The 177,012-nt window shown below is 44.6% G+C and carries 167 protein-coding genes and 27 pseudogenes (1 of these 194 cut by a window edge); 135 read left to right on the top strand and 59 right to left on the bottom strand.

Features of this window, described 5'->3' with window-relative positions:
• The 3 genes from JCM19039_RS05725 to JCM19039_RS05735 all read right to left on the bottom strand — a co-directional run.
• A protein-coding gene (locus JCM19039_RS05725) for a phosphatidate cytidylyltransferase (protein ID WP_307190177.1) crosses the window boundary here: on the bottom strand, positions 1 to 440 show its 5' portion. Its footprint begins 277 nt before the window's first position; 440 of the gene's 717 nt are visible here — the first part of the coding sequence; the start codon lies at positions 438 to 440; the stop codon falls past the left edge of the window.
• 229 nt (positions 441 to 669) lie between these two features.
• Positions 670 to 1,275, bottom strand: a complete 606-nt coding sequence (locus tag JCM19039_RS05730; RefSeq protein WP_042424846.1) for a CDP-alcohol phosphatidyltransferase family protein — start codon at positions 1,273 to 1,275, stop codon at positions 670 to 672.
• 25 nt (positions 1,276 to 1,300) lie between these two features.
• Positions 1,301 to 1,753: an SRPBCC family protein gene (locus JCM19039_RS05735; protein ID WP_042424849.1), complete on the bottom strand. Its 453-nt coding sequence runs from the start codon at positions 1,751 to 1,753 to the stop codon at positions 1,301 to 1,303.
• 150 nt (positions 1,754 to 1,903) lie between these two features.
• Between JCM19039_RS05735 and JCM19039_RS05740 the strand changes: the two genes are divergently transcribed.
• The 5 genes and pseudogenes from JCM19039_RS05740 to JCM19039_RS23030 all read left to right on the top strand — a co-directional run bounded on the left by JCM19039_RS05740 (position 1,904) and on the right by JCM19039_RS23030 (position 6,105).
• Positions 1,904 to 2,302, top strand: coding sequence for a hypothetical protein (locus JCM19039_RS05740; protein ID WP_042424853.1), 399 nt, complete (start codon positions 1,904 to 1,906; stop codon positions 2,300 to 2,302).
• A gap of 44 nt (positions 2,303 to 2,346) precedes the next feature.
• Entirely contained in the window at positions 2,347 to 2,820 is a 474-nt protein-coding gene (locus JCM19039_RS05745; RefSeq protein WP_042424856.1) for a DinB family protein, read from the top strand.
• Between the two features lie 788 nt (positions 2,821 to 3,608).
• Positions 3,609 to 4,340, top strand: a complete 732-nt coding sequence (gene pxpB / locus JCM19039_RS05750) for a 5-oxoprolinase subunit PxpB (RefSeq protein WP_042424860.1) — start codon at positions 3,609 to 3,611, stop codon at positions 4,338 to 4,340.
• Positions 4,337 to 5,287 (top strand): annotated as a pseudogene (locus JCM19039_RS23025) (biotin-dependent carboxyltransferase family protein); the annotation flags it as partial. The gene pxpB and the pseudogene JCM19039_RS23025, both read left to right, overlap by 4 nt.
• A gap of 60 nt (positions 5,288 to 5,347) precedes the next feature.
• Positions 5,348 to 6,105, top strand: a pseudogene (locus JCM19039_RS23030) (LamB/YcsF family protein).
• On the opposite strand, the gene JCM19039_RS05760 reads toward JCM19039_RS23030, so the two are convergent.
• The 3 genes from JCM19039_RS05760 to JCM19039_RS05770 form a co-directional block, all read right to left on the bottom strand.
• Entirely contained in the window at positions 6,067 to 6,567 is a 501-nt protein-coding gene (locus JCM19039_RS05760) for an N-acetyltransferase (protein WP_042424863.1), read from the bottom strand. The pseudogene JCM19039_RS23030 and the gene JCM19039_RS05760 sit on opposite strands and share 39 nt — an antisense overlap.
• Positions 6,568 to 6,579: 12 nt before the next feature.
• Entirely contained in the window at positions 6,580 to 8,208 is a 1,629-nt protein-coding gene (argS, locus tag JCM19039_RS05765) for an arginine--tRNA ligase (RefSeq protein ID WP_042424866.1), read from the bottom strand.
• A 260-nt stretch (positions 8,209 to 8,468) separates the two neighbouring features.
• Positions 8,469 to 9,371, bottom strand: a complete 903-nt coding sequence (locus JCM19039_RS05770; RefSeq protein WP_042424869.1) for a hydroxymethylglutaryl-CoA lyase — start codon at positions 9,369 to 9,371, stop codon at positions 8,469 to 8,471.
• 159 nt (positions 9,372 to 9,530) lie between these two features.
• Here JCM19039_RS05770 and JCM19039_RS05775 point away from each other — a divergent pair, with 159 nt between their 5' ends.
• The 7 genes and pseudogenes from JCM19039_RS05775 (at position 9,531) to JCM19039_RS05800 (ending at position 16,584) form a co-directional block, all read left to right on the top strand.
• The gene (locus tag JCM19039_RS05775; RefSeq protein ID WP_042424872.1) at positions 9,531 to 9,851 is read left to right on the top strand and encodes a hypothetical protein; all 321 of its coding nucleotides are present in this window, start codon (positions 9,531 to 9,533) and stop codon (positions 9,849 to 9,851) included.
• Between the two features lie 114 nt (positions 9,852 to 9,965).
• Positions 9,966 to 10,675 (top strand): annotated as a pseudogene (locus tag JCM19039_RS27825) (FadR/GntR family transcriptional regulator).
• A 1,212-nt stretch (positions 10,676 to 11,887) separates the two neighbouring features.
• On the top strand, positions 11,888 to 12,844 hold the full coding sequence (locus tag JCM19039_RS26355; RefSeq protein WP_255343631.1) for an L-lactate permease: 957 nt from the start codon (positions 11,888 to 11,890) through the stop codon (positions 12,842 to 12,844).
• Positions 12,841 to 13,683, top strand: a complete 843-nt coding sequence (locus tag JCM19039_RS26360; protein ID WP_255343632.1) for an L-lactate permease — start codon at positions 12,841 to 12,843, stop codon at positions 13,681 to 13,683. Before JCM19039_RS26355 ends, JCM19039_RS26360 begins: the two co-directional genes overlap by 4 nt.
• 20 nt (positions 13,684 to 13,703) lie before the next feature.
• Positions 13,704 to 14,420 carry a (Fe-S)-binding protein gene (locus JCM19039_RS05790; RefSeq protein ID WP_042424874.1) on the top strand — a complete coding sequence of 239 codons (717 nt, stop codon included), beginning with the start codon at positions 13,704 to 13,706 and terminating at the stop codon, positions 14,418 to 14,420.
• 21 nt (positions 14,421 to 14,441) lie between these two features.
• The gene (locus JCM19039_RS05795; RefSeq protein WP_042424877.1) at positions 14,442 to 15,875 is read left to right on the top strand and encodes a LutB/LldF family L-lactate oxidation iron-sulfur protein; all 1,434 of its coding nucleotides are present in this window, start codon (positions 14,442 to 14,444) and stop codon (positions 15,873 to 15,875) included.
• Positions 15,868 to 16,584 (top strand): lactate utilization protein C, encoded by a 717-nt coding sequence (locus JCM19039_RS05800; RefSeq protein ID WP_042424879.1) that lies wholly within the window; start codon positions 15,868 to 15,870, stop codon positions 16,582 to 16,584. Before JCM19039_RS05795 ends, JCM19039_RS05800 begins: the two co-directional genes overlap by 8 nt.
• Before the next feature lie 160 nt (positions 16,585 to 16,744).
• On the opposite strand, the gene JCM19039_RS05805 is transcribed toward JCM19039_RS05800, so the two are convergent.
• Positions 16,745 to 17,086 carry a DUF4870 domain-containing protein gene (locus JCM19039_RS05805; protein ID WP_042424883.1) on the bottom strand — a complete coding sequence of 114 codons (342 nt, stop codon included), beginning with the start codon at positions 17,084 to 17,086 and terminating at the stop codon, positions 16,745 to 16,747.
• A gap of 78 nt (positions 17,087 to 17,164) precedes the next feature.
• Here JCM19039_RS05805 and JCM19039_RS05810 point away from each other — a divergent pair, with 78 nt between their 5' ends.
• A complete protein-coding gene (locus JCM19039_RS05810) occupies positions 17,165 to 17,953 on the top strand; it encodes an alpha/beta hydrolase (protein ID WP_052398549.1) in 789 nt (262 codons plus the stop codon).
• Here JCM19039_RS05810 and JCM19039_RS25190 read toward each other — a convergent pair.
• The 3 genes from JCM19039_RS25190 to JCM19039_RS05820 form a co-directional block, all read right to left on the bottom strand.
• Complete coding sequence (locus tag JCM19039_RS25190) at positions 17,939 to 18,181, bottom strand: hypothetical protein (RefSeq protein WP_238544937.1); 243 nt, start codon at positions 18,179 to 18,181, stop codon at positions 17,939 to 17,941. The genes JCM19039_RS05810 and JCM19039_RS25190 overlap by 15 nt on opposite strands.
• A gap of 71 nt (positions 18,182 to 18,252) precedes the next feature.
• Positions 18,253 to 18,702, bottom strand: a complete 450-nt coding sequence (locus tag JCM19039_RS25195) for an arginine deiminase family protein (RefSeq protein WP_238544938.1) — start codon at positions 18,700 to 18,702, stop codon at positions 18,253 to 18,255.
• 22 nt (positions 18,703 to 18,724) lie between these two features.
• Complete coding sequence (locus tag JCM19039_RS05820; RefSeq protein ID WP_042424887.1) at positions 18,725 to 19,225, bottom strand: GNAT family N-acetyltransferase; 501 nt, start codon at positions 19,223 to 19,225, stop codon at positions 18,725 to 18,727.
• A 103-nt stretch (positions 19,226 to 19,328) separates the two neighbouring features.
• Here JCM19039_RS05820 and JCM19039_RS25200 point away from each other — a divergent pair, with 103 nt between their 5' ends.
• Both JCM19039_RS25200 and JCM19039_RS25205 read left to right on the top strand, forming a co-directional pair.
• Entirely contained in the window at positions 19,329 to 19,781 is a 453-nt protein-coding gene (locus tag JCM19039_RS25200; RefSeq protein ID WP_238544939.1) for a class I SAM-dependent methyltransferase, read from the top strand.
• Positions 19,726 to 20,100 (top strand): hypothetical protein, encoded by a 375-nt coding sequence (locus JCM19039_RS25205; protein ID WP_238544940.1) that lies wholly within the window; start codon positions 19,726 to 19,728, stop codon positions 20,098 to 20,100. The genes JCM19039_RS25200 and JCM19039_RS25205 overlap by 56 nt, the downstream gene beginning before the upstream one ends.
• Before the next feature lie 32 nt (positions 20,101 to 20,132).
• Here JCM19039_RS25205 and JCM19039_RS05830 read toward each other — a convergent pair.
• Positions 20,133 to 21,455, bottom strand: a pseudogene (locus JCM19039_RS05830) (short-chain fatty acid transporter).
• Between the two features lie 119 nt (positions 21,456 to 21,574).
• Here JCM19039_RS05830 and JCM19039_RS05835 point away from each other — a divergent pair.
• From JCM19039_RS05835 to JCM19039_RS05845, 4 genes and pseudogenes are all read left to right on the top strand, one after another.
• Positions 21,575 to 22,639 carry a M20/M25/M40 family metallo-hydrolase gene (locus tag JCM19039_RS05835; protein ID WP_307190170.1) on the top strand — a complete coding sequence of 355 codons (1,065 nt, stop codon included), beginning with the start codon at positions 21,575 to 21,577 and terminating at the stop codon, positions 22,637 to 22,639.
• A 22-nt stretch (positions 22,640 to 22,661) separates the two neighbouring features.
• Positions 22,662 to 23,212: pseudogene (locus JCM19039_RS05840) on the top strand (DJ-1/PfpI family protein).
• A gap of 11 nt (positions 23,213 to 23,223) precedes the next feature.
• Positions 23,224 to 23,370 carry a DUF4190 domain-containing protein gene (locus JCM19039_RS23035; protein WP_081834350.1) on the top strand — a complete coding sequence of 49 codons (147 nt, stop codon included), beginning with the start codon at positions 23,224 to 23,226 and terminating at the stop codon, positions 23,368 to 23,370.
• 146 nt (positions 23,371 to 23,516) lie between these two features.
• Positions 23,517 to 24,047: a DUF4064 domain-containing protein gene (locus JCM19039_RS05845; protein WP_042424890.1), complete on the top strand. Its 531-nt coding sequence runs from the start codon at positions 23,517 to 23,519 to the stop codon at positions 24,045 to 24,047.
• 31 nt (positions 24,048 to 24,078) lie between these two features.
• Here the strand turns inward: JCM19039_RS05845 and JCM19039_RS05850 are convergent, their stop codons facing one another.
• The 3 genes from JCM19039_RS05850 to JCM19039_RS05860 are packed head-to-tail and all read right to left on the bottom strand — an operon-like array spanning position 24,079 to position 26,286.
• Entirely contained in the window at positions 24,079 to 25,350 is a 1,272-nt protein-coding gene (locus JCM19039_RS05850) for a globin-coupled sensor protein (RefSeq protein WP_042424893.1), read from the bottom strand.
• Between the two features lie 58 nt (positions 25,351 to 25,408).
• A complete protein-coding gene (locus tag JCM19039_RS05855) occupies positions 25,409 to 25,822 on the bottom strand; it encodes a DUF3021 domain-containing protein (protein ID WP_042424896.1) in 414 nt (137 codons plus the stop codon).
• 5 nt (positions 25,823 to 25,827) lie between these two features.
• Entirely contained in the window at positions 25,828 to 26,286 is a 459-nt protein-coding gene (locus tag JCM19039_RS05860) for a LytTR family DNA-binding domain-containing protein (RefSeq protein WP_042424899.1), read from the bottom strand.
• Between the two features lie 386 nt (positions 26,287 to 26,672).
• Between JCM19039_RS05860 and JCM19039_RS05865 the strand changes: the two genes are divergently transcribed.
• Positions 26,673 to 28,166, top strand: a complete 1,494-nt coding sequence (locus JCM19039_RS05865) for a response regulator transcription factor (RefSeq protein WP_042424902.1) — start codon at positions 26,673 to 26,675, stop codon at positions 28,164 to 28,166.
• Between the two features lie 207 nt (positions 28,167 to 28,373).
• On the opposite strand, the gene ssb is transcribed toward JCM19039_RS05865, so the two are convergent.
• Complete coding sequence (gene ssb / locus JCM19039_RS05870; protein WP_042424905.1) at positions 28,374 to 28,760, bottom strand: single-stranded DNA-binding protein; 387 nt, start codon at positions 28,758 to 28,760, stop codon at positions 28,374 to 28,376.
• Positions 28,761 to 29,051: 291 nt separating this feature from the next.
• Between ssb and galU the strand changes: the two genes are divergently transcribed.
• Positions 29,052 to 29,921 carry a UTP--glucose-1-phosphate uridylyltransferase GalU gene (gene galU, locus JCM19039_RS05875; RefSeq protein ID WP_042397897.1) on the top strand — a complete coding sequence of 290 codons (870 nt, stop codon included), beginning with the start codon at positions 29,052 to 29,054 and terminating at the stop codon, positions 29,919 to 29,921.
• Positions 29,922 to 30,808: 887 nt separating this feature from the next.
• On the opposite strand, the gene JCM19039_RS05880 is transcribed toward galU, so the two are convergent.
• The 3 genes from JCM19039_RS05880 to JCM19039_RS05890 form a co-directional block, all read right to left on the bottom strand.
• The gene (locus JCM19039_RS05880) at positions 30,809 to 31,495 is read right to left on the bottom strand and encodes a DUF4956 domain-containing protein (protein ID WP_052398550.1); all 687 of its coding nucleotides are present in this window, start codon (positions 31,493 to 31,495) and stop codon (positions 30,809 to 30,811) included.
• A 52-nt stretch (positions 31,496 to 31,547) separates the two neighbouring features.
• Entirely contained in the window at positions 31,548 to 32,321 is a 774-nt protein-coding gene (locus tag JCM19039_RS05885) for a polyphosphate polymerase domain-containing protein (RefSeq protein ID WP_042424907.1), read from the bottom strand.
• Positions 32,322 to 32,494: 173 nt separating this feature from the next.
• Positions 32,495 to 33,553 (bottom strand): glycosyltransferase family 4 protein, encoded by a 1,059-nt coding sequence (locus JCM19039_RS05890; RefSeq protein WP_152550114.1) that lies wholly within the window; start codon positions 33,551 to 33,553, stop codon positions 32,495 to 32,497.
• Between the two features lie 256 nt (positions 33,554 to 33,809).
• On the opposite strand from JCM19039_RS05890, the gene JCM19039_RS05895 reads away from it, so the two are divergent.
• The 3 genes from JCM19039_RS05895 to JCM19039_RS05900 are packed head-to-tail and all read left to right on the top strand — an operon-like array spanning position 33,810 to position 35,426.
• Positions 33,810 to 34,028 (top strand): hypothetical protein, encoded by a 219-nt coding sequence (locus JCM19039_RS05895; protein WP_042424910.1) that lies wholly within the window; start codon positions 33,810 to 33,812, stop codon positions 34,026 to 34,028.
• A 25-nt stretch (positions 34,029 to 34,053) separates the two neighbouring features.
• Positions 34,054 to 34,194, top strand: coding sequence for a hypothetical protein (locus tag JCM19039_RS24260; protein WP_193744157.1), 141 nt, complete (start codon positions 34,054 to 34,056; stop codon positions 34,192 to 34,194).
• Complete coding sequence (locus tag JCM19039_RS05900; RefSeq protein ID WP_152550099.1) at positions 34,191 to 35,426, top strand: SpoIID/LytB domain-containing protein; 1,236 nt, start codon at positions 34,191 to 34,193, stop codon at positions 35,424 to 35,426. The genes JCM19039_RS24260 and JCM19039_RS05900 overlap by 4 nt, the downstream gene beginning before the upstream one ends.
• A gap of 64 nt (positions 35,427 to 35,490) precedes the next feature.
• Here the strand turns inward: JCM19039_RS05900 and JCM19039_RS23040 are convergent, their stop codons facing one another.
• From JCM19039_RS23040 to JCM19039_RS23625, 14 genes and pseudogenes are all read right to left on the bottom strand, one after another.
• Entirely contained in the window at positions 35,491 to 35,649 is a 159-nt protein-coding gene (locus JCM19039_RS23040) for an S-layer homology domain-containing protein (RefSeq protein WP_193744158.1), read from the bottom strand.
• On the bottom strand, positions 35,646 to 36,242 hold the full coding sequence (locus JCM19039_RS05905) for an S-layer homology domain-containing protein (RefSeq protein WP_042424915.1): 597 nt from the start codon (positions 36,240 to 36,242) through the stop codon (positions 35,646 to 35,648). The genes JCM19039_RS23040 and JCM19039_RS05905 overlap by 4 nt, the downstream gene beginning before the upstream one ends.
• Before the next feature lie 38 nt (positions 36,243 to 36,280).
• Positions 36,281 to 36,778 (bottom strand): UDP binding domain-containing protein, encoded by a 498-nt coding sequence (locus tag JCM19039_RS27140; protein ID WP_255343633.1) that lies wholly within the window; start codon positions 36,776 to 36,778, stop codon positions 36,281 to 36,283.
• A complete protein-coding gene (locus JCM19039_RS25215; protein WP_255343634.1) occupies positions 36,775 to 37,587 on the bottom strand; it encodes a nucleotide sugar dehydrogenase in 813 nt (270 codons plus the stop codon). Before JCM19039_RS25215 ends, JCM19039_RS27140 begins: the two co-directional genes overlap by 4 nt.
• Positions 37,584 to 39,124 (bottom strand): annotated as a pseudogene (gene murJ / locus JCM19039_RS27830) (murein biosynthesis integral membrane protein MurJ). Before murJ ends, JCM19039_RS25215 begins: the two are co-directional and overlap by 4 nt.
• A 24-nt stretch (positions 39,125 to 39,148) precedes the next feature.
• Positions 39,149 to 39,628, bottom strand: a complete 480-nt coding sequence (locus tag JCM19039_RS05920) for a glycosyltransferase (RefSeq protein ID WP_042424918.1) — start codon at positions 39,626 to 39,628, stop codon at positions 39,149 to 39,151.
• Positions 39,573 to 40,091 carry a PssD/Cps14F family polysaccharide biosynthesis glycosyltransferase gene (gene pssD / locus JCM19039_RS05925; RefSeq protein WP_042424920.1) on the bottom strand — a complete coding sequence of 173 codons (519 nt, stop codon included), beginning with the start codon at positions 40,089 to 40,091 and terminating at the stop codon, positions 39,573 to 39,575. The genes JCM19039_RS05920 and pssD overlap by 56 nt, the downstream gene beginning before the upstream one ends.
• A pseudogene (locus JCM19039_RS05930) lies at positions 40,088 to 40,384 on the bottom strand (glycosyltransferase); the annotation flags it as partial. The pseudogene JCM19039_RS05930 and the gene pssD, both read right to left, overlap by 4 nt.
• A 230-nt stretch (positions 40,385 to 40,614) precedes the next feature.
• Entirely contained in the window at positions 40,615 to 40,881 is a 267-nt protein-coding gene (locus JCM19039_RS21675) for a hypothetical protein (RefSeq protein ID WP_238544941.1), read from the bottom strand.
• Positions 40,878 to 41,171, bottom strand: coding sequence for a hypothetical protein (locus JCM19039_RS21680; RefSeq protein WP_152550100.1), 294 nt, complete (start codon positions 41,169 to 41,171; stop codon positions 40,878 to 40,880). Before JCM19039_RS21680 ends, JCM19039_RS21675 begins: the two co-directional genes overlap by 4 nt.
• A gap of 5 nt (positions 41,172 to 41,176) precedes the next feature.
• Positions 41,177 to 41,554, bottom strand: a complete 378-nt coding sequence (locus tag JCM19039_RS05940) for a hypothetical protein (protein ID WP_042424926.1) — start codon at positions 41,552 to 41,554, stop codon at positions 41,177 to 41,179.
• 17 nt (positions 41,555 to 41,571) lie between these two features.
• Positions 41,572 to 42,516 (bottom strand): hypothetical protein, encoded by a 945-nt coding sequence (locus tag JCM19039_RS05945; protein ID WP_042424929.1) that lies wholly within the window; start codon positions 42,514 to 42,516, stop codon positions 41,572 to 41,574.
• Positions 42,513 to 43,694: a polysaccharide pyruvyl transferase family protein gene (locus JCM19039_RS05950; RefSeq protein WP_042424934.1), complete on the bottom strand. Its 1,182-nt coding sequence runs from the start codon at positions 43,692 to 43,694 to the stop codon at positions 42,513 to 42,515. The genes JCM19039_RS05945 and JCM19039_RS05950 overlap by 4 nt, the downstream gene beginning before the upstream one ends.
• A gap of 599 nt (positions 43,695 to 44,293) precedes the next feature.
• On the bottom strand, positions 44,294 to 44,497 hold the full coding sequence (locus JCM19039_RS23625) for a hypothetical protein (protein ID WP_152550101.1): 204 nt from the start codon (positions 44,495 to 44,497) through the stop codon (positions 44,294 to 44,296).
• Positions 44,498 to 45,420: 923 nt separating this feature from the next.
• On the opposite strand from JCM19039_RS23625, the gene JCM19039_RS05960 reads away from it, so the two are divergent.
• Together JCM19039_RS05960 and JCM19039_RS05965 are read left to right on the top strand one after the other, a co-directional pair.
• Positions 45,421 to 46,467 carry a phosphodiester glycosidase family protein gene (locus JCM19039_RS05960; protein ID WP_042424940.1) on the top strand — a complete coding sequence of 349 codons (1,047 nt, stop codon included), beginning with the start codon at positions 45,421 to 45,423 and terminating at the stop codon, positions 46,465 to 46,467.
• Positions 46,468 to 46,490: 23 nt separating this feature from the next.
• A complete protein-coding gene (locus JCM19039_RS05965; protein WP_042424942.1) occupies positions 46,491 to 47,621 on the top strand; it encodes an S-layer homology domain-containing protein in 1,131 nt (376 codons plus the stop codon).
• An 87-nt stretch (positions 47,622 to 47,708) separates the two neighbouring features.
• Here the strand turns inward: JCM19039_RS05965 and JCM19039_RS05970 are convergent, their stop codons facing one another.
• From JCM19039_RS05970 to JCM19039_RS05995, 6 genes and pseudogenes are all read right to left on the bottom strand, one after another.
• Complete coding sequence (locus JCM19039_RS05970; protein ID WP_042424945.1) at positions 47,709 to 48,485, bottom strand: hypothetical protein; 777 nt, start codon at positions 48,483 to 48,485, stop codon at positions 47,709 to 47,711.
• 148 nt (positions 48,486 to 48,633) lie between these two features.
• A complete protein-coding gene (locus JCM19039_RS26370) occupies positions 48,634 to 48,948 on the bottom strand; it encodes a CotH kinase family protein (protein WP_042424947.1) in 315 nt (104 codons plus the stop codon).
• A gap of 19 nt (positions 48,949 to 48,967) precedes the next feature.
• Positions 48,968 to 50,668 carry a leucine-rich repeat protein gene (locus JCM19039_RS05980; protein ID WP_042424950.1) on the bottom strand — a complete coding sequence of 567 codons (1,701 nt, stop codon included), beginning with the start codon at positions 50,666 to 50,668 and terminating at the stop codon, positions 48,968 to 48,970.
• A 72-nt stretch (positions 50,669 to 50,740) separates the two neighbouring features.
• Positions 50,741 to 51,658 carry an accessory Sec system S-layer assembly protein gene (locus JCM19039_RS05985; RefSeq protein WP_042424953.1) on the bottom strand — a complete coding sequence of 306 codons (918 nt, stop codon included), beginning with the start codon at positions 51,656 to 51,658 and terminating at the stop codon, positions 50,741 to 50,743.
• A pseudogene (gene secA2, locus JCM19039_RS05990) lies at positions 51,651 to 54,025 on the bottom strand (accessory Sec system translocase SecA2). Before secA2 ends, JCM19039_RS05985 begins: the two are co-directional and overlap by 8 nt.
• A gap of 13 nt (positions 54,026 to 54,038) precedes the next feature.
• Positions 54,039 to 54,851 carry a hypothetical protein gene (locus JCM19039_RS05995; RefSeq protein ID WP_042397944.1) on the bottom strand — a complete coding sequence of 271 codons (813 nt, stop codon included), beginning with the start codon at positions 54,849 to 54,851 and terminating at the stop codon, positions 54,039 to 54,041.
• A 300-nt stretch (positions 54,852 to 55,151) separates the two neighbouring features.
• Here JCM19039_RS05995 and JCM19039_RS21685 point away from each other — a divergent pair, with 300 nt between their 5' ends.
• The 3 genes from JCM19039_RS21685 (at position 55,152) to JCM19039_RS06010 (ending at position 58,839) form a co-directional block, all read left to right on the top strand.
• Positions 55,152 to 57,215 (top strand): N-acetylmuramoyl-L-alanine amidase, encoded by a 2,064-nt coding sequence (locus JCM19039_RS21685; RefSeq protein ID WP_052398555.1) that lies wholly within the window; start codon positions 55,152 to 55,154, stop codon positions 57,213 to 57,215.
• Between the two features lie 143 nt (positions 57,216 to 57,358).
• Positions 57,359 to 58,135 (top strand): S-layer homology domain-containing protein, encoded by a 777-nt coding sequence (locus tag JCM19039_RS06005; RefSeq protein ID WP_052398556.1) that lies wholly within the window; start codon positions 57,359 to 57,361, stop codon positions 58,133 to 58,135.
• Entirely contained in the window at positions 58,087 to 58,839 is a 753-nt protein-coding gene (locus tag JCM19039_RS06010; protein WP_193744160.1) for a CAP-associated domain-containing protein, read from the top strand. Before JCM19039_RS06005 ends, JCM19039_RS06010 begins: the two co-directional genes overlap by 49 nt.
• 204 nt (positions 58,840 to 59,043) lie before the next feature.
• On the opposite strand, the gene JCM19039_RS06015 is transcribed toward JCM19039_RS06010, so the two are convergent.
• From JCM19039_RS06015 to JCM19039_RS06035, 6 genes and pseudogenes are all read right to left on the bottom strand, one after another.
• Positions 59,044 to 60,762 (bottom strand): CotH kinase family protein, encoded by a 1,719-nt coding sequence (locus JCM19039_RS06015; RefSeq protein ID WP_042424956.1) that lies wholly within the window; start codon positions 60,760 to 60,762, stop codon positions 59,044 to 59,046.
• A 143-nt stretch (positions 60,763 to 60,905) separates the two neighbouring features.
• Positions 60,906 to 61,853, bottom strand: coding sequence for a leucine-rich repeat domain-containing protein (locus JCM19039_RS21690; RefSeq protein ID WP_052398558.1), 948 nt, complete (start codon positions 61,851 to 61,853; stop codon positions 60,906 to 60,908).
• Positions 61,854 to 61,996: 143 nt separating this feature from the next.
• Positions 61,997 to 62,635: pseudogene (locus JCM19039_RS21695) on the bottom strand (LCP family protein); the annotation flags it as partial.
• Between the two features lie 55 nt (positions 62,636 to 62,690).
• Positions 62,691 to 63,023, bottom strand: a complete 333-nt coding sequence (locus JCM19039_RS21700) for a hypothetical protein (RefSeq protein ID WP_052398560.1) — start codon at positions 63,021 to 63,023, stop codon at positions 62,691 to 62,693.
• Between the two features lie 105 nt (positions 63,024 to 63,128).
• Positions 63,129 to 64,154 carry an LCP family protein gene (locus tag JCM19039_RS06030; RefSeq protein ID WP_042424960.1) on the bottom strand — a complete coding sequence of 342 codons (1,026 nt, stop codon included), beginning with the start codon at positions 64,152 to 64,154 and terminating at the stop codon, positions 63,129 to 63,131.
• Positions 64,155 to 64,224: 70 nt separating this feature from the next.
• Positions 64,225 to 64,856: pseudogene (locus tag JCM19039_RS06035) on the bottom strand (YigZ family protein).
• 284 nt (positions 64,857 to 65,140) lie between these two features.
• Here JCM19039_RS06035 and JCM19039_RS27145 point away from each other — a divergent pair.
• The 22 genes and pseudogenes from JCM19039_RS27145 to JCM19039_RS06135 form a co-directional block, all read left to right on the top strand.
• Positions 65,141 to 65,769: pseudogene (locus JCM19039_RS27145) on the top strand (histidine kinase); the annotation flags it as partial.
• A gap of 51 nt (positions 65,770 to 65,820) precedes the next feature.
• Positions 65,821 to 66,234 carry a sensor histidine kinase gene (locus JCM19039_RS27150; protein ID WP_373975168.1) on the top strand — a complete coding sequence of 138 codons (414 nt, stop codon included), beginning with the start codon at positions 65,821 to 65,823 and terminating at the stop codon, positions 66,232 to 66,234.
• Between the two features lie 79 nt (positions 66,235 to 66,313).
• A pseudogene (locus tag JCM19039_RS06045) lies at positions 66,314 to 67,032 on the top strand (response regulator).
• 116 nt (positions 67,033 to 67,148) lie between these two features.
• Positions 67,149 to 67,993 (top strand): annotated as a pseudogene (locus JCM19039_RS06050) (DegV family protein).
• Positions 67,994 to 68,051: 58 nt separating this feature from the next.
• Entirely contained in the window at positions 68,052 to 69,503 is a 1,452-nt protein-coding gene (locus JCM19039_RS06055) for a DEAD/DEAH box helicase (RefSeq protein WP_052398562.1), read from the top strand.
• Positions 69,500 to 69,928: a ComF family protein gene (locus JCM19039_RS21705; protein ID WP_052398563.1), complete on the top strand. Its 429-nt coding sequence runs from the start codon at positions 69,500 to 69,502 to the stop codon at positions 69,926 to 69,928. The genes JCM19039_RS06055 and JCM19039_RS21705 overlap by 4 nt, the downstream gene beginning before the upstream one ends.
• Positions 69,929 to 69,975: 47 nt before the next feature.
• A pseudogene (locus tag JCM19039_RS21710) lies at positions 69,976 to 70,188 on the top strand (ComF family protein); the annotation flags it as partial.
• 98 nt (positions 70,189 to 70,286) lie between these two features.
• Complete coding sequence (locus tag JCM19039_RS06065; protein ID WP_042424964.1) at positions 70,287 to 70,697, top strand: TIGR03826 family flagellar region protein; 411 nt, start codon at positions 70,287 to 70,289, stop codon at positions 70,695 to 70,697.
• Positions 70,694 to 70,900 carry a flagellar biosynthesis anti-sigma factor FlgM gene (locus JCM19039_RS06070; RefSeq protein WP_042424966.1) on the top strand — a complete coding sequence of 69 codons (207 nt, stop codon included), beginning with the start codon at positions 70,694 to 70,696 and terminating at the stop codon, positions 70,898 to 70,900. The genes JCM19039_RS06065 and JCM19039_RS06070 overlap by 4 nt, the downstream gene beginning before the upstream one ends.
• A gap of 73 nt (positions 70,901 to 70,973) precedes the next feature.
• On the top strand, positions 70,974 to 71,480 hold the full coding sequence (locus JCM19039_RS06075) for a flagellar protein FlgN (protein ID WP_042424969.1): 507 nt from the start codon (positions 70,974 to 70,976) through the stop codon (positions 71,478 to 71,480).
• Positions 71,481 to 71,495: 15 nt separating this feature from the next.
• Positions 71,496 to 72,905 (top strand): flagellar hook-associated protein FlgK, encoded by a 1,410-nt coding sequence (flgK, locus tag JCM19039_RS06080; RefSeq protein WP_042424972.1) that lies wholly within the window; start codon positions 71,496 to 71,498, stop codon positions 72,903 to 72,905.
• Between the two features lie 156 nt (positions 72,906 to 73,061).
• A pseudogene (flgL, locus tag JCM19039_RS06085) lies at positions 73,062 to 73,979 on the top strand (flagellar hook-associated protein FlgL); the annotation flags it as partial.
• Positions 73,980 to 74,162: 183 nt separating this feature from the next.
• Complete coding sequence (fliW, locus tag JCM19039_RS06090) at positions 74,163 to 74,606, top strand: flagellar assembly protein FliW (RefSeq protein WP_042424977.1); 444 nt, start codon at positions 74,163 to 74,165, stop codon at positions 74,604 to 74,606.
• Positions 74,607 to 74,610: 4 nt separating this feature from the next.
• Positions 74,611 to 74,835, top strand: coding sequence for a carbon storage regulator CsrA (gene csrA, locus JCM19039_RS06095; protein WP_042424980.1), 225 nt, complete (start codon positions 74,611 to 74,613; stop codon positions 74,833 to 74,835).
• Between the two features lie 333 nt (positions 74,836 to 75,168).
• Positions 75,169 to 75,906, top strand: coding sequence for a LuxR C-terminal-related transcriptional regulator (locus JCM19039_RS21715; RefSeq protein ID WP_052398565.1), 738 nt, complete (start codon positions 75,169 to 75,171; stop codon positions 75,904 to 75,906).
• Between the two features lie 110 nt (positions 75,907 to 76,016).
• The gene (locus JCM19039_RS06105; RefSeq protein ID WP_042424983.1) at positions 76,017 to 76,388 is read left to right on the top strand and encodes a hypothetical protein; all 372 of its coding nucleotides are present in this window, start codon (positions 76,017 to 76,019) and stop codon (positions 76,386 to 76,388) included.
• A 14-nt stretch (positions 76,389 to 76,402) separates the two neighbouring features.
• Entirely contained in the window at positions 76,403 to 76,597 is a 195-nt protein-coding gene (locus JCM19039_RS06110; RefSeq protein WP_042424986.1) for a YjfB family protein, read from the top strand.
• 146 nt (positions 76,598 to 76,743) lie between these two features.
• Entirely contained in the window at positions 76,744 to 77,076 is a 333-nt protein-coding gene (locus JCM19039_RS06115) for a flagellar protein FlaG (RefSeq protein ID WP_052398566.1), read from the top strand.
• Positions 77,077 to 77,205: 129 nt separating this feature from the next.
• Complete coding sequence (gene fliD, locus JCM19039_RS21720; protein ID WP_052398567.1) at positions 77,206 to 78,984, top strand: flagellar filament capping protein FliD; 1,779 nt, start codon at positions 77,206 to 77,208, stop codon at positions 78,982 to 78,984.
• Positions 78,985 to 78,996: 12 nt separating this feature from the next.
• On the top strand, positions 78,997 to 79,407 hold the full coding sequence (gene fliS, locus JCM19039_RS06125) for a flagellar export chaperone FliS (protein ID WP_042424991.1): 411 nt from the start codon (positions 78,997 to 78,999) through the stop codon (positions 79,405 to 79,407).
• Positions 79,404 to 79,763, top strand: a complete 360-nt coding sequence (locus JCM19039_RS06130; protein ID WP_042424993.1) for a hypothetical protein — start codon at positions 79,404 to 79,406, stop codon at positions 79,761 to 79,763. Before fliS ends, JCM19039_RS06130 begins: the two co-directional genes overlap by 4 nt.
• A 332-nt stretch (positions 79,764 to 80,095) precedes the next feature.
• The gene (locus JCM19039_RS06135; protein ID WP_042424995.1) at positions 80,096 to 80,479 is read left to right on the top strand and encodes a hypothetical protein; all 384 of its coding nucleotides are present in this window, start codon (positions 80,096 to 80,098) and stop codon (positions 80,477 to 80,479) included.
• Positions 80,480 to 80,488: 9 nt separating this feature from the next.
• Here the strand turns inward: JCM19039_RS06135 and JCM19039_RS06140 are convergent, their stop codons facing one another.
• Positions 80,489 to 81,250 carry a DUF6612 family protein gene (locus JCM19039_RS06140; protein ID WP_307190181.1) on the bottom strand — a complete coding sequence of 254 codons (762 nt, stop codon included), beginning with the start codon at positions 81,248 to 81,250 and terminating at the stop codon, positions 80,489 to 80,491.
• A gap of 448 nt (positions 81,251 to 81,698) precedes the next feature.
• On the opposite strand from JCM19039_RS06140, the gene hpf reads away from it, so the two are divergent.
• The 44 genes and pseudogenes from hpf (at position 81,699) to JCM19039_RS06340 (ending at position 123,292) form a co-directional block, all read left to right on the top strand.
• On the top strand, positions 81,699 to 82,265 hold the full coding sequence (hpf, locus tag JCM19039_RS06145) for a ribosome hibernation-promoting factor, HPF/YfiA family (RefSeq protein ID WP_042398118.1): 567 nt from the start codon (positions 81,699 to 81,701) through the stop codon (positions 82,263 to 82,265).
• Between the two features lie 266 nt (positions 82,266 to 82,531).
• Positions 82,532 to 85,043 (top strand): annotated as a pseudogene (gene secA / locus JCM19039_RS25225) (preprotein translocase subunit SecA).
• Positions 85,044 to 85,061: 18 nt separating this feature from the next.
• Positions 85,062 to 86,169, top strand: a protein-coding gene (prfB, locus tag JCM19039_RS06155) for a peptide chain release factor 2 (protein ID WP_152550105.1) whose coding sequence is annotated in 2 segments (ribosomal slippage) — positions 85,062 to 85,133 and positions 85,135 to 86,169 — 1,107 coding nt in all. Because the reading frame shifts where the segments join, the coding sequence is not laid out codon by codon here.
• Positions 86,170 to 86,244: 75 nt separating this feature from the next.
• Positions 86,245 to 87,121: pseudogene (locus JCM19039_RS06160) on the top strand (YitT family protein).
• 217 nt (positions 87,122 to 87,338) lie between these two features.
• Positions 87,339 to 87,533, top strand: a complete 195-nt coding sequence (locus JCM19039_RS06165) for a cytochrome c (RefSeq protein WP_052398568.1) — start codon at positions 87,339 to 87,341, stop codon at positions 87,531 to 87,533.
• A 175-nt stretch (positions 87,534 to 87,708) separates the two neighbouring features.
• Positions 87,709 to 87,939 (top strand): cytochrome c, encoded by a 231-nt coding sequence (locus tag JCM19039_RS06170; RefSeq protein ID WP_152550106.1) that lies wholly within the window; start codon positions 87,709 to 87,711, stop codon positions 87,937 to 87,939.
• 529 nt (positions 87,940 to 88,468) lie between these two features.
• Positions 88,469 to 89,155, top strand: coding sequence for a cell division ATP-binding protein FtsE (gene ftsE, locus JCM19039_RS06175; protein ID WP_042398008.1), 687 nt, complete (start codon positions 88,469 to 88,471; stop codon positions 89,153 to 89,155).
• A complete protein-coding gene (gene ftsX / locus JCM19039_RS06180; RefSeq protein ID WP_042425004.1) occupies positions 89,145 to 90,032 on the top strand; it encodes a permease-like cell division protein FtsX in 888 nt (295 codons plus the stop codon). The genes ftsE and ftsX overlap by 11 nt, the downstream gene beginning before the upstream one ends.
• Before the next feature lie 30 nt (positions 90,033 to 90,062).
• Positions 90,063 to 90,476, top strand: coding sequence for a hypothetical protein (locus JCM19039_RS21725; protein ID WP_052398570.1), 414 nt, complete (start codon positions 90,063 to 90,065; stop codon positions 90,474 to 90,476).
• Positions 90,440 to 91,420, top strand: a complete 981-nt coding sequence (locus JCM19039_RS26870; protein ID WP_052398571.1) for a murein hydrolase activator EnvC — start codon at positions 90,440 to 90,442, stop codon at positions 91,418 to 91,420. The genes JCM19039_RS21725 and JCM19039_RS26870 overlap by 37 nt, the downstream gene beginning before the upstream one ends.
• 771 nt (positions 91,421 to 92,191) lie before the next feature.
• Positions 92,192 to 92,926, top strand: a complete 735-nt coding sequence (locus JCM19039_RS27155) for a S41 family peptidase (protein WP_307190172.1) — start codon at positions 92,192 to 92,194, stop codon at positions 92,924 to 92,926.
• A gap of 32 nt (positions 92,927 to 92,958) precedes the next feature.
• A complete protein-coding gene (locus JCM19039_RS27160; RefSeq protein ID WP_307190173.1) occupies positions 92,959 to 93,063 on the top strand; it encodes a hypothetical protein in 105 nt (34 codons plus the stop codon).
• A gap of 62 nt (positions 93,064 to 93,125) precedes the next feature.
• A complete protein-coding gene (locus tag JCM19039_RS27165) occupies positions 93,126 to 93,641 on the top strand; it encodes a S41 family peptidase (protein WP_307190182.1) in 516 nt (171 codons plus the stop codon).
• A 117-nt stretch (positions 93,642 to 93,758) separates the two neighbouring features.
• Positions 93,759 to 94,025: a hypothetical protein gene (locus JCM19039_RS06195; protein ID WP_042425007.1), complete on the top strand. Its 267-nt coding sequence runs from the start codon at positions 93,759 to 93,761 to the stop codon at positions 94,023 to 94,025.
• Positions 94,025 to 94,942, top strand: a complete 918-nt coding sequence (locus JCM19039_RS06200; RefSeq protein ID WP_042425009.1) for a PDZ domain-containing protein — start codon at positions 94,025 to 94,027, stop codon at positions 94,940 to 94,942. The genes JCM19039_RS06195 and JCM19039_RS06200 overlap by 1 nt, the downstream gene beginning before the upstream one ends.
• 182 nt (positions 94,943 to 95,124) lie before the next feature.
• Positions 95,125 to 97,098: an excinuclease ABC subunit UvrB gene (gene uvrB / locus JCM19039_RS06205; protein WP_042425011.1), complete on the top strand. Its 1,974-nt coding sequence runs from the start codon at positions 95,125 to 95,127 to the stop codon at positions 97,096 to 97,098.
• A gap of 31 nt (positions 97,099 to 97,129) precedes the next feature.
• Complete coding sequence (gene uvrA, locus JCM19039_RS06210; protein WP_042425014.1) at positions 97,130 to 99,991, top strand: excinuclease ABC subunit UvrA; 2,862 nt, start codon at positions 97,130 to 97,132, stop codon at positions 99,989 to 99,991.
• Between the two features lie 78 nt (positions 99,992 to 100,069).
• Positions 100,070 to 101,218 (top strand): DUF4097 domain-containing protein, encoded by a 1,149-nt coding sequence (locus JCM19039_RS06215; RefSeq protein WP_042425017.1) that lies wholly within the window; start codon positions 100,070 to 100,072, stop codon positions 101,216 to 101,218.
• A 12-nt stretch (positions 101,219 to 101,230) separates the two neighbouring features.
• On the top strand, positions 101,231 to 101,491 hold the full coding sequence (locus JCM19039_RS27835) for a PspC domain-containing protein (protein ID WP_081834363.1): 261 nt from the start codon (positions 101,231 to 101,233) through the stop codon (positions 101,489 to 101,491).
• The gene (locus tag JCM19039_RS06220; RefSeq protein ID WP_238544523.1) at positions 101,424 to 101,777 is read left to right on the top strand and encodes a phage holin family protein; all 354 of its coding nucleotides are present in this window, start codon (positions 101,424 to 101,426) and stop codon (positions 101,775 to 101,777) included. Before JCM19039_RS27835 ends, JCM19039_RS06220 begins: the two co-directional genes overlap by 68 nt.
• 118 nt (positions 101,778 to 101,895) lie before the next feature.
• Positions 101,896 to 102,828: an HPr(Ser) kinase/phosphatase gene (hprK, locus tag JCM19039_RS06225; protein ID WP_042425020.1), complete on the top strand. Its 933-nt coding sequence runs from the start codon at positions 101,896 to 101,898 to the stop codon at positions 102,826 to 102,828.
• 21 nt (positions 102,829 to 102,849) lie between these two features.
• Positions 102,850 to 103,703, top strand: a pseudogene (gene lgt, locus JCM19039_RS06230) (prolipoprotein diacylglyceryl transferase).
• Positions 103,704 to 103,720: 17 nt separating this feature from the next.
• On the top strand, positions 103,721 to 104,689 hold the full coding sequence (locus JCM19039_RS06235; RefSeq protein ID WP_042425024.1) for a nucleoside recognition domain-containing protein: 969 nt from the start codon (positions 103,721 to 103,723) through the stop codon (positions 104,687 to 104,689).
• A complete protein-coding gene (gene ppaX / locus JCM19039_RS06240) occupies positions 104,661 to 105,305 on the top strand; it encodes a pyrophosphatase PpaX (RefSeq protein ID WP_042425028.1) in 645 nt (214 codons plus the stop codon). The genes JCM19039_RS06235 and ppaX overlap by 29 nt, the downstream gene beginning before the upstream one ends.
• 1 nt (position 105,306) lies before the next feature.
• Positions 105,307 to 105,798 (top strand): DapH/DapD/GlmU-related protein, encoded by a 492-nt coding sequence (locus tag JCM19039_RS06245; RefSeq protein WP_152550107.1) that lies wholly within the window; start codon positions 105,307 to 105,309, stop codon positions 105,796 to 105,798.
• A gap of 64 nt (positions 105,799 to 105,862) precedes the next feature.
• A complete protein-coding gene (locus JCM19039_RS06250) occupies positions 105,863 to 106,315 on the top strand; it encodes a hypothetical protein (RefSeq protein ID WP_152550108.1) in 453 nt (150 codons plus the stop codon).
• Between the two features lie 151 nt (positions 106,316 to 106,466).
• Positions 106,467 to 107,645 (top strand): ATP phosphoribosyltransferase regulatory subunit, encoded by a 1,179-nt coding sequence (locus tag JCM19039_RS06255; protein WP_042425033.1) that lies wholly within the window; start codon positions 106,467 to 106,469, stop codon positions 107,643 to 107,645.
• A gap of 23 nt (positions 107,646 to 107,668) precedes the next feature.
• Positions 107,669 to 108,281: pseudogene (gene hisG / locus JCM19039_RS06260) on the top strand (ATP phosphoribosyltransferase).
• Positions 108,278 to 109,573: a histidinol dehydrogenase gene (hisD, locus tag JCM19039_RS06265; protein ID WP_042425035.1), complete on the top strand. Its 1,296-nt coding sequence runs from the start codon at positions 108,278 to 108,280 to the stop codon at positions 109,571 to 109,573. The pseudogene hisG and the gene hisD overlap by 4 nt, the downstream one beginning before the upstream one ends.
• A complete protein-coding gene (gene hisB, locus JCM19039_RS06270) occupies positions 109,566 to 110,156 on the top strand; it encodes an imidazoleglycerol-phosphate dehydratase HisB (protein WP_042425038.1) in 591 nt (196 codons plus the stop codon). The genes hisD and hisB overlap by 8 nt, the downstream gene beginning before the upstream one ends.
• Positions 110,157 to 110,801 carry an imidazole glycerol phosphate synthase subunit HisH gene (gene hisH, locus JCM19039_RS06275; protein WP_042425040.1) on the top strand — a complete coding sequence of 215 codons (645 nt, stop codon included), beginning with the start codon at positions 110,157 to 110,159 and terminating at the stop codon, positions 110,799 to 110,801.
• Positions 110,798 to 111,547 carry a 1-(5-phosphoribosyl)-5-[(5-phosphoribosylamino)methylideneamino]imidazole-4-carboxamide isomerase gene (hisA, locus tag JCM19039_RS06280; protein ID WP_042425043.1) on the top strand — a complete coding sequence of 250 codons (750 nt, stop codon included), beginning with the start codon at positions 110,798 to 110,800 and terminating at the stop codon, positions 111,545 to 111,547. Before hisH ends, hisA begins: the two co-directional genes overlap by 4 nt.
• The gene (gene hisF / locus JCM19039_RS06285) at positions 111,529 to 112,287 is read left to right on the top strand and encodes an imidazole glycerol phosphate synthase subunit HisF (protein WP_042425045.1); all 759 of its coding nucleotides are present in this window, start codon (positions 111,529 to 111,531) and stop codon (positions 112,285 to 112,287) included. The genes hisA and hisF overlap by 19 nt, the downstream gene beginning before the upstream one ends.
• On the top strand, positions 112,284 to 112,904 hold the full coding sequence (gene hisIE / locus JCM19039_RS06290) for a bifunctional phosphoribosyl-AMP cyclohydrolase/phosphoribosyl-ATP diphosphatase HisIE (RefSeq protein WP_042425048.1): 621 nt from the start codon (positions 112,284 to 112,286) through the stop codon (positions 112,902 to 112,904). The genes hisF and hisIE overlap by 4 nt, the downstream gene beginning before the upstream one ends.
• A 171-nt stretch (positions 112,905 to 113,075) precedes the next feature.
• Entirely contained in the window at positions 113,076 to 113,561 is a 486-nt protein-coding gene (locus JCM19039_RS06295; protein ID WP_042425051.1) for a PTS glucose transporter subunit IIA, read from the top strand.
• Between the two features lie 35 nt (positions 113,562 to 113,596).
• Entirely contained in the window at positions 113,597 to 114,421 is an 825-nt protein-coding gene (locus JCM19039_RS06300; RefSeq protein ID WP_042425208.1) for a PRD domain-containing protein, read from the top strand.
• Between the two features lie 52 nt (positions 114,422 to 114,473).
• Positions 114,474 to 115,925, top strand: a complete 1,452-nt coding sequence (gene nagE, locus JCM19039_RS06305) for an N-acetylglucosamine-specific PTS transporter subunit IIBC (RefSeq protein ID WP_042425054.1) — start codon at positions 114,474 to 114,476, stop codon at positions 115,923 to 115,925.
• Between the two features lie 237 nt (positions 115,926 to 116,162).
• A complete protein-coding gene (locus tag JCM19039_RS06310) occupies positions 116,163 to 116,930 on the top strand; it encodes a DeoR/GlpR family DNA-binding transcription regulator (RefSeq protein ID WP_042425057.1) in 768 nt (255 codons plus the stop codon).
• 1 nt (position 116,931) lies between these two features.
• Positions 116,932 to 118,239, top strand: coding sequence for a four-carbon acid sugar kinase family protein (locus JCM19039_RS06315; protein ID WP_042425061.1), 1,308 nt, complete (start codon positions 116,932 to 116,934; stop codon positions 118,237 to 118,239).
• Positions 118,236 to 119,243 carry a 4-hydroxythreonine-4-phosphate dehydrogenase PdxA gene (gene pdxA, locus JCM19039_RS06320; protein ID WP_042425064.1) on the top strand — a complete coding sequence of 336 codons (1,008 nt, stop codon included), beginning with the start codon at positions 118,236 to 118,238 and terminating at the stop codon, positions 119,241 to 119,243. The genes JCM19039_RS06315 and pdxA overlap by 4 nt, the downstream gene beginning before the upstream one ends.
• A gap of 22 nt (positions 119,244 to 119,265) precedes the next feature.
• Positions 119,266 to 120,246 carry a PdxA family protein gene (locus JCM19039_RS06325; RefSeq protein WP_042425211.1) on the top strand — a complete coding sequence of 327 codons (981 nt, stop codon included), beginning with the start codon at positions 119,266 to 119,268 and terminating at the stop codon, positions 120,244 to 120,246.
• Between the two features lie 15 nt (positions 120,247 to 120,261).
• Entirely contained in the window at positions 120,262 to 121,251 is a 990-nt protein-coding gene (locus JCM19039_RS06330) for a tripartite tricarboxylate transporter substrate binding protein (RefSeq protein ID WP_052398572.1), read from the top strand.
• A gap of 15 nt (positions 121,252 to 121,266) precedes the next feature.
• The gene (locus JCM19039_RS06335; protein ID WP_042425066.1) at positions 121,267 to 121,758 is read left to right on the top strand and encodes a tripartite tricarboxylate transporter TctB family protein; all 492 of its coding nucleotides are present in this window, start codon (positions 121,267 to 121,269) and stop codon (positions 121,756 to 121,758) included.
• A 34-nt stretch (positions 121,759 to 121,792) separates the two neighbouring features.
• Complete coding sequence (locus JCM19039_RS06340; protein ID WP_042425069.1) at positions 121,793 to 123,292, top strand: tripartite tricarboxylate transporter permease; 1,500 nt, start codon at positions 121,793 to 121,795, stop codon at positions 123,290 to 123,292.
• Between the two features lie 100 nt (positions 123,293 to 123,392).
• On the opposite strand, the gene JCM19039_RS06345 is transcribed toward JCM19039_RS06340, so the two are convergent.
• Positions 123,393 to 124,079 (bottom strand): copper homeostasis protein CutC, encoded by a 687-nt coding sequence (locus tag JCM19039_RS06345; RefSeq protein ID WP_042425072.1) that lies wholly within the window; start codon positions 124,077 to 124,079, stop codon positions 123,393 to 123,395.
• Between the two features lie 223 nt (positions 124,080 to 124,302).
• Between JCM19039_RS06345 and putP the strand changes: the two are divergent.
• The 12 genes and pseudogenes from putP (at position 124,303) to JCM19039_RS06400 (ending at position 135,253) form a co-directional block, all read left to right on the top strand.
• Positions 124,303 to 125,812, top strand: a pseudogene (putP, locus tag JCM19039_RS06350) (sodium/proline symporter PutP).
• Positions 125,813 to 125,962: 150 nt separating this feature from the next.
• A complete protein-coding gene (locus JCM19039_RS06355; RefSeq protein ID WP_042425075.1) occupies positions 125,963 to 127,180 on the top strand; it encodes a hypothetical protein in 1,218 nt (405 codons plus the stop codon).
• Positions 127,181 to 128,214: 1,034 nt separating this feature from the next.
• The gene (locus JCM19039_RS21730) at positions 128,215 to 130,155 is read left to right on the top strand and encodes a gamma-glutamyltransferase (protein ID WP_052398573.1); all 1,941 of its coding nucleotides are present in this window, start codon (positions 128,215 to 128,217) and stop codon (positions 130,153 to 130,155) included.
• Positions 130,146 to 130,283 (top strand): annotated as a pseudogene (locus JCM19039_RS27840) (gamma-glutamyltransferase); the annotation flags it as partial. The gene JCM19039_RS21730 and the pseudogene JCM19039_RS27840, both read left to right, overlap by 10 nt.
• Positions 130,284 to 130,353: 70 nt before the next feature.
• Positions 130,354 to 130,884 carry a gamma-glutamyltransferase gene (locus JCM19039_RS26375; protein WP_042425081.1) on the top strand — a complete coding sequence of 177 codons (531 nt, stop codon included), beginning with the start codon at positions 130,354 to 130,356 and terminating at the stop codon, positions 130,882 to 130,884.
• A complete protein-coding gene (locus tag JCM19039_RS06375; RefSeq protein WP_042425084.1) occupies positions 130,881 to 131,249 on the top strand; it encodes an S-layer homology domain-containing protein in 369 nt (122 codons plus the stop codon). The genes JCM19039_RS26375 and JCM19039_RS06375 overlap by 4 nt, the downstream gene beginning before the upstream one ends.
• 100 nt (positions 131,250 to 131,349) lie before the next feature.
• A complete protein-coding gene (locus JCM19039_RS06380) occupies positions 131,350 to 132,006 on the top strand; it encodes a hypothetical protein (RefSeq protein ID WP_042425087.1) in 657 nt (218 codons plus the stop codon).
• An 84-nt stretch (positions 132,007 to 132,090) separates the two neighbouring features.
• Positions 132,091 to 132,645 carry a helix-turn-helix transcriptional regulator gene (locus JCM19039_RS21735; protein ID WP_052398574.1) on the top strand — a complete coding sequence of 185 codons (555 nt, stop codon included), beginning with the start codon at positions 132,091 to 132,093 and terminating at the stop codon, positions 132,643 to 132,645.
• A 65-nt stretch (positions 132,646 to 132,710) separates the two neighbouring features.
• On the top strand, positions 132,711 to 133,325 hold the full coding sequence (locus tag JCM19039_RS06390; RefSeq protein WP_042425090.1) for a lysoplasmalogenase: 615 nt from the start codon (positions 132,711 to 132,713) through the stop codon (positions 133,323 to 133,325).
• A 10-nt stretch (positions 133,326 to 133,335) separates the two neighbouring features.
• Complete coding sequence (locus tag JCM19039_RS06395; RefSeq protein WP_042425092.1) at positions 133,336 to 134,283, top strand: alpha/beta fold hydrolase; 948 nt, start codon at positions 133,336 to 133,338, stop codon at positions 134,281 to 134,283.
• The gene (locus JCM19039_RS27170; RefSeq protein ID WP_307190174.1) at positions 134,280 to 134,612 is read left to right on the top strand and encodes a hypothetical protein; all 333 of its coding nucleotides are present in this window, start codon (positions 134,280 to 134,282) and stop codon (positions 134,610 to 134,612) included. Before JCM19039_RS06395 ends, JCM19039_RS27170 begins: the two co-directional genes overlap by 4 nt.
• Complete coding sequence (locus JCM19039_RS06400) at positions 134,600 to 135,253, top strand: NAD(P)-dependent oxidoreductase (protein ID WP_307190175.1); 654 nt, start codon at positions 134,600 to 134,602, stop codon at positions 135,251 to 135,253. The genes JCM19039_RS27170 and JCM19039_RS06400 overlap by 13 nt, the downstream gene beginning before the upstream one ends.
• On the opposite strand, the gene JCM19039_RS06405 is transcribed toward JCM19039_RS06400, so the two are convergent.
• Positions 135,234 to 135,626, bottom strand: a complete 393-nt coding sequence (locus JCM19039_RS06405; protein ID WP_052398575.1) for a CrcB family protein — start codon at positions 135,624 to 135,626, stop codon at positions 135,234 to 135,236. The genes JCM19039_RS06400 and JCM19039_RS06405 overlap by 20 nt on opposite strands.
• Entirely contained in the window at positions 135,592 to 135,984 is a 393-nt protein-coding gene (locus JCM19039_RS06410) for a CrcB family protein (RefSeq protein ID WP_042425095.1), read from the bottom strand. The genes JCM19039_RS06405 and JCM19039_RS06410 overlap by 35 nt, the downstream gene beginning before the upstream one ends.
• Before the next feature lie 153 nt (positions 135,985 to 136,137).
• On the opposite strand from JCM19039_RS06410, the gene JCM19039_RS06415 reads away from it, so the two are divergent.
• Positions 136,138 to 137,337, top strand: a complete 1,200-nt coding sequence (locus JCM19039_RS06415; protein WP_042425098.1) for an MFS transporter — start codon at positions 136,138 to 136,140, stop codon at positions 137,335 to 137,337.
• 511 nt (positions 137,338 to 137,848) lie between these two features.
• Here the strand turns inward: JCM19039_RS06415 and JCM19039_RS26380 are convergent.
• From JCM19039_RS26380 to gnd, 3 genes and pseudogenes are all read right to left on the bottom strand, one after another.
• Positions 137,849 to 138,847 carry a gluconokinase gene (locus tag JCM19039_RS26380; RefSeq protein WP_052398576.1) on the bottom strand — a complete coding sequence of 333 codons (999 nt, stop codon included), beginning with the start codon at positions 138,845 to 138,847 and terminating at the stop codon, positions 137,849 to 137,851.
• Positions 138,847 to 139,209: pseudogene (locus JCM19039_RS21740) on the bottom strand (FGGY family carbohydrate kinase); the annotation flags it as partial. The gene JCM19039_RS26380 and the pseudogene JCM19039_RS21740, both read right to left, overlap by 1 nt.
• A gap of 77 nt (positions 139,210 to 139,286) precedes the next feature.
• Complete coding sequence (gene gnd, locus JCM19039_RS06425) at positions 139,287 to 140,186, bottom strand: phosphogluconate dehydrogenase (NAD(+)-dependent, decarboxylating) (RefSeq protein ID WP_042425101.1); 900 nt, start codon at positions 140,184 to 140,186, stop codon at positions 139,287 to 139,289.
• Between the two features lie 232 nt (positions 140,187 to 140,418).
• Here gnd and dgoD point away from each other — a divergent pair, with 232 nt between their 5' ends.
• Both dgoD and JCM19039_RS06435 read left to right on the top strand, forming a co-directional pair.
• Complete coding sequence (gene dgoD, locus JCM19039_RS06430) at positions 140,419 to 141,567, top strand: galactonate dehydratase (protein ID WP_042425104.1); 1,149 nt, start codon at positions 140,419 to 140,421, stop codon at positions 141,565 to 141,567.
• Positions 141,568 to 141,601: 34 nt separating this feature from the next.
• A pseudogene (locus JCM19039_RS06435) lies at positions 141,602 to 142,950 on the top strand (GntP family permease).
• A gap of 148 nt (positions 142,951 to 143,098) precedes the next feature.
• Here the strand turns inward: JCM19039_RS06435 and JCM19039_RS06440 are convergent.
• Positions 143,099 to 143,947 carry a MurR/RpiR family transcriptional regulator gene (locus JCM19039_RS06440; protein ID WP_193744161.1) on the bottom strand — a complete coding sequence of 283 codons (849 nt, stop codon included), beginning with the start codon at positions 143,945 to 143,947 and terminating at the stop codon, positions 143,099 to 143,101.
• 237 nt (positions 143,948 to 144,184) lie between these two features.
• Here JCM19039_RS06440 and JCM19039_RS06445 point away from each other — a divergent pair, with 237 nt between their 5' ends.
• Positions 144,185 to 145,282, top strand: a complete 1,098-nt coding sequence (locus JCM19039_RS06445) for a hypothetical protein (protein WP_042398055.1) — start codon at positions 144,185 to 144,187, stop codon at positions 145,280 to 145,282.
• Between the two features lie 337 nt (positions 145,283 to 145,619).
• On the opposite strand, the gene JCM19039_RS06455 is transcribed toward JCM19039_RS06445, so the two are convergent.
• Complete coding sequence (locus tag JCM19039_RS06455; protein WP_042425113.1) at positions 145,620 to 145,943, bottom strand: hypothetical protein; 324 nt, start codon at positions 145,941 to 145,943, stop codon at positions 145,620 to 145,622.
• A gap of 779 nt (positions 145,944 to 146,722) precedes the next feature.
• On the opposite strand from JCM19039_RS06455, the gene JCM19039_RS06460 reads away from it, so the two are divergent.
• From JCM19039_RS06460 to JCM19039_RS06485, 6 genes and pseudogenes are all read left to right on the top strand, one after another.
• Positions 146,723 to 147,613, top strand: coding sequence for a tetratricopeptide repeat protein (locus JCM19039_RS06460; protein WP_238544952.1), 891 nt, complete (start codon positions 146,723 to 146,725; stop codon positions 147,611 to 147,613).
• A gap of 105 nt (positions 147,614 to 147,718) precedes the next feature.
• Positions 147,719 to 148,672, top strand: a complete 954-nt coding sequence (trxB, locus tag JCM19039_RS06465) for a thioredoxin-disulfide reductase (protein WP_042425120.1) — start codon at positions 147,719 to 147,721, stop codon at positions 148,670 to 148,672.
• A gap of 236 nt (positions 148,673 to 148,908) precedes the next feature.
• Positions 148,909 to 149,780, top strand: a pseudogene (gene rapZ / locus JCM19039_RS06470) (RNase adapter RapZ).
• 5 nt (positions 149,781 to 149,785) lie between these two features.
• Positions 149,786 to 150,721 (top strand): YvcK family protein, encoded by a 936-nt coding sequence (gene yvcK / locus JCM19039_RS06475; protein ID WP_042425221.1) that lies wholly within the window; start codon positions 149,786 to 149,788, stop codon positions 150,719 to 150,721.
• A 15-nt stretch (positions 150,722 to 150,736) separates the two neighbouring features.
• Complete coding sequence (whiA, locus tag JCM19039_RS06480) at positions 150,737 to 151,699, top strand: DNA-binding protein WhiA (RefSeq protein ID WP_042398074.1); 963 nt, start codon at positions 150,737 to 150,739, stop codon at positions 151,697 to 151,699.
• 24 nt (positions 151,700 to 151,723) lie between these two features.
• Positions 151,724 to 151,978 carry an HPr family phosphocarrier protein gene (locus JCM19039_RS06485; RefSeq protein WP_042398077.1) on the top strand — a complete coding sequence of 85 codons (255 nt, stop codon included), beginning with the start codon at positions 151,724 to 151,726 and terminating at the stop codon, positions 151,976 to 151,978.
• Positions 151,979 to 152,016: 38 nt separating this feature from the next.
• Here the strand turns inward: JCM19039_RS06485 and JCM19039_RS26875 are convergent, their stop codons facing one another.
• On the bottom strand, positions 152,017 to 154,794 hold the full coding sequence (locus tag JCM19039_RS26875) for a S8 family serine peptidase (RefSeq protein ID WP_081834367.1): 2,778 nt from the start codon (positions 154,792 to 154,794) through the stop codon (positions 152,017 to 152,019).
• Between the two features lie 522 nt (positions 154,795 to 155,316).
• Between JCM19039_RS26875 and JCM19039_RS06495 the strand changes: the two are divergent.
• The 4 genes and pseudogenes from JCM19039_RS06495 to JCM19039_RS06510 all read left to right on the top strand — a co-directional run bounded on the left by JCM19039_RS06495 (position 155,317) and on the right by JCM19039_RS06510 (position 158,909).
• Positions 155,317 to 155,549 (top strand): annotated as a pseudogene (locus JCM19039_RS06495) (30S ribosomal protein S14).
• Between the two features lie 10 nt (positions 155,550 to 155,559).
• Entirely contained in the window at positions 155,560 to 156,810 is a 1,251-nt protein-coding gene (locus JCM19039_RS06500) for a metal ABC transporter solute-binding protein, Zn/Mn family (RefSeq protein ID WP_052398578.1), read from the top strand.
• Between the two features lie 73 nt (positions 156,811 to 156,883).
• A complete protein-coding gene (locus JCM19039_RS06505; protein WP_042425123.1) occupies positions 156,884 to 157,921 on the top strand; it encodes a metal-binding protein ZinT in 1,038 nt (345 codons plus the stop codon).
• Between the two features lie 70 nt (positions 157,922 to 157,991).
• Positions 157,992 to 158,909 (top strand): aminoglycoside phosphotransferase family protein, encoded by a 918-nt coding sequence (locus JCM19039_RS06510; RefSeq protein WP_042425126.1) that lies wholly within the window; start codon positions 157,992 to 157,994, stop codon positions 158,907 to 158,909.
• Between the two features lie 547 nt (positions 158,910 to 159,456).
• Here JCM19039_RS06510 and clpP read toward each other — a convergent pair.
• Positions 159,457 to 160,053 (bottom strand): ATP-dependent Clp endopeptidase proteolytic subunit ClpP, encoded by a 597-nt coding sequence (gene clpP / locus JCM19039_RS06515; RefSeq protein ID WP_042403517.1) that lies wholly within the window; start codon positions 160,051 to 160,053, stop codon positions 159,457 to 159,459.
• Between the two features lie 207 nt (positions 160,054 to 160,260).
• On the opposite strand from clpP, the gene rpoN reads away from it, so the two are divergent.
• Positions 160,261 to 161,604: an RNA polymerase factor sigma-54 gene (gene rpoN, locus JCM19039_RS06520; RefSeq protein WP_042425129.1), complete on the top strand. Its 1,344-nt coding sequence runs from the start codon at positions 160,261 to 160,263 to the stop codon at positions 161,602 to 161,604.
• 46 nt (positions 161,605 to 161,650) lie between these two features.
• Complete coding sequence (locus JCM19039_RS06525; RefSeq protein WP_042425132.1) at positions 161,651 to 162,028, top strand: hypothetical protein; 378 nt, start codon at positions 161,651 to 161,653, stop codon at positions 162,026 to 162,028.
• Between the two features lie 2 nt (positions 162,029 to 162,030).
• Here JCM19039_RS06525 and JCM19039_RS06530 read toward each other — a convergent pair whose 3' ends face one another.
• Positions 162,031 to 162,492 (bottom strand): small multi-drug export protein, encoded by a 462-nt coding sequence (locus JCM19039_RS06530; protein WP_042425135.1) that lies wholly within the window; start codon positions 162,490 to 162,492, stop codon positions 162,031 to 162,033.
• A gap of 83 nt (positions 162,493 to 162,575) precedes the next feature.
• Here JCM19039_RS06530 and JCM19039_RS06535 point away from each other — a divergent pair, with 83 nt between their 5' ends.
• Positions 162,576 to 163,175 (top strand): TetR/AcrR family transcriptional regulator, encoded by a 600-nt coding sequence (locus tag JCM19039_RS06535; RefSeq protein WP_042425137.1) that lies wholly within the window; start codon positions 162,576 to 162,578, stop codon positions 163,173 to 163,175.
• A gap of 160 nt (positions 163,176 to 163,335) precedes the next feature.
• Here JCM19039_RS06535 and JCM19039_RS23655 read toward each other — a convergent pair whose 3' ends face one another.
• Genes JCM19039_RS23655 through JCM19039_RS06545 form a run of 3 tightly spaced genes read right to left on the bottom strand, consistent with a single transcriptional unit; the run spans position 163,336 to position 164,510 of the window.
• The gene (locus JCM19039_RS23655; protein ID WP_152550110.1) at positions 163,336 to 163,761 is read right to left on the bottom strand and encodes a hypothetical protein; all 426 of its coding nucleotides are present in this window, start codon (positions 163,759 to 163,761) and stop codon (positions 163,336 to 163,338) included.
• Between the two features lie 3 nt (positions 163,762 to 163,764).
• Positions 163,765 to 164,184 (bottom strand): permease prefix domain 1-containing protein, encoded by a 420-nt coding sequence (locus JCM19039_RS06540; protein ID WP_042425140.1) that lies wholly within the window; start codon positions 164,182 to 164,184, stop codon positions 163,765 to 163,767.
• Positions 164,181 to 164,510: a PadR family transcriptional regulator gene (locus JCM19039_RS06545; protein ID WP_042425142.1), complete on the bottom strand. Its 330-nt coding sequence runs from the start codon at positions 164,508 to 164,510 to the stop codon at positions 164,181 to 164,183. The genes JCM19039_RS06540 and JCM19039_RS06545 overlap by 4 nt, the downstream gene beginning before the upstream one ends.
• A gap of 202 nt (positions 164,511 to 164,712) precedes the next feature.
• Between JCM19039_RS06545 and JCM19039_RS06550 the strand changes: the two genes are divergently transcribed.
• The 11 genes and pseudogenes from JCM19039_RS06550 to rnr all read left to right on the top strand — a co-directional run bounded on the left by JCM19039_RS06550 (position 164,713) and on the right by rnr (position 176,696).
• Positions 164,713 to 165,747, top strand: coding sequence for a sugar-binding transcriptional regulator (locus tag JCM19039_RS06550; RefSeq protein WP_042425232.1), 1,035 nt, complete (start codon positions 164,713 to 164,715; stop codon positions 165,745 to 165,747).
• A complete protein-coding gene (gene gap, locus JCM19039_RS06555; RefSeq protein ID WP_042425145.1) occupies positions 165,748 to 166,755 on the top strand; it encodes a type I glyceraldehyde-3-phosphate dehydrogenase in 1,008 nt (335 codons plus the stop codon). It begins immediately after the preceding gene.
• A 75-nt stretch (positions 166,756 to 166,830) separates the two neighbouring features.
• On the top strand, positions 166,831 to 168,012 hold the full coding sequence (gene pgk / locus JCM19039_RS06560) for a phosphoglycerate kinase (RefSeq protein ID WP_042425147.1): 1,182 nt from the start codon (positions 166,831 to 166,833) through the stop codon (positions 168,010 to 168,012).
• A 12-nt stretch (positions 168,013 to 168,024) separates the two neighbouring features.
• Complete coding sequence (gene tpiA / locus JCM19039_RS06565; protein ID WP_042425149.1) at positions 168,025 to 168,783, top strand: triose-phosphate isomerase; 759 nt, start codon at positions 168,025 to 168,027, stop codon at positions 168,781 to 168,783.
• A pseudogene (gpmI, locus tag JCM19039_RS06570) lies at positions 168,780 to 170,298 on the top strand (2,3-bisphosphoglycerate-independent phosphoglycerate mutase). Before tpiA ends, gpmI begins: the two are co-directional and overlap by 4 nt.
• A 22-nt stretch (positions 170,299 to 170,320) precedes the next feature.
• Positions 170,321 to 171,601 (top strand): phosphopyruvate hydratase, encoded by a 1,281-nt coding sequence (eno, locus tag JCM19039_RS06575; protein ID WP_042425151.1) that lies wholly within the window; start codon positions 170,321 to 170,323, stop codon positions 171,599 to 171,601.
• A gap of 530 nt (positions 171,602 to 172,131) precedes the next feature.
• Complete coding sequence (locus JCM19039_RS06585; protein WP_042425156.1) at positions 172,132 to 172,512, top strand: hypothetical protein; 381 nt, start codon at positions 172,132 to 172,134, stop codon at positions 172,510 to 172,512.
• 109 nt (positions 172,513 to 172,621) lie between these two features.
• The gene (gene secG / locus JCM19039_RS06590; RefSeq protein ID WP_042403522.1) at positions 172,622 to 172,852 is read left to right on the top strand and encodes a preprotein translocase subunit SecG; all 231 of its coding nucleotides are present in this window, start codon (positions 172,622 to 172,624) and stop codon (positions 172,850 to 172,852) included.
• Between the two features lie 99 nt (positions 172,853 to 172,951).
• Positions 172,952 to 173,635 (top strand): carboxylesterase, encoded by a 684-nt coding sequence (locus tag JCM19039_RS06595; protein WP_042425159.1) that lies wholly within the window; start codon positions 172,952 to 172,954, stop codon positions 173,633 to 173,635.
• Positions 173,632 to 174,384 (top strand): carboxylesterase, encoded by a 753-nt coding sequence (locus tag JCM19039_RS06600; RefSeq protein WP_042425162.1) that lies wholly within the window; start codon positions 173,632 to 173,634, stop codon positions 174,382 to 174,384. The genes JCM19039_RS06595 and JCM19039_RS06600 overlap by 4 nt, the downstream gene beginning before the upstream one ends.
• A gap of 18 nt (positions 174,385 to 174,402) precedes the next feature.
• Positions 174,403 to 176,696, top strand: a pseudogene (gene rnr / locus JCM19039_RS06605) (ribonuclease R).
• Positions 176,697 to 177,012 lie beyond the last annotated feature (316 nt).

The raw sequence follows: 177,012 nt of genomic DNA on the forward strand, positions 1-177,012 counted from the left end.
GCCCACGTCTTATTCGGGCTCACAGCCGGTACAATTTTACGCTTGCCAAATGCTTTCCCGAACAAAAATTGGCTCACGTCATTTAGTTGGGTAAGTACGACGACAAACACAATCATTGCGGCTCCCCCTGCTCCAGGTACAGCGAGAAAGTAAGCCAAATGGCTTAAACCAAATACCATGAGCATCATGCCCCAATGAATTGAGCCGATCGACTTTAAGAAACCTGAAGTTTTTCCGATGAGCACCATGATGATTGGCAAGAATAAGAACATATAGATTGGAATGAATATAATAAACATCCCGTACCATTCCATATAGATCCATAGAAACTGAATCGGTATAGCGAGGTAGGCGAAGAACAACACACGACGATCAGCCGCCGAGTTGGAATCATTGAAAAGTATTCTTTTAATGCTAAGTACGTTAGAAAGGCAAAGAATAAAAGCGAAATGGTTTCATGGATAAGTGTGGCAAACGTAAATATAATCGCCATAAACCACCATGAACGAATCCGGTCTTTTACTTCGCCTAGTTCGTGACCGCGCACGGTAAGTGTTTTTGTGACGATGGTAGCAACGATCAGAAGCGCAAATATTCCGAGCAGCACAACGACTAATGGGTTTTGAATAATTTGATAAAAAGGTTGTGCCTCAATCCAATCTGGAAACATTAGGAATCCCCCTCTCGAAGTGCAGCGCGTAATCGGTTAACAACTGTCGCAACACTGAGTATAAATGCGAAAATAAGCAGAATTAAATAAGCGTTTGAATGAAACGTAAAGAAATAGAGCGCTAACGCTAGGACACTGAAGAAAAAGGCACGGTCACTCTTACCAAATGGTCCGTCATAACGCCTCTTAGAACCGACGGCTATAGCGAGAATGCCTGCAGCTTCTCCGACGAGTGCGATGACGACGATGCCAATGATGAGCTCGACAGGCGCATCGATCCAGAGAGCGAGGGGCAAATAAAGAGCGGCATCGGAAACCATGTCTCCGAGTTCGTTTAGAAACATTCCGAGCCTGGTTTGTTTATCGTGCTCTTTTGCGAGCATTCCGTCAATCGCATTCATCATCATGCGCAGGAGTAGGAATGCCGGCAGCAGTAACAATAATACGGAATGGAGCTGTATGTATAGAAGCACTCCAAACAGAATAGAGAGCAGTGCTGCGCTGACTGTCACCCCGTTTGGTGTGACGTTCCACTCATGGAGCTTCACGACCAACGGGCGCAACATTGCCTGGAATTTCGGTTTGATATCATAGATCGTTGCCATTGTAATCACCGCCGAACAATTGGATTTAAAAACGTTTTGCGAGCTGTTCTTTGCGGTAAGAGAAGATGTCTTGCAACCGTTTCTCGACGATGGCTCCATGGGCGACTCGTCCGAGGGGGCCAAAAGGTAGCACGTAATGGACGATATCTTCAATTTCTACACCGTCTGGATGGTCATGGAAATGATGCTGGTGGTGCCAAAAGCGAAACGGTCCGAAGCGCTGTTCGTCCACAAATAGCTCGCCTTCAACGACGTGCGTAATTTCTGTCACCCATTGAACCGGAAACGCGGGCAGAGGTTTCAAATCATAATGAACAATCATTCCCGGATGCATGCGATCCTTAATGTCATTTCTCACATCAAACTTCATATCGCCGGGTGTGATGGAAGAAAGCTGACCGGGATTAGAAAAGAAGTCCCAAGCTTCTTCTCTTGATATCGGTAAAACTTGAGTTTCTTTTAATGTGTATAAGCGCATAGAATTCCTCCTTGGCATTCTATACCCGAAGACGTTCAAAAACGAACACTGACTTCTATGTAATATTATGAAATGAATGGCGTTTGTTTTGTCAATCTCTCTTTTGTCCGATATACTTTGGGTAGATTTTGAAATGGAGAGTGAGTATAGATGTGGAGACCTTTTCGACTTGCAGCGACTGCTGGACTGCTGTCGGTAGTACTTGTTGCCTGTGGAGATGACTCGGAAGAAGTAGATGTGGACGAGGAGCCGGTTGAAGATTCAGAAGAGGAAACGTCTGATGAGGCGGCCGTTCATGAAGGCAATGTTGTAGACGAGGATTCAGAAGATGCGCTTGCCAACCTTGATGATGTCGAGGGAGCGATGGTTTCCCATACCGATGACGGAGTAAATATTGACTTAACGTTATCTATTAGTGAAGACGATGCGACAGACGAACTGTTTGAAGAGATGGAGCAAGAAGTCGCTTCTATTGTTGAGGAGCGTCCGGTCGACCTGATTATCATCGTTGATGGTGTGCAAATGCACAATGCATTTATTGAAGACTAGAGGACAAGCTACTGCGTATTCGTATTGATTGAGGAGTGAACACGATGTATCGTAATGTTTCAGATTTTATTCAAGAGTGGACGCAAGAGTCCCATGGCACGGCGAGCGTCATTGAAGCCATGTCTGATGAGAAATTGGACGTAGCCATTGCTAAGGATCATAATTCACTCGGCTGGCTCGGTTGGCACCTCGCGACTTCACCGGCGTTCTTCGGAAGTCTTGTCGGCATAAATGTTACACCAGCTGGTGATGCCGGGGAAGTACCGGAAAAGGCAGAAGACATCCACAAAGCTTACGAGCAGATGGCCGAAGACTTTCGCCAAGAAGCTGAGCGCGTCCTCACCGATGTTTCATTAGAAGAAACGGTTGAAGCAATGGGTGGGCAAGTTCAACGCGGCGCGTTGCTAAGCAAGCTTGTGAACCATCAAACCCACCACCGTGGGCAAATGACCGTCCTTCTCCGCCAAGCTGGACTGTCTGTACCGGGTGTAATGGGCCCGACAAAAGAACAATCGTAATTTGAAGAAAGCTGCACCCTTTTGGGTGCAGCTTTTTGTTTGGGTGCTCTGCTGCTATCAAGCTGTCTGCTCATAGCAGGACCGACAAGTCGTAGGGGGTTGGGACTTGGTACAATGTGCGCGCAAGTTGGTATCATCTGCGATCAAGTTAGAGGAATTGAGCACTAAAATCGCAAAAATAAGCAAACTTGCGCGCAGAAAGCGTAAACTAGAGAGCAGAATGGCGCCGACTCACTGAACCGAAGTGCCAGCGAGCTGTCGGCGCGAGCCGCGCCGAACGGAGACCGGTTTTGTTTCGGCCCCCAGAAGGGGGCCGAAAGGTCGTTAGGGGAGTGGTTGAAGAGGAAACTGTGCTCGAGTTGCGGCTCAACTGTTCTCAAGTTGAGTAAAATCGCAGTAAAAACCGCCCAATCTCATAAACTAGGTAACAGAATCGGCCAACTTGGTAACAGTTACGACTACATACCGTCGGTGGGAATTGCAGATGGTCTAATCTGCGATCAAGTTAGAGTAAACTGCGATCAAGTTTCGCGAAATCAACGCTAAATTCATTAAAAACAGCAAACTTGCGCGCAGAAAGCGTGAACTAGAGCGCAGAATGGCGCCGACTCACTGAACCGAAGTGCCAGCGAGCCCTCGGCGCAAAATGAAGTGCCCCGCCCCGAACAGCAACCTATCTGCATTTTGCATCCTCCCCAAAACCCGCTCCTACGAGTGAAGTTTCTGCTTGCTAATTTGTCGCGCGATTGCAACAATGAGAATACCGATAGATGAAAAGAGGGGAAATGATGGGTTTTCAATCCGCTGTAACGTGGCGCCCACTCAGTGAACAGGCAGTGATGATGACACTTGGAAACCGTATGGACCCGAGTATTCAGCAACACGTCCAACGTGTGAAACAATTAGTTGAACGAAATCCGTTTCCGGGCTTTGTTGAAGCTGTGCCAAGCTATACAGGACTGGTGCTTTTCTATGATCCTATGAACGTGCGTCAGCAAATGGACGTTGAAGGCTCGATGCAAGACCAAGTACGCATATGGGTTGACCAGTTGCTCACAACGGTTGAAGATGAAGATGACCAGCAACCCGACGGACGTATCGTGGAAATCCCCGTCTGCTACGGGGGAGAATATGGTCCGGATCTTTCCTATGTTGCTAACTATCACAGTTGTGGCGAAGATCAAGTCATCGCTCATCATCAACAAGGGGAATATCTCATTTATATGATTGGCTTTGCACCGGGGTTTCCGTTTGTTGGTGGCATGTCAGAAGAGATTGCGACACCTCGGCGGGACACACCGAGGGAACGAGTGCCAGCAGGATCGGTTGGGATTGCTGGGGCACAGACAGGCATTTACCCGTTTGCGACACCTGGTGGATGGCAATTGATCGGACAGACGCCGCTCACCCTCTTTGATGAGACGAAAACAGAGCCAAGCTTGCTACGGTCAGGAGACCGAATTCAATTCGTGCCGATCAATGAACAGCAGTTTCAGAAGTTGAAAGAGGTGCGCTCATGAATATAGAAGTTGTGAAACCAGGCATGCTCACGACTGTGCAAGATGCGGGCCGCTACGGATATTTGGATCAAGGTGTCGTGCAAAGTGGAGCGATGGACCAAATCGCTTTAAGAACGGCAAACTTGCTCGTCGGTAATGATGAAAAGGATGCCGCATTGGAGCTTACTGTTACCGGGCCAGTGCTTCGTTTCCATCAGCCAGCTCTTATAGCTGTTACCGGCGGTGGCATGACGCCACACGTAGATGGACAGGCGTTTTCTCTAGGTGTTCCAATTTATTTACCCGAGCAGAGCATTTTGACATTTCGAGCAGATCGAACGGGCATGCGAGCGTATGTAGCCATTGCGGGCGGTTTCGACATCCCCGAAGTATTGAATAGCCAAAGTACATATTTACGTGCCGGGTTTGGCGGCTACGAAGGACGAGCGCTAAAAGAAGGCGATCAGTTAGACAGCAACCCTTTAAGCCAAAAAGCTAAACAATATATGGAAAGCGTCGAGGGAGAGACACCTTTCGCACCGAAATGGGGAGCAAATCTTCTCTGGTTGGATGTTGAAGAAACAGACGTTTTACGCGCGTTCCCTGGTGCACATTACACGGGGTTTACGCCAGAAAGCCAGTACCGGTTTACCGAGCAGCCGTTCACATTGTCCTCGCAGTCCGACCGGATGGGATATCTTCTCGAAGGAGACGAACCTTTGCAAATGGGGAAAACCGAATCGATCTTATCAGAGGCGATAGCGTTTGGGACCGTGCAAGTCCCGCCAGATGGGAATCCTAGAATTCTCATGGCCGACCGGCAAACGACAGGTGGGTACCCGAAAATTGCCCAAGTTGCCGTCGTTGACCAGTACAAACTCGCACAATTGCGCCCGCAGGAACATGTATATTTTCAGATGATCTCCTTCCAAGAGGCAGAAACACTCTACATCTTGCAAGCAAAAGCAATGAAGCAGCGAGCGTCTGCAATTTTACTATTCTGGAAAGAAACAATAAGGGTGATTCTCTTGCGTCACGTTGACTTTAATGCCGATTGTGGGGAAAGTTTTGGCGTGTATACGTTAGGAAACGATTCGGAGATTTTGACAGAAGTGACAAGTGCCAACATCGCTTGCGGCTATCATGCAGGAGATCCGAAAACGATGCGGGAGACGGTTCGGCTTGCACTACGAAACGGTGTGCAAATTGGTGCGCACCCCGGACTTTTAGATCCCGTCGGATTTGGCAGGAGAAACATGGACATCAGCCCCGAAGAAGCGTACGACCTCGTACAATATCAAGTTGGTGCGTTGATGGCCATTGCTCATGCTGAAGGGGGAGAAGTGAAGCATGTGAAAGCACACGGCGCTTTGTATACGATGGCGGCGAAAAGTGAAGCGCTAGCGCACGCCATTGCCCGTGCAGTTTATGACACGGATGCACGCCTCGTGCTATACGGCCTCGCAGGAAGCGAGTGGATAAGGGCGGGGGAGCGGGTCGGCATTCAGACAGCAAGCGAAGTATTTGCCGACCGTACATATGAGCCTAGTGGCTCGCTCACCCTCGAAAACAACCCGACGCACTCATCACCGACGCTACCATCGCCGCACAGCAAGTCATTGACATGGTCGTTCAAGGCCAGGTGACGGCGACGGATGGAAGTACGGTGGCGATGCAGGCAGATACGATTTGTATTCACGGGGACGGTCCTGGAGCGGTATCGTTTGCCCGTGTGGTCCGGGGTGCGCTAACGGACGCCGGGGTTAGCATCCACGCCTTTTCGTAAAATGATCTCATCTTGAATGAGAATGCCGTTGCCCGCGATGAGGGGAATCGTTGGTTTTCGCTTGCGCGCGTAACCTACAGCGCCTGTTACAATGCGATCAAAGCGGAACCCTTTCTTTTGATAAAACAAAAGTGCATGTGTATTATCGTTCGTTGTGATTACACGTATGTATTCACAATGGTCGTCAACGGCACGCCGCTCTACGCGTTCAACGAGTCGGGTGCCAATTCCAATTCCAATTCCTTCATCGAGGGCATCCAATGATATGATTTCGCACGCGGGACCACGTAACGTGTACGTAATAAGTCCACGAATTTGCTCATCGCCGTCGAGGTACACGTACCCATCAAGCGTTATGCAGTCGTACTCACCACTTGAGACGATCATCTTCGAACTCCCCCAATGAGTTTCAAAAAACTGCTGTATTTCGGCGTCAGCAATATCAGATCGTGGAACAATCATAAATCGGCTCCTTTACATTTTTGTCGGCGCTGTAACGCCAAGTAGGTACAAGCCAGATTGAAGCTTGCTTCGCACAGCGTCGACGATTAGAAGGCGTGAACCTTGCCCAGCATCATCGTTCACAATCTTCACTTGGCTGTAATAGCGGTTAAATGATTGGGCGAGATCGAGAACGTATCGAGCGATGAGCGACGGATTCTTTTGACGCACAGCGATGCGGACGGTTTCTTCGAATCGATAGATGAACATGACCATTTCCCACTCTAAGTCGCTTGACACCGAAGGCTCGCCTGGTGTCCCATGTTTAAGAATTGAGCACGTTCTTGCGTGCGTGTATTGCACGTACGGCCCGGTTTCTCCTTCAAATCGCAAGCTGTTCTCCAATGAAAAATCGATATCTAATATGCGATCATTTTTCAAGTCATTGAAGATGATGGCACCGACGCCGATTTGCTCAGCAACGTCGTTTGCATTCGGAAGCTCAGGATTTTTTTCTTGGATGGTCTTTTTGGCGAGTGCCACCGCTTCATCGAGCACATCTTCGAGTAAAATGACCGTCCCTTTTCGTGTAGACATCTTTTTACCTTCTGAGCGAATGAGCCCAAACGGTACGTGTTCCATATCGTCTGGCCAATCAAACCCAGCCTTATTGAGCACAGCCTTTATTTGTGTGAAATGGAGCGATTGTTCATGACCAACCACATACAACGATTGGGTGAACGCGTACGTTTCTTTTCGATAGATGGCCGCGGCAAGGTCTCTCGTTGCATAGAGCGTAGCGCCGTCGTTTTTCTGGATGAGGCACGGTGGTAAATTCTGATCTTCTAAAAGAACGACTTGGGCGTCGTCGGATTCAATGAGTAGACGTTTCTCTTTGAGTACATCCACAACCGCACCCATGAGATCATTATAAAATGACTCCCCGGTGATGGCGTCGAAGCGAACACCGAGACGGTGATAGATTTTTTCGAACTCTTTTAACGATTCACTTTTGAACCATGTCCACAATTGAACAGCCTCGTCGTCGCCATCTTCAAGCAGTTTAAACCAACGTCTGCCCGCCTTTTCATCGCCTTCCTCATGAAAACGAACGTACAACGTTAACAGTTCCGGTATCGGATTATTTTCAATCTCTTCTTTCACACCCCACGTTTTATACGCGCTGATGAGCTTACCGAACTGTGTTCCCCAATCGCCAAGATGATTAATTTTAACCGTTCGGAAGCCGACATGTTCATACATGCGAGCGAGCGACTCGCCAATAATTGTAGAGCGTAAATGTCCCATTGAAAAAGGTTTGGCGATGTTCGGGGAGGACATATCAATCGTCACTGTCCCTTGGTACGGTTGGGTTACAGGTTTGGCGAGAAGAATGCTCGCCGCCAGCTTCTCGCGATGAAAGAAGAAGTTCACGTATCCGCCAACGACCTCAATTTTCGCGTACAGCTCATCGGCTTGTAATGCTTGTTGAATGGACTGGGCGATCTGGTGAGGTGACGTTTTTAGCGCTTTCGCGAAACGAAAACACGGGAGAGCAAGGTCTCCATGTTCGAGCTGTTTTGGGTATTCAAATTGTTCGGTCGTTACCGGAAGGTTGAGCGTTTCGGCAATTTTCGTTTCGGTTAGTTGTTTTACGTCCATAATGTCTCCTTTCAATACAAAACACCCCCGTCCTCTCTAAAAAGAGGCGGGGGTGTCCGCGGTACCACTCTTGTTGTGACTCGAGATAACGGGTCGATCTTACCCGGCGCTGTCCTACTAATCGTTCAGACAGGCTTCTAAGAAGTCCGGTTCACGTTGCAGACGCTACCGGCTCTCACCCGTCCCGGCTCGCTGACATTGTCTTGCAACGCTACTCTCTTCCTCATTGAATGAATGATTTTCATTAGTATACATGATGGTTAAGCGTTTGTCACTTGGAAAGCAGGTCCGGCTTTCATAACCATGCCTGGCAATGTTTTCTCCATTACATTTTCCAACCAAATCGCGGCGTCAATCATCTTCTGAACGTCCACGCCTGTTGGCACGCCCATCTCTTCAAACATATGAATCACATCTTCACTCGCAACGTTCCCGACCGCATTCGGTGCAAATGGACAACCGCCAAGTCCACCAATCGCCGCATCAAAGTGGGTAACACCAGCGGCATACCCGGCGGCGACATTGGCGAGTCCGAGCCCACGCGTATTATGAAAATGGAGACCAAGTGGCGTGTCCCCGCCAAATGTTTCTTTAAACAAGTCCACCATTCGCGTCACTTTCGCAGGATTTGCCATGCCGGTCGTGTCCGCCAGAACAATCTCTTGTGCGCCTGCATCAAGAAAGCGCTCGGCAACGCGCATGACGCGGTTTTCATCAACCACGCCTTCGTACGGGCAACCGAAGCTCGTAGCAAGAATCGCTGTAGAAGGGCGTTCCGCTGTTGCAGCATCCTCAATAACTGAGCTAATTTCATCCACGCCTTCTTGAACCGATCGACGGGCGTTTTTCGTATTAAATGTATCACTCGTCGCAACGACGACGTGCAAAAGGTCGACCGACGTTGCCAATGCGCGGTCAAGACCGGAACGGCTCAATACAAGCCCGGCATACGTAACGTCATCACGTTTTGGTAGGCGTTCCATCACCTCTTCTGCATCCGCCATCTGTGGCACAACACGAGGATTAACAAAAGAAACGGCTTCGATTTTTTTCACACCAGCATCAATCGCTTGTTGAATGAGGGTGACTTTTTGTTCTGCGGACACGGGTTTCGATTCATTTTGCAGACCATCTCTCGGTCCGACTTCACATAATTGAATCACAAGGGCACCTCCAGGTGGATAGAAAGAATTGTCTGTCATTTTTATATGTTTAGTCTATCATAATTCGATTAAGTTGTTTATATATAGCTACGTTCGGGAAAAACATTGTTGAAACTTTTTGCGGATCGCGATCGTAAATACGAGTAAGGAGCTGATTGCATGAATGAGATCCAAAAACGTCCAGACCGTGATGCGGAAGAAAACATGGGTTTAGGTATTGTTGCATACATTTTATTTTTCGTGCCACTTCTCGCTGCGAAGGATTCAGCGTTTGCGCGGCACCATGCGAACCAAGGTCTATTGTTACTGTTGCTCGTCATTGCCGTTAATGTTGTTGGTAATATTCCTTTGATCGGCTGGTTGATTTATCCGGTCGGGATGTTGCTCGTGCTCGCGCTTTTCGTTGTGGGTATTGTCAATGCAACGCAGAAGACGAAGAAGTCGCTACCCATTATCGGTGGCATTAATTTAATCAAGTAAAGATTAGGCATGCTCTCGTTGGATAACGGGGGCATGTTTTTTGTGTGAGTTGACGTGCGGGGTTCGATTGATACAATGAAGAGAATAACAATGTATCCGAAGGAGAGGCTCTTGATGAAGTACGAACGTGTTCGTTCCAAAAAGATCTATGAAGAGGTGGCAGACTCCTTAAAGGGCGCGATTGAAAAAGGGGATCTGAAACCTGGGGATCGGTTGGAATCGGTAGAAAAGCTTGCCGAACGATTCGCTGTTGGGCGCTCAGCCATTCGCGAGGCGTTAAGTGCGCTACGGGCGACGGGTCTCGTTGATATTCGGCACGGTGAAGGCACGTTCGTCCGTTCGTATGAGTCCATTGACTTAAAAATCCCATACTCCTCGTTGTTACTCGTGAATCCGAAAGAAATTAAAGAGTTGCTTGAAGTACGAAAAATATTAGAGGTCGGCTCTGTGCAAGCGCTGCGAAGCAGCGGACGGAAGAGGATTTACAACAACTGAAGGAAGCTCTTCATTTGATGAACATTCATATGGACGATGAGAAGCTTGGAGAGAAAGCAGATTGGGCGTTTCATATGCATGTGGCTCGTGCCTCCAAAAACGATATGCTCGTGCGCCTATTGCAAAGCGTCGCCGACCTCACCGTCGAAACGATGCTCGAAACGAGAAGGATCTGGCTGTATTCAGAAAAAGTCCGAGCCGAGCAGTTACACGAAGAGCATATGGCGATTTATACCGCGATCGAAAAACAACAAGTGGCTCGCGCTGGAGAACTGATGATGGATCACTTGCAAAGCGTGGAACGTTTGCTAAGCCAATATATTAATTAGGCTAATATCGTTCTCAGGTTGAATCAATGTGGGGATTCCTGTAAAAAAGGGGTCTTCATTAACGAAAATCCCATCAAAGACAAACGTCTATGAGGGATCTTCTTTTTATAAAAAGAAAAACAATCGCATCCGTGTTTAAATTTCCCTCTTCCAGCACCGAACATGGCGCAGATCGAAAATCTTACCATAGAGCTCCCTATGGTAAGATTTCTTTTCTTTTCCGCGTTTCGTTGTTGCAAATCCTACCATAGAAACTGAAAATCCCACCATAGACGAAACAATGGTAAGATTTCAGCTAAATCGGCTTCCTAATTGAAAGAAATCCTACCATAGCCAGACGAGCCACTCATAAATACCCGTAAGTAAAAGTGCGAGAACGCTGAAAAAAGCGTTTCATTTTCTAAGCCACTCGTTAATGCGAACCCTCCGATCGATTTGCGAGTTTCAATTTCGCTTTTTCAGTGACCCCTCAAACTTATTCGATAGTTTTTGCACTTTGTTTGGGGGGATGATTGCTAGGCCTCCGGTCTGTCTGTCGATCCACGTTAAGCGTGTGACCAGATAAATCTCAACGACGAATTACCATCGGCACCTAAGGTGCCGAAGTGAAACCGAACTGCCTTCGGCGTGGTTCATGCCGAAGTCTCGTAAGTCTTTGACGCTAGAGGGTCTTCGGTTGGGCAATTCCACAAAACGAGTCGCTAGTTGTGTAGGTGAAGAGAAGACAAGAGCCGCTTATGCTCGGCTCCCGACGAAGCAAGTATGATTCAAACAATCTCTCACCGGTACGCTTTCCAAAGTGTGAACGCTAACTGCGTGGTCCTCACACATTTTTTTGTGACAATCCTCCCCTCAAATGGGTCACTTTATGGCACCAACTGCCTCATATATTTGGATTTGTGACAATTTGAGACGCTTAAGTGACAATCGACGTTAATAATGTTGGCTTTCCGAAATGAAGTGTCACACAATCGGATAGTTGTGACACTTCAAGCACTTCTAAAAACCACTAGCTGTTTTGCACGCCAGACGATAAGAACAAACCGATATTGCCCCGATCGTCTGAAGCCACACCATTCATTCCCCCTGCCACAAAGCCCTATTCTTCCAAACTTTGAAAACCTTTTCTTGTACTATGAAAGCGTTTCACTTATAATGGTCTGCATATAGACATAAGGTCATCTGATGACTTAGGGGTAGGGAGCGTTTATAATGAGTGAAGGGTTATTAAGTTTGATTGCTATCTTGCCGATCGTTACGGTATTTTTCTTTCTTGTTATTTTACGTTGGCCGGCGAAAGTTGCGATGCCAATCGCGTTCGTTGTCACTGTGATCATCTCTCTATTTGTTTGGGATGTTCCCGGTTCGCAAGTCGCCGCTGCAGCTACAAATGGTCTAGTTACAGCACTTGAAGTTGCCATCATTGTGTTCGGCGCGTTGCTTTTATTGAATACACTCAAAGAGAGTGGAGCGGTTCAGACGATCCGTAATGGATTTACGCAAATTTCTCCGGACAGAAGAATTCAAGTCGTTATCATTTGTTGGTTGTTCGGTACGTTTCTTGAAGGTGCTGCCGGTTGGGGGGCGCCAGCGACAATTATCGGTCCGTTACTCATTGCTGTAGGTTTCCCGGCGATGGCCGCGGTGATGGTTGCCCTCATGTTGCAATCTACACCTGTTTCTTTCGGTGCGATTGGAACGCCGATTCTTGTCGGTGTAGGTTCAGGGCTTGAAGGAAATGATATCGTCACGAACTTTATATCAAATTCTACATATTCGGATTACAACGCATTCATTACCGATGTCGGTGCGCAAGTGGCAATTTTCCACGGAATCATCGGTACATTTATTCCACTTTTTATGGTGGCGATGCTCACGTTCTTCTTCGGTGAAAATCGATCGTTTAAAGAAGGGTTGGCCATCTGGAAATTCGCGATTTTCGGAGGAGTGGCATTCACCGTTCCATCCGTCCTTGTGGCGAATCTATTAGGGCCTGAATTCCCAGCGCTATTAGGAGGCCTCATCGGACTTGCAATCGTCATCCCTGCAGCAAGAAAAGGGTTGTTTATGCCAAAGCATCATTGGGACTTCCCTGAGAGAAAGTATTGGGAGCCTGAATGGTTAAGCAATATGAAGTTATCAATGGATCGTGCCCCTTCAGGCGGATGACAAGTCTCAGAGCATGGATGCCGTATGCACTTGTTGCTCTCATCTTAATTGTCATAAAAGTTGATTGGCTTCCATTCCAAGACTGGGTTGCTCGTACAGAAGTAGCAGTTTCTTCACTATTTGGCACAGACATTGAAATTAGCAGTGTGATTTTAGACATTCCGGGCATGACGCTTATTGCAGTTTCGATCATTTGCATCTGGTTACATCAATTATCATTTATACAATATTGGTCAGCTGTGAAAACGTCATTTAAGACGGTTTCTGGTGCAATTATTGCACTCTTGTTCTCAGTGCCGCTCGTCCAAGTATTCATCAATACTGACGTGAATCTCTCAGGGCTCGAAAGTATGCCGCTCACAATGGCAAATTGGCTCGCGAATTTCACCGGTGATTTGTATCCGTTATTTGCCCCAATTGTTGGTGCGTTAGGCGCTTTCGTTGCGGGTAGTAACACGGTAAGTAACATGATGTTTTCACTATTTCAGTTTGGTGTAGCGGATGAATTAATGATGAGCCCGCTCATCATTGTCGCATTGCAAGCTGTCGGAGGAGCTGCAGGAAACCTCATTTGCGTGCATAACGTCGTCGCTGCTTCAGCTGCCGCGGGGATCTCTGGCAAAGAAGGAACATTTATTCGAAGAATGATGATTCCGCTCGCGTATTACCTGTTGTTTGCAGGGGGGCTTGGTATGATCGCCATTCACGGCTCTGGAATTGGAACAGCCATTCTCGGTGTGGTAGCCCTTTTCATTATTGCGATGATTATCATTGGACAAAAAAAGAAACAAGAACTGGACGGTTTGCATTACAATAAGGTAAATACATTCCATCAATAACGTAAAAGGAGTGAATGGGCATGAACGTTTCCTTGTTTATCACGTGTCTTGGGGACCATTTCTATCCGAATGCAGGTCGTGCGACAGTTGAACTGTTGGAACGATTTGACTGTGATGTTGATTTCCCAGCTACACAAACATGTTGTGGTCAGCCGGCGTTTAATAGCGGCTATCATAAGGATGCGAAAAAGGCGGCAAAGCAGACCATCACCGCCTTTCAAGAATCGGAATACGTCGTCACGCCTTCTGGCTCATGTGCAGCCATGCTCCATGAATACTCACATCTTCTGAGCGACGACAAGGAGTGGGAACAAAAGGCAGAAGCGTTGGCAGAAAAGACATTTGAAGTGACGGAGTTTCTTGTAAATGTACTTGGAGTCGAAGATACAGGCGCGCGTTTTCAAGGAACGGCAACGTACCACACGTCTTGCCATATGACGAGACTTCTCGGTGTGAAAGATGCACCGATGAAGTTGCTAGAAAACGTAAAAGGGTTAGAGATGATTGACTTACCAAACAAGCATGATTGCTGTGGGTTTGGCGGTACGTTTGCCGTGAAAATGCCACAGATTTCCACAGAGATGGTACAAGAGAAAGCCGATTGTGTAAGAGAAACGAATGCAGACATTTTAATCGGAGCGGATGCGGGTTGTTTAATGAACATCGGAGGGAAGTTGTCACGGGAAAAAAGCGGTGTTCGCGTAATGCACATTACCGAAGTCTTGAATCATCAATAATACGTAGAGGAGGACGATTCCGTGCCATTACGAGTAGGTAGCGATGCATTTGCCGAGCGAGTTGACACAGGCCTGGAAGATGCGTTCATGCGAGGGGCGGTACGCTCAGCGCAAGAGCGTTTGCGGGAGCGTAAACATACATCCTCAGAGCAGCTCGGAGATTGGGAAGCGTGGCGTGATCACGGAGAGGAAATCCGTACACATACGCTCAATCATTTAGACTATTACCTGGAACAGCTGAGCGACAACATTGCTGAAATGGGTGGGCACGTATTCTTCGCAGAAACGGCGGAAGAAGCGAATGCATACGTGCGTGAAGTTGCCAGGAAAAAAGAAGCGAAGAAGATTGTTAAATCAAAGTCGATGGTCACCGAAGAAATCTCATTAAACGAAGTTCTCGAAGCCGATGGTCGAGAAGTGATCGAGACAGACCTAGGTGAGTACATTCTCCAAATTGATGATCATGACCCACCTTCTCACATTGTCGCGCCTGCACTTCATAAAAACCGCTCCCAAATTCGAGATGTGTTTACAGAGCGAAAAGGGTACAGCAAAACAGATGATCCGGATGAACTCACACGTTTCGCGCGTGAACAGCTTCGCCAAGAGTTTTTGGATGCTGACCTTGGCATTACCGGTTGCAACTTTGCGGTCGCAGAATCAGGTTCAATTTCACTTGTGACGAATGAAGGAAACGCGAGACTTGTAAGTGCATTGCCAAAAACCCAAGTGACCGTAATGGGGATGGAGCGGATCGTTCCGACGTGGGAAGAGCTCGACGTATTGGTCAGTCTGCTTTGTCGCAGTGCCGTTGGCCAAAAGCTAACGTCATACATTACAGGTCTCACTGGACCGAAAACCGAGGGCGAGGTGGACGGTCCAGAAGAATTTCACCTCGTCATCGTCGATAACGGACGCTCCAAAATCTTAGGAACACAATTTCAATCCGCATTGCACTGTATCCGTTGTGCTGCTTGTGTGAACGTGTGCCCAGTCTATCGTCACGTCGGTGGTCATGCGTACGGGTCCATTTATAACGGGCCGATTGGCGCGGTCCTTACACCGCTTCTCGATGGGTATGAGAACAATAAAGACTTGCCATATGCTTCGTCATTATGCGCAGCGTGTACAGAAGCTTGTCCAGTAAAAATTCCGTTGCATGAACATTTGATTGCTCACCGCCAAATCATTACCGAAAAAGAAAAGTTAGGCTCTATGCCTGAGCGTTGGTCAATGAGACTATTTGGTACCGGTGTGAGTCGTTCGAAACTTTATCGTCTCGCTTCCAAGAATGCTCACCTTGCCTTAAAGCCTTGGACAAAAGGGGATCGCATATCTTCGGGACCGAGCTTAATTAAAGAATGGACACGTTCACGTGATCTACCTGCGCCTTCTCGCGACCGTTTTCGCGATTGGTGGATGCGTCGCGGCAAAGGAGAGGGTCAAGATGAGTAGAGGTACGGTTCAAAATCGGACATCATTTCTGAACAACATTGCAGAAAAGATGGGTAGAGCGCGTGTCGATCACGTGGAACGCCCAGTTTATAAGCACCGCCCTCAATGGGAGGTATACGCAGATGCGACGGCAGATGAGCTTCTAGACGTATTTAAAGAGCAGTGCCAGCACATTCATACAGATGTAATTGAAGTTGAAAAAAGTGGTGTCGCCAGAGCGGTAGCGGAAACCTTCGGTCGTTATCAAGCCGAGTCGTATCTCATGTGGGACGATCCGCGCCTTAAAGATGTGGGTCTAGATGATCGTTTTCAAGAGCAGATGAAGCAACTGGACGTGGACACATTTATTTGGAACCCGGTAAGTGATGACAACATTCGTGTTGCCGAACAGGCAACGGTCGGGATTACGTACAGCGACATGACACTTGCGGAGTCTGGGACCGTCGTATTGTTCAGTTCAAGTGAGAAAGGCAGAGCGGTAAGCCTCTTACCCGAGACGTATATTGCCATTATCCCGAAAAGCTCTCTCGTACCGAGAATGACACAAGCGACTTACGAGATTCATCAACGGGTAGAAAATGGTGAACGCTTGCCGTCTTGCATCAATTTCATATCCGGACCCTCTAACAGCGCAGATATTGAAATGAGCCTTGTCGTTGGCGTGCACGGACCGGTAAAAGCAACGTACATCGTGTTTGATGATGAGTAATTCGCTCATAAAGAAAAACTTCCCGATCTTTTTGATCGGGAAGTTTTTCTATTCTCGTATGTCGGTTTGGGAAACAAATTGGCTCCAATCAGTCACTTTCGTTTGAATCTGTTGCCAATGGGCTGTCTTTGGAAACAAATATCCAATGGCATTCCTTAGCCTATCTTATAAATGGAATAGACAGCGGGTATTTGTACAATTCGCCGTTCGATGCTTTGACGGTCGCGATGATAACGAATACGATCCAGGCAATGCTGACGATAAATACGAGCACGAAGCCAATAAATACGAATATGAGAATAGATGAGACGATCGCATAAATGAAATAAGAAATCTGAAAATTGACGGCGGCTTTTCCGTGCGCATCCACATATTCAGACTCATGACGTTTGATGAGCCAAAGAATGAGAGGAGCGAAAAGTGTGGCCAACGGAATGATGAAGCCAGAAAATGCACTCAAATGCACAAATAACCCATACGTTCGTTCTGTTGTAGCATCCATTGTATACCACTCCTGAAAACTACGTGATTATTCAGTGTATTCATGATACGTTGGCATTATGTTAAGGGGTGTGGACACATGAGAATCAGAAACATACTCGTCGTTATCGTAGCTGTATTTTTAGCCGTTATCAGTTTGCTATATTTTCTTCAAGAGCAGATCATTTTTCACCCAACCGCTGTGGATGAGGCACAAACGGCACGGTTAGACGATTCGGTCGGTGTGGAAGAGATGATCGTACAAACGCCGGATGGCACGCTGTTACACGGTTGGTTCGTTGGGGATTCAACAGAGGACGTGATCTTTTATTACGGTGGCAATGCCGAAAATGTGTCAACCAAAGCGGCCGAAGTGAACGAGCGCTGGCCAGAAAGAAATGTCGTACTCATGAATTACCGGGGCTACGGTGCAAGCGAGGGTACGCCAGGTGAAGAAGAACTATTTTCGGATGCGCTCTACGTGTATGATGCAGTGGCCGAGAACGCTGAACAAATCACGGTGATGGGCAGGAGCTTAGGAACGGCTGTTGCCGCGTATGTGGCGGACAACCGAGACGTTGACCGTGCGATTTTCGTGACACCATTTGATCGGCTAGCAAGCGTAGGTGCCGCGCAGTTCCCGTTTTTACCGGTCGATATGTTGTTGCGCCATTCGTTTGAGACGAAGAAGCATTTGCACGACGTAAACATCCCGATGCTCATGATCGTTGCCGGTGACGATGAAGTTGTCCCCTTCGATCGTAGCCGTGCCTTATACGAATCACAAGACACAGCTGAATGGATCGTCATTGACGAACACGGGCACAACACGATTCATGCAGACCCAACGTATTGGGAGGTGATTGAACGCTTCTTAGAATCGGAGTGATAAACAAGTGAGGCTTCCGTCTTGTTTTTCGAACTCAGACATGTCTAGTTCAATAATGGGTAGGCCGAGTTTTTGCAATTGTTCACGAGTCTGTGGATAACCTTTTGGCATGATTAAGTGATCGTTGATCCGTAGGCAGTTGGCCGCATACGCTTCCTCATCCGGCACAACGATTCGATCAAACGTTGTAAACGCTGGGTCTTGGACAAATTCCCCTGCGACGAGCATGTAGTTGTCTCCCATGTACGTACAGCCCGTTTTAAGGTGAAGAATGTGCTGCACCGGAACGGTCGAACTACTCACATTAAACGCGTAAGGATCTCCATTAACTGCGTGGCGCCTTTTTCATTCGTACGATCTGATATGCCGATGTAAACATGGTTTTCCACACGAAGCACGTCGCCGCCTTCAAGTGTTCCAGGGGGAACGATCGTTTCAGTTGTGTTAAATAACGGCGTGAGCGTGTCTCTCATAAGAGCCGTTTCTTCGATTCGCTCAGGTGTGCCCGGTCGAGTCAAAATGGCGCAATCCGGCAACACGACAGCGGGGTCTTCCACAAAAGTCGAATCAGGAAAACGATCATCAGCAGGTAGAACGGTTACTTGAACTCCGCAGTCTTTAAGCGCTTGAACGTAGTTGGCATGTTGCTCACGGGCGCGGGTAAGATCAGGTTTTCCAAGGGTGGCTTCGGTGAGGCCTGAGCTAAAATTTTCACTAACTTCTTTCACGATGGCATGGGTAATCTTCATGATCGGTTCACCTCATTGATTGTTATGTAAGCAGTTTGTAGAAATAGATTTCATCATGGTAGACGTCGTCAATGCAAAGGGATGCGTAGCGAATGCCTTCTCGTTCATAACCGAGTGATGAATACAGGGATATGGCGGCGTGATTGTGGACAAGTGTGGTCAGCTCTAATCGGTGCACGCCGGCGTTTTCTGCCCACGTCTCTGCATGATGTATGAGCTGTGAACCTACACCTTGCCCTCTTGCCCGCTCTTCAACACCGATGACGACAGACGCTCGGTGCCGGGTTCTTTGTAAGTCATTTCCCATGATAAATACATAGCCACATCGTGTTTCATTAGCAGCTACTGCAACAAACCAGCGGCTATGCGGAGTGTGTTGAATGTTTTGAATGTGCTTTTCTAATCCTTCCAGGCTTATTTTTCGCTCACCAGGGTGAAACAGCATGACATTCGATGCGTCAACGTGCTTTAATAGGCGAGCGAGTGGTGCTGCGTCATCTCGGGTGACCTCTCTCACGAACATACAAAAAACTCCTATCATTTTTACTTATCCCTACCTATTCGACATTGTTAGTCGTGTTTTCCTTCAAGCTACCGTAAACTATTTTATAAAAGGAGTGATGAGTTTGAGTAACTTTAAAAAAACCGTTCAACAAACGTTTTCCTCTGCCTCTGCCAATTATGTCACGAGTCAACTTCATGCCAAAGGTGAGGATTTGGGTCTGCTCGTGGCCGAGTTGGAGCATAACCAGTATGAGCGTTTGTTAGACATTGCGACCGGTGCGGGTCACGTGAGTTTAGCCGCAGCCCCCCATGTGAATGAAGTAACAGCGATGGACTTAACGAAAGAAATGCTCGAGACGGCCGAGGCGTTTATTACAAAGAACGGTTTTGAGAATGTATCCTTCGTTGAAGGGGACGCAGAAAAGCTAGATTTTCCCGATTCATCGTACGATGTTGCTGTATGCCGCATTGCGGCTCACCACTTTGAACGGCCAGATCGATTTCTTGAAGGTGCGCACCGTGTTATCCAACCTGGAGGTAGTTTATACATCTTGGACAACACTGCACCTGATTGATGATTGGGACACGTTTTATAATACGGTTGAAAAGAAGCGTGACCCGAGTCATTTCCGTGCGTGGAAGAAAAGCGAGTGGGTGCAGATGGTCGAACGTGCAGGCTTTACTGTAGAGCGTGTCCAGCGCTTTACGAAAACGTTTCTCTTTACGGATTGGTGCGATCGTTTGGACGTGCCGAACGAAACGAGAAAAGAATTGACCGATTTGTTGTTAGCATCACCAGACGACCATAAACAGAAATTCAACATCATCACAAAAAGAGATGAACTGCAATCGTTTGCTGGGGAGTCCATCCTTTTGCACGCGGTGAAAAACTAGAGAAATGCGGGGGAATTTGTCCCCGCATTTCTCTATACAAACAGTAAACCGATCGCTATCGGAATGAATGACCAGATGAGAATAATGACACAAAAGCCCATGATGTCACGTACTTTAAGTCCAGCAATCGCGAGAAGTGGCAACGTCCAAAACGGCTGAATCATGTTCGTCCACGCATCTCCCCAAGCGACCGCCATCGCAATTCTTGCGGGTTCTGCACCGATTTCATAGGCAGCACTCATCATAATCGGTCCTTGAACGGCCCACTGACCACCACCAGAAGGGACGAAGAAGTTCACAATGGCAGCGCTAATAAATGTGAAAAGGGGAAACGTTGCTTCATTGGAAATGAGAATGAACATTTCCGACATCATATCCGATAAACCTGATTCGACCATCATGCCCATGATCCTGCGTAAAAGGGAAACTGAATAATAATGCCACCGGCGTTACGCACCGCGTCACTCACTGTTTTTAGAAACCTTCGGGGCGTTTTGTGCAACAAGATACCTAGAAACAGAAACGTGAAATTAACGATGTTTAAGTTAAGATCCAGACCGTTTTGCACGAAATGCATGACGACGAATATGAGTCCGAGGCCCCCGATCACGAGCGAGATGATCTGACTGTTTTCTAATCGATCAGCTGGTGTTTTTGGCTTGTCATCTGTCGTTTCTTCCTTAGCCGCGGCATGTTCGGTAAAGACGGGTTCAATTTTTTGTGATGAGTCTGCAGCTCTCATGAGCAATCGGTTCATAATTGGCAGTAAGATGACCATTGTAATGACGATGAACAGGTTAAATGGTGAAAACAACGTCTCCCCGATGGGGATTGTCCCCATCATATCTTCGAGAAAGTGACCGGGGGTGGCGATGGTGAGTGGGATGGAGCCAGATAGTCCGCCGTGCCAGACGAGCATCCCACTGTAAGCGGAGGCGACGAGCAAGCGGAAGTTCACTTTGGGCACTTGTTGGACGACGTGACGTGCGAACAGTGCCCCGATGACTAAGCCAAACCCATAGTTAATGAGGCAGGCAAGGGTTGCGACGAGGGTGACGAGCATGATCGCTTGTCCAGGTGTATTGGCGAACAATGCTAAGCGGGCAAGGATGCTTTTTACGACGGAGCTATTGGCGAGTATGTAGCCGGTCACGACGACTAAAGACATTTGCATCGCGAACTCTAATAAGTCCCAAAACCCTTCTCCAAAACTGTACCATGGCAATGGGTGAACTGTCGGTGATGAAAATGCCGAGTAAAAAGACGATAAAAGTTAAAATGAGGGCGAAAAGAAAGGCATCAGGCAAATAGCGTTGGACGAGTCGGTCGCAAAAACGTGTTACGTGCGTAAACATGAGCTAGTCACCTCTTTTGTTATATTGTTTGAATAATCATACCATTTAATCTTTTTTGTTGTGGAAAGAATTTTGTGATCTAAGGTACACTAATAACAGAAGCTTAGGAGGTGGACGGTTTGGGAACAAACCCGCATGATTTTTTGTATGAAATGCTACGTACGCCCTCACCATCAGGACGAGAAGACGAGCTTCAAGAGAAATGGTTGGAATACGTGAAGTCATCGGCTGATGAGCTACGTACAGACGGGGCAGGAAACGCGTATGCGATTTTACAGCCTGAAGCACCGTTTCGCGTATTGCTTGCTGGGCATAGTGATGAGATTGGATTTATGATTAAGCATATTGATGAGTCTGGCTTTTTGCGAGTGGAACCTCTTGGCGGCATTAGTCCGTTGCCAGCGCTAGGCATGCGTGTGACCGTACTCGGAACAAACGGAACAATTACTGGAATCTTTGGCACAAATGCTGAACATCATGGCGGGGCAAATGAGAAAATGACGACCGATGATCTGTACATTGACTGCGGCGTCACGACGAAAGCAGAAATTGAGAGATACATACAAATTGGGGATCCTGCAGTGTATGATATCGAGCCGCAGCTGTTATTAAATGAAAGTTTAAGTGGAAGAGGGCTTGATAATCGCACGGGATCGTATATCGTTGCAGAAGTTATCCGCAGATTAAAGGATGAAACCCTCTCTGTAGGTGTGTATGGCGTGAGTACGGTCAATGAAGAAACAAATATGGGGGGTGCGTTTTTTGCAGGTGCGATGACGAAGCCGACGATCGCGATCGCGCTGGATGTGACGTTTGCTACTGATTTCCCAAGTGCTAGTCCCCAGAAAAATGGGGATGTTCGCTTACAAAAGGGTCCTGTATTAGCAAAAGGAGCGCCGATTAACCGAAAGGTGAATGAACTGCTTGAACGTGCGGCCAAGGATGAAGGCATTTCTCTTCAGTATGAATTGACACCAAAAACAACAGGGACGGATGCTGACCAGTTGCGTTTAACCGGTTCTGGCGTACCGGTGGCGGTGTTGTCATTGCCGCTTCGGTATATGCATGCGCCCCAAGAAATGATTGCTCTACAAGACATTGAGCAAGAAATCACACTGTTAACACGTTTCATTTTAAACTTAACGGGAAAAGAGGATATAAAACCTGTTCACGTTCCGAACTAAAGGGTAAAGGAGAGAATTGAGCATGGCGAAGATTCTTATTCTTACAGGTGACGCAGTAGAAGCGTTAGAAGTATTTTATCCGTACTATCGTTTTCTCGAAGCAGGCATGGAAGCGGACATCGCGTCTCCGTCTGTGAAATCGCTGTATACCGTCAACCATGATTTCATTGAAGGATACGAGACGTTTGTGGAAAAGCTTCGTATGAACTCCAAAGTCATATTGCATTTGCGGACGTTCGGCCCGAAGAGTATGATGGATTGATTTTGCCTGGAGGACGCGCCCCTGAGTACATTCGCATGCATGAACGCACCCCGGCGATTGTGAATCACTTTCTAGATGAGAACAAACCGGTCGGTGCAATCTGTCACGCGGTACAAGTGTTTGCAGCGGTTGCTGGAGAACGTCTGAAAGGCCGGGAGTTGACCGCGTACGCTGCGTGTAAACCTGAAGTTGAGGCTGTTGGTGCGACGTTTCGATCAGAGAAAGTGTATGTCGACGGCAACCTCGTATCTGGCCATGCGTGGGATGATTTACCCGGCTTCATGAGAGAGTTTATGAAACTCGTCCAGTAGAGGAGGCTTCTATGAACGGAAAAGCGATTGCGTCACTCATATTAGGGATCGCATCTTTCTTTATTTCTTGGTTTGGCTTTTTAACCGCCGTGGTTGGTATCGTGCTCGGTCTGATGGCCCGAAGAGAAATTGGTTCCGGAGCGAAGGAGCCGGAGTAGCGATTTCAGGAATTATTATTAACGGTCTTTCTATCTTGCTAAATGTGTTGCTTTTAGTGTTAGGTATTGCCTTTTTAGGCATGTTTTTGTAACTTTGTTGGAGCTTGCAACGTACATCTGTTGCAAGCTTTATTTTGGGGTGAGAAATGTTGAAAAGAACTGGGGAATTGGTGTTAAGCATTATTGGGCTAAGTGTGCATGGATTTATGAGTTTCATCGCTTTAGTCTTCGCGTTACAAATTCATTTTCTCTTTGGAGTAGGAAGAAACTTTGCAGAAGCAGATCCATTAGTAACTCCTGAAGACCTGTATGCGTTTGATCTCGTCCTCGGTGTTCTTGTCCCTTTTACGTGGTTCGTTACGATTTTGCAATTTTTAGCCATCGTTCCCGTAGCAATGGCACTCTATTGGTATCGAAGCAAATCAAAACGAGCGGGCATTATATTTATTGTTGTCGGTGCTTTAAGCATTATCATCACAGTTGGATTGGGAATGTTATACGGTGGGTTATACGTAGCAGCGGGCATCATGTTGCTCGTTAGAAAGCCTCCACTGAGAGAAGATAGACCGGTAGAGAACATTTACGGAGCTGACAAGCGCTTGCGAGAAATTGAGGAAGAGCAGATGGAGCGAAAAGAACGGTTTGAGGAACAAGAAAAAACGGACGAACGCACGTAACAATACGTGTGCTCGTCCGTTTTTCCTATTTTTATTGTTCATGAACTTCTAAGCGTAAATCGGTAAGCTCTTCTGAGAAACCACCCAGTTTATCAAAAGAAGCCATCAGTTCGTGAAAGCTGGATTGGAACTGTTCAACAGTTGTCGTAAATCCTTCAATCGCAGCAAAGTTCTCTCCGGCTGCTTCGGTAGAGTCTGCTAAACGCTTTTTAATCGTGTTCGTTACATCGTTCATGTGATTCGCTTTGTTACTCAAAGCTTCAATGCTTTCGTGAAATTCACTCACATGATTTTGTGTCTCTTCAATCTGACTTCGAATCGTTTCTAGTGCATGTTGCGTGTTGGCAGCAAGTGTTCCCACTTCATTAGCAACGACCGCAAATCCACGTCCGTACTCTCCAGCTCGAGAAGCCTCAATACTCGCATTTAATGAGAGCACTTTCGTCTTCTTCGCAATCTCCCAAATGGTTTGTGTCACTTTACCAATATTCATTGAGCTTTCTTTCAACAAAGAGAGCTTATCTCGGGACCTTTCCACGTCTGATACCATCGCTTCCAGATTGGTCATCGACTCGCTAATATCAGATTGTGCTTCTAGCATATTGCTTTGCATGTGCTGAGAATCTTGATACAACGATTGCAATCCGGTCGTCACGCGTTCAGTATCGGACCTTTGATTGCTTACATGGGCTTTCATGTCACTAGAATGTTTAGCAAGATCATTTGCTGCTTTTGTGAGTTGTTCATTTTGAGAAAGGCGAGCTTCGTTGTATTGTGTAAGCGAGTCTGCGTAAGTCCCGATGTATGTGCCAATCGCGATTTGCATATCTAGAGAACAAAGCCGCTGGAAAGACTGAAGTATCGGCAAGGCATCCTTTTTTGGAAACTCATTTATTACGAGCGATAGCACTTCATTTTGAATTCGCGTATAGGCAGCGATATACCATTGTTCACTTAGCCCAATTCGGTAATGAATTGCACCGACGACGTGACGGTGTTTCAAATATTCAGCGCCAATCTTTCCAGAAAACATATCCAAAAGATAACTTGAAAACGTGCGTTTTAGACGATCAACAGATGAGTGATTGTCAATGATTGACCGAAGATGAGGGTCTTTAACAATGGGTTCATAAAACCGATCAACGAGTGACTCTACATGCTGATTAATGAACGATTGAATGCTGTGCAAGCGTTCCATATCTTCAGCTGTAAACCCTGTAAATCCAATTAAGTCGCGCTCGTTGCCCTGAATCAATTCTTGATAGTAATCGGAATACGTGAATGTTTGTGTACTCGTCGTCATCAAACCACCTCTATCTGTTATTTCGGCACATAGAGTGAATTGTTTATTTCTAATCTGATCAAAGAGCGTCTCGATTTAAAGATTCATTAAAGTTCTTCGCTAGTCGACGATAATACAAATAAAAACCTGTCCAATGAAGGGCATAGAAGAGTGTGAAGAGCGCAACAGCTAGCAGTAGCGGTAATGGTCGAAGCGGAACCCAACTTACAATCAAAGCAATGGAAAAATAAACGATGATGGAAGTCGCATAATGAACAATGGTCGCTTTTAACGTGCTCCATTTCTCAAAATCAAAGACGAAAGACGACAGAGAGAAGTATACACCGACGAGCATGCCACCGAGCATATTTCTCCATATTTCCGCGACAGGAGGGTTGAGGTCAATGATCATGAGATACGTCAAAAACACAAATGTGACAATGCCGCCAGCCCCAATTCCAGCAAATAAGCGGTAAATAATTTCTTTTGCCATGAACGTTACCCTCCTGTCAAAATATTGCGCAATGTTTTCACATATTTACGCGATACGTATTCTTTATTTCCTGATTTGAAAAACACACAAAGATTGCCGTTAAAAGAAACTTCAAATCGATCAATCTGGTCGATGTTTCCGATTACGGACTTAGAAAACCGCACAAACGGGAAGTCAGTAAGAAGTTCTTCAAGTTCGTACAATTTGTGCTTCATTTCATAACGCTTTTCTTCAACGGCTGCAAACACTTTTCGGTCTTCGGCATACAAATAGTCAACCTCCGCAGGTGAGACAACAAACGAAGTATCCCCATCTTCTGCGAGTAGACGAAATGGACTACTAGATGGTTGGTTGTGTTCATTTAATGACCGCATTAATTGCTCTAACTCTTGACTCCATTCTGCTGCGTGGATCGTGATCGACGTTTCCGAATGATTTTCATTAATGTCGATATGAATTCTCATTACCAGCAGCCTCCTCGTTTATAAGTATACGATACACGTCGTTATGTAGAGTTCATCGTGTGTAAGATGCGTTCCAGAAGGAATATCATGCACTTTTTAGTTCCTAACAAACAGCTACGTATTCATTATAGAGAAGGATGTATAAAAACAAAATAACAAAGAAACAAAAATCATTGCTCCATCCATCTAGTTAGGTATAAAATACTAACTTTTATCAATGAGAAGATATAATCATCGACCATATGGTTCAAAATTCTATGATTTTTAAGGGTTTATATTGAATAGTTTATTCATTTTGTACAATAGTCGCATGTCAAAACTCTTGAGGTAGTAACAAATTAATGGTAAATTAGTAATAATGATCGTGATTAGAAGAGGTGGAAATAGTGGCAGTCCAATTTATCATCGCAGACCAGGACCAAAATAATCATATCGGATTAAAGTGGGCCATTGAAGCTATGGACACCCATTACCAAGTCCAAAGTTTCGTGGCTACTAGCGGAGAACTACAAGAAATCCTTAGGCACCCGTTTCCTCACATATTAATACTAGAGATTGATTTATTTGATGATGAGAAATTTTCTGATTTGACTAGAGCGCTACAACACTTTTCCGGAAAATTAATTGTTTTTGTTAATGATGAGAATTTTAAAACGATCCAACGAACCGTTGAGCTCCAAGCAAATGGCGTCATAAGAAAACCTGTCGATACGGAAGATTTGAAAAAGTGCATTGAGTACGTTATGCAAAATGAAGGACGTAAGCACACGTCTTATCAAGACGCAATACATATGTCTGAAAGCGAACAGTTATCAAGACAACTTCTTTCACTTGAAACACAACTTGAGCAGGAATTTAGTATGCTCATGTTTCGGCCTAGAAATCGGGACCCGATTGCCTTATTCCAGTATCTTCAAGAACTGGAGTCATTACATAATTTTGAATATACATTAACTATGATGGATGACTGTGTAGTCGTTGTTATTCACCAGCATTCCACGAGGACGTACAATGTTCCGAGTGAATGTTTAAACCAATGGCAACATAAAGAAGAGAACCCACTCGTTGTTGCTTACTTTGTATCTACAGGCAAAAGCACCTATCGTCAAGCATACCTGGCTTGTCGCCAAGCATTTTCAAACACATACTTCAGTGGCGCAGGGAAGGTACTCATTGCCAATCGGGTAAGTAATTCCAACGCCATTGATTTCCCATATTTGACGCATTTAGAAAAAAAACGGTTGTTGGACTTCCTGCAATATACCGACGATGGAGGGTTCTTAGAATGGGTGAAAAATTGGTTGTATGAGTGTGAATCATCTTACCGTGGGATAATATACACGAGAAATCGCTCAACTTCGGTCATTGAGAGCCTTTATCATGAGCTTGATCATTCAATTGATAAAGAAGAGGAAACTATGCAGCGTCTTAGCACGTTACTTAGACGTGTGCACTATGCCGACCATGCTGAGGAAGTACTGGACATATTGCAAACGGGGTTCTCACTCATGTTGGAACTTCAAGAAAGTGAAAAGTCTACCGTATCGGTAGAAATTGTGAAGACAGCAATGAATTATATGAAGAGCCAATATGACAATCCTTATCTTACGCTAAGAGATGTTGCCCTCGTCGTCGACCGCAACCCTTCATATCTGGGCCAGTTGTTTGTTCAGCATGAAGGAGGAACGTTTCGTCAAGTGTTACGAGATATGAGGTTGATTGCTGCTATGAAGAAGCTATCCATGACTCGCCAGTCTGTTAAACACTTAGCCTTTGATGTCGGCTATCGTGATCCGAACTATTTCAGTCGTCAGTTTAAAGATAAAACTGGTTTATCTCCTCGTGCTTACCGTGATGAATATAAAGAAGTCCGTCCCTGAATTGGCAGTTTTACGTTCAGGGACGGTGTACGAGCAGATGTGAAAATATGCCCACCAAGCTTCCGTGTAAGCGCTTTTCATTAACGTTATTCACATGTCGTACGAGTATTTGGGGGATAAATCTTGATGGAAGGTCTTGCTGTTTGAGAGAGTCGTTGTGGGTTTCTAGTATCGGTCGTGGTAATACAATAGTGTGCAGTGTGGTCTTTATGAAGGTGTTGGTGTACTGGTTGCATCGTTCGTGGAGTGTTCAGTGCTCGAGCTCGTCGTAGCAGCCTGTAATTTGAGGAATCGAACATCATCTCCAATAATTTCAGTTACATACGTCCGCTCGTTTTGGTCGTTGAGATAGTAGCGTGTTTGAATTCTTCCGGTGATTGACACCAACGCCCCTTTGTGACAATAATTTGCAGTTGACTCAGCTTGTTTTCGCCAGATGATACATGGAACAAAGTCTGCATCAAATTCTCCTTGCGTATTTCGATAGCGGCGTTGAATGGCGAGGTGAAGTTTTACATAAGCAACTCCAGAGTTTGTGAAGCGTAGTTGAGGATCTTTTGTAATCCTCCCAATGAGAGAGACTTGATTTAGCATATTGGCTGCACCTCCTTTCATGGAAGTGAGTTATAAGTGAGAAGCAAGGAATCAGACTGTGAAGTGTACCACCAAATCATGATTAATGCTCTAAATATCCGGCATGCGAACCCTCCTTTCTGTATAATAGTACTGTATCATAAGACCTAAGTATTATCTATCTAAATATTAAAATAATATAAAATATAATTCGACAATCACAGGCTGAATTAATAATCTCCGCATGTTGCACAAGTCATGCATATGATATACTGAAGGTAATAGATGTTTGTTTTTGGAAGGAGAATAATCTTGAAAGTAAAAAAGGCAGTCATTCCTGCAGCAGGTCTAGGAACGAGGTTTTTACCTGCAACGAAAGCACTTCCGAAAGAAATGCTACCCGTCGTTGATAAACCGACCATCCAATACATTGTAGAAGAAGCAATTGCTTCTGGAATTGAAGACATATTAATCATCAGTGGCCGTGGCAAACGTGCAATTGAAGACCACTTTGATGTTTCATACGAACTAGAACAGACACTAGAGCGAACAGAGAAATGGGACCGTTTGGAAGAAGTCAAGAAAATATCTAACATGGCTTCCATTCATTATGTACGTCAGAAAGAACCGAGAGGCTTAGGACACGCGATTGCCTGTGCAAGTACGTTTATTGGCAACGAGCCATTTGCTGTCATGTTAGGCGATGATATCGTTCGCTCCGATGTGCCATGCCTCAAGCAGTTAATGAACATTTACGAGGAAGAAGAGCGTTCTGTACTCGGTGTTCAACAAGTTCCCGAGCACCGCGTTTCAAGCTATGGGATTGTATCTCCACAGTCCGATATCGATGAGTCAGGAACAGTGCCCGTTCGTGATCTCGTTGAAAAGCCGGGATTAGAAGAAGCACCTTCTAACTTAGCGATCATGGGTCGCTACGTCCTTACGCCTGAGATCATGCCAATTCTAAAGACATTGCCACCTGGTGCGGGTAATGAAATTCAATTAACCGATGGCATTCGCAAGCTCATCAATGACCAAGACGTACTCGCGTATCACTTTGAAGGAACACGCTATGATGTTGGTGATAAGTTTGGGTTTCTACAAGCGACGATTGACTTCGCCCTTGAAAGAGAAGACTATCGTTCCGACTTAACGTCGTATATACGTGAATTGAATCTATAACAAAGAAGCAGGTGAGGGAATCTATATCCTCAGCCTGCTTTTTTCTTCCAATGTAGTGTGAGGAATCGGTAGAATTTCTATTATGGCATGGTTACGGGTGATATCAATTTGATTTCACTATAAGAGGTGAGCGGATGAATGTTGATTATGCCATTACGGTTTTGGGAGGATGTCTGTACGCTCAATATAGAGTGAACTAAAGAAGTTCTTCAAGAAGAAATGATATATAGACTTTTAACGACTGTCACATTGATTGCCTATGTGTACGGTTATTGAGTACATCTAGTGCAACATTGTCACCTATTTAATACTGTTGATTGTAAAAAAAGGTGGTGACGTCTGCGGAAGAAGGGTTGAGACGGGATCCTTCTTCCGCAGGAGAAATTTCTAAAAAGAGCGATCCGTTCTTATATAAAGAAAAAGAAATAAATACTGCAGTTACTCATCAATACAAACAATCTCGATATAATTAAGTAGTCATTCGCTATGGAAGGATTTTATCAAATGTAATAGCGTACTCGGCTGAAATTGCACCATTAGTCATTCTATGGTTCGATTTCTCGTTTCTATGGATGGATTCTCAACAATACGCCTCGTAAAACAATAAAAATCTTACCATAAAGCCATCTATGGTAAGATATCCGTCCCATGCCCCGCGCTATAACTCGGTCTGGGGATGTTCTTGAATTAGCTTCACTAGCTGCTGCTAAATTCCAAAGCTACAAACGTTTATCCACTATACACTTATCCGTATAACATGAAGCTGTTGTGTTAAAACCGGATGTCCTTTAGGCCGTTCTAAGTAGTAAGGGTAGATATACGAAAACATTCCCCGCGCATAGCACGTACAATAAAAGCGAAGTCTGAAAAGACTTCGCTTTTTACCATCAATCGGGATTCGCCATGCCAATTGATACTTTAAGATTGGCGTTTAATTGACGGATTGCATCAATTAAGTCTTTGTCGGATACATTGTCGTTTGTCGTAATCATATACGTCAATTGGTACATCGTACCGAGGTTCGTCGTTTCGACATTTGTTAGCTTATAATCGTGCAAGTATTCATTAAAGGTTTCATCAAATACATTTTCGTAATGCATATTTTCTGGAATCGTAATTCTCATGCGCTTTTGAACGGATTGACCACCACCGTAGTCAATGACGTAAAGGAAGTAAATAATAATGCTCACTGTAATCGTAAACAATATGGCTAGCAAATAAAAGCCGAGCCCTGAAGCGATACCGGCTGCCATTCCGAAGAAAATGAAGGCAATGTCCTTTGGATCATTCATCGCAGATCGGAAGCGAATAATGGAGAATGCGCCGACAAGACCAAATGCGACAGCTATGTTATTTCCAATCACGATCATAATTACAGAAACAACCATCGACATAATTACAATTGTATGTATAAATGATTGTGCGTACCGTGCGCCTTTATGTGTTTTTTGGTAAAGGAATGTAATAATCATTGAAAGAACAAACGTCAATGATATAGCTAAAAAGCCGTCAACAATGGACGATTGTGTCGTCATATCGGTGAAGTTACGTAGTTCATCTAAAAAGCCTTCCATCTTCATTCTCCTTGATTTGTAGGATTACCATTAAATGCAAATAGCTGGATGACTAGAAGCCAGAGCCAGCAGCGCTTGCAACTTGTGGGTTTATTGGTTGATAAGGTTTTATGAGTCCGTTCGCCATATCAATGCATGTGCAAAACTTGGACACAGATTTGCGCTCGCATTCATAATCACTTAGCATCCGTGAGAGCCAGTACGGAACGCTGTTCGAGACTTTGACTTCCATGATGACCATATTTTGGTCTACAAACAAATTACCGTCTGGACCATCTTCAATGCTCAAGTTATCATTTCTCGTCATGAGATTGAAATCAAATGTAACGCGTAAGTCAGGCTCATCGATTCCGGCGAGAGCTTGACGGTCGTAACTGACAACGACAGATGGTTCTAACTCATACAACGAACTAAACGCATTTACCTCTCCAAGAATTTGGCGGTTAGAAACGTTGTAATGGGCTTCATTTTTGGCGTTGTTATAAAAGAAATCGTACGCATCATTTAAAGTAATCAACGTTCGACGCTTATTCACAACTCGGTTGTATTTCTGCTTAATCTCTAGAAAAGATGTACTGTTCAAGTCAGATTTACCGTATACTCGCAGTCGAAGTTTTTGTCTGAAGTTTAAGTTGTTGCGGGTTTCATTGTATATCTTATCGTCTTTTGAATCAAAATACAGACTGACAATATTGTAGCACCCGTTTTCATCTCCATAAGGATCGAACTTCATTCGCTTCTGAAGTTGCTCGGTAACCTGCTCGTAAACATCGTAAGGAATTAAATATTTAAGCTCATAGCGTTGAAAGATTTCTAAAGCTTCCATCGTTCTTTACACCACCTTGCTACGCATACGTGTATAACCTTAAGCATTTTAATATTATATCATTTCTTATATACTGTGTCTTAAAAATGATGAAATTAAGTGGCAATCAATAGCCCCTTCACTCGTTGATAAATAGCAAAGGGGCATACCTTTGTTTCACAAATGAGTATCGCTTACCTTCGTGTTATATTATCTCCGATCTTCGTGAAGAATTTCATAAATGGCCGATATTCCTTGCTCACGAGACCGACTTTTTCAGCAAATATTTCAATGCAGGTGAGTAACGCTAATACGACGAGTACCGTTACCCAAAGCTCAGAGAGCGTTAACACGATGGCTGCAATGCCAAACAGTGCACTCATCGCGTAAATAATTAACACGGTTTGCTTATGGCTGTAACCTAAGTTTAATAAGCAATGATGCAGGTGAGACTTATCGGCAATTGACAACGGCTTCTTGTTAACAATCCGGCGGATGATGGCAAAAAGCGTGTCCGAAATCGGCACGGCTAGCAAAATTGCTGGAATGAGCAAGGAGAACACCGTAATGTTTTTAAAGCCGAGCAGTGAAATTACTGATATCATAAAACCGAGAAATAAAGCACCAGTGTCACCCATAAATATCTTGGCAGGGTTAAAGTTATGCACTAAAAACCCGAGCGTACTTCCGAGCATTACCGCTCCGAGTGCCATGACAAAAACGTTAGAGTCAATGATGGCAACAATCGTAATGGTCGCGAGTACGATCGAGGATACACCGGCTGCCAGACCATCAAGCCCGTCGATGAGATTAATGGCGTTTGTTACCCCGATAATCCAAAGCATTGTAAGCGGTATGCTCAGCCAACCGAGCTGCCATTGCATATCAAACGGCAAGTTAATAAATTCAACATGAATGCCGCCAATAACAACCGCAGAAGCGGCAGCTATTTGTCCGAGTAGTTTCCATTTAGCAGATAGTTCAAACAGGTCATCTAAAAATCCAGTAAGTGTAATAATAAACGCACCGATTAATATCGGATAGAAAAATTCGTGTGTATGTGCTTGAGGTATAAAAATTCCGGCAATAAAAGCGATAAAGATTGCCAAACCACCGATTCTAGCCATCACCTTTTGGTGTACTTTTCGGTCATTTGGCTGATCAGTTGCGCCAATTTTGATAGCAAACTTTTTTATGATGGGTGTCATTACAAGTGCAATAATAAAACAGACGACCAAAGAAATAGCTGTGATCATGGTTTGACCCTCCCTTATTACCTTTTCCCAAACCACAAGGCAACATATATAGTAAAAAACGGTATTTGTTTCGTTTGGTTACAACTGACAGACCCTTTCGAAATTATAGCATAGAATCTAAATTTACATGGTTGTTTTCACCAATTTACACAATACAGACACAATAACAAATCACGCTATGAAAATATGAAACTATCTAACAGATAGGAAATTTGGTATAATTTTCATATCATTTAAGTTGGGGGTTTGTGACATGTTTAAGAAATTAGTTATCACCGCTGGCATCTTTGTCGCTGTGATCGCTTCTTCAGGACTACTATTAAAGAACGAATCGATTGCACAAGCACAACCTGTAGTCGCAAGTGTGGATTGGGTATTGGAGCAATTGGCGCCCTACTCTGATCGTATTTCAAGCCTTGAAGATGAAATTGATCGTCTTGAATCCGAAGTGAATGAATTGAAAAATCGTTAGAAATGAGTGAAAGGAATCGATGAAAATGAAAGCCATATATCAATCATTGTTCGCGGTTTTATTCATTGTCTCTGGATTCATTCTGCTTGAGACGAATGGCGCAGATGCAGCTGAATATCGTGATCCGATCAATGTCCGACTCGTCCTGATGATACATTCACATTGACACCGGCAGGCTCTTATCGACTCGTTAATTTGGGAAATGGTCAATCGGTCTCTTACAGCGGTCCACTGCAGTTTCGCTATGCCAATTCTTCTGGGCAGGTTGGGGTACGTGATGCAAGAAGTGACAGTTACATATACTCGAGTAGAGGGTTTCGTCTAGAAGAACGCTCACCAGGGTCTAGCAGTAATGATGTCACCGTAAATCGTGTACGCGCAGCAGGTAGCTCCTCTTATACGCAGAATACATACAGAGGAACAATGGAGGTTACTTCTCCTGGGAGTCATCGTGGTTTGCGGTTACACAATATCTTAGGGATCGATGACTATTTAAAGGGAGTTGTTCCACGTGAAATGAGTGGTGGCTGGCCTCTTGAGGCACTTAAGGCCCAATCTGTCGCTGCTCGTAATTATGCGAAGTCAAATATGAACAGTAATGATTTCCTCGTTGATACAACAGTTCATCAAGTGTATGTAGGGAAAACCGGTGAACACCCGAATAGCAACCGTGCAGTGGACGAAACGAGAGGGATCTATGCCACCCATAACGGTTCATTAATCAACGCATTTTATCATTCAAGTTCAGGTGGTTATACAGACGACAGTGAAAATGTATGGCTAACTACAGTTCCGTACATCCGCGCCGTTGAAGACCCATACGATAATAATCCTGGGAATAGTAGACATACGTGGACGACGACGATGACTCGTTCAGATATTGGTGCCCATGTGTTTGGTAATGGCTGGACGGTAAGTGACTTAGAAGTTAATGAAAGAAGTGAAGCAGGAAGAGTGCAGAAACTTACGGTCGTTGGAGTGAACAACAATGGTCAAACCCGTACAAAAACGTTTCCTGAACGTGGGGGGCCAGACTCGATTCGAAGCGCACTTGGCCAATCATTAAACAGCACGAAGTTTGACATTCGTTTTCCTGATCAAGATGCCCAAGTTAGATTGCCTGGTGGCGACACAACATCCATTGATCTAAATGGTGCAAGTATGGCTTTGCCTAACAATGAGCAGATTAACTTGCATACGAACCACCTATCTGTCCGGACAGCAAATGGCAGCCAAACGATTCAACCAAGTGGAGAGACGATTACATTTGAAGGTGGCGGTTGGGGCCATGGGCTCGGAATGAGTCAGTGGGGAGCATTAACAATGGCACAACAAGGCTATTCATACGAAGATATCTTGCATCATTACTACACGAATATAAGAATCGAACGAAGATAGAGAATTAATAAAAGCAGAACTTTTAGCGGGATCATCCCTCTAAAAGTTCTGCTTTTTACGTTCGTTAATTTCTGAATTCCTCATTGATTGTCCGTGCAATAAATACAGAGAATTGTGCCCGGTTTGTCGGGTGGTTTGGTCTGAAGTCTGTGTTCACTTGTGTCGTAATGCCACTGTCAGCAAGCTGGTTCACTTCTTCATACCCTGACGTGTTCTCGTTCATGTCTGTAAATGTATGACGAGTATCTGTCTTTGGAATTTCATCTGGGTATGCGCGCACGAGGACACGTGCCATTTGCGAACGGGTGAGTGGGTTGCCAGGCTCATGATTCCGTCGTTACCCATCATAATCTCGTTATATTCTACAATTCGGAGCGCTTCAAAGTTCTGGTGACTGGAACGAACATCGGTCGCTTGGAGTTCGTAATCATCTGGAGCTGTGAGGTCGAGTTGGCGTACGAGCATCGTAGCCGTTTGGCCACGTGTAATCTGGTTATACGGACGGAATGTGCCATCGGAGTAACCATTGATAACGGACAAGCCGGTTAAGTATTCAATTTCTTCAAAGGCAAATAGGTCTGTTCGCACATCTGGGAACGAACGCCCCTCACTGAGTAATTCGATGTCTAACGCCAGTCGTTCGGCACGGTCCTCAGCTCCTGTAAGTTTTTCATCTAGTTCGTTAATTTCCGATTCAACCCAGTCATCTCCCGCGGCTTGAGGTTGCTCATCAGCGGTTGCAGTTTCTCCCGAGCAACCACTAACGAGTAGCAATCCACCGGCAAAAAGTGTAAGTAAGCTCGTATAGCTTTTCATAGATTTCCCCTCCCACAAATATGTAGCAGGACAGCTGACTAGCTACGGCCTATGCCGTAGTAGTCAAACCCTGCGTCTTTATAAGCTGCAAAGTCTAAAGCGTTTCTTCCATCAATGAGTACATTGCCTTGCATATGTGCGGTTAGTTGTGCGGGAGTGAGCGCTTTGTATTCATCCCATTCTGTAACGATAATAACAGCATCTGCACCCGTATAGGCATCCTGAGCTGATGTGGCCAAGTGTACGGATCGTGGCAACAGCGGAGCCGCTGCTTCACTGGCAATCGGATCATGAGCACGAATGTGCGCCCCTCGCTTCGTTAGGTCATGAATAATATCAATGCTCGGTGCGTCCCTCATATCATCAGTGTTAGGCTTAAAGGCAAGTCCTAAAACAGCGACCGTTTTTCCTTCAAGTTCCTCGTTAAAATGCGTATCTAAATGTTGAATCGGACGATGGCGTTGTCGGACATTCACTTCGTCTGCAGCTTGCAACATGACAGGAACATAATCTCTTGCTCCGGCCATGTTCATCAATGCACGAACATCTTTTGGAAAACATGAACCTCCGTAACCAAGACCGGCATTGAGGAAATGAGGCTAATTCTTCGATCTGACCCGATGCCTCGGACGACATCGTCAATATTCGCTCCGAGATGTTCGCTAATATTTGCCATCTCATTAATGAAGGAAATCTTCGTCGCTAGAAATGAATTTGCGGCATACTTAATCATTTCTGCACTCGGTTCATCTGTTCGTACAATCTTGTCTCCAGATGCGAGTGGGAAGTGTATCGTCTCAAGAAGATCTGTCGCCCACTGCGAGGAAGATCCAATGACGATTCGGTCTGGGTTCATTGTATCATAGACTGCTGAACCTTCTCTAAGAAATTCAGGAACAGAACAGACGGCTATATCCACGTCGGCATTTTGTTCTAAGATGATCGTTTTGACCGATTGTGCTGTGCCGACAGGAACGGTTGATTTGTTTACGATGACGAACCGAGAATTGGTCGGGAGTGCTTCTCCAATTTCTTTCGCAACTTGGTGAACATAAGTTAAATCTGCAGAACCGTCTTCGGATTGAGGTGTACCGACAGCGATGATAATGATGTCACTGTCTTGGATGTTTTCTTTTAAATCGGTCGTGAAAGAGAGGTTGCCACTCTGTATGTTTTTTTGTAATAATTCTTCAAGCCCTGGCTCGTAAATCGGGCTTTTGCCTGCTTGTAATTGTTGAACCTTTGTTTCCAGTTTGTCTACACAAACGACAGTGTTGCCAAGTTCTGCAAAACAAACGCCCGAAACGAGCCCTACATATCCGGTACCGATTATCGTTAGTTTCATCGGTCATCTCCTACTTTCCGTTGCAATAACTGTTGTAGCTCTTTTCGCTCACTAAATCGAAGGATGAAAAGGAGGGCGAGGAACAGCAGTACTGAACCGATCCCACCAACGATGAGTGAAACGAAAGGAAGGTCAAATGAGTATAGTTGCCTTAATCCGTAGAGAGCGCCGGCAATGAAGAGGGTCATTAGCATCAACCGCATGAAACCTAAGCCTTGGTCTTTCCATTGCTCTTTGGATTTCTTCTGCCATTTTAGCACATAGCCAACACCGGCTAAAAGCAGAAGGAAATTCACCGCTGCACTGAGTGTCATCGCCCAGGCTAACCCTTCAGCCCCGTACGGTTCAATCAGCAAAAAGCTTAGCGAAATATTCAAGCCTAGTACTGAGATAAGGCTGACAACAAGCGGATAGATTGAGCGCTCATATGCGTAATAAAATCGGGTAATATACACATTTGCAGCGTGGAAGAACATACCGATGACGAATATTTGTAGCAAAGGTACAGCGATGAGCGTGTTTTCCCGAGTGAAATCTTGGTATTCGAAAAACGTGATGAGAATTTCCTCTGCATAAAATACGATAAAGACGGAGGCAGGTATGATGCAAGCGCCATAAGACGTAACCCTTGTCCATGAATCTTTGAAACACTTTCATGCTCACTTGCGGCCACTTTTCGCGCAAGCATCGGAAAGATGACTGCCGTGACGGCCATCATTAACACGGTTTGTGGTAATTGGACGAACTTTGACGTGATATTTAAAGCGGTTATGGTTCCTTCATCTAAATGGGCACCAAAGATTCGGTAGATCAGGAAATAAAGTTGTAACGTGGCACCGCCGAGCATGATCGGCACAGTAAGACGAAAGGTTCGCCACACTTCAGGAGAGTGACCGAGTGTCGGCTTGAAGGTGAAGAAACCTTTTCGATAATTGTAAACGACAAGAAAGATAAACATAAGAATGGCACTGACGAGGGCCCCGTACGCATGGGCGTAAGAGCCAGCCATCGGAAAGAAAATAAACGCGATCAATACAAATGACCCGTTCATGATCAGTGTTGACATTGCTGCAATTGAGAAGCGATCGTTTACATTTAGAAGCCCTTGCAGCCACATGGAAAGAATAAGGAAGATTGTGGCGGGCGCCATGATCGCAAATAGTGACACCGTAAGATCAATCGTCTCTGGCGCATCTCGGAATATGAACGGAATGATATCATTTGAGAAAAATACAAAGACGAGTGTCAAGATGATCATGGCAATCGATAACCAGCCGAACAAGTTTTGTAAGTACGTTTTCTTTTTTTCGGGGTCTTCGATTTTGCTATAAACAGAGACGAACGCACTCGTCAATGCTCCGCCGAGAACAATGTATAGAAAGTTAGGGATTGTATAGGCAGTCACGATGCTGTCCGCTTGAAAGCTAAAGCCGAATTGAAAACCGACGAGCATTTCACGGAAGTAACCAATCATACGTGATATGAGATTGATAACCGTTACTGCACCGATGATTGCTAAAAAGTGCTTTCCTTTCATTATTCTCAGCCTTTCCAGGTAAACTTATGCTTTGTTTTGGATGAAGGTACGAATCATATCAGCGATATGATCACGACCACTCGTAAAAGGTGCCGGTGTAAATCCTTCATTTGCCGTTTGTACGTCTTGGTGCAAATCACCGCTTCCGATCACATGACCGGTAGAAACGAATTGCTCAACAATTTCTAGTTGATGATTGTCATTATGTTCGCCATGTTCATGTCGTCGTGGCACAGCAATAACCGGCTTTTGTTTCTTTACACCTGTAATAATCGAGCCTGTTCCACCATGAGAGATGATCAACTTTGCTTCATCATAGAGCTTGTCCATTTCATCGTAACTAAAGAATGCCTGAGCATCTAAGTGTTGAAATGCCTGTGCAGGTGTATGGCCATTTTGGACGATGACCTTTTCATTGATGTCACCCGCTTCAACCATCTGATTTACATCATTCAGAAGTCGTGTGAATGGGAGTTCTTGTGTACCTAAAACAACGAGTATCAATAGATGGACCCCCGTATACCGCTTTAGGATAGTGTTTGAGCATCGATTCCCACTGAACGATAAATAAATCGGACACAGGGTAAATCATTCGACCAGCAAGGGTTGGAGAACTTGTCTTTGCGAAGCTTTCGATATAAATGATCCGTTTTCGAAAAAGCTTTGCAATGTAACACATCGGTACAGCCGTATGTGTTCCTGTCGTCACGACTGCATCAGGTCGGATTTTCAGGAAGAGCACGAGCGACTTGACGACGTTATACGAAAACTTAAATAAGTAACGAACAGGATAATTTCTCGCTCCATACACAAGGTAGGACATGTTTTTGTGTTCCTGTTGTAACGGCTTCGTAACTTCAGTTTTTTCCGTGATTACATGATAATCGTATTCTTTCATGAGTGGTTTTAACTGCATGAGCTGCGTTAAATGACCGCCTACTGAAGATATAAAAAGAACCTTTTTCATTTTGATTTCCCCTCAGCAGTATCGTGATAGATGCGCGCGATCTGTTGAATGATCGCTTCTGAGTCATGTTGCTCTGCTTTTTTATACCCTGCAGTAATGATGGCTTTACGTTCAGGTGAATCCATTAAAGCTGAAGTAATCGCTGTACCAAGCTGTTCGGGTTGCTTCGCTTCGACTAGAATACCAGCCCCCTCTGATAATAAAGAAGGTAGGCCTCCGACACGGCTAGCAACGACAGGTGTACCTGTTGCCATCGCTTCCAACGCAACGAGTCCAAATCCTTCAATGTGAGAAGCAGTACAAACACGTCAGCGTGCGTCATGAAATTGGCTAGTTCATCTTGCGTTTTTGTGCCGTGAAACGTTATCGCTTCAGTCGGTGCATCGGTTTGTTCTACAAGTGAATGCAAGTGGTTCTTATAGCTCTCTGTCCCATACGCACCGAGAGGTGGAGTCGAACAGAAGGGTCGTTTTTGTATAGCAAATCAAAGCTTTTAATCAGTTCTTCTACTCCTTTTGCCGGATTAAGTTCCCTGCAAAAGGAGATGTTTATGATCTGAGTCAAATGGAGACGCTTCATTTGTTCGAGGGTAGAACGTATGGCGATTCACACCCATGTTAAGAAGAGAGACTTTCGCGTCTCTTACTTCATACTCGTTCACAATTTCATCATATAAAGCGGGACCAACCGCAATCACATGGGCAGCATCTTGCAAAATCTTTTTCGTTTGCTTTTTGTAGAAGGGGCCTTTTTTAGCCATCTTGTTTAAGTCCCCACCGTGAACGGTCACAATGTAGGGTACTTTTCGAAGACGATAATACAGGCGAGCAAGCCACCTGAAGGGAACGCGTAATGGGCGTGAACAAGATCATAGCGGGTCGTAAAACGGCTCACTGTGCCTAAACCCCAGCGCAAGTATTTTTTTAATACGTTCTTCTTGCCCGTTCGCGGATCCCGAATGGCTGCAACGGTGAACTCCATCTCCTCCGCTTGCAGTTGTTCAACTTGGTTGCGAACAAAGATCCCAAAAGTAGGTGCGTGTTGACTCGGATACATATTGCTAATGAGAAGCACGCGCATCCGCATTACACCTCCTCGGGTTGTTCGTGTTTGTTATTTTGATGCCAATTTAGAACAATACCTAAAAATAGCCAAAAGAAAATCGACAACGGATGGTTTTCCCAAGCTGTGGACAGTGTCCCCATTAGCAAGAAAGCAATTCCGTACGTAATGACAAATACGGAGAGCCAACGTACAGCTGGGCTTGTGCTATCCGACAACGAGAACATGAACCTGAAAATCTTCCAAAATAGGAAGAGGAACAGTACGGTACCAATTACGCCATACTCCACGAAAACCGCAAGTGCATTATTATCAACCGTCGTCATTAACACTGGCAGCATGTCATACATAAATGCGTGAAACGGGCTGTCAAAAACAAATGCGGCGTTGCTACCAAACATTCCCGGTCCGACCCCAATTAGTGGCTGAACATAAAGACTTGCAAACCTGCAAGCATCATAAGTACACGGTAGTTTCTCGAAAAATCGAACGTGTAGAAATTTCGTTGAGCAAACCCTTCTAAAAATAGGAGAGCAAGACCATAACCAACAACAAATAATACGCCGAGACCGATGGAGACGATGAGCATAATGCGGAACGTTTTGTTGTGCCTGAATAAAAGTCCAATCAGCCCAAGACAACCGATGAGAGCTAGGAAAGCTTGTCTTGAGAATGTCAACGTAAGCGCAATAGCCATAATGGCAATCATACCAATGAAGATGGCTTTATGTTTTTTCGGTATTCCTGATCGATACATAAATAGGTAAAGGGCGATTAAGAGAATCGCAACAATTAGAAAACCAGCAAGGGTGTTACTGGAATCCATAAACCCAAATGCGCGAATTTCCTCGCCTATGGCGACACTTCTTCGTTCTTCCATATTATGTAGTGGAAGTGGAATCCCTGCAATGACTTGAATAATCCCAACGATTGCTTGAATGAGTGCCATACCAATAATGGCGTAAAACAACGTTTTGACCCAGCGAAAAGGCACATCCAATAGTAGAATGATAATGACGAGCAAAACGAATTGAAAAAGAGCACGTAACCCGAAAATACCTTGAGCAAACGGTACGTTGTTCATAAACATACTTAAAAACGCAAACCCGACAAATAATAGGAAGCTAAAATTTATTGGGTTTTTTAATTTATGCCAGATGTTTTTGCGACCAAGTTCAGGGTGGAATAAGACGTACCCGAGAATAAGGACGAGTAACCCTTCACCTAAATAACCAACGATGCCTGGAAAGATGGACCATACTCTAGTGAATAAAAGGTTAATGGTTGTCCAAAGTACAAGGATCAGCACTCCGGTAAGTGCGAGCTGATTCGCTTTTTCTTTAGGGTATGCAAAGATGTTCATGAAGGTTGTCCACCATCACTTTCTTGACGATTTTTCTGGACTGGACCGGATGGTTGCAGCACTTCAATATTCTCTAGGCTTCGGAAAGCTTCGTGGTGAAGTTCTGCTGATTTCCTCGCAATTCTTGCTTGCGTGTCAGGCCATTGTTTTTGAAAGGTGTTAACGGCCTGTACAATTCCGTCTCCATGTTTACCAATCTGTAAACTGAAAGCTTCTTCATTAATGGCCTCCATAAAGTGCTTCACTTTATGATGGTATTCGATACCAATGACGGGCGTACCTACCGTTACTGACAAGATCAATGAGTGTAGGCGTGTGCCAATGACGATGTCTTGTTCTGACGATACGCGCATAATGTCGTCGGGGAGCAATTGGCGGTCAATAATTTTCGCTTTTTCACTATGAGCCATTAATGCCTGGATGTCCTTACTCACTTCAGTATCTTGTGGATATTTTGTTGAGAAGAACGTCACTTCTGCTCGATGTTGTTCAATCAGTTGATCTGCTGCATTAGCCATACCTCGAATGTATTGTTGGTATTTCTGTTCATCGTGAACAGGCCAATATTGTTTGCTGTAATAAGGGGCAGCTGTAATCCCCACTTTAATAAGCTGTTCTGTTTGTTGACGCTTCGGTGGCATCGGAATTGCGAATGCAGGGTCAGAAACCACTTCGATATCACGTCTTCCTGAGACTTTTTCAATCAGTTGTTTGGACACATTATCTCGAACACTCACCGCATCTGCCGCTTTTACGAGTCGACGCAAGAAAAACGTACCCACACGTGTTCGAATTGGACCAGCACCGACTGAATGGATAATTAATCGACACCCACACCGCTTTGCCATCGTTCCAAGAGAACTGTAGAGCGGAGCATCACGACGATACATGTCCATAAGTAGGCCGCCGCCACCGATAATGACAAGGTCGAGCTCTTTCATCACTTTCTTTGCTTGCTTTAAAGTAGCACGTGCAGAGGGAAGAGCACTTCCTTTTTTAATGACTAAAGGAACGGCGCGAATATTATATTGTTTAGCAGTTTTGTTTGGATAATTACTAAAAACGACAACATTCTCCTTAGGTATGCCGATCACTTGCAATTGCGCTAAGATCCCTAATAGAATGGCTTCATCACCGTTGTTGTTATGTCCGTAATTTCCGATAATCCCGACTCTCATATATGGAAGCAGCGTCTCTATGTATAGAGAAGCACGCCTTTCACCTCACATAAACCAATCTCCATACTTGTTTAAGAAAACAAGCACAATGCTTTCATTATACACCGACACGCACAAAATCGATAGATGCATTTTTAAACGACATTTAGACCCTTATGATGTAGTACGCTGTTATGAAAGAACCGTTACATTTATATAAAGAATGTAGTACGAACTTTCTCACGAGTAGACTGTCTATATAGAATGAACTTTAAGATTTTCCTAATTTGCGCTGTTGAGTGTTGGGTTAGGGGGAGCGCGGTGCTGGGTGCCATTTTGCGCGCTAGTTTACACTTTCTGCGCGCAAGTTTGCCTAGTTTAATGATTTCGGCGCTCATTCCGTTAAACTCCTGCGCATTTTCTTCCAACTGGAGCGCAGATTCAATGCCCATAAGCGAGCAACCTGTCGGCCCCAGCGGGACCGAAGCTAAACCGGTCTCCGTTCGGCGAGGCTCGCGCCGACAGCATGTTGGTACTTCGGGGTGGGTGTAGGCCAAAGAATCAACATAGCCGGAAGCCGATCACTGGAATTCCTAAGGAAAAGCGCATTACTTTCTAGTTTAGTCGTTCACGCAAATTTGTTCTGACCGATATGGGGTTTTCAGTTGCTTTATTTCAGTGCCTTCTTCCGGCGCACGGCGTCTCATGGCGGCCCTTCTTCCGCAGCCGTCACCGCCTTTTGGCGCAATCAACGGTATTGTATAGACGACGTTGTTGAACAAGTGGTTCTCAATAAGGGGAGTGACGGCTATAGAACTAGTCATTGCTACATCTGCTATGAATCATGAACATACGTCTTCTATAATGCGTAATTTAGGACTTTAACGGTCGGTTTACCACTCGTTTTGAAGAAATTCTTTAGTTCAACTTATATAGAAGCTACGTTAAATACGCTCTTCTTAGGGGAGAGTACATTTTCGACACGTGTTGAACTTTAGTTTTTCCTAATTTGCGCTGTTCTTGCTCGTTCTCCAAACATAAGGTCGATATCATCTGTCGAAGATTACTAAATAAGGTAAATTAAAAACCGTATATCTCTGTTTCGCTCACTACAAATTGAAAATCCCACATAGCCCATGTCTATGATGGGATTTTCATGAATGAGGAACCCTTTTTTGATGGAATTCCCACATAGAAAGGCTTTATCCCCGCATAGACCGTTCAATGATGGAATCATTAACAATTGCAACGCTTGATGTTGTTGGAATCCCCACATAGATCGGATCGAGCCCGATAGTTCACATGTAATTTAGAGAGTGGGTCTTTTATAAAGATAATCCGATTGTCTAGAAAACGGACTTTTGTGATGATTGGTGGAGTTAGAGTCATCATACTTAACGTGAATTGTCATCATAACGTCGCCAACGGTCACTAAAAGAAATATAGGAGGCACTTGAGACCGTAAAGGATCAGGTTGAGGGGGCGATTGTCACATAAAAGAGTCACTGAGGAAGAGTCTAGGTGATCGCAGCTCGTGCACATCTTTTTACATATTCGCAAAAAAGACGTGCATTTTCCTGCGATGTGAGAATAGGTGGAAGTCAAAGCTGCACAATAAAATTAGGAAATTTAATGGCAAGCTTCTTTGGTTCGAAAATATTGTCGGAGTATTCTCCAAGTATTGACAGTTTGTGACATTTCACTTACGCTACTTCTATAAAACTATGAAAAAGGAAGGTGGAAAAGTGTGAGGTCTAAATTTTTTCGATCTTTAGGAGTATTTGCACTTGCTGCTCCACTTCTTGTGGCAGAAGCGAATGCGCAATCACTTTCACCAGGGGTTGAACATCACTCTAGCGGAAATAATCATCATCTAAAAGTAGATTTGAATAATCCCGATACACAGATGGGTGTATCGTATTCAGAGCCGATCAACCGCTTGAAAACGACGTTGCAACATGCAAAAGATTCATCTAGAGAGGGATTTGCAGTCATTGGCGGAGTCAATGCCTCTTTTTTTGAAATGAATGATACGAATCGTTTGCCGTTCAGTCTCATCACAGAACATAACCGAATTATTAATTATGGTACCGATTCTCCAGATAGTAGCCATTATCGACAGCACCCAATTGTTTTTGGCGTTACGGAAGACGGACAAGCAAGAATTGATCGTTTTGATAGCACCCTATCAGGAGAAGGTGCAGGAAGGTCACTTACAATACATAATATGAACGCGCAGCGTGCTGCAAATACATTAACGATGTACACTCCGCAGTTTGTTACAGAACGGAGCGGGACAAACGAGTATGGTGTGGATGTCGTCATTCGCGGAGCCAATCGAGACACGCTGAACACGTTCGGATTTGGCGACCAAATTGAGGGTACAGTCGAAAGCATTCACTCTTATGGAGAACCTGGAAATCAACGGATTCCAAGCTCAGGCTTTATTTTGTCTGGCCATGGAAATGCTGCAGATCAGCTTCGTCATCTGGAGCCAGGGGATACAGTCTCTGTTGAAGCAACTGTTAATTCTACATGGAGAAATGCCGAACTGTTACTCGGTAGTGGTCCGCAACTCGTGCGAAACGGTCAAGTTGACATTAGTATGGATACGAATTCATGGAGAGCAAGAACTGCGACGCAACGCTCAGCTGTCGGTGTCAGTCGTGACGGTGACGAAGTATTTATGGTTACTGTTGACAATATGAATCTCATGGATCTTGCGCGGCATATGAGAGATCTCGGTGCTCACTCAGCCTTAATTTTGATGGTGGAGGTTCTACGACGCTTGTAGGTCTTGAGCAAGGGGATTTACGCGTGCTAAATTCATTGCCTGGTAGCCAGCGTTCGGTTCCGTCTACATTGCAAGTTGGGTATACTGGGGATCGCAACACTCCTATTCAAGGAACAATTGACTTTGGTAGTGGGAATCAATTTTTAATTGGGTCATCATTTACACCAGACGTATCTCTTCTTAATGCGCTTGGTGAAGCAGTATCCACCCAAGCAGACTTGAATGTAAGCTCATCAATTGGAACAGTAGAAGGCAATACAGTTCATGTTAGTTCTGTAGCTAGCAGCGCGCGATTATTTGTTGAACATGGTGGCGAGGAATTGGTTGGAAGAACGGTTCGTTCAACGGATACTATTCGTGATTGGGGAGTCCCAGCAGAAATCACTGCCGGAGTGGATGAGCGTGTCGCATTAGATGTATCTCCAAAAGATGGTGAAGGAACAAGAATTCGTCATGATGGTCTGGATGTTCAAAAAGAAGTTGTAGGGAATATCGGGAGAATTGATAGTCGTGGTAGATTTGCTGCAACGAGACCGGGAGAAGGAGAAGTCATTATTACGATTGGAGAAGTTTCAACGACGATTCCGGTCGTTGTTGAAGAACCCCCAGCTTTTGAATTCACAGATGTAAGCTCAAGTCACCCAAACCGAGAAGCCATATATTTCGGGGTAGATAGAGGCTTCTTCCAAGGACATTCAGACGGCACATTCCGTCCGAGTAATGATGTGGCCAGACAACAAATTGCCGCTGTGCTCGTGCGAGAGTTTGGCTTAGTCGGTGAAGCAGCTCCGAACCCTGGGTATGTGGATGTGCGTGAAAGTCATCCATCTTTTGACGTGATTGCCATCGCTACGGAACAAGGATGGATCCAAGGCCGGTCTTCGACAAATGAGTTTAATCCTGGCAACAATTTGACTCGTGGACAGATGGCGTTAATTTTAACGCGTGCATATGGTCTGGAGGCCGATGATACTGCGCAAGATTTCACAGACGTATCAAGCCGAGATCCTGAGCAACTGGAAGCCATTCGCGCCTTGTCATCAGCAGGTATTACTACGGGCTATAGCGACGGTACATTCCGCCCAGGAGAGCCAATCTCTCGAGGTCACTTCGCTGAATTTATGAAGCGGTTGCTCGATTATCAAGCAGAGTAAACAGTGTATAAGATGTTCGCAAACAAAAAGCTGCACAATCCACCTGGATGTGCAGCTTTTTGGGCTATTTGTCAATTGTAATTTGGCTCAAATAAATATTTCGATCGTGAGAAGCCGAGTTGTTCTCTTCATTAATTTCAATGGTAACAGTGTAGGTGTCGAATTCGAGATCCGACAGCTCATACAGTTGCACATTCGTTTCGGTAGAACCGTACGTATCAACGTATCGATTTCCTCGCCGTTTAAATAGATGGTAGCTAATCCTGTGTATTGATCACGAACCCCATACCATTGAAAGCCTGTCCCTTGAAATTGAAAACGAACGGAATCTCCAGGTTGTCTGGACGTGAACGCAACATGATCGGTAATATCGTCACGGTCTGCCCTCTCCCAGTAAGAACTAAACTGCAAGTAGTTGCTCGTTGCTGGTAACTCATTGCCAGGTTGGGCAATGCCAGTAACTGAATACTCATAAATGGCTACGAGTTGTTCATTTTCATCATAAGCCATAAGTGTTGTATCCCCTGGTTCTAAAGCATTGAATGAACCTTCATCATCCACTTCAATGATGTCGGGTGATGAACTTATCCATGTGCTTGCGTTCGATTGCTCAATCGTTCCACTTGTTTCTGTATCAATCGTTTCGTTGTCATAGGTTTCATAATGATTCACGGTAAATGATAAAACGAGAAGCTCATTGTCGTTATCATCAAAAAAGGATACCTCAGCCGGTCCTTCATCTATCAAAATGATCTCTTGGTCGTCTGTCACAGACGCAATACTTTCATCACTTGACCTTGCATAAGCGGTATCATCAGGAAAATGAACAGGTAGTTTTGTATTAGTAAAGTATTGACCGTCCAACCTTCTTGAAGTTCTCCGCCGTATTGTCCAGCGATTGACCAGTGCTCTATGTTGCTGCTTTCTACTGTCATTTGTGCATCGCCTTGTAGATCAAAATAGCTAATGAGATGCGAGCGCACATACTCAGGACGTACGTCTTGGAAGTTTCTCAAACGTTCGACATGCAGCTCCCACTCTTCGAGCGATGCGGCTCGCCCCAACGGTCAATGTGTGCTTGCATTTCTGGTTCAAGCTCAGCTTGCATCTCTTCAATGGTTGAAAGAACTCTGTTATCAGAGAAAACCGTGTTTGTATAATGTGCAAAACGCTGGATGAATTCATCTCTAAAAGATGGATTGTCAAGCAAAGAGATGAACAATGAGGTCGACCATTCAGGCGCTCCTTCCGTTGCCCAGTGCAGTGTATTATGAGCGAATGTATGTCCGGTAGCGGGTAAACCGAAACCAGAATCTGTGTCATACAATGCCCACCGCCATTTCCCTTCAGCGCTCGCGCCACATGTTCACATTATTTTGTGGCCAGTCCATATTACCAAAATAAATTTGGGCAATATAGTAATCCAAAAAGTTATCCATGTCCATTTGGGTAGAGACGACGTCAAAGTGTTCATCGTTTTCCATATCGTTCGCATCAACGTAATCGATGAGTGCCCGATAATCTCGGTTATCCCCTTCAACAACTTCCCCATTTCCTTCCAATAGGTCGAGGTCTTCTTCTTCGACATTGTGAGCGAAGCGGAAGTAGTGATTATCAAAACGTTCACGTATGTTGAAAATACCCCAGTTTTCGCCATTCACGTACAGGTTGGTAGGCTGAGAGAGCTGGGTTTCCATGTTTAGGTCGCTGACAAGCTCTTGCATCATTGCGTCACGGAAAAGCGTACGATTCCAATCTTGTCCTGAGTTGCGTAAAATGAATCGATTAAAAACGCCACGTTCATCTTCACCGAACAGTTCGTGGTTAAATCGTGCATTGCCGTAATCTTCCCGAGCATAAAATCGTAGCGATTTGCGATCTACCGAACGTGAATGACCACCGTGAATACGGATACCTGCGTGTTGGGACAAAACGGTTTCATCGTCTTCAAACATTTGCATAAAGACCGGTCGTTCCCATTCGCGACCGCTTTGCATATAATTGCCGGTCGGCTCGAGTGAGTCTGGATTGTAATAAACCCCTGGTGTGTAGATTCCGTACTCTTCATCGTATAAATTAGCTTGGTCAGTAGAAATGGATATGATCGGTAATGTTGGCGAATCACGAATAATGTACGATTGCCCATACTCTAGAGTCGTGTCTTCATTGTTCGTGAACAACTGGGCACGAATCGTTGTACTATTTGCTACAGGTATTGGTGAGTGATACTCTTGATCTTCTGCCGTTACTTCGCTTCCGTCAGTAGTGTAGCGGATTGTTCCGTCGGCCTCTCCTCGAGTGGACAGTTCTATATCTTGACGATCCTCATATACGCCACCCGCTTCTGAAAAAATGATGTCATATTCAGGTCGAGGAATGTCAATATCTAGAATAAGATCATAAACCTCTGATAATAGCATCACATCTTCGAGTGGGTTGCCATTCACATACAAACGTTGTCGTAACGCCGGAAGATGGATAATGGGTTGAATAGAAGTAATTTCGTTATATCGAGCATTCAGGTCTTCTAATAACTCCATTTCTGAAAGAGGGCTCAAGTCTACAATTTGATTTTCGCGAATATTTATGTTCACTAAATTCTCTAGCCCAGCTAATGGTTCAAGAGTTTGTATGTTGTTTTCCCTCAAGTTAATGGTGTGTAGTTGTGATAACTCTTCAAGGGGTGAGAGATCATGTACTTGGTTGTTCCGTATATCTACTTGTTCTAGCGTGTCGATGGAACGAATAGATTCTAAATCACTAATCTTATTATCTGATAAATCAATTGTGGTTAGACGATCTAACTGTTCAATCCCTTCGATGCTTTCAATTTGCATTCCAGAAGCATCTAGGCTCGTTAACGTCTGAATCCTATCAACAGTCAGAGTTTCATGTTCCTCCAACTGTAGTTCTTGCTGAACAGCATGCAATAAGTTTGGATCTTTAATTGCGGTGTTTTGGCTTTCTGCTAGAAAGTAAGCAAACATCCATAACCCAAGTGAAAAAACAAGTAACAACATAATAAAAAATATAGATTTTACGCGCATTTTTCCTCCTGATAGAACACAAGGATGACGATTCATATCAGCCTTGTGTTGGATCATAGATCGGGTGGCTGTTTAAGAAGATTTCGGCATGTACACTTTCCACTGATCAATTGAATAGTCTTCTTTCTTTATCATCTTCTCAGGAAAAATAAAGACCCATGGCTTACTTGTGTTCGCCTTTACTTTCAAGTCTTTTGGAGAAAAAACAGCTTTCGCTAATTCATCACCCGCAGCATCTTCTAACACGAGAGGAACCTTTTCTAAGTTGACGGTTTTTTCCGAACCATTCCGAATGAGAATGATGAGTTGGATGTCTCCATTGTCTCGTTTGGCCGCCTTTAACCCGAGTAAGTTAACTTCAGTCGTTTTTGGTTTGTCTAAACGCTCGACAAGTGATTCTAGATCTTGAATATCCTTGCTCGGCAATGTTTTTTGCCACTTTTCGTCGAGGTCCAATGAGTGTTTACGGGCAGATGGCTTTAACTGAAAGACGACTTTCCATCCGTCTTCAGGTTTTTCCTCGATGTTTAGCTCATCTTTTGTAAACGAAATGACCCACGGTCGGCTGCTTTTGGGTGGGAGTTTACCGACTTCTTTTAGGCTCATTGTTTTTCGTCCAAGAACTTGATCATTCTGATCCAGAAGGGCGAGGGTAGTTTCTCCAAGCTCAATCGTTTTATTCATGCTATGACGAAAGAAAACAGTCGCATCAAGCCCCCACTCTTCACTGTCCTTTTCGTCAAGTTTAATTCCAGCAATAGATAGTTGATTTGGGAGTAGTGAATCACATTCAATGTTTAAAAACCGGAATGAATACACGTCTTCTTGGGGGAGTTTCCAATCTGGGTGAATGGATAACTCTGTGTCAACGTGCGCGGTTGTTGTGTGTTCACCAGAAGCGTCTCCAGAAAAATAATCACCAGAAGCTACAGGTGTTTCACTGCCTTCCATTTTCATATCTGCATTTTTCTTAGAAAAAAAATTACGCATGGTTCTTCACTCCTTTAGTTACGGATGTTAGCGGTCGTAAAATGCGTGCCAGATACATGGAGGCATCGCGCTCAATTTGGTCATACATTCGTGTAAACAATTCAAAGCCTTCTTTGTTATACGTGCGCAATGGGTCTTCTTGACCGTAAGATCGTAAGTTTATGCCTTCCTTTAGCTTGGCCATGTCTTCTAACTGTTTTAACCAATAGGCGTCGATGACACTTAGTAGCACTTTCCGAGCTTGTGCCTGAACACCACTTTTCTCTTTCAGAGGTTCTAAGATTTCTAGATAACGATCAAGCGCTTCGTGTGTGGTCCGGTGAATGTCTTTCGCCTCTTCTACACCAGCGAAGGTGTACTCAGACATGACGGGCACCATAACGGAAATCGTTTCTTTTAACTGATCAAGGTGCCAGTTTTCAGGAACGTCATCTTCTGGTGTATGTTCAATAATCAGTTTATCGGTGGCTGATATCAAACTTTCAATCCATAGAGAAAGGGGATCATCAGACGCCATTACTTTATCGCGCCACTCGTAAATAACTTTACGTTGATCGTAAATGACATTATCCAATTTCAAGTTGTATTCACGAATCGAGAAGTTTCCTTGTTCGCTCATTTCTTGTGCTTTATCAATGATGATTTTTGCTTCTTTGTTTTTAACAACGCCGTCGTCATCCATCTCGAGCGATGGGTATAGTCTTCAATGTCTTCGCGGGAAAAGCGTTGCACCATATCGTCTTCTAATGAAATGTACAGTTGTGTTTCCCCAGGGTCACCTTGCCTGCCAGAACGGCCTTTAAGTTGGTTGTCAATACGTCGCTGTCGTGACGTTCCGTTCCAAGAATAAACAGGCCGCCGAGTTCTGCCACGCCTTCACCGAGCATTATGTCGGTACCACGTCCGGCCATGTTTGTTGCGATGGTCACTTGTTCTTTTTGGCCAGCAAGAGAAATGAGTTGTACTTCATTTTCCACGCTTTTCGCGTTGAGGAGTTCATATGGAATTTCTGCTTCATCCAGGTAGGTAGCTACCGTCTCCGATTGAATGATGGAAGCTGTTCCTACAATGACAGGCTGGCCCTTCTTATGAAGGGTTGTTACTTTTTCAGCGACTGCTCGGTATTTTTGGTCAACGGTTGAAAACACAATGTCTTCGTGATCTTCCCGGATACGTAGACGATTTGGTGGGATTTGGATTACATCCATACCGTACAATTGTTGCATTTCTTCCTCTTCCGTTTTCGCGGTCCCGGTCATTCCTGACAAGGTAGGGTACATCCGGAAGTAGTTTTGAACGGTAATCGTCGCTTGGGTTTTGTTCTCTTGCGTAATTTCCAAATCTTCTTTCGCTTCAATCGCTTGGTGAAGTCCTTCACCGAGACTTCTACCTTCCATGATTCTTCCGGTAAACATATCGACGAGCTTGATTGCGCCCTCGTCAATAATGTAGTCAACATCTTTATGGAACATGACTTTTGCACGCAGTGCTTGAAGGACGAAATGGTAAAGCACATGGTGATCAAGGTCATACAGATTATCAATACCAAATGCGCGTTCGACTTTCGTAATGCCTTGATCCGTAAGGTTTACTGAGCGAGCAATCCGATCATAGGAATAGTCCTTATCCTCTTTGAAAGAGCGTGCCATCTTGGCGCACACATAGTAAAGGTTCGGATGAACAATCGTTTTTCCAGCAATGACGAGTGGTGTTTTCGCTTCATCAATCAACACCGAGTCAATCTCGTCAATAATCGCATAGTGGAAGGGACGCTGCACGCGCTCACTCGCTGAAGTCGCCATATTATCTCTTAAGTAATCAAAGCCGAATTCGCTTCCTACCCCGTACGTAATGTCGGCATTGTACGCCTCTTGTTTCCCTTCTGGTGCAAGTTGAGCATAATTTAGACCGACGGTCAGTCCGAGAAATTCATGAACTTGCCCGATCGTTTCAAAGTCACGTTTGGCTAAATAGTCATTTACGGTAATGACGTGTACGCCTTTGCCTTCAAGTGCACGTAAGTAGCTAGGAAGTGCCGCGACGAGCGTCTTCCCCTCACCTGTGCCCATCTCCGCGATATCGCCTTGACTAATGGCAATGCTCCGAAAAGTTGTACGTCAAAAGGGCGCATGCGAGAACGCGGTGGGCAGCTTCCCTTACGAGTGCAAATGCTTCAGCTGTCACATCTTCAATCGATGCCCCTTCTTGAACTCGATATTTAAGGTCATGACTCTTTTCCTTGAGTTCATCGTCGGTTAACGTTTGAAGACCCTCTTCCCGTGCATTAACATCTTCAGTAATCCGTTCGTATTTCTTTAATTGTTTTTGTTGATGGTCTGGCATGAATTTCTTGACGGTCTTAAACATATGAGGTCTCCCTTCATTCCGTGCTTTCAGCTAAGAATTGTAGATAAAAATCGTACGTATCGTCACCATAGTTAGCAATCAAGTTGCGTGTTGGGGAGAAGGCCATGTCCATCGCATCTTGTGCACTTTCTTCGTCACCCATTTCTCGGTATGCTTGGCTTTGTAAGTAGTAGACTAATGCATCATCTGGAGAAAGTGCAGCGATCTGATCATAAATGGCTACACTTTCTTCATACTCACCAATGAGGTGATGGGCACGTGCAATCGAGAACATTCCTTCGCTACCCAGTTCCTCTTGAGGGACAGTCTCCTGCCATTTAAAGATCAACTCGGCTCCTTGTTCAACATTATATCCTGATTCCATTAATGAACGCGCGTAGCGAAGAAGGCGGGTAGCGTCTTCTTGATCAGCGTTGTATTGAGATTCAAATGTTGCAATCGCATCAGGAATTAATTGTTCAGAAGAAGGGAACGGGCTTTCAATGTGTGCTAACAGAGAGTCATAATAGTGGTTGGTGAAAGGTGCGGCTTCTTCAGGTTCTTCTTCTCGCCAATCGCGAAAAAACACAATAAATTCATTATAATTACCTGCCTCAATTTCGTCGGTAAAGATGCTTTGCAAGTTACTTGTAGATAAATGCTCCGTACGACTCATGTCGGCAATGTGATACATGACAGATTCATTGAGTAAAAAGTCCTCATCCTCTTCATAACCGTATTTTTCAATATCAATTTCTTGTTCATTGGCTACGTGACGTTCCATGCCCATGGTTGAACAACCAGTTAATAATATCGCCGTAAAAAATAGCGGGGTAAGTTTCTTCATGGCGGACTCCTTTTATGTTCAAGTAGAAGTTTTGCAACGGGTGCATCTCATCCATTTTAAAAGAATAGAAGAAAAAAGAAAAGAGTGTACCAAGAGTTGTTCATGAATGGTCGACGTATTTCGCAAACATAGTGATTTTATCACTAGAAATTCTACAATCTTTCGACATAATTGTAATCTAATTGTTATGTTATGACATGTTTTACCATGATATGCTATATTTCAGGGTCAAAAAATATAGTAATAAGGAAGGAGTGTAATTGGAAAACGACTAAATTGAATAAAGGAGTTTTGGCACAAATGCGTCGTAAAGCTTCCATACTGGCTCTGTTAGCAGTATTTGTATGTGCATCATGGTTCACTGACATCCATGGAGGAGTTTTTGGGGAGGCATCAATTGCAGAAGCAGCTGTTGAAGAAGTGCCTTTTGAGGGAACGGTTGTCGTTTCTTCAACTCTAAATGTTAGATCAGGTCCTGGTACATCAAATGCGGCTATTGGCCAGTTAAGAAACGGTCAAGTTGTAAATGTCATTGATATTCATGAAGAGGGTACATGGTATGAAATAGAATATCAATCTAGTACGGGTTATGTACATAGTTCTTATATTGTTCAAGCAAACAATGAACCAGAAGATGAAGATATAGATGAAGAAATAGATGAGGAAATTGAGGAACGAGAAGTTGTTGATCGTGCCATCGTGGACCACCATGCCCTTGCGGTAAGAGCGTCGGCGAGTGGAACGTCTGAACGTGTTGGAACGTTGTACGAAGGCAACGAGATAAACATCTATGATTATGAGGAAGGTAGCTCATGGGTGCTTATTCAATTTGATGGGCAGTTTGCCTATACCCATTTAGATCACCTTCGAATCATCGATGAAGATGAGGGCACAGAACCAGAACAACCAGAACAACCAGCCGAAGACACTCTTGAAGTGATTGAACGTGCGGTGGTGAATCACCATACGTTAGCAGTTCGAGCATCAGCGAGTGGTTCGTCTGAGCGTGTAGGTAGTCTTCAAGAAGGCGACCAAATTGAGATTTATGAATATGTGAACGGTGGCCCTTGGGTGAAGTTCGATTTTAATGGAACGGTTGCGTACACAAGTGCAGATTACCTAAATATTTTGCCTCCTTTAGATGAGGGAGATTATGAAGTGATTGAACAAGCGGTCGTTAACCACCATACGTTAGCGGTTCGTGATGCAGCAAGTGGTTCAGCTAACCGTGTTGGATCCTTAACTGAAGGTGACCGTGTCGATATTTATGAATATGTGAATGGTGGCCCTTGGGTGAAGTTTAATTTCAACGGAGCTGTAGCCTACACGAGTGCAGATTATTTGCGCACCGTTACAAATGATCCAAACCCAACTCCTCCTGAAGAAGAGGAAGAGCTTGGCGAGAAGATAGCAACAGGTGTTGTAGATGCTTCTACAAGGCTTGCTGTCCGGGAACAGCCAAATGGTTCAAGTAATATTATCGTAAAGCTTAGCAACGGCACAATGGTCGACATTTACGAGTATGTAAATGGTGGCCCATGGGTGAAAATTACGTATGATGGTGAAGTCGCCTACACGCATTCTGATTATTTAAATGTCATCAATGCGGGTGAAGTTATTGATACAGGCACTGTAACCTTCGATGGACTTGTCGTAAGGGATCGTCCAAGCGGGTCGTCATCAAATATTGGCCGCCTTGCTAGAGGAACACAAGTTGATATTTACGACTTTGTAAATGGTGGTCCGTGGGTTGAAATTAGTTACCGTGGGGGTACCGCATATACTCACATGGATCATTTAAACTTAGCCTCTAATGGCACAGGTCCTTTGGCTGGTCGGACAATCGTTGTTGACGCAGGTCACGGTGGAAGAGACTCAGGTGCTGTAGGCAACGGACTTGTTGAGAAGACGATTAACCTGCAAGTATCCCGTGAATACGCACAACGTTTAGAAAATGGCGGCGCAAACGTCATTATGACGAGAACAAACGATACATTTATCGAATTGCTTGAACGAGCGAGAATTGCGAACCGTGCAAATGCAGACCTCTTCGTTAGTGTGCATGCGAACGCATTTAACTCAAGTGCTAGAGGAGCGGAAACGTTCTATCACCCTAATGATGGTGCTGATAGCCGTAGATTAGCAACAGTCATGCAAAACCGTCTCGTTCGTGACACAGGTATGCACCATCGTCGTGTGGATAGTGCAAACTTCTCGGTTTTACGTAATACGAATATGACTTCAACATTGGTAGAGCTTGGGTTTGTTACAAATAGTGGAGATGCAGCGATCATGCGTCAACCAGGTTACCCGGCTAGAGCAGGTGAAGCACTCTATCAAGGCACGTTAGACTTTTATCGCTAGAAAAAACCACACCATCTCGGTGTGGTTTTTACGTGATATGAAACGTTTAATAAATGAATACGTACATTTATATAAGGGAATCTTACCTAATTTCTAGAAATCTTTGTTATTATTAAACTAACAATTGCATAGGAGGACTATTTGTGAAGAAGACATTTGTTGCTCTATTATCTACTTCGCTTTTGTTTGTGTCAATTTCAGTAGCTGATGCACAAACGTTTCATGACGTTTCAGAAGGTTATTGGGCAGAAGAAGAAATTCATTACATAAGTGATGAAGGGATTATCCGTGGTTTCAGTGATGGGAATTTCCGTCCAGGCCAAGAAATTACACGATCACAGACTGCTGTTATGTTGTCTAGAGCGCTTAATCTTGAAGGTTCTGGCTCGGCTAATTTTAATGATGTGGATGAATCTCATGGCAACTATGAAGCCATCCAGCAAGTAAATGAAGCGGGAATTATGACAGGAAGAAGTAACGGTGATTTTAATCCTGGGGAGCCACTAAATCGTGCGCAAATGAGTGCTGTGCTAACGAGAGCTTTTGAACTTGAAGCAGACCGTTCCGTACAGTTTAGAGATTTGAGTCCCTTGCATTATGCATACGATGAAATTGCCCCTGTCGTCACGAATTTCATTTCAACGGGTAAAGGTGATGGAAGTTATGCACCTCAGGAACACGTCAGCCGTGCGCAATTCAGTGTGTTTATGGCAAGGGCAATAAATGAAGAATACCGCCCTGAACATACGAATGAAACGTTTTATGGAGATGAAGGATCGTTTGCAGGAGTTCAGCTAGGAGATTCAGAACAAAGGCTCGTAAATTTACACGGTCATCCCGAGAAAACAATGCAAAGTGTTTATGGTTTTGAGTGCACGTTTACCATGATGATTATTCCAATTACATGCAATACGGCGTGAGTAATGGAGAAGTGGTTGCTGCGCTGACACCACAAGGAAATTGGCGAGCGGACAACGATATTACGAAAGGGACAGATCGTTCCGCTGTAGAAAGCGAATACGGTCAACCTGAAACATTTATCGTAAAAGGGAATACGCGTTATCGAATTACAAACGAAAATAAAGGTCTGTATAACATTGATGGAAACTATGTGACATTTTATTATGACAGTCATACAGAAAACACCATTTCTAGCGTATTTGCCATTGACCAAGCAGTAGAAGATGCTTATGACCAGTATTATCCAGATTCAACAGGGCATGTGCGGGACCTCTTTGAAGAAGAATTGTTCGCACTTGTGAACGCGATGAGAGTAGGGCATGAATTAGGTGTACTCGAAAATCATGTAGGAGCAGCTGAAACGGCTTTGGCACATAGTAGAGATATGGCAAGTAATCAATACTTTAGTCACTATGACCCTAACGGTGTCGGACCGTTTGATCGAATGGAAAACAATAGTATTGAATTTAGATCTGCAGCGGAGAATTTGGCTCGAGGTCAAGTAGTGCCAATTGATGTTGTGGAAGGCTGGATGAATTCAGAACATGGGCATCGAGAAGCGATGTTAGGGCATTATACTCACACAGGTATCGGCATCGCATTTGATGAAGAGAATGCAAACCGTCCGTACTTTACACAGCTATATTTTACAAGACCGAATTAAAAAGAGTGCCCTTCGTTTATTTTTCGAGGGGCACTCTTTTCTTTTAATCTAAAATGTCAACCTGATCAATGTGAATGCGCTCATTCTCATCTAATTGGCCAACTTGTATTGTAACTGTGTGCTGCCCTTCTTCAAGGTCTGAAATTTCATAGATAAGGTCTTCGGTAGCGTCTCCTTGTTCAATAGTGTCAAACAGTTCACCATTTAAATAGAGGTTTGCCGACCATGCGCCTCATCGGGAATTCCGAACCATCGAAAGCCAGTTCCAGTAAATGTGAACTCAGCAGATGCATTGACTTCTCTAGCATGCCTGCTTAAATGTCCACCACTTGATTCACCTGTGGACCAGCCACCAATATAATCAATAACTTCCTCCTGATCAGCAAGTATTGTTGATCCAGGTTCAGCAATATCAACGACGTGAGTGTGATGAATCTCTACGATATCATTCATTTCATTTAAACCAAACAGGGTAGCTGTTCCGAGTTGGTTCGATGTGTACGTCTCGTCTTCATGGACGGTAATGTGACGATCATTGCTGCTAACCCAGTGCTCGACACCTTCAGATTGTGGAAGTTCTCCATTGCTATCCACCTCAATGAAGTGTTCCTCTTGGTTGAAGTGTCTTGTGTTGAACGTAACAGTCAATACCTCTTGATCACCGCTTCGAAATGTTACGCTTGCTTCGCCAGGGTTATGCAATTCCACTGACAGATCATCATTAATAGATGCTACATCGTCATTTGTAGACACAGCTTCAATCTGATCGTCATCGAAGTCAAAAGCGATGGGTGTATTCGTGAAATATTCCCCGGACCACCCTTCTTGGAGTGAGGAAGCATCCTGAGTGGCAATTGACCAGTTGCTTGTTTCTATATTATCAATCGTTAATTCACTCGTACCGTCAAGATCAAAGTGATTTGCGATATGCGCTCGGTTATATGCGGGGCGCTCCATGGCAAACTCTCTTAAAATCTCAACCTGGTACTCCCATTCTTCAATGGATTCAGGCTCATTCCATTTTTCGATATGCCCTGGTATCTCAGGAGCAATTTCCGCTTGCATATCATCAATTCGCTGAACAACATGCTCCTCTTCAAAGCGTGTATTCAGATAGTGGGCAAAGCGATTAATAAATTCGGTTTGCATGTCTTCGCTTTCTAACACTTTTCTTAGCATAAATGTTGACCAACCGACGGATTGATTGGTAGCGTGATCCATTGCATTATGCATTGAAGAAGACTCTGTAGTTGGGAGAGCGAAGCCGAAATCGGTATCAAACATCGCCCATCGCCATTGACCGTTTGGTCTTTCTCTCCATATGTTGACATTGTTGTTTGGCCAATCAATGTTATCAAAGTATATTTGAGAGATGTGGTAGTCTAGGAAATTATCGAGATCAATTTCGCCATCCAGGTGGTTAATGGCCTCGGGATCATTAAGGTCAAGAGATGCCATCGTATGAACGAGCTGTCTATATTCACGGTCTGTACCTTCTACAACTTCTGCGTTGTTCTCGAGTAAATCAAGGTCTTCTTGATTTATATCGTGAGCAAACCGGAAATAATGATGGTCATATCGCTCCCGGATGTTAAATACGCCCCAGTTCTCACCATTCATATAAAGCTTTGCAGGTCTGGATAACTGTGTTTCCATATTGAGATCTTCAACGAGAGATTGCATCATTGCATCTCGAAAAAGTGTACGATTCCAATCTTGGCCTGAATTCCTCAGTATAAATCTATTGAAAATATCTCGTTCTTCTTCTCCGAAAAGTTCATGTCTAAATCGATTTTCTCCATAGTCCGAACGGGCATAAAAGCGTAAAGATTTACGATCTAATGCACGAGAAGCACCGCCGTGAATGCGTATACCTGCATGCTGTGATAAGGCAATTTCGTTATCCGTTTCAAACATTTGCATGAAGACTGGACGTTCCCAGTGTTGACCGCTCTGAAAATAATTGCCTGTGCGATCTGGATCATCCGCATCAGGGTTGTAATAAACGCCTGGTGTATAAATGCCATATTCATCGTTAAATAAGTTACCTTCCTCTGTAGCGAGTGCTAGAACAGGTAAATGGGTGTCCTCGTCAATAATGTACGCATTTCCAACTTCGGGGCTAGTGTCCCCGTTTTCTGCGAAAAACTGCGCACGGATGGTTTGGCTTTCTGTGACTTCAATGGGCCTTCATAAACAGGGGAATCCTCGTCAACAGTAGTGCCGTCCACAGTGTAATGAATAACTCCTGCAGCGTTACCCAATGTATTAATTTCTACTGTTTGTGCTTGTTGATAAACTGCCCCATCGGCAGAAAAGTCGATATGGTATTCCGGTCGACTGACATCAATGTCTTGAACCTCATCGTATAAATCTGTCAACACCGTGATGTTTTCTATTGGATTCCCCTCAATGTAGAGTCGTTCCCTTAACATCGGTAAATCCAAGACGGGCTCAATATCAATGATGTTATTGTACCTTGCATTCAAATCTTCCAGTTGTTCCATCGCCAAAAGTGGCTGAAGTGACTCGATACGATTCTCTCGGATATTCAATTCGGTCAAATGAATTAGCTCTGCAATAGGTTCCAAAGTTTCAATATAATTTTCTCGCACATTTAGAGAAGTCAACGTTGAAAGTCCAGCGATAGGCTCTAGGTCTGTTATGCGGTTCCCTGTGAGGGTGAGTGTGTCCAATCGCTCTAAATCAGCTAGCGGAGAAAGGTCTTCAATTTTGTTCTCTGACAAATCAAGTGCAGTTAGGCGGTTAAATACTCCTAGACCCGTAACATTACTAATTTGTTGATTGGAAAGGTCCAATGTTGTTGTTGCTTGTACATGATCGTGTGTAATCGGTTCGCTATCTGGCAGTTGTAGTTCTTCTCGTACAGCGTGCTCTAAATTAGGGTCATCAAATGTTATGTTTTGAGTTTGGGCAATGATGTATGCCCCGCCCCAAGCGGTGCCAGCTATAAGAAGAAGAATAACAAGAATCAACGATTGTTTGATTTTCATCTTGTCCTCCATGCTTACAATGTTCTTTTAAGTTTATTACATATATACATGTGTTGACCAGCTGTTATGAACATTCCTTTTTTCGCAACAAAACGACGAAGGATTTTGCCATCGTCGTTTTGTTCATGTGCTCCTATAGAGCACTAGTCATTTCCTTGATTTTCACCAGCGGTTTCTGTTCGATTCATCGGATTTTCATCATCGAGTTCGAGGTGACCTCTTAACATGTTCCGTGAATTAGCAAGGGATGTGTCGTCAACATCAAAATAGAATACGCCGTTCACATACGTACCTTCACCTTCAAGTTGGTAACGCTCAATATCACTGACCGCAGACGCATAATTATGGAAGGACATAATATTCTCAAAGGACTCGAAGTTATGGTTCATGTTGTTTTGTAAGTCTAGAAATACTTGGTTGTAGTTTGAGATGTTTGAGATGGATGTCGCTTCCTCAATTAACGCCTCAATCACTTCCGTTTGACGTTCACCCCTGGCTAGGTCACCGTCGCTCTTGCGGTGGCGTACGTATGCAAGAGCTTCTTCGCCAGATAACGTTTGCTCACCGGCTTGAATCTGGTGAACATTGTGGTTGCCATCGGCATCTTGCTCAGTGAAGGCGTGGCTTGCTTCCACATCAACGCCATCAAACGTATTCACAATGTCGATAAACGCTTGGAAATTTAATGTCACATAGTAATCAACAGGTATGTCCAAAAAGTTCTCCACAGTTTCAACAGCCAAATCGGTTCCGCCGAATGAATGGGCGTGGTTAATCTTATCGTTAGAAGCCTGCCAGGGATACTAACGTAAGAGTCGCGTGGGATGCTTAGCATCTTCACAGATCCTCGCTGTGATTAAATGTAGCGAGTATCATTGCGTCAGAGATGCCTGCGACTTCACCACTACGGTCATCCACACCTAAAAACAGGACAGAGATGTTGTCTACAGCAGGATCAACCGCAGCTTCACGCTGTTTTGATACGCTCCCACGATCCAGCTGTATATCGGTATCACTCACAAACTGATCTGTTTTCCAAGTCGCATAGCCCAGCCCGGCGCCGATAGCTATAAGTGCCACAGAAGCAAGGGTGATTAGTGTGGCGATCACTCTTTTTCTTCGGCGTCTCTTTTTTTGTAAACGTAACGATCGCGTCGTTGCTCTTGCCATACAGTGGGCCCCTTCCGAGCTTACTTCATTCCGTAAATACACATAATATCTATTTTACATGATTCAAAGAATAAAAGTAAATATCCATTTGCAGGAAATGTCAGATTATGTTTGTTCGTCTTCCGATGGTGCTGCATGATCTTGAATGGCGGATGGATCATAATCCAGGTCTAAATGGCGTCTTAGCATGTTTGATGCGTGTGCGATTGACTGGTCATCCACAACGATGTATTCGGATCCTTCGATTCTTGTTGGTTCTCCTTCTAATTGAAACCGTTCCAACTCATCGAGTGATGACGCGTACGAATGGAATGCTGTGAGTTGTTGAAACGACTCGAAATTATGACGCATATTGTTTTGGAGGTTATCAAACACTTGATTATAATTTCCGATGTTTGAGATGGAAGCGGCTTCTTGGATTAAAGCGACCATCACTTCCGTGTGACGTTCTCCTCTTGCAAGGACCCCGTCGGTTTGGCGGTGTCTCGCATACGCGAGCGCCTCCTCTCCGGAAAGGGTTTGTTCTCCTTGCTCGATGTAAATTTGATCGTGGTTACCATCGGCGTCTTGTTCACTAAAGGAAATATCAGAATCAATATCAATGCCTCCGAAAGTGTCAACAATATCTATGAATGCTTGAAAGTTTACCGTTACATAATAATCAATCGGAACATCTAGAAAGTTCTCAACCGTTTCAATGGCGAGGTTGTGACCGCCGTATGCATGGGCATGGTTGATCTTTTCATGACCAGGACGTTCTGGGATGTCAACATAGGAGTCGCGTGGGATGCTTAGCATTTTGACTGACTGTTCTTCTTGATTAAATGTTGTCAAAATCATCGCATCACTAATTCCAGAAACTTCTCCGTCTCGATTGTCAACACCGAGAAATAAAACCGAAACGTTGTCGTCGGCGATGCTTCCTTCTTCTTGACCGTTCGGGTTATTTGATCGCTCAATTCGTTCAAATGTATCACCCATGAGACCGGTTGTTTGCTGCCACATCCATAACAATCCGAGACCTGCGGTCGCAAAGATCATAAATGCGCTAAGGAGGAGGAAGATGGCGAGTCGCTTCCTCCTCCGCTTCTTGCGCATCCTTATTCTAGATTTATGGGAACGCTCTTCCATGCTTCTCCTCCTTCAAGACCGATATTTCATCATTTATTTCCCGGGAAATTTGTCAGATTGCGTCGAGCAGTTATCGATCTTCTTCTAAATAAGACGTTCCTTCTGCCTGAAAGGTTACGCGATCATTTGAAACTTCTACCAACCAGCTTTCAAAGGTGGACCTTTCTTCGAAAGGAACAGCGATGTGAAACGTGACTTGTTCATTATATTCAATGTCTGTCAGTAAATAGCTCGATTGCCGAATTTCATTTTCTAACTTACCGAGCAACTCATACGTACATTCTACACGATAATTTTGCATCAATCGACGATTAACGACACCAATTTCTTCTGTTCCGAGTGAGACTGAACTTCCATAAGCGCGAATGAGCCTCCGGCACCAAGTTTGATGCCACCAAAGTAGCGGGTAACAACGACGACAGTATCTTTTAGGTTTTGCTTAAGGAGGACGTTAAGCATAGGGACACCGGCGGTGCCAGATGGCTCGCCATCATCATTTGCTTTTTGGATATCGTCGTTCTCACCAATCACATACGCAGAGCAATTATGAGCTGCGTTCCAATGGTCTTTCTTAATCGCTTCAATAAATTCTTTCGCAGCATCTTCTGTTGACACACGCTTCATATGGGTAATGAAACGTGATTTTTGGATAGTCTGTTCGGCTGAGCCTGTTTTCTTGATCGTATAGTACGAATTGAGCATAAAGTGGAAATTCCCCTTTCGAGACTGTAACTGCATTATAATCTTTTTGTAACACACGAAAAGCGATAAAAATGATACTGTCAGACATGTCAGCAGTTTGTATTAGAACTGTCGCAGATTATGGTATTTCTTGAACTTTTCTTCTTATTAGCCGTTTAGACCCTGAAGAATGTGCTAAAATAATCATATCGAATCGTAGCAAGCTGTCAATTTTATCGATTCGAAAGACTGGTGGGTTTGGATTGAGTTCAAAGAAATCGCTCGACCAAATCATCGAGCAAATGATGGAAACTGTTAGAGACAGTAAAGAGCAAATCTTCGAGATTTGCGAGAAAACACGTAAGGAATATGCGGGGCTGGAAGTCGAATTAAAGGATCTTCGACTCAAAGTAGCGAGATTATTCGACAAACAGACTATAAGGAAATGCATGCACGATTAGCCCGCAATCGTCTTGCAGAAGTAAGTAAGGAATTCGGTAAGTATAGTAATGAGGAAGTTCGCAAAGCTTATGAGCATGCTAACGAACATCAAATACAACTCGCAGTACTGAACCAAGAAGAAAAGCAACATCGAGAACGAAGGGACCACATTGAGCGAAGGTTGCTTGAATTAGAAGATACAATTTCACGAGCTGAGTTGCTTGTTGGACAAGTTTCAGTCGTTCATAACTTTCTCATCGGTGATTTGCGAGAAGTAGGAGAAATTGTTGAGGATGCGAAAGAAAAGCAAGAGTTTGGATTAAAGATTATTGAAGCTCAAGAAGCGGAACGAAAACGGGTCGCTAGAGATATTCATGACGGCCCTGCCCAATTACTTGCGAATGTTTTACTTCGCGCCGAGCTCATCGAACGGGCATATAATGATCAAGGAATTGAAAGCGCACTGAAAGAAGTGAAAGATGTTCGACATGCGATTAAAGCGAGTCTCGCTGATGTGCGCCGGATCATATATGATTTAAGACCGATGGCTCTTGATGACCTTGGGCTCATTCCCACATTAAAGAAATATTTAAGTTCTGTATCCGAGCGTGTCGAGGATAAGACAGAAGTGCGCTTTATTGTGATCGGTAATGAGACGCGTATGGAACCAAATTTAGAAGTTGCTCTTTTTCGCCTCGTACAAGAAGCGGTCCAGAATGGTTTGAAACATGCAGAAGCCAATCAAATCTTAGTGAAGGTTCAAGTAACAACAGACCGAATCATGCTGATCATTTCAGATGACGGCAAAGGATTTGATCATACAGAAAAGAAAGATGACAGCTTTGGAATCATGGGCATGAAAGAACGTGTAAACATGCTTAAAGGTGAATTTGCGATCGAATCAGTGATGGGTCGAGGAACTAAACTCGTCATCACAGTGCCAACGAGCGATGATTAGGAGAGAAGTTTGGCTTATAGTTTAACGCGATAAAAGGGTAAAGTGAATTTACCTGAAATGCGGAGAGGTGAGTTGAGTAATGATAGAACAACAACAAGATCAAATTAAACTACTATTAATTGATGATCATAAGTTATTCCGTGAAGGGGTTAAGCGGATATTAACGATGGAGCACGACTTTGATGTTGTAGCCGAAGGGGACGACGGTGGTGAAGCTGCTGACCTTGTTGCGAGACACCGTCCTGACGTTGTGCTCATGGACATTAATATGCCAGGAGTTAATGGGGTTGAAGCGACAAAGCAATTAATTGAACGTTTTCCAGAAATTAAAGTGCTTATTCTGTCCATTCACGATGACGAAACGTACGTGACACATGTTCTAAAGACAGGGCTGCCGGCTACTTGTTAAAAGAAATGGATGCAGATGCTTTAATTGAAGCTGTGAAAGTTGTCGGCTCTGGTGGGGCGTACATTCACCCTAAGGTGACGCATAACTTAATTAAAGAGTACAGAAGGTTAGCGTCTGGAAACGGTGCAAATGCGAACCATGACAGCCATGAAGTTGGGTTTCGAGAGGTCGAATACAGGAAACCTCTTCATATCTTAACGAGGCGTGAATGTGAAGTGTTGCAACTAATGACAGATGGCTTTAGCAACCGGATGATCGGTGAGGATCTGTATATTAGTGAGAAGACCGTGAAGAACCACGTAAGTAACATTTTGCAGAAGATGAACGTGAACGACCGTACTCAAGCAGTTGTTGAATCAATTAAAAAAGGCTGGGTAAAGGTCCGGTAAATGAAAATGTCGAAGCATAATTATCTGCTTCGACATTTTTTTATGTAATAACTTTCAATTCAATTCAAAAGGCCTTATAGTTAACATAGGAACAAAACTGAGAAGTGAGGTCCAGCATGTCTAAAATAGCGATTGTTACCGACAGCACAGCGTACCTAGACGAAGATACCATTGAACGTTACAATATTACGGTTTTGCCTCTAAGTGTGAATTTTGGTGAGGAAACAATTGAAGAGACGGAGTTAACACCGGAAGCATTTTATGACAAAATGCGCAACGCTCCGGATCTACCAACAACGTCCCAACCTGCATTGGGTCATTTCATCGAGAAGTTTGAGCAACTGTCAGAAGATCATGATGCGATTCTTTCTTTTCACCTATCGAGTGGGATTAGTGGCACATACCAGACGGCAGTGAGCGCTGCGCGTTCCATTGAGTCTGCGAAAGTGTATCCATTTGATAGTGAAATTAGTTGTGAGCCGCAAGCTTTTTACGTGAAACGAGCCGCAGAAATGGCCGAGCATGGTGACGATATTGACCAGATTTTTGCCAATTTGACAGAATTAAAACAAACAATGCGAGCGTACTTTATCGTTGACGACCTTAATCATCTTCATCGCGGAGGCCGGTTAAGCAGTGCCAGCGCTTGATTGGTAGTGCATTGAAGATCAAGCCAATCCTAGCTTTTGAGAATAAAGTTATTGTTCCATACGAGAAGGTAAGGACATACAAGAAGGCGTTAAATCGTGTGCTTGAGATGTTAGATGAAACTGCGAAAAAAGGGCGGAAAATGAAAGCATGTGTCATTCATGCAAATGCCCCTGAAGAAGCGGAAAGAATAAAAGCGACGTTAGCGTCGAAGTACGATCAAATTGAAGTGTCTATTTCATACTTCGGCCCGGTCATTGGCACGCATCTTGGTGAGAAGTCCATTGGTCTTACGTGGTATGATTATGAATAAAGGCAGTGTAAGCTGTCTCAGTTTATAAATCAGAATATTCTTTAATTGGAGGTGTCAGATGATTTGTGCTTGGATTCGTTCTAGCCTACATGATCAACCGTTTATTGTGCCTGTAGATTGGATAGAAGCGGATGATGAGCGACAATCATCACAAGGGTGTATCGCTGAACTTGAAGAACCAGACAAGTATACTTACACGGGACGCGTTCTGCTCATGAACGAATTAGAACACACACAAACTGAAATTAGAGAACGTGTCCGATCTGGGGAATACATGCTTGTCCAAGGAATCTCCGTCCAAAAAGGGAGACGCCCGGAATGTCGTCGGTGTGGCAACCATAACCGAAAACGTTTTGCTACGAATCGATGTAGTTGGTGTAAATCAAATGAATGTCTGTACTGTCGTGAGTGCATCGGAATGGGCAAAGTGACCCGTTGCACCCCGCTCGTGGCAGAAACCCATCGCCCAGCATTCCCCGAACAACAACTTCACTGGTCAGGAGCATTAACCCCCATGCAAATGAAAGCATCAGAACGGATGGTCCGGTCTTTAAAAGGCATAGCACATCGAGAACAGCTCATCTGGGCAGTTTGTGGAGCTGGGAAGACAGAAATGTTATTCCCTGCCTTAATCGAAGCGGTTCGCCAACAAAAGATCATTCTAATTGCAACACCGAGAACAGACGTCGTTTTAGAGTTAATTCCTCGTTTGAAGAAAGCTTTTCCCACTCTCCAGATTGCTGGGCTTTATGGCGGCAGTGATCAACGTTTCCACAACGCACAGCTCTTTATTTCCACTACCCACCAAACACGACGGTTTCACAATTATTTTGATGTCGTTATTGTCGATGAAGTCGATGCTTTTCCTTATAGTTATGACTCTACACTTGCCTTCGCTGTTCAAAAATCCTCCACGCGCACAGCACATACATTCTATTTAAGTGCAACACCAGACAAAAAGTTAGCGAAGCGCCTCGGATCGACAGGGCAAATTGTGAAAGTGAAACGTAGGTTTCACGGCTATCCATTACCGACCCCGAGATTTTGCTGGATCGGAAATTGGAAACGAGAATATGAAAAGACGAAGACGAGTCGGTATGTACTCAATTGGATTTCAAAAAAAGATGAGGCACGGAGGAGAACATTAATCTTTGTCCCTAATCGGTCGATGGCAGAGAAACTAGCTGAGTTCATCGGTCGTTCGGACATCACTTCCGTGCATAGTGAAGACCCTAGCCGTAAAGAAATTGTTGAACAGTTTCGCCGAGGAGAGTATCAACATTTATTTACGACGACGATTCTAGAGCGAGGTGTGACGTTTCCGTCGATTGACGTCGCTGTGTTCGGTGCAGAAGATGATATCTTTACAACAGCAGCACTTGTACAAATTGCAGGAAGAGCAGGCAGGAGCTCCGCTGACCCAACCGGCGATGTCGTGTTTTTTCATTACGGCAAAACGAAGGCAATGGTGAGTGCTGCGAGAATGATCAAGGAGATGAATCGCTCATGATTGCATGTGCCTATTGTGGAAAAGTTGATTCTCCGCTTCCAAGTTGGGCAACATTTTTTGTCGTAAACGACAACAACCTTTGTGGTCGATGTGCAGAACATCTAGAAAAGCTCGAATCACCGTGGTGTGAAGTGTGTAGTAGACCGATGAAAGAAAACGGCATTTGCAGTGATTGCAACCGTTGGGAATCGAGTGCGAAGTGGGCTGGGTTAATCCAAAGGAATCGGTCGGTTTTTCAGTATAATGAGTGGATGCAAGGATATTTGGCGCAGCTCAAATATCGGGGAGATGCTGCACTTGCTGATGTGTTTGCCCGTAACCTGCAACGTATCTACCGTCAACAATTCGACCGATGTTTACTCGTCCCGATCCCGTTAAGTGAACAACGAATGAGCGAAAGAGGTTCAATCAGAGTGAGGCTCTAGCAAATTTTTTCCCTGAGAAAGTAGCGGATGTTTTAGCACGAACCGTCCATGAAGATAAAATGAGTAAACAAGGTCGTAAGGGTAGGCTTTCAGGAAATGCCCGACCTTTCGTTGTCGTGAATGCTAACCCAATTCTGAATCAACATGTTCTACTCATCGATGACGTATATACGACGGGAAGCACCGTTAGAAAAGCCGCAAAGCCATTGCTTGAAAAAGGAGCGATCAGTGTTTCTTCATTAACATTAGTGCGTAGTTAATTTCTGTTTCTTTTGTCCTATTATTGCCCTAGTTACTAAACCGCAACCCGAAGATGACCGATAGTAATAGTAGAAGAGTGCTTTTGGAGGTGCCGAGCATGGCAGAGTTGATGAATTGCAAATCGTGTGGCAATCTGTACGTAAAGACGATTCGAGATGTTTGTGATTCATGCTGGGGTGAGGCAGAAAAGCGATTTGAACGTGTCTACCAATTTGTAAAGAAGAGAGAAAACCGTAAAGCGACCATACAAGAGACATCAGACCATACGAATGTAACAGAAAGCGAGATCTTGGATTATGTGCGCACTGGACGAATTCAACTAACAGACTTACCTGGATTTAATTGGCCATGTCACTTTTGTGGCAACCCAACTCGAAGCGGCCAACTGTGCCCTGCGTGTGAAAAACGGTTGTCTGAAGATCTTCATAAAAGCATGTCCCCAGTCGAAGGTTCAGGGGAGCGAGCTTACTGGGTAAAAAACGAGCATCACGAAAGGAGAAAATCATGAAAATCCCTTCTTTTGGATCAATTAATCAATACTATAAACAATCGCAAGTGAAATCAACACCCGCAAGTAAAGGGGAAGCTAAACAAGATCGTGTAGAAATTTCTCAAGCGGCAAAAGAGATGCAATCAGGGAAAGTAGACCCGGCAAGAGAGCAGAGAATACAAGAGCTGCAAGCGAAAATTGATGCGGGTGAGTACCGGTAGATGAGCGAGCGGTAGCAAAGAAATTTTATGATTATTGGAATGAAGAACGATGAGTAGCAGAGAGGAAGTTACCGTGAGTGTCGTAAACGAATTAGCTAACGCATTCGAACAGCTTGAACAACGGCATCTTTATCTTTTGGAGTTAGCTGAGCGTAAAACGGAAGAAATAAAGCAAGCCAATGTAAAGGCAATCCAAGAGGTTGTGAAGTTTGAACGTGAGCAAGTAAAAAATGTTCGGCGACTTGAACGTGATCGTCAACAAATGACAGCGCGTGTTATGAAAGAATTTGTGCCACACGAGCCTTCGGAAGCACCGATGAGCGAGTGGGTGAACAAGTTGCCTCACGAGGAACAATCTCTGCTTGCGCAACGTTCATCCACGCTTCTTGCAGCCATCGAACTATTGAAAGAGCGCAATGAATTGAACCAAGAATTGCTGTCCGATAGCTTAGCTGTCGTTCAATCGACACTACAAATGATTCAGCCTGATGAAGAGGCGATTGCTTATGCACCTGCAGGGTCTTCGGCGAAAGGGAAAAACGATTATCAACGATATTCAGCCTTTGATTCAAAGGCGTAGAAAGGGGAGGTTGTGATGGGTTCTACATTCCATGGGTTGCACACCGCATACAAAGGATTAATGGCACAACAACAAGCATTAAAGACGACTGGACATAATATTGCAAATGCCAATACCCCAGGCTATTCACGTCAACGTGTGAATTTTTCAGCCTCACAAGCATTCCCGGCACCGGGTATGAATGCACCCTCGATTCCAGGTCAAATTGGCACGGGTGTAGACGTGGATTCTGTACAACGGATTCGCAATGAATTTCTTGATCAGCAATTTCGCGGAGAACACGGCAAAGCTGGGTATTGGGAGAAGGTTCACGAATCGTACATACGAATGGAAGACATTATGAACGAACCAACTGATCATGGACTTAGCAGCGTGATGGACGAGTTTTGGCAGGCGTTGCAAGTGCTCGCTGATAATCCGAACGATAACAGTGCGAGAGAAGTCGTTCGTCAACAAGGAGAAGCGCTCGCAGATACGTACAACTATATGCAAAGTTCATTACGGACTGTTCAAAATGAACTAGATAAAGAACTTGAAGCATCAGTGCAAAAAGTGAACAACTTGATGCAACAAATTCAAGATTTGAGCAACGATATTAACCGGATGGAACCTCACGGGTATGTTCCGAATGATTTATACGATCAACGAGACCGGCTCATTGATGAACTTTCGGAGTACTTGCCTATTGAAGTTGAGCGGGTAGAGGGAGCCGGTGGGAACAGCCATCCAATTGCGATGGGACCGATTCAGATTCACCTTACTGATGCGAATGGTGACCGTATCGGAAATGGGCCGATTGTTGGTGGCGAAGATGGGTATGTAGCTATTGAATACCCAGAAGTTGCAGATGGTGAACCTCGTGAGATTACGATTGCTGGGGTCACAGACTTAGGAAACTTAGGGAAGATTAGCGCATTGCACCAAAGCGTTCACGATACGTACCCGAATATGATGGGTGATCTTCAGGACATGATGAGTTCGTTTGTTGATGCGTTTAACGGTGTACACAATGATGGAAGTGAGGAACCAGTCGATTTCTTTAATTTCTCAGGTGATACCCTTGAGCTCAGTGAAGCGATTCGTGAAAATATTCAAAACATCAATGCAGGTTCTTCCGGCAGTAGTGACGGCTCGAACGCTTTATTGCTTGCAGCTGAGATTGATGAACTTGCAGAAGGATACCGTACGATCATCGGACAGATGGCGGTAAAGACGAGCAATGCTGCTCGAAATGACTATAACAGCCAATCTAGACTATCAACAATTGATGGCAATCGGATGGCGATGAGTGCGGTTAGTTTAGACGAAGAGATGGTCAACATGATTACTTTTCAGCATGCGTACAACGCAGCTGCGCGCCAAATTACAGTCATTGATGAAATGCTCGATACGATTATTAACCGTATGGGTGTGGTCGGACGATAATGGAAAGTGAGGGAGAACGATGCGGGTAACGCAAACGATGATTGCCAATCAGACGCTTCGCCACATTCAGAGCAACTATTCACAGATCTCAAAATACCAAGATCAACTTGCGACAGGTAAGAAGATTAGCCGTGCGTCACAGGACCGGTTGCTGCGACAAGTGGGATGTTTTATCGCACGCAAGTCCGGGAGATCGAACAGTTTCAGAGAAACATTTCTTCGGCGCAAACGTGGGTAGAGACGAGTGATCAGGCTGTTTATGACGTGAACCTTGCAATGCAGCGGGTACGAGAACTGACTGTACAAGCGTCTAATGATACATACGATGAGACGCAACGAGCGGCTGTTGCTGAAGAGATCGCACAAATTATCGACCATATTGCTGATGTCGGTAATACGCAAGTAAATAAGAAATATATTTTCAACGGTACGAATGCAGGAGATAAGCCTGTCGATCAAGCTGAATTCGACATAAGTATTGAACAATTTACGGAAATGGAAGACCGGAACGGTGCGGTGCTTTATTACGAAGGCAACGTTTATGTTTGGAGTGATGGTGTCTTCTCCTCAGACAATGAAGATCTTCCCGACATAAGCATTGAAGATTTCGGTGAAAGTGTCGATCCCGAACAGGCGGTTCTATTTGGACCGAATGCAATTCAGATGAACGGCGAAAACGTTAATCTTGAACTCATGAAAGATGTAGAAATTCCAGTGAATGTAAACGGGAATGACGTGTTTAGTCATGAGATGTTTGGGGATCTCATTCTATTGCAGCGAGCGATGACCGATGAAGGGGCAGATATTGGCAGTCACCTGCAAACGGTGGACCGGCATATGGACGATATTCTTACGGTAGAAGCACAAATTGGTGCGAAACAAAACCGTATCGACCTCACCGAGGCGCGTATGGACCAGCAATTTGTTACGGCGACAAGAATTATGTCTGATAATGAGGATGCAGATATATCAGCTGCGATCATAAACCTCGTTATACACGAAAGTGTCTTGAACGCTTCTTTAGGTGCAGGTGCAAGAATTATGCAACCGAGCCTTATGGATTTTCTACGCTAAAAGAACCGTAACAGGATTTCAATAATCCTTGTTACGGTTCTTTTATTTGTGGTGAATCATGATTCCTGTGTAAGCGATGTCAAGTCTCTTGAAGTACGGGAAGTGCTATTTCGCCTTTCGAACGAACCGTAAATCAGTTAGAATAGAGGAAAGTTTATCCAATAAAGTGAAGGTGATGTTGCGTTGAAAGTAAGTACAAAATATTTTGGAGAAGTGGAAAGCAATCTTACAGAAGTTATACAATTTCCATATGGATTGCCAGGATTTGAACGAGAGAAGCAGTTTATCCTCCTGCCATTTGGGACAGACACTGACTCTCCTTTTCACGTGTTGCAGTCGATCACCCGAGCGGAAGTCGCGTTTATCGTTGCGGATGTGTTTCAATTTTTCCCAGAATACGAAGTGGAAATTTCAGAAAGCGACGTACTCGCGCTAGAATTGGAAAATGAATACCGGACAGCGCTTTGGGGGTTGATTACCATTAAAGAGCCTTTTGCTGAGTCAACAATGAATTTGGTTGCTCCTGTTGTCATAAATGTGGATAAAAAGCTAGCAAAGCAGTCATTTAAAGATCAAACTACGTATACACGCAAGGAACGTCTTTTCCGACAGGTGAAGGAGGGGTAACCATATGCTCGTTTTGACGCGTAAAGCCGACGAAGCCATCAAAATTGGCGATCAAGTCGAAATTAAGATTATTGGCATTGATAACGATCAAGTAAAAATAGGCATTGAAGCTCCTAAGCATATTGATATTCATAGAAAAGAAATTTATATAGAAATTCAAGAAGAAAATAAAGCAGCTGCGATGATTTCTGAGGAACTTTTTTCCCAGATTCGTAATCTGAAAAACTAGCATAAATAATAGATATATAGATTAAATAATGAAATATAAGTCCAAACGCATATATTTGTGAAATTTTCTGTGTGAAACCTGTATGTTGAATATGATGTTTTGTCTTAAAAATAATTCCAAAACACTAGTTCTATTCTCCGTGCCAGCCTGTTCCCTAATTTTGTCATGATTATTGCACCTTGCCCAGGTTGATGATCATTGTTAATCTTTCAACGAGAAGGTGTTAACTATCTGTTTGTTCTCTTGGTTTTATCACGAATTATGGTTCTTAAGTCTTAATTATAAAATAAGCAAACGTTTGATTAAGGATCGATGATGAAGGAGGGATCATTCATGCAAATCTCTGCCCGACCCCGCCCAGGGAAGAAGGCGGAACCCTCTCGCCCTTTTCTTTGGCTACAACTAGGTGGAAAAAGGAATGATGAATACTTACTCACAGCATTAAAGGCAATCGGATTTGATGCTGAATATTTCGAACATACACCAGTTCGAGCCGATGAACTCCGAACACGAGTTACTTTGCTCGCAAAGGAAGAGAGTTTTCGCATATTAGAAAGTAGTGAGTTGCGAAAATTAATGAGAGACTACCGGATCCTTGCGGCAATTCCCGCTGATACCCCGGACCTATTGAGAAAAGCCGTTCATTCGGATATTTCAACACTCATTTGTATTAATCAAACCTCTAGACAAATTGCGCAACATTTTGCCGTTGCCAATGATTATTCGTCATACGTTGATCCACTTCTACAGATGGAACTCGTCGAAGTTCTTCGTCTGAATCGTGGTTCACTGCGAGATGAGAAACCGTTTAAGATCACGAAAAACGATGAAGACAATGACGCGCTCAAGCTTGACCACGCGAAGGCGTCAATGAGACTGACGGCTTCAGAGTGCAGAGTATTAGACTCGATTTTAAAAGGTAAAAGTAACCGAAAGATTGCTGAAGATGACTTTTTGAGCGTTTCAACAGTAAATAATCATGTGAGTCAATTAACGAAAAAGATCAATGCAAATGATCGTACCCACGCCATTAAGCGCGTGATTCAGCTCGGTTGGCTTCGGTCAGGCTGACTCCGTTCGCTAAACAAATCTTGAAAAGCTCCGATACTATAAGTAACACAACGAGCGAAGTGAGGAGCTAGCTCGCTCGTTGCAGACTTTCGAACACGCGGAGATGGTCAATGGTGTATGAACGGGAATTAGTGAAACAGCTAGAAATTGTAAGCGGTCGAATTGTTTTTACAATGGAACATAGTTTATACTTAATTGAGAACCAGTCAAGGAAAGCGACAATTATTAGTGAGCTCAAGCAAGTTCTAGATTTTTATAAAGAGCTTGATTCTTACATTCCAAGGACTGGAGACAACAGTGAAATTGGGAACGTAAAAGCGAGATTAACCCGCGCACGACGTGGAATTGAAGAAGTGATTAGCATTGTAGAACTTGGTTATTACAGTCGTGCGCAAGACGTGCTGGCCAATCATCTGCTCCCTGCCAGCAAAAGGTTTCTTGAACATTTGCCGATGGCATTTTCTTTAGAACCGAATGCATAAAGGAGGACAATGGTTTGGATATTGCCGGACTATCAATGCTACAATCTCAACATATCGCTGGTGTAGAGTTGAACACTGCACTACTAAAGAAAGTAAAAGAAACGGCTGATGAGCATGGGCAGAGAATGAATCAAATGCTAGAAGGAGTTCATCAAGCCGAAAGAATTGCTGAACCACATAAAGGAACGGCAATTAATATTCGCGCGTAATGTGGGGAGTAGCTCGTTAGCTACTCTTTTTTAATTTCTAAAATTTGTCATTTGAACGTATCCTTAGCCTTATCTTCAGTGAAAGAGCTGTACTTTTCGGTAATTCAGCCGATATTAGAAAAAACTGAATAAGGGCAGGGATGAATATGGAAACGAATGATATTACTGTGCGCCCCTCAACGATCGCACAAGCTTCACTGCCACGAGTGCCAAAGAATGAAGGGGGCGACCTGCAAAACAAGGAAAAGCCGATGGATTTGGCGCTAGTTAAAATTCATGTGGATGAAGCGAATGAAAGGCTGCAGTCGGTGCATACAAATTTACGATTTAAGATTCATGAAGACTTATCAAGAGTGTATGTACAAGTCGTTGATCGCTTCTCTGACGAAGTCGTAAGAGAAGTTCCGCCAGAGAAATTGCTAGACATGAGTGCAGCTTTGCTTAGGCAAGTCGGTTTGATTGTTGATGAAAGAAGTTAGAGCGGCTGTCGTAGCCGCTTTTTTTCGTTGACGCAGACCGACCTTCGACCTATCTTTATGATGATCGGTAAATGATCAATGATATTGGTCGATAAAAGGAATAACAAGGAAATTGAGCGGGGTGAAGGAATGAGAATTTCAGGGTTTGCATCAGGAATGGATATCGATCAGATGGTGCGGGATCTCATGCGGGCGGAGCGGGCACCGATGGACAAGTTTATGCAACAACAAACATTTAAGAACTGGCAAGTTGAAGCATATCGAGAATTAAACACAAAGATTCGCTCCTTCGAGCAATCGGTGTTCGATCGTTTGTTAACACCGAGTAAATTTCTCGGGCGCACAGGTACGTCAACAAATGACAGTCTCGTGAGCGTCACTTCATCGTCAGGTACGGGTAATGCACAGTATACGATCAATTCTGTATCCCAACTTGCAACCGCCGCATCTGCGTTTAGTAAAGAACGAGTCGGGGGAGAAGATTTTGATGTGCGTTCGCCTCTTGTAGACCAATATGATGATTGGAGCACGGGTAAAGTCGTCACGGATACGGCAGTGCACGAAGGAGATGGGCAGTTTTCATTCGGCAGTGAGCATGACAACATCAAAGCCGACTCCGAAACGATCGTTCGTGTGAACGGGCGCACCTATCAAGTAGTGAATGATGAGCCTGAGGCAGGCCAAGTCCGAATTGACGGAAATACGCTTCAGTTTGAGGACGGAGCTGTAGGCGAGAATGATCGGGTGGAAGTCGAGTTTATTACTGATGCTGAGGGACAGTACAAGAAGGCAAGCATGTCGACGTTCAATGAGCGCGGAGAAGAAGTGATGCACAGCATCTTCATTAAGCCAGAGGAATCTCTCCAGACGGTGATGAACAAGTTTAACAATAGTGGTGTGGGCGTGAACATGTTCTATGATGACCATCAGGGACAAGTCGTCGTCTCACGTACTGATACTGGCGTGTTCAATGAAGACGGCCCTGAAATTCGATTTGACCCCCATCTTGGTTCAGAAAATTCGGGGGCTAATACTTTCTTTGGAGGGTTTCTTAATCTCGAAGAAACGAACGATCAAGGGGCAAAAAATGCCAAGTTTGAAATTAACGGTTTATCAACAGAACGCAGATCGAACACGTTTTCAGTTGGGAATTTGACGATGACGCTTGGAGGAATATTTGATTCGCCAGTGACGGTCTCTTCTTCTGTAGATACCGATAAAATTGTGGATAACATTACAGCATTCGTTGATGAATACAACGCCTTAATCGATGAAATTCATGGAAACGTAAACGAACGACAAAATCGCGACTTTCCACCGCTTACGGATGAACAACGTCGTGAGATGAGCGAATATGAAGTGGAAATGTGGGAAGAGAAAGCACGCAGTGGCTTAATGAGTCGGGATCGGCAATTGAGTGCATTTTTAAGCGACATGAGAATGACGATGTATCAAACCGTTGAAAACGGACAGTCTGACATCCGTCATTTGAGTGACCTTGGTATTACGACTTCGAATGACTATCTTGAAAACGGGAAGCTTGAAATTGATCAAGCAAAACTGAGGGCAGCGGTTCAGGATGATCCTGAAGGTGCTTACAATTTCTTTGCACAAACGGGTGAAAACCCTGGATTGGCTAGGCAATTGCGGAGCGATTTGAACGGTGCGAGTGATATGGTTTCAAGAAAAGCAGGAGGGTCAAGCGGGCGTCACCAAAACCATCAATTCTCTTTAGGGAGAGAGTTAAATAATCTTGATACGAGAATTAGCAATTTTGAACGTCGCCTTGAACAAAAAGAACAACGGTATTGGCGCCAGTTTACAGCGATGGAACAAGCCATTGCCCGTGCAAACTCTCAAGGGGATATGTTGTACAACTTCATGTTCGGGAACGGAAATATGATGTAGGAGGTCAAGGCAATGACATTTACCGGTGCAAATGCTCAATATGCGTATCAACAGAATCAATTTCAGACAGCATCTCCTGGGGAGTTGACACTTATGCTCTTTAATGGTTGTTTGAAATTTATCAAACTAGCGGAGAAGGCAATGGATGCAAATGATCACGAAAATAAAAATGTCAACATTTCTAAGGCCCAAAACATTATTCGTGAACTGATGGTTACGCTTCGAGTGAGTGACGAAACGACCGAACAGATGATGAAAATGTATGACTTCATTTATGATCAGCTTGTACAAGCAAATGTTCAAAGTGATCGTGAAGCGTTAAAAACAGCCAATACGTTCGTAGCCGAATTTCGCGATACGTGGAAACAAGTCGTGCAACTCGATCGCAAAGAGCGGCATGCAAGTGGAGCGAGACTACAATGACAATGATTACGATTCTCCATGAGCTAACGGAGAAGCTGTACAACCATATCCAAAAGCCTTTGCCATCGGGTGATGATGAGCGCGAACGGTACTTAGCAATGATCGATGTGTATTTGGAAAAACGGGAGAAAAGAATGAATGCTGCTGATCAACCTGGCGAGGCGGTGAAGGGCGACCGAGAAGCCTTAGAGATTGTCCGTATGAACGAAGTGATTCAAGAACGGATGACCGAAATCAAAAACCTTATTGGTCAAGACCTCCATCAAGCCCGAATGCAAAAATCAATTCAGACTCGTTATGAACGTGCTGACCAAGGAGTTGTCGGAGAAGGGTATTATTTTGATCGTAAAAATTAATGCTTTCTCTTAGTATATCTCAATAAGTTTGAACAACACTCAGACGGTTTGAGTTAGTCAATTTTATAAATGTGAAAACTTTCCATTTACGCCCGTTCCGCTCGATTAGGAAAGGGCTTTTTCCATTTATATGGATGAATTCTTCGCCCGTTGTGCAACTTAGCAACGGATAACATCGTTGATTTTGTTGAACATGGCACTCTTTAGAAATGCCTTGATAGAAAGTAGTGTTCTCGCATGTATAAGGAATAGATGACGTTTTACTTTTTTCGGTCTATTCCATTCCTCTCGTTTGCAAAGGTTCTTTGATATAGTGTGAGTGAGGTGATTAGATGAATGCAGGTTTGAATCAACAAATTCAATTCTTAAACAATTATAGAGAGTACGTTGATACGGTAGTGGATGGATTGCAGTTGGCTGTACAATTTTTTCGTGAGGAACAGCATCCATCTGGTGAGCGATTGTTACAAGACTTTATGGCGGGGTTTGAGCGATTTGGTGAGGACAATATGACGATGTATGCACTGTTTGGGACGGATGAGTGGCTCGCGAGCGAATGGCGCACATTTCAGGAAGAATGCGAAAATGTTCGACATACGTTAGCAACGAATGACAAGAAAAATTGGACAGAAGTTATTACACAACAGACGATCCCCGTTTTCCAACGTTGGAAGTTAACGGTTGATCAACTAATCCAAGAAAAGCAAGGCAACTAAAGGGAGCGCTTATTCGACTTCGTCGGTAGAGCTCCCTTCCAATTCTTGAAAAGCTTCAATGTCAATTTGGACTTGTTCCGCATTTTCAACGACATCGTCAGGGATGTCAATCGATTCTATGTCGTTGTAGTCACTATAAGTGAGTTGCAACGACTGTTGTGCACTGATTTGTGCGCTCTGTCCACTGCTAATCATCATATCAATGGTCGTCGTAAACGCGCGCATATGCATCGTATCCTTATCAATAATAATTTCAAACGTATACGATTCGACATTGAGCAAACGGTCGAGGTCTTCCATCATTAAACGGAACCCTCCTTGCAAGGCAGGGAACAACTCTTCTTCTGCTTCTTCTAACCCTTCTAAATCGCCATCGGCTGTAATCGTATAATGATCGTCTCCTTCAACGAGCGTGATCGAGGTTGGATCAACCTGTTGCTCGAATAGGTTGAATTGATTTTCTTGATTAAATTGTTGAAGTGCATACAATGAATCGGCAGTTTCTTCCGGCAGCTGAATCCACGTATTTAATGAACTCTCATGAACAAAAAATCCGATATCTTCATGAAAATAGGTTTCAATGACCGATTGCTCATCGGCCGAGTCATTATCTTCTTCGAGTGTGGCGATTTCGTGGTAAGCGAACGGATCTTGGGTTAGTTGTTGAGTCGTCTCGGTAATGATACGTGCTGTCGCTAAATTTCTGCGATTGGATTGTTCCGCTCTCATATTAACTTCGTAACTGTCCAGAGCGCCATCGTCGTCATGGATTGTTCAAGTAAAGCCAGTGCTTCCTCCTCGGCGCTTTCTTCTTCACTTCAGGAGCAGGACGCTCTTCGGGTGGTTCAGGTTCTGTGCTGCCTGAACATGCGCTGAGCAAAATTAAGAGACATGCAAACAATAACCAGTGTGGTCTGATTGGGATCCCCCCTAAATAACCTTCATTGACCTTATTTTACCATATCTCTAGTTGCCGAATGTATGGAATTGGAATTGCGTAGATTATGAATTCTTGACAAAAATGTAAACGAATAACAATTTAACTGAAGATTGATAAAAGAAGACGTTTTTCGACATCGAGCAGTTCTTCTAATTGGCTAGCTCCCACATAGGATAAAACATTACAGCTGTCACACACCTGTAAATATTTTGTCGTTTTGGCAGGGATTTAATAAGGGTATAGAGAAATTGTATACATCCTGAAAGGAGGAGTCTGATGATGAATTACAATATCCGTGGAGAAAACATGGAGGTAACACCATCATTAAGAGACTATGTAGAAAAGAAAGTAGGGAAAGTAGAGAGGTATTTTGATTCACCTCCAGTTGCCGATGTGCACGTCAAAATGCAGGTGCAAAATACCAATGAAAACGATATAGAAGTAACCATCCCTATGTCTCAACTTCTTCTGCGAGCTGAAGAAACGCATCCAGATATGTATGCCGCCATCGACCTTGTGGTTGAGAAACTTGAGCGACAAATACGCAAATACAAAACGAAAGTCAATCGCAAATTCAGGCAAAGTGGAACGAAAGACATTTTTAAAAATGAAATTGGTGTCACCGAGTTATCGAACGGTTATACCCCAGAAGACGATGAGGAAGGTTTTGACCTCGTTCGGACGAAGCGGTTTAATTTGAAACCGATGGATGCTGAGGAAGCCGTGTTACAAATGGATATGCTCGGTCACTCATTCTTTGTATTTTCAAATGCAGAGAATGGCGATACGAATGTCGTATACAGACGTAAAGACGGCAGATACGGGCTTATTGAGCCTGAGGCTTGATCGTCGTAATAAGGCCGCTCCGATACGGAGCGGCTTTTCATTTTGGTTAATGACACGTTACATACGAAGGAAACTTCTTCTTTTGCACGTCATCATTAACGTTTCTGATAGGTTTGTCAAAACAGGTTGAGAACCCTGCATTGTAACAGATCAAACAAATTGTTAAAATAGTGAATGGAGACTATTTGAAGATAGGGAACGAAGGAAGTTCCTCATGAGTATACAATACACATCAACAACATGACGTTTGAGAGGAAGTTGATTACATGATCGGATTACTGAAGAAAGTAATTGGCGATACGGATGAGAAAAAGTTAAAAAAGCTAGAGAAACTTGTAAACGAAGTGAACAGCTTAAGTGATGAAATGTCAGGGTTGTCAGACCACGACTTGGCTGGGAAAACGGAGAATCTTAAATCACGTTACCAAGCAGGCGAGTCGCTCGATGATCTCTTGCCAGAAGCATTTGCTGTTGTTCGAGAAGGTGCGGACCGTGTGTTAGGTCTTCGCCCGTATGATGTTCAGGTCGTGGGTGGCATTGTGTTGCACCGCGGAGACACTGCGGAAATGAAAACGGGTGAAGGTAAGACGTTGGTCGCGACGATGCCCGTGTATTTGAATGCAATCAGCGGTGACGGCGTGCACGTCGTCACGGTGAACGATTACCTCGCTCGACGAGATAGTGAGCAAATGGGTGAATTGTACCGTTTTCTCGGTCTGACTGTTGGCTGAATGAAAAGGGAATGACGAAAGACGAGAAGCGTGAAGCGTATGCAAATGACGTAATTTACGGGACGAATAATGAGTTTGGCTTTGATTATTTGCGCGACAATATGGTGCTTTACAAAGAGCAGATGGTGCAGCGCAAGCTAAACTTCGCGGTTGTCGATGAAGTCGACTCAATTTTAATTGATGAGGCGAGAACCCCGCTCATTATTTCTGGTTCTGTTGAACAGTCCACCGATCTGTACGTAAAAGCAGATGGGTTTGTTCGGATGCTGCGTGAAGATGAGGACTACAATTACGAGGAAAAATCGAAGAATGTGCGTCTGACAGAGGAAGGTGTCAACAAAGCTGAGAATTATTTTGGCTTGGACAACCTGTTTGATGCGGGCAACGTGCAATTGACTCACCATATTAACCAGTCGATGAAAGCGCACCGAGCGATGTTTAGAGACGATGACTATGTGGTTGAAGAAGGAGAAGTTGTGATTGTAGACTCCTTTACAGGACGTCTCATGAAAGGACGTCGCTACGGAGATGGACTTCATCAGGCGATTGAAGCGAAAGAAAGCCTCGCCATCCAGAAGGAGAGCATGACGCTTGCTTCCATTACATTCCAAAACTATTTCCGGATGTACAAGAAATTATCTGGAATGACAGGTACGGCGAAAACGGAAGAAGAAGAATTCCAAAACATCTACAATATGAACGTCATTTCTGTGCCTACGAATGTGCCAATTCAACGTACAGACAAGTCGGATTTGATCTACAGGAAAATGGACTTCAAATTCCAAGCTGTCGCTGATCGAATTGAAGAAATTCATGGCACCGGACAGCTATTCTTGTGGGTACGGCTAATGTGGACACGTCTGAGCTCGTTTCCAAGATGTTAAAAAAGAAACGGATTGAACACAACGTTCTAAACGCGAAGAATCATGCGAACGAAGCGAAAATCATCGAAAAAGCCGGTCAAAAAAATGCGGTCACGATTGCGACGAACATGGCGGGTCGTGGAACCGACATTAAGTTAGGTGAAGGCGTACCTGAGCTTGGCGGATTGTTTGTTTTAGGTACAGAGAGAAATGAAAGCCGTCGGATCGATAACCAGCTGCGCGGACGTTCGGGTCGTCAAGGGGACCCGGGCATGTCACAGTTCTTCCTATCAATGGAAGACACGCTCATGCGCAGATTTGCAAAGGAACAGATGCAAAATACATTGCAAAAAATGGGTATGGAAGATGATGAGCCACTGGAAAGTAAAGTCGTAACGCGTATTGTTGAGTACTCGCAAAAGCGTGTTGAAGGTCATAACTTTGATGCCCGTAAGCAGATCTTGCAGTACGATGATGTAATGCGTGAACAGCGTGACATCATTTACAAGCAGCGCATGGACGTGCTCGAGTCAGACAACCTTTCAGAAGTTGTTGAGGGCATGATGAAGAGCGTGTTGGACCGTACCGTTGCTCAATACACTCCTGAAGCAGAAGTGCCTGAAGACTGGGATATTGAAGGGCTTATCGCCGAATTGAACAACACCGTATTGTATCGCGGTGATGTGACAGTGAATGACTTATACGGGAAAGAACCAGAAGAAATCATTGAGTTCTTAGACGGTAAAGTAAAAGCGAATTACAAGGCGAAAGAAGCGGAAATTGGCGAAGAGAAAATGCGGGAATTTGAGAAAGTGATCATGCTTCGCGCGGTTGACCGCAAATGGATGAATCACATTGACCAGATGGAGCAATTGCGTCAAGGCATTCACTTACGTGCGTATGCTCAAAATGACCCGCTTCGTGAATATCGTCAAGAAGGCTACACAATGTTTGAAATTATGGTTTCAGATATTGAAGAGGAAGTCACTCGCTACGTCATGAAAGCGCGAATCCGCAACAACATGGAGCGCCAGGAAGTAGCGGAACAAAAAGAAGCGACTCATGGCGAGAAGAAGCAAGAAGAAAAAAAGAAACAACCGATAAAAAAAGGCACGGAAGTGGGCCGTAACGAACCATGCCCATGTGGAAGCGGGAAGAAATATAAGCATTGCCACGGTGCTTAAAATAAAGGGTGATGAAAGATGGACAGTGTAGAAATTCGGAATGAAATCTCAGCGATGCAAAAGCGCCTCGCGGACTTTAGGGGGTCTCTTTGACTTAGAGACCAAAGAGGCACGGATTGCTGAGCTGGAATTAAAAATGACGGAACCTGGATTTTGGGATGATCAAAACGAGTCAAAAAAAGTCATCGATGAATCCAACGGATTAAAAGAAATTACGGTAACGTTTAGCGAGCTTGCCGAAGAGCTCGAGAATCAAGAAGTGAGCTATGAATTGTTGCAAGAAGAAGAGGACGACGACCTGCAGCAAGACTTGGAGAAAAGCTTAAAACTACTCGGTGAACGCATTAACCAATTCGAGCTGCAAATGTTGCTCAGTGAACCCCATGACCGAAAAAATGCGATATTGGAGTTGCACCCTGGCGCAGGCGGGACAGAGTCGCAAGACTGGGCAGAGATGCTGTTGCGGATGTACACACGTTGGGCGGAAAAACGGAAGTTTTCTGTAGAGACGATGGACTACTTGCCTGGTGATGAAGCAGGTGTCAAGAGTGTTACGTTGCTTATTAAAGGACTCAACGCTTATGGATACCTGAAAGCGGAAAAAGGTGTTCATCGACTCGTTAGAATTTCGCCATTTGATTCATCCGGGAGAAGACATACGTCATTTGTTTCGTGCGATGTGATGCCAGAGATGGATGATGATGTCGCCGTTGACATTAATACGGAAGACTTGAAGATTGATACGTACCGTGCGAGTGGTGCGGGTGGGCAACACGTCAATACGACGGACTCGGCGGTTCGCATTACTCACTTGCCAACAAACACGGTTGTGCAATGTCAAAACGAACGGTCCCAGATTAAAAACCGTGAGCAAGCGATGAAGATGCTAAAAGCTCGCCTTTATCAGTTGGAAATTGAAAAACAACAAAAAGAAATCGATGAGCTTCGTGGCGACCAGGGAGACATCGGTTGGGGAAACCAAATTCGTTCTTACGTATTCCATCCATATAACATGGTGAAAGACCACCGGACGAATTTTGAGGTTGGGAATACAGGTGGAGTGATGGATGGTGGCATTGATCCATTCATTGATGAATATTTACGATCCACTTTAGAGAATAAATAAGCAAAAGGAATGAAAGCTGCCTCGCATTTGGCAGCTTCATTTTTTGCGTGCAACAGATGAGGAGACGGTTTTTTCATGCTTTCTATTCAAAGAAGACGGGGCAGACAACCGGTGGAAGGGAAACTAAGAATCATTTCCAATTTGTTTTTCGTGCTCGGCGGTTCTGCTTTAGTTGCGATATCATACAACTTATTTTTATTACCGAACCAGATTGCGTCTGGTGGGGTAAGTGGTCTTGCGACGATTGTTTATGAAACGATTGGCATTGCTCCCCACCTGATTTATGGGCGCTGAACATACCCTTATTTATTTTGGGAATGCTACTTTTAGGTGGTTGGAATTACGGCGCAAAAACGATCGTAGGGACGTTATTTTTGCCATTTGTCGTATTTTTAACACAAGATTGGGCGCCGCTTACGAATGACCCGCTGTTAGCTTCGTTGTTTGGTGGGATTGGTGTTGGCGCCGGACTTGGTCTTGTGTTCCGTTCCGGAGCGTCAACAGGCGGAACGGACCTTGCTGCGCAAATTATTAATAAGTACACGGGTCTCTCCCTCGGTGCTTGTGTATTTTTTATGGATGGATTAATCGTGACCATCTCTGCATTTGCTTTTAGTATTGAACTGGCGTTATTCGCCTCATCGGATTATTTGTCACCGGGAAAACGATTGATATTGTTCAGACCGGTTTAGGGTACGACAAAATGGCCTTTATCATTACAGCGAATGAAGAGCGGGTAAAAGAAGCGATTTTGACAGATGTAGATCGAGGCGTTACGAAATTACAAGCATCTGGCGGCTTTACAGACGATGAGCGTCCCGTTTTAATGGTTGTCGTTAACCGAAATGAAGTTTCGAAATTAAAATACACGGTCCAAAAGATTGACCATCATGCCTTTGTTGTCGTCACCAATGCAACAGAAGTTTTAGGTCAAGGTTTTAAAATGGACTAAATTAGGAACACTAATGCTCACGAGCATGACCTCATGCTCAGACTCTACTACGAGAATGAACATCGCTGATGAGGAAGGAGGGTATGAGGTTGAAAAAGTTCCTAATGACGTGTAGTGTTGCAATGCTTATTCTAGGCGGCTGTGGTGGTGGTGACGATGCCCCGGCTGATGACAATGGGAATGGCGAGCAAGCGATAGTGTAAGCGCTGAAGAGGGTATGGCGCTATACGAAGAAAACTGTATGTCTTGCCACGGTGGCGATCTTGAAGGTGCATCTGCGCCTGCATTGGAAGGGTATAGTGAAGAAGAAGTATATGATGCGATTGAACAAGGACCTGGTTCAATGCCAGCAGGACTTGTCTCTGGTGAAGATGCAGAAGCCGTCGCTAAGTATGTTGCACAAGAAGGGTAATAGAAGAAGCTTCGAGCGTCTGCTCGAAGCTTTTTTAAATGTAAAAAGGTAAACAATGTTGAAACCATTTCAGCATATACTTGCCGTCTCACTCTTACTGATGAGTGCTGGCTGTGGAGATGACCGCGAACCAGTCAGTGATGATGGCGGATGACCGACCAAGAAGCGGAAGTTGGTGACTCTTACGACGGTGCAGAAGCTTTTCATTTATATGAGCAGAATTAGCATGAGTTGCCACGATAACATTGAGGGTGGAGGGGGCGATTCCGCCGGTCCTGCCTTGCAAGGGTATGGTGCAGAACAAGTGCTAGATGCCATTTTTGAAGGGCCAGGAAGTATGTCGGCCAATTTACTTGATGGGCAAGAAGCCGAATCGATCGCGAATTATATAGCTGAGCACGGGTAATGAAGTGTTTTGAAGCCGCAGGTCGTAAGTCCGAGGAGGCTCAGTCGGTCCTTCGCGGTCATGTAGACACAGCGAAAACAAGTGGCAGCGCAGGGTGAGGTGATGTCGCACTTGTGCTCTGGAGTGTCAAGAAAACACGGTGGTCGTCTTTTGGCCGCCGATGTTGCCCTTATACTCCGGAGTACAAGCATCCGCCTGCAGTGGAAAGCAACAACAAACTGCGCAATTAGGAAAATGTTACGTTCATTCTATTTAGAACGGAAAATACTGAGAAATATACGTTTGTGCCTTCTGTTATATACAGAAGGCTTTTTTGATACAAAATTGTAACAGTCGAATTGTTACATGTCGAATGGGCACAGCAGAACGCTTCTGTTGTTTGTCGGATTGTTTGTTATTGAGATGAAATCAAACTGTAACACAAAAAGTTGGGGGGAATTGATATAATAATTTTCGTAGATTATGACAAGAGGTTTCAAACGTCTACATATTTCGTCAAGAGTTTTTAATTTTGGGTGTGATCAGTAAGATGATAACAATGAAACGAGTGCGCAAGCAGTATCCTAATGGGGTTCAGGCGCTAAATGGGATGGATATACACATTGATAAAGGTGAATTTGTTTATGTCGTTGGACCGAGTGGTGCCGGCAAAACAACCTTTATTAAGCTGATGATTCGGGAATTAAAACCGACTGAAGGAACCATCCATATTAATGGGAAGAATCTTGGAGATTTGTCAAACAAGCAAATTCCTTTCTTACGAAGAAAGATTGGCGTTGTATTTCAAGACTTCAAGCTTTTTAATAAGCTATCGGTATATGAGAACATTGCTTTTGCTCTTGAAGTGATCGAAGAATCACCAGAGAAGATTAAGTCACAAGTGATGGATGTATTAGAGATTGTTGGTTTGAAGTCGAAGGCCCGGTTTAATCCAACGGAATTATCAGGTGGAGAGAAGCAACGTATTGCGATTGCACGAGCAATGGTTAACCAACCTGCAATTCTTATTGCGGATGAGCCGACAGGAAACCTCGATCCCGAGACTGCGTGGAGCATTATGGGCACGCTTGAAGAGATTAATAACCGAGGGACAACCATTGTTATGGCCACACACAACAGTCACATCGTTAACACGTTGAAAAAACGAGTCATCGCCATTGAAAGCGGCAAAGTCGTTCGGGATGAAGCGGGAGGAGCATACGGCTATGAAGCGTAGAACACTCGCACGCCACGGACGGGAAGGTATAAAGAACATTCGACGCAACGGCTGGATGAGCTTCGCTTCGATTAGTGCAGTTGCAATCATGCTGTTTGTTGTCGGTGTGTTCGGTTTCCTCATTATTAATACGAACAGTCTTGTCGATACGATCGAAAATGATGTGGAGATTCGTGCATTCTTTGAACAAGATGTTGAATCTAGTCAGCAAGAAAACTTGATGGAGGATATTGAGCAAAATGCCTCGGTTGAATCCGTCATCTACCGAGACCGAGATGAGGGCTTGGATTATTTTCTTGATAGCTTAGGCTCTGAAGGAGCTGTGTTTGAAAACTTGCGGGATGAGAACCCGTTAAACGATGCATTGATTATACAGGCAACCGATCCACAAATGACAGAACCGTTAGCAGAAGAGATTCGCTCACAGCCTGAAGTTGAAACGGTTGAATACGGAGAAACGATTCTCTCTGAATTGTTCACCGTTACGAACTACATTCGGGTCATCGGCGGGGCGCTCGTCATTGGATTAATCTTTACATCTATATTCCTCATTTCAAACACAATTAAACTTACAATTATCTCACGTAAAGATGAGATTCAAATTATGAAACTTGTCGGAGCTACGAACAGTTTCGTTCGCTATCCGTTCTTCATAGAAGGTATGCTCATTGGAATCTTTGGAGCAATCATACCGATTGCGGGTCTCACCGCAGGATATTACTACTTGCATAGTTTTATGTATGATCAAATTCCTTTCTTCACACTTGTCGATCCGAATCCGATGATCTGGCAAGTGTCAGCCATACTGCTTTTCATTAGTGTTATTGTTGGGGCCTTTGGTAGTCAGATGTCTGTGCGGAAGTTTTTACGAGTATAGAAAAACAGAACTTTGGGAGGAACGCTAAGCATGCAGGGGAAAAAGCTATTCATGTTCGGAGCATCGCTCTTAGTAGCTGTAGCGGGCTGGACGGGTTACACCAGCTCAGCTTCAGCATCAGAGCTTGAGCAAGAGTTAAGTGAACTTCAGAGTGATCGTCAAGAGGTAGAGAACCGTACAGAAGATAAGATGAGCGAGCTTGATGGCGTCGAAAACGACTTGAACGCCATTAGCGAAGAAATTCGTGAACTCGACGAAGAAATTAGCGAAACATCTTCTGAAATGAACCATTTAGAAACGGAAATCACGGAAATTGAAGAGGAAATTGAAGCGTTAGAAGCAGAAATTGAAGAAATTGAAGCAAGAATTGCGGAGCGTGATGAACTCATTAAAGACCGGGCAGCTCGATGTATAAAAACGGTGGCGGTACGGTTGAATATTTAGAAGTTCTGCTTGGCGCGCAAAGCTTCGGTGACTTTATTGAGCGTGTACATACTCTTTCCACAATCGCTGAGCAAGATCGCGACATTTTAGAAGAGCATCAAGCTGACCATGAATTGTTGGAAGAGAAGAAAGCACAAGTTGAAGATAATCTATCAACCTTGGAAAATCACTTAGAACAATTAGAAGAGTTACGTGCAGAGCTTGAAGATATGATGGCGGTGAAAAACGACGTCATGTCAGGGCTTGAAGATGATGAAATGCAACTTTTAGATGAGATAGATGCACTTGCCAATGAGCAGCAGCTACTTGAAGATCAAGAAGATGCGAAAAGAGATCAAATCGCAAAAGCGGAAGCAGCGGCCGAAGCTGAGCGTCAAGCACAAGAAGACGCACGCGTAGCAGCGGCGGCAGAAGCAGAAACTGCAGCAGAGACAGCGGCGGCGACAACGTCATCTCCATCCACTTCAAACAGCTCAGGAGGTGGCGGCAGCTCTAGCGACTCAGGCTCCAGTGTAGGCGGAGGATCGTCCTCTGTGAGTGACACAGGTGGTACGCTAGCACGTCCAGCAACAGGGAACATTAACTCTCATTACGGTATGAGAAATGGTAGAATGCACCACGGTGTCGATATTCCACAAGCAGGTCGTTCAAACGTTCCAATCGTTGCTTCTGAATCAGGTACTGTGCAAGCCGCAAGATATATGGATGGGTATGGAAATACGGTCATTATCCGTCACAACATCGGCGGAAGAACAGTCGAGACGTTGTATGCACACCTTGAATCCATCCACGTATCGGTCGGTCAATCCGTAAGCCGGACGCAACAGATCGGCATTATGGGCAACACCGGACGCTCTACAGGGCCTCACCTTCACTTTGAAGTGCATGAAGGCACATGGAACGGAGCAAAGAGTAATTCAGTGAACCCAGTCAATTACCTCTAAATATAATAGACGAAAAGCCACAAGGGGCCTGGCCGCTTGTGGCTTTTTTGCGGGTTTGTCTACAGCTCATTCATACGGGAATTGCAAAATGTATAACAATGTTTCACTTTAGGTAAATTTAAAATCCCCCGAAGATCACGCTTATGATGGGAGTTCATTGAATGGGGGAACCATTTTCTGCAGGAATTCCCACATAGGAAGGTTATATCCCCACATAGACGTTTCTATGATTGGATTGTTAACGATTGCAACGCTCCAAGTTGTTGAAATCCCCACACGGGTCGGATGCGAGGGTTCTCGCTAAAGGATAACGAGGTAAGGGAGACGGTATTTATCATCACACGCTGTTATCTGCCGGCTAGGGTTTATAGAAAGGCTCCGATCGTCAGAGAAAAGACATTATAGCTCACCTAAATGGCCACACAAACTTCGGCAACTTGCATATGATTTCACCTTTTTCTCAATGGCAAAAACGATCTGTTTGCCGGGAAATCGCAACTGAGTTTTCTGCGCCGAGTGTAACAATGGAATCGCTCTGAACTCCGACGCTATTCTCAATCGGAACTTCTTTGTTTCAACTTATCTAAAAGGCTGTTATAGGGGTGGATTTTCATTCTATCGTCAAAAAACTTCCGCCTATATTCCTTTGTCTTGATACAGAAAATGTGTTTAAATGGTGGGAAGAGAGGTTCACATCATAAGCAATACAAGCGTTTCATATGCTCTTAAAAGGCAAGTCATGTCGTTTTGATAAATAGAGGTGGAGCAATGATGAGTGGAAGTGGCAAATGGATTGCGGCTCTCGTAGCTGCTGTTCTTGTCGCAGGTGCCGGAGGAATGTATGCAGGTGCAAGTTTGGACCAAGGTGGTTATGATGCACCGCTGAGTCAAGGTGACTCAAATTCTGATGGTGAAGGTAGCGGCTGGGATAAGGTGCACAGAGCTTTTGACGTTATTTCAGAAGGATACGTAGAAGAAGTAAATGAAGATGAGCTCTATGAAGGGGCCATTCGCGGCATGCTAGAAGAGTTGGAAGATCCCTACTCGGTCTACATGGATCGTGACACAGCTGAGCAATTTACACAATCACTCGGCAATGAGTTTGAAGGTATTGGCGCCGAAGTAAATATGGTAAATGGCAACGTGACGATTGTTTCTCCTATTCAAGGATCACCTGCAGAAGAGGCAGGTCTAATGCCTGATGATCAAATTCTTGAAGTTGATGGTAATCCGACGGAAGGTCAAACGTTAAATGAAGCGCTCATGCAAATTCGTGGTGAAAAAGGCACGAATGTTGTGCTTACAATCGGCAGAGCATCGGCTTCTGAACCATTTGAAGTAGAGATTGAGCGAGATTCAATCCCGGTCGAAACGGTGCATGCGCACCATTATGAAAGAGATGGTCAAGATATTGGTGTTCTGGAAATCACATCGTTTTCTATTGATACAGCCGATGAGTTTAGAGAAGGCCTCGATGAGCTTGAGAATGAAGGCATTGATGGTTAATTGTAGATGTGCGAGCAAACCCTGGTGGTTATTTGAATAGTGTTCAAGAAATTGGTAGCTTGCTGTTACCTAAAGGTGAAACGATTGTTCAAGTAGAGGAGCCAGACGGTACGGTTACTGAGACGCTTCTACTTTAGAAGAGAATAAGTCTTATCCGATTGTTGGACTCATTAACGGGGGCAGCGCTTCTGCTTCGGAAATTCTCGCCGCTGCATTGAATGAGGCTGGAGGTTACGAGCTCGTTGGTGAGACGACGTTTGGAAAAGGCACGGTGCAACAGTCATATGATTTTGGTGATGGAAGTGAAATGAATTTGTCGATGTTCCGCTGGCTTACTTCGGCTGGAAATGACATTCATGAGGAAGGTGTAGAGCCAACCATTGAACAGACACAACCTGACTATTTCTATGCGACGGCATTGGCGATTGATGAACCATTAGAGCCAAACGATAACAGCGATCAAGTACGCAGTGCTCAGGAGATCTTACTCGGTCTTGGTTATGAGCCAGGAAGAACAGACGGGTATTTCGACGAACAAACAGAGAACGCAGTTATTGCATTTCAAGAGATGGCGGACGACCTCGATGTGAACGGTACGATCAACGAAGAGACCGCTCAAGCGCTTCATACAAGCATTGTTGAACAAATTCGTGAGCCAAGTAATGATCGGCAATTGAATCGAGCCATTGAAGTGATCTTGGAACAAGCATCGTAATGAAGCAGGCCATGCATTCGTCTCTTTGGATACGCGAATGCATGGTTCTTTTTATGGAAGCTATTTTCTGACGACTCAGTTATAATAAGGGAAATACCTAGAAATGAGGGATGCGCGATGCCAACGTGGCTGAACGAGTTGCTGACAGGAATTGGTTTGTTTTTTGTGCACCCACTTACATATATCGCACTTCTTTTTATGGCTTGGTTAGGGTATCGCCGCGTCAAAAGGGAACGAAAAATGTTTCATACTGGGATCGGGGCTTGGACGAATGAATTGTTTTACCCGCTCATCCCAGGTGTGTTAGCAGGCATTGTGCTTTCATCTGTCGTTCTGCTGCTCGGTTTGGTGTTCACACTTCGTACATTCTGCTGGCTGCCATAGTGTATGCATTGCTTCTCATCGTGTTCGGTGCGCGTTTTTTATCATCTGCATATGCACTGTTAATTGCGTACTTATTGGATGTTGGCTTCGCCTTTTTCAATGTGGAACTGCCATTTGTGCAAGTCGGACAAGCGGAGGCGTTTCCCGTGCTCGTTCTCGTCGGGCTGCTCCTCATTGTGGAAGCCATCCTTTTAAGTAGGTTGAAGAAACCCACACACTTTTCACCGCTTCGGACAAAGAGCAAGCGAGGAAAGTGGATTGGTGGACAAATGGTGGAACGAGCTTGGCTCATTCCCATCTTCATATTCATTCCAGGAAGTGGATTTTCTGACATCGGCTGGTGGCCGGTATTTTCGTTCGGAAATGAAGTTTCGCTCGTGCTTTTGCCTGTTCTCATTGGACTTCGAGCGCGCTCACAAACTGAATTACTGTACAAGCAAATACAACGTACGGCGATCCGGACGATTTGGTTGGCTGTACTGACAAGTGCCGGTGCAACAATCGTTTACTTTGACGTTTTCTCACCACTCGGTACGGCCTCAGTGTTGTTCGTCTTCGTAGTGTTCGTCCATATATTGCGGGTATCAAGGGAAGGTCGTCAAATTCCATACTTCACGCCACGGTCTGATGGCGTGATGATTCTTGCAGTTATAACGGATTCGCCTGCAGACAAGATGGGCTTAAAACCAGGGGAAATCATTACAAAAGTGCACCGAGAACCGGTCAATAGCGAATGGAGTTTCTACCAAAAGCTGCAAATTAACCCTGCCTATGGACGGGTAGAAGTTGTTGATGCTCAAGGTGAAAAACGGATCGAACAAGCCGCCCTTTACGATAATCAGCATCATGAATTAGGCATTATCTTTTTGAAGCCCGAAAGCCGCGAAGAGTGGCATAGTTACGACTCACACGGATAATTAAAACAAAGTTGTTATAAGACATTCCCGATTGAGGCATTCTATGAATAATCATGCCAAAAACGGGAATGTCTTTTTATGGACATTGGAAAAGAAAAAGCGAAAATATGTTCGCTTTTTCTTTCGCTATGGTATACTTACACAAAGAAGATGATCGTTGTTGATAGAAGGAGGAACGTGTTTTGAGCCGAGATTTTGAGTTAGTATCGGAATACGAACCGCAAGGGGATCAACCGAATGCAATCAAAGAGATTGTGAAAGGGGTTCGTGATGGGAAACGTCACCAAGTGTTGCTTGGAGCGACGGGAACAGGCAAGACATTTACGATGTCGAACGTCATTAAAGAAGTTAAGAAACCGACGTTAATTATTGCACACAATAAGACACTTGCTGGTCAGCTATACAATGAGTTCAAAGCATTTTTTCCTAACAATGCTGTGGAATACTTTGTTAGTTACTACGATTATTATCAACCGGAGGCGTATGTGCCTCAGTCGGACACCTTTATAGAGAAAGATGCAAGCATTAACGATGAGATTGATAAATTACGGCACTCGGCAACGAGCGCGCTTTTTGAACGTGATGATGTCATCATTATTGCGAGTGTAAGTTGCATTTATGGTTTAGGGTCACCGGAAGAATACCGTGATCTTGTCGTTTCCCTACGCACGGATATGGAAAAAGGACGCGATGAGCTACTCAATGATTTGGTAGACATTCAATATACACGCAATGATATTAACTTTATTCGTGGAACGTTTCGCGTACGTGGAGATGTTGTGGAAATCTTTCCGGCATCTCGTGATGAGCAATGTTTTCGCGTAGAGTTTTTTGGTGATGAGATTGACCGAATCACTGAGGTAGATGCGTTAACAGGAGAAGTCATCGGAGATCGTAATCACGTCGCTATTTTCCCAGCTTCGCACTTTGTGACGCGTGAAGAAAAGATGAAGAAAGCGATTGTAAATATCGAGAAAGAATTAGAGGAACAGCTTGACGTCTTGCACGGTCGCAACAAATTGCTTGAAGCGCAGCGACTAGAACAGCGGACGCGTTATGATATTGAAATGATGCATGAAATGGGCTTTTGTTCAGGAATCGAAAACTATTCAAGACACCTCACGTTCCGGAACCCTGGTGAATCTCCGTACACGTTAATTGATTTCTTTCCAAAAGATTTTCTTTTAATCGTAGATGAATCGCACGTTACATTACCGCAAGTACGGGGAATGTATAACGGAGACCAAGCGAGAAAGCAAGTGCTCGTTGATCACGGCTTTCGCCTGCCATCAGCAATGGACAACCGACCATTAAAGTTCGATGAATTTGAGGGAAGGGTATCGCAAGCGGTATATGTCTCCGCAACACCTGGACCTTATGAAGAGGAACAGTCTCCGGAAATGGTTGAACAGATTATTCGGCCGACGGGGCTGCTTGATCCACTTGTTGATGTGCGTCCGATTGAAGGCCAAATTGATGACCTTATCGGTGAGATTAATGAACGTGCAGAAAAAGGTGAACGAGTACTCATTACGACGCTTACGAAGAAAATGTCGGAAGACTTGAGCACATATTTAACGGAAATTGGCATTAAAGTAAAATACCTTCATTCTGACATTAAGACGCTAGAAAGGCTGGAGATTATCCGGCAGTTACGCCTCGGTGAATTTGATTGTCTCGTCGGCATTAACTTGTTGCGTGAAGGGTTGGATATACCTGAAGTTTCCCTTGTTGCAATTTTAGACGCTGACAAGGAAGGTTTTCTACGAGCGGAGCGCTCGCTCATTCAGACGATGGGTCGTGCGGCACGAAACGCAGCTGGTCAAGTCATCATGTATGCGGACAAAATGACGGGCTCGATGAGGGTCGCTATTGATGAAACTGAGCGTCGGCGTGCCATCCAGCAGAAGCACAATGAAGAGCACGGCATCGAACCGAAGACGATCCAAAAAGCGGTCCCACAGACGGTGCAAGCGACGGTGTCTTCTGACGAAACAGACAGCGCGATCGTAAAGAAACCAAAGCAAATGACCAAAGAAGAACGAGAGAAGACGATCGAGAAGATCGAAACAGATATGAAAGAAGCTGCGCGCTTATTGGATTTCGAACGGGCAGCTGAGTTACGAGATGTGCTCATCGAACTAAAAGGCAGCTAATCGACTATGGATGGAAGGGAAGACCCGACTTATGGCATTAGAGAATATTCAAGTTAAAGGTGCAAGGTCACACAATCTAAAGAATGTAGATCTGACCATTCCTCGCGATCAACTTATTGTGTTTACAGGGTTGTCGGGGTCAGGTAAGTCATCCCTTGCGTTTGACACGATTTATGCTGAGGGGCAGCGCCGATATGTGGAATCTTTGTCTGCGTATGCAAGGCAGTTTTTAGGACAGATGGATAAGCCAGATGTAGACAGTATTGAAGGCTTATCGCCTGCGATTTCCATCGATCAGAAGACGACGAGCCAAAATCCGAGATCAACTGTTGGCACCGTTACTGAAATATATGATTATTTACGATTGTTATTTGCCCGTATTGGTATGCCTTATTGCCCGCGACACCACATCCCCATTACGTCCCAAAGTGTTCAGCAAATGATTGACCAGTTGCTCACGTATCCAGAACGAACGAAAATGCAAATCCTTGCGCCAGTGGTTTCAGGGAGAAAAGGCACGCACGTTAAAGTATTTGAAGACTTAAAGAAACAAGGGTTTGTCCGTGTTCGTGTTGACGATACGATTGTTGACTTGTCTGAAGAGATTACGCTGGAGAAGAATAAAAAGCATAATATTGAAGTGGTTGTAGACCGCATCGTGATTAAAGAAGGGATTGAGGCCCGCCTTTCAGGTTCTCTAGAAACGGGGCTTGAACTATCTGGTGGGCGCATTCTTATTGATGTTGTCGGTGAGGAAGAAGTGTTGTTTAATCAACATCATTCCTGCCCTCATTGTGGATTCTCCATCGGTGAACTAGAACCGCGTCTTTTCTCTTTTAACAATCCTTTTGGCGCTTGTCCGACGTGTGATGGTATCGGCGCGAAACTGGAAACCGATGAAGAATTGGTTGTTCCTGACGCGGGTCTGACGTTAAATGATCATGCGATTTTGCCGTGGAAGCCAACGAGTTCTAACTATTATCCGCATCTCTTGCAAGCTGTGTGCTCTCATTTTGGTATTGATATGGATGTGCCGTTCGAGCATCTTCCGAAAGAACACGTGAATATTTTGTTTTATGGCGGTGGGAAAGAGAAAGTGTTGTTTCGCCATGAGAATGAGTTTGGTGGCGTCCGGGAACGACTCATTCAATTTGAAGGGGTGTTAAACAACATCTCCCGTCGTTACCACGAAACGTCGTCAGATTATGTGCGTGAGCAGATGGAGCAATACATGATTAGCAAGGCATGTAAAACGTGTAATGGCCATCGCTTAAAAGACGAAAGTCTCGCCGTCTGGATTGATGGGAAGCATATCGGTCAAGTGACGGACTTGCCTATTTTGCAAACAAAGTCATGGATCGAGCAGCTCGACTTGTCTGAGAAAGATCGTCAAATTGCCCGTCTCATTTTGAATGAAATCTCTGAGCGTCTAGGGTTTCTAGGGAACGTCGGCCTCGGATATTTAACACTTAGTCGTACAGCTGGCACGTTGTCTGGTGGGGAAGCCCAACGAATTCGTCTTGCGACCCAAATTGGCTCGGCATTGATGGGGGTTCTATACATTTTGGATGAGCCGAGCATCGGCTTGCACCAACGAGACAACATGCGCCTTATCCGAACGTTGGAGAGGATGCGTGATCTTGGCAATACGCTAATCGTCGTTGAACATGATGAAGATACGATGCTTGCTGCCGACTACATCGTTGATATTGGTCCCGGTGCCGGATTAAATGGTGGGTATATTACGTCCGAAGGAACACCAGATCAAGTAATGGAAGATCCAGAATCATTAACCGGTCAATACTTGTCAGGGAAGCGGTATATCCCATTGCCAAAAGATAGAAGAGATCGTACAGATCGAAAGATCTCAATAAAAGGGGCAAGCGCTAATAACTTAAAAAACGTGTCCGTCGATATTCCGCTCGGGGTGTTCAATGCGGTTACCGGGGTATCAGGTTCGGGGAAGAGTACACTCATCAATGACATTCTCCGAAAAGCACTTTCCCAAAAGTTGCACCGTGCCCGTGAAAAGCCAGCGAAACACCGAGAGATTAAAGGGATTGAAGAGCTGGATTACGTCGTGAACATTGACCAGTCTCCAATCGGGCGAACGCCAAGGTCAAATCCGGCAACGTACACAGGTGTATTTGATTATATTCGCGAAGTGTTTGCGATGACGAACGAAGCGAAAGTACGAGGGTATCAAAAGGGGCGGTTCAGTTTTAATGTAAAAGGCGGTCGTTGCGAGACATGCCGAGGAGACGGTATCATTAAGATTGAGATGCATTTTCTTCCTGATGTATATGTGCCTTGTGAAGAATGCGACGGGAAGCGGTATAATCGCGAGACGCTCGACATTACGTACAAAAATAAGAACATTGCAGATGTGCTTGAGATGACGGTTGATGAAGCGATTGTTTTCTATGAGAACATCCCAAGAATCTACCGCAAAATTAAAACGTTACAAGATGTCGGATTAGGGTATATAAAATTAGGGCAATCTGCCACCACACTGTCAGGTGGGGAGGCTCAGCGTGTGAAGCTTGCATCACAACTCCACAGGCGTAGCAGTGGTCGTTCTTTGTATATCCTGGATGAGCCGACAACGGGATTACACGTCGATGACATCAAGCGGTTATTGCAAGTGTTGCAGCGCCTCGTTGACCATGGTGACACCGTACTTGTTATTGAACACAATCTAGATGTCATCAAAACCGTCGACTATATGATTGATCTCGGACCAGAAGGTGGAGATGGCGGTGGTGAAATTGTCGCTACCGGTACACCAGAGCAAATTGCTGCTAACGATCGGTCACACACAGGCGTCTTCTTAAAGCCAATTCTTGAACGAGAGAACAAACGCATGGACGAAGAAGCATCAGTAAATTCGTAGATCAATTGAAACCGATTTTTCCTATTAAACGTATATGTATCAATCGCAAATCATTAATCTGAAAGTGGGGGATATATTGTGGAAGAACGCAAAATGATTCTAAAGATGATTGATGAAGGCAAGATTAGTGCAGAAGATGGCGAGAAGCTCATGAAGGCGATTGGCAACCAAGAGAAAAAGCAATCAACGGTGAGCAGTTCCACAACTCGTGAAACGTCAGAGTTAAGTACTCAAGTGAATTGGGACGAAGGAAATAAACGATTTGATGAACGAGAGAACGAGCGTCAAAACGGATCGGATGAAAGCAGTCGCTGGAGCGAAGGTGCCCGTTGGTTCTCAGATTTTGTTGAGTCAGCAGTGACGAAAATTAAAGAACTTGATCTTGATTTCAACTTCGGCAATGCAGTGGAAGTAAACCATATCTTTCAACATACGAATATGACCGAAGAGTTGTTTGAAGTGTCGTTAGAGAACGGCACGATTGATGTCGTTGTTTGGGATGAAGAAGACGTGAAAGTCGACTGCAAGGCGAAGGTGTATAAGGCGGATGGTGAAGAAGAAGCGCGCGATGCATTTCTAGAAAACACCGTGTTAGAATCCGTCGGTGGAGAACTACACTTGTACACGAAATCCAAACGTTTGAAAGTTAACGCGACAATCTACGTCCCGAAGAAGAAGCTAGATAAGTTGAAGTTGTACACGTTTAACGGCAAGATTTCGTTGCGAGATGTGGACAGCACGTACGTGACGGTCAAATCGGTGAATGGGAGCTTGGAACTTGAAGATCTTAAAGCCGATGTTTTGGAAGCCGAAGCGATGAATGGAACGATTCATATTAAAGGCGGTCAAAGCGAAAGAATTGATCTGCGCACAGCGAACGGTACGATAGATATAGAAGGAAGTTTCGACGACATTGACGCAGAATCACTGAATGGCACGATTAACTGTCGTTTGCGTGATGTAAAGGAAGGCAGAGCGTCATTGAATGCAACAACAGGTTCAATTTATGTCGTTGTACCTGACGAGATTGGCACGAAGGCGAAACTCAAAACTAACGTCGGCAATTATCATTGGAAGTTGCCGAATGTCGATGTACTTGAGGAGAAACGAGACTTTATTCAAAAGACGCTTTCCTTAGTCTCTAACCCAAGCTACGAACAACAGCTTCGCATTGAAGCGAGTACGAAAACAGGCTCAGTATCATTGAAATCAGAAGGAAGAGAATAGGGGGTAGCGAATATGGGATCTTTACGCCGTTCAGATACGGACCGTTGGTTCACAGGAGTTTGTGGTGGTTTGGCGAACGTTTTACCGATTGACGTGAAACTGATCCGGATCATTGCTGTTCTTAGTCTCATATTCGCTTTTCCTTTCACTTCTCTCGTTTATTTGGCAATGACGATACTTGTGCTTCAGAAGGAGACAGACAAACGTGATCGGGTGTTTTTTCTATATTGCGGTGAATGCAGCAGTGCTCTTAATTACAGGTTTACTATTTGATGGGTTTGAACTAAGCGGTTGGGGTGCAGCGATTCTAGCTGCTGTTTTGCTTGGCTTGGCGAACACACTCGTAAAGCCAATCATTGTCGTCTTGACCTTACCTGTCACCATCGTAACGCTTGGTATCTTTATTTTCGTCATAAACGCTCTGCTCTTGTACGTGATCTCTTGGGTAATGGGCGATCTATTCATGATTGAGAATTTCGGTACCGCGATTCTAGCTGCTGTTGTTATGGCAGTGATTAATGCATTGCTTAACTTGCTGTCAAAACCGTTCACATCATAATTTAAGAGCGCCCGGAATCCATCACGGGCGCTCTTTGTCGTTCATTTGCGCTTTCAAACATGCTACAATAGTAAAGATCTGCGAACGGCTTGATCGTGGAATGCATGGAGGTGTTACGATGTCAAAAGTAACTGCGAAAGACTTGATCGATCGCTTCTCGTTAGAACTTCTCGGTGGAGAGGATGGCATTTACCGTCCGATTACAACGAGTGATATTTCTAGGCCGGGTATGGAAATGGCTGGTTTCTTTACATATTATCCTCGTCGGCGATTGCAATTGTTAGGTAGAACGGAGCTAACGTTTTTAGAACGACTCACGGCCGACCAGAAAGCAGAAAGAATGGACAAACTGTGTACAGCCAATACACCTGGTGTCATTATTTCCAGAGGTCTTGAAGCGCCGGAAGAATTAAAAAAAGCGTCTGAACGCTCAGGTGTACCGATTATGCGAGCAGATATGACGACGACCCGACTCATTAGTATGGTGACGAACTTCCTTGAAGCACAACTAGCGGACACAACGGCTGTTCATGGTGTGTTAGTCGATATATACGGAATCGGCGTTCTTATTACTGGTGCAAGTGGTGTTGGTAAGAGTGAGACGGCTCTTGATCTCGTGCGTAGAGGGCATCGACTCGTTGCCGATGATTCGGTAGAAATTAGTCAACAGCATGCGGATACACTCATGGGGAGAGCGCCTGACCTTATTCGCCATCTATTGGAAATCCGTGGACTTGGCATCATTGACGTTATGACACTATTTGGCGCCGGCGCCGTCCGACCGTTTAAACGAATTACGTTAAATGTGCACTTAGAAATTTGGGATGAGACAAAAGCGTATGATCGTCTTGGCATTGATGAAGATAAGTTACAAATTTTAGAAAGTGAAATTCCTAAATATACAATTCCAGTTCGCCCAGGGCGAAACTTAGCGGTTATCGTTGAAGTAGCTGCCATGAACTTCCGTCTGAAGCGTATGGGCATTAATGCAGCACAGGAATTCTCGAACAAGTTGATGGACGTTATTGAAGACTACGATAAAGATGAATAAAAATAATTAAGAGGTGAGTGTATGCTGTTTTATTCGGTTCAGCCACTAAATCCGGTAGCCATTGAAATATTTGGATGGCCCATTTATTGGTATGGGTTGATCATTATGCTCGGTGGACTTCTCGCATTTTTACTTGCGAATCATGAAGCGAAACGAAGAGGACTCCATTCAGAGCTACTTTTAGACTTGTTAATTTGGGCAGTCCCTATTTCCATTGTGAGTGCCCGCTTGTACTATGTACTTTTTCGACTGGATTATTACTTGGAAAACCCTGGGCAAATTATTGCCATTTGGAAGGCGGTCTCGCCATTCACGGTGCTCTCATCGGTGCCGTTATTACAGCCATCGTCTTCGCGAAGAAACGAGGAGTATCGTTTTGGAAACTTGCCGATATTACCGCGCCAAGTATCCTTTTAGGCCAAGCAATTGGACGTTGGGGTAACTTTATGAATCAAGAAGCACATGGTGGGGAAGTGTCACGCCAGTTTCTTGAGAACCTCATGTTGCCTGAGTTCATCATTAACCAGATGTACATCGATGGCACGTATTACCACCCGACGTTCTTATACGAATCACTTTGGAGTTTGATCGGTGTTGCCATACTCTTGTACTTACGCCGTGTGAACTTACGTCGTGGTGAGCTGTTCCTCACTTATGTGATCTGGTATTCCTTTGGGCGACTATTTATAGAAGGTTTGCGGACCGACAGTCTGATGATCTTTGATTTATTGCGCACAGCCCAAGTGTTATCGATTGTGCTCATTATTGGTGCTGTTGCCGTCTTAATCTATCGAAGAAAAGCAGGCCTTTCGGATGTTCGCTACAAAGATGATGACGAGAAAACGAACAAGAAGAATAATCATAAAAAGAAATAAATGAATTGAGGAAGCGGATGAAAACGTTAAAACACGGTCTGATGTCTGGACTGAAGACAACTTGGATGCTCGCAAAAATCATCTTTCCGATCACGTTTCTCATCACGGTTCTATCTCATACACCGGTTTTGGACTGGATTGCCCGGCAAATCGCTCCAGTGATGGGGTGGCTTGGATTGCCTGGAGAAGCCGCCATCCCTCTCGTACTTGGGAACTTTCTTAATTTGTACGCAGGGATCGGTGCGATCCTTTCACTGGAACTCACCGTAAAAGAAGTCTTTATTCTAGCGGTTATGTTGTCATTTAGTCATAACCTCATCGTTGAATCGGCAGTAGCAACGAAACTCGGAGTGAGAATTTCTGTCATTTTGCTCGTTCGTATTGGATTGGCGCTGTTTGCTGCAGTCATGATCAACTGGCTTTGGCAAGGTGGGCAAGAAATCGCACAATACGGCATGTTGCAAGCACCTGAAACGGTTGAGCCTACAAGTGTTGCAGGAATAGCATTCGAGGGCTTAACAGCAGCTACGATGGGAATTTTACAGCTCGCTGTTTTCGTCTTTCCGATTATGCTTCTTATTCAAGTGATGCGAGACCTTAAGTTACTGGAGTGGTTCTCTCATAAGATGCTTCCTTTCACACGATTACTCGGTATCGCTCCGAATACATCGACAACGCTTGCTTCTGGATTGTTTTTCGGACTTGCTCTTGGAGCAGGGGTGATGATTGAGGAAGTGAAGAAAAACGGTGTAAAAAAGAAAGATGTATATCTCGTCGTCATCTTTCTCGTCGCTTGTCACGCCATTGTAGAGGATACGCTCATATTCATACCGCTCGGCATTCCAGTCCTGCCGTTACTAGCCATTCGTTTAGTAACAGCCATCCTTCTGACGATGGTCGTTGCCTATCTTTGGAATCGCTCGGAAAAGAAAAATGAACAAAAGGAGGCTGTTGCTCATGAGAACAGTCGATACGGTGCTTTTTGATTTGGACGGCACACTCGTAGACAGCAATGAATTGATTATTTCTTCGTTCGAACATACGTTAGGGCATTATTATCCAGGGGAGTACTCGAGAACTGAAATCCTTCCGTTTATCGGGCCTTCTCTCAATGATACGTTCCAACGCCTTGATGCCGGACGTGCAGAAGAGATGGTTGCAATGTACATTGAACATAACCACGAACACCATGACGAACTATTAAAAGAATACGAAGGGGTTCGCGAAGCCATATCAAGGTTATTTGAATCGGGGTTTAAGCTAGGCGTTGTGACGACAAAAAGGAAAACAACGACGGAGCGAGGTTTGGAGATTACCGGTTTGAAGCCGTATTTTTCGACGATTGTAACATTTGATGATGTTGAGCATGTAAAACCACATCCAGAACCATTAAAGAAAGCGATGCAAGCGCTTGGCAGTCAGCCTGCACAAACGCTTATGGTTGGCGACAATACGCATGATATTGATGGTGGAAAGCGAGCGGGAACAGCGACAGCTGCTGTAAGTTGGGCAGTACGTGGGTTGGATGAAGTGAAGGCACTGCACCCTGACTACGTATTGAATGACATGCGGGATCTACTGAATATTTTAGGAGTCGAATAACATGGGACGAAACACACAACGTTACCCGGTAGAAAAAGACAACTCACTTTGGCATATGTATAAAACGGTGTCTTTTTGGAAGGTCGTCAAAAACTTCATCGTCATTGAGGTGAGTCGGGTAACGCCATTTTTACGTGTGAAAAATTGGATGTATCGTCACCTGCTAAAAATGAACGTCGGTGAGCGCACATCGTTTGCGCTAAAAGTAACTCCTGATGTAATGTACCCGGAGCGAATCTCTGTCGGGAGCAATACAATTATCGGTTTTTCGACGACAATTTTGGCGCATGAGTATTTGATTGATGAATACCGGTTAGGAGACGTCGTCATTGGCAGCAATGTGATGATTGGTGCAAATTCTCTCATCTTACCTGGCGTAACGATTGGGGATGGAGCGATAGTGTCGGCAGCAACACTCGTTCATAAAGATGTCGCACCCGGAGCATTTGTTGGGGGAATCCGATGCAAATCATTACTCCTAAATAACAATTAGAAAGGAGGTGTTCGTATGACGGCTGAAGAAAGCTTTATTCTCGGCATTCTTTGCGTTTTTAGGTGTGTTCATTGTTGTAATATTTATAATGGCGATCGTACTGTATTTATTCCTTGCTTTTGGTCTATTTAAAATGGGGCAACGGGAAGGCATCGATTATGCATGGCTCGCATTTATTCCTTACGCACAGTACTACTTACTTGCAGTGTTAGTTAAAGATCGTGTAGGTTCAGGGATGCGCGAAGCGCTACCGTGGATATTAGTTGGGCTCATGGCTGCAAACTTCATGTTTGGATTCATTAGTTCTTTCATTCCATTCGCATTCATTATTACGATTCCGTTAGGGTTAGCATTAACCGGTTTCACACTGTTTGCATTTTTCCACCTGTTTAAAAAATACAGCGACAGCTACGTTGTTTTGTTCGTATTTACCATCTTAACGTTAGGCGCACTCGGCTCCATCTTTACGTTTGTTATTCGCAATAACGAAAAAAGATTGGACGGAGCGGCGGTCTAAAAAAAGCTTGCTGTTGTACATAAACAACAGCAAGCTTTTTGTGTACGTTCATTGACGAAATTCACGAATAAGTGTAAACTCTACATTATCTTTAATGTGTTATCGCTCTAACAAACTAAAGTGAAAAATCCTGTAACTGGGGGATATCTCCATGTCGAATCCATTTATGTTTGAGAAACCGCTTGGAATGAATGATACGCTGCCTCCACTTTTTAATCGGACGAGAGACATCGAGGAAGCGATAGATGCAGAAGTGCGCCTTTGGGGGTACAACATGCTACATACGCCTGCTCTTGAATACTATGAAACCGTTGGTGCTGCGTCTGCCATCCATGATGCAAAGTTGTTTAAGCTATTGGATAAAGAGGGGCGTACGTTAGTGCTGCGCCCAGATATGACCGCACCGATTGCGCGTGTGGCAAGTTCTGGTCTGCAAGAAATGCCATTTCCATTACGACTTTCCTACAATACGTACTTGTATCGGGCTCAAGTGAATGAAGGAGGGCGTCCGGCTGAATTCCAACAGTACGGGGTCGAGCTCATTGGAGACCGGACGATGAATGCCGACGGAGAAGCGATGGCGCTCATGGCATCCTCTTTAAAGCGAACCGGACTTGATGATTTTCGCATTGCATTTGGTCATATCGGCTTTATGAATGCACTATTTAAAGAAATTGTCGGTCAAGGGCAAGGTGTAGCAGAATTAAAGCAATACTTATACGAAAAAAATTACGTAGGATTTAAACATCGTGTAGAGCAATTGTCCATATCCTCGTTGGATAAAAATCGTTTGTTGAAATTGTTATCGTTGCGCGGTGGGCTAGAAGTATTGGATACGGCGAAAACGCTCGTAACGAGTCCAGAAGCATTGCGCTCATTAGAAGAAATTAAAGACGTTTGGCATGTGTTAGAGAGCTACGGCGTCTCGGAGTATATGAATATTGATTTGAACCTCGTCATGCACATTGATTATTACACAGGTGTTGTGTTTGAAAGCTATGCGTTTGATCTCGGGTTTCCACTCGGGAGCGGGGGACGTTATGATGAATTGCTACCAAAATTCGGGAGAGAGGCAAGTGCAACTGGCTTTGGCTTGCGACTGGACCGTCTCGTCGAAGCACTCGATCATGTCGATCCGCCAACTAGCGAAAAAACGACGCTTATTTTGTTTAGCAAAGAAAGACAACAAGAAGCTTTCCAGCAAGCACAATCATTGCGGAAAACCGGTCAGAGGGTCGTTCTACAAAACGTGGCTGGGGTCATGGACCTCGATCAGTTTACGTCGCAATATACCGATACGCTGCAGTTGATTGGAGGGCGTTCCTCGTGAATAAAGACTGGATTACAATTGCAATGCCGAAAGGAAGAATCTTTGAAGAAGCGGCGGACCTATTAAGAAAAGCAGGTTATTCATTGCCCGATGAATTGTCAGCTGGTCGCAAACTCATCGTTGAAGCAAAAGAAGCAGGTATGAAGTTTTTTCTCGCAAAACCGATGGATGTACCGACCTATGTAGAACATGGCGTCGCCGACATTGGGGTTGCCGGAAAAGATGTGTTGCTCGAAGAGCAAAGAGACGTATATGAAGTTCTAGATTTAAAAATTAGCAGCTGCTATCTCGCGGTTGCAGGTTTACCTGGAACGCGCGGGGGGAAGTCGCCCCGAAAGTAGCGACGAAGTATCCGAACGTTGCAACACAATACTTTAAAGAGCAAGGGGAACAAGTTGAAGTGATACGGTTAAACGGGTCAATCGAACTGGCCCCGCTCGTCGGACTCGCTGAACGAATTGTTGATATTGTATCTACGGGAAGAACACTGAAAGAAAACGGGCTATTAGAATTGGAAACAATGGAGCAGTCACTTCACGTCTCATTGTAAACCCTGTCAGCTACCGCATGAAAGATCAGCAGATTGATGACATTATCCATCGGTTGCAACAGATCATCGAGGAGGGGCAGAAATGAAGATTGAACACGTAGCCAGGGACCGCCCGTTAACATTAAAACGATACGGTGAAGACGAAAACCAAGCCTTCGTAACGGAGTCTGTGAGGAATATCATTCAGGACGTACGCCAGCGAGGAGACGAGGCGGTGTTCGCGTATACGAAAACGTTTGATGGTGCTGATTTGACTGATCTATTCGTATCAGCGGACGAAGTTCGGTCTGCTTATGAACGTGTTGACTGTGATGTGGTCACGGCCATTCAAAAAGCAGCAAAAAACATTCGTGAATACCATGGACACCAACAACAAAAGTCATGGATGATGACGCGAGAAGACGGTACGATGCTCGGCCAAAAAGTGACACCTCTCGACTCCGCAGGAATTTATGTTCCAGGTGGAACGGCGGCGTACCCGTCAACGATCCTCATGGATACCATCCCAGCACTCGTCGCCGGGGTAGAGAGAATTGTAATGGCGTCACCTCCAGACGAAAACGGACAGCTCCACCCCGCTGTTCTCGTCGCAGCAGCCGAACTCGGCATTCGAACGATTGTCAAAGCCGGTGGGGCGCAAGCCATTGCTGTTTTAGCGTATGGTACCGAAAGCATCGAACCGGTGGATAAGATTGTTGGGCCAGGGAATCAATTCGTCGCTGCGGCGAAGCGAGAAGTATACGGTCACGTCGATATTGACATGATTGCTGGGCCGAGTGAGATTGTCGTGCTTGCTGATGAATCGGCACGCGCCGATTATATTGCCGCGGACTTGTTATCTCAAGCCGAGCATGATGTTCAGGCGAGTGCCATTCTTGTGACGAATTCCGAAGCGCTCGCTACACAAGTAAGCGAGCAAGTAGAAAGACAACTTCAAGGTTTGCCTCGCGAAACGATTGCAAGACAAGCGATTTCTAATTATGGTGCCATTTACGTGACTGACTCGATAGAAGAAGCAGTAGCCGTCGTGAACACGCTTGCGCCTGAACATTTGGAGGTGCTCACAGAGCAGCCGTTCGAATGGTTAGGAAGTATCAAACATGCAGGCGCTATTTTTCTCGGTGAGTATAGTGCAGAAGCGGTTGGGGATTATTTTGCCGGGACGAACCATGTGTTGCCAACGAATGGCACTGCGCGGTTTTCGAGCCCGCTATCGGTCGATGATTTTCTGAAAAAATCAAGTGTCATTCATTATAGTAATAAGGCGCTCGTAGATAACAGTCAGCACATTACTGCACTGGCGCGAGTTGAAGGGTTTGAAGCCCATGCCCGAGCGGTAGAGATTCGAAAACGTAAGGAGCGGGATGACGATGAGTGAACGAAAAGCCGAAGTCACACGAAAAACCGGTGAGACAAACATTGACCTCCACCTTCAGCTTGATGGGCAAGGAGAAGGGAACATCCAGACACCCGTCCCGTTTCTTAGCCATATGCTCGATCTTTTTCAAAAGCATGGTCATGTGAACCTTACGATTGAAGCGGCTGGAGATACGGAAGTGGACGATCATCATACGACCGAGGACATCGGCATCTGCTTAGGGATGGCTCTTAAAGACGCTCTTGGAGATAAACAAGGCATTCGCCGTTATGGCAGTGCGTTCGTCCCGATGGATGACGCCCTTGCCCACGTTGTTGTTGACTTGAGCAACCGGCCGCACTTGGAGCTTCGAGGAGAAATCGGTGCGGCAAAGGTTGGAACGTTTGATACCGAACTTGTGCGAGAGTTTCTTTGGAAGTTGGCAATTGAAGCGCGAATGAATGTGCATGTGAATGTTCATTACGGTTGGAACACGCACCACATTATTGAAGCGATCTTTAAGGCGCTCGCACGGGCGCTTGCAGAAGCGACAAGTTATGACGAGCGGGTAAAAGGCATTCCATCGACGAAAGGGATGTTGTAAATGATCGGCATTGTCGACTACGGGATGGGCAATTTGCACAGTGTGTCCAAAGCGCTTGAGCGGCTCAACGTGCCGTATGTATTAAGTGGAGACCGTGAAGAACTCGCCAAGTGTGCAGGTCTTATTTTGCCTGGTGTCGGAGCATTTGCAGATGCGATGAAAATATTGAATGAACGACGCTTAACCCCGTGGTTAAAGAGGTGGGTTGCCGATGAAAAACCACTGCTCGGCATTTGCTTAGGCATGCAACTGCTCTTTGAGGAAAGTGAAGAACATGGACATACAGCTGGACTTAGCCTCTTGCCAGGTCAAGCGGTTCGATTTCGTGGCAAAACACGTGCAGGCAGGCGGTACAAAGTTCCGCACATGGGTTGGAACAAGCTCAACTACACCCAACCCGAGCATCCGCTCGTTCGAGACACCGAACGAGGGCATGTATACTTTGTCCACTCTTATGTCGTTGAAGCGACGACGAGTGAAGTCGTCATCGCCACTGCCGAGTACGATGGCGATGTGCCAGCAATCGTCGGTAGAAATCACGTGTTTGGCACCCAATTTCACCCTGAGAAAAGCAGCCACCTCGGCATGCAACTGTTACGCAACTACGTGACCTATGTCCAAGAAAGGCAGGCGAGCGACCAATGAGCTTTGACATCTATCCCGCCATCGACGTCCGCGGCGGCAACTGCGTACGCTTGAAACAAGGAAACTATGACGACGAAACCATCTATCATGACTCCCCGCTAACCGTCGCTCGAGAATTCGAGCAAGCAGGTGCAACGTGGGTGCATATCGTCGATCTCGATGGTGCGCGTGAAAAGAAACCAGTAAATCATGAGAAAATTATTGAAGTGATCCGCCATACAAACCTTTCTGTACAAATTGGCGGCGGCATTCGAACGGCTTCGGATATTGAAGATTACTTACAAGCGGGCGCTGCCCGCGTGATTCTCGGATCCGTCGCCATCTCAAATCCAGCATTCGCGAAAGAGATGCTTTCCAAGTACCCCGGTCGAATTGTGATTGGTCTTGACGCCCGAGATGGGCATGTCGCCGTCAATGGTTGGCTGGAATCGTCAGAGGCGATGGTTGAAGATGTCGCACGCGAGATGCACGAAGCAGGAGCTCTCACCTTTATTTTTACAGATATACAAAAAGACGGCATGATGGAAGGGCCGAACATTGAAGCGAATGAGCAGCTTGCCCGGGCGAGTGGGGCGGGTGTGATTACTTCTGGAGGTGTGTCCACGCTCAGTGACGTAAGGGAGCTGTTGACGTTGCAAGGTGCAGGAGTTGTTGGTGCAATTATCGGAAAGGCGCTGTATACTGGGGCCATTGATCTTGAGGATGCGTTGAAAGAGGTGGCCGAGTCGTGCTCACCAAGCGATTGATTCCGTGTTTGGATGTGAAGGATGGCCGCGTCGTGAAAGGGGTACAATTTGTTGATTTGCGTGACGCGGGTGACCCGGTTGAGCTCGCTGCGTTCTACGATGAGCAAAGTGCGGATGAGCTCGTGTTTCTTGACATTTCAGCGTCTCATGAAGGTCGAAAAACGATGGTGGATGTCGTGCGTGAAGTTGCCGGCACACTCGCCATTCCGTTCACCGTTGGTGGGGGAATCAATAGCGTCGACGATATGCGGGTCATTTTACGCGCAGGTGCTGATAAAGTGTCGTTAAACACAGCAGCGGTTCTTCGACCGGCGTTGATTCGTGAAGGCGCTAATTTCTTTGGGTCGCAATGCATCGTCGTCGCGATCGATGCCAAGTGGGATGAAGGATTGTCCTCTTGGCGTGTGTATACGCACGGCGGAAGGAAGCCGACCGAATGGGAAGTGACAGATTGGGTGAAAGAAGCGGTAGGGCAAGGGGCTGGAGAAATTCTCTTAACGAGCATGGACCAAGACGGGGCGAAAACTGGCTTTGACATTGCGCTCACGCGAGCGGTGAACAGTGTTGTGACGGTTCCTGTCATTGCCTCCGGTGGCGCTGGGAAGCGCGAAGACTTTGCTGACGTTTTTTTACAGGCAGATGCGGATGCAGCGCTTGCCGCCTCGGTGTTTCATTATAAAGAGACGTCGGTTGCTGAAGTGAAAGAAACGTTGCGGGAAAAAGGGGTGAATGTGCGATGAACATTGCCGATCTTCGGTGGGGAGAAGATGGATTAATTCCAGTGGTTGTGCAAGATGAATTGACGAAAGACGTGCTCACACTCGCCTATATGAGCGAGGAATCGTTGAAGAAAACACTGGACACAAAAGAGACGTGGTTTTGGAGTCGTAGCCGCCAAGAGCTTTGGCATAAGGGGGCGACGTCAGGGAACGTGCAATCCGTCCGAGACGTGCGCTATGATTGTGACGCAGATAGTCTCATCGTTCTCGTAAGTCCATCAGGCCCTGCTTGTCATACGGGTTCATACAGTTGTTTTAACGACTCGTTGTTATTTAATGAACCGTCCACAACGAATGATTTTTCCATATTGAGAGAACTCAAGCAAACGATCAAAGAGCGTCAAAAAACACGGCCAGAAGGGTCATACACAACGTATCTGTTCGATGAAGGCGTGGATAAGATTTTAAAGAAAGTCGGCGAAGAAGCGGCTGAGATCATTATCGCTGCCAAAAATCGGGATGCAAAAGAGCTCCGATGGGAAAGTGCCGACTTCTTATTCCATTGGCTCGTCTTATTAGAGGAACAAGGGGTAAAAGTAGAAGAAATCTTGGAAACGTTGAAAGAACGTCATAAATAAACGTTTGATTCATGCCAATTGACAACATAAAGAACGAATGATAAGATTTTGGCAATCAAGTAAATATGGAACACATGTGACTAATTCGATTAGGCATGGTGGAACATTTGCTCAGGCTTTTTGGGTCTGGCTAATTCCACCATGCCTTCTTTCGTAGGAGGAGAGTTGAAAATGTTCAAGAAGCTATTCAAAAAATCGAATGACTTCGCCGTTTTTTCGCCGATGAATGGCCGTATCGTACCGATTGAAGACGTTCCTGACCCTGTGTTTAGTGAAAAGATGATGGGCGATGGCGTTGCGATTTGGCCCAAGGACGGCCGGGTCGTCGCACCGGTCACTGGTGTTGTGCTACACGTACCTGACTCCAAACATGCCATTGGCATAAAAACAGAAGATGGCACAGAAGTACTCATTCATGTAGGTCTTGAAACGGTGGCACTAGCAGGAAAAGGATTTACTGTGCATGCGAGTGTCGGCGATCAGGTAGAGGTGGGGGCGCTCTTACTAGAGTGTGACTTAGCGTACATTGAGGAACATGCAAGCAGTATGATTACCCCCGTCGTCATCACGGAAAAAGCAAATGAGAAGGATGAGTTTGTCATGAGTGAGCATGCAGAGGCTAAAGGTGGGGAAACGACAATCATGACGCGGGCGTAATGGCTAAACAGAGAAGTGAGGAGGTGATGCAGACGATGAAAATTATAAAAGTGTTGAATAACAACGCTGTTATTATTCTTGACGAAGACGAGCAGGAGCAGATCGCCATTGGCAACGGTGTTGGTTTTAATAAACGAAAACACGATCCCATCTCTGAAGAGAAAATCGAGAAACGATTTGTGCTAAAAGGACATGAAAAATTACAAGAATTGCTCGTTCAAATCCCCCAAGAACATTTTCATATTTCGAAAGAAATTATTGCGCATGCAGAGAAGCAGTTGAAAACAACATTACACGATCAAATCTTGCTTGCATTGACGGATCACATCTCTTTTGCCATTGAACGTGAAGCCCAAGGCATTCACCTAAAAAATAAACTGTTAAACGAGATTAAAATCTTATACAAAGCCGAGTATGAAATTGGTTTATGGGCGATTGGATTTATAAAAGATGAGATCAACGTCCAGATGCCGATTGATGAAGCGGCATTTATCGCGTTACACATCCACACGATGAAATTCAAAGCGGGGAATGTGCAAGAAACCGTTCGGCAAACGTCAATGCTAAGAGATATGGTTGAAATTATCAAATCCAATTTACACCTCTCTTTTGCTGAGGACGCGATATCGTATGAACGGCTGATTACACACTTACGGTTTGCATTAGCACGAACGTATGACCAGACAGCACACGCGATGGATAAAGAAATGCAACAAATGATTAAACGAAAATTTAAAGTTTCGCATCAATGTGCCGAAGAGGTTGCGAAAACGTTAGCAAGCAAATACGATATCACGTTGCCTGGAGACGAGTTGTGCTATATTGCGTTGCACATTGAGCGACTCAGAAATACAGAGTAAAACCATGTAGTAGTTTTCTGAATTTTACTCATATTAGTAAGGGGGATTTACAATGATGAAAAAGGTTCAGAGCCTCGGTCGTTCGTTAATGCTGCCGGTTGCTGTTCTTCCGGCAGCGGCAATACTCGCCGGGGTCGGAAACTGGATTGATGGGATTTGGGAAGGAAACGTTGCTGGTGCTTTTTTATTATCTGCAGGTACGGCCATTTTGGATCACTTAGGCATATTATTTGCGGTAGGGATTGCCATCGGCCTTTCAAAAGATAAGCACGGGGCTGCTGCACTGAGCGGGCTCGTCGGATACTTAGTCATTACACAACTGCTATCGACCGACGTCGTTGCAGATTTGCAAGGGGTCGGCATCGAGAGCGTTAATGCCGCCTTTGAAAACAGCGATAATGTGTTTATCGGGATTATAACCGGTATTGTTTCCGCATCGATGTACAACCGATTCAGTGAAGTGAAGCTCCACGCCGCGCTTTCCTTTTTCAGTGGAAAAAGGTTGGCACCAATCATGTCAGCTGCCGCAATGGTCGCCGTGGCCGGTGTCATGTTCTTCGTTTGGCCGGTCGTTTACACGTGGCTCGTTGCGTTAGGAACAGGAATAAGTAATCTTGGGGCAACAGGCGCTGGCTTGTACGGATTCTTCAACCGTTTGCTCATCCCAACAGGTTTGCACCACGCATTAAATTCCGTTTTCTGGTTTGATGTCGCAAGCATTAACGATATAGGTAGGTTTTTAGCAAGTGAAGGTGTTCAAGGCATCACCGGTCGATACCAAGCTGGGTTCTTTCCGATTATGATGTTCGGTTTACCAGCAGCGGCGCTTGCGATGTATCATACCGCTGATACTGCACGAAAGAAGCAAGCCGCTTCACTTTTAATGGCATTGGCGTTCACCTCTTTCTTTACAGGAGTGACCGAGCCATTAGAATTTTCATTTATGTTTTTAGCGCCGTTGTTATATGTCGTTCACGCCGCATTAACAGGCTTTTCTTTATTCATTGCCGCCTCGTTTGAGTGGACGTCAGGGTTTGGCTTTAGCGCTGGATTCTTGGATTATGTACTTTCCTTTACGAACCCGATTGCTAGTCAGCCGTATATGCTGCTTCTTCAAGGGTTGTTCTTCGCCGTATTGTATTATGTCATATTCCGTTTCTTAATCGTCAAGTTGAACTTAAAGACACCAGGTCGTGACGAAGCTGCTTTGGAAGGGCAAGCTGAATCTGTTCAAGACACAACGACCGAAGATAATCCTCATGCTACGTTGGCAGCTAGCATTTACAGTGGACTCGGTGGGGCGGAAAACGTTGATAGCATTGACTATTGCACCACTCGCCTGAGAGTCGAAGTGAAAGATATGGCCAACGTCAATCAAGACCGAATCAAAGCAACAGGTGTACCAGGCGTCAATGTTGTCGGCAAGCATAGCATTCAAGTCATTGTCGGAACCGATGTCCAATTCGTTGCCGATGAAGTAAATCGTTTGAGAGAAAAGGAGTAATTACGAGAGAATGTGCGAGAGCGTCTTGCTGTGCTCTTTTTATTAGACGGAGTACCCATCTGTATTAATGATTAAGATTGTATGTGTAAGTAATTTATATGAATTGAACAATAACCACTACAGGAAGATTCCTGTAGTGGTTATTGTTAATTTTGAACATATAATCAAAAAAACATTGACATTGATGTTATAAATGAACAATAATTGTGTTAGAAATTAACTTTCAGAGGTGTATATATGCATGCCGATGAGCGCAAAAGACAAATTATTAGTCTGACAAACAATAAGGAAAAGGTAGAAATTGAGGACCTAGCTCTGAAATTAAATGTTTCTGCCATGACAATTCGTAGAGACTTAACTGAATTAGAAAAACAAGGACAGCTTATAAGAGTGCACGGCGGAGCAGTTCCTGTTAAAGAGTTAGTGTCAGAGGTTCCTTACATGAACAAAGCATCAAAACATTTAGAGGAGAAGAGTCAAATCGCTTCTCTGGCTGTGCAATATATTCCTGATCACGCTCGTATTATCATGGATTCCGGTACAACGACTCTAGAGATTATTCGACGAATTAAGCACAGAGGGGATTTAACCGTCATTACAAATGATATTACATCAGCGATGGAATGTATGAATGAGCCACTAGAAGTCATTTTAACTGGTGGGGTGTTACAGCAAGGAGTAGGTGCATGCACGGGTCCGGCTGCCGAGAGGTTTCTAGAAGATGTACATGCAGACATCTTCTTCTTAGGTGCCCATGCGGTACATCCTAAAGCAGGAATTACTGCCCCTACTTTGGAGAAGGCAAGTATTAAAAAGAAAATGATTAATGCTGCGGAGTTAACGATTCTAGTAGCAGATTCAACTAAATTTGATCAAAAATCATTTGCTAGTGTATGTCCTCTCAATATCATCAGTCAAGCGATTACGGATAAACAGCTATCGGAAATGAAGGTGGATGAATATTCCAAGAGAATGAATATGGAGGTAGCGTCGGAGGAGATCTGATATGGAGCTAGTAGTTATTGCTGACGATTTAACAGGGGCAAACGCGTGTGGGGCATTGTTTGCAGAGAATGGATTTACGGTGGAAACGAAATTCCACTGGTCTGAGCATAGTCGAAATTCTAGTGTTGACGTAACGATGGTTGATACAAACAGTCGACAGAGTTCGCCTGTTGTTGCTAGAAGTAAATTACAAGAAATAATTCGCACATACCGAGCAAATGAGATCTCCTACTTCGCTAATCGTATTGACAGTACAATGCGTGGAAATGTGGGCGCCGAAGCAGCGGAGTGGCTAAAACAGTTTGGAGAGCAGTCAATTGTTGTCATCGTTCCAAGCTTTCCCGACTCGGGTAGGACAGTTCGGGATGGATTACTGTATGTGCATGGTCAATTAATGCATCAAACAAGCGTAGGTGATGACCCAACAACGCCGATTAAAGATTCAAGCATTTCATCAATTATCCACGCTCAAACAGTTGAGGCGACAGCCCATGTCCAGTTAGAAGAAGTTGAAAAAGGGGCTGAAAGTCTCGCAAATCAGTTTCAAAAATTGCCAGAGAAAGAGCAGAGAATTGTTATTATTGACGCGGTTACAAATGAACACATTACAATCATAGCTAAAGCAATGACATTGTGTGAACTACCCATGTATCCCTTCGATCCTGGCCCATTAACGTACCATTTCATGAAATCAAAGTTGCTAGTGAAAACTGGAAAACCTTCAAAACAAATGGTGTGTATAGGCAGTGCAAATCAGTTAATTGAAGCCCAAATGAACAAATTTTGTAACGATCGAAAACTAGAGCCTATTGTTGTAAACCCGAAGTGGTTTTTGGAACCGTATGAACACGAGTGTATATCAAAACAAGCTGAACGCATCCATCACTTGTTAGTAACTCAAGATATTGTTGTTACTACAACGATTGTACCAGGTGAACAACGACTATCACTACAAGAGTATGCTAAACAGCACCAGCAAAGTGTTGAACATATTTCTAAAATAATTACAAATGGGTTTGCCATGTTTGTATCCAATCTATTGAGTAAAAACCCTTCGATACGAGGTTGTTTTACAAGTGGTGGAGACTTTACTGCAGCACTATGCAAAATATCAGGTGCGGATGGGTTGAGACTGCAACAACAAATCGCTCCTCTCACTGCCCTTGCACTGCTTACTGGTGGAGATTTAGATGGACTAAGAGTCATTACTAAGGGTGGTTCAGTAGGGGAGTTAGACGTTATCGATACTTGTGTAAGAAGACTCGAAATTGAAGCGAATAAAGAAAAGGATATGGAGGTTATCGAATGAATTTACCAATTATTGTGATACCTATGGGTGATGCAGCGGGTATAGGTCCCGAAATAACGGCTAAAGCCGTGAAGAGTCCCGAAGTACAAACAGTATGTAGACCAGTAGTTGTCGGACATCGTCAAGTGATGGAACAAGCCATCAAACAAACGAATGTAAACCTCAACATTCACCAGATTGAAACAATCGAAGATGGAAAGTTTGAAGATCAATACTTAAATATTATCCATATTGAAAATTTGGATTTCTCAACGTTGGTCCAGGGAGAAGTACAAGCACAATGTGGGCAGGCTGCCTATGAATACATCGAAAAATCTGTACGACTAACAAAAGAAGGTAAAGCAGCAGCTCTAGCAACAACCCCGATTAACAAAGAATCTTTAAAAGCAGCAGGCGTCCCTTATATCGGCCATACTGAAATGCTCGGGGCAATGGCGGATATTGACGATCCACTAACGATGTTTGAAGTCCTGTCATTAAGAATTTTCTTTTTAACCCGACATGTATCGTTGAAAGAATCGATTGAACAGATGACGAGTGATCGGGTATTTGATTACTTGAAGAGATGTGACGAGGCGATGCAACATTTAGGGATTCAAGAACGCAAGCTTGCTGTAGCAGGACTCAACCCACATAGTGGTGAAAATGGATTGTTTGGTGATGAAGAAGTTGTTGAAATAGGCCCTGGGATTGAACGAGCAAGAAATTATGGGTTAGATGTTTCTGGTCCAGTACCTGCAGACTCAGTCTTTCATCAAGCATTGCATGGAAAGTATGATGCCGTTCTATCTCTTTACCACGATCAAGGACATATTGCTGCCAAAATGACTGATTTTGAACGAACGGTTTCAATTACAAATGGTCTCCCTTTTCTTAGAACCTCTGTCGATCATGGAACAGCGTTTGATATTGCAGGGACAGGAGTCGCAAGTGAAGTAAGTATGGTCGAGTGTTTAAAGGTAGCTGCTCAATATGCTCCGTACTTTAAACATGCAAATGTATAACGATAAGGAGATGATCAACGAGATGAATGAACGAATAGGGATTACGCTAGGCGATGCTGCAGGTATAGGCCCAGAGTTAGTTGTCAAAGCATTTCAACATAAAGGAATCCGAGAAAAAGCGACATGGATTGTTGCAGGTGACCGTGCCGTTTTAGAACGAGCAGAGGCAATTACAGGTAAGCATCTTAATGTGACTTTTATCCAAGATATTCACGATGCCAAAACGAAAGCAGGCACGATCTACTTCATTGAGATGGCTCCTTTAGATGCCGGGTCATACAAATTAGGGGAATTGTCACCTGATGCAGGCGATGCGGCCGGGGAATGCCTAAAGTACCTCATCCGCATTGCTAAGGAGGGGTTCATTTCAAGCATTATGTATGCGCCATTAAATAAAGAAGCGTTACATCGAGGTGGTCACGAATTTAAAGATGAGCTACACTTCTTTGCGACATTATTTGGCGTAACAAGTGGATTTAGTGAAATTAATAAAATGGACGATCTATGGGTCACGCGAGTAACATCGCATGTTTCTTTAAAAGAAGTATCAGACCTTGTAACAAAAGAAAAAGTGGCATGGACGATACGTTTTGCAAATGAAACATTGGAAAAGGCAGGGTATACAAACCCTAAGATTGCAGTTGCTGCATTAAATCCTCATGCTGGCGATGGCGGCATGCTAGGTCAAGAGGAGATTGAAGTCATACAACCTGAAGTGGATCGGGCAAAAAGCGAAGGATTAAATGTCAGAGGCGCCTATCCAGCGGACACCCTTTTCGTGCGAAGGAGAAAAGACCCGTTTGATTGCCTCGTAGCGATGTATCATGATCAAGCACAAACAGGAATGAAGCTTCTCGGGTTTAATAAAGGAGTAACAATAAGTGTTGGGTTGCCTGTTCCTTTAACGACACCAGCTCATGGAACGGCATTTGATATCGCTGGAAAAGGTGAGGCGGATGAAGGCGCTACAATTGAAGCGTTAAAGATGGCTGTTCAGCTATAGTTAGGGGGGCTTTCCGTGTCAGAAAAAGGTAAAAAATTCTTTTTACTCGTATCAGTATTTTCCATTATATTGATCGCCAGTGCTTTTGTGCATGAAACGGTGACCCCTGATGCAAGTGATCGAGATATTGAGAACTATCCGAATCGTGACATTGATGTGTACGTCGGTCACGGTCCAGGTGGGGGCACCGACATATTTACGAGAACGATAACAAATGAGATGAGCGAACTGATGGGTGTGAACTTCAATATTATTAACCAAGAAGGTGGCTCAGGTGTTATTGCTAAACAAAGTGCTGCGAACCAACCTGCAGACGGATACACACTCATTGGGATGTCTGCCTTTGCTGTAACGACTGCTGCAGGTATTAACCAAAATGATTTGTCAACCTTGAAGCCAATTGGAAGAGTGGAAAGTGACATCTATTCATTGCAAGTGAGAGAGGGTACATTTGGGACTATTGAAGAGTTGGTTGACTATGCCGATGAAAACCCTGGAGAACTTCAATTTGCATCTGTTGGGACAATGGGAATGGATGAAGTAAACGCCAGGCGTTTTATGGAGGCAGCGGACATTGAAATGACTTATGTTCCAATGGATGGGGCAGGGTCCATGCATTCCAATCTACTTGGTGGGCATGTGGATGTCATTTTAGAAGAACTAGGACCTGCGTACTCTTATATTGAGAGTGAACAAGTAAAGCCACTAATTATCTTTGCTGATGAGCGAGTCGAGGAGTTCTCAGAAATACCAACGACAGTTGAATATGGATGGAACCTAACTGATGGGATTGAACGTGGATTAATGATCCATCGAGATACCCCGGAGGAAATTGTTACTTATCTTGAAGAGGTCTTATATGAAGCGCAGAAAACAAGGACTTTTGAACAATATAAAGAAAACGCTTTCTTGAATTTTCGAGAAGGATGGCTTAATAGTGAACAGTATGAACAGAAGCTCATACAAGATATGGAGCTCTACGAAAGAATACTTGAAGACTTGTAAATGGAGGGATGCATTGTGAAATATAACGGCATTTTATCAATCATAGTCATTTCTTTGTCGATATTTTTTCTTGTGATGACCTTCAACCTTCCGGATACAGAATCTGCTGGAACAATTAATGCTAGTGTATGGCCAATGATGATTCTTTTCGTCATGCTATTAATGGGTATATTACTAGCTTTAAGGACGTATCGAGAAAGAGCGAAGGGGCATATCAAAGAACCTAAAGAGTCTGAATCTAAACCAGAAAACCCCCAATATCACTGGCTTGTGATGGCAGTTCTTGCAGGGTACACACTTGCGATGCCGCTCATCGGTTTTTTGGTGGCAACTCCGCTATTTATCGTTTTACTGGCACTTGTGCTTGGAATGACAAAGATACGATCTTTGTTACTTACCTCATTTATTAGTCACGGTGCTGCTGTACTTTTGTTTTTATACGGGTTTAATATTCCGCTTCCTAGAGGAATTGGTTTTTTCAGGTCATTTAGTTTCTTAATCTATTAAGTACGTATGCACGGGCCATAGAAAGGAGTCAGCAATGCTAGAAGGTTTAATGCTTGGCTTACAATCAATAGTTGAACCCCAGCATTTTCTCGTGTTACTCATTGGGGTATTCGTTGGGTTTATCGGTGGAGCTTTGCCTGGTGTAAGCGGAACAATGTTAATTATAATCGTTTTGCCGATTACATATGGGATGGAGCCCATCTCGGCTTTTATCCTTTTAACAACAATTTATGTGGCATGTGTATTCTCTGGTATGATTACAGCGATTTTGTTCCGAACTCCTGGAACGCCTGAGTCAGTAGCTACAGTATTTGATGGGTATCCAATGACCCAACAAGGTAAAGCAGGACAGGCTCTAGGTATTGCTGTACTCAGTTCTGCAACAGGTGGGATGGTAGGTGCGATATTTCTTATATTTTTAGCTCCGGTGCTAGCAACATTCGCTTTGCAATTTTCAGCTCCCGAATATTTTGCCTTAGCTATATTAGGACTTACGGTTGTAGCAACGCTAAGCGGAGGGGATTTAATACGTGGTGTTATTGGCGTAACAATTGGGCTATTTATAGCAACAATCGGGATGGACCCTTTATCTGGAATTCCAAGATTCACTTTTGAAAGCGCTCCCTTATTGAGCGGTGTAGATTTCATTCCAATACTTGCTGGTTTGTTTGCCGTTTCTGAGGTGTTACGCCGAAGCCGAGATGATCATTCAATTAAGGATACTTTCCAAAAATTTAAAACGAAAATCTTTGATTTTCCCATTATCAAAAAAATACTAACAACCCTCACTCGTTCATCTTTGTTAGGGTCAGCAATAGGAGTATTGCCAGGTGTAGGGGCGACAACAGCAGCGATGCTGAGTTACAGTGAGGCGGTTCGTTGGTCGAAACACCCTGAAAAATTTGGCAAAGGAGCACCAGAAGGAATTGCTGCTCCAGAATCTGCAAACAATAGTGCGGCGGTAAGTGCAATGGTTCCATTGTTGTCATTAGGTCTGCCTGGAGGAGCTACAACAGCCGTAATACTCGGGGCATTCGTCATGCATGGACTGCAACCTGGACCGATGTTGTTTACAAATGAGCCGCAACTCGTATACACAATCATCATTAGCATGTTAGTTATTAACCTCCTTATGATTATTTTTGCAAAACCATTTATTACGATCTTTTCAAAGATCATGAACATCCCTTATTCAGTAATGGGGCCAGTCATTCTATTATTGTGTGTTATTGGCACATTTGCAGTGAGAAATTCCATGTTTGATGTATGGATTATGTTGTTGTTTGGTATTATTGGGTTTTATTTCGATCGAATTAAATTCCCACTTGCAACCATTATATTAGGCGTCGTACTAGGTCCAATCGCAGAGGAAGAGTTTAGAAGAGGGTTACTTATGGCTGGAGGGGACTTATCCATATTTATAAACAGACCTATAAGTGCAACTTTACTAGGGTTTGCCTTACTAGCCTTAACCTTACCGCTCTTAAAAAAGGTGTTTTCTAAGAAGACTCAACCACCTCCAGTAAGCGGATAAATTATGATCGAGTATTAATAGAAAATATACACGCTAATGATATGGAATAGATCTGATTACAAAAATGAGAGCGCGGTAATTTTGCACCGCGTTCTCATTTTTATAGGTAGTGTTTCATCATCTTCATTTTCTCGGGATCAATGGGGAGGTGCATGTTTCCACCTTGTCTTACTCCGGTTCCGAGATGGTATTCTTCTGCACACAGTTCCCTGTGAAGGTTTGGGAGCTCTTCGGGTTTGATTCCGCTACCGACGAGGATGGTAGGGCCATTTAATTGTTTTGACTTGGCAATCAATTGTTGGAGTTGGGGGATGGCATCTTTTGCTTTATGCTCTCCTCCAGACGTGAGAATTCTAGAGATTTGGTTTTTGTATTTATTTAAAAGTACGTATCCTTCTTGTTGAGAGCGAAGGGAGTCAAAGGCACGGTGAAAGGTAATATCAAATCCATCAGCCGTTTCCAACATTTTATTTAATAGGGCTTCATCGATTTGTCCATCTTCAGTCGTGCAGCCAAAGACGATACGGCGTCCGCCTAATGAGCGGACCATGTCGATGTCTTCTCGTATGATGTCCCAATCGGTTTTCGTATACACAAATCCGTAGCTGTGTGGTCGAATCATTACTTGAACAGGAATGGTGGCTGTCGTTAATACACGTGTCAGTGTCCCGTAGCTCGGCGTCAATCCTCCTTCAGCCATTGCGCTAACGAGCTCAACACGGTCTGCTCCCAACTGGGCGGCTTGTTTCGTATCTTGATGATTGAGTGTAATGACTTCAAATCGCATTCAAGGTCCCCCTTTTCATGTCTACTTTATCAGAAACAGAGGAAAGGAAAATCAAACTGCAATTTTGTTGTAATTTTCTGTTAAAATAAACAAAAAGAAGAGGTGAACGTATGGAGATGTTCGGACTGCCGTTGGCAACTGCGTTATGGTTAGTCATACCAATGCCACTCACCATTGTGCTATCTGCGATTAGTTATTTTCTTTGGAAAAGGGGTGAAGCTTAATGGATGGTATTGAAATTCCTACACTGATTACGTTTATGGTTTACCTTATTGGGATGGCGATCTGTGGCATCATCTTTTACCGCCTTACGTCCAACATGAGTGATTATGTTCTTGGAGGTCGTAGTTTAAATGGTTGGGTCGCTGCATTAAGTGCTGGGGCATCCGATATGAGTAGCTGGATTCTCATTGCATTACCCGGAACGATTTATTTGAATGGACTTAGTGAAATATGGTTGCCCATTGGATTGACGATCGGTGCCTATTTGAATTGGCAATTTCTAGCGAAACGACTTCGAAGATATACACATATTGCTGGTGACGCGATTACACTTCCTGATTTCTTAGAGAACCGTTTTCGTGATCATACACGTATTCTCCGTATCGTCTCTGCGTTTTTCATTTTATTATTTTTTACTTTTTATACTTCATCAGGTTTAGTTGGAGGGGCGGTATTGTTCTCTGGAACATTTAATTGGGATTATGAAGTAGCGCTAATTATCGGCACGATTGCCATTGTTTCGTATACATTTCTCGGAGGTTTTTAGCGATTAGTTATACGGACTTCTTTCAAGGCACGCTCATGCTACTCGCACTTGTTATTGTGCCGATTGTAGCGGTTTATGAGATTGGAAGTTGGGACGCGGCAGTCACTTCTGTCGCGGAGATTAATCCAGAGTATTTGGATGCTTTTGCCGGAACGTCGGTAATTGCGATCATTTCTTTGCTCGGCTGGGGGCTTGGTTACTTCGGTCAACCTCACATCATTACAAGGTTTATGGCGATTCGCTCGGAGCGTGATGTACCTACGGGCCGCCTCGTCGGAATGACGTGGATGGTCATTTCCCTTTTTGGGGCAATCTTTGTTGGTGTTCTTGGTATTGCCTATTTTGATGGAATCGGGCCTGGAACACCTCTAGATAACCACGAGACTGTATTCATTATTTTTAGCCAAGTGCTTTTTAACCCTTGGGTTGCTGGATTTCTGCTTGCGGCAATTCTTTCGGCAATTATGAGTACGGTAGACTCGCAACTGCTAGTCTCTTCAAGTGCGCTTGCTGAAGATTTCTATAAAGGTTCATTCGCCCAAAAGCGTCTCAAAAAGAACTTGTTTGGATTGGTAGGTTTGGGGTTGTCCTCATTGCACTCGTGGCCATGGTACTCGGGTTCGACTCAGATAATACCGTGTTGGAACTTGTAGAGTATGCATGGGGAGGGTTTGGAGCTGCATTCGGACCCGTGATGCTGTTTTGTTTATTTTGGAAGCGGATGACGGTATGGGGAGCGGTAGCGGGTATTACAACCGGTGGGCTCACAGTAATCATTTGGTCACAGTTCCAAGGGGGTCTGTTTGATTTGTATGAACTTGTACCTGGGTTTCTGCTTGGTAGTTTGGCCATTGTCATCGTTAGCTTGCTAGGCAAGAAACCATCCCAAGAAATTATTGATGAATTTGCGTTTGTTGAAGAGGCAGAATATGATGAAACGAAACGAGTGTATTATAGACGTTAGAATGGTGAAGCTATACGAGGAATAATGAGCGTTTGATCACATACATTGCAAAAGATGGCAGGAAACGAATTTCCAGATAAAGTAGATTCTGAACACGTTTTCGTATAGAATCAAGTTGATAATGCTCAGACGAGGCAGGTGAACGAGCAAGTGAAACGCTTTCTACTATTGATGGGTTGTGCAGCCACGCTTGCTGCCTGTACCGTTGAGGAAGAACAATTTGAACCTGAAGAGCAGGAAGAAATTGATGAACATTCATATGATTTTGGCTCATTTGATCGCTTTACGAGCACATCTCCTGCAGAATGGATGCAGGCAGAACCTGGTAATTATCATACAGAAGATTTTGATGATGAAGAAGTGCTTGAAATACTAAGAGAGTCTGCGGAATTAGGAGTGTCGGACGAAGAACTATTCTATCAGATGCTGGACCTTGCAGCTTTTGATTACCGGGACGATTACACGTATTTCATGCAATTTGATGAAATTCAATCAGAAATTACATCTGTAGGGGCAAACTTGATGGATGAAGGCATGCAAGTGAACATCCACTTGCTTTATGATGCCAACATCGGCACAGATGCTGACGTTGAAGTGTTAGGGCTTTTACAAGATTTCATGCAGGACATGCCGGACGATACGAATGTATCGCTCTTGAGCTACGGTGCGGAGGCAGAGAGTGGCGAACGTTCATGTGACAGCATTCATGAGATTCATCCGCTTGACCGTTACGATGAGCGTCTACTTCAGGAGGGCAATGCCATTGAGCCTGGAGCATCGATTCCACTCTCCAGTGCACTGAATGAAGTTGAAGTTCATTACAGTGATCATGAAACAACAATCGTGTATGTGATTGCTTCTGGAGCGGATACGTGTGGTGGCGATCCGGCTCATGCAGCTGAAATGTTAGATGCTGTCGTCCATGTAATTGGGTACAACGTCGACCCGAATGAACGGGAGGCTCTTGAGAGCGTTGCATCTAGCAGTGAAGGTACATTTACACACGTGGAGGAAGTCGAAGGTTTCCAGCGCGTGATTCAAGAAGCGTCGATCTACACGATTCAAGCGTGGAGAGATTGGCAAGTTGAATTCATTGAAGACAAGCGGGCACAGCAAATGGAACATATCGATGAATCTAGGGAACGGCAAGATGAGATGAATGAACGAACGAGAGAAGAACAAGATCGCCTTCGCCATTTAACCGATCAGCTCGAAGAAGAAGGCTATCGTGTCAATGGGGCATACATTCGCTCCATGATCAATGAGCGAGCCGTGTCCCTTCGAACGTACATGTTTGAAACAGCAATTGAATTTCGAGACGAAGCGTTTCAAGCAAGCTTAGATCCGATTGAAGAAGATCAAGAATAGACGTGAACAAAAAACTAAATCGTTTTTCACGATTTTCAGCTCCGAGAGCGACGACGAGCGCATAATTTTGGTGGTTTATAGGAGATCGGCGATCTAGATCGTACCCGAAATGATCTATATAGAATGAACTTAACATTTTCTTGACTTGCACTGTTGGGTTGGAGGGGTAGCGCGGTGCTAGGTGCCATTCTGCGCGCTAGTTTCCCCCATCTGCGCGCATGTTTGCGCTTTTCACCGATTTTAGCGCCGATTTCACCAAACTTGCGCGCAGATTCCAGGCTGAAGTGCCAACGACACGTCGGCCCCAGCGGGGCCGAAACGAAACCACACTCGGTTCGGCGTGGCTCGCGTCGACGTCCTGTGGGTACTTCGACTCGGGGATGTACACGTGACCCGGTAATCTGTTACCGAGTTCGCTCATTCTGTTCCCTAGTTTATGTGAATAGTCCACTTTTCCTGGGATTTCCTCCAACTTGAGAACAGATCGGCCGCAACTCGAGTACAGTTCCCATTTGACTAAGCCGACACCGGTTCTTTAGGAGATGCTTTCGTTCAACATATACAGATCACTTCAGATCGTTATAGAGCACTGCTTCCCTCACTCTGTGCGATCTATGAACGTTTGTTTCTATATAGACTTATTGACCCTGTGTATCCATCTAAACCTCAAGAGTTAACAACCATCGGCACCTCTGGTGCCGAAGATAATCCGAACGAGACGTCGGCATGACTCATGCTGACGTCTCGTTTGCCTTTATGACAAAAAAGGTCGTAGAACTTCTTACGCCGAGCGGAAAGAACGGAGGTTTGATGCAGGTTCAACCTCAAGAACTAGTGAATTTAATTATTGCAACCCATCTAGGTATGCGTATGATGGGTTTTTTGTCCCTCATAATCGTAAATCTAACGGCCTGGAAACATTATATCTTCCTAAAAATTGACTATTTTTTTCTACTTGCTAGGGAAGAATACCTGTTATAGTATGCCTATATAGGAAGTAATCATCAATTTATGGAAGGTATTGGAGGGTTTTGATGAAACGACGACATCAAAAGTGGGGAAGTTTAGTATTACTCGGCGGTGTGATGGGTGCCACGCTTGGAGTGGATTACGGGCTTGCAAACAGCCCCCATGAAATGTCAGGCTTTGGTGGGGCGGTATCTTCTGAAGACGAGCATGCGAGTCAAGCGGGGATGGATATGTTAAACAACGGCGGCAATGCTGTAGATGCAGCGATTGCAGTTGCAGCCATGCAAGGGGTTACCCGCCCGTACTCTGGAGGTATTGGTGGAGGCGGAGTGATGAACCTATACTTAAAAGAGACAGATGAACATATTATGATTAATAGTTTGCCAGTTACGCCAGCGTCTTTTCATGATCGTACATATTTTAATGAGCAAACCGGTAGTTTGTACAATCAAGCGACTCGTACGAGTAGTGGAGCGGCTTTCTCAATCCCGGGTACGGTCAAGCATTGGGAGCATGTGATTGAGGAATACGGTTCTTTTCCAATGGAAGATGTGCTAAGTCCGGCCATTGAAGTGGCGAGGTCGGGGTTCATTGCAGATGCGAATTATGTGAGTGAAACGAATCGACATGCGGATCGATTTCAATTGTTCACCTCTTCTAGAGATTTATTTTTAGACAATGGTTCGGTTCCAGCAGCCGGAGATACGATCACGAACCGTGACTTGGCTCGTACATATGAATTAATTGCGGAGCACGGGGCAAACGTTTTTTATGATGGAGAGATTGCGGATGCTATGAGACATACCATCAATGAACCTCCGACGGTATCTAATCCGAGTTTGAACGTATTAGCGGGAGATGTGACGAGCGCTGATTTTTCAAATTATGAAATTATTGAAGAGGAGCCGATTCACTCTACCTATCGTGAATATGATGTATACGGCGCACCACCTGCTTCTAGTGGTGGTGTGACGATTGCTTCAATGTTGAACATGTTAGAAAATGAAAACCTATCAAACATGTCCAAAGAGGACGCATATCATTATTATTTGGAGTCCAGTCGGTATGCGTTTGCGGACCGAAGAGCTTATTTAGGGGACCCGGAGTTGTCAGATGTCCCTGTCAATGAGCTTCTCTCGGACTGGTATACGCAATTTCGCCACAGCCAACTAGGTGAGCGAGCTGCGATCGGTCAAGTGCCGCCAGGTAACCCACGAGGTGCTTTAGAAAGCTCACCGAACTTGGCGTATGATTTTGATGAGGAAAACGGACAAGAATGGTCGAAAGAAGCGTTCTATCGATTAGATTATGGTCCGGCGAACAGTCCATTTGATGCCGCGTTCAACGTGCGAAATGGGAAAGGGGAGATTTCTCTATCAGAGCGTTTGCCGACACGCGGCAGTGCGTATGGAAGGGCAGCGGCGAATGTAGAGCCTTCGTATGAGCAAGAGGTTCGCTTAACCGTAAATGCCGACCATACCGATAGCGACCAGCGATTGCGGCTATTTTTAGCAGGTGACGTTTGGCAGTCTGGAGGCAGTCAACCTGAGAATGGTTACGGACTAGAACTGCGTCTGGACCGGGATGAAATCCGTCTGTTTAGCATTGTTGATGGGACGAGCCATACATTGCAAACGACTTCTTATGCTTTAGAGGATCGCGAGCATGAGCTGGCGTTCGTTCACACGAACAATCACTTGTATGCAAAAGCTTGGGCATCAGAGGAAGAAGAGCCTCGGGATTGGACATTGTCTTCGATGTTGAGTGGGCCAATGACGATAAACCAGCCAGGAAGATTTATGCTGAGTGCCATTAACTTTAGTTACGATAATACGCAGCAGTTTTCCCTAGATCGTGTGAATGTCCGCTCATTAAACAATGACCGTGCCCACACGCTTCGCTCTGAAGAAGAAGCCGAACCGGCAGAGCGTCAAGAGTTACCAGATGAAGATGCGGATGGGTTTGAAATTGAAGAAGAACGAAGCATGAATCGACCATTCATTTAGCCACATCTGACGCTGAAGGAAATGTCGTCAGTTATACGAATACGATCGTGTCGATTGGCGGCAACGGCATGGTTGTGCCTGGGTACGGGTTTCTATTAAACAACGACGCGTACAACCGCATCCCTACTGAACACCCAACTCACCCGAACTACCCGCAGCCAGGGATGAGAACGCTCAGTAGCATGAGCAACGATTGGGATGAAAGACGGGAACCCTGTCGTCACCGTCGGCGCACCGGGGAGCGACACGATCATCACGGCGGTCGCCCAAATCTTAATGAATTACTTAGATCGAGACCTGTCGCTCACCGAAGCAATTGAAGAACCGAGAATTACGCAAAGAAATAATTTTAACGCGCACACTGAATTCGAAGGACGATATGAAAGTGAGACCTCTGACCTTAGAAGGGCGTTAGAAGAGCGGGGTCATATCGTTCGCGAAGGTCTGCACGAAATCGGAGCGGCGACAGGCATTGCTTTTCATGAAGATGGTCGGGTGAGTGCAGCAGCAGAGGCCGAGCGTCGTGGCGGTGGTTCTGCACTCGTGCAACAACTGTTTTCGGATGTGCCTCCGGATACATTTGCGTACGATGCCATTATGAATTTAACTGCGCAGGGCATTCTAACCGGGTATTCTGACGGCACGTATCGACGGTCGCAAGCCGTGAATCGTGGGCAATCGGCTCGCATTATTGCCCGAGCACTCGAGCTGCCATCCCAGAAGAGGTGACCGAGTCACCGTTCGCTGACGTACCTGCGAGCAATGTGTATGCCGATGTAGCGACTGTCATGAAAGAAACAGGCATTATGGTTGGTCAACAAAACAATACGATTTTTAACGCTGGCGAAGGTTTGACGAGAGAGCAAATGGCGAGTGTTCTCGTCAGAGCCTTTGATTTGGAGTCGCTCGGAGGGGATCCAGAAGTGATTGACTTGAACGACAGCTCAGATGTACACCGAGAAAACATTTTAATTTTAACCGAGCATGGAATTACACAAACCGAAGACCAGCGCTTCCGTCCACGGGAAGTTGTGAACCGTGGTCAAATGGCATTGTTTATTGATCGGATACTGACAAACGTACATGCAGAATAACCGTTGTGGTCACACACCCAAGATCGGTGTGTGGCCGTTTCGCATTATAATCAGAAGGTTATGATATGATATCAGAAGACATTCACAAGGTGGTTAGCGGATGACGAACAGCGGAGGAAAGCCAAATGTACAGGTTGCGTATGAGATCGGCATGTTCTTTCTTGCTGCTTTTTCGGTCTCGACGCTTTGGGTAAATACGGGCGTGGACGATTATATTGTGTGGGGAACGTGGGCGGTGTTTTTTGTTGATTTCCTCGTGCGTATTATAAAAAGTGAAGATCGTGTGGAGTTCCTGAAGGCAAACCCGCTTATTGTTGTGGCTGCCATACCGCTAGATGCTGTTTTTCAACTGGCAAGGTTCGCAAGAATCTTGCATCTTCTGCGACTGAAAACCATTACGAAATACTACACAATGCCACTTATTAAGTTTTTGAAAAAGCAAAAACTGTACGTTGTGTTAGGAGGGGCGACACTCTTCATCTTATTGCTCGTCATTCCCCTTTACGTTGCGGAAAGTGAGCTTTCCTCATTCTTTGAAACGATCTACGTGAGCTTCTTTTCCGTTGTTGTCTTCTATGCGGCTGGCTTTGAACCTGAAACGCTCATCGGCATTATTATCACCGTCATCTATTCAATTCTCGGTGTCATGCTACACGGGCTTATCATTAGTACGGTGTTTGACCGCGTGTTCAATTCTGATTGGTTCCAAACGTACTGGCAAAAAGCGAAGAAAAAGAAGGAAGATATTGCGTCGTGAACCAACGGTTGTCACGGGCAACGAACGGTTCATCGCTTAAAGCAACAACTTGCCGTAAGGTGGTGGAGAAGGAGGAGAGAGCTAATGAAATTACATGAACACATTCGTCGATTAAGAATGGAACATGGCCTTTCTCAAGAGCAATTAGCGTTAAAGCTCCACGTCACGAGGCAAGCGGTCTACAAGTGGGAGAACGAAAAGGCTTATCCCGATATTGAGAGGCTTGTGGAGTTAAGTCGCATTTTCGATGTGACGATTGATGAGTTGGTAAAGGGAGACGCGCAGTTTCGAGAACGAATCAAGGTGAGGAACCCTCTTCTGAAAAATACGTCCTTTCTTTCCTCGTTGCCGTATTTTAGCATTACAATTCTTCCTGTGATTGGTCCGGTCGTTGCCATGGCTGTTGGAGAGGAAGAAATCAAGCGGCATGGCAAGCGCGCGTTGTTGCCGCAAGTCATATTCCTCGTGCTCATCGTTGTGTTTGCGGTGTTTATATTGACTGGACCGTTGTTTTCTTTTTCTGATTCGATGTTTATGACGATTGCATTGATCTGTTTTAGTTTGTTGTTCGTATACACGGTTTCTGCAATCGTTTGGTCGTGGTTGCAAGGGATCGCGGTTTTGCGAGTGCGGGATTAAACCGTTGATGAACGGCGCGTTACAGGGGATAATGAAGATACTGACCGGGAAGGGGGTGTGTTCTTATGCAGCGTCTGACAGGTTTGATCTTATTGATGAGTGCACTTTATATTTTCATTATTCCTTTACTAAATGTATCCACACATGTTGTCGTTCTGTTCAAAATTATTCCTATGGTCCTTATTATTATTTATGGTCTTAACATTCGCACAAAAGGCTCGGGTGTGCTCGTCATGATTGGCGTCACGGTCTGCACAGTGGCAGATGTGGCGATCGCGTATTCATTCATCGCTGGACTTGTCATCTTTTTGATCGGCCATTTATTTTATATTCCTGCGTTTTGGCATGCACGAAAAAGAGAGGCCAATCGTGTATTCGCTGTCGGAATTATTATTATTTATATCGTATTGATTGGCTTTTTTATTATTCGTGCTTTAGTAGAATCAGGGGACATGAATATGGTTGTTCCTGTCGTATTATACATAGGAGTCATTGGTTCAATGGGAATTACGGCAATGCTTACGAGAAACCGTTTGGCGATTTTCGGGGCAGCTTTGTTTATTATTTCCGATAGTTTCTTGGCGTGGAACCGCTTCGTAGAACCTTTGGAACCGTCGCATGTTCTTATTATGGCAACGTATTATAGTGCACAGTATTTTATCGTAAAGAGCAGATTGTAGGAGGGTTTGGATGTTTACACAAAAAGAGTATGTGGAGATTGACGGACATGAGCATGGGATGATTATTGAAGGAACGGATAAAGAAAATCCATTATTATTGTTTGTACATGGGGGGCCAGGGTTTCCTGAATATCCATTAATGGCCGCTGAAAAACTAGCTTGGCTTGAAGATGTGACGGTCTGTTATTGGGACCAACCAGGTGCGGGCATGTCTTATAATCCGAAAACACAAGGAGAGCTTTCGATTGATCGTTACGTGAACGATTGTTTAGCAATCACGAAACATTTAAAACAGCAATGGAAACGCGAGAAGATTTATTTGTTCGGGCATTCATGGGGAAGTATGATTGCCTGTTTAACCGCCCATGCACATCCCGAGCATTTTCGTGCGTTGATTACATCGGGGCAGATGGGTAGACATCGTGAATCAACGAAAGATACGCTCAAGTTTTTGGAACGAAGTGCAGCGGTTCGTGGAGAACATGGGGTAGTAAAGCGCGTCAAAAAAGTGAAAATAGATGACACGTTACATGAAAATGCCGATTACCGAATGCTGCTTGGAAAAGTGAATAAGTACGGCGGCGGGATGAAGAAAAACGGCTACTCAAACACGAACAGCCTCGTTGATATTATGAAATGTCGTGCGTACACGTTGCGGGAACGAATGAACATTTTGCCTGGTGCGGCGCTTACGTATAAACAAGTCGGGAAAGAAATGATGGACGTAGACGTGGCCGAACGAACGAAACGTTTTGAAATGCCTGTTTATATTATGCACGGACGGTATGATTACCAGACGAGTCTTTTGGAAGCCGAGCGCTTCTTTGAAAAGATTGATGCCCCGCATAAGGATTTCAATGTGTTTGAGAATAGTGCGCATACGCCGTTTATAGAGGAACAAGATAAGTTCATACAACTTTTTCAACAGATCTTGCAAAATGATGGAGTGACGTCGTGAAACCTTACGTGTTTGTCGGACATCCGATTGAACGAGAGACCCGAGACTACCTCGAGCAACATTGCGAGCTGGCGGTTTGGAATGAGCCCAACAAAAAAGTACCCGCGGAACGTTTGCGTGATGAGTTGCAACGAGCAGAAGGAGCGATGCTCACGTCGACACGAGTTGATGCTCAGCTGTTAGCCGATGCTAAGAAGCTAAAAGTCGTCAGCACGGTTAGTGTCGGTTATGATGCGTTTGATGTCGCCGCGTTTCAAGAGTACGGGGTGCTCGCGACCCATACGCCTTATGTGCTCGATGAAACAGTGGCTGACTCGTGCTTGGCTTGATGATTTCTTCGAGTCGTCGCATTGCGGAGTTACATGAGTATATTAAAAAAGGTGAGTGGCAGCCGGAACCAGACAGTACGTTCTTTGGCCAAGATCTGCATCATCGTACACTCGGCATCATCGGCATGGGGCGCATTGGCGAAAAAGTTGTCAGACGTGCCCGCCTCGGATTTGAGATGGATGTCGTGTACCATAACCGCAGTCGTCAACCGGAAGTGGAGCAAAATTACGAGGCGCAGTATATGGAATTCGATGACCTGCTCCAACATGCTGATATTGTCGTTGTGATGGTTCCGTTAACAGAAGAGACTACTGGGCTCATTAGTACACGGGAATTTGGGCTTATGAAGCCGACGAGTATACTCGTCAATGCCGCACGCGGTCCAGTCGTAGATGAAGATGCGCTCGTTACCGCGTTACGAGAGAAACAAATCTTTGCAGCGGGTCTAGATGTCTTTGATCAGGAGCCACTGCCGGCGAATCATTCGCTTATGAGATTGGATAACGTCACACTAACTCCGCACATCGGGTCGAGCACATATGCAACGACGAGAGAGATGGAGATGTGTGCGGCGAAAAACCTTGTGCAAGCGTTACAAGGAGACACACCCCAGGACTTGATTAAAGAATTGAAAGACTGAGCCCGATAAGAAAACCGACGACGGATCCGAGTAAAGTTAGGCTCACGTAAATGAGTAAAGGGAGGTAGCGACGTTGCTCGAGGAGCTCCAGTGCTTCCACACTGAATGTCGAGAACGTCGTGAACCCTCCGAAAAATCCGATGGCAATGAGTGCGTGTACAATACTTTCGTCTGTTGTTGACCATGCATACCACGCGCCGAGGCCGAAAGAACCTAGAATGTTTACGATAATCATCGCAAGAGGGACCGGTGTGCGGGGTGTTTGGCGTTGAATGGCATTGCCAAGGATCAGCGCAAAACCGCACCGGCAGCTCCTCCGATAAACACAGCGAATACGGTCATTGATTTGCCCCTCCTGCCCATTTTTGTCCACACACCAACCCGCAAAATGAGAAGCAGATGCCTCCAACGAGTGACACGATCATATAGACGCCAGCGAAAACCAGGTGCTGGTCTGTGATGAGAAACACCCCATCCGCAGCAAAGGCGGACATTGTTGAGAGCCCCCCACAAAAACCAACGCCAAACCCAGCGCGCAACCATTCGGGAAACGAGCGGTTGAGCACCGCACCTACGAGTGCCCCGAGCAAGAAGCTCGCAATGAGATTTACGATGAGCGTGCCTAACGGACCGTGCGTGATCGGACTCATCATATGGATGCCATAACGCAAGCTACTGCCGAGCCCGCCACCAATCGCAACCGCACCGATCAAGATGGATTGTTGTTTCATTGTTGAGCCCCTTCTTTTTTGCCGTTTGCTTCATTTTAGGAAGAAATGAACGCTCGTACGAACGTAAATTAATTGTAAAAATTCTGAATATATGTTAATTTTAGTTGCGAGTGAATGACTCTAGATGATGCTTTTGCAATGGAGTGGTAACGAATGTTCTCAAGAAATTTTAACATATTATTATCAGGTGTATTCATTAAAAGTTTTGGTAACGGGATTTATGCCATAGGGGGGATGCTACTCGTATTTTTGCTGACGAACGATCCGCTTTACAGTGGAATTACGTTTTTTCTCGTAAATATCCCTTCTGCATTAGGGTTCTTAATATCCCCTTTAGCCAACCTAGTGAACTATAAAGTGGCGTTGTTCACTTGTGAACTTGTGAAAGCCGTTTTATTAGCATCCATTCCTTTATTGTTCTTTTTTGATGCTTTACACGTTTTTTTACTCATGTTTATTATGTTCATTGTGTCAGCCATTTCCCAATTTACATATCCGATTGATAGTACACTTGTGCCAAATATCGTTGGTGGCGAGAATGTCGTAAAAGCGAATTCCGTTGTTAATATGATTAGGGAAAGTATGGATATTATTTTTTTAGGGATTGCCGGTGTGATTATTTCAGTAGCAGGTTCAGCAATCGCCCTACTCATTACAGCGATTTGCCATTTCATTGTTGCGGTCGTCTATCTGTTTTTTAAGGATATTAATTTTAATGAAACAGTCGAAAAAACAACCGGAAAAATGTCGTATAACCTCAAACGGTATACACAAGATCTGCGGGAAGGCTTTACATGTGTGAAAGACACCGTGCTCATTCACATTTCAATTAGCGCATCGATGGCGAACTTCTTTGTCGGCGTGATGTTGGCCAGTTTACCTGCCTTTTCACTCATTCATGGGGGTACGGAAGCGTTCTATGGCTATTATATGATGGCAATGATGTTAGGCTTTTTAATCGGTTCTCTAGTAGTCAATAAACTTTCGAGATTCAAAATGGGTACGCTAACGATCGTATGTTTTAGTCTGTCGTCGCTCAGTTGGATGGGAGCAAGTGTATTGCCAGTCTGGTTCTCGATTATTTCTTATGGAGTAGGATTTATTTCTTTAAGTATCATTAACATCCTATTCTTTTCTGTTATCCAACAAAAGATTCCTTCTAACTTAATTGGTAGAGTGATTACCGTCGTTACGAGTGGAGCCGCAATATGTATGCCTTTAGGTGGGATGCTAGGCGGCCTTATCGCATCCCAATTTGTACCCGCCTATGCCATGTTTATTGGCGGAGGGGGATTCTGCTCTTTTCGCTATATTGGTTGCTATACAAAGGATTACGCAACTTACATACAGTGAATGATATTGAACTGGTCGTTGATGAAGAGGATAACAAGCTTGCTGTAAATGAGTAAATTGAATAATTGTGCGATGGGATTTTATTGGGTACTTCCCCTTAGTTGACGTTGCTTACTGAAAAACGTATCTCCGTGTTTCGCTTGGTATAAATAAAGAATTCCATCATAGGCAGGATCTATGATGGAATTCTCATAAATATCGAGCCGTTTTTTGCAGGAACCCCCGCATAGAAAGGCGATATTCCCACATCAGTGGTTCTATGTGGGAATAATTGACGAATTTACCGCTCCATGTTGTTGGAATCCCCACATAGGCAGGACCCGAGGGTTCGCGTTAACGAGTGATCCGCTTATTTTTCAGCACCTATTATTGGTCGCTGTTTATAAAGCGTAAAAAACCCATTTCTAAAAAATGCAGAAATGGGTAGGGTAGAAAAGTTATCGACTAGCTGTTGCCGCTTGTTGCAAACGATACAACCGCTCGTAATGGGGAGACAAGCTCCGAATCAGTTCTAAATATAGCGAGCTATAGTCGCGGTAGGTGGTTGCAGTTGTTGCATCTGGAACAACCGTCTCTTCTTGAGTTTTTCGATCTTTAAAATGAGAGAGCTGCTCAATGTCCCGAGTGTGTACATGCTCAAGATCACAGCGCCGAATGCCGAGCTTTCATAAGAGGGTGAGAAATGAAGCGGTTGATCAAAAATATCCGCTGCCATCTGTTTCCACGTCTCTGAGCGGGAGAACCCCCCGGAAGCGTAAATGGCGTTTGGAACTCCGATCAATTCTTGCAGGGCAAGCAAGACGCTATAAATGTTGAACGTGACCCCTTCTAACGCAGCCCGAATCATATCTTCGCGCGTATGGGTGCGGGTGAGTCCAATATAAGATGCGGTCGCCTCCGGGTTCCAAAGAGGCGCACGTTCACCGGTCAAAAACGGCAAAAAGAGTAAACCATTTGACCCTGCCGGTACACGTTCGGCGAGTGATAGCGCCGCCACTGTCGCGTTCTCGCTCGTCATGGTGTCATCTTTAATGAGTTCTTCGACAACCCATTGAAGGGCAATGCCACCATTGTTAATCGGACCGCCAATAATCCATAGGTCGTCGGTCAGCAAGTAGCAGAATGTCCTGCCTTTGGCGTCCACGCGCGGCGCGCTAGATGCACTTCGAATCGCCGCACTCGTTCCGATTGTTAGCGCTACTTCCCCTTCATCAATGGCGCCAACGCCTAAGTTGGACAGAACACCGTCGCTTGCTCCGATAATGTATGGAATCTCTTCTCTATAGAACGTATACGAGGTCGAGACAAGCTTGGGAAGTTGATCGAGTGAAATGCCTGCATAGGCGACAATGTCTTCATCCCACGCGCGTGTGTGAATGTTCATCAGTCCGGTAGCGCTTGCAATCGACTCGTCCATCACAAATTCCCCGAAAAGTTTAAAGAGGATATATTCTTTAATCCCAACGATTTTTGCGGTTTTTTCAAGCAATGGTGCTTGATGATCATTCATCACACGAGCTTGGCGAACGGAGACATCGGGTGAATCGGTGTCCCCGTACGTTCATAAAAATCCTGCCCCCGCTCCGTCTGTTGCAGCGCTTTCGTTTCTTTTGCGCTTCGTTTGTCCGCCCATGTGATCAACTGTGTCAGAGGTTCTCCTGACTCATCGACACACATCATACTGTGCATAGCAGAACTAAAACTCACCGCACGCATACGCGTCCCTTCGTCTGCCCGAAACGCAAGTGCTTGCTCGAGTACGCCCATCGTTTTCTCATAGATGAGGTTTGCATCTTGTTCGGCGGCGTCCGGAGTCGGGCTTCGCATCGGGTATGTCTCGTACGCTTTGAATCTCTCCGCCCCTTGTTGATCGAATACAACGCTTTGACGCCGGTTGTTCCAATGTCCACGCCGATATAATGATTGTCCACGTCAATCACCTGCTTCCACTACTCTTTTTTCTCAATCGCATGACCGCCAAACTGATGGCGTAATGCAGCGACTACCTTTCCGTGAAACGGGTCGTCATCTAGTGAGCGGTAGCGCATCAACTGCGACATTGCAATGACAGGGGCACTAGCTTGATAGTCTAGCGCCGCTTCTACTGTCCATTTGCCTTCTCCGGAAGAATGCATCACGCCTTTAATACTCTCTAGTTTTGGCTCGTCTTTAAATGCTTCTGCGGTTAATTCCATTAACCATCCGCGAATAACAGAGCCGTGATTCCACATGTCGGCAACGCTCTCGTAATGATATTCAAATGGCCCTTTTTCGAGTAGCTCAAACCCTTCGCCAATGCTTTGCATCATTCCGTATTCGATGCCATTGTGAATCATTTTTAAATAGTGTCCGCTACCGACTTCCCCAGTGAGTAAAAATCCATTCTCAATTGTAATGGCTTCAAAGACCAATTTGACGCGATCGGCTGCCTTCTCATCCGCGCCTACCATTGCACAGAGCCCATTTCTAGCACCAGAAATACCCCCAGACGTCCCACTATCTGCAAACAGAATTCCTGTGTTTTTAAGCTGTTCATGACGACGCAACGTATCGCGGTAATGGGCGTTTCCAGCGTCGATAATGAGGTCATCGGGTGCTAGTTTTCCGCGTAATTCCTGAAATACGTCTTCGGTAATATCTCCAGCAGGCACGAGCAAAATGAGGGTGCGCGGGGTCTCAAGAGCGTTCAGGAGATCATCAATCGTTTCCGCGGTCCCGCCACCAGCTGCCTGCAATGTGCTCCTTGCTTCCGGTTGTTGGTCCAATCCAACAACATCGATGTTACGATCCATAAGCTGTAAAGATAGAGGCAGTCCCATCTTTCCAAGCCCAACAATGCCTACCTTCATAAAAACGCCTCCAAAGTAATGGTGTTGTTTGTATCTTATTAAAATAATTTTCATTTGTAAATGAAATAAAGAAAATATATTTCATTTTTAGCCACATAGTGGTAAGATGCACTCAATCGTGTTGAAAAATAAGCAGAAATAAAATGATAGGTGAAACTGTTTTAATAATTTCAGATCGAGAAGATGAATTTCTGAAAGCGTAACCACGAATGGAGAAAGGAAGTGACGAACGATGAAAATCGTAAACTATGAATTGTTTCAAGTACCCCCACGTTGGTTGTTTCTAAAGATCGAGACAGACGAGGGGATTACCGGTTGGGGGGAGCCAATCGTTGAAGGACGTGCGGCAACCGTAAAAGCTGCCGTTCATGAATTGATGGAATACGTCATGGACAAAAACCCACTTCATATAGAAGATCATTGGAATGTGATGTATCGCTCTGGCTTTTATCGTGGAGGTCCGATTCTCATGAGTGCAATTTCTGGAATTGATCAAGCGCTCTGGGACATTAAGGGCAAATACTATGGTGCACCGGTCCATGAATTGCTCGGCGGTAAAGCAAGGGATTCCATTAAAGTATATTCCTGGATTGGCGGAGATCGCCCTGCAGATGTTGGGCAAGAGGCGAAGCGTGTCGTTGATCGTGGGTTCACAGCGGTAAAAATGAATGGAACGAACGAATTGCAATACGTCGATTCCTACGAAAAAATCGATCGTGTTTTGGAAAATGTCGCTGCCATTCGTGAAGCGGTGGGTCCTTATATTGGTATTGGCATCGATTTTCACGGGAGAGTCCACAAACCGATGGCGAAAATCCTTGCAAAAGAGCTTGAACCGTTCCGACCAATGTTCATTGAGGAGCCCGTTCTCCCTGAAAATAGCGAAGCGTTGCGAGAGATTGCAAACCATACCGCCATTCCGATTGCGACTGGCGAAAGAATGTATTCAAAATGGGATTTCAAGACCCTTTTGCAAGACGGTTACGTAGACATTATTCAGCCAGACCTTTCGCATGCCGGTGGCATTACGGAAAATAAGAAAATCTTGTCGATGGCAGAAGCGTTTGACGTCGCCGCCGCACCGCATTGCCCGTTAGGGCCGATTGCACTTGCTGCGTGCTTACAAGTGGACGCAACGTGCCACAATGCGTTTATTCAGGAGCAAAGCCTAGGTATTCATTATAACCAAGGGTCCGATTTACTGGACTATTTGGCCGATACGAGCGTTTTTAACTATAAAGATGGGTATGTTGATATTCCGAATCGTCCAGGTTTGGGGATTGAAATCAATGAAGCGCATGTAAGGAAAATGAGTGAACAAGGTCACAACTGGCGAAATCCGGTCTGGAGACACACAGATGGCAGTGTTGCCGAATGGTAAGGAGTATTAATACGAAAACAAAGGGTAATTCTCCATGTCAGGCGTAAGCTTAATAATTATTACAATTTTAGGTATCGGCTTACTTTTATACTTAATCATTCGTTCCAAAATGCAAGCGTTTTTGGCGCTGTTATTGGCGAGTATCTTCATTGGACTAATGACCGGTATGGATCCGTTAGCACTGCTTGAAACGATCGAAGAAGGAATGGGGGGTGCACTCGGATTTATCGCCATTGTCGTCGGTCTTGGCGCCATGTTTGGTGAAGTGCTCAGGACATCCGGAGGAGCTGAACGGCTGGCGTTCACCCTCATTGATACATTTGGCGAGAAACGGGCGCAGTGGGCCCTCGGGTTTACAGGCTGATCGTCGCCATTCCAGTATTCCTTGACGTTGCCCTCGTCATTTTAATTCCAATCGTCTACAGTTTGGCGATGCGTACCGGCAAGTCGTTGCTTTTTTATGCGATCCCGCTGCTCGCTGGATTGGCGGTGGCACATAGCTTTGTGCCACCAACGCCAGGGCCGATTGCGATTGCATCAATGTTAGGTGTTGACTTAGCTTGGATGCTCCTTTTCGGGTTTATTGCAGGAATACCTGCCATGATCGTCGCAGGGCCACTATTCGGTCGCTTTATCGGCAACCGTATTCACGTGCCTGTGCCTGAACACATTCGCGAACGTGCAGAAGCAGAAGAACAAGCAACCGGTGACCTTCCTTCGTTTAAGTTAATCCTATTTATTATCTTGCTGCCACTCATCCTTATTTTAACGAATACAGCCGGAGAGCAAATCTTAAATGAAGGTGTGTTCCAACAAGTGTTAATGTTCATTGGACACCCGTTCGTCGCTTTAATCATCGCAACGCTTTTCGCTCTGCATTTCTTAGGTCGCAAACGTGGCCTTACTAAGCAACAGCTACAGGATATGTCAACGAAAGCGTTGGAGCCGGCAGGGATCGTGATCCTTATTACCGGAGCGGGTGGGGTATTTAGTGAAGTGCTCATCCAAAGCGGTGTCGGTGACGTCATGGGAGACATGATGGCCGCATCTGGGTTCCCGCTCGTGTTGCTCGCCTTCTTAATCGCAACCGGGGTACGCGTTGCCCAAGGTTCAGCAACCGTCGCCATGCTAACTGCGGCGGGACTCATCTCGCCAATCGTTGGCCTTGTTGACTTATCACAACCATCGCTCGCGCTCATCGCCGTTGCCATCGCCTGTGGTGCGACCGTATTATCTCACGTGAACGACTCAGGTTTCTGGCTTGTTAACCGTTTCCTCGGCATGTCAGAAAAAGACACACTCAAGTCTTGGACCGTAATGGAAACCATTATCGGGGTCGTCGGATTCCTTGTCGTATTCGCACTCAGTTTTTTCTTTAACTAAGTACACATACAAACCCCATCATAGCGTGGCTATGATGGGGTTTGATATTTTTAAGCCTCATGATGATGTTGGGATTGGGTATGGGTTTTGTCGAAAACGTGCACATACGTGTCGATTAGAGGTCATCAAAGTTGCTCGTGATCAATGATCAATACCTCTTCGTCGCGATCGACTCACGAATCTTGTCTAAGTTTGTCAGTGTTGTATCTTTTAGTTGCAGTGCGGCGAGTACATACAAAACATCGATTAAAGCGAGTTGTACCATACGGGATGCCATCGCTTCAGAACGAAAAAGCGATTCCCGCGCGCTCGTCGGTAACGTGTAATCCGCAGTTTTTGTTAAAGGTGACGAAGTGTGCCCTGATATCGCAATCGTCGTTGCGCCAGCGGTTTTGGCGGTCTTTAATGCATCAACAACATCGCGGTTACTGCCGCTATTTGAAATGCCAATGGCGGTACTGCCTTTTGAAAGCAAAGACGCGCTCATCATCTGCTGATGACTGTCGCTAAACGCTTGGATCGGAATGCCAAACCGCATGAATTTGTGGTATGCATCTTCGGCAACGACGCCGGAGCCACCGGAACCGTACAAGTCAATGCGCTCGCTTTTCGTAATCACTACAGCTACTTGTTGCAACGTTTCTTCATTTAAAAGGGCAAGTGTGTCATCCATGGCTCGTTTATGTTCAGTGAATATTTTCGAGGCGAGTGTGCCGACGTCATCTTGTAATGAGATGGATTCGTGAATATTCGCCTCCTCTTTCACAATCTGCCTAGCTAAAGATATTTTCAAATCTTGAAAACCTTTATACCCAAGCCGTTTACTGAATCTAGAAACTGTGGCATCAGCAACACCACTTGCTTCTGCCAGTTCCGAAATTGAAAAATAAACCGCTTGATCTGGAGCGGAAAGAATGTAATCTGCAACCTTTTTTTCTTTGTCCGATAAAGAAGAATAATAAGAGCGTATCGTTTGTAGAGAGGCATTTGCAGTCAAAATATTCCCTGCTTTCATTCATGTAGTGTACCGCAGTATAGCATAATTGAAGATTAAGGGACAAAATCAGCGCGAAATCGCATAGAAATCTGTTGCTTTTTGGTAGAAAAGAAAAATTCCGCTCACATCAACTAGGAATATTTACTCAATTATATTGAAAAATTCTTACTTTATAGTAAAATAGATATTAATTCTAGGATTTTAAGTAGATTAAGTTTTAAAGGGGGACATAACAGAATGAGCTCATATGTATCCCCTGCTGACCTCGTGTCAACCATTGGAAACTGGTACCATGCGATCATTCGACGAGACGTAGAAGCAGCCACACGATTAAAGAAAGTTGTAGAGGAGTTGCTTATCAAAGAGAGTGTGGAAGATGAAATATCACTTTATTATGAGCTAACAGACTTTAGACATATGCTGATCTCTGAAAATTATTCAGAGGGTGATTATTTCAACAAAATTCAAGTAATAAATAGTTTGTCTACTGTAGAAAATTCATCATTAAATTGTTTAACGAATTTTCTTTATGGTCAGTATGAATTTTTGCAAGGGAGCTATGCTAGAGCAATTCGTTACTATCAGGCTACAGAAAGTGAACTTGATCAACTTGTTGACCCTTATGAAAAAGCAGATTTTTATCATAGGATGGGTGAGACTTACTACAGAATTGACCAGTATGTAAGTGCAATTCATTATTTAGAACTTGCTTACAAGACTTTTAAAGAAAATCCATTGTTTACGGAACGTGCTTTGAACAGTCTTATGTTACTTGGGTGTGTGTACGCAGAGATGAGAGAATTTACTGAAGCAGAAAGTTTGTTTAGTAAAGTATTGCAAGATTCTAGTCATTTCCCTACTACGCATGCTTTTGCCCTTCGTAACTTCGGTCTTAGCTTGTTACAATCAAATAAGCTAGAAGGGGCACTAGATTACTTTACTCAAGCACTAAAAACCGGAAATCATTGGAATACCTTTGAGGGTACGAAGACAAAGTATAATCTGGCACTTGTGTACTTCAGGTTGCACCAACTTGAGGATGCAAAAAATTATTTGAAGGTTGCCATGACCGAAGCCGAGAAATATGGTAACACGGAATATATTGCAAGATGTAAGATTGTTAAAGGGCTATATTTAGAAAGTAATATGGAACTGGTTATGTCAGGATTTAAGATTTTAGAGAATGGTAACTTTTATTTTGAATGTGCAGAAATGGCAAATGAGGTTTCTGTTTATATGGAAAGAACTGGTGAGAATCAACAGGCATTTAGTTTCTTAAAAAAGGCCCTTGAGTACCGTAACTTTCAATTAAAATCTAGGAGTGATATATCATGAAAAAACTTATAATTACTTTTGCTTTTGCGCTAGTTGTTAGTTCATCTGCATTTACACTTGAAGCCAGTGCAGACAAGTTCATCAGTATTCTCAGAAGTATCACCACAAGATAAAGGGTCATCAGTATTTTCAGAAGTATCACCACAAGATAAAGGGTCATCAGTATTCTCAGAAGTATCACCACAAGATAAAGGGTCATCAGTATTCTCAAAAGTATCACCACAAGATAAGGGATCATCAGTATTTTCAGAAATATCACCACAAGACAAAGGATCATCGGTTTTTAGATAATTGTATGACTAAAAACCCCTACCGCATCTACTGCGGTAGGGGTTTTTCAGGCTCTGCGTGCTCGGACGTTAATGACTGTTCCGAACAATCCTTTGCCTATTAGAATAAAACTCATTGCTGAGAAGAGCGCTGCGATAAATGGAAGGCTAAACCCGATGACTTGGCCCGGGACGCCAGCGATCAGTGTGGACGACTCGTGTAAAGAGGCGCTGAGTACAAATCCTGACATGTAGGCGGACGTTAATAACAGAATTGGAGATGCTGTGAGTAGTCCTAATCCATAAAGCAGCGTCTTATTGGCACGCTTGATCATTGCATAGGTGAGCAATAAGGAGGCGAGGATTGTAAAAGTAATAAGTGCAATAAACATGAATATCCCCCTTAAAAGACACTCTGTACATCGTAGTATGAAAGTGCTGTTTTGAAAAGAGGTTCAGGGAAATAATCTGAACGTTTCGATAAACGTGATCCTTTTTACATTATAGTCACAGCGTGAAGGGATTATGATTTTGTATACGACTCATAAAAGATGTTTGCTCATATTGAAGAGCAAGCGTAGCGAAAAATCTAAAGCTGTTTGTTCGGGATGATTGGGGTGTGGTGAATCGATTGGTTTTGTGGCGCATGTAAGGTAAATCTCTACATTGCCGGAAGCCATGCTAGATTGGCAGTTAAAAGCAAAAAGCATGAAGACATTTCAGGATGAATGGTTCGAAGGATGACACGCTCATAATGGAGTGGGCACTTTAGTTTCGGAAGTTTCATAGACCTTTCTTACCTTAACCACGAATGGGGCGTTGAAGTCGTCCGTAGCTTGGGAAACGGTTCTAAATGTTGACAACGTACACCTATGCTTCATCACTTTGAAAGGGATCTTTTGATTCCAATAGATTATATGGTATAATTAGTTCGTTATGCTTTTGTTCGGAGAGTTAGCTTGTGGCAAAAGCGAATTTGCTATGGTCAAAACCGGAGAGTGAGGGTTTGTTCAATGGGTCAAGTTGTCCCTTTTATACAGAATCCGGAATACTTCTTTAAACAAGGTGTTATTGCTTATCAAAAGAAGGACTGGCACCGTGCGACGCGATTGCTGCAACGAGCCATTGACTTACGCCCCTCGAAGGGGTTTTTCACTGTCAGTTGGCAGCTGTGTTATCGGACATGGGTCAGTATGAGCGTTCCAACGAGATTCTGTTACACGTAGTCGAGCATATTGATTACCAATTATACGATTGTTATTATTTTCTAGCAAATAATTATGCCTATTTAGGGTTGTTTGATAAAGCAAGAGAAGCTGCGAATAATTATTTGAAGCTCATGCCATATGGCGAGTTTCGTGCAGATACAGAAGAACTGCTTGAGCTACTAAACCTTGAGGATCTTGATGCGGGAGTAGAAAATGATGAACTTGTCGATCACCCTGTCCCCGATCAAGTCATTTTGCAGTATGAAGAAGCGTGGCGCTATATTAAAGAAGGCAATTACCGTCAAGCCGAACGAAACTTGCGTGAGATGATTGAGGATCAGCCAAGTTATTTGGCTTCATATAACCAACTGGCGCGAGTGCTTCACTTGCAAGGAAGAACGGAAGAAGCGATTTTCGTGTTGCAGGAACTGATTGAGGAGCAGCCGTATGTGCCGGCACTTTGCCAAATTGCGCTTTTGCTGTTTGAGGCAGGTCACAAGGAAGAAGCGTCCTATTGGACCGAGAGATTAAAAGATGTTGTACCGATTGATAAAGGCCATATGTATAAGGTGGCAACGACGTTATGTAGGCTCGGAGAGTACGAGGCTGCGTTTCCTGTTTTTCGTTATCTGCAAAAGCATATGCCACAAGAAAAGGCGTCATTTTTCTACCGGTACGGTGTTGTCGCATATCACCTAGGGTATAATAACCGCACAAGAAAAGCGTGGTCCATCGCCAAAAGGTGGGGGCATGAACATGCGGCTAATTTACTGGCGACGTGGGAGAAACGATCCCTCGACGATGAAGAAGTGCGTTGCGAAGACTTACGCGATCTAGCTTTTGGAATCGAGTAACACTCAAGCAAATTTATGGACGCTGACTAGCGACATTTCATATACTTTGGGAACAGGATAAAATAATGAACTTCAATCCAGAATAAACAAAAAGGAGTGTTGGAGATGTCAGGGGATACAGAAAAAATCTATGATGTGATTATCGCAGGTGCAGGTCCAGCTGGAATGACGGCAGCTGTGTACACGTCAAGAGCTGAAATGTCGACGCTTATGATCGAGCGCGGTGTTCCAGGTGGCCAAATGGCAAATACCGAAGATGTTGAGAATTACCCAGGGTATGACCATATTCTCGGTCCCGACCTTTCGAATAAAATGTTCGACCATGCCAAAAAATTTGGTGCCGAATATGCGTATGGCGACATCAAGTCTATTGAAGAAGGTAAAGAATATAAAACCGTTCACGCAGGGAACAAATCATACAAAGCGAGAGCCGTCATCGTCACGACCGGTGCAGAGTATAAACAACTGGGCATTCCAGGAGAGAAAGAACTCGGTGGCCGTGGCGTATCTTATTGTGCGGTATGTGATGGCGCATTTTTCCGTCAGCGTGAAATCATCGTTGTTGGTGGTGGAGATTCTGCAGTAGAGGAAGCTGTCTACTTGACTCGATTTGCCGATAAAGTAACGATTGTGCACCGTAGGGATCAGCTTCGCGCCCAGAAGATTCTTCAACAACGCGCATTTGTTAACGACAAGATTGATTTTAAGTGGAATACGGTTGTTAAAGAAATTCATAGTGACAACGGCAAAGTAGGCAGTGTAACACTTGTGGATGTAGAAGATGGTACGGAGTATGAACACAAAACCGAAGGTGTGTTTATTTATATCGGGATGTTGCCATTAAATGATGCCGTGAAAGACTTAGGGATCACAAATGATGAAGGTTATATTGAAACGAACGAAGAGATGGAAACGGCCATTCCTGGGCTATATGCAGCTGGTGACATTCGTGAAAAGAGCCTTCGCCAAATTGTTACGGCAACAGGTGACGGTAGTTTAGCTGCTCAAAATGCACAGCATTATGTCGAAGAACTGCTCACGCAAGTAGGATCGAAGTAACAATTGAAATGACGATGTTAACATTTCTTTATAAATTCGTTATTCGCTTTTAACGGGTTTGTAACCACAGTGCAACACTCATGCGCTATGATGGGGTTAGTTAATTGACCCCCCTTTTATATATCTTGAAGCGCAAGGCGACATCGCCTTGCGCCTTTTTTGGGAATCGAGCCTTGAATGATGTATAATGGAAAGAAGAACAGAACGGTACAGGTGGACTAAAAGGGGAGAAGGATATGAACGAAGATATCCAAATTGTTGTTATAACCGGAATGTCCGGAGCAGGGAAAACGGTAACGGTCCAAAGTTTGGAGGACCTTGGTTATTTTTGTATTGATAATTTGCCTCCAGCCTTATTCCCAAATTGTTAGACCTCATTGAATCGGGTTCCATGAATCGTGTAGCCCTTGTGATGGACCTGCGTGGTCGTGAGTTTTTTGACCAAGTGTTTTCAGCTGTTAGTATGCTTGGTGACAAGCCGAATTTGCATACACACATTTTATTTTTGGATGCAGACAATGAAAAGCTCGTTCAACGATATAAAGAAACGAGACGTTCCCATCCGTTAGCGCCAAACGGTTCGCTGTTAGAAGGCATTGAAAAAGAACGGAAGATTTTAGAAGAAATCAAAGGCCGTGCAAGGCATCGGATTGATACGACAAGCCTCAAACCAAAAGAGTTGCGAGAGGAGATCAATCGCTTATTTAAGAAGCCTGAAGAACAGACATTTACGGTTCATTTTATGTCGTTTGGCTTTAAACATGGAGTTCCGATTGATGCCGACCTTGTCTTTGATGTGCGCTTTCTTCCAAACCCGCATTACATTGACCGACTTCGCCCGATGACCGGTCTTGATAAAGATGTGTCTGACTATGTTCTAAAATGGGATGACACGAAAGTTTTCATAGAGAAACTTGAAGACTTGTTAACGTTCATGTTGCCGCTATACAAACAAGAAGGAAAGTCACAGCTCATTGTTGCGATTGGTTGTACAGGCGGGCAGCATCGCTCCGTTACGCTTGTCGAGTACTTTGCGAATTTGTATGAGAGTGCCTATCCGGTTCATCGCAGTCATCGCGATCGGAAAGTCGGAGGCGAACGTAGCTAGTGGGTGTGCAGAAAGTTGCAGTCATTGGTGGCGGAACAGGTCTCGCGGTTTTACTCAGAGGTTTAAAGAAATATGACGTTGATATTTCTGCAATCGTAACGGTTGCAGATGATGGCGGTAGTTCAGGACGGTTACGTAAAGAATTGAACATCCCTCCTCCTGGTGATGTACGCAATGTGTTAGCGGCATTGGCCGAGGTGGAGCCTTTAATTGAACAACTCTTTCAACATCGTTTTAAAGATGGGGAAGGGTTAACGGGTCATACGCTTGGCAACTTGCTATTGGCTGGAATGACATCAATCACAGGGGACTTTGCCCGCGGGATTACGGAACTTAGTAAAGTGCTCAATGTTGGGGGCAAGGTGTTGCCAGTGTCCAATGATAGTTTGGAATTGGCCGCAGAGATGAAGGATGGGTCAATTGTTTACGGTGAATCCAGCATCCCTCACGCGGAACAAACGATTGATCGCGTTTTTATAGAGCCGAGCAACCCCGCCGCTTTACCTGAGACGATCCAAGCCATCCGGGAAGCGGATAAAATTGTGATCGGTCCAGGTAGTTTGTTTACGAGTGTGCTCCCGAACTTACTTGTGCCCGAAATTACAGAGGAAATTAAGCAATCAACAGCGAAGAAGCTTTATATATGCAATGTAATGACGCAGTACGGGGAGACCGAACAGTTTTCGGCTTCAGACCATGTGAAAGCGATTCAAAGGCACGTCGGTAACGACGTATTCGACCATGTGCTAGTGAACGAAGCACCGATCCCTAAAGAAATGACAAACCGTTACTTGGAAGAAGGAGCAGAGGCTGTCGTGTGCGACACGAAAAACCTACAAGCGCTTGGTTTACGAGTGATACAAGATAACTTCATACGCATCGAAAGCAGCCATCTGCGTCACCACGCGGAGAAGCTGTCAGAGATTATTATAGAATTATAAAGGTGGTGAACGCTCATGTCGTCTTTTGCAGCGATGACTAAAAAAGAATTAACGCAAATTGAAACCGATTCATGCTGTGAGAAGGCTGAGCTAGCTGCACTCATACGAATGAACGGAGCGCTGTCATTTGGCAATGGCAAACTATCCCTGGATATATCCACCGAGAATGCTGCGATTGCTAGGCGAATCTACACGTTGCTGAAACGTTCATATGATAACATGAAAGCAGAACTCGTCGTCAGAAAGAAAATGCGTTTAAAGAAAAATAACGTGTATATCGTTCGACTATATGAACATGTTCGTGAAATTCTTGCAGACACAGAGATTATGGGCGAAGGGTATTCATTCACACGAGACATCTCTCATCGGTTGATTGAGAAGCAATGTTGTAAGCGCGCTTACTTGCGCGGAGCCTTTTTAGCAGGAGGATCGGTGAACCACCCAGATACGTCTTCGTATCACTTAGAGATCTTTTCACTATATGAACAACATAATCGCTCACTCCAAAAGCTGATGGCGGAGTTTGATTTGCAGGCAAAAGTGCTAGAGCGTAAAAAAGGGTTTATTTTGTACGTGAAAGAGAGCGAGCGAATTACCGAGTTTCTAAATATCATTGGCGCTCACCAAGCTTTGCTTTATTTTGAGGACGTACGAATCATGAAAGACATGAGAAATTCCGTCAACCGGTTGGTGAATTGTGAAACTGCCAACTTGAACAAGACCGTCGGAGCGGCATTACGTCAAGTTGAGAATATCGAGTTTATTGAGCAACAGATTGGTTTGAATAAATTACCACAAAAGCTTAGAGAAATCGCAGAGATAAGAGTGAAACATCAAGAAGTTACGCTGAAAGAGCTCGGTGAAATGGTTCCTTCAGGTAAAGTGAGCAAGTCAGGTGTGAACCACCGACTAAGAAAACTCGATGAGATGGCTGAGAAGTTACGTAATCACGAAAACATTGAATTGCCGCAAGCTTAAACGATTGTGAAGGGAAGGGAAGCCATGGTTACAAGAGAAGTGACAGTCACTTTAAAATCTGGATTGCAGGCACGCCCTGCAGCGTTGTTCGTTCAAGAAGCAAATCGATTCGGTTCTCATGTCACCATCCAAAAAAATCATCAAGAAGTGAATGCGAAAAGCATTATGGGTGTTATGAGCTTGGCCATTCGTAAAGATACGGCAATTGTAATAAAGGCTGAGGGAAATGATGCTGAAGACGCAGTGAATGCGTTGGAAGCATTCGTGACTGAACATTAAAAAGGTTGAGCGGGTTCGATCCGCTCAACCTTTTTTCGTTATTCGCTTACGTTCTTCCAAACGTCCCACTGTCCAGAATTGTTCGGGTTTTCCCCTTGTGTCCACCATTTGGCTTCAAATAATTGGCCGTCATGGAGTACACGGTCTCCGCCGACGTAAATGTCAGATGTTGACCAAGCAGGGTAACCGTCATCTTCATCTGGCTCGGTGCAGTCTGAAGCGATTTTCCAAACATCCCATTGTCCAGATTGTTCTGGGTCTTCCCCTTGCGTCCACCATTTGGCTTCGTAGAAGTTATCGTTGTGCTCAACTCGGTCTCCTCCTACATAAATGGAAGAGCTTGACCACGCGCTGTGTTCACAAAGCGGTGGGTTTTCTGGGTCTGGAGTTGGTTCTGGCTGCGAAGCATCTTCGTCATTTTCGACGACTGTAAACACGTCACTTTGAGCGGTATTCGTTTGTTCGAGATATTCAGCATACCCAATCATCACGTAATCACCAGCGTCAAGATGAGTCGCATCATATGTTTCCTCAAACGTACCACCAGCAACATCAGTATACGAGTCAGCAAGTCCTAAATAGTTGCCTGTTTCTGCGTCATAGAGCCAGAATCCAAGTTCCTCTGCACCACGAGGTACATTTGCAACAAGATCAAACTCATTTGGCTTCTCTGTATCAAGAACATCTAGAGAAGTAATTCGTGGATAGTCAGGCTCGTCGACAAATAGAATTGTAGGTACCTCGATTGTATCGGTGAGGCTTTCAACAGTAATCATACCTTCATAATAACCACTGTCTAAAAGGTCAGGGTTCACTTGAATGTTCAGGCGGACTTCACCAGTTTGCCCTGGCTGAAGCGCAATGTCACTACTCGTCATCGCACTAATACCAGAAGGATTACCGTCAAATTCAATCGAGAAGCCGTACGCTTGCCTTTGATCAGAAACGTTATTAATCGTAAACGAGCTTCGCTTCGTTTGTACACCCTCATCTTCATTGAAGATACCAAACGAATGAGTGCCAGGCATGACTGTAGAGTCTACGTTAATGGCATCTGGAATGCGAATGCTACCTGTTCCTTGCGTATTATGCGGGTACGTATTCCCATCAGCGTCGACGAGCGTTTCTGCAGTATTCATTAATGCTGCACGTACGTGTTCAACACTTGCATCCGGATCTGCATCCAAAAGAATAGCTGCTGCACCAGCGACGTGTGGTGCTGACATGCTCGTCCCTTGTTTGGAAGAATATCCGTGTGGGTTGCTGCTATCGTGTGTTGGCACAGTACTTACAATCGATACCCCTGGTGCAGACACATCTGGTTTGATCATCCAGTTAAACATGACCGGTCCGCGAGAAGAGAAGTCTGCAACCGTTTCTCCAACTTCACGGTCAAAAGCAAAGTCAAATGAAACAGTGTTGTCCCCGTTAGCGAGCGCATCTAGCATTGCTTGTCCGTCATTAAGCGACAATTTTACCGTCGGGATGTCTAAACCTGGAACGTCAGGTTGAGATCCTTCGACGTTGTTGTAAATAATGGCACCGACAGCTCCAGCATCTGCTGCATTCTCTGCTTTTTCAACGAATGGTAAGTCCCCTCGAATCATCAGTGCAATGTTGCCTTCTGCGTCAACACCTTCAAAGTCTTCAGGTGCACCAATGCCTGCGTCAAAGAATTCATACTCTCCTTCGTTTAGACGAAGTAAATCCAACTCGTTAGAGAAGCCCATTACCTCAGCAGATGGATAGCTGCCAGTTTCTGTTTGCATTGCTGCAGTGTACTCAGCGAAAGGCAATTGTGTTGCACCGACTGAAATGGCTTCGCGTGACGTACCTGGCGAGCCGACAGTCCAGTTCTCTGGCCCCGAGTTCCCGTTAGACGTAACGGCAACAACACCGTCTTCCATTGCCACATCAAGGGCAATGCTCGTCGCAAAGTCTGGGTCGTTCAGCGAATTCCCTAGCGACAAGTTCATCACGTCGGCGCCATCGAGAACCGCTTGCTCAATCCCAGCGATAACATTGGCTGTCGTGCCTGAACCACCGGGTCCGAGTACACGGTAGGCAAGAAGGTTCGCGTCCGGGGCAATCCCAGTAACAAGACCACTACCGGCAACCGTTCCCGCTACATGAGTACCGTGGTCAGTGGAACCACCACGAGGGTCTCCTGGAGGTGTCTCTTGTGGATCTTCATTATTATCAACAAAGTCATACCCTTTATAACTCCCAAAAGCTGGGGCCAAGTCAGGGTGTGTATAATCGACACCGGTATCAATAACAGCGACGGTTACACCCTCCCCGGTATACCCCATATCAAACGCTTCTTGATTCCCGATGAATGGTCCACTGTCAAGCATGTCTGGGCTAAACTCTTCTTCGGCAATGGCAATGTCTTCACCAATTGTGTCCACTTCGTATTCCACATCTGGATAAACGGCTTTAATGCCGTCGATGGTTAGAAGCTGTGGAATTTCATCTTCTGGAAGCTCGATGGAAAATCCAGAAAAGACATACCCATATTCTTGAACCACATCAACAGAGCTGACGTTCACTTCAATGTCATTAAGTACACGGTTACGCTCGTCTGTTAGTACGGAGCGGGATTGGCGTTCACCTGATTGTCTTGCGTCTAGTTCAGACTTTTCTTCAAGTTCAACGATGACCGTCTTAGTCTGCGAAGACGTGAAATCATGAACACCAAAAATTTGTGCTTCAATCGCTTTTTCTGCTTCCTCGGCAGTTGCCGCGTATGGAAGTGCAGATGAAGCTAACAGAAAGAAAATACTAGATAGTGCGAATGTTTTAAATTTCTTCATAAAATCCTCCCTTTTTATCCCGTTAATCGACTCCCTTAAATGCTACAATCCTCCTTTTTCCTACAGTAAATTATTTCGGTATGCTTAATAAAAATCCTGTAGAATCGTGGAAAGACAGGCGTTTAGACCTTTATGCGAAAAATACTTACGTCTTTTGTCCTTTCTTTTCTTTGAATTTCATAGTCTTTAAGTCAAGAAATTGAAGCCGTTTTCTGCCGAAGAACGAGCATCCATAGGAAAGTCTTAATCATAAAGAGGATGTGAAGGGGAGAATTCAACAAAACTGAAAAAAATTCAAGTAATTACTTCATGCACCACTACTATTCGATATAAATTTCAAACGTGAAAAAAGGATATGCCTTGTAACATGTTCATACACCAGAAAAGGCTCAAGTGGTACGACCGATCATTTTGTAACGTAGTGATACGTATTCTCTGTATATCAAAATCTAGTGTTGACAATACGAGCAGATTTGTTTAACCTGTAAATCGTAACCGTTACGATCGTAATGATTACGATTTATGATATTGAAGGAGGGGTGTGTATGGGCGAAAACTTCGAAGAATGCAAAAAAACGAAAGCGTCATGAGTTGGTAGTGAAGTATGCTGAACTTCGAAAAGAGCTAAAAGAAAAGGGTGATTATGAGGTCGTCCTAGAGTCTCCATGCGTACATTTGGAAGGTCTCGTATTGCCTTTCGCAAACATGCGCATAAACGACAAATACTTGGACTTAAAAATCAAGTAGGTAATTGAGGGAGGATAAATGAAAATTTTATATGTTTTCTTCTTTGGATTTGCTGTAATACTTACGGCGTGTATGGATCATCAGCAGCAACCAACAGAAGGAGGCAACGATATATTAGAGGTTTCAACCACACTTTTTGCACTGGAGGACTTTGCAAATAAAATTGGCGGAGAATTCGTAGAAGCAGAAAGTATATATCCTCCAAATGCGGATGCACATACGTTTGAACCTTCATCCACTGACTTTGTAAAACTTGCAGAACAAGATGTATTTATATATTCCGGTGTTGGATTAGAACCATTTGCAGATACAGTGGAAGATGTTCTATATGATGAAAATGTTTACGTAATAGCAGCGGGAGAGCACATTCCTTTACGAGGTGAACGCAGCGATGAGGATAGTGTCGATAATCCTGATGTCGAGAGCCACCCGTATGGTGATGATATTCCAGAAGAAATAGCTGTGGAAGGCGTTGCTGATCATTATCATACGGGAGACACGGTGGTTATTACAGCAGAAATTGAAGAAGCACTCCAGTCTAATCACTGGCAATGGTATACCCGAAAACATACGCATCACCAATGGGAGCCAGCAAAGGGTCAGGATCGGACAAATTTCGAAGCCGAAGCTAGAGACGGTCAGGAAATTATGCTCGTTATTTATGATGATAATCTAGACCCGTATGTCCAATCTTCACCTGTAGAAATTGTGATTGATGATCATGATGGTACGAGTGGGATGGGTGACCCCCATGTGTTTTTAGATCCAATTCTAAGCATAGAAATTGCTGAAAATATTAAAGAGGTGTTCATTGAATTACTTCCTGAAGAGAGTGAAACATTCGAACAAAATTTTGAAAAAGTGAAAACTGAATTAGAAAAGATTGATGAAGAATTTCGCCAGACGTTTGCGGAAGCAGATCACCATCAAATTATTGTCTCCCATGCCGCGTATGGCTATTGGGAAGAACGTTACGGGCTTGAGCAGCTTAGCGTTCATGGATTATCCACGACACAAGAACCTTCACAGGCCGACCTTGTGGAAATTGTAGAAGTAGCATCAGAGAACAATATTCAATACGTAACATTTGAAAATAATGTTAGCAGTACGATTAGTGAAGTCATACAATCAGAGATTGGGGCTGAGAGCCTCATTCTACGTAATATGGAAAGCATCTCTGAGGAAGATCTCGAGAATGAAGAAGATTATTTCAGTATGATGAGAATGAACATTGATACGCTAGAAATTGCGCTAAACGATGATGAATAAGCTTATCTACGTTGAATGAAAGAAATACCTCAAATTTAAAATTAATAGGTAATCAAATAAGGAGATATGAATAATGAATAAAAAACTACTTAAAGGATGGAGCATTGTACTCGCATCAGCGTTTTTTGTAGCTTGTGATTCCGATGATACTTCAGATGTAGGTTCGAGTGCTTCTAGTGTAGATGAGCAAGTAGAAGAAACAGGAGGAGAGGATCATTCTGACCATGATGAAGACCCTGGTCAGAATTCTCCAGAAGATGTTGATATTGAGGGATTAGCAGATCATTACCACACAGGTGATTCAATAGAATTGGTAGCGAGCTTCGATGAAGATGTAGATTATGATCATTGGCACTGGTACACGAGAGCTGATCATGATTCGGAGTGGCAATCAGTACCTGACCATGGTACCGAACACTATTCAGGAGAAGCTACACATGATGGACAAGAGATTAAAGCAGTACTTTTTGATGCTGATCATGAAGCATATGTCCAGTCCTCTTCAGTAGAAGTTGTCATAGATGATCACGACCACGACCATGCACATAGTCATGCTCACGATGAAGAAAGCCAAAGAATCTATGATGGCTTCTTTTATAATGACGATGTAGAAGATCGCACATTATCCGATTGGAATGGTGATTGGCAGTCCGTTTATCCCTATTTGGTAGATGGTACATTAGACGAGGTGTTTGAGCATAAAGCCGATGAAGAGGGCAGTGATATGTCTGCTGAAGAGTATAAAGATTACTATGAAGTAGGGTATGAAACAGATGTTGATCAAATTGTTATTGGAGATGACAGCTTCACTTTTTATGAAAATGATGAGGAAAGTACAGCGAATTATGAATACGATGGATATGAAATTTTGACATATGATGCAGGGAATCGAGGGGTTCGCTTTATCTTTGAAAAGGTCGATGGAGACGAAGCCATGCCTGAATATATTCAATTTAGTGATCACGAAATTGCTCCAACCAGCTCCCACCATTTCCATTTGTACTGGGGCGATGACAGAGAGGATCTATTAGATGAAGTAACGAATTGGCCAACATATTATCCTACAGAACTTAACGAAGAGGATATTGTGCATGAGATGATTGCTCACTAACAGATCGATAAGTGCGTTTAACAAACCATCAACGTATGCTACAATGCGGGCTATTAGTGAGGTGAGACGCATGAAATCATTTAAACTTAATCTTACAGGTGAAGACGCAGCAAACATTATTTGCGACGAGCACCCAGATGCCGTTCATATTAAACGAATTGATATGGGTGAACGAAGCAGCGTGTATCAATTTGAAACCGCTACTGCTCAGTATGTTGCTCATTTTAGGCCCGACAGTGAAAGCATAGATAAAGCGAGACAAGTCTATCATAAATATGGAGCAACACTTCCAATACCCGTAGTGCATCGTACGAATGTCGTTAATGGCATTCACTACATGTTTAGCGAAAGAGCAACGGGTAAGCCAATTGTTTCGTATGAAAAAAGTACCCAAGGCCACATCTTAATAAACTTAACGCTCGTTTATTCTAAAATCGCAAATACGAAAACGAATGGAAAATTTGGATGGATCGACCCTAAAGGGCATGCAAAGCTGACCTCCTGGCCAGAAGTGCTCGAAAGTTTCTTTATCGAAGAGGCCGACGGATTTTATGGGAATTGGAAAACACTATTTGAAGATGAGATACTAGAAAGGGAACCCTTTGATCAAGGGTTCAAAAAAATGATGGAGCTCGCGTCATATGCGCCAAAAACATCATTCTTAGTTCACGGCGACTTTCATCTCGGCAACATGTTATCAGATGGGGAGAAAGTTACTGGGATTGTCGACTGGGAAATGGCTATGCAAGGTGACTTCATGTTCGACTTAGCAGGCCTTCATTTTTGGTCACCAGAGATGAACTTTCCTAAAATGATGAAAGAGATTTGGAAAGAACAGGGCATTGAAATACCCCACTTCAAAGAAAGGCTGTATGCGAATCTACTATTTAAAGCAACAGATGGCTTGCGTTTCTATGCAAAACAGGAACATAAGGAAGGATACGAGTATATAAAAACAAAACTTTACCAGTTGTTAAATGACGTTTGAATCGACGAAACCCCTCTATCGCTAAGCATTAGAGGGGTTGTCGTAGCTAAGGCAATTCGCGGTTTCACTAACACACACAGAAATTGTACACATGGAACATGGGATAGGGGCGGATTTTTTAACAATCGGTCTTAGACGCCCGAGGCTTTCAAATCCTAAGTCGGATGAGTTAAGCACGAACTGCTCATGCTGGGCAGAGGGTTCTGCTGCACAAAAATAGAGCCCTGCGCAATTCTGTTCCGGACGAGCGGTTCTGTCCGGCCCAAATGAGAGCCCCGCACATTTTGTTCCGGGCAAGGGTTCTGTCCGGCCCAAAAATAGAGCCCTGCGCAATTCTGTTCCGGGCAACGGTTCTGTCCGGCCCAAAATGAGAGCCCCGCACATTTCTATTCCGGACAGCGGTTCTATGCGGCACGAACCCCCCCCCCCAAACCTATAGGCAACGTGTCTGTTTTCCGATGCTACACTTTGCTTCTTTTAGATAAACGTCTATGGATTTGGTGCACATAAAAAAACACGCACGGCGTGTGCCGTGCGTGAGAATGCTTTATTTACCTGGTTGGCCGTTCTTTTCAAAGATTTGATCGACAAGACCGTAGTCTTTCGCAGCATCTGCTGTCATGAAGTTATCACGATCGGTATCTTTTTGAATGACTTCAAGAGGTTGACCTGTACGCTCAGAAAGAATGGTGTTGAGTTTTTCACGCATTTCAATAATGCGACGAGCATGAATCTCGATATCAGAAGCTTGACCTTGTGTACCACCGAGTGGTTGGTGAATCATGATTTCACTGTTTGGCAGTGCAAAGCGTTGGCCTTTTTCTCCAGCAGCAAGCAAGAATGCACCCATTGAAGCAGCCATACCGATGCAAATTGTGGATACTTTCGGCGTAATGTATTGCATTGTATCGTAAATGGCCATACCGGCTGTAATTGAGCCACCGGGACTGTTAATGTATAAAGAGATGTCTTTATCTGGGTCCTCAGCTTGTAGGAAAAGCATTTGCGCAACGATCGAGTTTGCTACGTTATCATCAACGCCAGACCCAAGCATAATAATGCGGTCTTTCAACAAGCGCGAATAAATATCATACGCACGCTCTCCGCGATTTGTTTGTTCAATAACTGTAGGAATTAAGTTCATCATCAAACCTCCCTTGGAATATCTGCATATATCTTACCGCATTGGTCAATAAAGGTCAAATGAAAATGTCCGATTCAACACATGCACTCTTATATGATTTCCGAAATGCAGGTGATTCAAACGCATCTAGCGTGATTTCTTAATGTAGCGTATAATAATTGTAACGTTCATTATTTAGACATATTTTCGTAGAGGGGGCGGCGTGTAGTGAACCTGGAGATGGGTTTGTTTCAACAACAGACAATGAAACTTGTCATGACACAGCAACTTCGCCAAGCCATCTCGCTGTTGCAGTACTCATCGCTCGAATTGTCAGAATACATTGAGGAGCAGGCATTAGAGAATCCACTACTCGAAGTAATTGACTCCAAAAGAGACGAGCCAATCGCTTACGATGCACCCGTCATGTGGCAAGACCGGGAAGACGGTGGTGGCGAAGCGAGGGAAAAAGATTCTTATCTTGAACAAATTAAAGCAAGTGGTGAAGAACTCACGACGATGTTGTTTGATCAGCTTCAGCACCAAGATGTGTCCACACAAGTATACGATCAGGTAACATACTTGATATACAATGTAGATGAACAAGGATATTTACGGATTGGAGATTGGAACGGCGCTTCAGAAGTTGGTATGAGCGAGGCAGATTATGCGAATGCTCTCTACATCTTGCAAGGGTTTGAACCTGTAGGTATTGGCGCAAGATCACTTGCGGAATCGTTGCTTTTGCAACTGCAATCACTTCCTGAAGAGCATACGCTAGCTGAAGTGATTGTCGAGCATCATTTGCAAACGTTTGCTGAAAAGAAATGGAAGCGGTTAAGTGAAGAACTTGGCGTGACGCTACAAGAGCTACAAAGCGTTCAGGACTGCATTTCAAGCCTTAAACCTTGGCCGGCCCAAGGGGTAGGTGGAGAGAGCCCGAAGTTTATCTCACCCGACGTATATGTAGAGTGGCAAGATGGACAGTGGGCAGTTCAGCTTAATGATGAGTCGTTGCCTCGCATTCGGATGAACAAGCAGTACCGTAACCTTCTTGAAAAGAAAAATCAGTCTGATCATGAAGCGGTGGAATACGCCCATCAGAAATATAAGCAACTCGTTTGGCTACTAAAAAGCATTGATCAACGTCAGCAGACGGTTCGACTTGTGACAGAGGCGATTGTTGATTTCCAGCAGGAGTTTCTATCTTCAGGCAACTTAAAGCCGATGACGCTTCGTGATGTTGCGGAACGAGCGGACGTGCATGAATCGACAGTGTCGAGGACAACAACAGCCAAGTACATGCAAACTCCGAAAGGGTGCTTTGAGTTAAAGGCATTTTTTAGTAAAGGATTGGCAAACACCGGTGGCGATGAAACGTCTTCAACAGTTCTTAAGCAAGCGATTAGACAATGGATTAATGATGAAGATAAAATGAAACCATTATCCGATCAAAAGATTACGGACCGGTTTCATACAGAACAAGGTGTGAAAGTTTCTAGACGCGCAGTAGCGAAATATCGCGACGAGCTAAAGATTCCCGCATCATCAAAAAGAAAGCGATTTGCGTAAAGGTCGGTGCTTGCACGACTTTTGCGCGGAAAAGGAGTCTTGCAACATGAAAAACATACTCGTGCACACACTTCTACTCATCGTATTTACACTTATGCTAGTCGGAGATTCCTTTCCAGAGATGCCGATCATCGGAGGCGTTTCCATTGTAATTTGGTTCATCGCAATTATTATCATCTACTTCATCATATTCAAAGTTAAAGCGATTGACACGAGTGATCCGTTATACCGATTTAAGACGCAGCTTGTGTTAACGGTATACGTCGTGGGACTTATTTTTTTCCTCGATGTGATCGGCGGTCAATCACAAATAGGCATTTCACCAGAAAATGAAATTTTTTGGCTCATCGTTTTTGTGTCTGTCATTGACCTCGTTTTCCAATGGCGCCGGGTTAAACGGTTAAACGAGCAAACTGAAAAATAAGCTTACAGATTGAGCACCGATGCGAGCCATTCATCAGCAACAACCGAAAGAATAGCGACAACAATTGAGAGCGTAATGACAGCAGCACTTACGTAATACGTTGCAGCTGCCTTTGAGTCCTCAAAGGATACAATGGCGGTTGCGGTTAATTGACTGCTAAGGAGGGTGGAGCCTAACCACGAAAGGCCAGCCACGCCGTACCGGTCGTAGAATTTCTTGAACTTCGGATTTCGTTTTTTAGGTGGCAGGTCAGGGTTCTTAAATCGGTTGATGAACCGCCGGATTTGGCTTCCGAGAAAAACAAACACGACAACACTTAATAGGTTGCCAGCAATGGCAACCGCTGTTGAGATAATCGGGTTTAGATTAAAGATGATAATGCCTGTTGGGACTGAAATGATAAATTCCGAAAATGGAATTGTACTTAAGGCAAAAACGATAATATATTCAATCAAGGTTGACATAAGAACTACCTTTTTCGGTCATTTGACTTATAATAATTATTTTAATACATTTGTATTAATAAAATCAAGAGGATGGATTTGTTGTGCCGAAAGTAGTAGACCACTATGAACGTAAGAAAACAATTGCTGAAACGTGCATTCGCATGATCTACAAAACAGGAATTGAGAAAACGACGTTAAGGGCAATTGCACATGAAGTCGGTTATTCTCTCGGTTCTGTTCAATATTACTTTCCAAAGCAAGCGGACTTGTTTTCGTTCACAATCCAAATGCTTTACGAGAAAACGGATGAACGGGTGAACAATGTTGTATTGGAAAGGAAATCGACGATTGAGAATGCTGTAAGCATGCTTACCCAATACGTGCAAATTGAAAACGAGGAGCAACGTATTGAGAATAATGTATGGGTAAAGTTCGTACTCATGTCTGAAAAGCAACCGGAGTTTAAAGAAATGAAGGAACGGTATGCAACGATGTGTTACCGGTTTGTCGAGGACGTTTTAACTATGTTAGAAGCAGATGGTCGCCTTGCTGAAGGAAAAACGGGGCAGTCTGAATTAGAAAACTTAACGACTTTTATGAATGGCATCGTATTTCATACGATTATTTTCCCTGAAAGTTACGATGAGGACGACGTAAAAAAGCAGATTCGGTCCTATTTGGACAGAATCTGCCTACCGTAAAAATAATACATTGAAAGCGGCCACCAGATGAACACGAAGATGGGATATACCGCCCACAATTGTTGAGGTGTAGTGACGAGATTCACTACGATAAAGAAGAGAGCTAATAAGCCTGACATGACGAATGCGTACAGGACCGGGCGCCAAACGAGCTGAACGGTCATCGGCCACCAGAGTAACGCAAATACGGGAAAGATTGCCCACGGGAAGCGGTCCTCCCACCAGATGTTGAGCCCGATGTAATAGAGCGAAATGACAAAGAAACAGGTCCAAGCCATGAACGGTTTTTTAAATGTACGTGGAAACCAAGCGGAAAGTGGCCATACGAATATCGGCAGCGTGAACAGAACCATGCGTAGTGCGGGGTTTCGATGCTGTTAATTAACGCTAAAGTAATGAATATGAGCGTACTGCCGGTGATGCTATACGTGCGATATGGCAAGTGGCTGAGTGGCCAAAGAAGTAGTAGCAACAACAAAAACGGTGACCAAGTGAGTGAAGGCGAGAGAAGTAGATCTAAAGCGACTGCCACGCACGCAATGATTGCAGTCGCTAACATGACTGGAAGCCATTCAGAGCGCCGCATCGGTTACTCCTCTCCTGTTCGTTTATACACAAACGTCATGGCTAGTGGCCACCAAAGAATGGCGAACGTCGGAAAGATGAACCAAATCGTGTTCGGTGTGTAATAGAAATTGATAAAGATGAAAAGCAAAATGATTAACGCACTTCCCCATAATGAAAAGTATAAGTTTAACTTTGCTCGGTGCTTTCTTGTCGTCTCTTTAGATTCAGGATGTTTCATGCGCAAGTCCTCTTTTAACTCTTCAGCGTCACCGAACTCGACAATCGCTTTATTAACTGCGTCCTCCCTCGATTTACCTGTTTGCACAAGATCGTGCACTTTTTCAGTCAAATTCTCCGTAATTTCCTCAATCAGAATCTCTTTTTCCTCTGAGTGGTGAATATCACGAAACAATGACTCGACGTGTGCTCGAATACGGTTCATCTCGATCCCTCCATGAATTGATCCACAATTTCTTTCATTTCAACCCATTCCTTTTGCATTTCTGTTCGATAGGCTTTCCCTAGTGGGGTAATTCGATAATACTTTCGTTTTCCTCCGTGAGACTCTGTCCCTAAGTAAGATTCAATCAGTTCTTTTTTTTCAAGACGTTGAAATGCTGCATAGAGTGTCGCTTCTTTTATTACGAAACGTTCTGACGTGCGCGTGCGAATTTCTTTGGAGATTTCATACCCGTATCGGTCATGCTCAGCGATCAAGGTCAGAATAATGCTGTCGAGGTGTCCCCGCAGTAGATCGCTTCGTACCATGCATAACACTCCTTTCATGTCCTCTATCTGATAGAGTAATCATACGCAATATTACTCTGCCTGTCAAAGTAATATTTTTAAAACAGAATCATTTGTCAAAACGGGCGAGGTTCGTTATAATATAATTATCGACTTAGCGGGAACGAAAATGTCGACGCGGGACATAATCGATCCCGATTAGGAAGAGTGAAACAGTATGAATATGTTAACGATGCTAGAATGGCAACAAAAGCTTCAACCTGACTTGATTGAGTCACTCGTTCACCGGTATGATTTGCTGCGATTCATTCAAATTAGCCAACCTGTCGGTCGAAGAGCACTCGGTGCTGAGATGAACGTGTCTGAACGAATCTTAAGACGAGAAGTGGATTTGCTCAAGGAGCAACGACTTCTCAATGTAGAGTCTTCAGGTATGCGTTTGACAGAAGAAGGGAATTCTTTGTTGCATGCTTTAGAGCCAAGCATTCAGGCGTTAACGGGTCGAGCAGCGTTGCAAGAACAGCTTGAGCGAGCGTTGAACGTTCGTCGAGTAATTGTCACTTCTGGAGATAGTGATCAGCAATCTTGGGTGAAAAAAGAGATGAGCCGTGCATGTGTGGAAGAGATGATTCACACGTTACGTGATGGGGATGTTGTTGCAGTCGCTGGAGGAACAACGCTTGCGACGTTAGCGGCTTCAGTTTTTCCGCATGAACGTTTGAAAGGTGTCACATTTGTCCCTGCACGAGGTGGGTTAGGTGAAAATGTTGAGCTTCAAGCGAATACGATTAGTGCTGAACTTGCAAAACAAGCAGAAGCGAACTACCGCTTGTTGCACGTGCCTGACCAACTTAGTGAGACCGCTTATGATTCACTCATTGAAGAACCGGGTATACGAGAGTTGCTACAGTTAATTCGTTCGCCGCGAATGGTTATTCATAGTGTGGGGGATGCCATGACGATGGCAACGAGAAGAAGTGCAGACCCGGGTAAGCTTACTGGTCTCGCTGAGCAACATGCACAATCTGAAGCTTTTGGGTATTACTTTGATCAAGAAGGACAGATTGTTCATAAAGAACGAACAATTGGTCTACAACTTCAAGATTTGAATAAAGACCAACAGGTCATAACGATTGCCGGCGGTCAGTCAAAGGCGAGAGCAATTGCCTCCTATATGACACACCGGCCAAGTGATTTGCTTATTACCGATGAAGGTGCAGCGAAAGCTGTACTGCAAACATTAGAGGAGGAATTATAGATGACAACGAAAATTGGAATTAACGGATTTGGTCGTATTGGACGTTTGGTTTTCAGAGCTTCACTCAATAATCCTGATGTAGAAGTGGTGGCCATTAACGATCTCACGGATGCCGATATGCTTCGCCATCTCTTAAAGTACGACACCGTGCACGGAACATTCGCTTCAGAAGTAGAAGTGGACGGAGACAGCCTCGTCGTAGGTGGCAAATCCATTGCAATTTCTTCTGAAAAAGATCCTGCTCAAATCGGTTGGGACAAGTATGGTGTTGATGTTGTTGTGGAATCAACAGGGCGCTTTACGTCGAAAGAAGATGCGAATAAGCATATCGAAGGTGGCGCTAAGCGTGTCGTCATTTCGGCACCAGGAAAAGATGTTGACGCGACGTTTGTACTTGGGGTGAATCATGAAACGTACAATCCAGAAGAACACTATGTCGTTTCTAATGCGTCGTGTACAACAAACTGTCTCGCTCCTTTAGCGAAAGCACTTCACGATAAGTTCGGCATTCGTCGCGGGATCATGAACACGGTCCACTCGTATACGAACGATCAGCAAATCCTTGATTTACCACACAAAGACTATCGTCGTGCTCGTGCAGCAGCAGAGAACATTATTCCGACATCAACGGGAGCTGCGAAAGCTGTAGCGCTCGTGCTACCTGAACTTGAAGGGAAACTTAACGGAGCGGCGATGCGTGTGCCGACGCCGAATGTTTCTCTCGTTGACCTCGTTGCAGAATTGAATGAAGATGTGACGGAAGAACAAGTGAATGCAGCACTAAAAGAACTCTCTGAAGGAGAACTTAAAGGTATTCTTGGTTACAGTGAAGAAGAGCTTGTATCCAGTGACTATAACGGCAGTACGCTTTCTTCAACCGTTGATGCACAGTCTACGATGGTGATGGAAGGCAACATGGTAAAGGTTATTTCGTGGTATGACAATGAATACGGGTATTCCAATCGTGTGATTGATCTAGTCGCTCATATGGCCAAGATTGGGTTATAATAATACAGGTAAAGGGAAAAGGGAGAAACGGATGCGTTTGCTCCCTTATTTCTCGTTTGAAGGAGGCCATATCAAATGAACAAAAAAACCATAAGTGATCATGATCTGCAAGGAAAAACCGTGTTTTGCCGCGTAGATTTTAACGTCCCATTGGACGGGACAACCATTACGGATGACACGAGAATTCGTGCTGCACTTCCTACGATTGAAGCGCTTCAAAAAGCCGGAGCGAAAATTATTTTGGCAAGCCACCTCGGTCGTCCGAAAGGTGAAGTGGTTGAAGGGTTAAGAATGAACCCCGTTGCAGAGCGTTTGAATGAACTGGTAGAGGGCGGTGTACAAAAGGTCGATCACGTCGTCGGTGAATCGGTGAAAGAGGCAGCGTCAGCGCTCTCTGAAGGTGAAGTGTTACTCATTGAGAACGTACGCTTTGAGCCAGGTGAAGAGAAGAACGATGCGGAGCTCTCGAAAGCTTTTGCACAACTTGCTGATGTATATGTGAATGACGCATTTGGTGCGGCCCACCGAGCGCACGCTTCTACAGCGGGAATTGCCCATCATTTACCGTCGGCTGCCGGATTACTCCTTGAAAAAGAGTTGGATGTGTTAGGGAAAGCACTTGAAAATCCGAGCCGCCCGTTTGTGGCGATCATCGGTGGCGCGAAAGTGAAAGATAAAATTGACGTGATTGATCATTTGCTCGATAAAGTGGACACCCTCATTCTTGGCGGAGGTCTTGCGTACACATTCGTTCGCGCGCAAGGTCATGGTGTAGGCCAGTCTTTATTAGAAGAAGACAAGATTGAAACCGCCAAATCATTCATGAAAAAAGCTGAAGACAATGGCGTGGAACTACTTCTGCCAACGGACGTGAAAGTCGCTGCTGAATTTAGTGAAGAAGCAGACAAGAAGATTGTCCCGATCAGTGAAATCCCTGACGACTGGCAAGCGCTAGATATTGGTCCGGAGACGGTTCAAAGGTTTGCGAAAGCCATTCGTGAGTCCAAACTTGCTGTTTGGAACGGGCCGATGGGCGTATTTGAAATGGATCCGTATGCCGATGGTACAAAAGGTGTTGCTGCGGCAATGGCAGGTAGTGACACGTACACGATCATTGGTGGAGGAGACTCAGCAGCTGCGGTTCAGAAGTTTGGCGTCAACCGAGCGATGAGCCATGTATCCACTGGTGGAGGCGCTTCATTAGAATTTATGGAAGGCAAAACGCTACCAGGTGTAATGGCGTTGCAAGATAAATAAGAGGTGATCAAAATGAGAAAGCCATTTATTGCTGGAAATTGGAAAATGAATCTGACGGATGAAGATGCACTCAAGTTTGTTGACCAAGTCGTCGAGCGTGTTCCGTCGATTGAATCGGTGGAATATGCCGTTTGTGGCCAGGCGGTCTCTTTGAAAGGTATGAAAGAGCGAGCGGTCGGTACGAATCTTCAAATCGGTGCCCAAAATGTACATGAAGAAGAAAAAGGTGCATTTACCGGAGAAATTAGCGCAAGTGCACTTACTTCGGTCGGTGTAAAACTTGCCATTATTGGTCACTCTGAGCGTCGTGAGCATTATAACGATACCGATGAGCGGATCAACTTGAAAGTGAAAACTGCATTAAACCATGGAATCACGCCGATTTTGTGTGTAGGTGAGCAATTGGAAGAACGTGAAGCTGGACGAGCAGAGCCGGTTGTAAGAAAGCAATTAGAAGATGCGCTGGATGGTATTGAATCTGGAAGAGCAGCAGACATTGTCATTGCGTATGAACCCGTATGGGCGATTGGAACAGGAAAATCATCCTCACCAGAAGATGCCGGAGCGATGTGCACAACCATTCGCCGCTTTCTCTTTGACACATACGGTCCGGAGACGGCAGAATCGATTCGCATTCAATACGGTGGAAGTGTCAAACCGGAGAACATTCGCAGTTATATGGCAGAAGAAGACATTGACGGCGCGCTCGTAGGCGGAGCGAGCTTAGATGTGGATTCTTATCTTTCTCTCATTGAGGAAACCGCTAAATGAGGCACAAGAAACCGGTCGCGCTCATTATCCTTGACGGCTTCGCGATGCGAGAGGAGACGTTAGGAAATGCCGTAGCGCAAGCAAATACGCCTCATTTTGATCAACTTTGGGAGAAATACCCACACGCGACATTGTCGGCATCAGGTGAAGATGTTGGATTACCGAAAGGACAGATGGGCAACTCAGAAGTCGGCCATATGAACATCGGTGCGGGCCGGGTCATTCATCAAAACTTATCGTTAATTAACAAAGGCATTGCCGCTGGAACGTTTTTTGAGAATGCGGTGTTTGCTGAAGCAATCCAACATGCAAAGCGGAACAAATCGGCCTTCATTTGTATGGTTTACTATCTGATGGTGGGGTTCATAGCCATCAAAATCATTTGTACGCCTTGCTTCAGCATGCGAAACGCCATGATTTCTATAACGTGTACGTACATGCGTTTTTAGACGGTCGAGATGTCGGTCAACAATCGGCGAAGACGTATATTGAATCGTTGCAAGAAAACATGGCAAAGATCGGTGTCGGCAAGCTAGCAACGATGCACGGGCGCTACTTTGCTATGGATCGAGACAACCGTTGGGAGCGGGTAGAGAAATCGTACCGAGCTTTAGTTGATGGTGAAGGTGTCGTTGCCGAAGATCCAATTGCTGCGATTCGTGAGTCGTATGAGAAGGGCGTCTATGATGAATTTATCGAGCGACCATCCTCCCAGCTGCACAAAGCATTCAGACGGGAGACGCCATCATTAGTTTCAACTATCGTCCTGACCGAATGATCCAATTATCGAAAACGATGACCGATGAGCAGTTTACCGACTTTGAACGTGGGGACAGGCATCCTTTGAACCTCTTTTATGCAACGATGACGCAATATGATACGAGTATAAAAGCAGAGATTGCCTTCCCGCCAACGAGGCCTGTGAACACGTTAGGTGAAGTATTGTCAGAAGCGGGATTAAGACAACTAAGAATCGCTGAAACCGAAAAATACCCCCACGTGACGTTTTTCTTGAACGGTGGTCAAAATAATGTATTTCCAGGTGAAGAACGAATCCTCATCGATTCTCCAAAAGTAGCAACGTACGATCTTCAGCCGGAGATGAGCGCGATCAAAGTGACAGATGCACTACTAGACACGATCGCGGGTGATCAGCACGATGCGATTATCTTAAACTTTGCAAACCCAGATATGGTTGGCCATTCGGGTATGTTAGAGCCAACGATTCAAGCGGTTGAAACGGTGGACGAACAACTTGGTCGCATTGCGGAAGCCGTATTTGCGAAAGGCGGAAAGTTGATCGTTACCGCTGATCACGGGAATGCCGATGAGGTCACTTCAGAAGCCGGCGATGCGATGACTGCGCATACGACAAACCCTGTGCCTGTCATTGTCACAGACGAAACGGTACACTTAAGAACAGATGGCATTTTAGCCGATCTCGCTCCGACGATGCTCGGATTATTAGATGTGAAACAACCGAAAGAAATGACGGGCAAAAGCCTAATTAAATAGCTGTCGAAAGGACGAAGTACACATGTCAATGATTGCAGATATTCTAGCACGAGAAGTATTGGATTCAAGAGGAAACCCAACGGTCGAAGTTGAGGTTGTTACAGAAGACGGTACACTCGGTCGCGCCCTAGTCCCAAGTGGCGCTTCCACGGGTGAGCACGAAGCAGTAGAACTGCGTGATGGCGGTTCGCGCTATATGGGTAAAGGAGTGCTCAAAGCAGTCGAAAACATTAACGAAACGATCGCGCCGCAACTCGTAGGGGTAGACGTTTCCGATCAACTTGGCATTGATCAACTTCTCATTGAGCTTGACGGTACACCGAACAAAGGAAACCTCGGAGCGAATGCGATTCTTGGCGTATCCATCGCTTGCGCGTATGCAGCTGCTCACGATCAAGGGGTTGAGCTATATGAATACCTTGGCGGTATTAATGCGAAAACACTTCCCGTCCCAATGATGAACATTCTAAACGGCGGGGAGCATGCCGATAACAGCGTCGACTTGCAAGAATTCATGGTTATGCCTGTCGGAGCTGATGACTTCCGTTCAGCAATGATGATCGGAACAGAGATCTTCCACACCTTGAAGAAAGTGTTGAAGGAAAAAGGCTTAAATACTGCTGTTGGTGATGAAGGCGGGTTTGCGCCCGACCTCGATTCTAATGAGCAAGCCCTGAGTACAATTATGGAGGCAATTGAAAGAGCCGGCTACAAGCCAGGTGAAGATGTGATGCTCGCCATGGACGCAGCAGCCTCCGAAATGTATGATGATGGCAAGTACAACCTAAAAGGCGAAGGGGTTGTAAAAACTGCCGATGAGATGATTGATTTCTACGAAGATCTCGTGAACAAGTATCCGATCATCTCTATTGAAGATGGCCTCGATGAGAATGATTGGACCGGTTGGAAGAAGCTCACTGAGCGAATTGGTGACCGTGTTCAACTCGTCGGTGACGACTTGTTCGTAACGAACACAGAGAAACTCGGAGAAGGCATCGAGAAAGGCATCGGAAATTCGATCTTAATTAAAGTGAATCAAATTGGAACGCTCACCGAAACGTTCGATGCGATTGAAATGGCGAAGCGTGCCGGCTATACGGCTGTCATTTCTCACCGCTCTGGAGAAACGGAAGATGCAACGATTGCTGACTTGGCGGTTGCTGTTAACGCCGGACAAATCAAAACCGGTGCCCCGTCCCGAACGGACAGAGTAGCGAAGTACAACCAATTGCTTCGTATTCATGACCAGCTTGGTGGTCGTGGGCAATACCCGGGCAAAGAGACGTTTTATAACATTAGATAAGTAAATAAACGAAGACGCCCGATCGTTTTGGGCGTCTTTTTTCATAATGATTCCAAATACGTCTGTTTGGAAGTAGAAGTCCAACCATTGGAAGAAAAACAAGGCGAATCAATCAATTTTGTGAGAATATGCTTTCCATCAGCTATATAGGATGAACTTGAGATTTTCCTGATTTGCGCTGTTGATTGTTGCTTTCCACTACAGAGGCGAATGCTTCTACTCCAGAGCACGAGGGCAACATCGGTGGCCAAAAGACGCCCACCGTGTTTTCTATGCAGTCCAGACTACAAGTGCAACATCGGTGGTCAAAGATCGCCCACCGTGTTTTCTATGTACTCCCGCAACACGCACGGTTCACGTTTCTGCCTACTGGTTACGGTGTGTGGAAAGAAGTCCAAATGCCCCATATATTCATTAATGTGACACTTGAGAAAGAAAAATCATCATTTTAAACGTGGATGGGCACATAAACGGAGTGAACGGTCACAAATTACGATATATGTGACCATTGAGGCTGGGTTGTCACATAAATGACCGGTCATCACATGCTTGCGCCAGGTGGTGACCATCGGCCCCGTCTTTGTACCATTCAGCAAACGTCTTCCGTGTTGCCCGCCACCCTCGGAGTGACGAACAACGATCGGCAACGAAGTTGTCGAAGTGAGATGAACTTCAAAAGACGATCGGCAGACATTCACCTGCAAACAGTGATCTCGATCATCGGATTCAGTGAATTTCCTTCGTTCAACTTGAAAAATACTGGTCGATCGGCATACACTTACTCATTCAACGATCACTATTCGCTAAATGTATCAGCTTTTGCGAATTACGTGTTTAGAATGATCGCAAAAACGACGGTGCTTACGACTGGCGCTTCGCTGCCCTGGCTCGTTCCGTTGATCTTCTCATGAGAAGTATGCTATTATAAGATAAGGACATTTACGGGTTACAGAAGAAATGAACGGCATTTCTTCTGTGTATGAGATAGACTGCCGTTTTTATGGAGGTGCGAACGTGATGATCACTACTGTTTTAACGATATTGTTAATTATTAACGCAATTGCATTGATTACTGTTGTACTACTTCAATCAGGACGTAGTGCTGGACTATCGGGAGCGATTTCCGGTGGGGCAGAGCAACTAATGGGGAAACAAAAGGCGCGGGGAATCGAAGCATTCTTATCGAAATCCACCGTCGTACTGGCGATTTTATTCTTTGTAATTACCGTTTTATTAGCGTATTTCATCTAAAGGCAGTAGGGGGTCACACGCTCCCTGCTGTTTTTTTGTTTTAATCACCGAAAGAACGGGAATTCTACGATCGTCAGGTAAGAACGGAGGCGCATCACGATGATCGGATGTTTATGCTTACACGGCTTCACAGGTTCCCCCGCCGAAGTCGAACCGATTGCTGAACGGTTAAGAAGGAAGAAGGGATGGCTCGTCTATACACCGGTCCTTCCAGGTCACGGTGAAGATGATGAGCTGAAAAACGGAGAAGGATCAACTTGGATATATACCGCAGATCGCGCCGCGAACGAAATGCTCAAACATGTGGATGAACTGTATGTAATCGGCTTTTCAATGGGTGGGATGTTGGCCTGTTATTTGGCGGCGAAATATCCGATCAAGAAACTGGTGCTCGTGAATGCTGCGGCTTATTACGTAAATCGTCCACAAATCATTGAAAATGTCCGAACCTCCATGCGGGAAGGGATGAACGACCCGTGGATGGCGCTCGTTAATGATAAAGCAAAGGAAACATCAATTCGTTCGGTATTTGAATTTATGAAAACCGTCCGAACCGTAAGGCCGTACGTTCGAGAAGTGACCGCCTCTGTCTTGATTGCCCAAGGAGAGAAAGACATTCTCGTTCCGGAGAAGAGTGCGGCTTATTTATATGATAATATCGGATCAAAGTATAAACGACTGTACATGTATGAGCAGTCCAACCATTTTGTGTTTCAAGATGTGGAAAAGCTTCAAGTTATACGAGATATCGAGCATTTCTTGAAAGGAAACGAGACAACATGAAAATTAAAGCTCCAAAACCGTTTACGTTTGAAGGAGAGAGTAATCGAGCCGTTCTTTTGCTCCATGGGTTTACAGGCTCTTCAAATGACGTACGCATGCTCGGAAGGTATTTACAAAAGCAAGGGTATACGAGTCATGCTCCTGTATTCCCAGGGCACGGCGTACCCCCAGAACAACTGATGCAAACGGATTGGCACGACTGGTGGGCGGCTGTTGAAGAGGGGTATCAGCATCTCGTTGACCGAGGGTTTACTACGATCGCGGTTTGCGGACTGTCCCTTGGCGGTTTGCTCAGTTTGAAAGTCGGCTATACTTTTGATGTGAATGGCATCGTGCCGATGTGTGCACCTGTCATGCAACAAGGCATGAACGACAGGCTATACCAGGGCGTTGTTGATTATGCTAAGCAATACAAACAGTTTGAAAAGAAAGATGAAGAAACGATTGAAGAAGAAATGGATGAATTTGAAACGATGCCTCTTGATACATTGGCGTCGATTGATGAACTGATCTTTGATGTGCGCGACCGGCTCGCAAACATTAAACAACCAATAAAAGTGATACAAGCCGGACAAGATGACCTCGTTCCACCTGAGAACGCGGATGTGATTTATGAAGAAGTCTCCTCGAAACATCGCGATCGAGTACTTTACGAAAATGCCCCACACGTCATTACATTGTGGGAAGAGAAAGAACGTTTACATGAAGAGATCGTTGCGTTTTTAGATTCACTAGAATGGTCATCTTAAGAGAAAGGAGAGAAAACATTGAGAGAACAAGTACTCACGTTTATTCGCGATGAAGCGAATAAACCACTAAATGTAAAAGAATTGCAAGAGGCACTCGGTCACGGAGAGAGTGCCGATGAACAAAAACAGCTCGTAAAAACACTGAATGAGCTTGAGGATGAAGGCGTACTCATCCGTACGCGCAATAATCGGTACGGATTACCGGAAAAAATGAATCTGCTCAAAGGTCGTGTACAAGCTCACGCCAAAGGGTTTGCGTTTATTATTCCTGAGAACGAAGACGAAGAAGATGTGTATGTAGCTCCTGGCGATCTTGCTGGAGCGATGCATAAAGACATCGTATTCGTACGGGTTTCTTCTCGCACGGGTGGCAATAAAGGAGACCGCGCGGAAGGTACGGTCGTACGTATTCTTGAGCGCGGGGTATCGACGGTCGTCGGCACATATCTTGATTATGAACGGTATGGCTTTGTGAAACCGGACGATAAGCATATGCAAGGCGACGTATTTATTCCAGAAGGAAGAAATCACGGTGCCGCAGAAGGCCACAAAGTTGTCGTCGAACTGACGAAGTATCCGGAGGGCCGACAAGGTGCAGAAGGTGAAATCGTACGTATTCTAGGCCATAAAAATGACCCAGGAACCGACATTTTATCGATCATCTTTAAACACGGCCTGCCTGGAGAATTTCCTGAAGAAGTTACCGAGCAAGCAGCAAACACGGCTGACACGATTGATCCAAATGAAGTAAAAAGACGACGTGACTTGCGTGAAGAAACGATTGTGACGATTGACGGTGCCGATGCGAAAGACTTAGACGATGCGGTGACGGTTGAAGAGTTGGACAACGGAAATTATAAGCTCGGCGTGCACATCGCTGACGTGAGTCACTACGTGACGGAAGGGTCTCCGATTGATGTCGAGGCTGCAGACCGTGCAACGAGTTCCTATCTTGTTGACCGTGTGATACCGATGATTCCACATCGTCTATCGAACGGGATTTGCTCGTTAAACCCACAAGTCGATCGTCTAACACTCACGTGCGAGATGGAGATCACTCCGAGTGGCGACGTCGTGAATCATGAGATTTTTGAGAGTGTTATTCGCACGAATGAACGGATGACATACACCGCTGTGAACGAGATTCTCGCTGATCGAAATGAAGAGACACGGGCGAAGTACGAAAGCCTCGTCCCCCTCTTCGAACGGATGGAGAAGCTCGCCGCCATCTTACGTAAGAAAAGATTTAAACGCGGTGCGATTGATTTTGACTTTAAAGAAGCAAAAGTGCAGATGGATGAAGAAGGGCGTCCGACGGATGTGGCGGTAATTGAACGGTCGGTGGGCGAGAAGTTGATCGAGGAGTTTATGCTTTGTGCCAACGAAACGGTCGCTGAACATTTCCACTGGTTGAAGTTGCCGTTTATTTACCGAATTCACGAGGATCCAGACGATGAAAAGCTTCAGAAGTTTTTGGAGTTCATTACGAGTTTTGGATATGTGATGAAAGGTCGCGGCGATGCGATTCATCCCGTGCGCTTCAGGAAGTATTGGAGACGGTGAAAGGGGAAGCGGAGGAAACCGTCATTAGTACAGTGTTGCTCCGTTCGATGCAACAAGCGAAGTACGACCCGACGAATGTCGGTCACTTCGGACTTGCGGCTGATTTCTACACGCACTTCACGTCCCCGATTCGTCGGTACCCTGACTTGATTGTGCACCGTTTAATTCGTACGTATCTTGTGAACGGGCAGACGGGCAAGAAGACGACCGATCATTGGCAAGGGAAATTGCCAGAGATCGCGACGCATTCATCAGAAATGGAGCGACGAGCGGTTGATGCGGAACGTGACGTTGATGATCTGAAAAAAGCGGAATATATGCGTGACAAGATTGGTGAGGAATTCACTGGTTTTGTAAGCGGAGCGGCGAACTTCGGATTGTTTATCCGGCTTGATAATACGATTGAAGGGATGGTGCACATTAGTCACCTGACCGACGATTATTATCATTACGATGAGCGGCAATACGCGCTCATTGGTGAACGTACGGGCAATATGTACCGCATCGGTGATCAAGTCGATGTGAGCGTGTTGGAAGTGAATATGGACGAGACGACGATTGATTTTGAAATCGTCGGGATGCCAAAGCGCAAGCAACGCGCACGTACTGCACCGAAAGTCATTCAAGGTGAGCGCGGAGACCGCCCTGGCGGCAAGCGTGGAGACAACACAAAGGGCAAAGGCGGAAAAGGCCAAAAGAACCCGAAAAACAAAGGCTTCCGCTCCAATCGAAAGAAAAAGAAAAAATAAGCAGAATGGACCGTCCGTGAGTGGACGGTCCTTTTTTTAGATGAACAACTACTATGATGAACAGCGCTATTCTTTCACGCTACGCCACCCGACTGTAGTCGAACAGTTATGCAAGGACCAAAGCCCCGCCCCTATATCATGCTGTGAATGGAGGCTAGCCGGCACGGAACAGGGCGAACAGCGTGAAATCATAACCCCAGCAACCGGGTTAGGTGGAACAAACCGGTGTTTCTGATTCCATAAACGCCTGTTTGGAAGCAGACGTCCATGGATTGGAATCAAAACGAGGCTAAAACGGGCATAGTGGGTGAGTCTG

Origin of the sequence: Geomicrobium sp. JCM 19039, from assembly GCF_000698145.1 — a bacterium.
GTDB lineage: Bacteria > Bacillota > Bacilli > Bacillales > Marinococcaceae > Geomicrobium_A.

What these genes read in the sequence shown, in the direction of transcription:
- JCM19039_RS06530 (WP_042425135.1), bottom strand. Translation starts at nt 162,492, where the DNA reads ATGTCAACCTTGATTGAATATATTATCGTTTTTGCCTTAAGTACAATT.
- JCM19039_RS21705 (WP_052398563.1), top strand. Translation starts at nt 69,500, where the DNA reads ATGATTGCATGTGCCTATTGTGGAAAAGTTGATTCTCCGCTTCCAAGT.
- JCM19039_RS25190 (WP_238544937.1), bottom strand. Translation starts at nt 18,181, where the DNA reads ATGCTCGTCGCAGGGGAATTTGTCCAAGACCCAGCGTTTACAACGTTT.
- JCM19039_RS05810 (WP_052398549.1), top strand. Translation starts at nt 17,165, where the DNA reads ATGAGAATCAGAAACATACTCGTCGTTATCGTAGCTGTATTTTTAGCC.
- fliS (WP_042424991.1), top strand. Translation starts at nt 78,997, where the DNA reads ATGACATTTACCGGTGCAAATGCTCAATATGCGTATCAACAGAATCAA.
- gap (WP_042425145.1), top strand. Translation starts at nt 165,748, where the DNA reads ATGACAACGAAAATTGGAATTAACGGATTTGGTCGTATTGGACGTTTG.
- JCM19039_RS06510 (WP_042425126.1), top strand. Translation starts at nt 157,992, where the DNA reads ATGAAATCATTTAAACTTAATCTTACAGGTGAAGACGCAGCAAACATT.
- JCM19039_RS06390 (WP_042425090.1), top strand. Translation starts at nt 132,711, where the DNA reads ATGCAGCGTCTGACAGGTTTGATCTTATTGATGAGTGCACTTTATATT.
- clpP (WP_042403517.1), bottom strand. Translation starts at nt 160,053, where the DNA reads ATGAACTTAATTCCTACAGTTATTGAACAAACAAATCGCGGAGAGCGT.
- JCM19039_RS27150 (WP_373975168.1), top strand. Translation starts at nt 65,821, where the DNA reads ATGGCTCTTGATGACCTTGGGCTCATTCCCACATTAAAGAAATATTTA.
- hisD (WP_042425035.1), top strand. Translation starts at nt 108,278, where the DNA reads ATGAAGATTGAACACGTAGCCAGGGACCGCCCGTTAACATTAAAACGA.
- JCM19039_RS06485 (WP_042398077.1), top strand. Translation starts at nt 151,724, where the DNA reads ATGGTTACAAGAGAAGTGACAGTCACTTTAAAATCTGGATTGCAGGCA.
- dgoD (WP_042425104.1), top strand. Translation starts at nt 140,419, where the DNA reads ATGAAAATCGTAAACTATGAATTGTTTCAAGTACCCCCACGTTGGTTG.
- JCM19039_RS05745 (WP_042424856.1), top strand. Translation starts at nt 2,347, where the DNA reads ATGTATCGTAATGTTTCAGATTTTATTCAAGAGTGGACGCAAGAGTCC.
- ftsE (WP_042398008.1), top strand. Translation starts at nt 88,469, where the DNA reads ATGATAACAATGAAACGAGTGCGCAAGCAGTATCCTAATGGGGTTCAG.
- JCM19039_RS06065 (WP_042424964.1), top strand. Translation starts at nt 70,287, where the DNA reads ATGGCAGAGTTGATGAATTGCAAATCGTGTGGCAATCTGTACGTAAAG.
- JCM19039_RS05845 (WP_042424890.1), top strand. Translation starts at nt 23,517, where the DNA reads ATGTTGAAAAGAACTGGGGAATTGGTGTTAAGCATTATTGGGCTAAGT.
- JCM19039_RS06500 (WP_052398578.1), top strand. Translation starts at nt 155,560, where the DNA reads ATGAAAATTTTATATGTTTTCTTCTTTGGATTTGCTGTAATACTTACG.
- trxB (WP_042425120.1), top strand. Translation starts at nt 147,719, where the DNA reads ATGTCAGGGGATACAGAAAAAATCTATGATGTGATTATCGCAGGTGCA.
- JCM19039_RS06310 (WP_042425057.1), top strand. Translation starts at nt 116,163, where the DNA reads ATGCATGCCGATGAGCGCAAAAGACAAATTATTAGTCTGACAAACAAT.
- argS (WP_042424866.1), bottom strand. Translation starts at nt 8,208, where the DNA reads ATGGACGTAAAACAACTAACCGAAACGAAAATTGCCGAAACGCTCAAC.
- JCM19039_RS05735 (WP_042424849.1), bottom strand. Translation starts at nt 1,753, where the DNA reads ATGCGCTTATACACATTAAAAGAAACTCAAGTTTTACCGATATCAAGA.
- JCM19039_RS21725 (WP_052398570.1), top strand. Translation starts at nt 90,063, where the DNA reads ATGCAGGGGAAAAAGCTATTCATGTTCGGAGCATCGCTCTTAGTAGCT.
- JCM19039_RS06410 (WP_042425095.1), bottom strand. Translation starts at nt 135,984, where the DNA reads ATGAAACAACAATCCATCTTGATCGGTGCGGTTGCGATTGGTGGCGGG.
- JCM19039_RS06130 (WP_042424993.1), top strand. Translation starts at nt 79,404, where the DNA reads ATGACAATGATTACGATTCTCCATGAGCTAACGGAGAAGCTGTACAAC.
- JCM19039_RS23655 (WP_152550110.1), bottom strand. Translation starts at nt 163,761, where the DNA reads ATGCGGCGCTCTGAATGGCTTCCAGTCATGTTAGCGACTGCAATCATT.
- JCM19039_RS21680 (WP_152550100.1), bottom strand. Translation starts at nt 41,171, where the DNA reads ATGCGCGTGCTTCTCATTAGCAATATGTATCCGAGTCAACACGCACCT.
- eno (WP_042425151.1), top strand. Translation starts at nt 170,321, where the DNA reads ATGTCAATGATTGCAGATATTCTAGCACGAGAAGTATTGGATTCAAGA.
- gnd (WP_042425101.1), bottom strand. Translation starts at nt 140,186, where the DNA reads ATGAAGGTAGGCATTGTTGGGCTTGGAAAGATGGGACTGCCTCTATCT.
- JCM19039_RS06455 (WP_042425113.1), bottom strand. Translation starts at nt 145,943, where the DNA reads ATGTTTATTGCACTTATTACTTTTACAATCCTCGCCTCCTTATTGCTC.
- JCM19039_RS06525 (WP_042425132.1), top strand. Translation starts at nt 161,651, where the DNA reads ATGAAAAACATACTCGTGCACACACTTCTACTCATCGTATTTACACTT.
- JCM19039_RS06245 (WP_152550107.1), top strand. Translation starts at nt 105,307, where the DNA reads ATGGGACGAAACACACAACGTTACCCGGTAGAAAAAGACAACTCACTT.
- pssD (WP_042424920.1), bottom strand. Translation starts at nt 40,091, where the DNA reads ATGAAAAAGGTTCTTTTTATATCTTCAGTAGGCGGTCATTTAACGCAG.
- JCM19039_RS21715 (WP_052398565.1), top strand. Translation starts at nt 75,169, where the DNA reads ATGCAAATCTCTGCCCGACCCCGCCCAGGGAAGAAGGCGGAACCCTCT.
- JCM19039_RS06395 (WP_042425092.1), top strand. Translation starts at nt 133,336, where the DNA reads ATGTTTACACAAAAAGAGTATGTGGAGATTGACGGACATGAGCATGGG.
- JCM19039_RS06445 (WP_042398055.1), top strand. Translation starts at nt 144,185, where the DNA reads ATGAGCTCATATGTATCCCCTGCTGACCTCGTGTCAACCATTGGAAAC.
- JCM19039_RS05905 (WP_042424915.1), bottom strand. Translation starts at nt 36,242, where the DNA reads ATGAAAAGCTATACGAGCTTACTTACACTTTTTGCCGGTGGATTGCTA.
- JCM19039_RS06315 (WP_042425061.1), top strand. Translation starts at nt 116,932, where the DNA reads ATGGAGCTAGTAGTTATTGCTGACGATTTAACAGGGGCAAACGCGTGT.
- JCM19039_RS21685 (WP_052398555.1), top strand. Translation starts at nt 55,152, where the DNA reads ATGCGTCGTAAAGCTTCCATACTGGCTCTGTTAGCAGTATTTGTATGT.
- hisIE (WP_042425048.1), top strand. Translation starts at nt 112,284, where the DNA reads ATGAACATTGCCGATCTTCGGTGGGGAGAAGATGGATTAATTCCAGTG.
- ppaX (WP_042425028.1), top strand. Translation starts at nt 104,661, where the DNA reads ATGAGAACAGTCGATACGGTGCTTTTTGATTTGGACGGCACACTCGTA.
- JCM19039_RS06070 (WP_042424966.1), top strand. Translation starts at nt 70,694, where the DNA reads ATGAAAATCCCTTCTTTTGGATCAATTAATCAATACTATAAACAATCG.
- hprK (WP_042425020.1), top strand. Translation starts at nt 101,896, where the DNA reads ATGTCAAAAGTAACTGCGAAAGACTTGATCGATCGCTTCTCGTTAGAA.
- JCM19039_RS23035 (WP_081834350.1), top strand. Translation starts at nt 23,224, where the DNA reads ATGAACGGAAAAGCGATTGCGTCACTCATATTAGGGATCGCATCTTTC.
- JCM19039_RS27155 (WP_307190172.1), top strand. Translation starts at nt 92,192, where the DNA reads ATGAGTGGAAGTGGCAAATGGATTGCGGCTCTCGTAGCTGCTGTTCTT.
- JCM19039_RS21700 (WP_052398560.1), bottom strand. Translation starts at nt 63,023, where the DNA reads ATGGCAAGAGCAACGACGCGATCGTTACGTTTACAAAAAAAGAGACGC.
- JCM19039_RS06545 (WP_042425142.1), bottom strand. Translation starts at nt 164,510, where the DNA reads ATGGTACGAAGCGATCTACTGCGGGGACACCTCGACAGCATTATTCTG.
- JCM19039_RS05820 (WP_042424887.1), bottom strand. Translation starts at nt 19,225, where the DNA reads ATGTTCGTGAGAGAGGTCACCCGAGATGACGCAGCACCACTCGCTCGC.
- JCM19039_RS26355 (WP_255343631.1), top strand. Translation starts at nt 11,888, where the DNA reads ATGAGTGAAGGGTTATTAAGTTTGATTGCTATCTTGCCGATCGTTACG.
- JCM19039_RS06015 (WP_042424956.1), bottom strand. Translation starts at nt 60,762, where the DNA reads ATGCAAATGTTTGAAACGGATAACGAAATTGCCTTATCACAGCATGCA.
- JCM19039_RS05950 (WP_042424934.1), bottom strand. Translation starts at nt 43,694, where the DNA reads ATGAGAGTCGGGATTATCGGAAATTACGGACATAACAACAACGGTGAT.
- whiA (WP_042398074.1), top strand. Translation starts at nt 150,737, where the DNA reads ATGTCGTCTTTTGCAGCGATGACTAAAAAAGAATTAACGCAAATTGAA.
- tpiA (WP_042425149.1), top strand. Translation starts at nt 168,025, where the DNA reads ATGAGAAAGCCATTTATTGCTGGAAATTGGAAAATGAATCTGACGGAT.
- fliD (WP_052398567.1), top strand. Translation starts at nt 77,206, where the DNA reads ATGAGAATTTCAGGGTTTGCATCAGGAATGGATATCGATCAGATGGTG.
- JCM19039_RS26360 (WP_255343632.1), top strand. Translation starts at nt 12,841, where the DNA reads ATGACAAGTCTCAGAGCATGGATGCCGTATGCACTTGTTGCTCTCATC.
- pxpB (WP_042424860.1), top strand. Translation starts at nt 3,609, where the DNA reads ATGGGTTTTCAATCCGCTGTAACGTGGCGCCCACTCAGTGAACAGGCA.
- JCM19039_RS06300 (WP_042425208.1), top strand. Translation starts at nt 113,597, where the DNA reads ATGAAAATTATAAAAGTGTTGAATAACAACGCTGTTATTATTCTTGAC.
- JCM19039_RS21730 (WP_052398573.1), top strand. Translation starts at nt 128,215, where the DNA reads ATGAAACGACGACATCAAAAGTGGGGAAGTTTAGTATTACTCGGCGGT.
- JCM19039_RS27835 (WP_081834363.1), top strand. Translation starts at nt 101,231, where the DNA reads ATGGGATCTTTACGCCGTTCAGATACGGACCGTTGGTTCACAGGAGTT.
- JCM19039_RS05995 (WP_042397944.1), bottom strand. Translation starts at nt 54,851, where the DNA reads ATGAAGAAACTTACCCCGCTATTTTTTACGGCGATATTATTAACTGGT.
- hisH (WP_042425040.1), top strand. Translation starts at nt 110,157, where the DNA reads ATGATCGGCATTGTCGACTACGGGATGGGCAATTTGCACAGTGTGTCC.
- JCM19039_RS06600 (WP_042425162.1), top strand. Translation starts at nt 173,632, where the DNA reads ATGAAAATTAAAGCTCCAAAACCGTTTACGTTTGAAGGAGAGAGTAAT.
- JCM19039_RS06585 (WP_042425156.1), top strand. Translation starts at nt 172,132, where the DNA reads ATGACCGGTCATCACATGCTTGCGCCAGGTGGTGACCATCGGCCCCGT.
- JCM19039_RS23040 (WP_193744158.1), bottom strand. Translation starts at nt 35,649, where the DNA reads ATGAACGAGAACACGTCAGGGTATGAAGAAGTGAACCAGCTTGCTGAC.
- JCM19039_RS05885 (WP_042424907.1), bottom strand. Translation starts at nt 32,321, where the DNA reads ATGGAAGCTTTAGAAATCTTTCAACGCTATGAGCTTAAATATTTAATT.
- JCM19039_RS05860 (WP_042424899.1), bottom strand. Translation starts at nt 26,286, where the DNA reads ATGAGAATTCATATCGACATTAATGAAAATCATTCGGAAACGTCGATC.
- ftsX (WP_042425004.1), top strand. Translation starts at nt 89,145, where the DNA reads ATGAAGCGTAGAACACTCGCACGCCACGGACGGGAAGGTATAAAGAAC.
- JCM19039_RS05775 (WP_042424872.1), top strand. Translation starts at nt 9,531, where the DNA reads ATGAATGAGATCCAAAAACGTCCAGACCGTGATGCGGAAGAAAACATG.
- JCM19039_RS05880 (WP_052398550.1), bottom strand. Translation starts at nt 31,495, where the DNA reads ATGGAAGGCTTTTTAGATGAACTACGTAACTTCACCGATATGACGACA.
- JCM19039_RS25215 (WP_255343634.1), bottom strand. Translation starts at nt 37,587, where the DNA reads ATGAAACTAACGATAATCGGTACCGGATATGTAGGGCTCGTTTCGGGC.
- JCM19039_RS06340 (WP_042425069.1), top strand. Translation starts at nt 121,793, where the DNA reads ATGCTAGAAGGTTTAATGCTTGGCTTACAATCAATAGTTGAACCCCAG.
- hisA (WP_042425043.1), top strand. Translation starts at nt 110,798, where the DNA reads ATGAGCTTTGACATCTATCCCGCCATCGACGTCCGCGGCGGCAACTGC.
- JCM19039_RS21690 (WP_052398558.1), bottom strand. Translation starts at nt 61,853, where the DNA reads ATGAAAATCAAACAATCGTTGATTCTTGTTATTCTTCTTCTTATAGCT.
- JCM19039_RS06540 (WP_042425140.1), bottom strand. Translation starts at nt 164,184, where the DNA reads ATGAACCGTATTCGAGCACACGTCGAGTCATTGTTTCGTGATATTCAC.
- hpf (WP_042398118.1), top strand. Translation starts at nt 81,699, where the DNA reads ATGAATTACAATATCCGTGGAGAAAACATGGAGGTAACACCATCATTA.
- JCM19039_RS06255 (WP_042425033.1), top strand. Translation starts at nt 106,467, where the DNA reads ATGTCGAATCCATTTATGTTTGAGAAACCGCTTGGAATGAATGATACG.
- JCM19039_RS26380 (WP_052398576.1), bottom strand. Translation starts at nt 138,847, where the DNA reads ATGAATGATCATCAAGCACCATTGCTTGAAAAAACCGCAAAAATCGTT.
- JCM19039_RS06165 (WP_052398568.1), top strand. Translation starts at nt 87,339, where the DNA reads ATGGCGCTATACGAAGAAAACTGTATGTCTTGCCACGGTGGCGATCTT.
- JCM19039_RS06195 (WP_042425007.1), top strand. Translation starts at nt 93,759, where the DNA reads ATGCCAACGTGGCTGAACGAGTTGCTGACAGGAATTGGTTTGTTTTTT.
- JCM19039_RS06295 (WP_042425051.1), top strand. Translation starts at nt 113,076, where the DNA reads ATGTTCAAGAAGCTATTCAAAAAATCGAATGACTTCGCCGTTTTTTCG.
- JCM19039_RS26870 (WP_052398571.1), top strand. Translation starts at nt 90,440, where the DNA reads ATGTATAAAAACGGTGGCGGTACGGTTGAATATTTAGAAGTTCTGCTT.
- flgK (WP_042424972.1), top strand. Translation starts at nt 71,496, where the DNA reads ATGGGTTCTACATTCCATGGGTTGCACACCGCATACAAAGGATTAATG.
- pdxA (WP_042425064.1), top strand. Translation starts at nt 118,236, where the DNA reads ATGAATTTACCAATTATTGTGATACCTATGGGTGATGCAGCGGGTATA.
- JCM19039_RS21735 (WP_052398574.1), top strand. Translation starts at nt 132,091, where the DNA reads ATGAAATTACATGAACACATTCGTCGATTAAGAATGGAACATGGCCTT.
- JCM19039_RS05895 (WP_042424910.1), top strand. Translation starts at nt 33,810, where the DNA reads ATGTTTAAGAAATTAGTTATCACCGCTGGCATCTTTGTCGCTGTGATC.
- JCM19039_RS06345 (WP_042425072.1), bottom strand. Translation starts at nt 124,079, where the DNA reads ATGCGATTTGAAGTCATTACACTCAATCATCAAGATACGAAACAAGCC.
- JCM19039_RS26375 (WP_042425081.1), top strand. Translation starts at nt 130,354, where the DNA reads ATGAAAGACGGGAACCCTGTCGTCACCGTCGGCGCACCGGGGAGCGAC.
- uvrA (WP_042425014.1), top strand. Translation starts at nt 97,130, where the DNA reads ATGGCATTAGAGAATATTCAAGTTAAAGGTGCAAGGTCACACAATCTA.
- JCM19039_RS06505 (WP_042425123.1), top strand. Translation starts at nt 156,884, where the DNA reads ATGAATAAAAAACTACTTAAAGGATGGAGCATTGTACTCGCATCAGCG.
- JCM19039_RS24260 (WP_193744157.1), top strand. Translation starts at nt 34,054, where the DNA reads ATGAAAGCCATATATCAATCATTGTTCGCGGTTTTATTCATTGTCTCT.
- JCM19039_RS06235 (WP_042425024.1), top strand. Translation starts at nt 103,721, where the DNA reads ATGAAAACGTTAAAACACGGTCTGATGTCTGGACTGAAGACAACTTGG.
- JCM19039_RS25195 (WP_238544938.1), bottom strand. Translation starts at nt 18,702, where the DNA reads ATGAAGATTACCCATGCCATCGTGAAAGAAGTTAGTGAAAATTTTAGC.
- JCM19039_RS06135 (WP_042424995.1), top strand. Translation starts at nt 80,096, where the DNA reads ATGAATGCAGGTTTGAATCAACAAATTCAATTCTTAAACAATTATAGA.
- JCM19039_RS06115 (WP_052398566.1), top strand. Translation starts at nt 76,744, where the DNA reads ATGGAAACGAATGATATTACTGTGCGCCCCTCAACGATCGCACAAGCT.
- JCM19039_RS05945 (WP_042424929.1), bottom strand. Translation starts at nt 42,516, where the DNA reads ATGAACATCTTTGCATACCCTAAAGAAAAAGCGAATCAGCTCGCACTT.
- JCM19039_RS06055 (WP_052398562.1), top strand. Translation starts at nt 68,052, where the DNA reads ATGATTTGTGCTTGGATTCGTTCTAGCCTACATGATCAACCGTTTATT.
- JCM19039_RS05805 (WP_042424883.1), bottom strand. Translation starts at nt 17,086, where the DNA reads ATGGATGCTACAACAGAACGAACGTATGGGTTATTTGTGCATTTGAGT.
- JCM19039_RS05740 (WP_042424853.1), top strand. Translation starts at nt 1,904, where the DNA reads ATGTGGAGACCTTTTCGACTTGCAGCGACTGCTGGACTGCTGTCGGTA.
- csrA (WP_042424980.1), top strand. Translation starts at nt 74,611, where the DNA reads ATGCTCGTTTTGACGCGTAAAGCCGACGAAGCCATCAAAATTGGCGAT.
- JCM19039_RS06030 (WP_042424960.1), bottom strand. Translation starts at nt 64,154, where the DNA reads ATGGAAGAGCGTTCCCATAAATCTAGAATAAGGATGCGCAAGAAGCGG.
- JCM19039_RS26875 (WP_081834367.1), bottom strand. Translation starts at nt 154,794, where the DNA reads ATGAAGAAATTTAAAACATTCGCACTATCTAGTATTTTCTTTCTGTTA.
- JCM19039_RS05855 (WP_042424896.1), bottom strand. Translation starts at nt 25,822, where the DNA reads ATGGCAAAAGAAATTATTTACCGCTTATTTGCTGGAATTGGGGCTGGC.
- JCM19039_RS23625 (WP_152550101.1), bottom strand. Translation starts at nt 44,497, where the DNA reads ATGACTAGTTCTATAGCCGTCACTCCCCTTATTGAGAACCACTTGTTC.
- pgk (WP_042425147.1), top strand. Translation starts at nt 166,831, where the DNA reads ATGAACAAAAAAACCATAAGTGATCATGATCTGCAAGGAAAAACCGTG.
- hisB (WP_042425038.1), top strand. Translation starts at nt 109,566, where the DNA reads ATGAGTGAACGAAAAGCCGAAGTCACACGAAAAACCGGTGAGACAAAC.
- JCM19039_RS06380 (WP_042425087.1), top strand. Translation starts at nt 131,350, where the DNA reads ATGACGAACAGCGGAGGAAAGCCAAATGTACAGGTTGCGTATGAGATC.
- JCM19039_RS06415 (WP_042425098.1), top strand. Translation starts at nt 136,138, where the DNA reads ATGTTCTCAAGAAATTTTAACATATTATTATCAGGTGTATTCATTAAA.
- JCM19039_RS05800 (WP_042424879.1), top strand. Translation starts at nt 15,868, where the DNA reads ATGAGTAGAGGTACGGTTCAAAATCGGACATCATTTCTGAACAACATT.
- ssb (WP_042424905.1), bottom strand. Translation starts at nt 28,760, where the DNA reads ATGCTAAATCAAGTCTCTCTCATTGGGAGGATTACAAAAGATCCTCAA.
- JCM19039_RS05980 (WP_042424950.1), bottom strand. Translation starts at nt 50,668, where the DNA reads ATGCGCGTAAAATCTATATTTTTTATTATGTTGTTACTTGTTTTTTCA.
- JCM19039_RS05760 (WP_042424863.1), bottom strand. Translation starts at nt 6,567, where the DNA reads ATGATTGTTCCACGATCTGATATTGCTGACGCCGAAATACAGCAGTTT.
- nagE (WP_042425054.1), top strand. Translation starts at nt 114,474, where the DNA reads ATGATGAAAAAGGTTCAGAGCCTCGGTCGTTCGTTAATGCTGCCGGTT.
- JCM19039_RS06325 (WP_042425211.1), top strand. Translation starts at nt 119,266, where the DNA reads ATGAATGAACGAATAGGGATTACGCTAGGCGATGCTGCAGGTATAGGC.
- JCM19039_RS05850 (WP_042424893.1), bottom strand. Translation starts at nt 25,350, where the DNA reads ATGACGACGAGTACACAAACATTCACGTATTCCGATTACTATCAAGAA.
- JCM19039_RS05730 (WP_042424846.1), bottom strand. Translation starts at nt 1,275, where the DNA reads ATGGCAACGATCTATGATATCAAACCGAAATTCCAGGCAATGTTGCGC.
- JCM19039_RS05940 (WP_042424926.1), bottom strand. Translation starts at nt 41,554, where the DNA reads ATGTTTGGTAGCAACGCCGCATTTGTTTTTGACAGCCCGTTTCACGCA.
- JCM19039_RS05790 (WP_042424874.1), top strand. Translation starts at nt 13,704, where the DNA reads ATGAACGTTTCCTTGTTTATCACGTGTCTTGGGGACCATTTCTATCCG.
- JCM19039_RS06105 (WP_042424983.1), top strand. Translation starts at nt 76,017, where the DNA reads ATGGTGTATGAACGGGAATTAGTGAAACAGCTAGAAATTGTAAGCGGT.
- JCM19039_RS05985 (WP_042424953.1), bottom strand. Translation starts at nt 51,658, where the DNA reads ATGCGTAATTTTTTTTCTAAGAAAAATGCAGATATGAAAATGGAAGGC.
- JCM19039_RS06550 (WP_042425232.1), top strand. Translation starts at nt 164,713, where the DNA reads ATGTTAACGATGCTAGAATGGCAACAAAAGCTTCAACCTGACTTGATT.
- JCM19039_RS06595 (WP_042425159.1), top strand. Translation starts at nt 172,952, where the DNA reads ATGATCGGATGTTTATGCTTACACGGCTTCACAGGTTCCCCCGCCGAA.